The organism is Pseudomonas sp. PSB18 (assembly GCF_014596565.1).
Lineage (GTDB): Bacteria > Pseudomonadota > Gammaproteobacteria > Pseudomonadales > Pseudomonadaceae > Aquipseudomonas.
The window spans coordinates 1-230,686 of record NZ_NOIN01000005.1 but is presented as its reverse complement, the minus strand read 5'-3'; the positions used below and the strand labels follow the sequence as shown (position 1 = coordinate 230,686).

At 62.6% G+C, this 230,686-nt stretch carries 183 protein-coding genes and 3 pseudogenes (1 of these 186 cut by a window edge); 108 read left to right on the top strand and 78 right to left on the bottom strand.

Annotated elements, in window-relative coordinates; genetic code table 11:
* On the bottom strand, positions 1 to 959 hold the 5' portion of the coding sequence (locus CGA22_RS14545) for a YVTN family beta-propeller repeat protein (RefSeq protein ID WP_041021382.1). It extends 31 nt beyond the left edge of the window; the window shows 959 of its 990 coding nt (coding positions 1-959); its start codon is at positions 957 to 959; the stop codon falls past the left edge of the window.
* A gap of 27 nt (positions 960 to 986) precedes the next feature.
* Complete coding sequence (locus CGA22_RS14540; RefSeq protein WP_041021381.1) at positions 987 to 2,153, bottom strand: ABC transporter substrate-binding protein; 1,167 nt, start codon at positions 2,151 to 2,153, stop codon at positions 987 to 989.
* A gap of 374 nt (positions 2,154 to 2,527) precedes the next feature.
* On the opposite strand from CGA22_RS14540, the gene CGA22_RS14535 reads away from it, so the two are divergent.
* Together CGA22_RS14535 and CGA22_RS14530 are read left to right on the top strand one after the other, a co-directional pair.
* A complete protein-coding gene (locus tag CGA22_RS14535; protein WP_041023128.1) occupies positions 2,528 to 3,787 on the top strand; it encodes a histidine kinase in 1,260 nt (419 codons plus the stop codon).
* Entirely contained in the window at positions 3,784 to 4,422 is a 639-nt protein-coding gene (locus CGA22_RS14530; protein ID WP_041023127.1) for a response regulator transcription factor, read from the top strand. Before CGA22_RS14535 ends, CGA22_RS14530 begins: the two co-directional genes overlap by 4 nt.
* A 159-nt stretch (positions 4,423 to 4,581) precedes the next feature.
* Here CGA22_RS14530 and CGA22_RS14525 read toward each other — a convergent pair whose 3' ends face one another.
* Positions 4,582 to 5,223, bottom strand: a complete 642-nt coding sequence (locus CGA22_RS14525) for a pentapeptide repeat-containing protein (RefSeq protein ID WP_041023126.1) — start codon at positions 5,221 to 5,223, stop codon at positions 4,582 to 4,584.
* 140 nt (positions 5,224 to 5,363) lie between these two features.
* Positions 5,364 to 7,229, bottom strand: coding sequence for a quinoprotein ethanol dehydrogenase (gene exaA / locus CGA22_RS14520; protein ID WP_041023125.1), 1,866 nt, complete (start codon positions 7,227 to 7,229; stop codon positions 5,364 to 5,366).
* A 252-nt stretch (positions 7,230 to 7,481) separates the two neighbouring features.
* On the opposite strand from exaA, the gene pedF reads away from it, so the two are divergent.
* The 10 genes from pedF to mqo all read left to right on the top strand — a co-directional run bounded on the left by pedF (position 7,482) and on the right by mqo (position 19,528).
* Positions 7,482 to 7,943: a cytochrome c-550 PedF gene (gene pedF, locus CGA22_RS14515; RefSeq protein WP_041023124.1), complete on the top strand. Its 462-nt coding sequence runs from the start codon at positions 7,482 to 7,484 to the stop codon at positions 7,941 to 7,943.
* A gap of 5 nt (positions 7,944 to 7,948) precedes the next feature.
* Positions 7,949 to 8,824 (top strand): substrate-binding periplasmic protein, encoded by an 876-nt coding sequence (locus CGA22_RS14510; protein ID WP_041023123.1) that lies wholly within the window; start codon positions 7,949 to 7,951, stop codon positions 8,822 to 8,824.
* Positions 8,825 to 8,834: 10 nt separating this feature from the next.
* On the top strand, positions 8,835 to 9,593 hold the full coding sequence (locus tag CGA22_RS14505) for a quinoprotein dehydrogenase-associated SoxYZ-like carrier (RefSeq protein ID WP_041023122.1): 759 nt from the start codon (positions 8,835 to 8,837) through the stop codon (positions 9,591 to 9,593).
* A gap of 16 nt (positions 9,594 to 9,609) precedes the next feature.
* A complete protein-coding gene (locus CGA22_RS14500) occupies positions 9,610 to 10,536 on the top strand; it encodes a quinoprotein relay system zinc metallohydrolase 1 (protein ID WP_041023121.1) in 927 nt (308 codons plus the stop codon).
* 288 nt (positions 10,537 to 10,824) lie between these two features.
* Positions 10,825 to 12,600 (top strand): PQQ-dependent methanol/ethanol family dehydrogenase, encoded by a 1,776-nt coding sequence (locus CGA22_RS14495; protein ID WP_041023120.1) that lies wholly within the window; start codon positions 10,825 to 10,827, stop codon positions 12,598 to 12,600.
* Between the two features lie 295 nt (positions 12,601 to 12,895).
* Positions 12,896 to 14,416: an aldehyde dehydrogenase family protein gene (locus CGA22_RS14490; RefSeq protein ID WP_041023119.1), complete on the top strand. Its 1,521-nt coding sequence runs from the start codon at positions 12,896 to 12,898 to the stop codon at positions 14,414 to 14,416.
* Positions 14,417 to 14,643: 227 nt separating this feature from the next.
* A complete protein-coding gene (pqqA, locus tag CGA22_RS14485) occupies positions 14,644 to 14,715 on the top strand; it encodes a pyrroloquinoline quinone precursor peptide PqqA (RefSeq protein ID WP_003243383.1) in 72 nt (23 codons plus the stop codon).
* A 130-nt stretch (positions 14,716 to 14,845) separates the two neighbouring features.
* Positions 14,846 to 16,003, top strand: coding sequence for an alcohol dehydrogenase-like regulatory protein ErcA (gene ercA, locus CGA22_RS14480; RefSeq protein WP_156996963.1), 1,158 nt, complete (start codon positions 14,846 to 14,848; stop codon positions 16,001 to 16,003).
* Complete coding sequence (locus CGA22_RS14475) at positions 15,987 to 17,357, top strand: hybrid sensor histidine kinase/response regulator (RefSeq protein WP_041024028.1); 1,371 nt, start codon at positions 15,987 to 15,989, stop codon at positions 17,355 to 17,357. The genes ercA and CGA22_RS14475 overlap by 17 nt, the downstream gene beginning before the upstream one ends.
* Before the next feature lie 527 nt (positions 17,358 to 17,884).
* Positions 17,885 to 19,528 (top strand): malate dehydrogenase (quinone), encoded by a 1,644-nt coding sequence (gene mqo / locus CGA22_RS14470; protein WP_041024027.1) that lies wholly within the window; start codon positions 17,885 to 17,887, stop codon positions 19,526 to 19,528.
* A 63-nt stretch (positions 19,529 to 19,591) separates the two neighbouring features.
* Here the strand turns inward: mqo and CGA22_RS14465 are convergent, their stop codons facing one another.
* Positions 19,592 to 20,041, bottom strand: a complete 450-nt coding sequence (locus tag CGA22_RS14465) for an Rrf2 family transcriptional regulator (protein WP_041024026.1) — start codon at positions 20,039 to 20,041, stop codon at positions 19,592 to 19,594.
* Between the two features lie 142 nt (positions 20,042 to 20,183).
* Here CGA22_RS14465 and CGA22_RS14460 point away from each other — a divergent pair, with 142 nt between their 5' ends.
* Entirely contained in the window at positions 20,184 to 21,077 is an 894-nt protein-coding gene (locus tag CGA22_RS14460) for an NAD(P)/FAD-dependent oxidoreductase (protein WP_041024025.1), read from the top strand.
* Between the two features lie 32 nt (positions 21,078 to 21,109).
* On the opposite strand, the gene CGA22_RS14455 is transcribed toward CGA22_RS14460, so the two are convergent.
* Positions 21,110 to 21,961, bottom strand: coding sequence for a CAP domain-containing protein (locus CGA22_RS14455; protein ID WP_041024024.1), 852 nt, complete (start codon positions 21,959 to 21,961; stop codon positions 21,110 to 21,112).
* 233 nt (positions 21,962 to 22,194) lie between these two features.
* Between CGA22_RS14455 and CGA22_RS14450 the strand changes: the two genes are divergently transcribed.
* Positions 22,195 to 22,830: a hypothetical protein gene (locus CGA22_RS14450; RefSeq protein ID WP_041024023.1), complete on the top strand. Its 636-nt coding sequence runs from the start codon at positions 22,195 to 22,197 to the stop codon at positions 22,828 to 22,830.
* Positions 22,831 to 22,835: 5 nt separating this feature from the next.
* Here the strand turns inward: CGA22_RS14450 and mhpT are convergent, their stop codons facing one another.
* Entirely contained in the window at positions 22,836 to 24,047 is a 1,212-nt protein-coding gene (gene mhpT / locus CGA22_RS14445) for a 3-(3-hydroxy-phenyl)propionate transporter MhpT (RefSeq protein ID WP_041024022.1), read from the bottom strand.
* A 312-nt stretch (positions 24,048 to 24,359) separates the two neighbouring features.
* Between mhpT and CGA22_RS14440 the strand changes: the two genes are divergently transcribed.
* On the top strand, positions 24,360 to 25,664 hold the full coding sequence (locus CGA22_RS14440; RefSeq protein ID WP_041024021.1) for an OprD family porin: 1,305 nt from the start codon (positions 24,360 to 24,362) through the stop codon (positions 25,662 to 25,664).
* A gap of 181 nt (positions 25,665 to 25,845) precedes the next feature.
* Here the strand turns inward: CGA22_RS14440 and CGA22_RS14435 are convergent, their stop codons facing one another.
* Positions 25,846 to 26,331, bottom strand: coding sequence for a MarR family winged helix-turn-helix transcriptional regulator (locus tag CGA22_RS14435; RefSeq protein ID WP_041024020.1), 486 nt, complete (start codon positions 26,329 to 26,331; stop codon positions 25,846 to 25,848).
* Between the two features lie 214 nt (positions 26,332 to 26,545).
* Here CGA22_RS14435 and CGA22_RS14430 point away from each other — a divergent pair, with 214 nt between their 5' ends.
* The 4 genes from CGA22_RS14430 to CGA22_RS14415 all read left to right on the top strand — a co-directional run bounded on the left by CGA22_RS14430 (position 26,546) and on the right by CGA22_RS14415 (position 31,949).
* Complete coding sequence (locus tag CGA22_RS14430) at positions 26,546 to 27,376, top strand: p-hydroxycinnamoyl CoA hydratase/lyase (protein WP_041024019.1); 831 nt, start codon at positions 26,546 to 26,548, stop codon at positions 27,374 to 27,376.
* A gap of 107 nt (positions 27,377 to 27,483) precedes the next feature.
* Positions 27,484 to 28,932: an aldehyde dehydrogenase gene (locus CGA22_RS14425; RefSeq protein ID WP_041024018.1), complete on the top strand. Its 1,449-nt coding sequence runs from the start codon at positions 27,484 to 27,486 to the stop codon at positions 28,930 to 28,932.
* A gap of 142 nt (positions 28,933 to 29,074) precedes the next feature.
* On the top strand, positions 29,075 to 30,949 hold the full coding sequence (locus tag CGA22_RS14420) for a feruloyl-CoA synthase (protein WP_041024031.1): 1,875 nt from the start codon (positions 29,075 to 29,077) through the stop codon (positions 30,947 to 30,949).
* A 286-nt stretch (positions 30,950 to 31,235) separates the two neighbouring features.
* Positions 31,236 to 31,949 (top strand): GntR family transcriptional regulator, encoded by a 714-nt coding sequence (locus CGA22_RS14415; RefSeq protein ID WP_041024017.1) that lies wholly within the window; start codon positions 31,236 to 31,238, stop codon positions 31,947 to 31,949.
* A gap of 116 nt (positions 31,950 to 32,065) precedes the next feature.
* Here the strand turns inward: CGA22_RS14415 and CGA22_RS14410 are convergent, their stop codons facing one another.
* Both CGA22_RS14410 and CGA22_RS14405 read right to left on the bottom strand, forming a co-directional pair.
* On the bottom strand, positions 32,066 to 33,016 hold the full coding sequence (locus CGA22_RS14410) for a PDR/VanB family oxidoreductase (RefSeq protein WP_041024016.1): 951 nt from the start codon (positions 33,014 to 33,016) through the stop codon (positions 32,066 to 32,068).
* Positions 33,013 to 34,098: an aromatic ring-hydroxylating oxygenase subunit alpha gene (locus tag CGA22_RS14405; RefSeq protein ID WP_041024015.1), complete on the bottom strand. Its 1,086-nt coding sequence runs from the start codon at positions 34,096 to 34,098 to the stop codon at positions 33,013 to 33,015. The genes CGA22_RS14410 and CGA22_RS14405 overlap by 4 nt, the downstream gene beginning before the upstream one ends.
* A gap of 214 nt (positions 34,099 to 34,312) precedes the next feature.
* Between CGA22_RS14405 and CGA22_RS14400 the strand changes: the two genes are divergently transcribed.
* From CGA22_RS14400 to CGA22_RS14385, 4 genes are all read left to right on the top strand, one after another.
* On the top strand, positions 34,313 to 34,738 hold the full coding sequence (locus CGA22_RS14400) for a GlcG/HbpS family heme-binding protein (protein ID WP_041024014.1): 426 nt from the start codon (positions 34,313 to 34,315) through the stop codon (positions 34,736 to 34,738).
* Between the two features lie 220 nt (positions 34,739 to 34,958).
* Positions 34,959 to 35,795, top strand: coding sequence for an AraC family transcriptional regulator (locus CGA22_RS14395; protein WP_041024013.1), 837 nt, complete (start codon positions 34,959 to 34,961; stop codon positions 35,793 to 35,795).
* 52 nt (positions 35,796 to 35,847) lie between these two features.
* Positions 35,848 to 36,450: a LysE family translocator gene (locus tag CGA22_RS14390; RefSeq protein ID WP_041024012.1), complete on the top strand. Its 603-nt coding sequence runs from the start codon at positions 35,848 to 35,850 to the stop codon at positions 36,448 to 36,450.
* 148 nt (positions 36,451 to 36,598) lie between these two features.
* Positions 36,599 to 41,719: a dermonecrotic toxin domain-containing protein gene (locus CGA22_RS14385; protein WP_041024011.1), complete on the top strand. Its 5,121-nt coding sequence runs from the start codon at positions 36,599 to 36,601 to the stop codon at positions 41,717 to 41,719.
* Here the strand turns inward: CGA22_RS14385 and CGA22_RS14380 are convergent.
* Together CGA22_RS14380 and CGA22_RS14375 are read right to left on the bottom strand one after the other, a co-directional pair.
* Positions 41,688 to 42,644, bottom strand: a complete 957-nt coding sequence (locus CGA22_RS14380; protein WP_041024010.1) for a class I SAM-dependent methyltransferase — start codon at positions 42,642 to 42,644, stop codon at positions 41,688 to 41,690. The genes CGA22_RS14385 and CGA22_RS14380 overlap by 32 nt on opposite strands.
* 204 nt (positions 42,645 to 42,848) lie before the next feature.
* Positions 42,849 to 43,640: a murein L,D-transpeptidase catalytic domain family protein gene (locus CGA22_RS14375; RefSeq protein ID WP_223194782.1), complete on the bottom strand. Its 792-nt coding sequence runs from the start codon at positions 43,638 to 43,640 to the stop codon at positions 42,849 to 42,851.
* Positions 43,641 to 43,706: 66 nt separating this feature from the next.
* Here CGA22_RS14375 and CGA22_RS14370 point away from each other — a divergent pair, with 66 nt between their 5' ends.
* The 4 genes from CGA22_RS14370 (at position 43,707) to CGA22_RS14355 (ending at position 49,413) form a co-directional block, all read left to right on the top strand.
* Positions 43,707 to 45,278 carry a murein L,D-transpeptidase gene (locus CGA22_RS14370; RefSeq protein ID WP_041024009.1) on the top strand — a complete coding sequence of 524 codons (1,572 nt, stop codon included), beginning with the start codon at positions 43,707 to 43,709 and terminating at the stop codon, positions 45,276 to 45,278.
* 547 nt (positions 45,279 to 45,825) lie between these two features.
* On the top strand, positions 45,826 to 48,387 hold the full coding sequence (gene nirB, locus CGA22_RS14365; protein WP_041022306.1) for a nitrite reductase large subunit NirB: 2,562 nt from the start codon (positions 45,826 to 45,828) through the stop codon (positions 48,385 to 48,387).
* Complete coding sequence (gene nirD / locus CGA22_RS14360) at positions 48,387 to 48,764, top strand: nitrite reductase small subunit NirD (protein ID WP_041022305.1); 378 nt, start codon at positions 48,387 to 48,389, stop codon at positions 48,762 to 48,764. The genes nirB and nirD overlap by 1 nt, the downstream gene beginning before the upstream one ends.
* Positions 48,765 to 48,972: 208 nt before the next feature.
* A complete protein-coding gene (locus CGA22_RS14355; protein ID WP_041022304.1) occupies positions 48,973 to 49,413 on the top strand; it encodes a CBS domain-containing protein in 441 nt (146 codons plus the stop codon).
* Positions 49,414 to 49,582: 169 nt separating this feature from the next.
* Here the strand turns inward: CGA22_RS14355 and CGA22_RS14350 are convergent, their stop codons facing one another.
* From CGA22_RS14350 to CGA22_RS14335, 4 genes are read right to left on the bottom strand one after another with little or no spacing between them, the layout of a single operon-like run.
* A complete protein-coding gene (locus CGA22_RS14350) occupies positions 49,583 to 50,047 on the bottom strand; it encodes a response regulator (protein ID WP_024777679.1) in 465 nt (154 codons plus the stop codon).
* A complete protein-coding gene (locus tag CGA22_RS14345) occupies positions 50,044 to 52,356 on the bottom strand; it encodes an ATP-binding protein (RefSeq protein ID WP_041022303.1) in 2,313 nt (770 codons plus the stop codon). Before CGA22_RS14345 ends, CGA22_RS14350 begins: the two co-directional genes overlap by 4 nt.
* The gene (locus CGA22_RS14340) at positions 52,353 to 53,021 is read right to left on the bottom strand and encodes a response regulator (RefSeq protein ID WP_041022302.1); all 669 of its coding nucleotides are present in this window, start codon (positions 53,019 to 53,021) and stop codon (positions 52,353 to 52,355) included. The genes CGA22_RS14345 and CGA22_RS14340 overlap by 4 nt, the downstream gene beginning before the upstream one ends.
* Complete coding sequence (locus CGA22_RS14335) at positions 53,018 to 54,202, bottom strand: sensor histidine kinase (RefSeq protein ID WP_041022301.1); 1,185 nt, start codon at positions 54,200 to 54,202, stop codon at positions 53,018 to 53,020. The genes CGA22_RS14340 and CGA22_RS14335 overlap by 4 nt, the downstream gene beginning before the upstream one ends.
* A gap of 185 nt (positions 54,203 to 54,387) precedes the next feature.
* Between CGA22_RS14335 and CGA22_RS14330 the strand changes: the two genes are divergently transcribed.
* The 13 genes from CGA22_RS14330 (at position 54,388) to CGA22_RS14270 (ending at position 71,296) form a co-directional block, all read left to right on the top strand.
* Complete coding sequence (locus CGA22_RS14330; RefSeq protein ID WP_041022300.1) at positions 54,388 to 54,909, top strand: SgcJ/EcaC family oxidoreductase; 522 nt, start codon at positions 54,388 to 54,390, stop codon at positions 54,907 to 54,909.
* 228 nt (positions 54,910 to 55,137) lie between these two features.
* Positions 55,138 to 55,647 carry a sigma-70 family RNA polymerase sigma factor gene (locus tag CGA22_RS14325; RefSeq protein ID WP_041022299.1) on the top strand — a complete coding sequence of 170 codons (510 nt, stop codon included), beginning with the start codon at positions 55,138 to 55,140 and terminating at the stop codon, positions 55,645 to 55,647.
* Positions 55,644 to 56,591: a FecR domain-containing protein gene (locus CGA22_RS14320; RefSeq protein ID WP_041022298.1), complete on the top strand. Its 948-nt coding sequence runs from the start codon at positions 55,644 to 55,646 to the stop codon at positions 56,589 to 56,591. Before CGA22_RS14325 ends, CGA22_RS14320 begins: the two co-directional genes overlap by 4 nt.
* A 67-nt stretch (positions 56,592 to 56,658) precedes the next feature.
* The gene (locus CGA22_RS14315) at positions 56,659 to 59,082 is read left to right on the top strand and encodes a TonB-dependent receptor (protein ID WP_188258627.1); all 2,424 of its coding nucleotides are present in this window, start codon (positions 56,659 to 56,661) and stop codon (positions 59,080 to 59,082) included.
* A 318-nt stretch (positions 59,083 to 59,400) separates the two neighbouring features.
* Entirely contained in the window at positions 59,401 to 60,777 is a 1,377-nt protein-coding gene (locus CGA22_RS14310; RefSeq protein ID WP_041020896.1) for a diaminobutyrate--2-oxoglutarate transaminase, read from the top strand.
* Between the two features lie 168 nt (positions 60,778 to 60,945).
* Positions 60,946 to 62,730 (top strand): IucA/IucC family protein, encoded by a 1,785-nt coding sequence (locus CGA22_RS14305; protein WP_041020895.1) that lies wholly within the window; start codon positions 60,946 to 60,948, stop codon positions 62,728 to 62,730.
* Complete coding sequence (locus CGA22_RS14300) at positions 62,723 to 63,934, top strand: type III PLP-dependent enzyme (RefSeq protein ID WP_041020894.1); 1,212 nt, start codon at positions 62,723 to 62,725, stop codon at positions 63,932 to 63,934. The genes CGA22_RS14305 and CGA22_RS14300 overlap by 8 nt, the downstream gene beginning before the upstream one ends.
* Positions 63,935 to 63,966: 32 nt before the next feature.
* The gene (locus tag CGA22_RS14295) at positions 63,967 to 65,337 is read left to right on the top strand and encodes a DHA2 family efflux MFS transporter permease subunit (RefSeq protein ID WP_188258638.1); all 1,371 of its coding nucleotides are present in this window, start codon (positions 63,967 to 63,969) and stop codon (positions 65,335 to 65,337) included.
* 16 nt (positions 65,338 to 65,353) lie between these two features.
* Positions 65,354 to 67,210 (top strand): IucA/IucC family protein, encoded by a 1,857-nt coding sequence (locus CGA22_RS14290; RefSeq protein ID WP_041020893.1) that lies wholly within the window; start codon positions 65,354 to 65,356, stop codon positions 67,208 to 67,210.
* Positions 67,204 to 67,986: an HpcH/HpaI aldolase family protein gene (locus tag CGA22_RS14285; RefSeq protein ID WP_041020892.1), complete on the top strand. Its 783-nt coding sequence runs from the start codon at positions 67,204 to 67,206 to the stop codon at positions 67,984 to 67,986. Before CGA22_RS14290 ends, CGA22_RS14285 begins: the two co-directional genes overlap by 7 nt.
* A complete protein-coding gene (locus CGA22_RS14280; RefSeq protein ID WP_041020891.1) occupies positions 67,983 to 69,866 on the top strand; it encodes an IucA/IucC family protein in 1,884 nt (627 codons plus the stop codon). The genes CGA22_RS14285 and CGA22_RS14280 overlap by 4 nt, the downstream gene beginning before the upstream one ends.
* Before the next feature lie 4 nt (positions 69,867 to 69,870).
* Positions 69,871 to 70,692 (top strand): IucA/IucC family C-terminal-domain containing protein, encoded by an 822-nt coding sequence (locus CGA22_RS14275; protein ID WP_052435080.1) that lies wholly within the window; start codon positions 69,871 to 69,873, stop codon positions 70,690 to 70,692.
* Positions 70,685 to 71,296 (top strand): RraA family protein, encoded by a 612-nt coding sequence (locus tag CGA22_RS14270; protein ID WP_188258626.1) that lies wholly within the window; start codon positions 70,685 to 70,687, stop codon positions 71,294 to 71,296. Before CGA22_RS14275 ends, CGA22_RS14270 begins: the two co-directional genes overlap by 8 nt.
* A 9-nt stretch (positions 71,297 to 71,305) precedes the next feature.
* Here the strand turns inward: CGA22_RS14270 and CGA22_RS14265 are convergent, their stop codons facing one another.
* Positions 71,306 to 71,707: a hypothetical protein gene (locus CGA22_RS14265; protein ID WP_177329274.1), complete on the bottom strand. Its 402-nt coding sequence runs from the start codon at positions 71,705 to 71,707 to the stop codon at positions 71,306 to 71,308.
* A gap of 261 nt (positions 71,708 to 71,968) precedes the next feature.
* Between CGA22_RS14265 and CGA22_RS14260 the strand changes: the two genes are divergently transcribed.
* On the top strand, positions 71,969 to 73,048 hold the full coding sequence (locus tag CGA22_RS14260) for a peptidase M42 (RefSeq protein ID WP_041023784.1): 1,080 nt from the start codon (positions 71,969 to 71,971) through the stop codon (positions 73,046 to 73,048).
* 171 nt (positions 73,049 to 73,219) lie between these two features.
* Here the strand turns inward: CGA22_RS14260 and CGA22_RS14255 are convergent, their stop codons facing one another.
* Positions 73,220 to 73,699 carry a DUF1348 family protein gene (locus CGA22_RS14255; protein ID WP_041023783.1) on the bottom strand — a complete coding sequence of 160 codons (480 nt, stop codon included), beginning with the start codon at positions 73,697 to 73,699 and terminating at the stop codon, positions 73,220 to 73,222.
* Positions 73,700 to 73,756: 57 nt separating this feature from the next.
* Positions 73,757 to 74,326, bottom strand: coding sequence for a TetR/AcrR family transcriptional regulator (locus tag CGA22_RS14250; RefSeq protein WP_041023782.1), 570 nt, complete (start codon positions 74,324 to 74,326; stop codon positions 73,757 to 73,759).
* Positions 74,327 to 74,519: 193 nt separating this feature from the next.
* Between CGA22_RS14250 and pssA the strand changes: the two genes are divergently transcribed.
* Positions 74,520 to 75,863 carry a CDP-diacylglycerol--serine O-phosphatidyltransferase gene (gene pssA, locus CGA22_RS14245; RefSeq protein ID WP_041023781.1) on the top strand — a complete coding sequence of 448 codons (1,344 nt, stop codon included), beginning with the start codon at positions 74,520 to 74,522 and terminating at the stop codon, positions 75,861 to 75,863.
* Between the two features lie 11 nt (positions 75,864 to 75,874).
* Positions 75,875 to 76,891, top strand: a complete 1,017-nt coding sequence (locus tag CGA22_RS14240; protein ID WP_041023785.1) for an AraC family transcriptional regulator — start codon at positions 75,875 to 75,877, stop codon at positions 76,889 to 76,891.
* Positions 76,892 to 76,899: 8 nt separating this feature from the next.
* Here the strand turns inward: CGA22_RS14240 and CGA22_RS14235 are convergent, their stop codons facing one another.
* The 8 genes from CGA22_RS14235 to arnB are packed head-to-tail and all read right to left on the bottom strand — an operon-like array spanning position 76,900 to position 85,697.
* Positions 76,900 to 78,279 (bottom strand): UDP-glucose dehydrogenase family protein, encoded by a 1,380-nt coding sequence (locus CGA22_RS14235; RefSeq protein WP_041023780.1) that lies wholly within the window; start codon positions 78,277 to 78,279, stop codon positions 76,900 to 76,902.
* Positions 78,276 to 78,677: a 4-amino-4-deoxy-L-arabinose-phosphoundecaprenol flippase subunit ArnF gene (gene arnF, locus CGA22_RS14230; RefSeq protein ID WP_041023779.1), complete on the bottom strand. Its 402-nt coding sequence runs from the start codon at positions 78,675 to 78,677 to the stop codon at positions 78,276 to 78,278. The genes CGA22_RS14235 and arnF overlap by 4 nt, the downstream gene beginning before the upstream one ends.
* Positions 78,674 to 79,018 carry a 4-amino-4-deoxy-L-arabinose-phosphoundecaprenol flippase subunit ArnE gene (arnE, locus tag CGA22_RS14225; RefSeq protein WP_041023778.1) on the bottom strand — a complete coding sequence of 115 codons (345 nt, stop codon included), beginning with the start codon at positions 79,016 to 79,018 and terminating at the stop codon, positions 78,674 to 78,676. Before arnE ends, arnF begins: the two co-directional genes overlap by 4 nt.
* Complete coding sequence (arnT, locus tag CGA22_RS14220) at positions 79,015 to 80,664, bottom strand: lipid IV(A) 4-amino-4-deoxy-L-arabinosyltransferase (protein WP_041023777.1); 1,650 nt, start codon at positions 80,662 to 80,664, stop codon at positions 79,015 to 79,017. Before arnT ends, arnE begins: the two co-directional genes overlap by 4 nt.
* Positions 80,661 to 81,545, bottom strand: coding sequence for a 4-deoxy-4-formamido-L-arabinose-phosphoundecaprenol deformylase (arnD, locus tag CGA22_RS14215; RefSeq protein WP_041023776.1), 885 nt, complete (start codon positions 81,543 to 81,545; stop codon positions 80,661 to 80,663). The genes arnT and arnD overlap by 4 nt, the downstream gene beginning before the upstream one ends.
* On the bottom strand, positions 81,545 to 83,536 hold the full coding sequence (arnA, locus tag CGA22_RS14210) for a bifunctional UDP-4-amino-4-deoxy-L-arabinose formyltransferase/UDP-glucuronic acid oxidase ArnA (RefSeq protein WP_041023775.1): 1,992 nt from the start codon (positions 83,534 to 83,536) through the stop codon (positions 81,545 to 81,547). Before arnA ends, arnD begins: the two co-directional genes overlap by 1 nt.
* Positions 83,533 to 84,552: an undecaprenyl-phosphate 4-deoxy-4-formamido-L-arabinose transferase gene (gene arnC / locus CGA22_RS14205; RefSeq protein ID WP_041023774.1), complete on the bottom strand. Its 1,020-nt coding sequence runs from the start codon at positions 84,550 to 84,552 to the stop codon at positions 83,533 to 83,535. The genes arnA and arnC overlap by 4 nt, the downstream gene beginning before the upstream one ends.
* Complete coding sequence (gene arnB / locus CGA22_RS14200) at positions 84,549 to 85,697, bottom strand: UDP-4-amino-4-deoxy-L-arabinose aminotransferase (RefSeq protein WP_041023773.1); 1,149 nt, start codon at positions 85,695 to 85,697, stop codon at positions 84,549 to 84,551. Before arnB ends, arnC begins: the two co-directional genes overlap by 4 nt.
* Before the next feature lie 580 nt (positions 85,698 to 86,277).
* On the opposite strand from arnB, the gene CGA22_RS14195 reads away from it, so the two are divergent.
* The 9 genes from CGA22_RS14195 to CGA22_RS14155 all read left to right on the top strand — a co-directional run bounded on the left by CGA22_RS14195 (position 86,278) and on the right by CGA22_RS14155 (position 95,651).
* On the top strand, positions 86,278 to 87,249 hold the full coding sequence (locus CGA22_RS14195) for an NAD-dependent epimerase (RefSeq protein ID WP_041023772.1): 972 nt from the start codon (positions 86,278 to 86,280) through the stop codon (positions 87,247 to 87,249).
* A 30-nt stretch (positions 87,250 to 87,279) separates the two neighbouring features.
* Entirely contained in the window at positions 87,280 to 88,023 is a 744-nt protein-coding gene (locus CGA22_RS14190) for a glycosyltransferase family 2 protein (protein WP_041023771.1), read from the top strand.
* A gap of 1 nt (position 88,024) precedes the next feature.
* Positions 88,025 to 88,318, top strand: coding sequence for a lipid-A-disaccharide synthase N-terminal domain-containing protein (locus tag CGA22_RS14185; protein WP_041023770.1), 294 nt, complete (start codon positions 88,025 to 88,027; stop codon positions 88,316 to 88,318).
* Positions 88,319 to 88,385: 67 nt separating this feature from the next.
* On the top strand, positions 88,386 to 89,843 hold the full coding sequence (locus tag CGA22_RS14180) for an ArnT family glycosyltransferase (protein WP_052435167.1): 1,458 nt from the start codon (positions 88,386 to 88,388) through the stop codon (positions 89,841 to 89,843).
* 241 nt (positions 89,844 to 90,084) lie between these two features.
* Positions 90,085 to 91,749 carry an AMP-binding protein gene (locus tag CGA22_RS14175; RefSeq protein ID WP_041023102.1) on the top strand — a complete coding sequence of 555 codons (1,665 nt, stop codon included), beginning with the start codon at positions 90,085 to 90,087 and terminating at the stop codon, positions 91,747 to 91,749.
* Between the two features lie 16 nt (positions 91,750 to 91,765).
* Positions 91,766 to 92,527, top strand: a complete 762-nt coding sequence (locus CGA22_RS14170; protein ID WP_041023101.1) for an SDR family NAD(P)-dependent oxidoreductase — start codon at positions 91,766 to 91,768, stop codon at positions 92,525 to 92,527.
* A 12-nt stretch (positions 92,528 to 92,539) separates the two neighbouring features.
* The gene (locus tag CGA22_RS14165) at positions 92,540 to 93,727 is read left to right on the top strand and encodes an acetyl-CoA C-acyltransferase (RefSeq protein ID WP_041023100.1); all 1,188 of its coding nucleotides are present in this window, start codon (positions 92,540 to 92,542) and stop codon (positions 93,725 to 93,727) included.
* Between the two features lie 9 nt (positions 93,728 to 93,736).
* The gene (locus CGA22_RS14160; RefSeq protein WP_041023099.1) at positions 93,737 to 94,864 is read left to right on the top strand and encodes an acyl-CoA dehydrogenase; all 1,128 of its coding nucleotides are present in this window, start codon (positions 93,737 to 93,739) and stop codon (positions 94,862 to 94,864) included.
* Positions 94,865 to 94,877: 13 nt separating this feature from the next.
* Positions 94,878 to 95,651 carry an enoyl-CoA hydratase gene (locus tag CGA22_RS14155; RefSeq protein WP_024777310.1) on the top strand — a complete coding sequence of 258 codons (774 nt, stop codon included), beginning with the start codon at positions 94,878 to 94,880 and terminating at the stop codon, positions 95,649 to 95,651.
* Between the two features lie 251 nt (positions 95,652 to 95,902).
* Here CGA22_RS14155 and CGA22_RS14150 read toward each other — a convergent pair whose 3' ends face one another.
* Positions 95,903 to 97,465, bottom strand: a complete 1,563-nt coding sequence (locus tag CGA22_RS14150; protein WP_305728710.1) for a sensor domain-containing diguanylate cyclase — start codon at positions 97,463 to 97,465, stop codon at positions 95,903 to 95,905.
* Between the two features lie 473 nt (positions 97,466 to 97,938).
* On the opposite strand from CGA22_RS14150, the gene CGA22_RS14145 reads away from it, so the two are divergent.
* Positions 97,939 to 98,745, top strand: coding sequence for a DeoR/GlpR family DNA-binding transcription regulator (locus tag CGA22_RS14145; RefSeq protein WP_370444520.1), 807 nt, complete (start codon positions 97,939 to 97,941; stop codon positions 98,743 to 98,745).
* Between the two features lie 171 nt (positions 98,746 to 98,916).
* Here CGA22_RS14145 and CGA22_RS14140 read toward each other — a convergent pair whose 3' ends face one another.
* Positions 98,917 to 99,837: a DMT family transporter gene (locus tag CGA22_RS14140; RefSeq protein ID WP_041023098.1), complete on the bottom strand. Its 921-nt coding sequence runs from the start codon at positions 99,835 to 99,837 to the stop codon at positions 98,917 to 98,919.
* A 74-nt stretch (positions 99,838 to 99,911) separates the two neighbouring features.
* Between CGA22_RS14140 and CGA22_RS14135 the strand changes: the two genes are divergently transcribed.
* Positions 99,912 to 100,766 (top strand): LysR family transcriptional regulator, encoded by an 855-nt coding sequence (locus CGA22_RS14135; RefSeq protein WP_041023097.1) that lies wholly within the window; start codon positions 99,912 to 99,914, stop codon positions 100,764 to 100,766.
* 36 nt (positions 100,767 to 100,802) lie between these two features.
* Here CGA22_RS14135 and CGA22_RS14130 read toward each other — a convergent pair whose 3' ends face one another.
* Positions 100,803 to 102,854 (bottom strand): methyl-accepting chemotaxis protein, encoded by a 2,052-nt coding sequence (locus CGA22_RS14130; protein WP_041023096.1) that lies wholly within the window; start codon positions 102,852 to 102,854, stop codon positions 100,803 to 100,805.
* Positions 102,855 to 103,214: 360 nt separating this feature from the next.
* Between CGA22_RS14130 and CGA22_RS14125 the strand changes: the two genes are divergently transcribed.
* From CGA22_RS14125 to CGA22_RS14110, 4 genes are all read left to right on the top strand, one after another.
* Complete coding sequence (locus CGA22_RS14125; protein WP_041023095.1) at positions 103,215 to 104,663, top strand: APC family permease; 1,449 nt, start codon at positions 103,215 to 103,217, stop codon at positions 104,661 to 104,663.
* Between the two features lie 88 nt (positions 104,664 to 104,751).
* The gene (locus CGA22_RS14120) at positions 104,752 to 106,173 is read left to right on the top strand and encodes an aldehyde dehydrogenase family protein (protein ID WP_041023094.1); all 1,422 of its coding nucleotides are present in this window, start codon (positions 104,752 to 104,754) and stop codon (positions 106,171 to 106,173) included.
* A gap of 11 nt (positions 106,174 to 106,184) precedes the next feature.
* A complete protein-coding gene (locus CGA22_RS14115; protein WP_041023093.1) occupies positions 106,185 to 107,534 on the top strand; it encodes an aminotransferase class III-fold pyridoxal phosphate-dependent enzyme in 1,350 nt (449 codons plus the stop codon).
* Positions 107,535 to 107,619: 85 nt separating this feature from the next.
* Entirely contained in the window at positions 107,620 to 108,945 is a 1,326-nt protein-coding gene (locus CGA22_RS14110) for a hypothetical protein (protein ID WP_041023092.1), read from the top strand.
* Positions 108,946 to 108,963: 18 nt separating this feature from the next.
* Here the strand turns inward: CGA22_RS14110 and CGA22_RS14105 are convergent, their stop codons facing one another.
* Positions 108,964 to 109,722, bottom strand: coding sequence for an IclR family transcriptional regulator (locus tag CGA22_RS14105; RefSeq protein WP_041023091.1), 759 nt, complete (start codon positions 109,720 to 109,722; stop codon positions 108,964 to 108,966).
* 272 nt (positions 109,723 to 109,994) lie between these two features.
* On the opposite strand from CGA22_RS14105, the gene CGA22_RS14100 reads away from it, so the two are divergent.
* The 15 genes from CGA22_RS14100 to CGA22_RS14030 all read left to right on the top strand — a co-directional run bounded on the left by CGA22_RS14100 (position 109,995) and on the right by CGA22_RS14030 (position 125,274).
* Positions 109,995 to 111,536: an acetolactate synthase large subunit gene (locus tag CGA22_RS14100; protein WP_041023090.1), complete on the top strand. Its 1,542-nt coding sequence runs from the start codon at positions 109,995 to 109,997 to the stop codon at positions 111,534 to 111,536.
* A 10-nt stretch (positions 111,537 to 111,546) separates the two neighbouring features.
* On the top strand, positions 111,547 to 113,037 hold the full coding sequence (locus CGA22_RS14095) for an aldehyde dehydrogenase family protein (RefSeq protein ID WP_041023089.1): 1,491 nt from the start codon (positions 111,547 to 111,549) through the stop codon (positions 113,035 to 113,037).
* Positions 113,038 to 113,063: 26 nt separating this feature from the next.
* Positions 113,064 to 113,858 carry an SDR family NAD(P)-dependent oxidoreductase gene (locus tag CGA22_RS14090; protein ID WP_024777297.1) on the top strand — a complete coding sequence of 265 codons (795 nt, stop codon included), beginning with the start codon at positions 113,064 to 113,066 and terminating at the stop codon, positions 113,856 to 113,858.
* Between the two features lie 12 nt (positions 113,859 to 113,870).
* Complete coding sequence (locus CGA22_RS14085; RefSeq protein WP_041023088.1) at positions 113,871 to 114,908, top strand: VPS10 domain-containing protein; 1,038 nt, start codon at positions 113,871 to 113,873, stop codon at positions 114,906 to 114,908.
* An 11-nt stretch (positions 114,909 to 114,919) separates the two neighbouring features.
* Positions 114,920 to 115,369 carry a VOC family protein gene (locus tag CGA22_RS14080; protein ID WP_041023087.1) on the top strand — a complete coding sequence of 150 codons (450 nt, stop codon included), beginning with the start codon at positions 114,920 to 114,922 and terminating at the stop codon, positions 115,367 to 115,369.
* A 14-nt stretch (positions 115,370 to 115,383) separates the two neighbouring features.
* Positions 115,384 to 115,986 (top strand): amino acid synthesis family protein, encoded by a 603-nt coding sequence (locus CGA22_RS14075; protein ID WP_041023086.1) that lies wholly within the window; start codon positions 115,384 to 115,386, stop codon positions 115,984 to 115,986.
* 27 nt (positions 115,987 to 116,013) lie between these two features.
* On the top strand, positions 116,014 to 116,880 hold the full coding sequence (locus CGA22_RS14070; RefSeq protein WP_041023085.1) for an alpha/beta fold hydrolase: 867 nt from the start codon (positions 116,014 to 116,016) through the stop codon (positions 116,878 to 116,880).
* Positions 116,880 to 118,487: a bifunctional 3-(3-hydroxy-phenyl)propionate/3-hydroxycinnamic acid hydroxylase gene (locus tag CGA22_RS14065; protein ID WP_041023084.1), complete on the top strand. Its 1,608-nt coding sequence runs from the start codon at positions 116,880 to 116,882 to the stop codon at positions 118,485 to 118,487. Before CGA22_RS14070 ends, CGA22_RS14065 begins: the two co-directional genes overlap by 1 nt.
* A complete protein-coding gene (locus CGA22_RS14060) occupies positions 118,484 to 119,263 on the top strand; it encodes a 2-keto-4-pentenoate hydratase (protein ID WP_041023083.1) in 780 nt (259 codons plus the stop codon). The genes CGA22_RS14065 and CGA22_RS14060 overlap by 4 nt, the downstream gene beginning before the upstream one ends.
* 79 nt (positions 119,264 to 119,342) lie before the next feature.
* The gene (locus CGA22_RS14055; RefSeq protein WP_041023082.1) at positions 119,343 to 120,284 is read left to right on the top strand and encodes a helix-turn-helix domain-containing protein; all 942 of its coding nucleotides are present in this window, start codon (positions 119,343 to 119,345) and stop codon (positions 120,282 to 120,284) included.
* Positions 120,285 to 120,514: 230 nt separating this feature from the next.
* Complete coding sequence (locus CGA22_RS14050; protein ID WP_041023081.1) at positions 120,515 to 121,183, top strand: GntR family transcriptional regulator; 669 nt, start codon at positions 120,515 to 120,517, stop codon at positions 121,181 to 121,183.
* A 75-nt stretch (positions 121,184 to 121,258) separates the two neighbouring features.
* Entirely contained in the window at positions 121,259 to 122,065 is an 807-nt protein-coding gene (locus tag CGA22_RS14045; protein ID WP_041023080.1) for an ABC transporter substrate-binding protein, read from the top strand.
* An 11-nt stretch (positions 122,066 to 122,076) separates the two neighbouring features.
* Positions 122,077 to 122,853: an amino acid ABC transporter permease gene (locus CGA22_RS14040; RefSeq protein ID WP_188258625.1), complete on the top strand. Its 777-nt coding sequence runs from the start codon at positions 122,077 to 122,079 to the stop codon at positions 122,851 to 122,853.
* A gap of 2 nt (positions 122,854 to 122,855) precedes the next feature.
* A complete protein-coding gene (locus CGA22_RS14035) occupies positions 122,856 to 123,635 on the top strand; it encodes an amino acid ABC transporter ATP-binding protein (protein WP_041024619.1) in 780 nt (259 codons plus the stop codon).
* Between the two features lie 28 nt (positions 123,636 to 123,663).
* Entirely contained in the window at positions 123,664 to 125,274 is a 1,611-nt protein-coding gene (locus CGA22_RS14030; protein WP_041024618.1) for a gamma-glutamyltransferase family protein, read from the top strand.
* Positions 125,275 to 125,303: 29 nt separating this feature from the next.
* Here CGA22_RS14030 and CGA22_RS14025 read toward each other — a convergent pair whose 3' ends face one another.
* Both CGA22_RS14025 and CGA22_RS14020 read right to left on the bottom strand, forming a co-directional pair.
* Positions 125,304 to 126,566 (bottom strand): MFS transporter, encoded by a 1,263-nt coding sequence (locus tag CGA22_RS14025; RefSeq protein ID WP_188258624.1) that lies wholly within the window; start codon positions 126,564 to 126,566, stop codon positions 125,304 to 125,306.
* Positions 126,567 to 126,657: 91 nt separating this feature from the next.
* Positions 126,658 to 127,860 carry an ROK family protein gene (locus CGA22_RS14020; RefSeq protein WP_041024617.1) on the bottom strand — a complete coding sequence of 401 codons (1,203 nt, stop codon included), beginning with the start codon at positions 127,858 to 127,860 and terminating at the stop codon, positions 126,658 to 126,660.
* Positions 127,861 to 128,058: 198 nt separating this feature from the next.
* Between CGA22_RS14020 and CGA22_RS14015 the strand changes: the two genes are divergently transcribed.
* Genes CGA22_RS14015 through CGA22_RS14005 form a run of 3 tightly spaced genes read left to right on the top strand, consistent with a single transcriptional unit; the run spans position 128,059 to position 131,528 of the window.
* Positions 128,059 to 129,462, top strand: a complete 1,404-nt coding sequence (locus tag CGA22_RS14015) for an APC family permease (protein ID WP_052435200.1) — start codon at positions 128,059 to 128,061, stop codon at positions 129,460 to 129,462.
* A 9-nt stretch (positions 129,463 to 129,471) separates the two neighbouring features.
* Positions 129,472 to 130,479, top strand: a complete 1,008-nt coding sequence (locus tag CGA22_RS14010; RefSeq protein ID WP_041024616.1) for an ROK family protein — start codon at positions 129,472 to 129,474, stop codon at positions 130,477 to 130,479.
* 20 nt (positions 130,480 to 130,499) lie between these two features.
* Entirely contained in the window at positions 130,500 to 131,528 is a 1,029-nt protein-coding gene (locus CGA22_RS14005; RefSeq protein WP_041024615.1) for an SIS domain-containing protein, read from the top strand.
* Positions 131,529 to 131,602: 74 nt separating this feature from the next.
* Here the strand turns inward: CGA22_RS14005 and CGA22_RS14000 are convergent, their stop codons facing one another.
* The 5 genes from CGA22_RS14000 to CGA22_RS13980 all read right to left on the bottom strand — a co-directional run bounded on the left by CGA22_RS14000 (position 131,603) and on the right by CGA22_RS13980 (position 136,618).
* A complete protein-coding gene (locus CGA22_RS14000) occupies positions 131,603 to 132,544 on the bottom strand; it encodes an alpha/beta hydrolase (protein WP_041024614.1) in 942 nt (313 codons plus the stop codon).
* A gap of 51 nt (positions 132,545 to 132,595) precedes the next feature.
* Positions 132,596 to 133,603, bottom strand: a complete 1,008-nt coding sequence (locus tag CGA22_RS13995) for a transketolase family protein (RefSeq protein WP_041024613.1) — start codon at positions 133,601 to 133,603, stop codon at positions 132,596 to 132,598.
* Positions 133,600 to 134,448, bottom strand: coding sequence for a transketolase (locus CGA22_RS13990; RefSeq protein ID WP_188258623.1), 849 nt, complete (start codon positions 134,446 to 134,448; stop codon positions 133,600 to 133,602). Before CGA22_RS13990 ends, CGA22_RS13995 begins: the two co-directional genes overlap by 4 nt.
* A gap of 18 nt (positions 134,449 to 134,466) precedes the next feature.
* Entirely contained in the window at positions 134,467 to 135,768 is a 1,302-nt protein-coding gene (locus CGA22_RS13985) for an MFS transporter (RefSeq protein ID WP_041023563.1), read from the bottom strand.
* A 100-nt stretch (positions 135,769 to 135,868) separates the two neighbouring features.
* Complete coding sequence (locus CGA22_RS13980; protein ID WP_041023562.1) at positions 135,869 to 136,618, bottom strand: SDR family NAD(P)-dependent oxidoreductase; 750 nt, start codon at positions 136,616 to 136,618, stop codon at positions 135,869 to 135,871.
* A 189-nt stretch (positions 136,619 to 136,807) separates the two neighbouring features.
* Between CGA22_RS13980 and CGA22_RS13975 the strand changes: the two genes are divergently transcribed.
* Complete coding sequence (locus tag CGA22_RS13975) at positions 136,808 to 137,725, top strand: LysR substrate-binding domain-containing protein (protein WP_041023561.1); 918 nt, start codon at positions 136,808 to 136,810, stop codon at positions 137,723 to 137,725.
* 78 nt (positions 137,726 to 137,803) lie between these two features.
* Here CGA22_RS13975 and CGA22_RS13970 read toward each other — a convergent pair whose 3' ends face one another.
* Positions 137,804 to 138,655, bottom strand: coding sequence for an NmrA family NAD(P)-binding protein (locus CGA22_RS13970; RefSeq protein ID WP_041023560.1), 852 nt, complete (start codon positions 138,653 to 138,655; stop codon positions 137,804 to 137,806).
* A 110-nt stretch (positions 138,656 to 138,765) separates the two neighbouring features.
* Between CGA22_RS13970 and CGA22_RS13965 the strand changes: the two genes are divergently transcribed.
* Positions 138,766 to 139,671 (top strand): LysR family transcriptional regulator, encoded by a 906-nt coding sequence (locus tag CGA22_RS13965; RefSeq protein WP_041023559.1) that lies wholly within the window; start codon positions 138,766 to 138,768, stop codon positions 139,669 to 139,671.
* Between the two features lie 41 nt (positions 139,672 to 139,712).
* On the opposite strand, the gene CGA22_RS13960 is transcribed toward CGA22_RS13965, so the two are convergent.
* The 12 genes from CGA22_RS13960 to CGA22_RS13905 all read right to left on the bottom strand — a co-directional run bounded on the left by CGA22_RS13960 (position 139,713) and on the right by CGA22_RS13905 (position 148,924).
* On the bottom strand, positions 139,713 to 140,534 hold the full coding sequence (locus tag CGA22_RS13960) for a DUF4198 domain-containing protein (RefSeq protein WP_041023558.1): 822 nt from the start codon (positions 140,532 to 140,534) through the stop codon (positions 139,713 to 139,715).
* An 8-nt stretch (positions 140,535 to 140,542) separates the two neighbouring features.
* The gene (locus CGA22_RS13955; RefSeq protein WP_041023557.1) at positions 140,543 to 140,866 is read right to left on the bottom strand and encodes a hypothetical protein; all 324 of its coding nucleotides are present in this window, start codon (positions 140,864 to 140,866) and stop codon (positions 140,543 to 140,545) included.
* Positions 140,863 to 141,837, bottom strand: a complete 975-nt coding sequence (locus tag CGA22_RS13950) for a metal ABC transporter substrate-binding protein (protein ID WP_188258622.1) — start codon at positions 141,835 to 141,837, stop codon at positions 140,863 to 140,865. Before CGA22_RS13950 ends, CGA22_RS13955 begins: the two co-directional genes overlap by 4 nt.
* The gene (locus tag CGA22_RS13945; RefSeq protein ID WP_041023556.1) at positions 141,834 to 142,739 is read right to left on the bottom strand and encodes a metal ABC transporter permease; all 906 of its coding nucleotides are present in this window, start codon (positions 142,737 to 142,739) and stop codon (positions 141,834 to 141,836) included. Before CGA22_RS13945 ends, CGA22_RS13950 begins: the two co-directional genes overlap by 4 nt.
* The gene (locus CGA22_RS13940) at positions 142,736 to 143,416 is read right to left on the bottom strand and encodes a metal ABC transporter ATP-binding protein (protein ID WP_041023555.1); all 681 of its coding nucleotides are present in this window, start codon (positions 143,414 to 143,416) and stop codon (positions 142,736 to 142,738) included. Before CGA22_RS13940 ends, CGA22_RS13945 begins: the two co-directional genes overlap by 4 nt.
* A gap of 14 nt (positions 143,417 to 143,430) precedes the next feature.
* Positions 143,431 to 144,366: a metal ABC transporter solute-binding protein, Zn/Mn family gene (locus CGA22_RS13935; protein ID WP_052435159.1), complete on the bottom strand. Its 936-nt coding sequence runs from the start codon at positions 144,364 to 144,366 to the stop codon at positions 143,431 to 143,433.
* Positions 144,363 to 145,124, bottom strand: coding sequence for a DUF6162 family protein (locus CGA22_RS13930; protein ID WP_177329268.1), 762 nt, complete (start codon positions 145,122 to 145,124; stop codon positions 144,363 to 144,365). Before CGA22_RS13930 ends, CGA22_RS13935 begins: the two co-directional genes overlap by 4 nt.
* Positions 145,124 to 145,612, bottom strand: coding sequence for a DUF6644 family protein (locus CGA22_RS13925; protein ID WP_041023569.1), 489 nt, complete (start codon positions 145,610 to 145,612; stop codon positions 145,124 to 145,126). Before CGA22_RS13925 ends, CGA22_RS13930 begins: the two co-directional genes overlap by 1 nt.
* A 32-nt stretch (positions 145,613 to 145,644) precedes the next feature.
* Positions 145,645 to 146,133: a DUF6644 family protein gene (locus CGA22_RS13920; protein ID WP_041023554.1), complete on the bottom strand. Its 489-nt coding sequence runs from the start codon at positions 146,131 to 146,133 to the stop codon at positions 145,645 to 145,647.
* 20 nt (positions 146,134 to 146,153) lie between these two features.
* The gene (locus CGA22_RS13915; protein ID WP_084213790.1) at positions 146,154 to 147,662 is read right to left on the bottom strand and encodes an alpha/beta hydrolase domain-containing protein; all 1,509 of its coding nucleotides are present in this window, start codon (positions 147,660 to 147,662) and stop codon (positions 146,154 to 146,156) included.
* 37 nt (positions 147,663 to 147,699) lie between these two features.
* A complete protein-coding gene (locus CGA22_RS13910) occupies positions 147,700 to 148,467 on the bottom strand; it encodes a hypothetical protein (RefSeq protein ID WP_041023553.1) in 768 nt (255 codons plus the stop codon).
* A 64-nt stretch (positions 148,468 to 148,531) separates the two neighbouring features.
* On the bottom strand, positions 148,532 to 148,924 hold the full coding sequence (locus CGA22_RS13905) for a DUF6152 family protein (RefSeq protein WP_041023552.1): 393 nt from the start codon (positions 148,922 to 148,924) through the stop codon (positions 148,532 to 148,534).
* A gap of 239 nt (positions 148,925 to 149,163) precedes the next feature.
* Between CGA22_RS13905 and CGA22_RS13900 the strand changes: the two genes are divergently transcribed.
* From CGA22_RS13900 to CGA22_RS13885, 4 genes are read left to right on the top strand one after another with little or no spacing between them, the layout of a single operon-like run.
* The gene (locus tag CGA22_RS13900) at positions 149,164 to 150,501 is read left to right on the top strand and encodes an alginate export family protein (protein ID WP_041023551.1); all 1,338 of its coding nucleotides are present in this window, start codon (positions 149,164 to 149,166) and stop codon (positions 150,499 to 150,501) included.
* Between the two features lie 17 nt (positions 150,502 to 150,518).
* Positions 150,519 to 151,358 carry a hypothetical protein gene (locus CGA22_RS13895; protein ID WP_041023550.1) on the top strand — a complete coding sequence of 280 codons (840 nt, stop codon included), beginning with the start codon at positions 150,519 to 150,521 and terminating at the stop codon, positions 151,356 to 151,358.
* Positions 151,355 to 151,729 (top strand): DUF6152 family protein, encoded by a 375-nt coding sequence (locus CGA22_RS13890; RefSeq protein ID WP_156996953.1) that lies wholly within the window; start codon positions 151,355 to 151,357, stop codon positions 151,727 to 151,729. Before CGA22_RS13895 ends, CGA22_RS13890 begins: the two co-directional genes overlap by 4 nt.
* A gap of 5 nt (positions 151,730 to 151,734) precedes the next feature.
* Positions 151,735 to 153,204 carry an alpha/beta hydrolase domain-containing protein gene (locus CGA22_RS13885; protein ID WP_218187536.1) on the top strand — a complete coding sequence of 490 codons (1,470 nt, stop codon included), beginning with the start codon at positions 151,735 to 151,737 and terminating at the stop codon, positions 153,202 to 153,204.
* A gap of 57 nt (positions 153,205 to 153,261) precedes the next feature.
* Here the strand turns inward: CGA22_RS13885 and CGA22_RS13880 are convergent, their stop codons facing one another.
* The 3 genes from CGA22_RS13880 to CGA22_RS13870 all read right to left on the bottom strand — a co-directional run bounded on the left by CGA22_RS13880 (position 153,262) and on the right by CGA22_RS13870 (position 156,806).
* Positions 153,262 to 153,825 carry a cytochrome b gene (locus CGA22_RS13880; RefSeq protein ID WP_041023549.1) on the bottom strand — a complete coding sequence of 188 codons (564 nt, stop codon included), beginning with the start codon at positions 153,823 to 153,825 and terminating at the stop codon, positions 153,262 to 153,264.
* 106 nt (positions 153,826 to 153,931) lie between these two features.
* On the bottom strand, positions 153,932 to 155,386 hold the full coding sequence (locus tag CGA22_RS13875; RefSeq protein WP_041023548.1) for an aldehyde dehydrogenase family protein: 1,455 nt from the start codon (positions 155,384 to 155,386) through the stop codon (positions 153,932 to 153,934).
* A 43-nt stretch (positions 155,387 to 155,429) separates the two neighbouring features.
* The gene (locus tag CGA22_RS13870) at positions 155,430 to 156,806 is read right to left on the bottom strand and encodes an aspartate aminotransferase family protein (RefSeq protein WP_041023547.1); all 1,377 of its coding nucleotides are present in this window, start codon (positions 156,804 to 156,806) and stop codon (positions 155,430 to 155,432) included.
* Positions 156,807 to 157,012: 206 nt separating this feature from the next.
* Here CGA22_RS13870 and CGA22_RS13865 point away from each other — a divergent pair, with 206 nt between their 5' ends.
* Both CGA22_RS13865 and CGA22_RS13860 read left to right on the top strand, forming a co-directional pair.
* Positions 157,013 to 157,975 (top strand): helix-turn-helix domain-containing protein, encoded by a 963-nt coding sequence (locus CGA22_RS13865; RefSeq protein ID WP_041023546.1) that lies wholly within the window; start codon positions 157,013 to 157,015, stop codon positions 157,973 to 157,975.
* Between the two features lie 189 nt (positions 157,976 to 158,164).
* Positions 158,165 to 159,613: an APC family permease gene (locus CGA22_RS13860; protein WP_041023545.1), complete on the top strand. Its 1,449-nt coding sequence runs from the start codon at positions 158,165 to 158,167 to the stop codon at positions 159,611 to 159,613.
* A 146-nt stretch (positions 159,614 to 159,759) separates the two neighbouring features.
* Here CGA22_RS13860 and CGA22_RS13855 read toward each other — a convergent pair whose 3' ends face one another.
* Complete coding sequence (locus CGA22_RS13855; protein WP_041023544.1) at positions 159,760 to 160,629, bottom strand: LysR substrate-binding domain-containing protein; 870 nt, start codon at positions 160,627 to 160,629, stop codon at positions 159,760 to 159,762.
* Between the two features lie 112 nt (positions 160,630 to 160,741).
* Between CGA22_RS13855 and CGA22_RS13850 the strand changes: the two genes are divergently transcribed.
* Positions 160,742 to 161,356 (top strand): DUF1989 domain-containing protein, encoded by a 615-nt coding sequence (locus tag CGA22_RS13850; protein ID WP_084213789.1) that lies wholly within the window; start codon positions 160,742 to 160,744, stop codon positions 161,354 to 161,356.
* 86 nt (positions 161,357 to 161,442) lie between these two features.
* Positions 161,443 to 162,384, top strand: coding sequence for a LysR substrate-binding domain-containing protein (locus tag CGA22_RS13845; protein ID WP_041023543.1), 942 nt, complete (start codon positions 161,443 to 161,445; stop codon positions 162,382 to 162,384).
* On the opposite strand, the gene CGA22_RS13840 is transcribed toward CGA22_RS13845, so the two are convergent.
* On the bottom strand, positions 162,374 to 163,729 hold the full coding sequence (locus CGA22_RS13840; protein WP_052435157.1) for an amidase family protein: 1,356 nt from the start codon (positions 163,727 to 163,729) through the stop codon (positions 162,374 to 162,376). The two genes, CGA22_RS13845 and CGA22_RS13840, sit on opposite strands and share 11 nt — an antisense overlap.
* Positions 163,730 to 163,767: 38 nt before the next feature.
* Positions 163,768 to 164,436 (bottom strand): FMN-dependent NADH-azoreductase, encoded by a 669-nt coding sequence (locus CGA22_RS13835; protein ID WP_041023542.1) that lies wholly within the window; start codon positions 164,434 to 164,436, stop codon positions 163,768 to 163,770.
* Between the two features lie 394 nt (positions 164,437 to 164,830).
* On the opposite strand from CGA22_RS13835, the gene CGA22_RS13830 reads away from it, so the two are divergent.
* From CGA22_RS13830 to CGA22_RS13820, 3 genes are all read left to right on the top strand, one after another.
* On the top strand, positions 164,831 to 166,189 hold the full coding sequence (locus tag CGA22_RS13830; RefSeq protein WP_256223167.1) for a purine-cytosine permease family protein: 1,359 nt from the start codon (positions 164,831 to 164,833) through the stop codon (positions 166,187 to 166,189).
* Positions 166,190 to 166,239: 50 nt separating this feature from the next.
* Entirely contained in the window at positions 166,240 to 166,791 is a 552-nt protein-coding gene (locus CGA22_RS13825) for a VOC family protein (protein WP_041023540.1), read from the top strand.
* 95 nt (positions 166,792 to 166,886) lie between these two features.
* A complete protein-coding gene (locus CGA22_RS13820) occupies positions 166,887 to 167,681 on the top strand; it encodes a creatininase (RefSeq protein ID WP_041023539.1) in 795 nt (264 codons plus the stop codon).
* Here the strand turns inward: CGA22_RS13820 and CGA22_RS13815 are convergent.
* Positions 167,670 to 168,614, bottom strand: coding sequence for a LysR family transcriptional regulator (locus CGA22_RS13815; RefSeq protein ID WP_041023538.1), 945 nt, complete (start codon positions 168,612 to 168,614; stop codon positions 167,670 to 167,672). The genes CGA22_RS13820 and CGA22_RS13815 overlap by 12 nt on opposite strands.
* Positions 168,615 to 168,744: 130 nt before the next feature.
* Here CGA22_RS13815 and CGA22_RS13810 point away from each other — a divergent pair, with 130 nt between their 5' ends.
* The 3 genes from CGA22_RS13810 (at position 168,745) to CGA22_RS13800 (ending at position 172,378) form a co-directional block, all read left to right on the top strand.
* Complete coding sequence (locus tag CGA22_RS13810) at positions 168,745 to 170,070, top strand: MFS transporter (protein WP_041023537.1); 1,326 nt, start codon at positions 168,745 to 168,747, stop codon at positions 170,068 to 170,070.
* Between the two features lie 52 nt (positions 170,071 to 170,122).
* Positions 170,123 to 170,872, top strand: coding sequence for a creatininase family protein (locus CGA22_RS13805; RefSeq protein WP_041023536.1), 750 nt, complete (start codon positions 170,123 to 170,125; stop codon positions 170,870 to 170,872).
* A gap of 87 nt (positions 170,873 to 170,959) precedes the next feature.
* Positions 170,960 to 172,378: an aldehyde dehydrogenase family protein gene (locus CGA22_RS13800; protein WP_188258621.1), complete on the top strand. Its 1,419-nt coding sequence runs from the start codon at positions 170,960 to 170,962 to the stop codon at positions 172,376 to 172,378.
* 207 nt (positions 172,379 to 172,585) lie between these two features.
* Here CGA22_RS13800 and CGA22_RS13795 read toward each other — a convergent pair whose 3' ends face one another.
* From CGA22_RS13795 to CGA22_RS13785, 3 genes are all read right to left on the bottom strand, one after another.
* Positions 172,586 to 173,149 (bottom strand): NADAR family protein, encoded by a 564-nt coding sequence (locus tag CGA22_RS13795; RefSeq protein ID WP_041021903.1) that lies wholly within the window; start codon positions 173,147 to 173,149, stop codon positions 172,586 to 172,588.
* Between the two features lie 89 nt (positions 173,150 to 173,238).
* Positions 173,239 to 173,409: a DUF1289 domain-containing protein gene (locus CGA22_RS13790; protein ID WP_041021902.1), complete on the bottom strand. Its 171-nt coding sequence runs from the start codon at positions 173,407 to 173,409 to the stop codon at positions 173,239 to 173,241.
* A gap of 2 nt (positions 173,410 to 173,411) precedes the next feature.
* Positions 173,412 to 173,768, bottom strand: a complete 357-nt coding sequence (locus CGA22_RS13785; RefSeq protein WP_041021901.1) for a hypothetical protein — start codon at positions 173,766 to 173,768, stop codon at positions 173,412 to 173,414.
* A gap of 184 nt (positions 173,769 to 173,952) precedes the next feature.
* Between CGA22_RS13785 and CGA22_RS13780 the strand changes: the two genes are divergently transcribed.
* The 3 genes from CGA22_RS13780 to CGA22_RS13770 all read left to right on the top strand — a co-directional run bounded on the left by CGA22_RS13780 (position 173,953) and on the right by CGA22_RS13770 (position 176,831).
* A complete protein-coding gene (locus CGA22_RS13780) occupies positions 173,953 to 174,894 on the top strand; it encodes an NAD(P)-dependent alcohol dehydrogenase (RefSeq protein ID WP_041021900.1) in 942 nt (313 codons plus the stop codon).
* 2 nt (positions 174,895 to 174,896) lie between these two features.
* Entirely contained in the window at positions 174,897 to 175,601 is a 705-nt protein-coding gene (locus tag CGA22_RS13775) for a helix-turn-helix transcriptional regulator (RefSeq protein ID WP_041021899.1), read from the top strand.
* 243 nt (positions 175,602 to 175,844) lie between these two features.
* Positions 175,845 to 176,831 carry a LysR family transcriptional regulator gene (locus tag CGA22_RS13770; RefSeq protein ID WP_052435107.1) on the top strand — a complete coding sequence of 329 codons (987 nt, stop codon included), beginning with the start codon at positions 175,845 to 175,847 and terminating at the stop codon, positions 176,829 to 176,831.
* Between the two features lie 19 nt (positions 176,832 to 176,850).
* Here the strand turns inward: CGA22_RS13770 and CGA22_RS13765 are convergent, their stop codons facing one another.
* The 3 genes from CGA22_RS13765 to CGA22_RS13755 all read right to left on the bottom strand — a co-directional run bounded on the left by CGA22_RS13765 (position 176,851) and on the right by CGA22_RS13755 (position 179,103).
* Positions 176,851 to 177,312 carry a RidA family protein gene (locus CGA22_RS13765; RefSeq protein ID WP_041021898.1) on the bottom strand — a complete coding sequence of 154 codons (462 nt, stop codon included), beginning with the start codon at positions 177,310 to 177,312 and terminating at the stop codon, positions 176,851 to 176,853.
* 366 nt (positions 177,313 to 177,678) lie between these two features.
* Positions 177,679 to 178,104 carry a GNAT family N-acetyltransferase gene (locus CGA22_RS13760; RefSeq protein ID WP_041021897.1) on the bottom strand — a complete coding sequence of 142 codons (426 nt, stop codon included), beginning with the start codon at positions 178,102 to 178,104 and terminating at the stop codon, positions 177,679 to 177,681.
* Between the two features lie 108 nt (positions 178,105 to 178,212).
* Positions 178,213 to 179,103, bottom strand: coding sequence for a LysR family transcriptional regulator (locus CGA22_RS13755; protein ID WP_024777250.1), 891 nt, complete (start codon positions 179,101 to 179,103; stop codon positions 178,213 to 178,215).
* Between the two features lie 167 nt (positions 179,104 to 179,270).
* On the opposite strand from CGA22_RS13755, the gene CGA22_RS13750 reads away from it, so the two are divergent.
* From CGA22_RS13750 to CGA22_RS13725, 6 genes are all read left to right on the top strand, one after another.
* Entirely contained in the window at positions 179,271 to 180,353 is a 1,083-nt protein-coding gene (locus CGA22_RS13750) for a 4-oxalomesaconate tautomerase (RefSeq protein ID WP_188258620.1), read from the top strand.
* A 40-nt stretch (positions 180,354 to 180,393) separates the two neighbouring features.
* Positions 180,394 to 181,719: a dicarboxylate/amino acid:cation symporter gene (locus CGA22_RS13745; RefSeq protein ID WP_041024255.1), complete on the top strand. Its 1,326-nt coding sequence runs from the start codon at positions 180,394 to 180,396 to the stop codon at positions 181,717 to 181,719.
* Positions 181,720 to 181,858: 139 nt separating this feature from the next.
* Positions 181,859 to 183,163, top strand: coding sequence for a CitMHS family transporter (locus CGA22_RS13740; protein WP_041024254.1), 1,305 nt, complete (start codon positions 181,859 to 181,861; stop codon positions 183,161 to 183,163).
* Positions 183,164 to 183,254: 91 nt separating this feature from the next.
* Positions 183,255 to 184,508, top strand: a complete 1,254-nt coding sequence (locus tag CGA22_RS13735) for an OprD family porin (protein WP_041024253.1) — start codon at positions 183,255 to 183,257, stop codon at positions 184,506 to 184,508.
* A gap of 99 nt (positions 184,509 to 184,607) precedes the next feature.
* A complete protein-coding gene (locus CGA22_RS13730; RefSeq protein WP_041024261.1) occupies positions 184,608 to 185,300 on the top strand; it encodes a type 1 glutamine amidotransferase domain-containing protein in 693 nt (230 codons plus the stop codon).
* 71 nt (positions 185,301 to 185,371) lie between these two features.
* On the top strand, positions 185,372 to 185,797 hold the full coding sequence (locus CGA22_RS13725; RefSeq protein WP_041024252.1) for a DUF1810 domain-containing protein: 426 nt from the start codon (positions 185,372 to 185,374) through the stop codon (positions 185,795 to 185,797).
* 3 nt (positions 185,798 to 185,800) lie between these two features.
* On the opposite strand, the gene CGA22_RS13720 is transcribed toward CGA22_RS13725, so the two are convergent.
* The 4 genes from CGA22_RS13720 to CGA22_RS13705 all read right to left on the bottom strand — a co-directional run bounded on the left by CGA22_RS13720 (position 185,801) and on the right by CGA22_RS13705 (position 190,506).
* Positions 185,801 to 187,063, bottom strand: coding sequence for a TIGR02270 family protein (locus CGA22_RS13720; RefSeq protein ID WP_041024251.1), 1,263 nt, complete (start codon positions 187,061 to 187,063; stop codon positions 185,801 to 185,803).
* A 61-nt stretch (positions 187,064 to 187,124) separates the two neighbouring features.
* On the bottom strand, positions 187,125 to 187,583 hold the full coding sequence (locus CGA22_RS13715) for a DUF6484 domain-containing protein (protein WP_041024250.1): 459 nt from the start codon (positions 187,581 to 187,583) through the stop codon (positions 187,125 to 187,127).
* A 17-nt stretch (positions 187,584 to 187,600) separates the two neighbouring features.
* Positions 187,601 to 189,802: a type VI secretion system Vgr family protein gene (locus tag CGA22_RS13710; RefSeq protein WP_041024249.1), complete on the bottom strand. Its 2,202-nt coding sequence runs from the start codon at positions 189,800 to 189,802 to the stop codon at positions 187,601 to 187,603.
* Between the two features lie 119 nt (positions 189,803 to 189,921).
* Positions 189,922 to 190,506, bottom strand: a complete 585-nt coding sequence (locus CGA22_RS13705) for a TetR/AcrR family transcriptional regulator (protein ID WP_041024248.1) — start codon at positions 190,504 to 190,506, stop codon at positions 189,922 to 189,924.
* 199 nt (positions 190,507 to 190,705) lie between these two features.
* Here CGA22_RS13705 and CGA22_RS13700 point away from each other — a divergent pair, with 199 nt between their 5' ends.
* The 5 genes from CGA22_RS13700 to CGA22_RS13680 all read left to right on the top strand — a co-directional run bounded on the left by CGA22_RS13700 (position 190,706) and on the right by CGA22_RS13680 (position 195,834).
* Positions 190,706 to 191,464 carry an SDR family NAD(P)-dependent oxidoreductase gene (locus CGA22_RS13700; protein ID WP_041024260.1) on the top strand — a complete coding sequence of 253 codons (759 nt, stop codon included), beginning with the start codon at positions 190,706 to 190,708 and terminating at the stop codon, positions 191,462 to 191,464.
* 390 nt (positions 191,465 to 191,854) lie between these two features.
* A complete protein-coding gene (locus tag CGA22_RS13695) occupies positions 191,855 to 192,949 on the top strand; it encodes a DUF2169 domain-containing protein (protein WP_041024247.1) in 1,095 nt (364 codons plus the stop codon).
* Positions 192,946 to 193,977 carry a hypothetical protein gene (locus tag CGA22_RS13690; protein ID WP_041024246.1) on the top strand — a complete coding sequence of 344 codons (1,032 nt, stop codon included), beginning with the start codon at positions 192,946 to 192,948 and terminating at the stop codon, positions 193,975 to 193,977. Before CGA22_RS13695 ends, CGA22_RS13690 begins: the two co-directional genes overlap by 4 nt.
* Before the next feature lies 1 nt (position 193,978).
* Positions 193,979 to 194,968 carry a PAAR-like domain-containing protein gene (locus tag CGA22_RS13685; protein WP_052435189.1) on the top strand — a complete coding sequence of 330 codons (990 nt, stop codon included), beginning with the start codon at positions 193,979 to 193,981 and terminating at the stop codon, positions 194,966 to 194,968.
* 32 nt (positions 194,969 to 195,000) lie between these two features.
* Positions 195,001 to 195,834, top strand: a complete 834-nt coding sequence (locus tag CGA22_RS13680; protein WP_041024245.1) for a hypothetical protein — start codon at positions 195,001 to 195,003, stop codon at positions 195,832 to 195,834.
* Between the two features lie 449 nt (positions 195,835 to 196,283).
* Here the strand turns inward: CGA22_RS13680 and CGA22_RS13675 are convergent, their stop codons facing one another.
* The 3 genes from CGA22_RS13675 to CGA22_RS13665 form a co-directional block, all read right to left on the bottom strand.
* Positions 196,284 to 197,528 (bottom strand): hypothetical protein, encoded by a 1,245-nt coding sequence (locus CGA22_RS13675; RefSeq protein WP_041024244.1) that lies wholly within the window; start codon positions 197,526 to 197,528, stop codon positions 196,284 to 196,286.
* Positions 197,529 to 197,630: 102 nt separating this feature from the next.
* Complete coding sequence (locus CGA22_RS13670) at positions 197,631 to 198,068, bottom strand: c-type cytochrome (protein WP_156996970.1); 438 nt, start codon at positions 198,066 to 198,068, stop codon at positions 197,631 to 197,633.
* A 164-nt stretch (positions 198,069 to 198,232) separates the two neighbouring features.
* The gene (locus tag CGA22_RS13665; RefSeq protein WP_041024258.1) at positions 198,233 to 199,042 is read right to left on the bottom strand and encodes an isocitrate lyase/phosphoenolpyruvate mutase family protein; all 810 of its coding nucleotides are present in this window, start codon (positions 199,040 to 199,042) and stop codon (positions 198,233 to 198,235) included.
* A gap of 223 nt (positions 199,043 to 199,265) precedes the next feature.
* On the opposite strand from CGA22_RS13665, the gene CGA22_RS13660 reads away from it, so the two are divergent.
* On the top strand, positions 199,266 to 199,898 hold the full coding sequence (locus CGA22_RS13660; protein ID WP_041024243.1) for a response regulator transcription factor: 633 nt from the start codon (positions 199,266 to 199,268) through the stop codon (positions 199,896 to 199,898).
* A 393-nt stretch (positions 199,899 to 200,291) separates the two neighbouring features.
* Here the strand turns inward: CGA22_RS13660 and CGA22_RS13655 are convergent, their stop codons facing one another.
* Both CGA22_RS13655 and CGA22_RS13650 read right to left on the bottom strand, forming a co-directional pair.
* Positions 200,292 to 200,780, bottom strand: coding sequence for a hypothetical protein (locus CGA22_RS13655; protein WP_084213817.1), 489 nt, complete (start codon positions 200,778 to 200,780; stop codon positions 200,292 to 200,294).
* A gap of 313 nt (positions 200,781 to 201,093) precedes the next feature.
* A complete protein-coding gene (locus tag CGA22_RS13650) occupies positions 201,094 to 201,726 on the bottom strand; it encodes a response regulator (protein WP_041024242.1) in 633 nt (210 codons plus the stop codon).
* Between the two features lie 104 nt (positions 201,727 to 201,830).
* Between CGA22_RS13650 and CGA22_RS13645 the strand changes: the two genes are divergently transcribed.
* Positions 201,831 to 203,441 carry a hybrid sensor histidine kinase/response regulator gene (locus CGA22_RS13645; protein WP_041024241.1) on the top strand — a complete coding sequence of 537 codons (1,611 nt, stop codon included), beginning with the start codon at positions 201,831 to 201,833 and terminating at the stop codon, positions 203,439 to 203,441.
* Positions 203,442 to 204,124: 683 nt separating this feature from the next.
* Here the strand turns inward: CGA22_RS13645 and CGA22_RS13640 are convergent.
* From CGA22_RS13640 to CGA22_RS13630, 5 genes and pseudogenes are all read right to left on the bottom strand, one after another.
* Positions 204,125 to 205,489, bottom strand: coding sequence for an MFS transporter (locus tag CGA22_RS13640; RefSeq protein WP_041024240.1), 1,365 nt, complete (start codon positions 205,487 to 205,489; stop codon positions 204,125 to 204,127).
* Between the two features lie 73 nt (positions 205,490 to 205,562).
* Positions 205,563 to 216,749, bottom strand: a pseudogene (locus CGA22_RS27480) (amino acid adenylation domain-containing protein); the annotation flags it as partial.
* A gap of 66 nt (positions 216,750 to 216,815) precedes the next feature.
* Positions 216,816 to 223,160, bottom strand: a pseudogene (locus tag CGA22_RS27475) (amino acid adenylation domain-containing protein); the annotation flags it as partial.
* Between the two features lie 48 nt (positions 223,161 to 223,208).
* A pseudogene (locus CGA22_RS27470) lies at positions 223,209 to 223,361 on the bottom strand (hypothetical protein); the annotation flags it as partial.
* Positions 223,358 to 230,686 (bottom strand): non-ribosomal peptide synthetase (locus CGA22_RS13630; protein ID WP_188258618.1); only part of this gene is annotated, 7,329 nt, incomplete at its 5' end. The pseudogene CGA22_RS27470 and the gene CGA22_RS13630, both read right to left, overlap by 4 nt.

Here is a 230,686-nt window from a genome sequence, read left to right as displayed (position 1 = left end):
CGCCCGACTTTCACCGATTTGAGCACCTTGCGGCTCTGCACGTCGATCACCGAGACATCGCCGCTGACGCCATTGGTGGCCAGCAACTGACGCTGGTCCGGGGTGAATGCCAGCTGCCAGACCCGGCGGCCCACCAGCAGGTAATCCAGGATTTCAAAGGTCTTGGCGTCGATCACCGCCACATGGTTGGCCGGGCCCAGGGCGACAAAGGCCAACTGGCCGTCGGCGCTGAGCTTGATGCCCACCGGCTGGACCTTGTCCGGGTGAACGCCCTTGATCTGGAAGGTCAGGGTCTTGAGCACCTTGCGGGTGGCGACATCGAGAATCGTCACGGTGCCGCCGATCTCCGCCGAGGCCCAGAGCTGGGTGCCGTCGCGATTGAACTCGACGAAGCGCGGTCGCTGATCCACCAGGGTGCTGTCGGCCAGGGTCTGGGTGCTGGTGTCGATCCAGTGCAGCATGTTGGTGGTTTCACTGGTATTGACGGTCCACCTGCCGTCAGGGCTGACGGCCATGCCCTCGGGCTCGACACCGACGCCGATCTGGCCCAGCACCTCGGAGGTCTGGGTGTCGATGACGGTCACCAGGGCGTCATCTTCGTTGGAAACGTAGAGCCAGCGGTCGTTGGGGTGCAGGGCAAACTGCTCCGGGTCTTTGCCGGATGGCAGTTCCTTGATGATCTTGCGGGTGGCGACATCCATCACCTGGACCCGGTCCGAATCGCTGGCGCAGATGTACAGCAGGCGATTGTCGTGGGACAGCAGCAAGCCCCGCGGACGCTGGCCCACCGGCAGGGTTTCCACCACTTCCAGGCTCTGCATGTCGATCAGGCTCAGGCTGTTGTCTTTCTCGTTCGAGACCCAGGCGGTGCTGGCGGCGGCAGGGCCGGTGGCGAGCAGCACCGCGCCGAGGGCGAGCACCTGGCGCAGCAGGATCGGTTGGAACAGCGGGCGGCGCATGGCGGTTTTCCTTATTGTTGTGGTCGATCAGGGGTAGCGACAGCTCACTTCGGGCTGGTCGTAGCCCAGGCTGTCCATTTCATTGCTGGGGTGCAGGAAGCCGTCCTGGGGCGAGGTGCTGACCAGGGCCCGTGGCTGGACCAGAGGAATCGGTTGGCGCAATTGCCCGTTCCAGGGGCGATAGCTGAGCTTGCGGCCCTTGAAGCCGTCCAGGGGCAACTGATCGCTCAAGGCCAACTGGCGAATGGCGAACGGGTCGGCCTGGCGCAGCTTGCTCACTGCGCTGGCGACGCTGCGCACGGCGATCCAGGCGGCGAAGTCGCGGTCGTTCATCCAGCGTCCGGCCAAGGCTTCGAAGCGTTTTTGCAATTGCGCCGCGCCGTAGGTTTCCACGGTCTTGTGCCAGCCGGTGGGTGTCAGTCCTTGGGTGCCGGCCACCGGACGCGGGTACCAGGTCTGGTAGGGCAGGTACTCGCCGAAGTCGCCACGCTCATCGGCCACCAACACTACGTCGTATTCGGCGGTCTGGGTGAACAGCGGCATGTCGGCCTGGGCGCTGCGGCGCTGGTCGTTATCGAACTGCCAGGCCTTCTCGGCGACGGTCTTCACGCCGAAGCGTTTCATGGCCCGGCGCAGGGCGCTGGCATAGGCCTGGTCTTCGGGCGTCTGCCCGACGATCAGCAACGCCTTCTGCCATTTGCGCACGACACTGAATTGCACCAGGGCATCGGCGAGCATGGCCCGATCGGGCAGGCTGTGCAGCACGTTGCCCAGGCAATCGGTGGTACGCAGGCTGTCATCGGGGCTGCCGGCATTGAACAGCAGGCTGTCGGGCAGGGCGGCGCTGAGTTGGCGCAGGCTGGCGGCCGGGGCGTTGACCACGAACAACCGCAGGCCCTGCTCATGTTGCGCGCGGGCGGCCTGGAGCAAGGCTTCGGGACTGTCGGCGCTGGCGCTTTCCAGGCGGTAATCCTGCTTGAGAAAACGCCCGGTGCTGTTGCTGTCGATGATCGCCAGTTCAGCGCCGCGCAAGCCCGCGTCGGCAGGCTCGGTAATGACGTTGGACAGCAGCGGCCCCGGATCGGGACGGTAGCCCAGGTAACCGATGCGCACCTGCAACGGCATCGCGTCCTCGGCCTGGGCGGTGATGGCTGTCATCAGAGCGATCAAGGTGAAACTGACGAGCCGGCGCATAACACCTCCATTGCGGGTAACGCCAGCATAGGAAGCCCTTGGTCAGGGGGAAATATGCAGAAAGTACCGCCGGGGCAGTACTAAGGTAGTAGCTCGCCGTAGGCGTCGGGGTTTTAGGATGCAGACCATCGTCATTCATCAGGGAGCGGACAGACCGTGCAGACTTTCAAGGCCTTGCTGCTGCCGTTGTTGCTGATACTGAGCTTGATTGGGGTCGATCGATTGTCCGGCAATCACCGCCGCCCCCCTGTGGGAGCGAGCCTGCTCGCGATGGCGGCGGCACATCCAACCTCTCTGCCGACTGGAGCACTGCTATCGCGAGCAGGCTCGCTCCCACAGGGGATCTGTGTCGATGCCGTGATGGGGTGTTGAGCATGTCGGCCCTGTGGCGGATCAATCTGTGGGTGACGGCCTTCTTCGGCCTGGTCACGCTGGCCTGTGGGGGCTTGTTGCTGCATCAGGCCATGACCGACGTAAAGCGCGAGCTGCAATCGGCCGGTTCCGTGGTGCAATACCTGCGTGAAACCGCCGAGCGCGATCCGACCAGTCTCCAGGAGCGCCTGACCGGTAGCCTGCGCCATGTGCGGGTGCGCTGGTTGGCGCTGGGGGAGCACCTGCCGACGGCTGTCGACGGTGGGCTGAAGGCCTGGCTCGGCCATCAACTGCTCGTCGATGGCCCGACGCCTCAGGTGGTCGGCCTGCGGGATGGTCGTCAGGCCTGGATTGCCGTCGACCCGCGGGACGAAATCGAGGAAATCCTCGATTCGCTGGTGCAACTGCTGGGCGTCTGCGCCATGGCCTTGTTGGCCAGTCTGCTGGTGATCCGCTGGGCGGTGCGCCGGGGCATGGGGTTGTTGGAAGAACTGCTCGAAGCGTTGCGCCAGGTATCGGCCGGCGATCTGCGGGTGCGCCTGCCTGCCGAAGGCATTCCGGAAGCGCGGCAACTGGCCGGGCACTTCAACCGGATGACCGCCGCCCTGGCCCGGTCCCAGGCCGATAACACCCGACTCACGCAGGCGCTGTTGGCTGTCCAGGAACAGGAGCGCACGCACTTGGCCCAGGCCCTGCACGATGACCTGGGCCAATACGTCGCCGGCATCCGCGCTCGGGCCTGCCTGTTGCGCCTGGTCACCGACCAGCCATCGGTGCTGGAGCAGACGGTCAGCCAGCTCGAAGAGCACTGCGAGCACTTGCAGCAAGGGTTCCGGGCGCTGGTGCACGACTTGTACCCGGTGGTGCTGCAGCACTTGCCGCTGGACGAAGCCATCGGATTGTTGGCGCGGCAATGCCAGGACACCCATGGCATCGCCTGCGAATTGCGAGTCGACGCCGCTTTGCCGCCGTTGTCAGGGTCAGACAAGACCCATCTGTATCGCCTGGTCCAGGAGGCGTTGACCAACGTTGCCCGGCATGCCAGCGCCACCCGGGTTCGGATCCGCCTGCGCCAGCGCGGCGGACGCTTGCGCCTGTGGGTGCGCGATAACGGCCTGGGGGCGACGCAGCCGCCCCGACCGGGTGTCGGCCTGCATTCGATGTCCGAACGGGCGCGCAGCCTGGGCGGCGAACTGCGTGTCATCTGCCGCCCCGGAGTCGGCTGGGCGCTGGCGGTAAATATCCCCCTGGAGGCGCGATGAACATTTTGTTGGTGGATGACCATGCAGTGGTCCGGCAGGGCTTCGCCAGCCTGCTGCGGGCCTTGATGCCTGATCTGCAAGTCCGCGAGGCGGCCACGGGCGAAGAGGCGCTGAGCCAGGTGCAGGAGCAGGTGCCGCACCTGGTGATCATGGATTTCGGCCTGCCCGGCATCAGTGGTCTGGAAACCACCCGGCGCCTACGCCAACGCCTGCCGCAACTGCGGGTGCTGTTCTTCAGCATGCACGATGAGTTGCCGCTGGTGCGTCAGGCGCTGGACGCCGGCGCCGCGGGTTACCTGACCAAGAACTCGGCGCCCCAGGTACTGGTGGAGGCGGTGCGACGGGTATTGGCCGGCCATGCCTATATCGAACAATCCCTGGCGACCCAACTGGCCTGTACCAGCTCCCGGCACGACGCCGACCCGCGCCTGCACTGCATGACCCAGCGCGAGCTGGAAATTTTCGTCATGCTCGCCAAGGGCACTCCCGCACGCATGATCGCCGAACAGTTGTGCATCAGCGCCAAGACCGTGTCCAACCACTTGACGCTGCTCAAGAGCAAGCTGCAGGTCAGCTCCCATGCCGAGCTGGTGCATTTGGGAATCGACATGGGCGTGGTGCGGGTGGCGGGGTGAAGGGCTGGTCATCACTGTGGCGAGGGAGCTTGCTCCCGCTGGGCTGCGAAGCGGCCCCTCACCAGCCGACCCCGCCAACCTGACCCATTGAGTTGGCAGGTTTTGGGGCCGCTTCGCGCCCCAGCGGGAGCAAGCTCCCTCGCCACAGGGTGCTGTCGATTACTGGTCCCAGCTGGCCGGGCAACCCGTGCAGCTCTCCATGTTTGCACTCTGGAAATTCCCGTAGTGCTGACGTGATCCGCTCAGGTTGGCCTTTTCCAGGTTGCTTTCCCCCAGCTTGGTTTCCTGCAGGTTGGCGTCGCGCAGGTCGGCGCCCTTGAGGTCAGCCTTGCTCAGCCAGGCCATTTCCAGATCGGCGGCTTGCAGGTTGGCGTCGTGCAGGCGCGCACCGGACAGCCGGGAAAATTGCAGGTACGCGGCACTCAGGTCGGCGCCCTGGAATTGTGCGCCTTGGGCGAACAGCCCCCAGCCCTGGATCGCCTTGAGCGTGGCATCGGTGCAGTCCGCCAGGCGCAGGTTGCTTTGTTGCAGGCTGGCGCGGGTCAGGTTGGCCCCTTGCAAGCGAGCCCGTTCGAGGTTGGCCAGGTCCAGCCGGGCATGGCGCAGGTCTGCACCCCGCAGGTCCGCGCCGCTGAGGTTCATCTTGCGCAGGTCCTGATTGGCCAGTTGAGCACCACGTAAATCGGCACCGGGGCATTGGCTGGACTCGGCGATGACGCAGCCGTTGAGGATCAGGGGCGCACCGGTGTCGTCGGCGTGGGCGTTGAGGGCGAGCAGCAATGCAAGGGGTAAGTAATTCATGGCAGTAAACTCGGTCAGCTCTGTGGGAGCGAGCCTGCTCGCGAAGCGGTGTGTCAGTCGACATCCATGCAGGCTGATCTAGCGCTTCGCGAGCAGGCTCGCTCCCACAGGGGAATGGGTTGAGGTTTTGAAGGCGCGCGCTACTTCTGCGCCGTCGCCTTGTCCCAGTCTGGAATCTTGAACACCCAGAACGAGCCACCCTGTGCCACAGGCTTGGTCAGCTCCGCCATGTCACCGCCCCACAACGGCACGGCACCGCCATAACCGACGGTCACGCCGATGTACTGCTCGCCGTCCTGTTCCCAGGTGATGGGGGGGGAGACGATGCCGCTGCCGGTCTGGAATTTCCACAGTTCCTTGCCGGTCCTGGCATCGAACGCCTTGAAGAAGCCATCACCGGTGCCGGTGAACACCAGGTTGCCCTGGGTCGCCAGCACGCCGGCCCACAACGGCAACGGCTCCTTGTGCTCCCAGACCACCTTGCCCGTGGTGGGGTTCATCGCCCGCAGGCTGCCGACGTGATCGTCGTACATGCGCTTGATGCGAAACCCCATGCCGAGGTAGGCCGAGCCCTTCTTGTAGTTCACCTCCTCGGTCCAGTATTCCTCTTTCCACTGGTTGCCCGGGACGTAGAACAGCCCGGTGTCCTGGCTGTACGCCATGGGGTTCCAGTTCTTGCCCCCCAGGAACGGCGGCGAGACTTCCACCGGCTTGCCCCGGGTTTCGCCGGGCAATGGCTTGGCCGGACGCTGGCCGGGGTTCTCCACGGGGCGACCGGTCTTGAGATCGATGTGGCTGGCCCAGGTGATGTTGTCGACGAAGGGGAACGCGTTCTGCAGCTTGCCGTTATTGCGGTCCACGACGTAGAAGAAGCCGTTGCGGTCGGCATGGGCGGTGGCCTTGATGACCTTGCCGTCCTTGTCCTTGTAGTCGAACAGCACCAGCTCGTTGTTGCCGGAGAAATCCCAGGCATCGTTGGGCGTGTGCTGGTAGAACCATTTCACTTCGCCCGTGCTCGGGTCGACGCCCACCTGGCCGGAGGTGTAGAGGCTGTCATAGTCGTGGGGATTGCCATCCTTGGCGGTCCGGGCCCAGGTGTTCCAAGGGCCGGGGTTGCCCGCGCCGACGATGATGGTGTTGGTCTCTGGGTCGAAACTGGCGCTCTGCCAGGGCGCGCCGCCGCCGTGGCTCCACGCTTCGACCTTGCCCGTCTCGGTGGTCTTGTCGTCGGGCCAGGAGGGCGCCTTCACATTGCCGGTGGGGGTGCTGTCCTTGCCGTTGAGGCGGCCCATGTGGCCCTCGACGAAGGGGCGCATCCAGACTTCCTCGCCCGTGTCGGGATCGCGGGCGAACAACTGCCCGACCACGCCGAATTCATCGCCGGAGCTGCCATGGATCAACAACACCTTGCCGCTGGTCTTGTCCTTGATCAGCACCGGGGCGCCGGTCATGGTGTAGCCGCCGGCGTGATCGCCGAACTTCTTGTTCCATACGACTTTGCCGGTGTTTTTGTCCAGGGCGACCACGCGCGCATCCAGGGTGCCGAAGTAGATCTTGTCGCCATAGATGGCCGCGCCGCGATTGACCACGTCGCAGCACGGGCGAATGTTGTCCGGCAGCCGGTGGTTATAGGTCCACAAGCGCTTGCCGGTCTTGGCGTCGAGGGCGAACACCCGTGAGTAGGAACCGGTGACGTAGACCACGCCGTCGCTGACGATGGCCTGGGACTCCTGGCCGCGCTGCTTCTCGTCGCCGAATGAGTAGGACCAGGCCGGGGTCAGCTTGAACACGTTCTTGTCGTTGACCTGGGCCAGCGGGCTCCAGCGCTGGGCGTTGGTACCCATGCCGTATTGCAGCACGTCCTGGGTGGTCAGGTGGTCGTTGGCGATGTCTTCCCAACTGACTCCCGGCGCTGCGGCGCTGGCCAAGGGGCTCAGCGACAGACTGCCGGCCAGCAGCAAGGCAACGGTCAGGGAGGAGAGGGCGGGTAGCGTTTTTATTCTCATGGTGGCAGTTCCCAGTGAAAGGTTTAGGCCCGACTAGGTTGGGTCGCGCCGGGGCTCGCCGATACGGAAAAAGTCCCGCCTTTGCCGGGAAGACTTCCCGAACCGCCTGTCTTTGCGACCTGCGTCGGATGACCTGCTACCAAGGAACTAGGACCCGACCACCAAAGCAGCATTCGGCTGGGGCGGCTCGATTCCTAAGATGACGGCACGGCCTCTGTAGAGAGGTCAGCGTGCAATCCAGAGGGCATAACAATGACAACAAAACGCAACGCCATCATCGCTACCGCTTTGCTGATGGGGCTGGCCGGCGCAGGCTCCGTGTGGGCCCATGGCAACGTAGTGCCCCAGGCAGTGGAGACCAAGGGCCTGACCCCGATCAAGGACACCGGCGTCGCGTTGGATGGCGACGGCTGGGCTTCAGTGAACCCTTACCGCACGTCGCCCGAGCATGACCGGGCCGTGGAGATCGGCTCATCGGCCTATAACCAGAACTGTGCGGCCTGCCACGGCCTGGAAGCCAAGTCCGGTGGGATTGCGCCCGACCTGCGCATGCTGGACGCCGCCGAAGCCGGTGATGAATGGTTCGTCGAACGGGTGCGCCACGGCGCGGTGCGCGACGGCCGCGTCTACATGCCGAAAATGGCCGATTACCTGAGCCAGGAAGCGCTCTGGGCGGTGCGCACTTACCTTGACAGCGTGCACGTCGAGGAGTGATCGCCATGCGCCTGTTCGCGTGGATAATCTGCAGCGTGCTGCTGTGTAGCCAGGCCGTGCAGGCGCAAGTGCGCAGCTACGACCAGATGATCGCCGCCGGTGAGTTGAAGGTGGCGGTCTACAAGGACTTCGCGCCGTACAGCTTCGAAGCCGACGGCCAGCCCAGGGGCGTCGATGTGGAACTGGCCCAGGCCCTGGCGAAGGCGCTGGGTGTGCACCTGAAACTGATCTGGGCGCCGCCCGGTGAGAAGCTCGATGACGACCTGCGCGATTACATCTGGCGCAGCAGTCCGCTGCACGACCGTCAACTGGCCGACATGATGATGCGCGTGCCCTACGATCACGACTATGTGCAAAGACGCAACGATGTCGGTGAGCTGGAAAACGCCCAGGTGGTGATGTTCGGGCCTTACCAGCAGGAGTGTTGGCAAGTGGCCTATGACCGCCGTCGATTGGATTCGGTGGGCAGCGTCGCGGTGTTCCAGCAGCATCCCATCGGGGTCGAAGTCGACAGCGTGCCGTCGTTCTACCTGACGTCGGTGTTCAACGGCATGCTCAGCGCCAGGACCCATCACTACCCCAGCGTTGGCCAGGCGTTCAAGGCCATGCAGGCGGGTGAGGTCGACGCTGTCATGGCCATGCGCGGCGAGGTCGACTGGCAGATCTACGAGGCCGCCGATCCGCAACTGGCCTTGGCGGAAAACGCCTACCCGAACATGGGCAAGCAGCGCTGGGAAATCGGCATGGCGGTGCACGAAAGCAACCGGCAACTGGCCTATGCAGTGGAGGAGGCGCTGGAAGGCCTCATCCGCGACGGCAGCCTCAAGGCCGTCTATGCCCATTACGGCCTGCGTTACGACGTGCCGGAGATGTATCAATAGGAGCGCAGGGATGAAGTGGCTCGCGTGTTGCCTGCTGGGGTTCGGCCTGCCGATGATGACGCTGGCGGCGGTCGAGCCGGGGAAGGACCCGGTTCCGTCGGTGATGTGGGCGTTCTATCACAAGCAACTGCTGGGCGACGCACCGTTCGTGTTCGACGAGCGGGTCCGGCTGCTGGCGCCACCCTTTGCCGAAGATGCCCGCCAGGTGCCGCTGGAAATCGATGCTCGCGCCTTCAGCGGTGATGTGGTCCGGATGCTGGCCTGGGCCGAGCTCAATCCGTTGCCCAGGATCGTCGATTTCCAGCCGGGGGAGCGAGTCCTGCCCTGGTTGTCGATCCGCATCCGCATCGAGCAAGCCACCCCATTGCGCGCCGCCGTACAGACTCGCGACGGTCTGTGGCACGTTGGTTCGACCCTGATCGACGCGGCCGGCGGTGGCTGTACCGCGCCCAGCGTGGTGCGCACCCAGCCCGGGTGGGAGGAACACCTGGGCGAAGTGCTCGGCGCCCGTTATCCCCGGGGCGACTCCAGCCGCCTGCGCGTGCAGGTGGCCCATCCGATGGACAACGGCCTGGTGAGCGGCATTCCTGAATTCTTCCTCAACCAGGCTCAATTGCTCGACGCCGACAACCGGGTGCTGGCGCGCCTGGAGCTGTTCCCGGCGGTCAGCGAAAACCCCAACCTGGGCTTCGACGTACAAGGCCCCGGACAGACCCGCCTGATGTTGCGCGACAACAGTGGCAATCAATTCGAGGCGGCGATCCCCTGACCCCAAGGAGCGCGCCATGCGCTGGATACTCTTGATCTGCTTGTGCCTGCCGGTGTGGGCCGGCGCGGCGGACTATTCGCTCAAGCCCCGGCAGATCGCCGAGGACACGTGGCTGCTGGAAGGCAGCACCGATAATTTCGCCAAGGACAACGGCGGCAACATCGTCAACACCGGTTTCATCGTCACCGATGCCGGTGTGGTGGTGATCGACACCGGGCCGTCGAAGCACTACGGGGAAGCCCTGCGCCAGGCCATCGTGGCAACCACGGACAAACCGGTGGTCCAGGTATTGCTGACCCATCATCATCCGGATCATGTGCTGGGCAACCAGGCCTTCAGCGACGTACCTATCGGCGCGCTGCCGGGCACCACGGACCTGCTCCGCCAGCAGGGCGACGCCATGGCGGAAAACATGTACCGGTTGGTGGGCGACTGGATGCGTGGCACCGAGGTGGTGCTGCCGACCCGGGCGTTGGCTCCCGGTACGCTGAAGGTGGGCAATCATTCATTGCGGCTGTTGCAACTGGCCGGGCACACCGGGGCTGACCTGGCGATCCTGGACGAAACCACCGGCGTGCTGTTCGCCGGCGACCTGGTGTTCTACGAACGGGCCCTGACCACGCCAAACAGCCCGGGACTGGAGGTGTGGCTCAAGGACCTGGACACCTTGCAGGCCTTGCCCTGGACGCTGATCGTCCCCGGCCATGGGCCGGTGGCGAGCGATACCCGGCCCTTTGCGCAGATGCGCGACTACCTGGGCTGGCTCGACCAATTGATGCGCGACGGCGCCGCCCGGGGCGACGACATGGCCGAGATGATCCGCAGCCCCATTCCCGAGCGCTTTGCCGAGATCAGCCTGAGCCGTTATGAGCTGATTCGCAGTGTCAGTCATCTTTATCCGCGGTATGAGCGGGTGGGGATGAGGCGGGTCGATGCCAAATAGCAGGGCAGGTGAAATCTGTGGCGAGGGGATTTATCCCCGCTGGGCTGCGCAGCAGCCCCAAAAATAATTCAGTCGACATAAAACCGGGGTGACTGCAGAGGGGGCTGCTGCGCAACCCAGCGGGGATAAATCCCCTCGCCACAACGGTTTGTGTGTGTCTCTTACATGTACCAAGGAACTAGAAAACTCAACACAGCGTGCAATTGTTGGCAGCGGCCCCTAGCCCAAGAATCTGTGGCAGACCGGGAAAATTTCCCGGGTATAACAATAACCGCAGAGGTAGCCGTCATGACTCATCCCGCACGTCGCCAACCCTTCGCCGTGAGCCTGCTGCTCAGTGCCATGCTGCTGTCCGGCTCGGCCCTGGCCGCCGTGACCGATCAGGAAATTCTCCAGGACCCGAAAAACCCGCAACAGATCGTCACCAACGGCCTCGGTGTTCAAGGCCAGCGCTACAGCCCGCTCGATACCCTCAATGTCAACAACGTCAAGGACCTGCGGCCGGTCTGGGCGTTCTCTTTCGGCGGCGAAAAACAGCGCGGCCAGCAGGCCCAGCCGATGATCAAGGATGGGGTGATGTACCTCACCGGCTCCTATTCGCGGGTGTTCGCGGTGGACGCGCGTACCGGCAAGAAACTCTGGCAGTACGACGCGCGCCTGCCCGATGATATCCGGCCCTGCTGTGACGTGATCAACCGTGGCGTCGCCTTGTACGGCGACCTGGTGTTCTTCGGCACCCTCGATGCCAAGCTGGTCGCCTTGAACAAGGACACCGGCAAGGTGGTGTGGAGCAAGAAAGTCGCCGACCACAAGGAAGGCTACTCCATCAGTGCCGCCCCCATCGTCGTCAACGGCAAGCTGATCACCGGCGTGGCGGGCGGCGAGTTTGGCGTGGTGGGCCAGATCAGCGCCTTCGACCCGAAAAACGGTGAGCTGCTGTGGACCCGTCCGACCGTGGAAGGGCACATGGGCTATGTCTACAAGGACGGCAAGGCGGTCGAGAATGGCATTTCCGGTGGCGAGGCCGGCAAGACCTGGCCGGGGGATCTCTGGAAAACCGGCGGCGCTGCGCCCTGGCTGGGTGGCTACTACGATCCGGAAACCAACCTGCTGCTGTTCGGCACCGGCAACCCGGCCCCGTGGAACTCCCACCTGCGTCCTGGCGACAACCTCTATTCCTCGTCGCGCCTGGCCCTGAATCCGGACGACGGCAGCATCAAGTGGCACTTCCAGAGCACGCCCCACGACGGCTGGGACTATGACGGCGTCAACGAGCTGATCTCCTTCAACTACAAGGAAGGCGGCAAGGACATCAAGGCGGCGGCCACCGCCGACCGTAACGGTTTCTTCTACGTGCTCGATCGCACCAACGGCAAGTTCATCCGTGGCTTCCCGTTCGTCGACAAGATCACCTGGGCCAGCGGCTTGGACAAGGACGGTCGGCCGATCTACAACGAGGCCAGCCGTCCGGGCGCGCCGGGCACTGAAGCCAAAGGCAGTTCGGTGTTCGTCGCCCCGGCGTTCCTCGGCGCGAAAAACTGGATGCCCATGGCCTACAACCAGGACACCGGGCTGTTCTACGTGCCGTCCAACGAGTGGGGCATGGACATCTGGAACGAAGGCATCGCCTACAAGAAAGGCGCGGCGTTCCTCGGGGCCGGCTTCACCATCAAGCCGCTGAACGAGGACTACATCGGCGTGCTGCGGGCCATCGATCCGAAGACCGGCAAGGAAGTCTGGCGCCACAAGAACTTCGCGCCGCTGTGGGGCGGGGTGCTGACCACCAAGGGCAATCTGGTGTTCACCGGTACGCCTGAAGGTTTCCTCCAGGCCTTCAACGCCAAGACCGGGGAAAAGGTCTGGGAATTCCAGACGGGCTCCGGCGTGCTCGGATCGCCGATCACTTGGGAAATGGACGGCGAGCAGTACGTCTCCGTGGTTTCGGGCTGGGGCGGCGCGGTGCCGCTGTGGGGCGGCGAAGTGGCCAAGCGGGTGAAGGACTTCAACCAGGGCGGGATGCTCTGGACCTTCAAGCTGCCGAAGGAGCTGGTGGCGAAACGCTGAGCCGAAGCAGGGCTGAGCGCTGTCTTTGTAGTGAGACAGCAACCTGTGGGAGCAAGGCTTGCCCGCGATGAAGTTGACGCGGTTTATCTTGAAACCGAGGCGCTTCCATCGCGGGCAAGCCTTGCTCCCACAGAGCAAAAGCATCGATGCCAGTTTTCTGCATTCCGACCCACAAACCTACGACCAAATAACGAGAGCCCCTCCTGCCAACGACGCATTCGTCTGGCCGGCGGGGCTCTCTACCATCGGCCTATCGCCTGTCCCGTGACAGGCATCGACCAGGCAGAGGCCCATCATGATCTACGCACAACCCGGAACCCCAGGCGCCGTCGTTTCCTTCAAACCGCGCTATGGCAACTTCATCGGTGGCGAATTCGTCGCGCCGGTGCAGGGCGAGTACTTCACCAACACGTCACCGGTCAACGGCCAGGTGATCGCCGAATTCCCGCGCTCCAGCGCCGCCGACATCGACAAGGCCCTGGATGCGGCCCATGCCGCCGCCGATGCCTGGGGCAAGACGTCGGTGCAGGACCGCTCCCTGGTGCTGCTGAAAATCGCCGACCGTATCGAGCAGAACCTGGAAATCCTCGCCGTCAGCGAAACCTGGGACAACGGCAAAGCCGTGCGCGAAACCCTCAACGCCGACGTCCCGCTGGCGGCCGATCATTTCCGTTATTTCGCCGGTTGCATCCGCGCCCAGGAAGGTGGCGCGGCCGAGATCAACGAATTGACCACGGCCTACCATTTCCATGAGCCGCTGGGCGTGGTCGGGCAGATCATCCCGTGGAACTTCCCCTTGCTGATGGCCGCCTGGAAACTCGCTCCGGCCCTGGCCGCCGGCAACTGCATCGTGCTCAAGCCGGCGGAACAGACGCCGCTGTCGATCATGGTCTTTGCCGAGCTGATCGCCGACCTGCTGCCCGCCGGTGTGTTGAACATCGTCCATGGTTTCGGTCGCGAAGCCGGTGAAGCCCTGGCCACCAGCAAGCGCATCGCCAAGATCGCCTTCACCGGTTCGACCCCGGTGGGCTCGCACATCATGAAGTGCGCCGCCGAGAACATCATCCCGTCCACCGTGGAGCTGGGCGGCAAGTCGCCGAACATCTTCTTCGAAGACATCATGCAGGCCGAGCCGGCGTTCATCGAGAAGGCGGCCGAAGGCCTGGTGCTGGCGTTCTTCAACCAGGGCGAAGTCTGCACCTGCCCATCCCGCGCCCTGGTGCAGGAGTCGATCTACGCGCCATTCATGGCCGAAGTCATGAAGAAGATCACCCAGATCAAGCGCGGCAACCCATTGGACACCGAGACCATGGTCGGCGCCCAGGCGTCCGAGCAGCAATACGACAAGATCCTTTCGTACCTGGACATCGCCCGCGAGGAGGGTGCCGAACTGCTGACCGGCGGCGCGGCCGAGCGCCTTGAGGGGGACTTGTCGAGCGGCTATTACATCCAGCCGACCCTGCTCAAGGGCCACAACAAAATGCGCGTGTTCCAGGAAGAAATCTTCGGCCCGGTGGTGGGCGTGACCACCTTCAAGGACGAAGCCGAAGCCCTGGCGATCGCCAACGACAGCGAGTTCGGCCTCGGCGCCGGCCTGTGGACCCGCGACATCAACCGCGCCTACCGCATGGGCCGGGCGATCAAGGCCGGGCGCGTGTGGACCAACTGCTACCACCTGTACCCGGCCCACGCGGCGTTCGGCGGCTACAAGAAGTCCGGCGTGGGGCGTGAAACCCACAAGATGATGCTCGATCACTACCAGCAGACCAAGAACCTGCTGGTGAGCTATGACATCAATCCGTTGGGCTTCTTCTAACCCTGGAGTCGATCGTTCCCACGCTCCGCGTGGGAATGCAGCCCGGGACGCTCCGCGTCCCCTGAAAGCCGAACGCGGAGCGTCCGTAGAGGCATTCCCACGCGGAGCGTGGGAACGATGCTACCAACGCACACCCTCCACCGCTTCGAAAGTAGCATTCGAACCCACGGCACCCCGTGCATTAATGACCTTGCCGGAATCGCCCGGTACAAGAAGAGGAAAGACCCATGTGGACTAAACCCGCGTACACCGACCTGCGTATCGGCTTCGAAGTGACGATGTACTTCGCCAATCGATGAGTGTCGGCCCGGCCTGAGGTGTTCAGGCCGGGCTACCCATTGGTCTGATTGCATTACCGGCGGGATGCTTTAGGCTCAAGGCTTCAAGACAATAAAAACAGGCTTACCGATGAGCCACGCCCCTGAAAAGATGAGCCTCAGCCCGCTGCGCAAGTTTGTCTCGCCTGAAATCATGTTCGGCGCCGGGTGCCGGCACAATGTCGGCAATTACGCCAAGACCTTCGGTGCCCGCAAGGTGCTGGTGGTCACCGATCCCGGAGTGATCGCCGCCGGTTGGGTCGGTGATGTCGAGGCCAGCCTCCAGGCCCTGGGGATCGATTACTGCATCTACAGCGACGTTTCGCCCAACCCCCGGGTCGAGGAAGTGATGCTCGGTGCCGAGCTGTACCGGGAAAACCACTGTGACGTCATCGTCGCGGTCGGTGGCGGCAGCCCTATGGACTGCGGCAAGGCCATCGGGATCGTGGTCGCCCATGGCCGCAACATCCTCGAATTCGAAGGCGTCGACACCCTGCACGTGCCCAGCCCACCGCTGATCCTGATTCCCACCACCGCCGGCACCTCGGCCGATGTCTCGCAGTTCGTGATCATCTCCAACCAGCAGGAGCGCATGAAGTTCTCCATCGTCAGCAAGGCCGCCGTGCCGGATGTCTCGCTGATCGACCCGGAAACCACCTTGAGCATGGACCCGTTCCTGTCGGCCTGTACCGGTATCGACGCATTGGTGCACGCTATCGAGGCCTTTGTTTCCACCGGTCACGGCCCGCTCACCGACCCCCATGCGCTGGAGGCAATGCGGCTGATCAACGGCAACCTGGTGCAGATGATCGCCAACCCGGCGGACGTCGCCCTGCGGGAAAAGATCATGCTCGGCAGCATGCAGGCCGGGCTGGCGTTTTCCAATGCCATTCTCGGCGCCGTGCACGCGATGTCCCACAGCCTGGGAGGCTTCCTGGACCTGCCCCATGGTCTGTGCAACGCGGTATTGGTGGAACATGTGGTGGCGTTCAACTACAACTCGGCCCCGGACCGCTTCAAGGTGATCGCCGAGACGCTGGGGATCGATTGCCGTGGATTGAATCATCGGCAGATCCGCACCCGATTGGTGGAACATCTGATCGCGCTTAAGCACACCATCGGTTTCCACGAAACCCTGGGCCTGCATGGCGTGAGCACTTCGGATATTCCTTTCCTGTCGCAGCATGCGATGGATGATCCGTGCATCCTCACCAACCCTCGGGAGTCGAGCCAACGGGATGTCGAGGTCGTCTATGGCGAAGCCCTCTGACGAACAGCAAAAGGCCCTGGCCGGGCTGCTGGGGCTGGGCAATCATTCGACCCGCAAGAGCCATTACCCCGAACTGGCGGCGCGTCTCGAAGACCTGGAACTGGCCCGCCAGCGCCTGCAACAACTCAACGATCAGTTGGAACAGCGGGTGGCCGAGCGCACCGATGAACTGCTGGAAGCCAATCACAACCTCCAGCAGCAGATCGCCCAGCGCAAGCTCGTCGAGCAGCAGTTGCGCGACGCCCGCGACGCTGCCCAGGCCGCCAACCGCAGCAAGGACAAGTACCTGGCCGCTGCCAGTCATGACCTGCTCCAGCCGCTCAACGCCGCGCGCCTGCTGATCGCCACGCTGCGCGAGCGCCCGTTGCCGAGCGCTGAGCAGGTCCTGGTGGAGCGTACTCACCAGGCCTTGGAGGGCGCGGAAGACCTGCTCACCGACCTGCTGGACATTTCCCGGCTGGACCAGGCCGCGGTTCGCCCGGACGTTGCGTCCTATCGACTGGACGAGTTGCTGGCACCGTTGGTTTCGGAGTTTCAATCGGTGGCGGGCGCTGCGGGGCTGGAGCTGCGTGCGCGTTTCGGCGATGAAGTGGTCATGACCGATCTGCGTCTGCTGACGCGCATCTTGCGCAACCTGCTGAGCAACGCCTGCCGCTATACCGACCAGGGCGGCATTCTCCTGGCCGCCAGGCGCCGGGGAGGGCGCTTGAGCCTGGAAGTCTGGGACACGGGACGCGGCATCGCTGCCGACTGCCTGGAATCGATTTTTCTCGAATTCAACCAGCTGGACGTGGGCCGGGCGGCGGACCGCAAAGGCGTGGGGTTGGGGTTGGCGATCGTCGAGCGGATCGCCCATATCCTTGGTTACCGGGTCCAGGTGCGTTCCCGGCCGGGGCGCGGCTCGGTGTTCAGTATCGAAGTGCCGCTGTCGGATGAAAAACCCTTGCCCCTGTCCGAGACGCCCGTGCAGGCAATGACCGGCAACCCGTTGCCCGGCCGCCGGCTGCTGGTGATCGACAATGAACTCAGCATCCTGCAAAGCATGGCCGCGTTGCTGGGGCAGTGGGGCTGCGAAGTGCTGATCGCCACCGACGAAGCGGCCGCTATCGACGTGCTGCAGGGCCACGCCCCGGAGCTGATCCTGGCGGATTTCCATCTGGATCACGGGGTGGTCGGCTGCGAAGTGATCAAGCACCTGCGCGAGCATTTCCACCAGACCATCCCGGCGGTGATCATCACCGCCGACCGCAGCGACCAATGCCGCCGTGCTCTGCGCAAACTGAACGCGCCGCTGCTGAACAAACCGGTCAAGCCGGGCAAGTTGCGGGCGGTGTTGAGCCAGTTGCTGGGATAGCGTCCACCGCAAACCTCTGTGGGAGCGAGCCTGCTCCGGGCGGCGATCCGACGATAGCAGTGGGTCAGCTTGCATTGATGTCGGGCATGCCACCGTCATCGCGAGCAGGCTCGCTCCCACAGGTTTTTGCACGTAACCCCCGCAAATATTTTCGGGCCGAGGACCGGCTGCTGGGCGGCGAACAGCGCCATCAAAACGCCGCCATTTGGTCGGCGTTTTCGCCCTGAATGTAAAAAGAGGCTTCGGTCTGCTTATTTCATTATGTAAACTCCCCCCCGCTGCGACAATCGGGCACGGCCACGCCAGCCCGATCAACACCGTTTTGCAGTGTCCCTCACCCAGCTGAAGCCAAGACCTACAAGAAGTCAGTGCCGGAGAGACATAAACGAGGCCGCTGTATTGCGCGGCCCCTGTAGGTCCATCCTCCAGTCCATTCGAACCAGACACGCTGGCGTTGCCGGCCATGGGCGTGATCTATCCTTGAACAGACCGGAGGGCGGAATGGCGTTCATCCTAGGGATACACACATGTTGAAGAAAACACACACGGCGCTACTGGGCCTGGCGATGGCGATGGGTCTTGCGACCACGCACGCCGCCGAGGCAAAAAAAGTGGACGTCCTGCTCATTGGTGGGGGCATCATGAGCTCGACACTCGGCGTCTGGCTCAATGAGCTGGAGCCGGGCTGGACCATGGAAATGGTCGAGCGCCTGGACGGTGTTGCCGAAGAGAGTTCCAACGGCTGGAACAACGCCGGTACCGGTCACTCCGCGCTGGCCGAGCTGAACTACACGCCGGAAGACAAGGACGGCAAGGTCGAGATCGCCAAGGCTATCGAAATCAACGAAGCCTTCCAGATCTCCCGTCAGTTCTGGTCCTGGCAGGTCAAGAACGGCGTGCTGAAGAACCCGCGCTCGTTCATCAACTCCACGCCGCACATGAGCTTCCTGTGGGGCGACGACAACATCGCTTTCCTGAAGAAGCGCTACGAAGCCCTTCAAGCCAGCCCGTTGTTCGCCGGTATGCAGTACTCCGAAGACCCCGCGCAGATCAGCAAGTGGGTTCCGCTGATGATGCAAGGGCGTGATCCGAGCCAGAAAGTCGCGGCCACCTGGAGTCCACTGGGTACCGATGTGAACTTCGGCGAAATCACCCGCCAGTTTGCCGCTTATCTGCAAACCAAGCCGAACTTCTCGCTGAAACTGTCCAGCGAAGTGGAAGACATCACCCGCAATGAAGACGGCACCTGGCGCGTGTCCTACAAGAACCTGAAGGACGGTACCGAAACCGAGACCGACGCCAAGTTCGTGTTCATCGGTGCTGGCGGCGGTGCCTTGCACCTGCTGCAGAAGTCCGACATTCCGGAAGCCCGCGAATACGCCGGCTTCCCGGTGGGTGGCTCGTTCCTGGTGACCGAGAACCCGACTGTCGCCCAACTGCACCTGGCGAAGGCCTACGGCAAGGCTTCGGTTGGCGCGCCACCGATGTCGGTTCCGCACCTGGACACCCGCGTGCTCGATGGCAAGCGTGTGATCCTGTTTGGCCCGTTCGCGACGTTCTCCACCAAGTTCCTGAAGAACGGTTCGTACTTCGACCTGCTGACCAGCACCACGACCCACAACGTCTGGCCAATGACCAAGGTCGGTATCGAACAGTACCCACTGGTCGAATACCTGGCCGGCCAGCTGATGCTGTCCGATGAAGATCGTTTCAACGCGCTGAAGGAATACTTCCCGGAAGCCAAGCAGGAAGACTGGCGCCTGTGGCAGGCCGGTCAGCGCGTGCAGATCATCAAGCGTGACGAAGAGAAGGGCGGCGTCCTGAAGCTCGGCACTGAAGTGGTTGCCTCCCAGGACGGCAGCATCGCCGGCCTGCTGGGTGCCTCGCCAGGCGCTTCGACCGCCGCACCGATCATGCTGACTGTGCTGGAGAAGGTCTTCAAGGACAAGGTCGCCAGCCCGGCCTGGCAGGAAAAGCTGCACCAGATCGTGCCGAGCTACGGCACCAAGCTCAACGACAGCCCTGAGCGCGTGGCTCAGGAGTGGGCTTACACCAGCGAAGTCCTGCAACTGGACCCGCCACCGGCGATCGGCAAGCCAGGCGCCCCTGCGGCACCGGCTAAACCGGCTGCCAAGAACGACGGCAACCCAGCGGCCGACATGGCGCTGTAAACCGGACATCGTCTGGTGCTGTACAAAAACGCCGCTCATTGAGCGGCGTTTTTTATGGTGGCGTCAGTGGTGAGCCGCGGGCATGGGTGTGTCCCGGAAGCGCCGGTCGAAATCTTCCGCCAATTGCGCCAGGGTAATACTGCCCAAACGCTTGAGCAGCAACGCCTGGGCCTCATCGAAAGCGTCCGTCAACGCCCCGTTGACCGCCTGTTCCACCAGGCATTGCGGGTGATCGGTGGACAGGCCGATGGAGAAAATCGAGGTACTGCCCAAGGCCTGGTGGATGTCGAGCAGAGTCATGTCCGACAGGGGCTTGCTCAGGGTCCAACCGCCTCGATGACCTTTTTCCGAGGTGACATAGCCCTGTTCCTTGAGCAATGCCATGGTCCTGCGTACCACCACCGGGTTGGTGCCCAACATCTGGGCAATGGTGTCCGAGGTGGCGGATTGTTGGTGGCGGTCCATGTGGATCAGGACGTGGAGCATGCGGGACAGGCGGGTGTCGGTTCTCATGAGGGACGTTGCGTTCTGTGGCTTCGGCGAGTGCGAGTATCGCCTGTAATGGCAAAAGTTACGAGATCGTTGACAGGTGCTTTTCAAGGAACTTACGATGTGTCGAGACTTTCATCCGTCGACACATCCCTGGAGATCGATCATGCACTACGACGTCATCATTGCAGGCGGCAGTTACGCTGGTATGTCCGCAGGGCTTCAACTGGCCCGCGCCCGGCGCAAGGTGCTGGTGATCGACGCCGGCCAGCGTCGCAACCGGTTCGCCGCGACCTCCCACGGCTTTCTCGGCCAGGACGGCCGGGCGCCCGCTGACATCGCCGATGACGCCCGTGCCCAGCTCATGGCCTATTCCACCGTGGAGTGGCGCTCGGACACTGCCGTCAGCGCCGTTCCCGAGGCGGGTGGTTTCACCCTGGAGACCGCCCAGGGCCAACGCTATAGCGCTCGGCGCCTGCTATTGGCCACGGGGGTCATCGATGATCTGCCGGCGGTGGACGGGCTGACGGAGCGCTGGGGCAAAAGCGTCTTCCATTGTCCTTACTGCCACGGCTATGAACTGCAGCAAGGCCCTATTGGCGTGTTGGCTACTTCGGAAATGTCACTGCACCATGCGCTGATGCTCCCAGACTGGGGTCCCACCACGTTCTTTCTCAATGGCGCATTTGAGCCTGACCCGGAACAGCAGACCAGTCTTGAGCAGCGAGGCGTGGCCCTAGTGTCGGAGCGTATAGAACGCATTGAGGGGGAGCGGGCCAATGTCGTTCTGGCAGATGGCCGAGTAATTGCGATCGATGGACTGTTTGTCTTGCCGCGCACCCGCGTGGCTGGCTCGCTGGCCGCGTCCCTTGGCTGCGACCTGGAAGACGGTCCGCTGGGGGCCTTTATCCAGACCGATCTCACCCGCGAAACCAGCGTGCCAGGGGTGTTCGCCTGCGGCGATGCGGCGATGCCGTTCGGGTCGGTCGCGCTGTCCGTGGGCGATGGGGTGAGGGCCGGGTCGGGGGTGCATCGGTCGTTGATATTTGCGCAGGGGTGAGGCCGGGGCCGCTGCGCGACCCCACTGGCACTCTATTGAGTGCCGAACATGGCCGTCCAATAGATGCCTGCATCGCTCTTCGGGTCCACGGCATAACCGGCACCCAGCTCGCGGAACTGCGGGTTCATCAGGTTGGCGCAGTGCCCCGGGCTGGCCAGCCAACCGTCCACTACCTTCAGGGCGGTGTCCTGTCCGGCGGCGATGTTCTCGCCGATCAGTTGGCCCTGATAGCCGGCCAGTTCGGCGCGGTCGCCCGGCGTGCGGCCCTCGCGGTCCTTGTGGTCGAAGAAATTGTTGTTCGCCATGGCCCGGGTGTGAGTCACGGCGGCCAGGGCCAGGGTGGCGTTCCAGGAGAGCGGCGTGGTCGCCGCGAAGGCCTCGCTTCCGCACCGGCGTGGCTGGGCGCGGGCGCTATTGATCAGCTTCAGCAGCTTCTGGCCTTCGCCCTGCCAGTCCGCCAGGCGACCCGACAATAGGGGCCGCGCCAGCACAATGCGCCATTCGCGGTCCAGGCGGCTGACACCGATGTCGACGAACTGTGGGTCCAACACCACTTGGCAAAAGCTTTCCTGTACGGCTTTCATCGCCGCTTGTGCGTCGCGGGGGCCGGACAAGCTGATGGCTTGCACATTGACCATCGGATAGGCCGCGCGTGCCAGCGCTTGCTGCAGGTCGCCAATGCCGTTGGCCGACAGGATCAGCCGCGAGTCCATTGCCAGCGGCGGCAATTCCAGGGAGGCCTGGCCCGCGCAGCTTTGGGACTGGCTGCGATAAAGGTTGATGGACTCGACCAGTTGCGTCTCTTCGGTCGCCGCGGCGCCGACGGTAAACGCCAGCCCCAGCGACAGCACGGCCAGGCGCAGGATGGATGAAATGGCACGCATGTAAATCTCCCTTGAGCGGACGGCGCCTATGATGCGCAATTTTTGCCCCACTGGGGCAACGGTATTCACGCTCGTTTTGAATCCCGGGACAGTACCGTCTGGTACCGTTTGGGACAATCCTCATGTAGTGGGATCAGTTTTCTGCCGAATAAGTCCACGATTGTCGTTTCAAAGCCATAAAATCCCGAAGAATAGCCCTGCGCCAGGGGGCGTTGAAGGTAATGGGGCCCGTCATGTTGAAAGTGATCGAGCAGCAGTCCAGCGCATCGCTGCGCCAGCGGATGGAGGAGGCCGGGTGCGCCTTTGAATTCATCGTGCTTGCCCCCGAGGCTGGCGAAGTGATCACCCCGGCGCATCACCGCCAGGCCGTGGATCAGTTATTCCTCGCCATCAGGCACCTGTGGCTGGAGCGGCATCGCCAGATGATTCTCGATCCCCGCTATGCCGACATTGCGCCTCCCGAGATGCGCTGGGACCTGGACAAGGCCCGTGTCAAGTCGCTGAACCGGCAGGAGATCGGGCAACTCATGCGAACCGACCGGGAGGCGCACAATCCACCATCTTTCGCCTTGTACGAGGCCTTTTGCGAGCCGCCTTATGGCACCCGCTTCGGCGATGGCCATTCACAAGTGCTGTTCAGGGAGTGGCTCGACCTGCTCGGGCTTGAAGTCGGCGTCGAGGTGGAGGTACTGAACTGGGTCGACAATTTCAACCTCAACTGGCTGGCCAGCGATGAACCCGACCCCGCGCGGGATCCCTGGAGTGATTATTTCGACGATGGCCTGGAATGGTGGGGCGTATGGTGCCTCAGCATCTGGAACCACCGACGCCGGACACTCAGCGTGCTGGCGGCCAGCACCACGGATTAGGGCAATCAACGCGCTGCGTGCACGCCACCCAACGGCACTGCACGAACCATCACGCTGATCGCCGCCAATGCCGCGATCAACAGCCCCGGCGACGTCGCCAGCAACACCCCCGTGGTTCCCGCCCCGGCAGCCAGGATCTGTCCGGCAGCGAGGGGGCCGGCGACCGAACCCAGCCGGCCGATGGCAACCGCCGCGCCGACGCCGGTGGCGCGCACGGCCGTCGGATAAGAGGGCGGCGCCAAGGCGTACAGCACCAACTGCGCGGCCATGACAAACAGGCCGGCGCAGAATCCAGCGACGGCCGTCGGTACGATACCGACCGACAAGCCGACCCCGGCCAGGGCACTCAACAACCCGGCATAGACGAACAACACCACCTTGATCCCGTTGCAGCGGTCCAGCAACAGCCCACCGAGCAGCGAGCCGAGGGTGCCGCCGATGTTGAACAGCATCTGTACCAGCCCGGCCTGGGGCTTGCTGAAGCCCTGTTCCAGCAGCAACGACGGCAGCCAATTGAGCAGCATGTACATGACCGTCAAGGTGAAGAAATAACTCAGCCAGAGCGCGAAGGTGGTACGGCCTCGACCGTCACCGAACAACGCCTGGACAGTTGAGGCACGCGCCTCTGCGTCGACGTCCCGGGCCTGGCGAAAGGCGCTGGACTCCGGCAGCCACAGCAGCATCAGCGGCACCACCAGCAGCGGCGTCAGGCCGCCGATGAAGAACGTCATTTGCCAGTGTTCACCGAACAGCATCGCAACGACGGCCGCCAACGCGCCTCCCAGTGGCACACCCGCGTACATCACGCTGATGGCCGTGCCCCGTCGCTGTTCGCCCACGGCCTCGGCGCACAGGGCGATGAGATTGGGCAGGGCGGCGCCAAGCCCAAGGCCGGTCATGAAACGCACCAGCAGCAAGCTGGCGTACTGCTCGACATAAGCGGTGCTGAGGGAAAATACGCCGAACACCAGCACGGCGCCGACAAGGATCTTCTTGCGACCGATGCGGTCCGCGATCCAGCCTCCGAAGAAGGCCCCGGGCAGCAGCCCGATGATTCCCGCGCTGAACACCCAGCCCATCATTTTAGGGTCCAGCACAAAGGTCTGCCGCAGGCCGGCAGCCGCAGTACCCGCCGATTGCAGGTCGAAACCCTCGATCAGCGCAACGATGAAACACAAGGCGATGGTCAGCGTCGCACGACGCGTCGGATGATTCATGACAAGTCCTCTTATTGTTTTTGTCGGGGCCCGACTCTCAGCCAGCCGGAAAGCGGAATTCAGATTAACAAAGCTAACTAAAAAGTGAATCGTGTCGAGTTGGTGGGAGATTTTGTGGATATCACAAATAAAATCAGTAGGTTGAATATTGAATGTGAAGAATCTTAAAAAACGGTTAATGATATTAATGTTCGATTATCGGTCATTTCGGATTGACGAGGAGGGCGCTTGGTTTCCATCCTCCTGTCCCGTGTCCTCATCCAGTCGTGAGGGACCGCAGAAAAACAACAACAATAAAAAGGACTTTCGAACATGCCGAACCTTGTCCGGGGGGCTTGTGCAGCAGCCCCAGCTACACGTCTCGCCCATCTGCTGGCCCTGGGGCTGGGCCTGTCTTCGACCACAGCATTGGCCGCGGGCTTCATCGATGACAGCCACGGCACCCTGACCCTGCGCAACTACTACATGGATCGCGATTACAAGGACGACGGCGCCAAGACGGCGGCCAGGGAATGGGCCCAGGGGGCGATCATGAACATGGAATCGGGCTTCACCCCCGGCGCCCTCGGTTTCGGCGTCGACGCCCGGGGACTGCTGGGGATCAAGCTCGACTCTTCGCCCGATCGCAGCGGCACCGAACTGCTGCCGGTGTCCAGCAGCGACAAGCGCGCGGCGGACGAGTATTCGCGCCTGGTCCTGACCGGCAAGCTGCGTTTCGGCCAGACCCTCGTGAAGACGGGCGATGTGTCGATCTTCTTGCCGTTCGCGTTCGCCAGCCCGTCACGATTGCTGCCGCAGACCTTCCGCGGCACGACCCTCAGTTCCAAGGACATCGAGGGGTTGACGCTGAACACCGGCTACATCGACCGCATCAACCGACGCGACTCCACCGATTACCAGCCGATGAGCATCGCCTCACCCAATCGCCGCTTCAACGGCTCGGCCACAGCCTCCCACCTGGCGTATGCCGGCGGCGATTACCAGATCAACAAAGACCTCAGCCTGCGCGCCTATCACGCCGAAGTGGCGGACCTGTATCAGCAGGACACCCTGGCGTTGTTGCATAACCTGATCCTGGGCGGCGGCGTATTGACCACGGACCTGCGCAGTTTCTTCAGCCGTGATGAGGGTGCCGCCAAGGCCGGCAAGGTGGACAACCGCAATGCCTCGGCGCTGGTCGGCTATCGCTGGGGCGGTCATCGGGTCAGCCTGGGCTACATGCATGCCAGCGGCGATACCGCCACGCCCTACGTGTCTGGCACCGAGTTGATGGGCTTGAGCGAGATGACCATGAGTTCGGATTTCCTCAATGCCCGGGAGCGCACCTGGCAGGCGATCCATGACTACGACTTCGCCGCGGTCGGCGTGCCCGGGTTGAGGACGCGCTTGCGTTATGTGCGTGGCGACCATATTGACCTGGCCGCCCTCGGCGCCGATGACCGCAAGGAGCGTGAGTTCCAGATGGAGCTGGGGTATGTGATCCAGAGCGGTCCGCTGAAGGACGTCGGGTTGCTGGCGCGCAAGTCGATCTACCGCAATGATTTTCCGGGCAGCGCGGCGTTTCGTGATGAGAACCAGACGCGGTTCCTGGTGACGTACAGCGTGCCGATCTGGTAACAGTCAAACTTTCTTGTGGTGAGAATATCTGTGGGAGCAAAGCTTGCTCGCGAAGCAGGCGCCTCGATTTCTGACAGACCGCATCGCCCTTGTCGCGGGCAAGCCTTGCTCCCACACCTCCATCACTACAAAAAGCATCCTGCTACTGCTCCCACACCTCCATCACCACAAAAGCCTCCTGCTACTGATAGACCTTCTTCAACAACCGCAACAGTTCTTCCCGCTCCGCAGCCGAGAGGGCGGCCGTGGAGTCGAGGTCGCTTTGGGCGGCGATCTGCTTGAGTTCCTTGAGCAGGGTCTCGCCGGTCTTGCTCAGGAATATCCCATAGGAGCGTTTGTCCGGCTTGCAGCGCACCCGCACGGCCAGCGCCCGGCTTTCCAGCTTGTTCAGCAGCGGCACCACTTGCGGCGGTTCGATTGCCAGGGCCTTGGCCAGGTCGGCCTGCATCAGGCCGGGGTTCTGGTCGATGATCGCCAGCGCCGAGAACTGGGCCGGTCGCAGATCGTGAACGGCCAGTTGGCTGATGAGACTCTGGAACAGTTTCAGCTGGGCGCGACGCAGGGCGTAACCGATCAGGTCATCCAGCGCGGAGTCCAGCGGCGCCGGCACGTCGCCGCCGCCAGTCACGACCGCGGCGGGTTCGGCAAGCTTGGAAGACTTGGCCATCGAAAAAAGCATCCTCAAGGTGAATTATTAACAAGGCTATCCAGTTTGCCGAGGTTATGCCGCGATGGCTACGGTCGATTACACATTCATTGATCGAAGGCTTCATTCTTGTGACCGGAAAAACCTGGTTAAATCGATTAATAGTTAATTGACATAACTAGTTTTGCGGTTTAGCTTTTGTTCATCTTCAGCCAAGAACAAGAGAGCACGTGTCATGAGCAATTACGAAGGTCGCTGGACAACGGTCAAAGTCGACGTCGAGGAGGGCATTGCCTGGGTCACCCTCAATCGCCCGGAAAAACGCAATGCCATGAGCCCGACCCTCAACCGCGAGATGATCGACGTGCTGGAAACCCTGGAGCAGGATCCGGCGGCCGGCGTACTCGTGTTGACCGGAGCCGGTGATGCCTGGACCGCCGGCATGGACCTTAAGGAGTATTTCCGCGAGGTGGACGCCGGACCGGAAATCCTTCAGGAAAAGATCCGCCGCGAAGCCTCCCAGTGGCAGTGGAAACTGCTGCGCATGTACGCCAAGCCGACCATTGCCATGGTCAATGGCTGGTGCTTCGGTGGTGGCTTCAGCCCGCTGGTGGCATGCGACCTGGCAATCTGCGCCGACGAAGCCACGTTCGGCCTGTCGGAAATCAACTGGGGCATCCCGCCCGGCAACCTCGTCAGCAAGGCCATGGCCGACACCGTGGGGCATCGCCAGTCGCTGTACTACATCATGACCGGCAAGACGTTTGGTGGGCAGAAAGCCGCCGAAATGGGCCTGGTCAACGAAAGCGTACCCCTGGCGCAACTGCGTGAGGTCACGGTAGAGCTGGCGCGCAACCTGCTGGAGAAAAACCCGGTGGTGCTGCGGGCGGCCAAGCACGGCTTCAAGCGTTGCCGCGAACTGACCTGGGAGCAAAACGAAGATTACCTGTACGCCAAGCTCGATCAGTCGCGCCTGTTGGACAAAGAGGGCGGTCGCGAGCAAGGGATGAAGCAGTTCCTCGACGACAAGAGCATCAAGCCCGGGCTGCAGGCCTACAAGCGCTGAGACGAAGGCGTAGCGGGTCGCTCCAGAAGCGCCCGCAGGCTGTTCGTCAAAGGCCCTTGGCGCTACCGTGAACGTATTCCCGATAAAGACAATAAAGAGGAATCACCATGCTGGACGTGCCCCTGTTGATCGGCGGCCAGTCGTGCCCCGCCCGTGACGGTCGGACTTTCGAGCGTTGCAATCCGGTGACTGGAGAAGTGGTGTCCCGTGTGGCCGCGGCCACCGTGGAAGATGCCGACGCGGCCGTGGCTGCCGCGCAAGCCGCGTTTCCCGCCTGGGCCGCGCTGGCCCCCAACGAACGTCGTACCCGACTGCTGCGGGCAGCCGAGCAATTGCAGGCTCGCAGCGCTGAGTTCATTGCCGCCGCCGGCGAAACCGGCGCCATGGCCAACTGGTATGGCTTCAATGTGCACCTGGCGGCGAACATGCTACGCGAAGCTGCCGCCATGACCACTCAGATCAACGGCGAAATCATTCCTTCGGACGTGCCCGGCAGTTTCGCCATGGCCCTGCGCCAGCCCTGCGGCGTGGTGCTGGGGATTGCGCCATGGAACGCCCCGGTGATTCTCGCCACCCGCGCGATCGCCATGCCTCTGGCCTGCGGCAATACCGTGGTGCTCAAGGCTTCGGAGATCAGCCCGGCGGTGCACCGCTTGATCGGCCAGGTGCTGCAGGACGCCGGGTTGGGCGACGGCGTGGTCAATGTGATCTGCAATGCGCCTGCGGACGCTCCAGTGATCGTCGAGCGACTGATCGCCAACCCGGCGGTGCGCCGTGTCAACTTCACCGGCTCGACCCACGTCGGGCGCATCGTTGGCGAGTTGTCGGCACGTCACCTCAAGCCGGCGCTGTTGGAGCTGGGTGGCAAGGCACCGTTTCTCGTGCTGGACGACGCCGATCTGGACGCCGCGGTGGAAGCGGCTGCCTTCGGGGCGTACTTCAACCAGGGGCAGATCTGCATGTCCACCGAGCGTCTGATCGTGGACGCCAGCGTGGCCGATGCCTTCGTTTCCCGGTTGCAGGCGAAAATCGCCACGTTGCGTGCCGGTGATCCAGCCAGCGGAGATTCGGTGCTGGGCTCGCTGGTCGACGTCAGTGCCGGCCAGCGCATCAAGGCCATGATCGACGATGCCCTGGCCAAAGGCGCCACGCTGGTGGCAGGTGGTCAGTTGGAGGGCAGCATTCTGCAACCAACCCTGCTCGATGGGGTGACGCCGGACATGCGCCTGTACCGTGAGGAGTCCTTTGGTCCGGTGGCGGTGTTGTTGCGCGGGAGCGGTGACGAAGAATTACTGCGCCTGGCCAACGATTCCGAATTCGGCCTGTCGGCGGCCATTTTCAGCCGCGATACCAGCCGGGCTCTGACCTTGGCCCAGCGGATCGAATCGGGCATCTGTCATATCAACGGGCCCACCGTGCACGACGAGGCGCAGATGCCCTTCGGCGGAGTCAAGTCCAGTGGTTACGGCAGTTTCGGCGGCAAGGCATCCATCGAGCATTTCACCCAGTTGCGTTGGGTGACCTTGCAGAATGGTCCCCGGCATTACCCGATCTGATATCCATCGCATCGTGGGCGGCCGCGTTTCGAAACCGCCGCCCCGGTGCAGGCCAGACATAACAATAACAAGGTCGCAGCCAGACGCTGCCACGTTCCGCTCGCATCGCGAACCCGAACGTGCCTTGGTGGAGGAAATGTACGTGAGTTCCGAGTTCAGATCGTCCTCCCAACCCGGCCCTACGCCTTATCGCCAGGTGTCGATTGGTCACCCCGCGGTTGAGGTCAGTGAGGAGCAGGGCATCCTGCACATGCGCTCCCTGGAAGCCCTGGCCCCGTTGCCGGTACGCTTGCTCGATCGCCTGGTGCATTGGGCCCAGGTGCGCCCGCAACAGACCTTTATCGCTGCCCGGCAGAACGGGGGGGATTGGCGTCGGGTCAGCTACGCCGAAATGCTCGACAGCGTCCGCGCCATTGCCCAGAGCCTGCTGGCTTATGGATTGTCGGCCGATAAACCCCTGGCCTTGCTTTCGGGCAACGACATCGAACATCTGCAGATGGCCCTTGGTGCGATGTACGCCGGCATTCCGTATTGCCCGGTGTCGCCGGCCTATTCCTTGTTGTCCCAGGATTTTGCCAAGCTGCGGCATGTTTGCGATCTACTGCAGCCAGGGCTGGTATTCGTCAGCCAGGCTGCGCCGTTTGAGCGTGCGGTCAATGCGGTGTTGCCGGCGAATGTGCCGCTGATCACGGTGGGCGGTGAGATGGCGGGGCGCTCCAGGACAAGCTTTGCCAGCCTGTTGGCGCAACCCGGTGGTGCCGAGGCCGAACGTGCCTTCGCCGCGACCGGCCCTGACAGCATCGCCAAGTTTCTCTTCACCTCAGGCTCCACCAAACTGCCCAAGGCCGTGGTCACCACTCAGCGCATGCTCTGTGCCAACCAGCAGATGCTGTTGCAGACCTTTCCGGTGTTCGGCGAAGCGCCGCCGGTGCTGGTGGACTGGTTGCCGTGGAACCACACCTTTGGTGGCAGTCACAACGTCGGCATCGTGTTGTACAACGGCGGCACGTTTTACCTGGATGACGGCAAGCCCACCGCCCAGGGTTTCGCCGAAACCTTGCGCAACCTCAAGGAGATTTCACCGACCGCCTACCTGACCGTGCCCAAGGGTTGGGAGGAACTGGTCAGCGCCCTGGAGCGGGATGGCGAGTTGCGCGAGCGCTTCTTCAAGCGCGTCAGCCTGTTTTTCTTTGCCGCCGCCGGCCTGTCTCAGAGCACCTGGGACCGGCTCGACAAAGTGGCCGAGCAGCATTGCGGCGAACGGATCCGCATGATGGCCGGGCTGGGGATGACCGAAGCGTCTCCGTCGTGCACCTTTACCACCGGGCCGCTGTCCATGGCCGGCTATATCGGCCTGCCGGCGCCGGGTTGCGAAGTGCGACTGATGCCGGTGGACGGCAAGTTCGAAGGCCGCTTCCGCGGGCCGCACATCATGCCCGGCTACTGGCGCTCACCGCAGCAGACGGCCGAGGTGTTCGACGAGGACGGTTTCTATTGCTCGGGCGATGCGATCAAGTTGGCCGATCCGGCTAATCCGCAGTTGGGGCTGATGTTCGACGGGCGGATTGCCGAGGACTTCAAGCTGTCCTCCGGCGTGTTCGTCAGCGTCGGGCCGTTGCGCAACCGTGCGGTGCTGGAAGGTACGCCCTACGTCCAGGACCTGGTGGTGACTGCGCCGGATCGCGAATGCCTGGGCGCCCTGGTATTCCCGCGGCTTCCCGAGTGCCGACGCCTGTCGGGTCTGCCCGCGGACGCCAGTGATGCCCAAGTACTCGCCAGCGCCCCCGTCCGCCAATGGTTCGCCGACTGGCTGCAACGCCTCAACCACGGCGCCAGCGGCAACGCCAGCCGGGTCGAGTGGATCGCCTTGCTCGATGAACCGGCGTCCATCGACCGCGGCGAAATCACCGACAAGGGCTCCATCAACCAGCGGGCGGTGTTGCAATGGCGGGCGGCGAAAGTCGAAGCGCTGTACCGCGGTGAGGATGAGTCGATCCTGCGGGCGACACTCGCTTAAGCACACCAAGAACCTGTGGGAGCGAGCCTGCTCGCGATAGCGATCTATCAGTCGATTCTGCGGTAGCTGACCCACCGCCATCGCGAGCAGGCTCGCTCCCACACTGGTTCTGCAGTGGACACACATTCCGCGTCCGGCCCCAATCCCCTGTGGGAGCGGGCCCTGCTCGCGATAGAGATCTATCAGTCGATTCTGCAGTGGCTGACCCACCGCTATCGCGAGCAGGCTCGCTCCCACCGGGTTTTGCTTTTACTATGGCGGTCTCTTTTCCCTGGAAGTACCCCGGATGAGTAAGCCCGGCCAAACGGTGCTGGTTGCGTTGCGCAGAATGATTGCTTCTGGCGAGCTGGCGGCCGGTGAGCGGTTGATGGAGATTCCCACGGCGCAACGGTTCGGCGTGTCGCGGATGCCGGTTCGCATGGCGTTCAGGACGCTGGAGCAGGAGGGTTTGCTGGTGCGCTTCGGCGGGCGTGGGTTCCAGGTGCGTTCGGTCAGCGCCGAGGACATTGCCGGCGCGGTGGAAGTGCGCGGTGTGCTGGAAGGCCTGGCCGCACGTCAGACCGCCGAACGAGGCCTGGATGCGGAGGCTCGCGCCACCCTCGAACAATGCCTGGTACAGGGCGACGAACTGTTCGCCAAGGGCTACGTGACCGAGGAGGACCTGGAGATCTATCACGACCTCAACATGCGCTTTCACCAGGTGATCGTCGAAGGCAGCCACAACCCGGCCATTGCCGATGCGCTGGCCCGCAACGATCATCTGCCGTTCGCCTCAGTCACCGCACTGGCGGTGGATCGGCAGAACATGGCCGGCGAGTATCGGCGCTTCAACTATGCCCACATGCAACACCACTCGGTGTTCGACGCGCTGATCCATCGCCAGGGCGCGCGGGCCGAGGCGATCATGCGCGAACATGCCAACGCCACCTTGCGCTACGCCGAGGTGTTCGGCTCGACCTTGGCGGATGAGCACATGAAGGTGATCTTGCGTTCCGAGTGAGTATCCATTGTGGGAGCGAGCCTGCTCGCGATTGCGGTGGATCAGTTACAGATCTTTTGCTGACACACCGCTATCGCGAGCAGGCTCGCTCCCACAGGGATGGGGTAGGCTGGGGGCTAGAGGTCCAACACCAGCAACGGCGTCTTCGACCTGGAACAGCACGGCGTGAACTGGTCGTTGCAAGCCTGCTCGGCCTCGGTCAGGAACATGTCGCGATGGTCCGGCACACCTTCCAGCACGCGGGTCAGGCAGGTGCCGCAGACGCCTTGCTCGCAGGAGATCGGAATCTCGATGCCATGGCTTTCCAGCACCTGCACGACGCTGCGGTCCTTGGGGACTTCGAACACTTGGCCGCTGCTGGCCAGCTTCACGGTAAAGCTGCCATCGGCGCGGGTGTCGGTGGGGACGGCGGCGAAGTATTCGCGGTGCAGGCAGGCGTCCTGCCAGCCCTGGGCCCTGGCGGTGTCCAGTACATGTTGCATGAACCCGCCGGGGCCGCAGACATAGAGGTGCACGTCTTCACTGGGCGCCGCCAACACCCGAGCGGTATCCAGTGCGGTTTCGGGTGCTTCGTCGAAATGCAGGAACACCCGATCGGCATACGGAGCCTGACCCAGGCGCTCGACGAAGGCGGCCCGCTCCAGGGACCTGGCGCAGTAATGCAACTCGAATGTCGCGCCACTTTGCGCCAGGTGCTCGGCCATGGCCAGGATCGGCGTGATGCCGATGCCTCCGGCAAACAGCAGATGACGCCGGGCTTGGAGGGCGAGGGGGAACAGATTACGCGGTTCGCTGATGAACAACCGCGCACCGGGCAGGATCTGCTCGTGCAGGCTGCTTGAACCGCCCCGCGAGGCTGGATCCTTGAGCACGCCGATGAGATAGCGGTGCCGTTCCTCGGGGTGGTTGCACAGCGAATACTGCCGAATCACGCCACCCGGCAAATGCACATCGATATGGGCACCAGCCGTGAACGCCGGCAAAGGCTGGCCGTCGACACGGATCAGCTCGTAGCTGCAGATGTCCAGGGCTTCGTTGTGCCGCGCCGCGACCTGAACTTCGATCATGGCCGTTGCTCCGCAGGTTGTGGCTGATGGGTACTGGCAATCAATCCCGCCTGGGCTTCGCGCTCACGGGCGATCCAGCGTTCAAGCACTCGGCGCGACTGCACGCCACCGGCATCGATGTTGAGCTTGAGCAGGTTGCGTTGCGGATGGTCCAGCAGGTTGCGTTGCTGGCGCTCGAGCATTTCCAGGTCTTCGCTGAAAATCTTGCCCTGGCCTTCGCGAATGCTCGCGGTCAGGGCTTCGTCCTTGGGCTGGAAATGCCGGGCCATGCCCCAGAAGTACCAGATGGACGTTTCGGTTTCCGGCGTAATGAAATCCACCACGATGCTCGATGCCTTGAACTGCGGCGCGGCGTGATAGCCGCCGTTGCCGGCATGGGCCACGCCGACTTCGATCATGACATGGCTGGGCGGGGTGAAACGGCAGATCTGCCAGCGGTCTACCGGTACGTCGTCGGCCAGGTTGTTGCCACGCAGGGCCATGCGCCAGAACGGTGGGGCCATGATGTTTTCCATGTGCCGGGCGGTGATGACCTCGTCGCCTTCGACCGTGGTCACCGGGGGGGCCTCGTCGATCTCCTTCTGGCCGATGCTCGAGGCATGCACGTAGGTCTCGTGGGTCAGGTCCATCAGGTTGTCGATCATCAGGCGGTAGTCGCACTGGATATGGAACAGGCCGCCGCCATAGGCCCATTCTTCGTTTTCCGCCCATTCCAGAGGATGGATCAGTGCCGGGTCGGCCAAGGCCTGGTCGCCGGGCCAGACCCAGATGAACGCGTGGCGTTCCTGCACGGCGAAGGTCTTGTTGCAGGGAAACCCGCGCACCCGTTGCCCTGGCATCTCCACCGTCTTGCCGTCACAGCCCATCACCAGGCCATGGTAGCCACACACCAGGTTGCCGTTTTCGACGTAGCCCAAGGAGAGCGGGGCGCCACGGTGGGGGCAGAAGTCTTCGACGGCAGCCACCTTGCCTTCATGCCCACGGTAGAAAACCATTTTCTCGCCGCAGATCTGGCGACCCAGCGGCTTCTCGGCGATTTCATCGGGGGTGCAGGCAACGTACCAGGCGTTCTTGGGATACATGACGGGTCTCCAGGGGTTTTGTTTTTCTATGGATCCATTAAGTCTCTTAACTAGTTTTGTTGTCAATGTATTATCGATGAATTGAGCGGTCTTTCATTTTTAATGGATCCATTGATGCCGTCACCCGACGAGCAGGATTTCGAACGGGTTGGCTCGAACTGACGCCAAGGCCATACTGCGACACGGGTTCTTGCGTGGCACATCGGAGTGATTCATGAAAACCAAGGCAGTCCTCACCGAACAAGATGTTGCACAGTTGTTGGTAGCAGCCAAGGAGCTGGCGCATCAGCGTCAATGGGCCGTGTCGGTCTGTGTGGTGGACGATGGCGGCCATCCCCTCGGCCTGTTGCGGCTGGACGGTGCCTCGCCGTTGTCGGCCTACATCGCCACCGAAAAAGCCCGCACCGCTGCCATGAGCCGGCGTGACAGCAAGTTTTTCGAAGACATGATCAACGAAGGTCGCTATGCCTTTCTCAGTGCGCCGCATCTGCACGGCATGCTCGAAGGCGGTGTGAGCATTCGCCACGACGGACAATGCATCGGTGCCATCGGCGTGTCCGGGGTCAAGTCCGAGCAGGATGCCGAACTGGCGCGACTGGCGCTGGAGGCGGTGTTGCCGGCGCTTGTTCCTGATCCTTGATCGGGTTGGGGAACGCCAGTGTGTCCAGTGTGGGAGCGAGCCTGCTCGCGATAGCGGTGCATCAGTCGACCCTGCAGTGGCTGACACTCCGTTATCGCGAGCAGGCTCGCTCCCACAGGGATCTGCGCAGGGTCTTCAGTATTCGCTGCACAAATCTTCCAGACAGTCCTCACCCTGAGCGGTTAATCTGCTCAAGCGGATAAATCAGGCCGGAGAACCCATGACCTCGCGCAACTGGATCGATCTCAAGCAGGACGCCACGTCCGGTATCGAGACCGTGCGCGCGCATTTTGAAGGGCATGCCTATGATCCCCATTGGCATGATGCGTACCTGGTCGGCGTGACCGAAGAGGGCGTGCAGCAGTTTCATTGCCGCCGCCAGCAGCACAACAGCACGCCGGGCAAGGTTTTCCTGCTGGAACCCGGTGAACTCCATGACGGGCATGCGCCCCAGGCCGGCGGTTTTACCTATCGCACCCTGTACCTCGATCCCCTCTGGCTGGAGCGAGAGTTGCGCTCGTTGTTCGACGTCGCGCCAGACAACGCACAGTTGGGGTTCGCCGCGACCCTGGCCGACGATGCACGCCTGGCGAACGCGACGGCCCTGGCGTTCCAGAGCCTGCACGACCAGGAAATCCGCATCGTCCGCCAGACGGCGCTCGACACCCTGTTGGCCAACCTGACCCAGCATTTGCACTGGCGGGCCCGGATCAACCCCGACCCGCGCCTGCCGCTGGTTGCGCAGCAGGCCCGCGATTATCTGCACAGCCATCTGAACGAAGACATCGGCCTGGATGACCTGGCGCGGGTCACCTGCGTCGACCGGTTCCGCCTGACCCGTGCGTTCAAGGCGGCGTTCGGCCTGGCCCCCCACGCTTATCTGATCCAGTTGCGACTGGCCCGGGCGCGACGTCTGCTGGCCCGCGGTGAGAGCGCCGTGGCCGTGGCGGCACAGCTCGGGTTTGCCGATCAGAGTCACCTGGGCCGCTGGTTCCAGCGCGCCTATCGCTTGAGTCCGGCGGACTACCGCAAGCGCTGCTCAATTGTTCCAGACTGAGCACGTTCCACGGGGGGAGGATACGGCTAATCCTTCACCGAGAAATTGCTCCATGGACCAGCTACTGCCGTTTGCCTTGTTCGCGTTTGTTGCCTCCATCACTCCGGGGCCGACCAATATCCTGGTGTTGAGCCATAGCTCGCGCTTCGGCCTGCCGACCACGGTCCCGATCATCCTCGGCGCCTGTGCCGCGGCGGCGTTGCTGGTGTTGCTGGTGGGCACGGGGCTGGGGGATGTACTGGCCCGCCATGCGACGATTCAAACGGCACTGTCCTGGGCCGGCATCGCCTGGCTGAGCTGGATGGCCTGGCAGATTTTCAGCGCGCCGGCCCAGGCCATCGATCCGGATCAACCCGTTGAAGGCCCCAGGCTCGGCCTGGTCGGGGCGGCCGGCCTGCAACTGGTGAACCCGAAGACCTGGATGATGGCGCTGGCGGTGGTCAGCGTGTTTGCCGGCGCCGAAGCCGACCGCACCGTGCGGGTCCTGTGGCTGTCCCTGGCGTTTTTTGCGATCTCCATTCCCTGCATGACCGTCTGGGCTTACCTGGGCCTCGGTGCTGCCCGGTTCTGCCGCTCCGCCGTGGCGATGGGACGGTTCAATCGGACCATGGCGCTGTTGCTGCTGGCCTCGGCGTGGCTGACATTGCTGGTGTAAGAGAGAGGTGACCTTCGTGGCTGCCAAGACCCCGCAACCCCTTGCAACGGTTGCGCAGTTTTAAAAAACGGCCATTTCTTGGAGCATCGGGTTCGCGCCGGTTGGGCGCATCTAGATTCCCAATTGCCCCCAAGGATGGAGGTCCACCATGTCTACCCTCGATACCCATGTCGAGTTCATCCAGGCCCGGCTGCCCGCCTGGTTGAAACGGGCCACACGGCCCCAGCAGGAACGCTTCAAGGTGCTTACCCGGCAACTGCAGCGCGACAGCGACGTGCTGAATGCGTTGCTCACCGACTTGCCATCGCCCTATGCCTTTACCCTCGATCTGCTCAAGATGCAGCCGCAGGTCCAAGGTTGGAGCCGGGTGAATGGCGGCGGCAGCGTCGTCGATGCCATACGCCGGGCGCGGGTCAGGCGTGGGCCTTTCGTGACCGATCCCTCGCTATCGGTGATCGAAGCGGCCATGGGCAACTATCCTCCCGCCGATGCAGTTATCGGGGGGGATTTCGATAAGAAGGGCGAGCTGTTCATCCAGGGCAGGGCGGGAGAGTTCAACCAAGGGGACACCCCAACGAACCGTGCGCCACTGGACATGACCCCGGCCAGTTTCGCCAGCCTCTGCCGACAGGTGGACGCCGGTGGGGCGTACCGGCAGAAGCTCGAACAGCGGCTGCCCCGCATCGCCGGTGAAGTCCCGGTCGTGGCAAAAGCCTACATGGCGTACGCGCGCAGCCTGTTGGTTCATGATGCCTACGAGGCGAAGTTGGCCGGCCGCCTGAATAGCACCGGTGAGCGGCTGCTGGCCCATGCCGGTGTCCAGTTGGAAGCGCATCCTGTGACGCCCTTGGCCTGCGAGGTCAAGGCGCTGGAGTTGCTGTCCGCGCCGTTGTTCGGCGCTCGGGTGTACTGGGGGCTGGCGAGCGACGCCAGCGGTGTTCGTCCGATCGTCCTGCACATGCCCCACGATACCGTGGCTCCGCTCAAGCAGTTCGCAAATTTGCAGGCGCTATCGGCGGAGCTGACCGAGCGGGTCCGTAAACGCAGTTATCGCCAGGACCTGACGCAATATTTCCCGTTGCGCTTGCAAGCCAGCCTGGGGGCGGCCCTGCACGATCAGGTGGAGTGGACGATCACCGATAACCCCAATCTGTTCCAGGAAATCCATGCTCGCATCACCGGTTGGCGTGAGGGCGAGCAGGGTGAGAGCGACAATCCCCGACGCATTCGGATCCCCGTGCCCAGGGTCGCCTGGGGCCTGAATGACGTGCGCGAGGATCATTGGCACGCCGCTTACCATGAATGGCGGGGCCATGCGCTGGGCAACGCCTCGGCACTGATGGTGTCGACCCGGGATCAGGATCGGCGGGCGCTGCTGGCGCGGCTGGAATACTGGGAGAGTCTGGTCGAGCGCTCGCTGATGCTCGCGGCCACCTTTTTCCCGTTCTGCATGCCCATCGGCATGGGGGCCGCGGTGGTCGGTGGGGTGCGCCTGGTGTATGAGATTTTCGAAGGTATCCAGGCGTTCAACGAAGGCCACGCACAAGAGGGGATCGAGCATATTTTCAATGTGCTGTTCGGGGTCGCTCAAGGCGCCTACCTGGGGTTCATAGGCGCAGCCATTGAACCGATGCCCGTGGCGGACGGTAGCACCCGGTTGTGGAATGGCGACGTCCGTCCCTTCGAAGCACGGCGCCTGCCACCGGTGGAGGCCGAGCAGGACGCCTGGGGTGTCTGGCGCATGGCCGACGCGGCATGGGTGCGGATCGAGGATCGTTACTTTGAAGTACAAGGGACACAGGACAACCTGAGCCTGCGCCTGCCCTCGGAGCACAGGGGCGTCACGCCGCCGTTGGAATGGAGCCGCGCCCGTGGCTGGCAGTGGGCGCATCGCAACCCGTTGCAGCGCGGCAATCTGGAGCTGTTGCGCACGTTCGCCGAAACGCCTGCCGAACTGGATAACCCGACGATCCTGACCGTGCAACGTCAGGTCGGCATCAGCGAGGCGCATTTGCGCTACCTGCAAGTCGAAGCGCAGCCGATGCCGGCCATCTTGGCCGATGCCCTGGATGAGGCTCGAAACTGGCAGTGGGTGCGGCACACCATCGACCGTCTACGCCGTGGCGAAGCACCGCAGGGCATGCATTTTCGTATCGTCCAGACCCTCGCGGAGCTACCGGGCTGGCCGGAGGACATGACGTTGCGCTACCACGATGGGGTGCGAATTTACCCCGTGGGAGATGCGGCCGACACGCGCTCTATCCTGTTGATGCGAGCGGATCTCGCACGCGATAACTGGGCCGCTCGAATCCTGGATGGGCTGAGCGTGGATGAGCAGACCGCGCTGCTGGGCCAGAACAGCCTCGGCTTGCGCCCGCTGGAGCGCAGTCGTTTGTTGGCCGTGCGCTGGGCCGCGCGCCTGGAGCGCGATGCCAAGCGGGTGACCCTGGCCATGGCTAAGTCAATCGCGCTCGACCCGCTGGCCGTTCCCTTGATCCGGGCCTTTCCGGGTTTACCTGAGTCCATCGCCAACGAGCTGGTCCGCAACGTATCCGGTCAGGATCGACAGCGTTTACTGGAAGGACGGGTGACTGGAACACTCGGCAAGCAGGCGGCCGAAGCCTTGCGTGAACTGCGCCTGAGTCGGGCCCTGCGCGCCTTGGCGCGGGGGGAGAGCACGGTCGATCGAGACCGCATCGTCATCAACCTGCTGGCCAATACCCCTTCGCTGCGGGGGCGGCTGCACCTGCGCCTGTGGCTGCGCGAGCTGCCGGATCCGATTGAGGTGGGGCAGGATGGTCCGTTCAAAGTCATCCGCCAGGAAGGTGACCGGTATCGCCCCTTTGACGAAACCGGCGAGGAACTGGCGAGCGCCATGGACCTGGAAGATGCGCTGCTCAGGGCGATGCCGGACGATGCCCGCAGGGCATTGGGCTTGAATATCTGGGAGGCGGACAAGCTACGCAACCAGTTGCTGGTACAAGCCATGGATGACCGGCAAGCGTTGCGTCCCTACCTGGCGATGCGCCGCCTGGGCAGCCTCGGGTCGCGTCCGCTGTGGTTGAACGGGCACTTGGTTTATCCGCTCAGCGGCCGTGGCCGGCTGCCGCTGCAAGACTGGAACGGTAGCTTGAACCAGCGGCTTGAGCGACTGTATCCCGCTCACGCGGGGGATGCCCTGAGACGGCTACGGTTTGGCCTGGTCGAGCAGGCCCAACTCGAAGGCGTTCGCTTCGATGACTTGATCAACCGCCTGGAGAACGACTGGACCACCCTGGACCAAGGGTTGCGTCAATGGGAGGAGCAGGAAGGGTTTCACCATCCCGTCGAGCAGACGCTGGACCGTGAGGCACTGTTGGCGCAACGTCGGAGCGTTACGCGGATCATCCGCCGTGCCTGGCAGCGCGCACCTGATCCGGGCAGCGAGGGCAGTGAGCTGGTGGTGCGGATCGAAAACGTCAACATCGGTCGACTGCCTCCGGTGACCGTTCGTTTGGTACATATCGAGACGATGATCCTGACCAACCTGGGGTTGGTGGAGGATCCTTCGGATTTCCTGCGGATGTTCCCCGGCATCGATTCGCTGAACCTGCGGGGCAATCATCTCACCGCCGTTCCTGTCGCGGTGGCGCAGTTACGGGCACTGGTGGATCTGTCGTTGAGCCGCAACCCGCTGCACCTGGACGCGAATGTATTCACGCCTTTGCTGGGGACCGATCCCTACATCCCTTTATGGACGCTGGACCTGTCGGGGATCGGCAGCGCACAGGCGGGCACCAATGCCGAGGTGATTGCCGCCATCGGCAGCCTGGCCGGATTACCCTCCCTGCGTGAAGTCATATGGGCCGACAACCTGAGTTTCACGCCCGAACAGTTGCAGGCCCTGACCACTTCGCTGCCGGATTTGCGCTCGCTGAACCTGGCGCGCTGTGGCCTGCGCCTGGATGAGGAGGGCAGCGCGTTCCTGCGTTCCGCCACGGCTTTGCAGGAACTGCGCTTGAACGAAAATAACTGCCGGGACCTGCCTGATCTGCCAGAGCTGGTGAACCTGATGACGCTGGAATTGAGCCGGACCGGGCTTGACCGGGTGCCTCAACTGGCATTGTCAGTGCTGGCCAGGCACACCGAGGTGTTCATTTCCGATACGTTCGTCGTCGACCTCAGCGGCAATCGCATCACCAGCATCCAGGATGACCTGTTGCCTGTGCTCGCCCGCTTGAGCGACCTGGACTCCCTTGGGGTCTGGCTCGACGACAACCCGCTGCCCAGTGTCCAGGCCAACGCCCTTCGGGTGATTTTCCCCGAGTCTTTCCGATACACCATCGATGATTGGCTGTACATTTCGCCCTCGCTCCAGAGGGCCCTGGAGGTCGCTCGCGATGATCCGGGGATGCGCAGCTTCATCGACTGGTTCTCCACGCTCGTGCGCGATGCCGATAGCGGGACGACCGCCGGGTTGTCATTCAGCGTTCGCCAGCGGGCGGCTGCGGTCTTGCAGCATTACATGGGCTCTCCGGGCGCCTATGACCGCCTGCCGACGTTGATCGGCGACTTCGATCAGCAACTGCGGCAACTGCGCACGCGCCTGCAAGCCCGTATTCTGGACAGGGAGCAGCCGGACCTCCCCGAGCTGGAACTGCACTTCAGAATGTTCGAGTCGGTCATGCGCGCGCGCCTTTCCCGGCACGGCGCGCCTTTTGCCGGTTTCCTGACGGACCACCTGTCCAATTGGGAGTACGTGCTGATGGAGCGATTTCCTGACCCCTCGCAACTCGAAGCACAGATGACTCGGGACGCGTTCATCGACTGGCTCAGCGATGCCCAGGACACCTTCAACAGCAACGATCAGATCCCGAGCCCGGGCGAGATGCTGTGGCGGCCTTACCTGGGATTGATGTCGCCCCAATGGGCTGAAGGGTTGGCGATCTGGGAAACCTTGGATGACGACCTGGTGAATGCCTTCAGCGGGCCGGTGAATCCATCCCGCTGGCCCCAGGTGATGCTGGACAACCTGGCACACCCGGACCCCGAGTTGCCTAGCGCCCTGGAGCCGGTCACGGAAGGCGGGCGAACGGTCTGGCGCCGGATCGGGCTCGAAGCCGTCGCGGATGTGGATTGGGCCGCCGGCCGGCCGGTGACCCTCACCGAGGATCAACTGCGCCGCACCATGGCCATCTACCGTTCGGTCAAGAGCCGGGAAATCGAAGCCTTGGTGCGTCGGGTGACCATGGGCCTGGTCAATGCCTGGTGGCCGGTGCTGCCGCTTTGAAGACCAGGGCCTTCAAACCGCACTGACTGTCGATGTCGGGAAATTCCGGTGGGTTGGCCAGGCGTTCGCTGAAGGCCAACCCGGGGGCTTCGCGGGTGACACCGTCGATGAGAAAGTCCGGGCCGGTGGCCGGGTCATTGCTGCAGGCCAGGACGGTGCCGTCGGCGGCCAGCAGTTCCGGCAGCCGGCGCAGCACCCGTTGGTAATCCTTGGTCAGCAGGAAACTGCCTTTCTGGAAGGTCGGCGGATCGATGATCACCAGGTCATAGGGGCCGCCGTTGATCACCTTGCCCCAGGACTTGAACAGGTCATGGCCGAGGAAGCTCACCTGGCCCAGGTCATGGCCGTTCAAGCGATGGTTGTCACGACCACGGCTCAGGGCCGCGCGGGACATGTCTAGATTGACCACGTGCCGGGCACCACCGGCGATCGCCGCCACCGAGAAACCGCAGGTGTAGGCGAACAGGTTCAGCACGCGCTTGCCGGCGGCATTGGCGCGGACCCAGTCACGGCCGTAGCGCATGTCGAGGAACAGGCCGTTGTTCTGCTTCTTGCCCAGGTCGATCCGGTACTGCAAGCCGCCTTCGGTCAGGGTCCATTCATCGATGGGTTCGCCCACCAGCCATTGGGTGAGGCTTTGCGGTAGATAACGGTGTTGCACCGCCAGGGTATGAGCCTTGCTGTGTTGCCATGCCGGCGCGGCGGTGATAGCGAGCAGCGTCGACAGCAGCTCGTCCAACTGTTCAGGCGCAGGCTCCTTGAACAAGGAAACCAGCACCACGCCCTGGAGCCAGTCGACGGTGATCTGCTCCAGCCCCGGCCAGCAGCGCCCGCGGCCGTGGAACAGGCGACGGGTTTCTTCCGGCACGGACGCCAGGGCGGCCAGTAAATGAGTCTGCAGGGTTTGAAGGGCTTCAGGGTTCATCAGGCAATGCCGGCGATTCGAAAGGCCGGCATTTTAACCACCCGCTGATTAGGCGCAATCCCTGGGAGCGATGGGATCTGTGGGAGCACAGCTTGCTCGCGATAGCGACAGACCAGTCAACATTGTTGCTGACTGACTTACCGCTATCGCGAGCAAGCTGTGCTCCCACAGAATCCTCACAGCAGGCTTCTGTCCGGTGGGCCGTCAGCCACCACTGGTCGCCAGAATGCTCGCTACCTGCTGTGGCCGGCAGTTGAGATAGGCCGAACGCTTGAGCCAGCCCGGGTCCGGGTACCAGGAAAACATGAATTGCCCGCCCTTGAGCTTGTCGATCACCTGGCGCGCCACCTGGGGGCGCACCGCAGGGCAACCCTGGCTGCGGCCGATACGACCCTGGCGCAGGCTCCACAACGGGTTCACATAGTCGGCGGCATGGATCACGAGGGCACGATCACGGGCCTGGTCATTGAAGCCGGGCTCCAGGCCATCCATGCGCAGCGAATAACCATGGGTGCCCTGATAGCTTTCCTGCGTGCGGAACAGCCCGAGACTGGACTGGTAGCTGCCCAGGCGATTGGAAAACTGGGTGGCGAAATTCTCCCCGGATTTCTGTCCGTGGGCCACCAGGTCACGCAGTACCAGCTTCTTCTGGCGCAGGTCGAAGATCCACAGGCGCCGGGCCGTGGACGGTTGTGAATAGTCGATCACCGCCAGGTGACGGGCCTGGCGAGCCCCGTTGGCGACCGCGCATTGCATGGCGCTCAAGGCACTTTTGAGCGCCAGGGGATTGAGTTCCGGCGCGGCGTGGGCGAGGCTGTTGTAAAGCTGTTGAGAATTCGCCTGCTCGGCCAGCGCCGGAGCGCATAACGCGCCCAGTGCTGCCGTGGCCAGGCAGAGCCGGCGAATGAGCGTGAGCGTGGATGCAAAGAATCCACGTGAGGTTATAGGCTGATGTGTGTGTGCGGCATCCCGTCCGTAATTGTTCGTTTGCATCATGATGGCGGGTCGTACCTGTCGCAAAGTCAACCGTCAACGAGACGGCCATGGATTGGAGTAAAGCAGTTGTTCAAAAAGCCCGTATGTTACTTGAGCCTTTTATTGCTCGCTTCGCCATTGGTCGCGACAGCCGGTGACGTTCCGTTTGGTGATCAGGCACCTGTACAGGCCACGCTGGCCCAATTATCGGTGGCTTGTCCGGTGCTGGCCGCGGGTGTCGACTTTCCGACGATGCTGAGCTTGCAGGCGTTCTACGAGCAAAACGCCGGCCAGGCCGTCTGGTCGGACGACGAACGGCTGATGGCCTTGGGGGTCCAGTTGCAGCAACTGGCCGATGACGGACTGGATCCGGCCCGGTACAGCTTGCCGGCTGCCGATACGTCCCTGAGCCCGGCCTGTGTCGACATCGCCATCAGCCAGCGCTACCTGCAAGCCCTGCATGAACTGCGTTTCGGCTATTTGCCCCAGGACCGCCTGGAGCCGGTGTGGAGGGCCAGCCCGCAGCCCCAGGACCGCCAGGCCCTGATCCTGGCCATTGCCGAAACGGGTTTGAACAACCTGGCCGCCGCCTTTGAACAGGCCCGCCCGAGCCTGGACCTTTATCGCAACTTGCGGGGGCTTTATGCCCAGCAGCTGCAACAGCCTTTGTCCGAATGGCAACCGGTGCCCACAGGTGCCCTGTTGCAACCGGACAAGCAGGACGCGCGGGTGCCGGCCCTGGCGCGACGGCTGTTCAGCGAAGGCTACCTGAGTGCGCCGCCGGTCGCGGGCGACGAGCATTACAGCCCCAGCCTGGTGGACGCGATGAAGAGTTTCCAGCTCCGGCATTCGCTGCAAGCCGACGGCGTGGTGGGCCCGTGGACCGTCACCGAGCTGAATGTCAGCCCGGCCATGCGCCGCGAACAGTTGCGGATCAATCTGGAGCGCATGCGCTGGCTGGCCCAGGACCTGGAGCCTGACAGTGTGCTGGTCAACGTCGCGGCGGCCCAGTTGACGGTGTACCAGGGCGGCGCGCCGGTCTGGCAAACCCGCACCCAGGTGGGTCGTGCGGAGCGGGAAACACCGTTGCTCAAGTCCCGGGTGACAAGGCTGACCCTCAATCCCACCTGGACCATTCCGCCGACCATCCTGAAAGAAGACAAGCTACCGGAGATCCGCCGCGACCCTGAGTTCCTCAGTCGCCAGAACCTGAAGATCATCGATCGCGATGGCCTGCCATTGTTGGCCGAGAATATCGACTGGGATCATCCGGGCGACCTGATGCTGCGCCAGGATGCCGGCCCGAAGAATCCGCTGGGCAAACTGGTGATCCGCTTCCCCAACCCGTTTTCCGTGTACCTGCATGACACGCCCAGCCAGGCGCTGTTCAGCAAGGGGCCACGGGCGTTCAGTTCGGGATGCGTGCGGATCGAGCAAGTGATGCATCTGCGGGACCTGCTGGTGACCCCGGCCGAACGCCTGCGCACCGACACCCTGCTGGCCGACGGGCAGACCCATGAGTTCAGGCTCGCCAGGCCCATGCCGATCCTGCTGGGTTACTGGACGGTGCAAGCGGACAGCCAGGGCCAGGCGATGTATATCCCGGATGTCTACGGGCGGGATGTCAAGCTGTCCGCTGCCCGCGGTCGAGCGCTCTGAGCCAGGCTGACCACCGCTATCGCGAGCAGGCTCGCTCCCACAGGGTATTGAGTGAGCGCCGATTTCGCGGGCGCAGCAGGACCATGTTGGAGCGAGCCTGCTCGCGATGAGGCCCGCCCATTCACCGCTGTGTTGACAGATCTCTCCGCGAGAAGCACTGCACTTTTATGAAGCCAGCAGCATCGGATCGCACCATGGGAAGGCAGCTGTCCTGGTGCCGCAGACGTTGAATTTCCCAGGTGACTGGAGGGCCGTCTTCGCGGGCAAGCCCGCTCCCACAGGGGTAGAGCTGCTACTAGCCTCTGGGATTTAAGGGTTGGCACGCTCGCTGCAAGAGAGCATCCAGGCCCACCGCGAACACAATCGAGTGGGCAGCCCCGTCGGTCAACGAAGATCGAGTGCCAGCAGGCCGGGCGATAACGGTAGATCGGAGCGCAGTCGCCGGATCGATACCGCACAGAACAGGCAAAGACGCCTGAAACCGCAAGGTTTCAGGCGTCTTTTTTTTGCTTTCAAAACCGTGATGGGCTTTTGTCGGGTGCTTTCTATGAATTCCAACGTTGCTTCCCTGAACAAGCTGCAAACGCTGATCGTGATCGGCAATGGCATGGTCGGCCATCACTGCGTCGAGCAGTTGATCGAGCGCGGTGCCCTCAACCATTACCGTCTGCATGTGTTCAGCGAAGAGCCGATGCGTGCCTATGACCGCGTGCACCTGTCCGAGTATTTCTCTGGCCGCGACGCTGAATCCCTGGCTCTCGGCGAAGCTTCGCTGTACCGGACCCCGGGTGTCACGCTGCACTTGGGCGTACCGGTGCTGGAGATCGATCGTCAGGCCCGTCAGGTGGTCACCGCCCAGGAACGCATCGGCTACGACAAACTGGTGCTCGCCACCGGCTCCTACCCATTCGTGCCACCCATCGAAGGCGCCGACGGAGACTCCCGCCTGGTCTATCGCACCTTGGAAGACCTGGACGCGATCCGCGCCGCCGCGACCAATGCCCGTCGTGGCGTGGTGGTTGGCGGCGGCCTGCTGGGCCTGGAAGCGGCCAATGCCCTCAAATCCCTCGGCCTGGAAGCCCACGTGGTGGAATTCGCCCCACGGTTGATGCCGGTGCAACTGGACGAACAGGGCGGCCTGGCCCTCAAGGCGCGCATCGAGATGCTCGGCGTCGGCGTGCACCTGTCCAAGGGCACCCAATCCATCAGTGCCGGTGAGCACTACCGCTATCGGATGAACTTCGGTAACGACGACTTCCTGGAAACCGACCTGATCGTGTTTTCCGCCGGTATCCGTGCCCAGGATGTCTTGGCTCGCCAGAGCGACCTGCAGATCGGCCCGCGCGGTGGCGTGGTGATCGATGACCAATGCTTGAGCAGCGACCCGGACATCTATGCCATCGGCGAATGCGCAGCCTGGAACGGCAGCATCTTCGGCCTGGTCGCACCGGGCTACCAGATGGCCCGCAGCGTCGCGGCGCAACTGAGCGGCGAAAGCGGCGAACCGTTCACTGGCGCCGACATGTCCACCAAGCTCAAATTGCTCGGTGTCGACGTGGGGTCCATCGGCGATGCCCACGGCCACACGCCGGGCTCGCGCAGCTTCCAGTTCATCGACGAAACCAGCGCCAGCTACCGGCGACTGGTGGTGGACGCCGACGGCAAGCGTGTCATCGGCGCGGTGCTGGTGGGTGACAACAGCTACTACGACACCTTGCTGCAGTACATGCAGAACGGCATCGCCTTGCCCAAGGATGCCGCCAGCCTGATCCTGCCGACTTCCGAAGGCGCACCGACCCTGGGCCCGGCCGCGCTGCCCGCGGCGGCGACCATCTGTTCGTGCCACAACGTCACCAAGGGCTCGATCTGCTCGGCCATCGACGGCGGCTGCACGGATCTGGGACAACTCAAGTGCGACACCAAGGCCGGTACCGGTTGCGGGGGCTGCGCCGCGCTGGTCAAGCAGGTGTTCGAACATGAGCTGGTCGCCCGTGGCGTCAGCGTCGACAAAAGCCTGTGCGAACACTTCGCCTATACCCGCCAGGAGCTGTACGCCCTGGTGCGGGTGGAAGGGATCATCAGCTTCGACGAACTGCTGGCCAAGCATGGCCGCGGGCACACCGGTTGCGACCTGTGCAAACCAGCGGTGGGCTCGATCCTGGCCTCGTGCTGGAACCAGCCGATCATGGACCCGTCGCTGGTGCCGTTGCAGGACACCAACGACACCTTCATGGCGAACATGCAAAAAAACGGTACCTATTCGGTGGTGCCGCGCATTGCCGGCGGGGAAATCACCGCCGACAAACTGATCGCTATCGGCGTGGTGGCGAAGAAATACGACCTCTACACCAAGATCACCGGCGGCCAGCGCATCGACCTGTTCGGCGCCCAACTGCACCAGTTGCCGGACATCTGGGCCGAGCTGATCGAAGCCGGTTTCGAAACGGGCCATGCCTACGGCAAATCCACCCGCACGGTGAAATCCTGCGTGGGCAGCACCTGGTGCCGTTACGGCGTGCAGGACAGTGTGCAAATGGCCCTGACCCTCGAAGATCGCTACAAGGGCCTGCGCTCGCCCCACAAGCTCAAGTTCGCGGTGTCCGGTTGCACCCGCGAGTGCGCCGAGGCCCAGAGCAAGGACGTCGGCGTGATTGCCACGGAAAAAGGCTGGAACCTTTATGTCGCCGGCAACGGTGGCATGCGCCCCCGGCATGCGGAGCTGTTCGCCACCGACCTGGATGACGAAACCCTGATCCGCTACATCGACCGTTTCCTGATGTTCTACATCCGCACTGCCGACAAGTTGCAACGCACATCGGTCTGGCGTGAAAGCCTGGAGGGCGGCCTGGACTACCTCAAGGACGTGATCATCGACGACAGCCTGGGCCTGGGGGCCGAGCTCGAAGCCCAGATGCAACTGGTGGTCGACCGCTACGAATGCGAATGGGCCAACGCCCTCAAGGATCCGGAAAAACTCAAGCGTTTCCGCACGTTCGTCAACGACAAGCGCGGCGATCCGGATGTGCATTTCGTCCGCGAACGCGGCCAGCGCCGGCCGGTTCACGCCGGTGAACTTCACCTGATTCCCGTTACCGAGGAGGTGCTCTGATGAGCCAGTCAAACGTCGTCCGTATACCAACCGCCGAAGCCCAGGTGCAATGGCGCGCCCTGTGCAGCCGCGAAGACCTGGTCCCCAACTCCGGCGTAGTCGCCTGGCACGACGGCAGCCAGGTGGCGCTGCTGTACCTGCCCGAACAGCAGGACAAGCCGCTGTACGCCATCGACAACCGTGACCCCAAGTCGGGCGCGAATGTCATCGGCCGCGGCCTGTTGGGCAGCATCAAGGGTGAACTGGTGATTGCCTCGCCGATGTACAAGCAGCATTTCCGCCTGGAAGACGGCCACTGCCTGGAATACCCGGAACAGCGCCTGCGGGTGTGGCCGGTGCGGTTGAATGGTGATGTGGTGGAGATTGGTGAGGATTGATCGCGCCTTCGGGAACACTGCTTTTGTGGCGAGGGGATTTATCCCCGTTGGGCTGCGCAGCAGCCCCAAATATTTTTGCCGCTGCGGTGTATCAATCGGAATGCAGGGGGCCGCTTCGCAGCCCAACGGGGATAAATCCCCTCGCCACAGGGATTGTGTCTGAATCGAATTTTGCTGTTTGCCCTTTATGTGAAGTTGGGGATCGATAATGAAAACCGCCGCTCAACTGGTGAAACTCAAGAGTGTGCAGAACCAGCACGTCCACAGCATTGCGCCCGAGCAGACGGTGCTCGAAGCCCTGCGGATCATGGCCGAGAAGAACGTCGGCGCGTTGCCGGTGATCGAGGACGGCCAGGTGGTGGGTGTGTTCAGCGAGCGGGACTATGCGCGCAAGATGGTGCTGCACGGCCGCTCTTCAGTGGCAACTCCGGTGCGCACTATCATGAGCGCGCCGGTGGTCACCGCCGACAGCCAGCAGAGCATCGAACGCTGCATGGAGGTCATGACCGACAGCCACCTGCGGCACTTGCCGGTGCTGGATAACGGGCAGTTGATCGGCTTGCTGTCGATTGGCGACCTGGTCAAGCAGGCCATCGTCGAGCAAGCGGATCTGATCCGGCAGTTGGAGCATTACATTCGCGGTCATTGAGACCGCACACACAGGTTCCTATGGGTGCAAGGACTTGCCTTGATGCCAGGCGGCCGGCGCTAACCCTGTGGGAGCAAAGCTTGCTCGCGATAGGGGCAGACCAGTCGACATTGTTGCTGGCTGACCTACCGCAGTCGCGGGCAAGCCTTGCTCCCACAGCCCACAGCGCCTACTGGCTCGGCCCGGGCCGATGCTGGCGCAACAACTCGATCTGCTGGGCCGGAATCAACTCGCGCAAGGCTTTGTAGAGCGCTCGGGTCTCCAGCAGGTTCCAGATGCGCAGCATGGTTTCCAGCGCATCGAGGGGTTTGCTGATGAAGTCCCGGGCACCGAGGGCCAGGGCACGCAGACGGGTATCCCGGGTGGCGTCGGCGGTCAGTACCAGGATCGGCAGGTAATCGTTGGCCGGGATGCGCCGGTTGAGTTGTTCCAGCACGGCGAAACCGTCGAACGCCGGCATGTGCAGGTCGAGGATGACCAGGTCCGGCTCGAAGCTGTTGAACAGATCCAGAGTGCGCAGAGGCTCGGTACTGCTCAGCACGTTGTGCAACCCTTCGCGGGCCAGCAGTTGTTCCATCAGGTCCAGGTTGGGGCGCTGGTCGTCGATGATCAGGATGCGCAAATCGCGATTCATGCAGGCTCCGGTAAATAACGTTCAAGGTGGGCCAGGAAGGCCTGGATATGGATGGGTTTGGTCAGGATCGCCGTGGCGCCCGCAGCCTGAAGGGCTCGATGGGTCAGGTCGCTGGCATCGGCCGTGATCATCAACACCGGGGTGGACGCGGTGGCCGGGGACTTGCGCAAGCGACGCAAGACTTCCAGGCCCTCCAGGTCCGGCAGGGTCACATCCAGCAGGATCAGCTGTGGTGCATGCTGGCGCGCCAGGTCCAGGCCCATCTGGCCTTGCATGCTCGACAATAACTGGATGCCGGGACGGCGCTGCATCAGGGTTTCGATCAACGCCAGGCTCGACAGATTGTCCTCGATGCACAAGACCCTGCCGTGATACTCGACGGGGGGACGGGTAACCGCCAGGGCCGCGATAGGCGGCAAATGCGTGGTGACGACCTGGGCACCCGGCAACTGCAAGGTGAAACAACAACCCTGGTCCGGCACGCTGCGCACCTGGAGATTGCCCTGCATCATCTCCAGCAGGCTCTTGCTCAGGGACAGGCCGAGGCCGGTGCCTTCGACCTGGGGATCGGCGCCCAGGCGTTCGAACGGCTTGAACAACTGGTCCAATTGCTCCGGGGCAATGCCGCGTCCGGTATCGCTGACGGCAATGTCCACTCGTTTGTCCAGGACCGCCACCTCAATGCGCACTTCACCCTCGGGCCGGTTGTATTTGATGGCGTTGGACAACAGGTTGAGCAGCACCTGGACCAACCGCTGACGGTCGGCCAGCACGCCGCTGCCCTCGGGCAGCGACGGCAGTTCGACCAGACGAATGCCGGCGTCGGCGGCCATGGGTGAAACCAGCGTCAGGGCTTCGTGCAGAACCGTCGCCAGGGCGATGGGCTCGATGTTCAGCGGCAAGCGACCCGCCTCGATCCGGGCGATGTCCAGCACCTCGTTGATCAACGCCAGCAGGTGCTGGCCGGCGCGCAGGATGTGGCTGACGTGGGGACGCTGGCCGGCCGTGGAGTCCATGTCCAGCAGCTGCGCGAAGCCGAGGATGGCATTCAAGGGGGTGCGCAGTTCGTGGCTCATGCGCGAGAGAAACTCGCTCTTGGCCCGGCTGGCACTTTCCGCTTCTTCGCGGGCGGTGCTCAGGGCGATCTCGGCGGCGCGCCGGTCGGTGATGTCCCGGGTGATCTTGGAGAAACCGCGCAGGGCGCCGGTACTGGCGTATTGGGCGGTGATGACCACGCTGGCCCAGAAACGGCTGCCGTCCTTGCGACAACGCCAGCCTTCTTCCATGTAGTGGCCGTCGCGCATGGCTTCGCGCAAGGCCATCTCCGGATGCGCCGGGCATTCTTCGGCCAGATAGAAAAGCGAAAAATGCCGGCCGATGATCTCCTGCTCGGTGTAGCCCTTGATCCGTTCGGCGCCGGCGTTCCAGGTGGTCACATAACCCTTGGCGTCCAGCGCGAATATCCCGTAGTCCCTCACGCCGTCGATGATCAGCCGCAGGCGTTCCTCGTTGTCGCGCAGGGCCCGCTCGCGTTCGGCGAGCAATTGTCCGGCTTCCACCAGGCGGGTGCCCAACTGGCCGATTTCGTCCTGCTCCGGCGGTTGTGGCAGCAAGGGTTGGCCCAATGCCAGGCGCTGGGCATTGCCTTGCACCTGCTGCACCCGGGCGACGATGCCCTTGGAGAGGAACAGTACCGCGACAATCGCGCCGAACAGCCCGCACACCGCGGCCAGCAGAGTGGCAAGCAACAGCCGCATGCGCGTGGCCGATGCGGCGGCACTACGCTCGGCGAGCAGCGCATCTTCGCGGATGCGCATCGCGTTGATCTGTTCGCGTAGCACGTCCAGCACTTGCTTGTTCTTGATCAGCAGCGCGGTGATGGCTTCGGCGTCATCGCCCTTGCCATTGCGCAATTCCACCAGCCCGCCGAGTTTTTCGTCGATCAGCGGGGTGATGGTCTGGAGGTGTTCGCGCACCCTGGCATCGCGGATGTTGTGGTCCAGGCGTTGCAGCGCGGCCTCGATCAACAGGGTGGCCTGGTCATAGCCGGGCAGGAAGTCCTCGCGCCGGGTCAACAGGTAGCCACGCACACTGGCCGCCGCTTCTGCCAGCAGGGTATGCACCGTCTGGATATCGCCCTGGACGCGCAATACCCGACGAACATCTTCTTCGGCCCGGGCGGTCTGGCGCTCGGTGATGTAGATCAACACCAGTGACAGCAGCAGCACCACCAGCGGCAGGGAAATCACCACCAATGCCTTGCCTCGCAGCGGCAGGTCGGCCCAGCGGCGGGCAGCGAGGTATTTCATGGCCATTGTCCGGCGGGTTGTGCCACCAATCCCAGGGCAATACCGCGCACGGCGGCCTGGGTCCGGTCGGCGGCTCCCAGCTTGCCGATGACCCGTTCCACGTGGGCCTTGGCCGTACCGGGGGCGATGCCGAGCTTCTCACCGATCTCACGGTTGCTGAAGCCGCCCGCCACCAGTCCCAGCACCTGGCGTTCCCGCGCGGTCAGGGCCTGGAGTTGCGCGGCGCCGCTGGCGCCACGTTCGGTCATGCGCCGCAACAGGCGCGCACTGACCGAACTGTTCAATGCCTCCTCGCCCCGAGCGACCCGTTTGAGTGCGTCCAGCACCTCATCACGGCTGGCATCCTTGAGCAGATAACCGACGGCGCCGGCACCGATGGCCGCCTCCAGGTGGTCGGGGCTGTCGTCCATGGTGAAGATCACCACCTTAATGCCCGGTTGGCGCTGCTGCAGGATGCGCGCCGCCCCCAGGCCGTTGAGCACCGGCATGCGGATGTCGAGAATGGCGATGTCCGGTTGCAGCCGCTCGCACAGGTCGAGGGCTTCCTGGCCGTCGCGGGCCTGGCCGACGACCTCGAACCCGGCGTTGCCGGCCAACAGGGCGATGAATCCGGCGCGGGTGACTTCGTGATCATCGGCCAACAGCAGCCGTAAAGGAGAGGTCATGGATGTGCTCCGTGAATGGGCAGCGGCACGCTGGCCAGCAATCGGGTACCGTCGCCGGGCTCGCTGAGACACGTCAATTGGCCTCCCAGCAGGATGGCTCGCTCCTGCATGGCAGCCAGGCCCAGGTGGCGGGTGCCGTTGGTTTCGATGGGCTGCTCCAGGGCAAAGCCACGGCCATTGTCCTCCACCCGCAGGGCGGCCCGGTCGTCGCCGATCGAGAGCCCCAGGCTGACATGGCAGGCCCGAGCGTGCTTGAGAATGTTGTTGATGCCTTCCTGGGCGATGCGGAACAGGGCGATTTCGGTGTTGCCGGGCAGGCGCGCGCTGCTGTGTTCGACCCAGTCCACTGTCAGGCCGGCTTCGCGCAGGCGATCGGCTTCCTTGTCGACGGCTTTGTACAGGCCGAAATCATCCAGCACATGAGGACGCAGACCGCCGATCAGTTGCCGGCCTTCACCGACACAGCCCTGGGCCAACGCCAGGATGGTTTGCAATTCGTTCGCCAGGTCGGGCGGCAATACCGGGCAGCGTCCGGCGAACCCCTGCAAGCGCTGATGCAGGCCGGCGAGGTTCTGCGCCAGCCCGTCATGCAGGTCATACGCCACGCGCTTGCGTTCGTCTTCCTGGGCCGTGAACAACCGGTGGACCAGTTCGGACATGGTGCGCTCGCGGGCCTGGAGCGCTTCGAGCAGCCGATGGTTCTCCAGGTGCGCGGCCAGCAGGGTCGCCAGCAGTTGCAGGGATTCGATGTCTTCGTTGTCGGGCGCGCTGATGACCACGCTGTTGCCCAACAGCAACACGCCGAACACCGTGCCGTCGGCGGCTCGCAACGGGACCCGCAGGACCTGGGGCAGGGGGCTGTCGGGGTATTCGAGCCATTGCGGACCCGGTACCGGCGAATCAGCGACGCTCGCGAGCCAGTCGAGGCGCTCGCCGCTGCCATGGCAGGCGAGGGCGCTTGCCGGCTGATCAGGCGTCCATTCCAACAGCAGGCCATGGTCCATGGCGACGAACGCGCAGGCCCTTTGCACCACGCGCTGGCGCATCTGCGCCAAGGGCAAGCGGGTCAGCTCGTGGCCGGTGCCCAGCAACAGGCCCAGGCGCGCGGCGCGGCTTTGCGACTGACGATACTGGCTGCGGATGGCCAGAGCGCTGCCGGGATCAGGGGGTGGGCTTTGCATGGGGGCTCCAGCGTGAAAAAGACCGGTCCGGTCGTGACGTCGGTATTAGAGCGCGTCATCGACGCCGGGCCTATCTGCCGATCGGCATAGTCGATGGGCACCGGTTGGCCGATGGCGAGGGCTGCTGCGAACGGCAAAGTGGGGTCATTGAAACCGACGCTATTAATACCGAAAGGAACGCTACGATGAAAATGAAAACCCTGGCCCTCGCCACTTTTTTTGTACTGACCACGCCTTTTGTCCATGCCGCCGATGCAACGCCTTTCGTGTATCGCACCGTGGCCGAACAACCCAAGAACGTGAACGACCGGGAAATCGCTGCGCTGTTCGACCAATGGAACAAGACCCTGCAGACCGGCAGTGCCACCGCGATGACCAGCCTCTATGCGCCGGATGCGATTCTGCAACCGACCCTTTCCAACAAGGTGCGCACCACGCCGGCACAGATCCAGGATTATTTCGAACACTTCCTGGCGGGCAAGCCGGTCGGGCAGATCAACTACCGGGAAATCCGTCATCTGGGTCCCGATGCGGCGATGGACAGCGGGGTCTACACCTTCACCCTGACCAATGCCGATGGCAGCAAGAAGGATGTGCAGGCGCGCTACACCTACCTCTACGAGCGCTTGAACGGGCAGTGGAAGATCATCAACCACCACTCTTCGGCCATGCCGGAAGTGCCCCAAGTCCTGCACGCCAGCCACTGATATCCCTCGCTACAAAAGCGCCCTTGATCCCAAGGGCGCTTTTTTTCGTGTGCCAGAAAGATCCCTGTGGGAGCGAGCCTGCTCGCGATAGCGGTGGCCCAGCTTGCATCACAACCCTCGGTTTCCCCCTTATTTACACATCTCGCCGCACAAAGAACTTGGATTAGCTCGCGAACATTAATTAGAATCAGTCTCATTTAAGACATTCCATGCGCAGGGCTTCTTGACATGTTTGATGCAGCTACGCCGACGGAGCACTCCCTTCATGCCTTGTACCGTGATCATGGCGGCTGGCTGGAAGGCTGGTTGAGACGGCGCATGGGCAATGCCTGGGATGCGGCGGATCTGCGCCAGGATACCTTCCTGCGGGTACTGTCCAGTGCCCAACCGCTGGCGGACCTGCACGAACCACGCGCCTATCTGCTCACGGTGGGCAAGCGGTTGCTGAGCAACTTCTACACCCGCCGCAACCTGGAACAGGCTTACCTCGATGCCCTGGCGAGCCTGCCCGAAGCGTGCGTACCGTCGCCGGAGCAACGCTGGCTGCTGCTCGAAACCCTGCACGCCCTGGACGAGTTGCTCGATGGCCTGCCGCCCCAGGTGCGGCGGGCTTTTTTGTGGAGCCAGCTCGAAGGCCTGGGCTACCGGGAAATCGCCGAGCGCATGCAGGTGTCCGAACGCACCGTCAAGCGCTACATGGCCCAAGCCTATGAGCATTGCCTGCTGGTGGACTTTTGATGCGTCCGGCCCCGTCGTCCGAGGCTCGGGACGTCGCCCGGGCGGCTGCCCGCTGGCTGACCCTGATGGAGTTCGGCGGCAATGAGTTCGACTCCGCCGGCCTGCAACGCTGGCGCGACAGCAGCGCCCACCACGAAGCGGCCTGGCAGAAGGCCCAGCGACTGCGTCAGCGCTTCGCCGGGGTGCCGCCTTCGCTGGGCATGGCGACCCTGGATCGTCCGGCCTTGCCCCGGCGCGCCGTACTCAAGCGCGCACTTGGCGTCGCCGCGCTGGTCCCGACGGCCTGGATGCTCGGCCGGGCGTTGCCCCTGGACGCCTGGCGCGCCGACCTGCACACCGCCATCGGTGAACAGCGACGCTGGTCGCTGGTCGACGGCAGCCTCTTGCAATTGAACACCGACAGCGCCGTGAATCTGGACCTCAAGGCCCGGCGCCTGAGGCTGGTGCAAGGCGAAATGGCCCTCAAGGTCAGCGGCGTCACGCCCTTGGCTGTCCAGGCGCCCTATGGGCTGATTAGCGTCAGCCGGGGTGAAATCTGTGTGCGCCTGGGCGAGCTCGGCTGCCGGGTGTCGGTGGTCAGTGGTTCGGCACAGCTGCAACCGTTGCACGGACCTGAGCTGCGGCTGGAAGCGGGCCAGCAGGTCAGCCTCCACGCTGCAGGCGCAGGTCCGGTGACCGGGCTCGACGTCACGCAACCGGGTTGGCGTGACGGGGTGCTGGTGGCGCAGAACCAGCCGCTGGGGGACTTTCTCCGTGAGCTGGGCCGCTATCGCCCGGGTGTGCTGCGCTGGGACGACGCCCTGGAGTCGCTTCGGGTAACCGGCAGTTTCCGTCTGGAAAACACCGATAAAGTCCTCGCTTTACTCTCGGCCAGCTTGCCGCTGGATATCCAGATGCGCACCCGTTATTGGGTCACCCTGACGCTTCGAAAAAATATCGCCTGAAGCCTGTCCCCTTTTTTTGTCTCGCTTGTCATTCAAGGCAAGTGCACAAAAACGAGAGCTCCTCCCAATGTCCGCAGTAGTCCCTTTGCATGTTCGCCCGGCCCTTGCCGGCTGGCGTCCGCTGTTGAACCTGAGTCTCATGCTGAGCCTGAGCGCCAGCCCGTTCCTCATCTCATCCAGCCAGGCCGAAGAAGCGGCCCGGCGCAGCTACCAGGTGCCGGCGGGCAGCCTCAGCGCGGCACTGACCCGCTTCGCCGGGTTGGCGGGAGTCAACCTGTCGGTGGACCCGGCCCTGGTGAGTGGTCGCAACAGCACCGGTCTTTCGGGGGAGTATGGGGTGGAGGAGGGTTTTGCCCGATTGCTGCAAGGTTCCGGCCTGCAATTGCAATCGGTGGGCGAACAGGCCTACACCCTGGCCCCGGCGCCGGAGGGCGGCAGCCTGCAACTGGCGCCCACCTCGATCCTCGGCGCCGCCAGCTCGGAGGAAGGCGAGGCGTATGCCGGCGGCCAGGTCGCCCGTCGTGGTTCCCAAGGCTTGCTGGGCTCGCGCGACTTCATGGAAACGCCGTTCAGCATGACCACCTACACCAGCGAGACCGTCAAGAACCAGCAGGCCCGAACCCTGGGCGACCTGGTCAACAGCGATCCTTCGGTGCGTGCGACCAACCCGGCGGGTGGGCGGTATGAGCAGTTCACCATTCGCGGTTTCAGCCTGTTCAACAGCGATGTGGCCTATAACGGCCTCTATGGCATCCTGCCGACCTATACGATCGACATGGAAATGGCCGAGCGCGTCGACATCCTCAAGGGACCGAGCCAGCTCATCAACGGTATTTCGCCGCGGGGCAGCGTCGGGGGCGGGATCAACGTGGTGCCCAAGCGCGCCACCGACAAGCCCATCACCTCGTTCACCGGCAGCTACGCGTCCAACAACCAGCTCGGCGGTGCCGTGGACGTGGGCCGGCGCTTTGGCGAGGACAACAAGTTCGGCATCCGCTTCAACGGCGTGAAACAGTCCGGCGATACCGAGTGGGATCACCAGAGCGTGGACCGCGAAATGGCGGTGGTTGGCCTGGATTTTCGTGGTGAGCGGCTGCGTGTCTCCACGGACATCGGCCACACCGAGCGCGATACCGATGCGCCGCAGGAGCGTGTCCAGGTTGGCGCCAATGCACAGGTTCCCCATGCCAGCGATGTGCGCAACAACTATGCCCAGCCCTGGAGCAAGGCGCGAACCAATGACACCTTCGGCATGGTGAACGCCGAATACGATGTCAGCGACTCGACGATGCTGTATGGCGGTGTCGGTGCGCGTGAGAGTCATCACGATTTTCTTCGGCATAACGTTTCGGTCACCAATGACGCGGGTGATTTCACTGTTTCCCCCCGGGATTTCACCCGGGACGAAAGCGTCCGTACAGCCAATGTCGGGGTGCGCAACTGGTTCCACACGGGGCCGGTAAGTCATGAGGTCAACCTGGCCGCCAGCTATTTCTACATGGACTTCACCAACGGCGGTGCCCGCTATGCCAACGGCAGCAGCAACCTGTATGACCCGGTGGAAACCACGACGCCAGGCACCCCTACGCGCAAGGATGACAAGGTCTACACCGAGAATCACTTCAGCGGTGTGGCGTTGTCCGACACCCTGGGGTTCTTCGATGACCGCTTGCTGCTGACCCTCGGCGCCCGCTGGCAGCGGGTGGAAGTGGACGACTGGACCGCGGGCGTCAAAGGTGCAACTGCCTATGACGAGGAAAAAGTCTCGCCATCGGGCGGCATCCTGTTCAAGGCCACCGATAAGCTGTCGCTGTATGCCAACTACATGGAAGGCCTGAGCCAGGGCAAGATCGCGCCATCAACCTCGATCAACGAGGACGAGATTTTTCCGCCATTCATCAGTCGCCAGGTCGAGGTAGGGGCCAAATACGACGCCGGTCCGTTCGCCTTGACTGCCGCTCTGTTCCGGATCAAGCAGCCGGCCTACGCGACCGACGCCACGACACGTGTCTTCGGCCCGAACGGCAAGCGCGAAAACACCGGCGTGGAACTGAGCGTCTTCGGTGAACCCCTCAAAGGCACCCGACTGCTCGGTGGCGTGATGTACATCGACAGCGAGCTGACCAACACCACCGGCGGCACTTACGATGGCAACCGCGCGCCGGCCACGCCGAAATACAACGTCAACCTGGGTGCCGAGTGGGACGTGCCGACTGTGCAGGGCCTGACCCTGACCAGCCGCGGCATCTACTCCAGCTCGCAGTACCTGGACCAGTCCAACACCAAGGAAATCGATTCCTGGGTACGCTTCGATGTCGGTGCGCGCTATGGCTTCAAGGTCGATGAAAAGCACATCACTCTGCGTGCCAACATCGAGAACGTGGCGGACAAACGCTACTGGAGTTCGGCCGGGGCTTCGGACGACAGTGAGCCGGGTCTGACACTGTCGACCCCGCGCACCTACCTTCTGTCGGCTACCGTGGATTTCTAAGTTGTGTACAGCTCCAGGGACGGAGCTAATTTCCAATAGTTATAGATCGTTCTGATATTGATTGATATTAATCTGCAATTATTTGAGGCCTGTAATTCGATATAAAAGCTGATTAACACGGCTTTCGGCGCTGATATTAAAGTGCCTTTCTTCATATGTTTATTCCTGAGTAATCCAATTCACTTCGGTGAAGTTTTCCTGCGCGTTATTCAAACAGCAATCGAATCCGAAAACTTCCAATTTATTTGAAATTAAATATTGCACTCATCAGCGAATGAGAATAATTTGCATATCGGGACTTAATCAGGATTGATTCTCATGTTGAATGAAAGTGCTGTACGCATCGATTCTTTGCAGAAGGACAATGCCCATTATCTGCGCCGCCAAGGCCAGTTCGAATCCAATGTTCGCAGTTACCCACGCAAATTGCCCCTGGCCATCGCCAAGGCCCATGGCGTATGGGTGACGGACGTAGAGGGCAAGACCTACCTCGACTGTCTGGCGGGGGCCGGAACATTGGCCTTGGGCCATAACCACCCAGACGTCATGGCCAGCATCGATTACTTCATCTCCTCGGGCATGCCCATGCACACCCTGGACCTCACCACGCCGCAGAAGGACGCCTTCAGTGAAAAGCTGTTGAGCCTGCTGCCAGGGCAGGGACGCGACTATTGCCTGCAATTCTGCGGGCCGTCCGGGGCGGACGCGGTAGAGGCGGCGCTCAAGCTGGCCAAGACGTTCACCGGGCGCAGCAACATCATCAGCTTCAGCGGTGGCTACCACGGCATGACCCACGGTGCGTTGTCGGTGACGGGCAACACCGGGCCGAAGGATGCCGTGGCGTCCTTGATGCCGGGCGTGCAATTCATGCCGTACCCCCATGAATATCGCTGCCCGCTGGGCATCGGCGGTGAAGCCGGGATTGAAGCATTGGGCTATTACTTCACCCAGTTCATCGAGGACGTCGAAAGCGGAGTGTCGCTGCCCGCAGCGGTGATTCTCGAGGCGGTGCAGGGCGAGGGCGGTGTCAATTGCGCCCCACCACAATGGTTGCGCCGTATCCGCGAGGTCACTCAGCGGCACGGTATCCTGCTGATCATCGATGAAGTCCAGGCGGGCTTTGGCCGCACCGGCAGGATGTTCGCGTTCGAACACGCTGGCATCGAGCCGGACATCATTGTCATGTCCAAGGCGGTAGGAGGGGGATTGCCGCTGGCGGTGCTGGGCCTCAAGCGTGAGTTCGATGCGTGGCAGCCGGGCGCCCACACCGGGACATTCCGGGGTAACCAGATGGCCATGGCCACGGGGCTGGCGACGCTCAACGCCTTGCAGCAAAAGGACTTGCCGGCCCAGGCCGAACGTCGTGGCGCCTGGCTCAAGACTCGACTGATGGCACTGCAGCAACGTTATCCGGCCCTCGGCCAGGTGCGAGGTCGCGGGTTGATGCTCGGCATCGAGATCGTCGATGAGCGCCAGGCCCCTGATCGCCTGAACAGCTATCCGGGCGACCCCACCCTGGCCGTTGCCATCCAGAAACACTGTTTCGACCACGGGCTGCTGCTTGAGCGAGGGGGGCGCCAGGGCAACGTGATCCGGTTGTTGCCGCCGTTGATCATCGATGACGAACAATGTGCGCTGGTAATGGAACGATTTGAACAAGCGCTGCAGGCTGCACTTTCACAAGAACGTCATTAAACAATCATTCGATATATACGTGACTATACAAGTCATATCCGTCACTTGATAAACAGCTAAACAATTTTCCCGAAGTTGGGAAGGCGGGCACCTATTGTCCTGGCGCTGCACAAACGAACTTGCCCAGACATGAAGTCATCCGTAACCCGCAGGTTACGAGGAGTAACTATGCAATATCCCGATCGTGCTGCTTTATCCCACCGCGTCAGCGAATTGGCGAGTACTCGCGCCTTGCTCAATTGTTTGATCAAGGAATTCGCATTGCCGGAAAACTGCCTGGATTATCACTGGCCCCGGGATATGCGTGGCATTGCACCCGGAAGTTACCTGGAAGGGCTGCAGTCGAAGGGAATTCCCCTGACGATCAGCCTGCCCAACGGCCAGCAGTTCTTCGTGCTGGTGGATCGTCGCGACCGTCTCGGCAGCCATCGCTACCTGTCCGATGTGTATGCGCGGCAGGGCGATACGTCGTGGAGCAACCTGGCATTCCCCGAGTTCGTCGCGCAACTGCTCGGTGCGTGTGAGCACATGACCTGTGCCAGCAACGGCGAGTTACTCGAGCAGGTGCTGCAAAGCCAGTCCCTGACCGCCGCCATCGTCGCCCACAACATCGACGCTGAGGGTCCGGCGCCGCTGAGCAACTACCTGGCCAGCGAACAGGGGCTTTGGTTTGGTCATCCGAATCACCCGGCGCCCAAGGCGCGGCTCTGGCCGGCCCATCTGGCCCAGGAAACCTACGCGCCCGAATTCCAGGCGCGGACGGCACTGCACCTGTTCGAGGTCCCGCGCGAAGGGCTGCGGATCTCCGCCAACGGGTTGACTGAAGAGCAAGTACTGGCCGGGTTCGCCGACCAGAGCCGTGCCCGGCCGGGCCGGGCGATCATTTGCCTGCACCCGGTCCAGGCACAGCTGTTCGTGCAAGACCGGCGGGTGCAACAGCAACTGGCGCTGGGCGAGCTGCGCGACCTGGGCACCACCGGTGCGCTGGCCAGCCCGACGGCCTCCATGCGCACCTGGTACATCGAAGGGCATGACTATTTCATCAAGGGCTCGTTGAACGTGCGCATCACCAACTGCGTGCGCAAGAACGCCTGGTATGAGCTGGAAAGCACCCTGATCATCGACCAACTGTTCCAACGCTTGCAGCAGACCCAGCCGCAAACCCTCGGCGGCCTGTCCACCGTGGCCGAGCCGGGTTCGTTGAGCTGGGCACCCAGGCACGCGAGCGAAGCCGACAGCCACTGGTTCCGCGAGCAGACCGGCGCGATCCTGCGGGAGAACTTCTGCCGTCGCGGCGGCGCCGACGTCAGCATCATGGCCGGTACGCTGTTCGCCCGGGATATCCACTCTCAGCCGCTGGTCCACGAATTCCTGCAGGGTTTCAACGGTCAGGCGCTGGAGGACGGGCAACTGCTCGACTGGTTCGACCGCTACCAGGCGTTGTTGCTGCGTCCGGTGCTGGCGCTGTTTTTCAACCACGGCGTCGTGATGGAGCCGCACCTGCAGAACAGCGTGCTGATCCACGACGACGGTCAGCCACAGCAACTGCTGCTGCGGGATTTCGAAGGGGTCAAGCTGACCGAGGAGCTGGGCATGTCCGGCATTGACGTCGGCCTGCATCCCCGTGTGCGACAGTCGCTGGTCTATAGCCGCGAGCAGGGCTGGAGTCGCATCAGTTATTGCCTGCTGATCAACAACCTGTCCGAAGCGGTGCTGGCCCTGAGTTGGGAGCGTCCGCACCTGGCTCCGTTGATGTGGGAACGGGTGGCGCGTCAACTGCGCAGCATTCGTCAGGAACTGGTACGGCCGGCGCCGGAACTGGACGCGTTGATCGCTGGCGAATCGATCCCCTGCAAGACCAATCTGAAGGTGCGCCTGGCCGCCAAGGCCGATCGTCAGGCCGGTTACGTCAGCCTGCGTTCGCCTTGGGGCGAGGAGGTGCGTTATGCGTGACCTGCCCGAAACGGTGATGGCCGCCATCGATGCGGCCCGACGCAACAGCGAAGATCCGCTGGCGCTGTTTGTCTATGACCTTGAGGCGCTGACCCGGCATGTCAGCGAGGTCATGGCCGCGCTGCCCTCTGGTGTGGAGCTGTATTACGCGATCAAGGCCAACAGCGAAGCGCCGCTGCTCGCCGCCCTGGCCCCCCTGGTCAGCGGTTTCGAGATTTCCTCGGGCGGCGAGATCGAGCGGGTCGTGGCGTGCCCGACGCGCAAGCCCTACGTGTTCTCCGGGCCGGGCAAACTCGATTCGGACCTGCGTGCCGCCCTGGAGAACGGCGTCGAGGCGATCCATCTGGAAAGCCTCAATGAAATCGACCGCCTGCAACGTCTTGCGCAACAGGCCGGTCGTGTCCAGCCGGTGTTCATCCGCATCAACCCGCAGTTGCCGTCGACCCTGTCGAGCAAACTGGCGATGGCCGGCACCGCGACGCCTTTCGGTATCGATGAAGCGGAGTTGCCGGAAGCCGTGCGACGGGTGCAGGCGTTCAGTCACCTGAGTCTCAAGGGTTTTCATGTGCATGCGATGTCCCACCAGAACTCGGTGGAGCGGCACGAGCAGCTATTGGACTTCTACCTGCACCGCTGGGCCGAATGGAAAGCGCTGGCGACCGGGGACGAGCAACCGACCCACTTGAACGTCGGCGGCGGCATCGGCGTCGACTACCTGAGCGACCAGCGCTTCGACTGGCAGCGTCTGTGCCGGCACCTGGGCAAGTCCCTGGGGCGGCATGAGCAGGCGCCGGTGGTGCGTTTCGAGCCGGGCCGTTTCATCAGTGCATTCTGTGGTTATTACGTGATCGAAGTGCTGGACACCAAGACCAGCCATGGCGAGCACTTCCTGGTCTGTCGTGGCGGAACCCATCAGTTCCGCCTGCCGGCGGCCCAGAGTCACGATCATCCGGTCATTCACCTGCCACGCCGGCGCAAGCCGCAGCCGTACACCGCGCAGGCCTGGACCGTGGTCGGCCAGCTGTGCACGCCCAAGGATGTGTTGAGCCGCGGCCGCCAGTTGCAAGGCGCTGAGGTGGGTGACCTGTTGGTACTGCCCATGGCCGGTGCCTATGGCTACAACATCTCCCACGCGGATTTCCTGTGTCATCCGCGTCCGCTGCAACAGTTCGTCGGCGCCACTGCGCCTGGAGCGCGGTTGTGACGGTGCCGCGTCACTGGGTGGTGATCAACGTCATGTTGGGCACGCTCACGGTCAGCCTCAATAACAGCTCGCTGAACCCGGCGTTGCCGGCGTTCATGGCGGCGTTTGCCATCGGGCCGCTGATGGCGACCTGGATCGTCGCGGGTTTCATGACCGCCATGGGCATGACCATGCCGCTGACCAGCTTCCTGAGCCAGCGCCTCGGCCGCAAGCGCTTGTATCTGTGGGGCGTGGCGCTGTTCATCGGCAGTTCGCTGATGGGCGCGGTGGCTGACTCGATAGTAATGGTGATTGCGGCACGGGTGGTCCAGGGGATCGCCAGCGGGCTGATGATCCCGTTGTCCCTGGCGATCATTTTCTCGGTGTATGCCAAGGACGAACGGGGGCGGGTCACGGGGCTGTGGAGTGCCGTGGTCATGCTCGCGCCGGCGGTGGGGCCGTTGTGCGGCAGCCTGCTGCTGGAGTGGTTCAGCTGGCGCTCGCTGTTCCTGATGAACGTGCCCATCGGGCTGGTGGCGCTGATCCTGGGAGTGGGCGTGTTGCCGGTTTCCGAACCGCCGCAGCGCAAACCGTTCGATTTCGCCGGGTATCTGCTGATCGCCTCGGGCATCGGCTTGCTGATGGTCGCCACCAGTCGCCTGCACCACGCCGACGGCCTGCTGGACCCGCTCAACCTGGCGATGTTGACGGCGGGCGTGCTGTGCCTGATCGCCTTCGTGCGCGTCGAGCTGAGCCGTTCGGAGCCGCTGCTCAACCTGCGGATCTTCAACCTGCGCGGCTACCGCCTGAGCGTGATCATCGCCGTGGTGCAATCGGTGGGCATGTTCGAGTGCCTGGTGCTGGTGCCGCTGCTGGTGCAGATGGTGCTGGGCCACAGCGCGATCTGGACCGGGTTGGCCCTGCTGTGCACCGCCGGGTTCGCCAGCCTGTTCGGCCAGATGGGCGGCAAGCTGCTCGACCGGCACGGGCCACGGACGGTGGTGTCGGCGGGCATGTTGCTGACCGGTGTGTCGACCCTGGCCCTGGGCATGCTCACCCCCCAGGCCAGCATTGCCACGGTGTTCGTCTTGATGATGGTGCGCGGTGCCGGGCTGGGGCTTTCCTATATGCCGGTGACCACCGCAGGGCTCAACGCCTTGCCGGAGCCGATGGTCACCCAGGGCGCGGCGATGAACAACATCTCCCGGCGTCTCGTGTCGTCGCTGGCCATCGTGATCGCCTCGCTCTGGCTGGAAATGCGCCTGGGCGCCGAGGCAGGTTCTGCGCTGCGCACCTCGGGCGCCGTCAGCGAAGTATTCATCGCCACCGGCGTACTGATCCTGTTGGCCTTGCCCTGCGCCTGGCGCTTCCCCATGCCGGAACGGGCGGCCTCGGTGCCGTCCGCGGCCCTTGAACAACGTTAAACGATAAGGAATTCCCATGACGATTTTTGAACAAGCCCCGCAGTCCAGCGCCCCAGGCGCCTGGCTGGCGGGCACCGATGCCGATGTCCGGGTAAAAGTCCAACAGCGGGTGGTCGGTCAACTGCTGCAAACCCTGCTGTACGAAGACGTGCTGGCGTACCAGTGTCAGGCGCTGGCGAACGGCCGCTATCGTTTCACCGTGCAAGGCACCGATGCCGCGCTACAACCGGTGCAATACCACTGCAACGGCCTGCGCAGCAGCAGTTTCGAGCTGATCCGCCTGGATCACGCCAGCCTTGAGCGCGTCGATGCCGAGGGCCACTCCCAGGCACCTGACCTGCACCAGGCGCTGGCCGAACTGCTCAGCGAATTCGAGGGCAGCGCCCACCTGCCGCGCTTTATCCAGGAGCTGGAGCAGACCCAGCTCAAGGATCTGCAATCCCGCAGCCAAGGCTACCGTGCACCGCGTGCGCCCCATCGGCTGGATGTGGATGCGCTGGAACAGCACTTCATGGACGCCCACAGCTACCACCCGTGCTACAAATCGCGGATCGGTTTCTCCCTGCACGACAACACCCGCTACGGGCCGGAGTTCGCCAACCCCATCGCCATCGTCTGGCTGGCCGTGGCCAAGTCCTGCGGGGCGATGAACCATTCCAGCAAGATGGATTTCAACGCGTTCATCCGTCAGGAAGCAGGGGAGACGCGCCTGCAACAGCTGGCGACGATTCTCGAAGGCCGCGGTCAGTCGCCGGACGCTTACTGGGTGATTCCCGTGCATCCGTGGCAGTGGGAAAACACCATCGTCCCGACGTTCTACCCCGAACTGCTCAGCGGCGAACTGATCTACCTGGGTACCTCGCAGGATCAGTACAAGGCCCAGCAATCGATCCGCACCCTGGCCAACGCCAGCGCGCCCGAGCGCCCTTATGTCAAGCTGGCGATGAGCATGACCAACACCTCCAGTACGCGGATTCTGGCACGGCATACGGTGATGAACGGGCCGATCATCACCGACTGGCTGCAACAGTTGATCGCCACCGACAGCACCGCCCGCGCCCTGGATTTCGTCATCCTCGGTGAGGTGGCCGGGGTCAGTTTCAGCTACGACCACCTACCGGCCACCCGCGCCCCTCTAGCCTACGGCACCCTCGGCGCGATCTGGCGTGAAAGCCTCCATGCCTACCTCAAGCCCGATGAGCAAGCGGTGCCGTTCAATGGCCTGAGCCATGTGGAAAACCGCTACGGCCAGGGCGAGCAGCTGCCATTCATCGATGCCTGGATCGCCCAGTACGGTTTGCAGGCCTGGACCCAGCGGCTGCTGGACGTCACGGTGCCGCCGATCATTCACATACTCTATGCCGAAGGCATCGGCATGGAGTCCCATGGCCAGAACATAGTGCTGATCACCCGGGACGGTTGGCCGCAACGCATCGCCCTCAAGGACTTCCACGATGGGGTGCGTTACTCCCCGGCGCACCTGGCGCGGCCGCAGCTGTGCCCGACCCTGGTGCCATTGCCCGCCAGCCATGCAAAGCTGAACCGCAACTCGTTCATCCTCACCGATGACGTGAACGCGGTGCGGGACTTCTCCTGCGACTGTTTCTTCTTCATCTGCCTGGCGGAAATGGCGATTTTCCTGCGCCAGCATTATCAGTTGGATGAAACCCGCTTCTGGCAGATGACCGCCGACGTCATCACGGCTTACCAGGCTGCGCACCCGCAACACCGCGAGCGCTTCGGGCTGTTCGACGTGTTCGCGCCTTCCTATGAAGTGGAAGAGCTGACCAAGCGTCGTCTGTTGGGCGACGGCGAGCGGCGCTTCAAGTCGGTGCCCAATCCGCTGCACGCCTTCAGGCCGCAGCCATGCTGAGAACCAATCAACTGAAACTCAAGCTCGGTGCCGGCCAGGCTGCCTACGGCCTGATCAGCTCGATTCCGTCGGCGATGGCGATCGAGTTGATCGCCGAGGCGGGCTACGACTTCGTGATCATCGACATGGAGCATGTGCTGATCAACCCGGAAACCGTGGAGCACATGATCCGCATGGCCGAAGCCTACGCCATCACACCCTTGGTGCGGGTGGCGGACCTGAATCCGAAAACCCTGCTACGTCTGCTCGATGGCGGCGCCCAGGGCGTCGTGTTGCCGATGATTGAAAGCCCGGCGCAACTGGCCGAGGCGATTGCCGCGTGCAAGTACCACCCGTTGGGGCGGCGCAGCCTGAATGCCGGGCGCCCCGGTTCGTTTGGCAAACACAGCCTGGCCGAATACGTGGGGCTGGCCAACGAGCAAATCATGGTGGTGGCGATGATCGAAAGCGCCGAAGGCGCACGGCGTGCGGCGGACATTGCGGCGGTGCCCGGCCTGGACATGATCCTCGAAGGCGCGGCGGACCTGTCCCAGTCCCTCGGCACGCCCTGGCAGATCGACACGCCGGCGGTGCAACAAACCTTGCTGGACACTTGGCAGGCGGCCCGCGAAGCCGGGGTTCCCTATTGCGCCATTCCCCGCCAACCCGACGACCACGCCCGCTGGCGTGCCCGAGGGGTTAACACCTTTGTACTGGGCGACGAGCGCGGCATCGCGTTCCGCGCTCTCCAGGGCCGCTTGGCCACACTTTCTTCACAAGGACATGAATCAAGATGACTCGCCTGACCTCACAAGCCCTGGCCCACGCCGCCGATATCGTCATGCAGGATCTGGTGGATTGCCTGCTGGCCGAACATTTCTTCGGCAGCGAGCCGTTGCCCCTGGTACGCACCGGCGACTGGCAACAGGCCCACCCAAAAGCACCGGCGCTCGCCGGGCTGACCCCGCAACAGCGCATCTGGGATTGGTGCTACGACCCGACCGAACAGCGCTTCATCAGCATTGCCCTGCGCGCGGGCATCACCCAGCAGTGGGAAAAAGTGCCGGGCACACCGGTGCTGGCGCGCCAGGAGGAACAATGGACCGTGCTCTCGCCGGAAGACTTCATGAAGCGTGTGTTCGGTTCGATGGCCGAGCGCTTCAAGGACAACGATAAAGGGCTGGCGCTGTTTCTCGATGTGCTGCGCACCAGCGTGAAACAGACGGCGTTGTCCCTGTCCCATGCAGTGGATGACCGTGAGTTGATGACCCAGGATCCGGCGACGTTTTTCCGCACCATGGAACAGTGGGCCTCGCTGCGTGATCGTCCCTATCACCCATTGGCCAAGGCCAAGCAAGGGCTCGACGACGAGGAATACCTGCGTTACCAGGCCGAATTCGCCCGCCCGGTGGCCTTGAACTGGGTGGCGGTGGACCGCACGCTGCTGCAATGCGGTGGAGGCGTGGGGGATCTAGCGCAGTGCTATCCGGCACGTTATCTGTTGCCTGAACCTCTGCAGGCCCGACTCGCCGGGGAAATGCAGGCACGGGGCCTGGCCGACAGCCACATCGCGCTGCCGGTTCACCCCTGGCAGTGGGAACACGTGCTCGACAAACAGTTGGGTGAGGTATTCGCCAAGGGCGACTGCCGGCGCTTGAGCTTCAACGAGGGTGACTTCTTCGCCACCTCGTCGCTGCGCTCCATGACGCCGTGCTTCGATAGCGCCGACTACCTCAAGCTGCCGATGGCCATCCATTCCCTGGGCGCGTCGCGCTATTTGCCGGCGGTGAAGATGATCAACGGCGGACTGAGCGAAGCCTTGCTCCACGAGGTATTGGATAAGGATGCGTCCCTGCACCAGTCGCTGCACCTGTGCGACGAGGGCAAGTGGTGGGCGTTCATGCCACCCGAGGCCACGCTGTTCGACGAGGCACCACGGCACCTGTCGGCCATGGTTCGGGGTTACCCGAGCGCGTTGCTCAATGACGCCGACACCCGCCTGTTGCCCATGGCCGCCCTGGGTACGCCGCTGCCGGATAGCAACCGTCACTTCTTCGATGACTGGATGCAGTATCGCAACCTGCCGGCGGACGCCGAGTCGGTCATGACCCTGTTCCGCGAGCTGGCTCGCAGTTTCTTCGACATCAACCTGCGCATGTTCCGCCTCGGCATGTTGGGGGAGGTCCACGGTCAGAACGCGGTGCTGGTGTGGAAGGACGGCCATGCCGAAGGCCTGCTGCTGCGCGACCACGATTCGCTGCGGATCTTCGTGCCCTGGCTGGAGCGCAACGGGATGGCGGACCCGGTGTACCGCATCAAGAAAGGCCACGCCAACACGCTGTACCACGAGCGTCCCGAAGACCTGTTGTTCTGGCTGCAGACCCTGGGCATCCAGGTCAACATGCGGGCGATCATGGACACCCTGGCGCAGGTCTACTCGATGCCGGTGAATGGCTTGTGGCAGGCCCTGCGGGACGTGCTGGACGAACTGATCGAGACCATCGACTTCGATGCCGAGGCCCGGGCGATGCTCAAGGCGCAACTGTTCGACGCGCCGAACTGGCCGCAGAAACTGTTGCTCACGCCGATGATCGAGCGGGCCGGTGGGCCGGGCAGCATGCCGTTCGGCAAGGGCGAGGTGGTCAACCCGTTCCGCCGGCTGTCGCTGGAGGCTTGAGGGCATGGCGGCCACTCGCGTGCTCGGGATCGAACCGGCGTTCGCCGACGGTGCCTGCCGGTTTACGGCCGGCGAGTGGGCCGTGCTCAGCGGCCCCTTGCGGCTGAAACCGGCAGGGGAACGGGATTCGTCGCGTTCCCTGGCGGCCCATGAGCTGTTGAATGGCGGTGTGTGCCTGCGGCTGTTGGACGAGCTGACGCCCATCCTCGGCTCGCCGTCCCGGGCAATCACTGCCTCGCTGTTGAGCAAGCGACTGTCGTTCCTCGCCACCAACACCTGTCTGTATGCGTTATCGGCCTGTGACAAAGGGCTGCGGATGTCCTTGGACAACAGCGTCATCGAGTATGGTCACGACGAGGGACGCTGGACCTCGTCGATGCCATTGCTGGACCTGGAGCCGTGGACCTATTCCGTCGGCGAGCGGGAGGTATGGCGTGAAGCGGTGGTCGGCAGCCTTTTCGCCGGGCTGCTCAAGCCATTGTGGGATCGGTTCACCCAGGTCAGCGGCATCTCCCGACGCATCCTCTGGGAAAACACGGCGGTGCGGGTCTATTCGCTGTATGAAAAACGCATGGACAGCCTGCGAGACCCGTCCACGCGCCAGCGCGTCGACGCCGACTTCGACTGGCTGCTGAACCAGGCCGATCCTGAGCTATTCGGCCTGGATTACAACCCGTTGCAGCATTTTCGCCGAGCCCCCATGCCCCTGGCCGATGGCGGCTGTCGACGGTTGCGGCGCACGTGCTGTTTCTATTATCAGGCGAGCAACCCGGTCGAATACTGTTCGGCCTGCCCGTTGCTGCGAAGAAGGACAAGACATGAATGATTCAATCGCGCCAGCGCAGGTCACTGACTCGCTATTGGCACAGTACCGGAGTATCGCTTCGTCCACCTTGGGGCATTTCACCGACAGCGGTTACCTGCGGGGCATTCGCCCGCTGTTCGATAACCTGCGCATGCTTGGCAAGGTGGTCACGGTCAGGCTGTTCACGCCTGACGGCAGTGTCTTGCGCGAAGCCTTGTTGCTGAGCGAGCCGGGGGATGTGTTGGTGGTGGAATGCGTGGGAGATCCCGACTGTGCCTGCTGGGGAGAGCTGCGCACCCTGGCCGGGCTGATCAAAGGCCTGGCCGGTGTCGTGGTGTGCGGCGCAGTGACCGATGTGGCTGCCTTGCGGGCCCATCGCCTGCCGGTGTTCAGTCGTAGCGTCAGCGCTTTCACAACCCGCAGTCTAGGGCTCGGCGGCGAAATCAATCAGCCGATCCGGGTGTCGGGCGTCACCGTGCATCCGGGCGACCTTGCCATCGGCGATGACGACGGTGTGTTCATCCTCGGGGCGCAACAGGCTATCGATCTGCTGCCCAAGCTGCTGGCGAAAGAGCAGGCGGATCGGCAGAAAAGAGCCGAGTTCCTGCAACGGATCCGGCTCTGAGGCTGAGCGTCAGGCGTCGCGGAACAAGTCGTGGGCATCCAGCAGGCGCCAGGCGATTTCCGGGCGTTTTTCCAGCCCGCGGCGAATGGCGGCCGGGATCGATTGGCGGATCTTGCGGCAGAGGCCGGGTTGTTCCTGGAATTCGATGGCGATACCGCGCATGGTGCGGACTTCGTTGTAGCCCGGCTCGATGGTCAGGCGGATGCCCAGGTTTTCGTAAAGCCGCTGCTGCAACCGTTCGAGTTCGGCCAGGTCCTGGATGTTTTCCAGCCGTTCGAGCAGGCGCTTTTCTTCCTGGCGATTCAGGCAAAGGATGCGCAAGTCGCTGCCCGCCGTTTCCAGCAAGGCCTCGCGGCCGCAATCGCAGACGCCAGGCGGGCAGGGGGGACGGATCGGAATCGACGCGGTCATGGGCTCCACAAGTCTGCGCTACGACAAAGAAAGCCGCCCTCGGGTCCAACGGCGGCCCAGGCAATGTGATGCCTGGCGACAGTGCGGTCAACCCTGTCATAGGGCCGCCGGTCTGTCACCGGTATGGCCCGCTCGTCTGTTTATCCGCCGATCCGATCAAATTTTCCAGGGCGAGCACCCTCAAGACAGACAGGACGTTGCGGTCCGCTCCGTCATCGTATCGCGATGGTCCTCGTGGCAAGCATAAGGAGAGTCCGATCGATGCAAGCGAACCTGTCTACATTACCGTTGCTGGAAGAGTTGCTGATGGCCCGCGGACCGGGCGGGCAGGAAGACGAAGTCCGGCAAGTCTGCCTGCGGGAGCTGGAGCCCCATTGCGACAAGACCTGGGTCGACCCGGCCGGCAACGTCATCGGGCTGATCAAGGGCGCGGCCGGCGGAAGCGGCACCGAAACTCCGGTCAGGGTCATGGCTCACCTGGACGAAATCGCCATGCTGGTCAAACGCGTCGAGCCCGATGGCACGTTGCGGGTGGTGGCCTTGGGCGGCGCTAACCCGATCAATTTCGGCGTGTGCCCCGTGGACATCCTGGGCGATCGGGATTTCATCCCTGGTGTGCTGTCGTTCGGCTCCATGCACAGCACGGCCGAAACCCATCAGGGGGCGGATGTCCTGTCCGGGAATGTGCATTGGGAAGACGTCCATGTGATCACCCGTTCTTCCCGGGAACAACTGCACAGGCACGGTGTGCGTCCTGGCACGCGGGTGGTGTTGAGCCAGCATTGGCGTCGGCCGTTTCGGGTGGGCGATGCGATTGCCGCGCATTTTCTTGACGACCGCGCGCCGATGGTCGCGACCTTGCAGGCCGCCGCGCTGTTGGCCGAGCGCCGGGCGGAACTGGTCGGTGAGGTGTATTTCGTCTTCACCACCCAGGAAGAAGAATCCAATGCCGGAGCGCTGTACGCCGCCGCCCATCTGCCGGGCGAAGTGACCGTTGCGGTTGAGGTCGGGCCGGTGGTTCAGGAATACGGAACCCGGCTGAGCGTCAACCCGATCATCAACACGGGGGACGAAAAAGGCTGCTACAGCCGGAGGATTGTCGACCAGTTGTACCGTGCCGGCGAACGCTGCGGCCTGGCGCCGCAATTTGCATTGCTTGTGGATTTTGCCAGTGATGCCAGCGCCGTCATGGGCAGCGGCGTGTCGGCCATGGGAGGTTGTATCGCCATACCCACGGAAAACACCCATGGGTATGAGCTGATCCTGGAAGGCAGCATCGAAGCCTGCGCGGGGACGCTACTGGAGTTCCTGCTCAATCGGACCGAGGGTGGGCAGGACTGAAACACATGTGGGCCAAGGTGTGCCAGCAGGATTCGAGCCTCACCGCAGGATCCTTGTGGGAGCGAGCCTGCTCGCGATGACGGCGGCCCATTCAACACTTGAGCAAACAGACCCACCGCTATCGCGAGCAGGCTCGCTCCCACAGTGGGCCAGGGTTGGCAGGCGTTGTGTCTACAACCCCAGTTCGGACAACCCAGGATGATCGTCCGGCCGACGCCCCAGGGGCCAGTGGTATTTGCGTTCGCTTTCCTTGATCGGCAGGTCGTTGATGCAGGCGTAGCGGTTGCGCATCAGGCCTTGTTCATCGAACTCCCAGTTCTCATTCCCATAGGAACGGAACCAGTTGCCCGAATCGTCGTGCCATTCGTAGGCATAGCGCACGGCGATGCGGTTGTCGGTGAACGCCCAGAGTTCCTTGATCAGCCGGTAATCCAGTTCCTTGGCCCATTTTCGGGTCAGGAAGGCCTTGGCTTCTTCGCGGTTATGGACGAATTCGGCGCGGTTGCGCCATTGGGTGTCCAGGGTGTAGGCCAGGGACACGCGCTGTGGGTCACGAGAGTTCCAGCCGTCCTCGGCCAGGCGAACTTTCTCGATGGCCGATTCACGGGTGAAAGGCGGCAACGGCGGACGGACTTCTGCAGGGGACGACATGGCAATTCTCCAGCGAGTGATGAATCAATTTTCATGACCGTCGACGAGGCAGGTTGTTTACTTCTTTTCAACCAACAACACGTTCAACATGTCCTGGGCGTGATCGGCGGCACTGTGATCGCCCATAACCAATGCGACAGTAATGGCACCGTCAATCAGAATAAGTAACTGTCGGGCCAGGGCCTCGGGATTTTCGACGCCTTGTTCAGTACATAACCGGGTGACGTAATCGAGCAACTTCTGTTTATGCAACTTCGCCAATTGGCGAACCGGATCCTGCGGGTCTCCGGTTTCACCACTGGTATTGATGAACGCACAGCCTCTGAAGCCGTCGCTGTCAAACCAGCCCTTGAGCACGGTGAACAGGTTGTACAGCCGTGCAGCCGGGGTAGGGGCCTTGTCGACCTCGGTGCTGAACCAGTGCATCCAGCGCTCGTCCCGTCGCGCAAGGGCGGCCAGGATCAGCTCGTCCTTGTTGGCGAAATAGCGGTAGACACTTTTCCTGGAGACGCCGGCGGTTTTCACCAGAAGATCCATCCCAGTGGCGGCAATACCACTTTTATAGATCAGTTTTTCGGCGACATCGAGGATGATGTCTCGTGTGTCGTTGCTGATGATTTCGTTCATGTCGGCAACAGTAGAACGATCGTTCTTCTTGGTCAAATGTTTTTTCTGTCGCTGCACTTTCCGGCGTACGGCTTGCTGGCGAAGGCGCCCCCGGTATCGCAATCTCCAGCAAGCGGTACTCCCACAGAGTCCCAAACCCATCCGCCATGGTGTAAGCTCAGCGGCTCTTCGGAATCGACCTTTTGCGAGCCCTATGCCGTCGCTTTTCAAACGCTCCCTGCTGCCCAAGCTGCGCAGCTTTGCACTGACCGCCGATGCCGTGACCATCCTCGATGGCGCAGCCGAATTCCGCCGTTGCCTGCTGGAGAAGATCGCCCAGGCCACCCAGCGCATCTACATCGTCGCCCTGTATCTGCAACAGGACGAAGCCGGCCAGGAAATCCTCGATGCCTTGCATGCCGCCAAAGCGGCGCGTCCGGAACTGGACGTGGTCGTGGTGGTGGACTGGTTGCGGGCCCAACGCGGGCTGATCGGCGCGAAGAAGCAGCCGGGCAACTCGGCGTGGTACCAGGAGCAGACGCGCATCCATGCCAGCGAAGTGCCGATCTACGGCGTGCCGGTGCAGACCCGCGAACTGTTCGGCGTGCTGCACCTGAAAGGTTTCGTGATCGACGACTGCGTGCTCTACAGCGGTGCGAGCCTGAACAACGTCTACCTGCACAAGTTCGACAAGTACCGCTACGACCGCTATCACCTGCTGCAGAACACGGCGCTGGCCGATTCGATGCACCACCTGGTGCAGCACGGCCTGATCACCTCCAAGGCCGTGCATCGCCTGGACCTGCCGAACCTGCCCAGCACCCGCAGTTTGCGCAAGGACATCGGTGACCTGCGCAGTCGGCTCAAGTACGCCGCCTATGACACCACGGCCGGTAGCCTCGACAAGAGTGGCCTGTCGGTGAGCCCGTTGCTGGGCGTCGGCAAGAACAACCCGCTGAGCCGGGCGATAGGCGAACTGATCGCCAGCAGCCGCCAGCAACTGACCATTTGCACGCCGTACTTCAACCTGCCCCTGGCGGTGACCCGGGAGCTCAACCGCGCCCTGGCCCGTGGGGTCAAGATCGACATCATCGTCGGCGACAAGACCGCCAACGACTTCTTCATCCCGCCCAGCGAGCCGTTCAAGATCATCGCGGCGCTGCCTTACCTGTATGAAATCAGCCTGCGTCGCTTCGCCAAGCGGCATCAGCGCTACATCGACAGCGGTCAGTTGAACCTGCACCTGTGGCGTGACGGCGACAACAGCTATCACCTCAAGGGCATGTGGGTCGACGAGCGCTACACGCTGCTGACCGGCAACAACCTGAATCCGCGGGCCTTTCGCCTGGACCTGGAAAACGCCTTGTTGCTGGACGACCCCAAGGGCGAGTTGCTGGAACCGCGTCAGGCCGAGCTCGAGCAGATCTACCGGCACACCCGCAGAATCGAACGCTACCTGGACCTGGAAGCGCTGCCGGACTACCCGGCGGCGGTGGCCAAGTTCCTGAAACGGGTCAGCCGGGTGCGGATCGAGCGGCTGCTTTACCGGATCCTGTGAATACCGGCGCCATGGCCGAAAAAGACACCATCTCCATCCAGCTGGTGCGTGAGGCGTTGCTGCAAAGCTGCGCCCCAGGCCCGGCAACCGATGAAGTGCTGAGCAAGGTCGGCATCGACCCCGTATGGCTCGACAACTCTCAGGCGCGGGTGCCGGCCGCCGCCTATGCACGGCTCTGGCGCTTGCTCGCAAGGCGCCTTGACGATGAGTTCTTCGGCATGGACCCGCGCAAGCTCAAGTCCGGCAGCCTGGCGTTCCTGTGCCGGTGCGCCATGGCGCAGCCGACACTGGCGGCCGGCCTGACGGCGGGGCTGGGGTTCCTGTCGCTGATGCTTGAACAGTTGCCGGCCCAGTGGGTGCGTCAGCAGAGCCTGGCGGAAATCGTCCTGCTGGAAGACGATCAGGAGCCACGCCGGGCCTTTACCTACTTCACCTATTGGATGATCGTCCATGGCGTGGCCTGCTGGCTGGCAGGGCGACGCATTCCCATTCTGTCCGTCGAGCTGCGCTGCCCGGCGCCGGACTTCTGCGACGACTACCGGGTGATGTTTTCCCAGAACCTGCGCTTCGACCGCCCCCGTACCCGGATGATCTTCGCCGCCGAGTACCTGGACCTGCCCATCCGCCGCAGTGCCGAGGAACTCAAGCGTTTCCTGGCCAGGGCACCGGCCAACATCCTGGTCAAGTACCGCGACCCGCAGAGCCTTGCCAGCCGGATCCGGCACGACCTGCGCCAATTGCCGGCCGAGCAATGGCCGGAAACCGAAGCCCTGGCCCAGCAGTTGTGTGTGTCGGCGTCGACCCTGCGCCGGCGCCTGGCGGAAGAAGGGCAGACCTACCAGGGGCTCAAGGACAGCGTGCGCAAGGAGCTGGCGATCACCTGGCTCGCCGAACCCTCCATCAGTTTCGTCGACATCGCTTCGCGCCTGGGTTTCGCCGATGCCAGCTCGTTCTACAAGGCGTTCCGCAAGTGGTCCGGGTCCAATCCGGGGCATTATCGCAGCCTGATTCTCAACGATCCCCGCTGATTCAGTTTTCAGCGGGCGATGCGGGTCTCCCACTTTGTGTGATGCGAGATCGGCAACTTGCACGAGTCGCCACGGCCTATCGGAAAGTACTGGAACCCCCGTTGCGCCAGGCGCTCTGCGTCGTACAGGTTGCGGCCATCGAAGATCACCGGGGCCTTGAGCCGTTTTTGGATCAGGTCGAAATCCGGCGCCTTGAACTGTTGCCACTCGGTGCAGATGATCAGCGCATCGGCACCGCCGAGGGTCGCTTCCGGGGTGCCCATTAGGCTGAGATTGAGATGATCCTGGTACAACGATTGGGTCTGGCGCATGGCCTCCGGGTCAAATGCCCGCACATGAGCGCCCGCTTCCCATAGCGCTTCCATGAGTACCCGGCTGGGCGCGTCCCGCATGTCATCCGTGTTGGGCTTGAAAGCCAGGCCCCACACCGCGAACGTCCGGCCTTGCAGGTCGCCCTCGTAGAACGCATTGATTCGCTCGAACAGTTTTTGCTTCTGTCGCTGGTTGATCGCTTCCACAGCCTGCAACAGGTCATTGGAGCACTGGACCTGCTGGGCGCTGTGGATCAATGCGCGCATGTCCTTGGGAAAGCAGGAGCCGCCATAGCCGCAGCCGGGATAAATGAAGTCATAACCGATGCGCGAATCGGCACCGATGCCCAGGCGCACCGATTCGACGTCGGCGCCCAGATGCTCGGCCAGCTCGGCGATCTGGTTGATGAAGCTGATCTTGGTGGCAAGCATGCAGTTGGCCGCGTATTTGGTCAGTTCGGCGCTGCGCAGGTCCATGAACATGATGCGTTCATGGTTGCGATTGAACGGCCCATAGAGTTCGCGCATCACGTCGCGGACATCATCCCGCTCGCACCCGATGACGATCCGGTCGGGACGCCTACAATCGGCGACGGCCGAGCCTTCCTTGAGAAACTCCGGGTTGGAGACGATATCGAAATCCAGGATTCGGCTGTGGTGTCGCAGGGCCTCGTTCATGCGATCACGCAGGGCATCCCCCGTGCCCACGGGGACCGTGGACTTTTCAACGACGATGACGGGCTCGCTACGGTGCCGGGCGATGGCTTCACCCACCGCGAAGACACTGCTCAGGTCCGCCGAACCGTCGGGGTGCGAAGGCGTGCCTACGGCAATGAACAGGACCTTGCCATGCTCCACGGCGGGTTTTTCCTCGCAGGTAAAACGCAGCCTTCCGTTGTCCAGGTTGTCCTTTACCAACGCAGCCAGGCCAGGTTCGAAGATGTTGACGTGTCCCTGATTGAGGGCGGAGACCTTTTCGCAATCGATGTCCATGCAGACCACATCGTGACCAACCTCTGCCAGCACGGCTGCCTGGACCAGACCGACATAGCCGCTACCGAATACGCTGATTTTCATACTACATTCCTGGGTTCGGATACTTGAACAGGTCGGGAGTTGATGGTGAGGACGCCGAGGATGACCAAGGTCACTCCGAGGCTTTTCGAGAGGCTGAAACCTTCATTGAAGATCGGCAGCGCGGCGGCGAGCAGATACACCAGCGCATAGCTGATGCTCAGCAGCGAATAGGCACGGCCCAACGGCAGATCCCGCAGCGCAACCAGCCAACAGAACATCGACAAGGCATAGGCAAAAATGGCGCCCGGCACCACGGCCAGCGCCGTTGGATCGACGCCGCCAGTGAGCCACTGCCCGGGTAGCGGAAGACGACTCATGCTCCAGCGCAAAGCCAATTGCGCGCTGCTCACCAGCAACACGCTGCCCAGCGCAAAGACGACACCGCGACGAAGATTCATGCGTGCTGTCCCAGCAACATCACCCCGACGATCACCAGGGTGACGCCCAGCCAATGGCGACGGTCGACGGGTTCGTGGAATACAAACCGGGCGACAAGGGTGATCAGCACGAAATTCAGGCTCAGCATCGGATAGGCGATGCCCACTTCGAGGCGCTGCAACACCAGCAACCACACCAGCAGGCCGGCCCCCAGCGCCGCAAACGCCAGCCATAGCCAGGGTGAGCGCAGTTTCTCGCCCCAGCCCGATGAGCGGCCACGCCAACCCTCGACGGCGTACTTCTGGGCGATCTGCCCCAGGCACGTCAGCATGCAGGCAGCCAATAACAGCAACAGGCTCATGACGCGTCCCGGGGGAAAATCAGGATGACCAGATTGCCTCGTTCATAACGTTTTCCATCCTTGGGCAACCGTTCGATTTCCTGAAGTTCTTCTTCACCCTTGACCCGCATGACCACACCGACCGGGCCACTGCGACGGGCGTCGCGCATCCATTGTTCGACCTGTGGCGGGTCGACCCGTTGCCGTAGGCCGTCAGGGTAGGCAAGGCCATACTTCAATTCGCCGACGGTGTTGTACAACGCCACCTCCGGACGCTTCAGGCGCCAGGCGAGGGCGGATGCCGCGCCAAGATCGTTGGCCAGCAACTTGTCGGTATGACTTAGTTCGTCGAGGTGTTCGAGGATGAACTGGTCAGGCATCTTGTTGGTGACCACGGACGCGGGCATCGCGGTTGGGAGCACGCCGATCAACAACAGGCTGCCAAAGGCTGGGGTTGCCCAGCAGCGCAAAGGCCTGAGGGCTTGCAACAGGTTGCTCATGATCCAGCCGATCAGGCCGACGGAAACCAGCACCAGATTGTGCGGCTCATGGTCGTATAGCGGTTTTTTCACTTGCAGATAGACCAGGGCAAGCAGCACCAGCAGGCCCAGCGTCAGGTTGAGCCAGCCGTTGATGGCAAGGGCGCGGCCCTGCTTGTGCTCCAGGCGGTCCGCCAGGGCATGGCCCAGGAGCAGCGCCAGCGGCAGCAGGCACGGCAGGATATAGCTCGGCAACTTGCCTTTACTGAGACTGAAAAACAGCAGCGGCATCAACAGCCACAACAACAGGAACCCGATACCCGCCTGGCGTCGTGTCTGCCACGCTTGCCGCAGCGCAGGGGGCAACAGCGCTACCCATGGCAGACTGAACGCCACCAGCAGCGGCAGGTAGAACCACCAGGGCGCGTCATGCTGGGCATCGTCCCCGGCAAAGCGCCGGATATGTTCGTGCCAGAAGAAGAACCGCCAGTAATCCGGTTCCTCGGCATGCACCGCCAGGGCCCAGGGCAGGCTGACGACGATGGCCACGGCAATCGCCAGGGGGCCGAAGACCAGCAATTCACGCCAGCGTCGTTGCCAGGCCATCCAGGGCAGGGCGATCAGCACCGGCAACAACCAGGCGAGAAAACCCTTGGTCAAGAAACCCATGCCACATGCCAGCCCCAGCATCGCCCAGCCGATCAGCCGTTGGTTGCGGGCACCGCTGTCCAGGGCAAACCATAAGGCGGCCAGGCTCAGGTTGACCCAGAAGGTGAATTGCGGATCGAGGTTGGCGTAGCCCGCAGCGCCGGCGACTACGGTCAGGCTCATGTACAACAGCGCGCAGACGAAACTCTTGCGAGGATCGTTCCAGAGCCGCCGGGCAAGCAGGTAACACAGCATCACGCTGAGCCCGAGGCTGATGGCCGAGGCGATGCGCACACCGAACAGATTCTCACCGAACAGTGCCTGGCCGAGGGCGATCATCCAATAGCCGGCCGCCGGTTTTTCGAAGTAGCGCAGGCTCATGAAATGGGGTGACACCCAGTCGCCGCTCAGCAGCATGCCCTGGCTGATCTGGGCATAGCGGGTTTCGTCGGGAATCCACAATCCATGGCTGCCCAGCGGCAGCAGGTAAGCCAGCAGGAAGGTCGCCAGCAGCAGCGGTAGTGCCCAAGGCTTGCTCATGCGCCTTGCACCCCCAACCAGCCTTCACGACCTTCGAGCGTGCCGCGCTTCACACGTCCTGCTGGCAAGCCGTCAACGACTGTGGGCAACAGATCGCCCAAGGGCTGAAAGCGGATGCTTTGCTGGCGTGCGTCCGCCAGCAATTGACGGAAACTGTTGGCCATCAATATCCCTTCCACTTCGGCATGGATCGTGTAGACGTTGAGTTTTTCGGCGGCAAAGCGCTCAAGAATGAAGGCGTTGTAATCCTTGGCCATGACGCTTGGGCCAACCACTTCGTCGAAGGTCGGCAGGTCTACGGGGATCTGCGGCGTGCCCAGACCTCCATCGGCTAGCGTGGGCCGGAACAGGCTCTGCCCCCGGCAATCGCTGTTGTAGCGAAAGCCGAACGCCTGCTTGGCCTCGATCACACGCTCATCCGCGCGCCAACCGGCTGCTGCCGAACAGGTAACGGGCTCGCCGAGGATGTCGCTGAGGCTGTCGACACCTTGGCGAATCTGCTCGATCAGCCGCGCTTGTTCCCAACGCCCGGCATTGGCCTGCCAGCCATGATGATCCCAGGCGTGCAAACCGACCTCATGGCCCGCCGCCCGGGCCTGACGCATCAGGTGCCCGAGATCGCGGCCGATAGGCTTGCCGGGCCAGGCGGTGCCGGCCAGGAGGATGTCCCAGCCGTACAGCCCCACGGCGTTGGAGCGCAGCATTTTCCAAAGGAACTGCGGCCGTAGCAGGCGCCATAGATGACGTCCCATGTTGTCCGGCCCGACGCTGAAGAAAAACGTCGCCTTGACCTGGGCTTCCTGGAGAATGTCCAGTAACTGGGGCACGCCCTCGCGTGTGCCCCGGTAAGTGTCGACATCGATTCGAAGACCCGCCCGCATCAACGCTTGTCCGCGAGTTCGAGCATGGCTTCGCGCAGGAAGAAATCCAGCGTGTTGCCAATGGTTTCACTCATCTGCACGGTGGGCGTCCAGTCCAGCAGGCGCTTGGCATTGGCGATGCTCGGTTTGCGGTGTGAGACGTCCTGGTAACCGGTGCCATAGAAGGCCTTGCTTTCGACATCACGGAACCCGGCGAAGGGCGGAAAGTTGTCGCGCAACGGGTGCGCCTCGAACTGTCGCAGCAGCTCCTCGCCCAATTGGCGAATGCTGGCTTCGTTGTCCGGGTTGCCGATATTGATGATCTGCCCGTTGCAGGCGTCATTCTCGTTGTCGATGATCCGCGCCAGTGCTTCGACACCGTCGGCGATGTCGGTGAAGCAACGCTTCTGTTCACCGCCGTCGAACAGGCGGATCGGCGTACCTTCCACCAGATTGAGGATTAGTTGCGTGATCGCCCGGGAACTGCCGATGCGTGCCGAATCCAATCGATCCAGGCGCGGGCCCATCCAGTTGAAGGGGCGGAACAAGGTGAAGTTCAGGCCTTTCTGGCCGTAGGCCCAGATCACCCGGTCGAGCAGTTGCTTGGAAATCGAGTAGATCCAGCGCTGCTTATTGATCGGGCCGACAATGAGGTTGGAGGTGTCTTCGTCGAAGTTGTTGTCCTGGCACATGCCATAGACTTCGGACGTCGAGGGGAAGATCACGCGCTTGTTGTACTTGACGCAGTAGCGAACCAGTTTCAGGTTCTCTTCGAAATCCAGCTCGAACACCCGCAGCGGATTGCGGGTGTACTCGATGGGTGTGGCGATGGCTACCAGCGGCAGAATGACGTCGCATTTCTTGATGTGGTATTCGATCCATTCGGAATGGATGCTGATGTCGCCTTCGACAAAATGGAAATGCGGATGACTGCGCAGGCGTTCGATGGCATCGGAGCCGATGTCGAGGCCATAGACGTCGTATTTGTCGTCGCGCAGCAGTCGTTCCGACAGGTGATTGCCGATGAAGCCATTGACGCCCAGGATCAACACCCGGGTACGCCGTGGGCCTCGGCGAGACTCCGTGCCGCGCAGCACCGAGCCGTCAACCAGTCCCAATTCGTTGGCCAGTTGCGGCCCGCCCAGGTACAGGCCGTTTTCGTTGCGTTGGCCCGAGGTGATCACCAGGGAATCCACGCCACACGCAATACGCAGCGGGTCGACGCTGATGACGCGCCCCGGATCCTGGCCTTCATTGCCCTCGACGACCTCCGCGCTCCAGACGATCAGCTTGTGTTCGCCAACGGCGCAAAACGCCCCGGGATAGGGTTGGGTCACGGCCCGGACCAGATTGAACAGTTCCTCGGCCGGGCGCTGCCAGACCAGCTTGCCGTCAGCCGCCGTGCGCCGACCGAACACCGTGGCCCTGGATTCGTCCTGCTCTCTTTCGCGGACCTCACCGGCAAGCAGGCTGGGCAGCGTGTCGCGCAGCAGGTCGATGGCCGCCTGGCGTAATTTGCCATGCAAACTCAACGCGGTGTCGCTGCGCTCGATGGCGACCTTTTGCTGGGCCAGAATCGCACCGGCATCCGCGCGTTTGACCATGCGGTGCAGGGTCACGCCGGTCTCGGTTTCACCGTTGACCAGCACCCAGTTGGCCGGCGCTCGCCCGCGGTAGCGTGGCAGCAGGGACCCGTGCAGGTTGAACGCGCCTTTAGGAGCAATGGCGAGCAGCGGTTCGCTCAACAAGTGACGGTAGTAGAACGAGAACAGGTAATCAGGATCGAGCTTGCCGATGCGCTCGATCCACAGCGGATGATTGACGTCTTCGGGAGCATGAACCGGGATGCCCTTGCGCGCGCACAATTGCGCGACGGAGCCGTAAAAGGTGTTCTCCTTTGGGTCATCGGCGTGGGTAAACACCGCGACAATATCGAAGCCGGAATTGAGCAGGGTTTCGATGCCGACACAACCGATATCGTGATAGGCGAAAACTACGGCTTTTTTGCTCATGAGAGAACCTGGTCGGAAGAAGTGGAGGTGAGGCCGTCAACGGTGATAACGGGGGCCGGCGTGGCGGGTTGTCCACGCAGGACCTTTTCGACGAAGAACCGGGGACGCGCACGCACATCGCTGTACATCCGCCCCAGGTATTCGCCCAGCAAGCCCATGCCGATGAATTGCCCGCCGGTGAAGACGAACAGCACGGCGAACAGCACGAACGTCCCGCCACCGGCCCAGCCGGCGCCGAAGACCAGCCGCAGGACGATCAAGGCGATGGCGAACAGCACGCCCAGACCGGCCATGGCGAAGCCAATGATGCTCAGCAGCCGCAGAGGCGTGGTGGTCATGCAGGTGATCAGGTCGAACATCAGGTTGACCAGGCGCATGGCGCTGTACTTGGATTCCCCGTGCTCGCGCTCGGCGTGGCTCACCAGGATTTCCGTGGTGTGCCGGGCAAAACTGTTGGCGAGGATCGGGATGAAGGTGCTGCGTTCGCGACACGCGAGCATGGCGTCGACGATGGACCGTCGATAGGCGCGCAGCATGCAGCCGTAGTCGCTCATGGCAACGCCGGTGGAACGTTGCACCGCCAGGTTGATCAGCTTCGACGGCCAGCGCCGCAGGGCCGAGTCCTGGCGGTTGTTGCGTACCGTGGCGACCACGTCATAGCCCAGTTCGGCCTGGGCCACCAGGCGCGGAATCTCTTCGGGCGGGTTTTGCAGGTCCGCGTCGAGGGTGATGATGACGTCGCCCTTGCAGTGTTCGAAACCGGCCATGATCGCGGCGTGCTGACCATAATTGCGGTTCAGGATCACCGCGACGATCGGGCTGCCCCGTAGCGTCGCGGCTTCTTCCAGTATCTGTGCCGACTCGTCCCGGCTGCCGTCGTCGACCAGTACGATTTCGTACTTGTGGTGCAGTTGCCGGCACGCCGCTTCGGTACGTCGAAGCAACTCGGGCAGGCTCTCTTCCTCGTTGTAGACCGGGATGACAATCGACACGCAATTGATCGGGTAAGGTTTCACAGGTGTGCGTCCAGGACGTTTTCAATGGTGTCGACGACGCGATTCACGTCATCGCCGGTCATGTCGGGAAACAGCGGAATCGAGCACAGGCGCGCCGAATTCCACTCGGTATTGGGTAGCTGGACGTCGGGGAAGCGCTGGCGGTAGTAGGTGTGCAGGTGCGTTCCGATGAAGTGGATGCCTGTGCCGATGCCCTGTTCCTGCAGGGCTTTCATGAACGCTTCGCGGTCCAGGCCGCAGCGCTCGGCATCGATGCGCAGGACGAACAGGTGCCAGGCGTGCTGTTGCGCATAGGCCGGAATCGCCAATGGCTGCACTGTTGAACCCTCCAACCGTTGCAGGTACGTCTTGGCCAATTCGGTGCGCTTGGCGTTGATGTCGTCCAGGCGCTCCAATTGCACGAGGGCGATGGCGGCATTGATGTCGGCCAGGTTGTATTTGAAACCCGGCTCCATCACCTGCGCCTGGGGCTTGCGACCATGGGTGAGGCGGTCGTAGGCGTCGACGCCGAGGCCGTGGAACTTGAGCATGCGCACCCGGGCGGCAAGCGCTTCATCGTCTGTGACGAACATGGCGCCTTCGGCGCAGGTCATGTTCTTGATCGCATGGAACGAGAAAATGGCCGTGCCTTTGGCGCCGACGTGGCGCCCTTTGTAAAGGGTGCCAGCCGCGTGCGCGGCGTCTTCGATGATTGCGATGCCGTGCTTGTCCGCCAATGTATAGAGCGGGTCGAGATCGAACGCGGCGCCGGCGTAGTGCACCGGGATGATTGCCCGGGTGCGAGAAGTAATGGCTGCTTCGATACCCGACAGATCGCTCATGAGTGTGTCGCGGTCCACGTCGACGAATACCGGCGTGGCGCCCAACAGGCAGATCATGTTGGCGGTCGATACCCAGGTCTGGGACGGCGTAATGACTTCATCGCCCGGGCCGATCCCCAATGCAAGTAACGCGACGTGCATACCGCCGGTGGCCGAAGAAAGTGCAACAGCGTGCCGGCAGCCGACATACGCGGTGAACTGCTCTTCAAGTAGCTGGTTTTTCGGGCCCGTGGTGATCCAGCCGGAGCGCAGTACCTCATTTACAGCAGCAATCTCTTCATCGCCAATACTGGGGCGCGAGAAGGGAAGAAACGATTGACCCATGGGTACCTCAGGGAACTGAAGAGTAAATAAGCGTAAAAACGAAGGATTGGATCCAGAGACAGCGTAGACGCTAAAAGCAAGGCTGTATCAAAGAGTTACCTCATGACAGAAGCACCGCAGGAAGTGTTTCGGCGCAGGTTGGGCAAATGGATACTTATGCCGAGTTGGCCCGTATTCATTGAGGTTAGGCGGTTTTTTTTGAAAGAAGTGTGAAAAAAAGCTGGGTAAAAAAAACTTCACTTATCAGGCGTTTCTCACGTTGGAGCTTGTTTCTTACATGGCTAGTGGCTAAATGCTTACAGGTAGTTTTTTATCTGTCTTACAATTTTTTACGGGGCACATGTTTTTTATGACCTATCAATAGGCTCGTGCACCTGATTGCTTTTTTACGGTCGTCATGTGTGCGTTCAGCGAGTCATGTTTCGATCACAAAATCGTCATTTAAGTTTGATAAAAGCTCTGCAAGTGCCGAAAAGTCGGGCCATCCAGCAGAGTGAAGTATGCAAGTGACCGTTTTGAGTAGCCGGTATGTCAGTTTCAAGGCGTTCTCCCGTCTTCTGGTTGGACAGGAACCTGACGCATGAGAATTCTGGTCACCGGCGCCGCCGGCTTCATCGGCTTCCATACCGTCAAACGCTTATGCGCCGATGGCCACCAGGTTATTGGCATCGATAACCTCAATAGCTATTACAGCGTCGAGTTGAAACGGGCCCGGCTCGCGCAACTGGATGCCTGCTCAAACTTTCAGTTCCGCTGGCTCGATGTGGCCGACAAGCAGGGGTTGCAGGAGCTGTTTGCCGAACAGCGTTTCGAGCAGGTCATCCACCTGGCTGCCCAGGCCGGCGTGCGTTATTCCATCGACAATCCGGACGCTTACGCGCAAAGCAATCTGGTGGGCTTCCTCAACATCCTCGAAGCCTGCCGTGCCCATGGGCCGGCGCATCTGATCTATGCATCGAGCAGCTCGGTGTATGGGTTGAACGATCACCTGCCGTACGCCACGACCGACCCGGTCGATCGACCCATGTCGTTCTACGCCGCGACCAAGCGTGCCAATGAATTGATGGCGCATTCCTACTCCCATCTCTACGGCATTCCCACGACCGGCCTGCGCTTTTTTACCGTGTATGGGCCTTGGGGCCGACCCGACATGGCGCTGTTCAAGTTCACCGATGCCATCCTGAACGGCCGCGCCATCGATGTGTACAACGATGGCGCGATGTCTCGGGATTTCACCTACATCGACGACATCGTCGAAGGCCTCGTGCGGTTGCTGCCGCGCCCGCCTACCGACGAAGGCGGCGCACCGAACAAGGTCTACAACATCGGACGCGGTTCGCCGGTCAAGCTCCTGCATTTTGTCGAATGCATCGAAGAGGTGACGGGCATCCGCGCCACCAAGAATTTCTTGCCGTTGCAGTCAGGGGATGTGCTCAACACGTGGGCGGACACCCGTGACCTGGAAGATCGGGTGGATTTTCGCCCTCGGACCCCGGTGTCCTACGGCGTGCGGTCGTTTGTCGATTGGTACCGCGACTATTACCGCGTTTAACCGCGCATTTCGAATCTCTATAGGAAAGCCATGCACGAAACCCCTTATGTATCCGTCTTGATCCCCGCGAAGAACGAAGCAGGCAATCTCGTTCCGTTGTTGGAGGAGGTGCGTACAGCGCTGGTCAACGAGGCCTTTGAAGTCATTGTGGTGGACGATGGCAGCACCGATGCCACCGCGGCTGAACTGCGCATGCTGCAAGGCCAGGGCTACCCTCAGTTGCGGGTGCTCAGCCATGCTCGTTCCCTGGGGCAGAGCACCTCCATTCACCATGCTGCCGTGGTGGCTCGCGGGCACTGGTTGGCGACCCTGGATGGCGACGGCCAGAACGATCCGGCCGATCTGCCGAAAATGCTCGACCTGGTGCGCGGTTCGGAAGGCCAGCCCGCGGGCGTCAAGCTGGTGGCGGGGCATCGGGTGAACCGTCGCGACACGGCGAGCAAGCGCTGGGCCTCGCGGTTTGCCAACACGCTGCGTGCCAGCCTGCTGAAAGACCAGACCCCGGATACCGGTTGCGGCATCAAATTGATCGAGCGCGAGGCGTTTCTGCGCCTGCCGTACTTCGATCACATGCACCGGTTCATTCCTGCCCTGATCCGCCGTCATAACGGCCGGATGCTGGTTCAACCGGTCAACCACCGCGAACGCGGGGCAGGGGTGTCCAACTATGGAAACCTGGACCGGGCCCTGGTGGGCATCGTCGATCTGCTGGGGGTGTGGTGGTTGATCAAGCGCACCCGCCTGGACGTCAACGCGCAAGAAAGCGAGGCCTGACATGGGCAGGGAATCGATGTGGTTGGCCGTGGGATTCATGGGCCAGTTGGTCTTTACCGGGCGCTTTGCCCTGCAGTGGCTTTACAGTGAGTACAAGAAGCGCAGCATGATTCCGGTCGGATTCTGGTACCTGAGCATTGTCGGCAGTGCATTGCTGCTGGCATACGCCATTTATCGCGAAGACCCGGTCTTCATCCTCGGCCAGTCCTTCGGCTTCATCGTGTACCTGCGCAACTTGCAGTTGATCGCCAGGCAGCACGAGCACAAAGGCCTTGAGCTGGACAAAAGGGGCTGAAACGGTGCGGATACGATTATCTTCCCCACGCTTGGAATGCTTGGGGCTAGCGCTATTGGCGCTGGTCATGGTGGGTGCCGGGCTCGGCTGGCGGCAACCGCTGAATGTCGATGAAGAGCGTTTCCTCGGTGTAGCCCTGGAGATGCTGCAGAACGGTTCGTGGTTCATTCCCCATCGGGCCGGGGAAATCTACGCGGACAAGCCGCCCCTGTTCATGTGGGCGGTGGCGCTGTTCGTGCAACTGTCCCACCTGCCAAAAGTTGCCCTGTACTTGCCCGCGCTGTTGGCCGGCAGCGTGACCACGGCCTGCCTGTATGACCTGGGCCGTCGCCTATGGGGGCGGCGCATCGGCGTGATTGCGGCGTTGCTGTTCCTGGCGACCTACCAGACCTACAGTATTCTGCGCACCGGACAGATCGATGGTTTCCTCGCGCTCTGGACCATCCTGGGGCTCTATGGCCTGTGCCGGCATCTGTTGCTCGGGCCGGATTGGCGCTGGTATTACATCGCCTGTGTGGCGATGGGGTTTGGCATCATCAGCAAAGGGGTCGGCTTTCTGCCGGTGTTGATGCTGATTCCTTATGCCTATGCGGTGCGTAAAGGCTGGAAAGGCGTGACGCCGATGCCCGGAAAAGCCGCTGCCTGGTGGCTGGGACTGCTGGTGGTGCTGGCGGCCATTGCGGTATGGCTGGGCCCGCTGTTGTTGATCGTGGCCCAGGGCAGTGCCGACAGCCTGGCCTATGCCCAGGAAATCCTGTTCAAGCAAACGGCGGGTCGCTATGCCAACGCGTGGGAGCATCGCGAACCCTTCTGGTACTTCTTCGTCGAGGTGATTCCGAAGTACTGGTTGCCGATTTTCTTCATGCTGCCCTGGCTGGTGCCGGCCTGGCGCAGGCAATTGCTCAAGCACGATGGACGGGTGCTGGTGCTGCTCGGGTGGGTGCTGCTGGTGCTGCTGTTCTTCAGCCTGAGCAGCGGCAAGCGCAAGCTTTATATTTTTCCGGCATTGCCTGGGCTGATTCTGCTGGTGGCACCGCTGGTTCCGTGGATGTTGCGCCGCTGGTTCGGCCGGCGCCCGTGGGGCAGGAAGGTATTCGTTGTCCTGACCGTGGTGTGGCTGTGCGCCTGGTTTGTCCGCGGCTTCGTCGAGCCCCATAAGGAGGGCATCAACCCCCACGAAACCCTCATGGCTGACGTCGCGCGACTGAGCAACAACGCCGAACTGGTGCTGGTGGGCTGGCGTGAAGGGCACTGGTTGTTCGCCCGACAACCCATCGTGCATTTCGGTTTCTACAGCGATCAATCCCTGGAGCAATCCGCGCTGTGGCTTCGTAGCCACCCGCAGGCCTATGCGCTGGTACCTGCCCGGGACCTGGCGCGCTGCTACGACCCGCAAAAGGCCCGCAGCGTCGGCGAGACCTCCAGGGCCGAGTGGTTCCTGGTGGGGGCCGATGCGGACAACCAGCGGTGCCAGCCTCCAGCGCCGGGGAAGGTGTATTCATTTGCGTGGAAGCAGCCTTTGTAGCGACTGGGAGATTGCTATCGCGAGCAGGCTCGCTCCCACAGGGGATTTGTGTTCACCGTGAAACCCTTGTGGGAGCGAGCCTGCTCGCGATAGGGCCATGACCGGCAACCCACCCCCAAACCATGGCCAAACCAGTCAGCCAACTTGATAGCTTTGACCATTGCCGCCCAGGCCCTTCGGCGCGAGTATTCCCCTGTTCACGGTTCCCCCAACCAATAAAAAGTACAGAGGGATTCTAGTCATGCGCGATTACTCGTCCGCCACGTCGCAGTTCGATTACCTGCACACCGTCAACGCCGCGCTGCACGGTTCGCTCGAGGCGCTGAACGCCTGTGTCGAGTGTTGCGACCGGCACGCGTTGCCGGGACGTATCGCGTTGTTCTGGGAGGGCCGTGACGGCAGCGATGCGACCTGGACCTACCGTGACCTGCAGGACAACGCCGCACGCTTCGCCAATTTCCTGCTGGCCCAGGGCGTGGGCAAGGGCGACAAGGTCGCCGGCCTGTTGCCGCGCACCGCGGAGCTGCTGATTGTGGTGCTCGCCACCTGGCGCATCGGCGCCGTGTACCAGCCGTTGTTCACCGCATTCGGGCCCAAGGCCATCGAGCACCGCCTCGGCGGCTCTGGCGCACGCGTCGTCGTCACTGACGCGGTCAACCGGCCCAAGCTCGACGAAGTGACGGGTTGCCCCACCGTGGTCACCGTCGGCGGTGAAAAAGGCCGGGGGATCGTTCGGGGCGACTACAGCTTCTGGGCTGAAGTGGCGAACCACTCCAATCAATGCGAACCGGTCATGCTCACTGGCGAAGACCCGTTCCTGCTGATGTTCACCTCCGGCACCACCGGGCCGGCCAAGGCATTGTCCGTACCGCTCAAGGCCATCGTCGCCTTCCAGAGCTACACCCGTGACGCCGTGGACCTGAGGCCCGAAGATGCGTTCTGGAATCTTGCCGATCCGGGCTGGGCCTACGGCGTCTACTTCGGCGTGACCGGCCCGTTGGCGATGGGACATCCCATCACGTTTTACGATGGTCCCTTCACCCTGGAAAGCACCTGCCGGGTCATCAACAAGTACGGCATCACCAACCTCACGGGTTCGCCCACCGCTTATCGCCTGCTGATTGCCGGAGGCGAGCAGTTCGCCCGGTCGATCAAGGGCCGGCTGCGCATCGTCAGCAGCGCCGGCGAGCCGTTGAACCCGGAAGTGATCCGCTGGTTCGCCGATAACCTGGACGTGGTGATCCATGACCATTACGGCCAGACCGAACTGGGCATGGTGCTGTGCAATCACCACGGGCTTGAACATCCGGTGCACCTGGGGGCGGCCGGTTTCGCCTCGCCGGGCCATCGGATCGTGGTACTGGATGAAAACCACCAGGAACTGGGCGTCGGCCAGCCGGGCATTCTTGCCGTGGACCGCAGCCAGTCGCCGATGTGCTGGTTCGCCGGTTACCAGGGCGGGCCGACCAAATCCTTTGTCGGCAATTATTACCTGAGCGGCGATACCGTTGAACTGAACCCGGACGGCAGCATCAGTTTCGTCGGTCGCAGCGACGACGTGATCACCACCTCCGGCTACCGCGTCGGCCCGTTCGACGTGGAAAGTGCCCTGATCGAACACCCGGCGGTGGTCGAAGCAGCAGTGGTCGGCAAGCCCGACCCGGAGCGTACCGAGCTGGTGAAAGCGTTCGTCGTGCTCAGCGCGCAGTACCGTGCCGCGCCAGAGCTGGCCGAGGAGCTGCGTCAGCATGTGCGCAAGCGTCTGGCCGCCCATGCCTATCCCCGTGAAATCGAATTTGTCAGCGACTTGCCGAAGACCCCAAGCGGCAAAGTACAGCGCTTTATCTTGCGCAACCAGGAAATCGCCAAGGCCCAAGAAGCCGCGGCGGCTAACGTTTCAGCTTGAACCCAAGGAAACCATGATGCAGATCGACAACAAGATTTTCCTCGTCAGCGGCGGCGCGTCCGGCCTCGGAGCGGCCACTGGCGAACTGTTGGTCAAGGCCGGCGCCAAGGTGATGCTGGTGGACCTCAATGCCGAAGCCGTGGCCGCCCAGGCGCAGAAGCTCGGCTGCCGGAGCGTGGTGGCGGACATCAGCAACGAGGCGGCGGCCGAAGCGGCGGTCAAGGCCACCGTCGAGGCATTCGGCGGCCTGAATGGCCTGGTGAACTGCGCCGGCATCGTGCGTGGCGAAAAGATCCTCGGCAAGAACGGCCCCCACGCTCTGGCCAGCTTCAGCCAGGTGATCAACGTCAACCTGATCGGCAGCTTCAACCTGCTGCGCCTGGCTGCTGCGGCCATCGCCGAAACCGAGGCCGATGCCGACGGCGAGCGCGGTGTGATCATCAACACCGCGTCGGTGGCTGCCTTCGACGGCCAGATCGGCCAGGCGGCCTATGCGGCGTCCAAGGGCGCCATTGCCAGCCTGACCCTGCCGGCCGCCCGGGAACTGGCGCGTTTCGGCATCCGCGTGATGACCATCGCGCCCGGTATTTTCGAAACGCCGATGATGGCGGGCATGACCCCGGAAGTCCGCGAGTCCCTGGCCGCCGGCGTGCCGTTCCCGCCGCGCCTGGGCAAACCGGCCGAGTACGCGGCGCTGGTCAGGCATATCATTGAGAACAGCATGCTCAACGGCGAGGTGATCCGTCTCGACGGTGCCTTGCGCATGGCAGCGAAGTAAGGAGAATTTGTCATGACTCACGATCCGATTGTCATCGTCAGCGCCGTCCGTACCCCAATGGGCGGTTTCCAGGGTGAACTCAAGAGCCTCAGCGCCCCGCAACTGGGGGCTGCCGCCATCAAGGCTGCGGTCGAACGCGCCGGTATCGCACCGGGTGCGGTGGAGGAAGTGCTGTTCGGCTGCGTGCTCGCCGCCGGCCAGGGTCAGGCGCCGGCACGTCAGGCGGCATTGGGTGCCGGGCTCGACAAATCGACCCGTTGCACCACCCTGAACAAGATGTGCGGTTCGGGCATGGAGGCGACGATGCTCGCCCATGACATGCTCGTGGCCGGCAGCGCCGAGGTGGTGGTGGCCGGCGGCATGGAAAGCATGTCCAACGCCCCGTATCTGCTCGACCGCGCCCGCAGCGGCTTGCGCATGGGCCACGGCAAGGTTCTGGACCACATGTTCCTCGACGGCCTGGAAGATGCCTACGACAAGGGCCGCCTGATGGGCACCTTCGCCGAGGATTGCGCCGAAGCCAACGGTTTCAGCCGTGAAGCCCAGGACGCCTTCGCCATCACGTCCACCACCCGCGCCCAGCAAGCGATCAAGGATGGTAGTTTCGACGCCGAGATCGTGCCGCTGCAGGTGATGGTCGGCAAGGAGCAGGTCACGGTGAGCCACGACGAACAGCCGCCCAAGGCGCGGATCGACAAGATCGCGTCTCTCAAGCCGGCGTTCCGCGAGGGCGGCACGGTGACGGCGGCCAACGCCAGCTCGATCTCCGACGGTGCCGCTGCGCTGGTGCTGATGCGCCGGAGCCAGGCGACAGAGCGCGGCTTGAAGCCCCTGGCGGTGATTCACGGCCACGCGGCGTTTGCCGATACCCCGAGCCTGTTCCCCACCGCACCGATTGGCGCGGTGAAGAAGCTGATGCAAAAGACCGGCTGGTCGCTGGATGAAGTCGATCTGTTCGAAGTCAACGAAGCGTTTGCCGTGGTCGGGCTGGTGACCATGGGCAAGCTGGAGATTCCCCACGACAAGGTCAACATCCACGGCGGCGCCTGCGCGCTGGGCCACCCGATTGGTGCTTCCGGGGCGCGGATCCTGGTGACGCTGCTTTCGGCCCTGCGTCAGAAAGGCCTCAAGCGCGGCGTTGCGGCGATCTGCATCGGCGGCGGTGAAGCCACGGCCATGGCCGTTGAATGCCTGTACTAAGGAATCACCATGCTCCCGACTGAAGAACAGACACAAATCAGCGACGTGGCCCGACAGTTCGCCCAGGAGCGCCTGAAACCGTTCGCTGCCGAATGGGACCGCGAGCATCGCTTTCCCAGGGAAGCCATCGCCGAGATGGCCGAACTGGGTTTCTTCGGCATGCTCGTGCCGGAGCAGTGGGGCGGTTGCGACACTGGCTACCTGACCTACGCCATGGCGTTGGAAGAAATCGCCGCCGGCGACGGGGCGTGCTCGACTATCATGAGCGTGCACAACTCGGTGGGTTGCGTGCCGATCCTCAAGTTCGGCAGCGATGAGCAGAAGGCCCGGTTCCTCACGCCCCTGGCCAGCGGCGCGATGCTTGGCGCCTTTGCCCTGACCGAACCCCAGGCCGGCTCGGATGCCAGCAGCCTCAAGACCCGGGCGCGACTGGATGGCGACCATTACGTGCTCAACGGTAGCAAGCAGTTCATCACCTCCGGGCAGAACGCCGGGGTGGTGATCGTGTTCGCGGTGACCGATCCGAGTGCAGGCAAACGAGGCATCAGCGCGTTCATCGTGCCCACCGATTCACCGGGGTACAGCGTCGCGCGGGTCGAGGACAAACTCGGCCAACACGCCTCCGACACCTGCCAGATCCTGTTCGAGGATGTGAAAGTCCCGGTCGCCAATCGCCTGGGGGAGGAGGGTGAAGGCTACAGGATCGCCCTGGCGAACCTGGAGGGCGGACGGGTCGGCATCGCGGCGCAATCGGTCGGCATGGCACGGGCGGCTTTCGAGGCGGCCCGGGACTATGCCCGCGAACGCCAGAGTTTCGGCAAACCGATCATCGAGCACCAGGCCGTGGCTTTCCGCCTGGCGGACATGGCGACCCAGATCGCCGTGGCGCGGCAGATGGTGCATTACGCCGCCGCGCTGCGGGATAACGGTCAGCCTGCGCTGGTAGAGGCCTCCATGGCCAAGTTGTTCGCTTCGGAAATGGCCGAAAAAGTCTGCTCCATGGCGTTGCAAACCCTCGGCGGATACGGTTATCTCAACGACTTCCCGCTGGAACGCATCTACCGTGATGTGCGGGTCTGCCAGATCTACGAAGGCACCAGCGACATTCAGCGCATGGTCATTTCGCGCAATCTTTGAACAGGAGTCCTGCATGAGCTACGAAACGATTTTGTTGGAAATCAAGGACCGCGTCGGCCTGATCACCCTCAACCGCCCCCAGGCGCTGAACGCCTTGAACGCGCAGATCGTCAGCGAGTTGAACCACGCGCTGGACAGCCTGGAAGCGGACCCGAAGATCGGCTGCATCGTGTTGACCGGCTCGAAGAAAGCCTTCGCCGCCGGGGCCGACATTAAGGAAATGGCCGAGCTGACCTACCCGCAGATCTACCTCGACGACCTGTTCAGCGACAGCGACCGCGTGGCCAACCGCCGCAAGCCGATCATCGCGGCGGTGAACGGCTTCGCCTTGGGGGGCGGCTGTGAGCTGGCCTTGATGTGCGACTTCATCCTGGCCGGCGACAACGCCAAGTTCGGCCAGCCGGAAATCAACCTCGGCGTACTGCCGGGCATGGGCGGGACCCAGCGCCTGACCCGTGCGGTGGGCAAGGCCAAGGCCATGGAAATGTGCCTGACCGGGCGGTTTATCGACGCGGTGGAGGCGGAGCGTTGCGGCATCGTGGCGCGGATCGTACCGGCTGACGAACTGCTGGACGACGCCCTGAAAACCGCTGCACTGATCGCCTCCAAATCGGTGCCGATCAGCATGATGGTCAAGGAAAGCGTCAACCGTGCGTTTGAAGTGAGCCTGTCCGAAGGCGTGCGTTTCGAACGACGGGTGTTCCATGCGGCGTTCGCGACCCAGGATCAGAAAGAGGGCATGGCGGCCTTCGTGGCCAAGCGGCCGGCGGAGTTCCAGGACAAGTAAGCGGCGCCCTGACTGACGCCATCGCGAGCAGGCTCGCTCCCACAGTGGGTTCCGCGGTGTACGCAGCATTTGCATACGCCACCGAACCCTGTGCCAGACACGCCGCTTTCGCGAGCAAGCCCGCTCCCACACCGGATCTGCGCTGTACGCAGTACTTGCATACGCCACCGAACCCTGTGGGAGCGAGCCTGCTCGCGATGGCGGTCTATTGGCTTGCAGCTATTTGATTGGCAGGCACTTCAACAGGGCCGCTACGCAGCCTCGTGGAACTTCGCCTGGGATTTGCCGGCGCGCTTGGCCCGGTACAGTGCTTCATCAGCCTGGGCCAGAGCGTCGGCAAATGCGCCGCGGGTCCAGAGCGCTCCACCGATACTGCAACCGATGTTGATCGACTGTCCGGCCAATACCACTGGCTCGGCCAGCTTCGCCAGGATGCGTTGTGCAGCACCCTGGATGCTGGCCAGGGATTCTCCGCTGTTCAGGCGCAGCAGGAGCACGAATTCGTCCCCACCGTGGCGGACGGCGATGTCGCCCTCGCGCACAGTGGTCAGAAGCCGAATGCCGACTTCATGAAGCAACGCATCGCCAACGGCATGGCCGAAGTCATCGTTGACGGGTTTGAATCCGTCGAGATCCACGCACAGTACGCCGAAATCGCATTGTCCTTCGACTTCGCGACCCACCGCCTCGACATATTTGTTCAGGGCCGCCCGGTTAGGCAGGCCAGTGACCACATCGCGGTAGGCGATGCCTTCGACCACTGCCAGTTGCCCTCTTTTCCGGGTCAGGCTGTCAACGAGGTGGCGGATCGCGATGCTCAACGTCTCGACTTCCCGACTGCCCTTGAGCAGTGGGATGCCGACATCGGCGCCCTCGGACAGCCGAGCGGCCGCCTCGGCAATTTTATTGATAGGCCCGGTGATGATGCCCGCCACAAACCACCCGACTACGGCAAACAGAACGGACAGCAGACCACCCCATATGAGGATTTCGTCACGCAATCGATGCGCTTCAGCGAAAGCCGCTTCAGCCGGTTGTCGCGTGACCACGGTCCATCCCAGGCCGCGATAATCGCCGATACCTACACTCTGGGCCGAACCCGCCAGGTAGACGTTACCGTCCTGCCAACGCTTGACCGACCAGCTTTGCCCGACACCTTCGTTGACCGTGATGCCGATAGGTTTACCGATCATTCCGCTGGGGCCCAGGATGACGGTGCCGTCCTTGCTGATCACCAGGAACTCCAGCCCAGGCAAGCGCTTTTGCAAGGGCACGAACAATGAGCGGCCAACCTCTTCAGCCCACTTCCAGGACAGGTGCGCCGCGAGTACCCCCAAGAATTGGCCGGAGTCGTCCCGGACCGGCATGCTGATGTCGACGAACTTCATCGCTTCGCCGGAAGGGTTGGGCAGCAGCTTCGCCAGCATGACGGCGTCGTGAACGTCGCCGATAAAGGTCTGTTGCTGGCCATTGATGAACACAGGGCGTTGCGAAATATCGACACCTTCGAGCAGGCTGTCGGTGGAGGCGAGCACCTTGCCGTGGGCATCGGTAAGGCCGATCCATGAATAGCTCGGGAACTGGTCACTCAAATGATTGAGCAGCTTGCGCGCCTCAGCGGTGTTCGCAGTGTTGCGCAGCGTCTCCAGCTGGCTGAGGACCGTGAGCGCTTTCGACCGGTTGTCCATATCCCGGTCAAGGCGATCGACCATGGAATACGCGTATTCGCTCAGTTGAAGACCGGTTTTCTCTTTGAGCCTGGAGATGGATGACTCGCCGATCACCGTTCCGAACAGGCAACTGAGGACCAGCACGACCAATGCGACAGCGATGGCAAATCGTGCCCGTAAGCTTTGAAGTGGAAGGAGATGCATCGTAATTAGCCAGAGGATGAAATCGAATGGCCTGTGTCCTTGGCGTGCTTGTTTTCGCTATCGTCGCAGAATTCCCTCGCTTAGGGTACTGCTGTTGATCATGGTTATTACGCGGCGGCTGCCCGCCGGGCTCGTTACACGCGGGCGACGCATGTGCCGAACCCGGCAGCCGTTCGGTCAGAAGATGAATTTGAGTAGGGCGATCACCACGATCAGGCCGATCAAGAAAATGATGCCAACGGTACTGCCAAGAAATTTCAACATGGGTAGTGCTCTCATCGGATGGACTTAATGGTCTAGACCCCTGGCGCGAGAGCTCGTTTCGATTATTTTTCGGCGACGTCCGCTCATCCCGAATCATCGGTTTGACGATCCTCCACATACGCGGCATGCTTGCTCGATCATGAGCATTGATGCTCGTTTACGCAGGTTGTGAAGTCATGGGCTCATCGAACGACGTATTTCCCGGCGAACGCCAGCAACTGATCAGCGAACGCCTTGTTCGATATGGTCGTGTGATTGCGGCCGATCTGGCCAGTGAACTGAATGTCTCCGAGCACTCGATCCGACGCGACCTGGGCGCATTGGCGGCGGCCGGGCTATGTAAACGCGTCTACGGTGGGGCCATCCTCCTGCCTGCGGCCGAGCGACCGATAGATGTTCGCGTCAGGCAGGACGCCGGGCGCAAGAACAGTCTCGGCCAGACCGCCGCCGCGTTGCTGAGCACCGGGCAGCACGTCTTCATCGACGCCGGATCCACCAACCTGGCCATTGCCTGCGCCATTGATCCCCAGCTCCAGTTCACCGTCACCACCAACTCGCCACTGATTGCGGTGCAACTGATGAAGTTGCCTCGTGCCGAGGTCATCGTACTGGGCGGGCGTTTGAATCCGGTGGCAGGCGGCGCAATCGGGCTGGCCGCAGCGCAGCAGCTGCGGCAGTTCAGTTTCGACCTGTGCTTTCTCGGCGCTTGCGCCATCGATCCGGACAACGGCATTACCGCTTTCGGCCTGGACGACGCCGAATTCAAGCGCGCAGTGGTCGCGGCGAGCGGCCAGGTGGTCGTGGCGGTGACCAACGAAAAACTCTCCAGCGTTGCCCACTATCAGGTGGCCGCGTGTGGCGAAGTGTCTACCCTGGTGGTGGAACGCGATGCGCCGCGGGAACGCCTGGAGCCGTTTTTCAACCTGATCTCCAACGTCGTCACGGCCACTCGTTAAGTCGCTGCCGGGCTTGCCCCAATGCCGGTCAGTTGAGGAGCAAACGGCGCAAAACCTGTGGGAGCAAAGCTTGCTCGCGATAGCGACAGACCAGTCAACATTGTTGCTGACTGACTTACCGCAATCGTGAGCAAGCTTTACTCCTACAGGTTGTGGCTTAACTGACTGGCATCAGGCTTGCCGGGCCTCGACGCGAACGACCATCCAGATACCCGCCCCGGACACCAGCATTCCCACTGCCATCGACCACGACAGCGGTTCGTTGAACATGGCCCAGGCCCAAAGCATCGTGACCGGCGGACTGAGGTAAAGGATGCTGGCGACGCGGGTGGCGGTTGCGCGGCGCAGGCAGAGCCAGTAGAGCCCGTAGCCGCCCATCGTGGACAATGCCACCGTCCATAGCACGCTCAGGGCGAAGCCGGTGCTGGGTATCGGAGCCAGGCTACCCGATAGGCCTTCAAGAAAGGCGAATACCACCCCCGAAACACAGCACTGCAGCCAAAGGTTGGGCATCAGGCCCAGGGATTCGGACGCCGGCAGATACTTTTGCCACAGAGTCGCGACAGCCAGGGAGAGCATGCCCAGCAAGGGCAGGGCGTAGGCCCACCCTGGCGCATGCCCCCAGGTGAGCGCGCCATGGGTAGCCAGCGCGGCGCCGGCCAGGCCGATGCTCAGGCCTGCCCAGACCTGCCAGGCCAGTCGCTGTCCAAGTACGCAGGCAGCCAGCAGCGCCAGGCCCATCGGCAGCAGGTCGGCGAACAACGCGGCGAGGCCAGCCGGCACGCCCAGGGCGATACCTTGGGTGATACCGGCGAGATAGCCGCCCATGGCCAGCAGCCCGATGCCGGCGTTCTTCAGCAGCACCGCCGCCGGTGCCCGTCGTAGCTGCTGAGCAACGAAAGGAAACAGTAGCAGGGTGATCACGACGCAGCGCCAGAACACCACCAGCAACGCGGGCGCGTAATCGATGGAAAAGCGCGCCCCGACAAAACCGGAACTCCACGTCACGATCAACGCGGCTTCCAGCAAGGGCAACGGAATCATCCAGTACCAGGCGGAGGGGGTCGAGGCAGGGCATGGGATCGTTTTCATGACCCCACGCTACAAAAACGGGGTAATCTGATAAATCAAAATGTATTGCAGCAGTCCTTCACAAAAGGTGAATCATGGCGGCCGTACTCGATATCGAGCTGATTCGTACATTTCACGCCGTCGCGCGTATCGGCAAATTCAGCGCCGCGGCAGAGCACCTGCATAAAAGCCCGGCGGCGGTGAGCGTGCACGTGCAGCGGTTGGAGGCAGTCGCCGGGGGGCGCCTGCTCAACCGCGACAATCAATCGGTCTCGCTGACGGCACTGGGCAAGCGCCTGCTCCTGTCGACCACGGAACTGCTGAGCGCCCATGACCGGGTGCTGGCCGATCTGCAGGGCACCCATCTGGCCGGGCGCATCAGCCTGGGGGTGCCGGACGAGTACGCCAACCATGTCATCCGCGACATTCTGCCGACGTTCGTGGCGGCCTGGCCCAACGTGGTGCTGGAGCTCAAGACCGCCCCCAGTTATGCGCTACGGGACCTGGTGCAGCGTGGAAAACTCCAGGCCGCCGTCGTCACGCTGCCGAAGGGGCAGCAGGACGCGCAGGGGCAGGTGTTGGTACCGACCGCGCCCGTCTGGGTCGGGCCGATCAACATGACGCTGACTTCATCGCAACCGATCCCACTGGCCGTGCACGCGGCGCAGTGCCCTTATCGACAAGCCATGCTCGAATCGCTCCGGCACAGCGGCCACAAGGTGCGCATCGTACTGGAAAGTGCGTCCAACCAGGCCGTCAAGGCGTGCGTCGAGGCAGGGCTGGCGATCAGCCTGATCGATCGCGCCCGTGTGACGGAGAAGATGCAGATACTCACGGGCCTGCCGGTCATTCCCGAGCATGACGTGGTGTTCATGCGTTCGCCCGGTGGCGAGGCCGATGAGGTGGTGGCCCTGCTGGGCCAGGCCATGGGGCAGCTGTTCAGGCTTTAGTGGCCTGTAACCGTACAGGCCACTGGCGATTACCATTCAGGTGCGGAAGTGTCCCACCCGTTGCTGCTGATGGTTCGCCATTTCATAGAGCTGAAGGCTGGCTTGCGATGCGTCCTGCATCCGGCTGGTCAACGTTTCGCTGATCGTGCGGATGTCGCTGACGCGATGGCTGATGTCTTCGACCACTGAGCTTTGTTCCAGGGCCGCGCTGGCGATCTGCTGGTTCATTTGTTCGATCACTTCCACGGCATCACTGATATGTTGCAGCGCCACCTGGGTCTGTTCGACCTGAACCACGCTGCCCCTGGCCAGCTCACGGCTGAGTTGGGTGTTGTGCACGACCTCCTGGCTGAGCTGTTGCAGCGCCTCGATCACCCTGCGGATGTGCTCCACCGAATTCTGGGTATTACTGGCCAGGTGTCGGACTTCGTCCGCCACCACCGCGAAGCCGCGTCCCTGTTCGCCGGCCCTGGCCGCTTCGATCGCGGCATTCAGGGCCAGCAGGTTGGTTTGTTGGGCGATGGCGCAGATCACGTCCAGCACCTGGTTGATCTGCTGGCTGTTGTCGGCGAGGGTCTGCACCTGGCCGAGGGTGGTTTCGAGGCTTTGATCGAGGGTACCGATACTGCTGACGGCGTTGGCGAACAGGGCTCGTCCGGATCGGCTGGCACTTTCGGCGCGAGTGGCCGCATCCGCCGCCTGATGGGAATGTCGGGCGACCTCCTGGGCGCTGGCGCTCATCTCATGCAGGGCGGTAGCGGCCAGTTCGACATCCCGGTACTGCCTGGACATGCCCGTGCTCACTTCCTGGGCCACCTGGGAGGAGGTGTCGGCGGTGTTGCGAGTGTCCTGGGACGCTTGCTGGATATCGCGGATGATGGGCTGCAGTTTGGCGAGGAAGCGATTGAAGCCATTGGCCAGTTGGCCCAGCTCGTCGCTGCGGTCGTCGGGCAGGCGCCGGGTCAGGTCGCCGTCGCCTTCGACAATGGCATTGAGCATCTCGGCGACGCTGAGCAGCGGCCGGGTCACGCCGTAGGCGGTCAGCCAGATGAGCGACAGGCCCAGCCCGCCGGCCAGCAACCCCAGGCCGAGGTTGACCCAGTTGGCGTGTTGCTGGCGTTCATCCAACTGGGCCTGCATCTGCAGGGCCGGCGCCTGCACCAGCGCCTCGGGAACCCGAATCTGCAACTGCCATGGGGCGCTCTTCGCGACGGTCTGCACGCTTTGGCGCACGTCGACCGAGGTCTCCGACACGCTGCCGCTGTGGCCGGCAAGCTGGCCCGATGAGGACAGAATGCTGATCTCGCTATGGCCAGGATACAGGTCATCGGCCAGGCTGGCGGCGAGTTTCTGCAAGGTGTCGAGGCTGATGTCCATACCCACGACGCCGATGGCCTGTCCCTTGTCCATCAGCGGCACCGAGATACTGCTCATGAGGGTTTTCTTGCCCTCGACTTCGACCTCGTAGGGCTCCGTCACGCAGGTGCGCCGCTCGTTCTGTGGGCAAAAGTACCAGGCGTTCCCCGGCTCGCTGCCCGGCGGAGCACTGTTGGCAACGATCTGGGCTTCGCTGAGCACTTCCTGGACCAGTTGCCCAGGCTGGCTTTGCGACCAATACAAGGCGAAGCGGCCTTTTTCGTTTCCGGCCAGGTTCCGCTGGCCGGAGAAACCGGCGTCTTCCCCGGCCAGTGCGTCGGGCAACAACACGACGTACAGCCCGAGAATCTTCTCGCGCTTGAGCAAGGCCTGGCGGGCGGCGCCGATCAGCGCCTGGCGCAGTTGCGTGGCGGTCAATCGGCCTTCCAGGGTCTGGGCGCGTAGCTGCAGCACTTCCTGGCTGAATCCTTCCCCGTACAGCGCTGTTTCGTTGAAGAAGCGCTCAACCCGCTGGCCGTGGGCGAGGGCTTGGGCCTGCAGGCGTTCAAGAGCTGACTGGCCCAACAAAAGACTGCTCTGTTGCTTCAACAACTTTGCGCCCTGCTGGTTCTGGTACAGGGAAGCACCGGTCAATGCGCCGACCACGGCGAGGAGGGACAGCCCACTCAAAAGCGTGATCCGCCACTGAATACTGAGACGCGCGAAGAACATGCCGGGACTTCCTGCTGGAGGCTTCAGATCGCACGCAGACAAAGCCTGGGGTGGCGTTGGAAGGCGCGTCCCGCCTGATTGTTATTGTGGGGGACCCGGACTTGGTTCAAGAGCGGGCGAGGTCATCTTGCCGGACGCAATGTCCATGTCGTTAGCCCGAATCGGCAGCCATTGCCGAGTGCCGGACATCGCGATTGCCCCGCTTTGGGGCGGGGCTTCCGATGCTGCCGATTTGGGATAGCGAACGGTTTTGGCGAGGGCATAGGATCGGCCCAGCACCCAGACAGCAAGCGTGTGCGCAGTGCTGAGTCTGGCGTGTCCGATCCTGCAACAGCGGCCTCATACAATAAGGTTAAAAAAATGAGCGTATCTTTTCCGATCAGCAACTCGACAGAGTTGAAGCGAGGCGCCTTGGGCGTCGGCTTCATCATTTTCTTCGTGATATCGGCGGCAAGCCCACTGAGCGTTATCGCCGGAGGCTTCCCCATCGGCATCATGCTGGGAAACGGTGCCGGTACGCCGGCCTTGTTGATCCTGGCCCTGCTGGTATTGCTGGCGTTCTCGGCGGGATACACCGCGATGTCCCGACACATGACCAACGCGGGCGGCTTCTACGCCTTTACCTCCCGTGGCCTGGGCGGTCTGGCCGGAGGCGCGGCGGGGGTGTTGGCAATGTTTGCCTACAACATCCTGCAAGTGGGCCTGTACGGCATGTTCGGCGGGGTCGTCAGCGGCACGATGGCCAGTGTCTTCAACCTGGACTTGCCGTGGTGGTGTTATTCGCTCCTGGCCATGGCGAGTGTGGCGATTCTGGGGTATCGCAAGATCGACCTCTCTGCGCGGGTGCTCTCGGTGGTGGTCATCGCCGAGTACCTGGCCATCCTGATCCTGGATTTCGCCATCCTCAAGACCGCCGGTGACAGCGGCATCAATCTCGATTCGTTCGACCGCAGCCATGTGTTCAGCGGTACGCCGTCGATTGGCCTGCTGTTCTGCTTCGCCGCCTTCATCGGCTTCGAAGCCACCACCATCTACGGCGAAGAGGCCCGCGATCCGCACCGGACCATTCCCATCGCCACTTACAGCTCGGTGCTGTTGATCGGCGGCTTCTACGCCTTGTCGGTCTGGTCGATGGTGGTGGGTGTGGGGGCGGACAAGATCGTGCCGACGTTACAGGCATTGCAGGACCCGACCACGTTCATCTATGGCATGTCCGATCACTTTGTCGGCCCGCACCTGACCCAGGTCATCCGTATCCTGTTCATGGTCAGCATCTATGCCGGACTGCTGGCGTTCCACAATGCCGCGGCCCGTTATTTCTACGCCATCGGCCGTGACGGTCTGCTGCATCGCCAATTGGGCACGACCCACCGCGTCCACCAGAGCCCGCACATGGGCTCGGCGCTGCAAAGCCTGATCGCGGCCGTGGTGGTGCTGATTTTCGCCGCGCTGGATGCCGACCCGATCCTGCAGTTGTTCGCCTGGTTCTCCAACCTGGCGACCCTTTGCGTGATCCTGCTGATGGCGCTGACCTCGGCGGCGGTGGTGGTCTACTTCCGACGCCACCCGGAGCTGAAGCTCGGCCTCTGGCGCGGGCAGATCCTGCCGGTGTTTTCCTGCCTGGCATTGCTGGTGGTCCTGGCGCTCGCGGTGATTCATTTCGATGTGCTGACCGGGGCCAGCACGCTGCTGTCCTACACCCTCTGCGCCATCATCCCCGTCGCATTGATCGTCGGCGTATGCCTGGCGGCCCGACTGCGCAGGGTTTCTCCCGAGCGGTTCATGGCGCTCGGTAGCCACAAGCTTTAGAGCCTCACGCGGCACTGTTCAATTCTCACGAAAAATACCGGTCCGCGTGGCACGGGACGGCCCGTCCGCGCGCGAAAGGGAGGTACTGATGCACGATTATCAAATGCTCATCAACGGGGTTGCGGTCAGCGGCGAGCAAGGTGGCTTCGATGTCATCAACCCGGCCACCGGCAGCGCCTTTGCCCGCTGCCCCGCCGGCTCCCTGGCCCAGTTGGACCTGGCGGTCGACGCGGCGCAGGCGGCTTTCAGCGAGTGGCGACACAGCACTCACGAAGACCGGCGGGAACGCTTGCTGGGCATCGCCGCGGACATCGAAGCGCAAGCCGACGCGTTGGCCCGGCTGATTGTCCAGGAGCAGGGCAAGCCGCTGGCGCTCGCGCTGTTCGAAGTCATGGGGGCGGTGGCCTGGACGCGCTACACCGCCGAGCAGCAGATTCCGGTGGAGCGGGTGGAAGAAACCCCGACCCAGCGTATCGAGCTGCACCGCAAGCCGTTGGGGGTGGTGGCGTCGATCACGCCTTGGAACTGGCCGTTCATGATCGCCATCTGGCACATCATGCCCGCGCTGCGGGCCGGCAACTGCGTGATCAGCAAACCGTCCAGCCTCACGCCGTTGAGCACCCTGAGCCTGGTGCACATCATCGCCCGCCATGTGCCCAAGGGCGTGATCAACGTCGTGACCGGAGAACAGGGTTTCGGCAGCGCGATCACTTCCCATGCCGGCATCCACAAGATCGTCTTCACCGGCTCGACCGCCACCGGCCAGAGCGTGATGCGTGGCGCCGCGAGCAATCTCAAGCGCCTGACGCTGGAGCTGGGCGGCAATGACGCCGCCATCGTGCTCCCCGGTACCCCGGTGGAAGCCGTGGCCGAAGACATTTTCCAGGCGGCTTTCCTGAACATGGGCCAGACCTGTGCCGCCCTCAAGCGCCTGTACATCCACCAATCCCAGTACGAGGCCTTTGCCGACGCGCTGGTGCGGATCGCGGCGCGCCAGGTGGTGGGTGATGGCCTGGAACCCGAGGTCACCTTCGGGCCGGTGCAAAACCTCGAACAACTGGAACTGGTCGAGGCGCTGGTGGCCGACGCCCGCGCCCATGGCGGCCGGGTGTTGTGCGGCGGTGCCCGGCTGGACCGGCCGGGGTTTTTCTATCCGCCGACCCTGGTGGCCGATGTCACGGACGGGCACCGCCTGGTCGACGAAGAACAGTTCGGTCCGGTGCTGCCGTTGATTGCCTATCAGGATGTCGAGGACGTCTTGCGCCGCGCCAATGCCAGCGACATGGGCTTGGGAGGCTCGGTGTGGGGCAGCGATGTCGCGCAGGCACAGGCCTTGGCCAGTCGCCTGGAAAGCGGCGTGGCCTGGGTCAACTGCCACGCACAGATCCAACCGAATACGCCTTTTGGCGGCAGCAAGATGTCCGGGTTCGGCGTCGAGTTCGGCCTTGAAGGGTTGCTGGAGTTCACCGGCCAGCAACTGCTGTTTGTACGCACCCGTGAAACTGAGTGAGGACTGGAATCATGTACGAGAAATACAAGACAGCGCAGAAGAAGTTCTGGCACCCGATGAGTTCCGCGGCGCCGGCCCAGCGTTCGAAAACCCTGATCATTGCCAAGGGCGACGGCAACTACATCACCGACATCGACGGCCAGCGCATGCTCGACGGGGTCGGCGGCTTGTGGAACGTCAACGTGGGCCACAATCGAGCCTCGGTAAAGGCCGCCATCGCCGCGCAACTGGACGAACTGGCGTATTACCAGACCTTCGATGGCATCGCCCATCCGCGGGTGTTCGACCTGGCTGAGCGGCTGATCTCGATGTTTGCCCAGGAAGACATGGCCCGGGTGCTGTTCAGCGCCGGCGGTTCGGACGCGGTGGAGACCGCATTGAAAATGGCCCGCCAATACTGGATCGCCAGCGGCGAGCCGGGGCGTACCCGCTTTCTGTCATTGCGCAACGGCTACCACGGCGTGCACATGGGCGGCACTTCGGTGGGCGGTAACGGTGTCTATCACTACAACCATGGGCCACTGCTCGCGGGCTGCCATTTGCTCGACACGCCGTGGCTGTATCGCAACCCCTGGGATTGCCGCGATCCGGAAGAACTGACTGCCCACTGCATCCGTCAGTTGGAAGACCAGATCGCGCTGTTGGGCGGGCAAACCGTCGCTGCGCTGATCGCTGAACCGGTGCAGGGGGCGGGCGGCGTCATCGTGCCGCCGGCGAACTACTGGAAGAGGCTGCGAGAAGTCTGCGATCGCCACGGCATTCTGTTGATTGCCGATGAAGTGGTGACGGGGTTCGGTCGCACGGGCTGCATGCTCGGCAGTCGAGGCTGGGGTGTCGCGCCGGACGTGTTGTGCCTGGCCAAGGGCATCACCGCCGGTTACATCCCGATGGGCGCCACGGTGTTCAACCAGCGGATCGCCGATGCCATCGAGAACGGCCCGGGGTTCAGCAGTGTGATCATGCACGGCTACACCTACAGCGGCCACCCGACCGCGTGTGCCGCGGCCCTGGCGGTGCTGGACATTGTCGAGGCCGAGGATCTGCCGGGCAACGCCGGGAAAATCGGCGCTCAGTTGCTGGAGCAGCTGCAACCGCTGGCCGAACGCTACGCGGTGGTCGGTGAGGCGCGCGGCAAGGGCTTGATGATTGCCCTGGACCTGGTGACCGACAAGGCCACTCGCGAGCCCCTCGATCCGGCGACCGGCCTCGCCACGCGGATTGCCGATGAAGCCCGCCGTGGCGGTGTGCTGGTGCGTCCGATCGGCAACAAGATCGTGTTGTCGCCGCCGCTGACGCTGACATCAGAAGAAGCCGGTTTGATCGTTCAGGCCCTCGATCACGCCCTGGCCACCTGCCGCTGACCTGCAAAGCCGGTGCAGTCATCTGCACCGGCTTCACGAATCGCCAAGACAGCCTTTGAAAGGCGCACCACTAGGAGCTTCAGCCATGCGGTATCCATCGCGTATTGAATTTTTCAGCAGCGGTCTCGCCTGCACGTTGGTGTTCTGCGCCATGGGCCAGGTCCAGGCCTATGAGCTGTACGCCGACGAAGACAGCCACCTCAACGCCGACCTGCTGGCGGTGTTCGGTCATTTCAACAGCCGCAAGAACTACGACGGCACACCGGGCGGGTCTACCTGGCGGGAAGGTTTCATCAAGTATGGCGTGAGTGGCGACCAGGCCTTGGCCGGTCGGGGAACCGCCTACGGCGCATTCAGCCTGGTCAGTTCCGCGACCTGGGGCGATGGTGACGCGGCAGGGAACAGCCTGGGAACCGAGCGGACCACGAAAATCGAAGACGCTTATCTGGGCTGGCGTTCCGCCGATCTGTTCCCGCTGTTGGGCCAGGACGGCGTCGACATCTCCGGCGGACGCCAGGTGGTCAAGTTGGGCAGGGGATTCTTGATCAACGACGACGGGCCGAACATGGGCAAGGGGCCTGCCGATGGCCGCCTGAACCGCGGTGGCGCCTATTACCTGGCGGCTCGACACGCTTTCGACCAGACCGCGGTGGTGCGCCTGGGCGGGCAGGACGGTGTGCATGGCAGCGTGGCGTGGCTCAAGTCCGACAACCGTGCCCAGGCCGAAACCGAACTGGCCGCCGGTACCCTGGACTACACGGCCAAGGCCGGAACGTTGGGGCTGACCTGGGTCCATGGCATTGACGTGAGTGATCGCTGGGCCAGTGATTTTCAGAAGCAACGCAAAGGGATGGATGTCTACAGCATTCGTGGCGAGGGGGATGCGGGGATCGAGAACGCCAGCCTGGCGTTTGAATACGCCTGGCAAGACAAGGACGCCGGACCCGAGAAAGCCTGGTACGCCGAGGCCGGATACACCTTTGCCGACGTGACCTGGTCACCGAAACTGACGTACCGCTATTCCCGCTATTCGCAGAAATGGGACTCGCTGTTTACCGGCCAGAGTACCGGCTACGGGACCTGGTTCCAGGGCGAAGTGGCCGGCAACTACGCCGGGCCATTCAACAGCAACACCGCCATCCACCACGTCGGTCTGAAGGCCACCCCACTGGAAAACCTGACCCTCGGCGCGTTGTTCTTCGATTTCAACACGGTGCGCAAAAGCAATGCGCTGAACCTGGATGCACGAGAGCTGGACCTTTATGCCGAGTGGGCCGTCAATCAGCACCTGATCGTCACCCCGCTGATAGGGCTCTACAAACCGGACCGGGACGCGACCACCGGCGGCAATCAAGCCACCGGCAACGGTACCAACGTGTACAGCCAGGTGAGCGTGGCCGTCCCGTTCTGAAGCATGGGCTGCGGCGGCCTAGTGCTGAAGGGGAGCGGGTGGATTCTGCATTTTTTCGGCAATGCGCCGGGTGGTCTCCATCACCATTTCAACCACGGTTTCCTGGCGCAGCAGCTTGAAACTCTGGGTGCTGCCGACGGCGGAAAGGCTGCCCACCACCTCGTCGATTCCGGGATTGATGATCGGCGCGGCGATACCGGTCAGTCCCTGGTTGAGTTCGTCGTGGGTCAGGCAGTAACCGTCCTTGCGGATCTTTTTTGCCGCCTTGGAAAAGCTGGCCCAGTCGTAGGGATTGTCCGGGTCGTTGGCCAGGTGCTCGTCGTACAGGCGTTGCAGGCGCCGGCTCTTCTGGAAGGCGATCAGGACCTTGGACTGCGCACCGCGAAAAAACGGCAGCGGCTGACCGCGACCGAAGGCAAAACGGTACGTGTCAGTGGGCTCGGCGATGTAGGTGTTGATGATGTGTCCGTCGTAGAAAACGCTGGCGAACACCGCCAGGCCGGTTTCTTCGGACAGCTCGTGCATCAGCTCGCGACCGGCCACGAGGATCGGGTCGTACTGCCGCATCATCCAGTCCAGCTCGATGATCCGTGGCCCCAGGCCGTAGCTGCCGGCGTCCACCCGGCTCAGCAGACCGGCGTCGCACAGGTCCTTGACGTAGCGGTACACGGTCGCCCGCGAGAGGCCCATGTGCTCGGCAATGGTGTCGGGGTCGATCTTCAGCCGTTGCGGGCCGAACAGGTCCAGGACACTCAACATTTTACTCAGACTGCTCATTTGGCTCCTAAAGGGGAAGGGCGCGTGGCTGGCCGTTTGGTGAGCACTATAGGTAGACGCGCCGGGGATGGAAAGCCTGCTCACCGGCTGACGCAAGCGCTGCCACGTTACTCCAGGGCTTGAGAAATGCAAACAGATTTATTGGTCGTTATGCGCTTTAAATTCTCATAAATCTCAAAATACGAGCTTTATGAAAATAAAATGCTTGTTATGTTGGTTTTGATGTGTGATAAATCTCAGCCATTGCAAACGCTCGAACAAGAGGGCTGGAAATGAATGGCGCGCAATTGATAGTGAAGGCGGCGGTGGCGAGCGGTATCGAGTACTGCTTCGCCAACCCCGGAACGACCGAAATCCCCTTGGTGGCCGCCATGGCCAGCGCCCCGGCCCTCAAGCCGGTCCTGTCCTTGTTCGAAGGTGTGTGCACCGGCGCCGCGGACGGTTACGGTCGGATTGCCGGCAAGCCGGCGATGACCCTGACGCACCTGGGGCCTGGCTTTGCCAACGGCATTGCCAACCTGCACAACGCCCGCCGCGCCAACACGCCGATTGTCAATGTCATCGGCGATCACGCTTCATGGCACGTCAACTACGATCCGCCGCTGGCCAGCGATATCCAGGCATTGGCCGGGAGCGTCTCCGGCTGGGTGCGTACATCGCGCACGGCGTCGGGTATCGGCGAGGATCTCCAGGAGGCCGTGCGGTCCGCCTGGCAAGCCAAGGGCCAGATCGCCAGCCTGATCCTGCCGATGGACCTGCAAGCCAACGAAGTGGCGCGGGAAACGGCCTTCAGCACCTTGCACGCGCCGGTTCGGCGGTTTGCCGGTGACCGGATCGAAGCCATCGCCCAGGCGCTGCGCAATGGTCAGCGCCTGGTGTTTATTGTGGGTGACCAGGGCCTGTCGGTTGCCGGCCTTGAAGCGGCAGGGCGCCTGGCACAGCTGCCCGGTGTGCACTTGTTCGCCGAAACCTTTCCGCGCTTGAGCTATCGCGGCGGTGGCCTGCCGGACCTGGATCGCTTGCCCTATTTCCCCGAAGTGGCCATCGGCGTCCTGGACCAATACGACGCGGTGGTGTGTGCCGGCATTCCTGAACCGATCAGCTATTTCGGCTACGAAGGCATTCCTTCTCGCCTGGCGGAACGTGATCGCCTGCTTTACCTGGCTGACGTCGGTGATGACGTGGCCGGTGCACTCGCCGCACTGGCCGACGCACTGGAAGCACCGGCTTTCGTGCCGACGCCGATGGGTGTCGAGTTGCCGCCTGCTACCGCCGAGTTGACCCCGCAGTCGATAGGCCAGGTGTTGGCTGCTTCGCTGCCGGATGACTGCATTGTCTCGGTGGAGGGTGGCACTTGCGGCTACCCGTTCTTCACCGCGTCGGCCCGTGCCGCACGGCATCGGGTGCTGACCAATACCGGGGGGGCCATCGGCCAGGGCATTCCGGTGGGGTTCGGCGCAGCGCTGGCCGAGCGAGGCAATCGGGTGTTCTGCCTGCAATCGGACGGCAGCGCCCAGTACACCATCCAGACCCTGTGGAGCATCGCCCGGGAACAGCTGCCGGTGGTGATTCTGATCGCGGCCAACCATCGCTACGCGATCCTGCAGAACGAGTTGCGCCGGTTTGGCATGGCCGACCTCGGTCCTGAAGCCCTGAGCCTGACCGTGCTGGACCGTCCACGCATCGACTGGAAGGCCCTGGCCAAGGGGTATGGCCTGGCGGCGAGCACGGTGCACACCAATGCCGAATTGCAACGCGCCTTGGCCAACGCTGCCGCCGATGGCGGTCCTTGCCTGATTGAAATGGCGCTGTGAAGGAGGGGATATGAGCCAGATCCAATTGTTACCTGCCGTCGAGAAATTCCTAGCGCAACCCGGCCGCCTGTTCATCGGTGGCACCTGGCAGGACGCCGCCAGCGGTCGCCGGTTTGCCGTGGAAAACCCGGCCAGCGAAAGCAGCGTGGCTGAAGTGGCCGAAGGCGGCGAGCGGGATGTCGACGCGGCCGTCGCAGCGGCCCGCGCAGCTTTCACCGGGCCGTGGGCGCAGCATTCGCCGGCCCAGCGTGGCCTGTTGTTGTTCCGCCTGGCGGAATTGCTGGATCAGCACCGCGAAGAACTGGCCCAGTTGATCACGCTGGAGAACGGCAAGCCGATTGCCAATGCCCGCGGTGAAGCAGCCAGCGCCGCCAACATCATTCGTTACTTTGCCGGCTGGCCGACCAAGATCGAGGGCAGCACGCACCCGGTGTCACCCGCCAGTGGCGCACCGATGCTCAACTACACCGTGCGTGAGCCCGTGGGCGTCTGCGCGCTGATCGTGCCATGGAATTTCCCGCTGACCATGTGCGTGTGGAAGCTCGGCCCGGTGCTGGCGACCGGTTGCGTCGCGGTGCTCAAGCCGGCTGAACAGACGCCCCTGGTTGCGATTCGCCTGGTGCAGTTGATCGAGGCCGCCGGCTTCCCGGCCGGGGTGGTCAACCTGATCACCGGGCTTGGCGCCCATACCGGCGCGCCGCTGGCCGGGCACCCGGACGTGGACAAGATCGCCTTTACCGGTTCGACCCAGGTCGGGCGGCTGATCGCTCAAGCGGCCACCGGCAACATGAAAAAAGTCTCCCTGGAGCTGGGGGGCAAGTCGCCCAACATCATCTTGCCGGACGCCGATATCGTGCGCGCCGCCAAGGGCGCCGCCGATGGGATTTTCTACAACCAGGGGCAGGTCTGCACCGCCGGCTCGCGTCTGTATGTGCACGCCAGCGTCCTCGACCAGGTCCTGGAAGAACTCCAGCGCCATGCCGCCGCCCACGTGCTGGGCCCTGGACTGGATCCGGCCAGCAGCATGGGGCCGCTGGTGTCGGCCCGCCAATTGGGCTCGGTCCGTGGCTATCTGCAACGGGGCCAGGAGGAGGGTGCCGAACTGATCTGCGGCGGTGACCGGCCGGCCCACCTGGAGCGCGGCCATTTCATTCAGCCCAGCGTGTTCCTTGACCGCGCCGAGCGGGCCTGCGTCGCCCGCGAGGAAATCTTCGGCCCGGTGCTGACCGTCATGAGCTGGACCGAAGTCGATGAGCTGGTCCTGCGGGCCAACGACTCGCCCTACGGCCTGGCGGCCGGTCTCTGGACCCGGGACTTGCGCTCCGCGCACCGCGTGGCCGCGCAATTGAAGGCCGGTTCGGTGTGGATCAACTGCTGGAACGTCGTCGACCCGGCCTCGCCATTCGGTGGCTACAAACAGTCCGGGTGGGGACGGGAAATGAGCAAGAACGTGATCGATGCCTACACCGAAACCAAAAGTGTCTTCGTCGATCTCGCCTGAGCCGAACAATCACAAGAGGAACTGCTATGGATCTGGAATTACAAGGCCGCGTGGCCATCGTCACCGGCGGTGGCATGGGCATCGGCAAGGAAGTCGCACGCTTTCTGTCCCAGGAAGGTTGCAAGGTGGTGATCTGCGCGCGGCGCATGGAGTATCTCGAACAGGCCGCTGAAGAAATCACCGCCGAGACTGGCAACGAGGTGCTGCCGCTGTTCTGTGACACCAACCAGATGTCGGCCGTGTCCGACATGGTGCACGCCGCCCACAAGCACTTCGGCCGTATCGACATCCTGGTCAACGGTGCCGCGGCGCCGTCCGGCGTGGTGCGCAATGACATCGAGCACGCCGGCGACGACGAACTGCTCTCGGACCTCAACACCAAGGTCATCGGCTATTTCCGGTGTGCCAAGGCCGTGACCCCGCATATGAAGGCGGGCGGCTTCGGTCGCATCATCAACATCGGCGGCCTGACCGGCCGCGGCAGCAAGGTCCTCTCGGGGATGCGCAACCTGGCCATCGCCCACATGACCAAGACGCTCTCCGACCAGCTCGGCCCAGCCGGCATCACCGTCAATCTGATCCACCCCGGTGTGGTCGACACCCCGCACATCCAGGAGCTGTACGAACGCGAAGGGATCAAGCAGGGCAAGACGCCGGGGCAGGTCGAGCAGGGCTACATCGACGCGACGCCGATCCGACGCACCCTGGCGCCCATCGAAATGGGTTGGCTGATCGGTTTCCTGGCGTCGCCCAAGGCCGGCGCGGTGACGGGCGAGTCCATCGGCATCGATGGCGGCCTGACACGTGGCATCTTCATTTGAGGAGCAGCAGCAATGAGTAACGGAACCCTTTTGGTCGCCACCGTCGGGCAGGCAGTGATCCGCAGCGCCGACGACGGCCGCACCTGGCACCGCCTGGGCCTGGGGCAGGACCTCGAGTTCGATGCGATCACCCGGTCCCTGAGCGTCCATCCCGGTACGCCTGAGGTGATTTATGCCGGCACCGACGTCGGCCTGTGCGTCAGCCACGACACCGGCGGTCACTGGCAGCGGGTGGACTCGCCGTTCAACGGCCAGACCGTGTGGAAGGTGGTCGTGGACCCCGCGGATGCCCAGCGTATTTTCGTCGGTACGGGAGCACCTTCCCGCGCCGTGCTCTGGCGCACCCTCGACGGTGGCCAGAGCTGGGACCGCGCACCGGTGGAGATTCCGGAGTTCTGCGAGGGTGTCAGTCGACCACGCTTGCTGGCCTTCGCCTACGACCCCACGGATCGCAGCCAGCTCTGGTTCGGCCTGGAAGAGGGCGGTCTGTTCCATAGCCGCGACGGCGGCGACAGTTGGACCCGCGTCGACGACCGGCTGCTGTGGGACTTCAACTCGGATGTACACAACATCCTGGTACTGCCCAACCACGGCCAGAAGGTCATCGTGGTGGTGTGCGTCAACGCGGTCTACCGCAGCCTCGATGAAGGACTGACCTGGACCGGCATCGTTGCCCGCGAAACCTTCGGCTTGTACTACGTGCGCGCCATGAACGCACCGCTGGGCAGCGAGAACACGCTCTACCTGAGCATTTCCGACGGCACCCCTGGCACCACCAGCAAGGTGCTGGTCTCCCGCGATGCTGCGGTCAGTTGGGAAGTGTTGCCCCTGCCGCAACAACCCAATTCGTGCGTCTGGGCGATTGCCTGCAACCCGGCTGACCCGCGCCAGATCGTCGCCGGCACCAAGTACGGGCACCTGTTTACCTCCGAGAACGGCGGTGACGGCTGGCAGAAGCAGTGGCGTGAGTTCAGTGAGATCGCCGATGTGCTCTGGACACCGGCGGTGGCGCAGATCAAGTCCGGACACCAATCCATCATCAAGAACTGAGGTATCGCGCGATGAAAGTCGAGGTCGTTCGTACCCACCTGTCGCTGTTCGTTCGCGACCCGGAAACGTCGGCACGCTGGTACGCCGATGTCCTGGGCATGCACGAAAGCGCCCGGGGGGACAGCTGGATCATGATGGCGTTCGGTGCCAAGCACCACGACATCGCGTTGCTCCGGGCCGAACCGGGAGCCCATCAGGGCGGCCTGGGATTGCAGCACTACGGGCTGGAAATCGCCGGTGACATGACCACGCTGCGACAGCTGTACGGCATGTTGCTCGGCAAGGGGATCGAGGTGGTGAAAATCACCGATCACGAAATCGGCCATGGCGTGTACTTCAACGACCCCGACGGCAACCGCATGGAATTCTTCCTCGAGACCGAACATGACGACGCGCGCGGCAAGGCCCGCTTCCGGGCCGCCGGAGCGCCCAGCCGCAAGTTCGATCTCGACCCACTTTGAAAGAGCACCGATCCATGAAAACCGCGAATTTTGCTACTTACCACATCCGCAAATGGTACAGCTTCGTCGAAGAAACCCTGGCCAACGAAAGCGGCCAGTTGGCCGATGGCGAACCGTTGTTCAAATATGCCATTGGCGCCGTGATCGCCAACCCCTATGCCGGGCGCTACAGCGAAAGCCTGGCCGAGTTGATCGAGCCGTCGCCCTTGCTGGGCCAGGAGTTCGGTCGGCGCATCCAGGCACTGGCGGGCGAGCACGAGATCGTCAGCTATGGCAAGGCGTGCCTGGTCGGCAGCCAGGGCGAGTATGAGCATGGCAATGCCCTGCTGACCAATCCGGCGGCGGATCCAATTCGTGTCGCCTTGGGCGGCGGCAAGTCCTGGGTGCCGTCCACCGGCAAGCGTGGCGGCCCTGGCGTGACCATCGATGTGCCGCTGGCCCACAAGGATGCGCTGTACGTGCGTTCGCACTACGACAGCATTTCGCTTGCGTTCGGCGACGGCCCTTCGGCTGACGAACTGATCATCATCTGGGCCTTCGCCACCCGTGGGCGTTTGCATGCGCGTCTGGGCGGCCTGCAAGCCGCGGACGTCAAGGGCCTCGACGGCTTGTATTAAGGGGCATTGACCGTGGGAACCGAACGAATGTCCGCAAACAGCCATTTCTTCAGCAATCGAACGGGGATGCGCCTGCACTATCTGTCCTGGGGCAGCCCGTCAGGCATCCCGGTGGTGCTGCTCCATGGGCTGCGATCCTACGCCCAGACCTGGCAATCCCTGGCCGATGCCTTGGGTGCGCCCTATTGTTGCTATGCCCTGGACCAGCGTGGCCGAGGGCACAGCGACTGGGCACCCGCCGACACCTATCGGACCGAGGCCTATGTCAGCGATCTGGAAGATCTGGTGGCGCACCTGGGGTTGCGGCGGTTCGTTCTGGTGGGCCATTCCCTCGGTGGCACCAATGCGCTGGAGTATGCACGGCTCAACCCCGGGCGGCTCCAGGCGCTGGTGATCGAGGACATCGGCCCCGGTTCCTCCATCAGCGGCGACGGTGCCGCGCGCATTCGCCGGGAAATGAGCGAAACGCCCCTGTGTTTCCCCGACTGGGAAAGTGCCGCTCAATTCTGGCAGCGGGCGCGTCCGGGGTTGTCCCAGGAGGCGCTGGCGTCCAGGTTGACGTATTCCATGAAGGAAACCCTCGAAGGCATCGAGTGGCGCCACGACCAGCAAGGCATTGCCCAGGCACGCCTGACTATCACGCCGACCGACCTGTGGCCGGCGGTGCGGGCGCTGGATTGCCCGACGCTGTTCATCCGGGGCGGGCGTTCCGACTTTCTGCCGGCGGCGACCCTGGAGGCGATGAAGGCCGCCAACCCGCTGGTGCACACCACGGAGATCGCCGACGCCAGTCACTACGTCCATGATGACCAAGGCAAAACCTTCAACCGTGTCGTCAGGGACTACTTGCACGGCCAACACCTACAACCACAACAACGAAGCGGTGAAGCGTGATGAAGCAGGACAAAACCCAGGTGGTCATCGTGGGCGGTGGCCCGAACGGGATCACCGCCGCGCATTACATGGGCCTGTACGGTATCGATTGCGTCGTCCTCGAACTGGCGGACGGCATCCTGCCGTACCCCCGCGCGGTGGGCATGGATGATGAGGCGTTGCGGGTGTTGCAGGGCATCGACATCGCCGAGTTGGCCAGCCGGGACATGATCTGCAACGTCCCCCTGCGTTACTACAACGCCCGCGGCGTGTGCTTTGCCGAAGTCAAACCGAGCACCGCCCACTATGGCTGGCCGATGCGCAATATTTTCATGCAGCAGTTGCTGGAAGGGACGTTACGCGAACAACTGGGCCGGCATCCTGGTGTCGAGCTGCGCCAGGGGCATGAAATGCTCGATCTGGAGCAGGACGGGCAAGGGGTGACGTTGCAAGTGCGCGACGCCCAGGGCGAGCTGTACCAGTTGCAGGCGCAGTACGTGATCGGCGCGGATGGCGGCCGTTCCAGCGTGCGCAAGAAGCTCGGCATCGAATTGCTGGGCCTGACCCATCCGCGCAAATGGGTGGTGGTCGATACGGCCAACGATACTCTGGACGCGCCCTATACGGCCTTACACGCCGATCCTCAACGGCCCTTCGTCTGCATCTACCTGCCGTACCAGCAACGCCGCTGGGAGTTCATGCTGCTGGAGGGCGAAGATGAAAACACGATGTGCGAGGAGACGACTATCCGTGGCTTGATCCGCGGGCACATCGGCAATGCCGCCGATGACCTGGAGATCATTCGCATACGCGCCTACACCCATAACTCCCGGGTTGCGGCGCGGTTTGTCGAAGGGCGCGTGGCCCTGGTGGGCGATGCGGCGCACATTTCTCCGCCGTGGGCCGGGCAGGGGCTCAACTCGGGGCTGCGGGACGTGGTGAACATTGCCTGGAAAATCGCCGCCATCATCCAGGGGCGTGCGTCGGCCTCGATACTTGCCAGTTACGACCAGGAACGGCGTGGGCACGCCACCGACCTCATTGCCTTGGCCGACAACATGGGCGCTGTATTGGGGCTGACCAATCCGCTGATGGCGGGTGTGCGGGACTGGCTGTTCCAGGCCGTCAACAGCGTCGACAACCTGCGCTCGCACTTGCTGGAATTCAAGTTCAAACCCAAGGCGACCATTACCAAGGGCCTGGTGCATCACGAACGGGCGGAACTGCACGAAGATGACCTGGTGGGGCAGTTGTTCATCCAGCCGACCATCGAAGATGAGCAAGGCCAGCGACGGCGCTTGGACGACGTGCTCGGACATTCCTATGCCGTGCTGGGCTATCGGGTCAATCCGAACGAGCCGCTCAGCGAAGAAACCCGTGCCTACTGGGCGCGCTGGAACACCCGCTTCATCCAGATCAATCGTTCCCGCAGCGGTAAGGGGCGTAACCAGCCGTTGTCCGCGAGCCAGGCGATTTGCGTCGAAGACGTCGACAACCGCTTGGGAGAGTGGTTTGCCAAGGTGCGGGACTGCGTCGTGGTGGTGCGGCCAGACCGTTTCGTTGCGGCGATTACCACCCCCGAGAGGCTGGAAGGCGTACTGCGCAAACTGGCGGAGCAACTCTCATGAAGCCATGGGATGAACTGCCAAGCCAGCTCCACCAGGCAACGTTGACGGCGCGGGCGCTGCTGCCGCTAGACCCACAGGCGTTCGACTTGCCGACGGGCTACGCCCTGCAGCGCGAAGCGTTGCGCCAGCGTCAGGCCCGCAGCGAGCAGTTGAGCGGATGGAAGGTGGCCTTCGCCGGTGGCGCCGCGCAGAAGCGGATGGGTATCCAGGAACCGGTGCTGGGTGCGTTGACCGACGCCATGGCCGTCGAGCCCGGCAGCTCGGTGGCCTTGGCGAACCTGATCCAGCCCAAGCTGGAGATCGAACTGGCGTGCTTCCTGGGGCGAACCCTGGCGCCGGGCGAGCACAGTGACGAGGCGATCCTGGCTTGCGTGTCCACGGTCGCGCCGGCCTTTGAGATCGCCGATTGTCGATGGCAGGGCTGGAGCTTCGGCATCGGGGCGTTTCTGGCCGACAACGCGGCGGCGGGGCTGTATTGCGTGGGCCCGCGTGTTGAACTCGAGCCGGGCCAGTTGCCCCACGTGAGCTATTGCCTGGAACGGGATGGGGTGGCCTGCGGTAACGGTGACACCCAAGCACGGGAGGATACGCCACAGGTCAATCTCTGTTGGTTGATCCGGCGATTGCTGGCGGACGGGCAGCGTCTCGAGGCGGGGCAGGTCGTACTGTCGGGTGCGTTGCTGCCGCCCATGGACATCCAGCCCGCGCAATACCGTTTGCACATGCTTGGCACGGAACTGGCTCTGGTTTTCCAGGCGGACGCTGGCGCTCCGTAAACCCTGCCGCTGTCATGGACGATCGAGCACCTTACGCACGGTCGGTCAATCGAAGACCGACCCTCGAGGAACACTGATCATGCTCGCCGAAGTCCGTACCTTCAATGATCCTCAACAGCATGCCGGTTCGATCCTGGGCTGGCAGCAGGTTTATGACCAACTCGGGCGCGGATGCCTGTCCAGCGAGCTGCAGCAGATTTGCGCCGAGCGTTTCCAGATCTTCCAGGAAGTGCTGGATAAGCGTGTGGTGCAGCGAGGCTCCGCGCCAAAAGGACGCCTGTGCATTGCCATGTCGCTGGGCAGCGCACCGGTGGTCCAGGGGCATCAGGTCGATGCTCACAACGTCGTACTGTTGCGCGACGGAGAGGATTTTGTCCTGCACGCCCCGGAAGGGACGCGTTTCTTCGCGATCAACGTCGACATGGTGCGTTTCGCCAAGCTGGCGGCCTATGAGCTGCCGGACGATCAGCTCAGACGCTTGAAAAGCGTGTCCCAGGTCAGCGTGGATGAAACGGTCCTGCTGCGCGTACAGCAGAGGATCCATCCGTTGTTTCGCCGCCTGCTGGAGCAGCCGGACGCGATCACCCCGGCCTCGGAAAAAATGCTCGAGGACGTGCTGCTCAACGCCTTCCTCGATCTGTTCAGCCATGCCTCGGACGAAGTGCGCAGTCGTCGTGGCAACGTTGCCGTCAGTGCTTACCTGGTCAAGCGTTGCCAGGAACTGGTGGGGGACAGCGGCGATACCTCACTGAGCATCCTCGATCTGTGCGAGCAGCTAAGGGTCAGTCGCAGAACCCTGCAGAACAGCTTCCAGGCCGTGACCGGGATGCGTCCGGTCGAATACCTGCGCAACCTGAGGCTCAATGCCGTAAGGCGGCGCTTGATCACGACCGAGGCCACCGCGCAGAACGTCGGCGAGATCGCCGTGGCCATGGGATTCTTTCATCTGAGCCATTTCGCCACCCACTACCGAGAGTTGTTCGGCGAATCACCCTCGGAAACCCCCAGGGCCAGAAGCTGAGTGCCCGGCGATGTTACCGGGCTACTGCTTTGCACATTAGTGGGCGCCCTCTGAGCCAATAAGTAGCACATCCGCACGGCTCAGCCGTGATACCTGAGTAGCCGTCGGTCCTGTCTGGCGATCCCATTCCCTCCAAATCAATCACTTGCATGGCCCGCAACGGTATTGGCACGCATTCTGCTTTTTTGAATCCATGGATAATTGGATACAAAAATACAAGGGATGCGGCCATGCAATTTGCTCCGTCTTACACTGAACGTCCCCCGGTGACCGCCGAGGAAGAGGCTTACAACTTCTTGCTGGAGGCCATCTGCGGTGGCCGGTTCCATAAGGGGGATCGACTGATCGCCGAGGACATCGCCAGCGAGATCGGCATGAGCCGGATGCCGGTGCGCGAGGCGTTCCGGCGCCTGGATGCCCAGGGCCTGGTCACGCTGCGGCCCAATCGCGGAGCCGTTGTCAGCGGCCTGGACATCGACGAACTGCAAGAAGTCTTCGAGATGCGCAGCGCCCTCGAAGGCCTGGCGATCCGGGTCGCGGTGGGGCGCATTGGCGATCGCCAGTTGGCCGCCCTGGAGCGGTTGCTGGACGAGATGGACGACTACCGCGACGAAAGCGCCGAGTGGGTCAGCCGTCATCGGGCCTTTCACGAATACCTGTGCAGCCTCAGCGGTCGCCCCAGGCTGCTGAAGCAGATCAGCGCCCTTTATTCCCTGGTGGAGGCGCCCATGCGCCTGTGGTTGCAGCACGTGGAGAAACCCATGAGCGCACGCGAGGAACACGTGGTGATCCTCGAAGCGATCCGCGCCGGTGACGCCGACAGAGCCGAGGCGGTGGTGCGGGCGCACATCGAAGGCACCATCCCTGAATTGATCGAGTTCCTGCAAGCGAAAAAATAAACAGAGCAGGCCTGAGCCTGTCCGTGTTCTGACTTTGAGTACTGCCCGTTACCCACTGAACTGGAGTGTCTGGTCATGCATAAGCCTCGCGTGTTGATAGCCGCAATATCCTTGGGATTCTGTGCACAGTGGGCGACCGCCGCCCCCGTGGTGCCGGAGCGCTTGATCAAGGCCGACAAACTGGTCTATTGCTCGGGCATGGACTCGCCGCCGCTGGTGTCCTTCGATGAGGCACAGAAACCCAAGGGATTGACCGTCGACCTGGGCCTGGAAATCGCCAAACGCCTGGACAACAAAAAGGTGGAATGGCGGGTCGTGCCGTTTTCCGGGTTGCTCCCCGCGTTGCTGGCCAAGCAGTGCGACATGATCGTCGACCAGCTCTTCGACAAGCCCGAACGCCGCGAAGTGATCGACATCGTCAACTACATGTACTCCAGCCAGGCGGTGGTGGTGCCCAAGGGCAATCCGAAGGCCATCAAGACGCTCCCGGATCTTTCCGCGCGCAAGGTGGCGGTGCTCAACGGCTCCACCATCAAGACCCTGCTCGACGCCGAGAATGAAAAGCTGACCAAGGCCGGCAAACCGGCGATGAAGCTGGTGGTCTACAACACCGATACCGATGCGTTCCAGGCGCTGCGCATCAGCCAGGTCGATGCCTATGGCACCACTGTGGAAACCGCCGGCTATTACGCCGCCATGGCCCCCGACCTGTTCGAGGAAGGGGTGCCGGCCTTCAGCCGGATTCTCACCGGTATCGGCATTCGCAAGGACGATCCGCAATTGAGCGCGGCAGTGCAGCAGGTGATCGGCGACATGCGCGGCGACGGCAGCTACAGCCAGTTGCTCAACAAATGGCATGTCGCCGGCGACACTCTCGATTGAGGTAAGCGTTGATGAATTTCAATTGGGATGTGTTCTGGCAGTACCTGCTGCAGCCCAGTGGGGTCTACCTCACCGGGCTCTGGCTGACCTGCCTGATCAGCGTGCTGGCGATGTTGCTGGGCTGCGCCCTGGGCCTGGCGGCGGCGCTGTTGCGGCTGTCGAAGAATCCGTTGCTGCACCTGCCGGTGCGCTTCTATGTGTGGCTGATGCGCGGCACGCCATTGCTGGTGCAGATTGTCTTTCTCTACACCGCGCTGGCCGCCGGCGGGATCTTTCGCTTCGAAGACATTGATCTGTTCGGCCTGGTGATCCCCGGCAATATCCAGGCGGCGATCATCGCCCTGGGCCTCAACGAAGGCGCCTACATGGCGGAGATCATCCGCGCCGGCATCGGCGCGGTCGACAAGGGCCAGTATGAGGCCGGGCGCTCCCTGGGCATGACCTTCGCCAAGCTGATGCGCCGGATCATTCTGCCCCAGGCATTCCGGGTGATCGTGCCGCCGCTGGGCAACGAGTTTAACGTGATGCTCAAGAACACCACCCTGGTCAGCGTGATTGGCGTCCAGGAACTGCTGCTCAGCACCCAGATGGTGACATCGGCAACGTTCCGGGTGTTCGAGCTGTACCTGGTGGTGGCGATCTACTTCCTGCTGCTGACCACCCTCTGGGGCTTCTTCCAGCGCTGGCTGGAAGCCCGTTTCGGTCAATCGGACCGTCCGTCTTCGCCACCGCCAGCGGCCACGCGGATGTTCGGCCGCAGCACCCTGAAATTGCTGAGGGAACGTTAACTATGGCGCACAAAAGTGAAGAACTGATCATCGAAGCGCTGGACGTTCACAAGTCCTTCGGCGAGTTGCAGATCCTCAAGGGCATATCCCTGCAGGTTCGCCGCGGCGAGGTGGTGGTGCTGATCGGGGCCTCCGGGTCCGGCAAGACCACGTTCATCCGCTGCATCAACCTGCTGGAAGATATCCAGGGCGGGCGCATCCGTGTCAATGGCCAGGCCATGGGTTACCGGGAACGGGCCGATGGCAGCCTGGTGCGTGATTCGGAGCGCAACATCGCCCGCCAGCGCCGGGACATCGGCATGGTGTTCCAACGCTTCAACCTGTTTCCCCACATGACCGCCCTGGAGAACATCATCGAGGCGCCGATCCAGGTCCTCGGGATGCCGCGCGCCGCTGCGCTGGAACAGGCCCGCAGCCTGCTCGCCAGGGTCGGCCTGGCGGACAAGGCCAGCCATTATCCCTCCATGCTCTCCGGCGGACAGCAACAGCGCGTGGCGATAGCCCGGGCGTTGGCGATGAAGCCTCAGGCGATGCTGTTCGACGAGCCTACCAGCGCCCTCGACCCGGAAACCGTGGGCGAGGTGCTGGAAGTGATGAAGGAGCTGGCGGAAGAGGGCATGACCATGGTGGTGGTGACCCACGAAATGGGTTTTGCCCGGGAAGTGGCCGACCGTGTGGTGGTCCTGGACCAGGGCGAGCTGATCGAGCAAGGGCCGCCGGAGCAGATTTTCAGCCACCCCAGCCACCCGCGTACCCGGGCCTTTCTCAGTCGCGTGCTCTGACTCGTTTTGTCTGTGAAGAGAGTTTGTCATGTTGAAATTTTCTGCTCACGAGTACCCGTATCCGTCGCAACGCCAGAGCGTCTTTGCCCGGCGCGGCATGGTCGCGGCCTCTCAGCCCCTGGCCGCACAGGCGGGTATCGAAATCATGCAAAAGGGCGGTAACGCCATCGATGCCGCCATCGCTACGGCGGCGGCGCTGACCGTGGTGGAGCCCACCGGCTGTGGCATCGGCGGTGACGCCTTCGCCTTGGTCTGGTGCAAGGGGCAGTTGCACGGCCTCAATGGCAACGGCCATGCCCCGGTGTCCCTGAGCGTCGAAGCGGTGCAGGCCGCCGGCCATGAACGGATGCCGATCTACGGCTGGACGCCGGTGACGGTGCCCGGTTGTCCATCGGCCTGGGCCGAACTGTCACAACGCTTCGGCAAGCTGCCCTTTGCCGATCTGCTGCAACCGGCGATCAGCCTGGCGCGGGGTGGATTCGCGGTGTCGCCAGTGGTCGCTCATCAATGGCAGATCGCGGTGAAGGAGTTCACGCCCCATCGCGACCCGGTGCTGGATGCCTGGTTCGATACCTTCCTGATCGAAGGGCGCGCGCCACGGGCCGGGGAGATCTTCCGCAACCCCGCCCAGGCCCGCACCCTTGAAGAACTCGCCGCCACCCGTTGCGAAAGCCTCTATCGCGGAGCCCTGGCCGAGCGCCTGGATGCCCATTCCCGCGCCACCGGCGGCTACCTGCGCAGCACCGACCTCAAGGACTATCGCGCTCAGTGGGTGGAGCCGATCCACGTCAACTACCGAGGCATCGATGTCTGGGAAATCCCACCGAGCGGGCAGGGCCTGGTGGCCTTGATGGCGCTGAACATCCTTGAGGGTTTCAGTTTCGATCACCGCGACAGCCAGCAGACCTGGCATCGCCAACTGGAAGCGATGAAGCTGGCCTACAGCGACGGCCTGCACTACATCACCGATCCACGGCACATGCGCGTGGCGGTGGCCGATCTGCTGAGTGACGACTACAGTGCCCGACGCCGTGGGCAGATAGGCGAACAGGCCCAGCTACCCGCGCCCGGCGATCCCCATGCCAGCGGTACGGTGTACCTGGCGACCGCCGACGAAGAAGGCAACATGGTTTCGTTCATCCAGAGCAACTACCACGGTTTCGGCTCCGGGGTGGTGCTGCCCCACAGCGGTATCGCCCTGCAGAACCGCGGGCAGGAGTTCAGCCTCGACCCGACGCACGCCAACTGCCTCGCGCCGGGCAAGAAGACCTTTCACACCATCATCCCCGGTTTCCTCACCCAGAACGGCCAGGCCCTGGGGCCTTTCGGCGTCATGGGCGGCTACATGCAGCCCCAGGGGCACGTGCAAATGGTCATGAACCTGGTGGACTTCGGCCTGAACCCCCAGGCGGCCCTGGACGCGCCGCGCTGGCAGTGGCTGGGCGGGATGAAGGTCGGCATCGAGCACGGCGCGTCACCGGACCTGGTCAACGCCCTGGCGCGCCGCGGCCATGAAGTGCAGGTCAGCAGCGACCTGACCGACTACGGTCGCGGACAGATCATCCTCCGCGATCCGGTCAGTGGTGTGTTGTGCGGCGGGACCGAGCCTCGGGCGGATTCGCATATTGCGGTCTGGTAACCCGGGGGCGGGAAGTGATATCGGGTTGATCAGGTGGCAGTCGTCGTGGCGGCTTCTGCCGCCAGTTCTTTCGCACCGGTCGAGTGATGCCGGGTCTCCGGCATCGCCAGCAACAGCAGCAGGAACGCCACCCCGGCGACCGCCGCCAGGGTGACAAAAGCCGCATCGTAGCCGGCACTGTGGACCACCCATCCCGCCAGGCCAGGGCTGAGTGCCGCACCCAGGCCGAACACGGCGGACAAGGCCCCCAGGCTGACATTGAAACGCCCGGTGCCTTGGGTCAGGTCCTTGACCACCACGGGAAACAACGCGCCGAAGATACCGGCGCCGACGCCGTCGAGTAATTGCACCGCCACCAGCCAGTAGGGGTCGTTGGAGACCACGTACAGGAGCCCGCGCAGGGGCAGGATCAGGAAGCCGGCCAGTAGCAGCGGCTTGCGCCCCCATTGGTCGGCCTTGGCGCCGACCAGGATCGCCATCGGTACCATCACCAGCTGTGCGGCGACGATACAGGCAGAGGTCAGTGGCGTGGCCATCTGCAGGTTGACCAGCGCCAGCTTCTGGCTGACCAGCGGCAGCATGGCGGCGTTTGCCAGGTGAAACAGTGCGCAGCAGACCGCGAACAAGCGCAGGGGCCGGTTGCTCAACAACACGCTGAGCCCGGACGGATGCCCATGGCCGCCCGCCAACGCCGGGGTAAAACCGCGGGCCACGTCATGGTCGATGGCATTGGCCGAGACCAGGCTGGCGGCAATGATGCTGCCCACCGTCATGACCGCCATCAGATAAAACACCGCCACCGGCCCGAACAGATAGGCGAAACCGCCGGCCAGCAGCGCCGAGCAGGCATTGCCGGCATGGTTGAAGGTTTCGTTGCGCCCGGTGCGGCGGGTGAAGGCCTGTGGGCCGGTGATGCCCAGGGAAATGGCGGCGATGGCCGGGGCGAACACGGAGCCAGCAATGGCGCTGACGGTCTGGGTCAGGGCGACCAGGGTGAGGGCACTCATCCATGGCAGCAGCAGACAGCTGCCGGTCACCAGCAGTGCGGCGACAATGATCACTGTCCGTTTCGCGTGTGTGCGGTCGAGCAGCGCGCCCGCCGGGGCCTGGGCCAGCAGCGCAGCGACACCGGCGAGGGTCATCACCAGGCCGATACTGGCCGGGTTCCACTTGTGCACCGCCAGCAAATAGATCGCCAGATAAGGACCCAGGCCGTCACGCACGTCCGCGAGGAAAAAATTGAGGCTATCCAGCGACAGCTCGTTGCGACGGTTCTTGACGGAAGTATCCAAGTGCGCAGTCTCGATAGGGCAGGAAGACGTGGGGCATTGTGTCAGCTCCCAGCTCCTTCGCGATGAATTCCTGCCCGCTCTTTGCCCGGGATTACAGGGGCATCTTCAGCAACGCCTCATAATCGGGGCTGATTTCCGCCAGGATCATCAGGGCCGCGGCCCCGACCGCAACGGCATCGGGGCCGGCGGAGCCCAGTTGCACGCGAGGATACTGGCGATCCGCGCGACTGCTGATGGAGCGACTCAGGGGCTCGAGCCTGCGGATCAGTTCCTTCAGCAGCGCTTCGGGCAGGAAACCGCTGATCAGGATGGTCTGCGGGTCGAGCAAGGATTCCAGAATGTTGATGGCCTGGCGCAAGGCTGGGGCCGCTTCGTCAAGCCAGGCGTCGATGGCGGCGCTGACATGGGGATCGTCCATGTCCTCTGCCGACAGGTTCTGATCGGTGTCGCGGCCCAGGTGTTCCATCAGCGCCGCGATGGAAATGTAGCGTTCCAGGCAACCCTGGTTGCCGCAGGAGCAGGCCTTGCCATTGGCAATCACGGTCATGTGGCCGATTTCGCCGGCGTTGTGCCAATGGCCGGCATACAGGCGATTTCCCAGGTACATGCCGGCGCCCAGGCCGCTGCCGATGAACAGGTGGACGAAGTTCTGCACTTCGCTGGCGAGGCCGTGCAGGCGTTCACCCATGGCGGCGCAGGTCGCATCGTTCTCGATCAATACCGGCATGCCAGCCAATGGCTGAAAACGCTGGGCGATGTCCGGCCCATCCCAGCCCGACAGCGCTGTCGGGCCCACCGAGGTAATGCCTTCGACGTTGAATGGGCCGGGCAGGGCGATACCGGCGCCGATGAAACGGCCGCGGGGACGCTGTCGGCGGAAGTCTTCGATGACCTGCAGGATCAGTGGGAGAGCCTGATCGTAGGTCGGGTAACGGACCGGCAGGGTCACTTGGGCAAGGGTCTCGCCCAGCAGGTTGAGCAGCACGCCGATGATGCAGTGTTGCTCGACATGAAAACCGATGGAGAAGCCGCCTTCTGGGTTGATCGAGAGCGGCACCGCCGGCTGGCCCCGCGCACCTTTTTCCGGCGTATGGGCGAGCAGCATGCCTTCGCTTTGCAGCTCGCTGACGATGTTGGACACCGTCTGTGCCGTAAGCGAAGTCAGGCGTGTCAGGTCGGCACGGGTCAGGCGTCCGGCCAGGCGAACCGCTTCGAGGATCACCCGACGGTTGTGCTGACGGGAGTGTTCGGCGTTGGTGCCGGTGGTGGTCATGGGGCTGCTGGTGGTTTTCATCGGCGAATCATCGCGGCTGGGTATTAATTAAATCAAGTTGAATTAATATCTCCGCTGTGATTTTCTAGTGCTGCCCCGGCTCATGGCGGGGGCGATGCCCAATAACAATAAGGTCCATGCGACAGACGCCAGTTGCTGGCATGCATGACTTCAAAGCCTGCCCCAACCGCACTGTCCATCCACACGAGGTCGTCATCGATGAATGCGCCAATTCCCGCCGGGCAAAGTACGTCGGCTATCCGTCGCAAAATAGGTTTGTTTCCCGCTGTCACGCTCAACATGAGTCAGATGTGCGGCGTGGGTCCGTTCATCACCATTCCGGCGATGATCGTCGCCATGGGCGGGCCCCAGGCGTATCTCGGCTGGATTTTCGGCGCGCTGCTGGCGCTCTGCGATGGCCTGGTATGGGCCGAACTCGGTGCGTCTTTGCCGGGGGCGGGCGGTACCTATGTGTATCTGCGCGAAGCCTTTGGCAAGCGCACCGGCAAGCTGTTTCCGTTTCTGTTCGTATGGACGGCGATGCTGTTCATTCCGTTGATCATGTCCACCGGCATCATCGGTTTCGTCCAGTACCTGAGCTGGTTCTGGCCGCAGATGAGCCAGACGGCGGGCAACGTCATCGGCCTGGTGCTGATCTGGGCCATCGTCCTGTTGCTGTGGCGCAAGATCGAATCGATTGCCCGGCTCAGTATCGTCCTGTGGGTCATCATGCTGGTCAGCATCGGCGCCTTGATCGTGGCCTCGCTTTCGCACTTCCATGCCGACCTGGCGTTCAGCTTTCCCGAAGGCGCGTTCAACCTGGTCGACAGCGGCTTCTGGTTCGGCATGGCCGGCGGCCTGACCATCGGCATTTATGACTACCTGGGCTACAACACCTCGGCGTACCTGGCCGGGGAAGTCGAACAGCCCGGCCGCGTGATCCCGAAATCCATCGTCCTGTCGATCCTGGGCATTCTGTGCATCTACCTGTTGATGCAAGTGGGCGTACTGGGGGTCGTGGATTGGCACCGCATGCTCGATCCGGACTCGGCGGCGTACAAGTCGGTGGCCTCGGTGGTGCTCAGTGAGACCTGGGGCGAAACGGCTGCCGCGGTCGTCACCGTGCTGATCCTGATCACCGCGGTGGCGTCGGTGTTCGCCGGTTTGCTGGGTGGTTCCCGGGTGCCGTTCGAGGCGGCGAACGACAAGGTCTTCTTCGGCGTATTCAGCAAGACTCACCCCAAGCACCAGTTCCCCACCTACGGCATCCTGAGCATGGGCGTGCTGACCTCCGCCGGCTTCATGATCGGCCGCTTGACCGACCTCACCACGTTGATCCAGTTGCTCACCACTGTGATGATCCTGGTGCAGTCGCTCTCGCAGATCGTGGCCTTGTTCGTATTGCGCAAGACCAAGCCGCACCTGGCCCGGCCTTACAAAATGTGGCTTTACCCGGTGCCTGCGGTGATCGCCTTGCTGGGCTGGGTCTACATCTATTTCGCCTCCAATCACAACGCTCCCGGCGCTTACCCGATCCAGTGGTCGCTGGTGTGGGTGGTCGTGGGTGCCGTGGTGTTCCTGTTATGGGCGCGGATGCAAAAGCTCTGGCCGTTCGAGAAGTGAGACTTGTCCATGTACCAGCCGTTTGAATCATCCAGCCGCGACGTACCCCGGCAGGGGTTGCTGCTGGCTATCGACGTGGGGGGCACCAAGACCCACGTCGCCTGTTACGACATCGCCAGTGGGCAGTTGCGCAGTGACATCGTCGCGACCCATGCCGACGGCCTTCACGGCGTCGCCGCGCTGGAGCGTATCCTCGATACGGCGCGGGCCTGTGCCGAGGCTTTCCAAGGCGCTCCGCTGCTCAGCGTCGCCGCGGTGTTCCCCGGGGTCATCCGCGGCCACACCTTGCTCATGGCCCCGAACACGCCCGGGCTGGATGGGCTGGACCTGCACGAGCTGATCGTTCGTGGGCTCGGATGCCCCTCGGTGTTGCTGGACAATGACGTCAAGGCCGGTGCCCTGGCGGAAGCCCGCTGGGGGGCGTTGCAGGGCATCGACAATGCCATCTACCTGAACCTGGGCACCGGGCTGTCGGCGGCGGCCATCGTCAATGGACGGTTGCTGCGTGGACACAATGGCGCGGCGATGGAAATCGGCTACCTGTTGTCGCCGTTTCTCGACAGCGAAGACCCGGCCAGATGGCGCACCCACGCCGAGGGCGCCGCGCCGTTGGAAGAGCTGTTTTCCGGCACCGCGCTGGGCGAGCTTGCCCGGCAGTTGCTCGGTGAAGGTCATCAGGCGCTGGATCTTTTTTCCAGTGGCGATGCGGTGGTGCGCCGTGCACTGCGCGAACGTATTACGGCCTGCGCGGTGCAGGTGGCCAACGTCGCCGTTGCCCTGGATGTGGAGTGCATCGCCATTGGCGGTGGACTGTACCGCCAGGCCAGCCTCCTGGAACCGCTCATCAAGGATTTGATCGGCCGGATCGTACCGTTCGCGCCCCACGTGGTGGCGGCCCGGTTTGCCCAGGACGCACCGCTGTGGGGAGCCCTGAGCATGGCCATGGACGCCGCTCACCTTGAGCAGATCGATCAGCGAGTGATCGCTGCCACGCTTGAACCTGTGGTCATCCCTTGAATCGGTCTCTGGAGAAATTGATGTCGTTGATGCATATCGAAACCCTGTCCATACCGGACATTCTCCAGCGCATGCTGGAGGATGATCACGCCCTCCAGGCGCTTGCGCAGACATTGGCTGCGAACGTTCCCGACTTGATGATCACCGTGGCGCGGGGCAGTTCGGATCATGCCGCTGCCTACTTCGGACATGCGCTGATGAGCCAAGTGGGTGTGCCGTGCCTGTCCATCCCGTTGTCCCTGGTCAGCCTGCAACGAGCGCCATTGCGCCTGAAAAATGCCTGGGTGGCGGCGTTCTCTCAATCCGGCAAAAGCCCCGACCTGATCGACAGCGTTGAACGGCTCCAGCAACTGGGGGCGAGAACTGCAGCCTTCGTCAACACACCGGCATCTCCCTTGGCGGAAGTCTGCGACACGTCGATGCTGTTGCCCGCCGGCCTCGAACAGAGCGTGGCAGCGACGAAGAGCTTTGTCGCCATGCTGATGGCCGGCGTTCAGCTGACAGCGAACCTGGCGGCCTCATTGACGAACGACCGCGCATTGATGGATGCATTACCGTCGTTGCCGGGCCAGATGCGGGCTGCCGCCGGACATGATTGGTCCAGGGCGGTGGCCTTGCTCACCACGGCCGACAAGATGCTGGTCATCGGCCGCGGCAGTGCGTTGCCGATTGCCCAGGAAGCCGCCCTCAAGCTCAAGGAAACCTCCGGAATCCAGGCCGAAGCGTTTTCCAGCGCGGAGGTGCGTCATGGGCCGATGGAGATCATCGAGCCGGGCTATCCCGTGTTGGTGTTCGCCCCCAGTGGACCCGAGCAGGCCGGCACGCTGACGTTCGTCGATGACATGCGCAAACGTGGCGCAAACGTGCTGGTTGTCGCGCCGTCGGGCACGGCTGGGGTCGACCTTGCAAGCGAGCCCACCGGACACTCGATGCTGGAGCCGTTCACCATGATCCAGGGGTTCTACCTGATGGCTGCCCGACTGGCCGAGTCTCGGGGGCGGGATCCTGACCAGCCGCGGTTCTTGAAGAAAGTGACCGAGACGCGGTAAGGCGGGGCGTGGCGGTGCCTCTCGGGAGGATCAGAGGCGCCGGCTTGTCACGATAGAAACAATGATGGATTTCATCAGGCACACATCCTCCTGATCGCCGATACCACGTCTGCATGACATCGGTCTGTGAGCACTCCCGGGTACAGGTCGAACAGATGGGGTACGCCGGGATACACGTGGAGCTCCACCGGGACGCCAGAGCGCGAAAGCTTGAGCGCGAAATCCACGTCTTCCTCCAGGAACAGGTCCAGTGCACCGACGCTGATGAAGCTGGGTGGCAGGCCCTGCAGGTCGGGCGCAAGGGCCGGCGAGAACAGCGGCGCGCTTTCATCGTCGAGGACATATGAACCTTGCATGCATTGCCAGCAGAACTGATTGGCTTGCCTCCCCCAACCTGTTTTTCCTGTCGTGGGATTATCGGCAGGCGCGCTCGATGAGCCTGTTCGATGATCGAGCATCGGGTAGACGAGTACCAGGCCGGCAATGGAATGCTGCTGTCTGTCCCGCACGGCAATCGCCAGGGCAGCGGCAAGTCCGGCCCCGGCGCTGTGCCCCATGACCACCAATCTGTTGATGTCCAGGCCAAGGAGCTTGCTGTTGCGCGCCATCCATTCCAGGACGGTGTAGCAGTCCTCCAGAGGGGCAGGGAAGGGATGCTCCGGCGCGAGCCGATAATCCACCGCCACTATCACCATCTTCAGCCTGTTGGCGAGGTCGGCCAGGTAGTCGTCGGCCATTTCAGGGCATCCCAGGACAAAACCGCCGCCGTGGATGTACAGGAGGGGCGCCAGGACTTGATGTCCAGCGGTCGAGTCGGGGCGGTACAGGCACATGCGAACACCTGGAAGCCCTGGCGAGTCAGTTGTCCATTTGATTTCACAGCGTGCGGCGTGCGGTGATTTATAGCCGCGGCTGACCCGTTGTCTGATGTCAGCAAGCGTGTCGAGCGTCCAGGGGCTGGACGGTTCGTCAAGCAAGAATCGATATGAAGGGTCCAGCAGCTCGGCAGCATCCATTTGTCACTCCTTGGGAAGTGGGGGGCAGCCAACCCCCCCCGGTTTCAGCGGCTACAACCAGCTTTTGATTTGCGCGCAGACTGCCTCGGTCGAAATACCATAGCGATCGTGCAGCGTCGGCAGTGCGCCCGCATCCAGAAACGCATCGGGCAGTGCGATCTGCCGGAAAGTCGGCGTGACACTGTTGCGCAGCAATACCGTCGCTACCGCTTCGCCCAGACCGCCAATGATCGAGTGGTTTTCGGCGGTGACCACCAGGCGTCCGGATTTGCGGGCCTCGGCGAGAATAGCGTGCTCGTCCAGCGGTTTGATGGTCGGGACGTGGAGCACGGCGACATCGACGCCATCTGCCTGAAGCTGTTGTGCAGCCTCCAACGAGCGCATGGTCATCAGGCCGGTGGAGATGATCAGCACATCCTTGCCGGTGCGCAGGGTCTTGGCCTTGCCGATTTCGAATTGGTAGCCGTACTCGTCGAGTACCAACGGCACGTTGCCGCGCAACAGGCGCATGTACACCGGCCCGTTGTGTGCGGCGATGGCCGGCACGGCCTGTTCGATTTCCAGGGCGTCGCACGGGTCAATGATCATCAGGTTAGGCATGGCGCGGAAGATCGCCAGGTCGTCGGTGGCCTGGTGGCTTGGACCGTACCCGGTGGTCAGGCCGGGCAACCCGCAGACGATCTTGACGTTCAGGTTTTCTTCGGCAATGGCCATGCAGATGAAGTCATAGGCGCGGCGTGAAGCGAACACGGCGTAGGTGGTGGCAAAGGGTACGCAGCCTTCGCGGGCCATACCCGCGGCGGCGCTCATCAGCAGTTGTTCGGCCATGCCCATCTGGTAGAAGCGATCCGGGTGGGCCTTGGCGAAGATGTGCAGATCGGTGTATTTCGACAGGTCAGCCGACAACCCGACGATGTCCGAGCGTTGCTCGGCCAAGGCGGCCAGTGCGTGGCCGAACGGCGCGGAGCGGGTCGCCTGACCTTCGGAGGCAATCGAGGCGATCATGGCCGATGTCGTCAGTCGTTTCTTGCCGCTCGAAGGGGTATTCACACTGCTCATACGGTTCTCCCGACCTTCAGGTTGCTCAATGCCAGATCCCATTCGTTTTCGTCGACGCGGATGAAGTGGGTCTTTTCACGGGTTTCGAGGAAGTCCACGCCCTTGCCCATCTTGGTGTCGCAGATGATGACGCGAGGCTGAGCTCTCTGATGGCTGCGCGCGGCGTCGAATGCATCCACCAACGCGGTGATATCGTTGCCATCCACCCGTTGGGTGAACCAGCCAAACGCCTGCCAGCGGTCAACGATGGGTTCGAACGCCAGCACCTCGCTGGAGTGGCCGTCGGCCTGCTGGTTATTGACGTCGATGATTGCGATCAGGTTGTCGAGCTTCCAATGCGAGGCCGACATCGCGGCTTCCCAGGTCGAGCCTTCATTGAGCTCGCCATCGGACAGCAGGTTGTAGACGAATGAGTCCGATTGTTTGCGTTTGAGCCCCAGGCAGGCACCCACTGCGATGCCCAGGCCATGACCGAGGGAACCACCGGTGATTTCCATGCCGGGGGTGTACGCCGCCATGCCCGACATCGGCAGGCGGCTGTCGTCCGAGCCATAGGTTTCCAGCTCATCGAGGGGGATGATGCCGGCCTCGATCAGCGCGGCGTACAGCGCAATCGCGTAGTGCCCGATGGACAGGTAGAAGCGGTCGCGCTCCTCCCATTCGGGGTTCTGTGGCTGATAGCGCAGCGCGTGGAAATAGGACACGGCCAGAAGGTCGGCAGCGCCCAGGGCCTGGCCGACATAGCCCTGGCCCTGAACCTGGCCCATGCGCAGTGCATGGCGGCGGATGTTATGGGCGCGATCTGCCAGAGCCGATAGCGGCGTGGTGGGGACGGTAACAGTCATGGTGACGACTCCAGGAACTTAACGATTGACCGAGGCGGCCGGGATTCGCAGTACCAGACAGGCGCCGATGCACAGCACGCCGGTAATCAGGTACATGCCGATAGCGCTCGAGCCGGTTGTGGTGGTGATCCAGCCAATCAGGTACGGCGAACAGAACCCGGCCAGATTGGCAAAGCTGTTGATGCCGGCGATGCCCGCCGCTGCGGATACACCGCCGAGCAGCGTCGTGGGCAGCATCCAGAACAGGGATGACGCGGACAGCACGCCGGCCGCTGCCAGGCACAGGCTCAGCACCGAGAGCAGCAGATTGCCGCCCAGCAGGGCCGCCAGCGTCAGGCCGATGGCGCCGGCGATCATCGGTGCAACCAGATGCCAGCGACGCTCACGGTACTTGTCGCCGCTGCGGCCCATCAGCAGCATCGCGGCGATGGCGCAGATGTAGGGCAGGCTGGTGAGCAGGCCGATGTGCAAGGGATCGGACACCCCGGCGTTGCGAATCAGCGTCGGCAGCCAGAAGGTGATTGCGTACTGGCCCATGACCACGCAAAAGTAGATGCACGCCAGCAACCAGAGGCGCCGGTCACGGATGAATTCCCGTGGTGAAGCATGGGTGACCTTGCGGCTGTTGTCCTCGGCGAGCTCCTTGTTGACCAGTGCCTTTTCATCATCGTTCAACCAGGTGGCCTGATGCACGCCGTCCTTCAGGTAGGACAGCACCAACAAGCCGACGATCACGGTCGGAATGGCTTCGATGACGAACATCCACTGCCAGCCGCTCCAGCCATGGAAGCCGGCGAACTGATTCATGATCCAGCCCGACAGTGGGCCGCCGATCATGCCGGACAGCGGAATGGCGATGAACCACAGGACCGTCATTTTGGCCCGGCGATAGGATGGGAACCAATAGGTCAGGTAAAGCAGCAGGCCGGGGGCCAGGCCTGCTTCGGCGATGCCCAGCAGAAAGCGCAGGGTGTAGAACTGCCAGGCCGTCTCGACGAAGGCGAAGAGGGCGGAGATGATTCCCCAGGAGATCATGATCCGGGCAATCCAGCGGCGAGCGCCGACCTTGTGCAGGATCAAGTTGCTGGGTACTTCGCAGAGGAAGTAGCCGAGAAAGAACATCCCGGCTCCCAGTCCGTAGACGGTTTCACTGAGGGACAGGTCGCTCATCATCTGGAGTTTGGCGAACCCCACATTGACCCGATCCAGATAGGCGCACAGATAGCACAGCATCAAAAAGGGCATCAGGCGCCAGGCCGTCTTGCGGTAGGCATTGGAGCGCACGGTCGAAACCGCGTCGAGCGTCAGGGTGGTCATCATGATGGTCTGATCTCTTGTTTTTATAGACCGCCAGGCGTTACCGCCCGGCGCATCATCGATCCAGAACAGCGCAGGCCATTGCCGACCCGCGTGCGTGTCATCAGTGAATCAGCATGCCGCCGTTGACATCCAGCGTAACGCCTGTGAGGTAGGACGAGAGGTCGCTGGCCAGGAACAGCGCGGCGTTGGCCACGTCCTGGGCGGCACCCAGGCGACCCAGGGGAATGCCTTCGATGATCGCGTGGCGTCGTTCATCCTGCATCAGGCCACCCGTGATGTCGGTATGGATCAAGCCTGGTGCGATCGAGTTCACCCTGATCTGGTCCGGACCGAACTCACGGGCCATGGCCTTGCCCAGTCCCAGGACGCCCGCCTTGGCGGCGCTGTAATGCGGGCCACCAAAGATGCCGCCACCCCGTTGGGCCGAGACCGACGACATGCAGACAATGCTGCCCGACGATTGAGCGCGCATGATGGGGATCACGGCCTGGGACATCAGCAGCGTGCCACGCAGGCTGACGTCGAGCACTCTGTCGTAATCGCCAGGGCGGATGTCGAGGGTCTTGAGGGGTTGGGTGATACCGGCGTTGTTGACCAGCACGTCGATACGGCCGAAATGTTCGATGATTTGGGCGACGGCCTGTTTGACCTGGGCTTCGTCGGCGACGTTGGCCGCCAGGCCCAGGTGGCCTTCGCCCAGGGCCGCTGCCGCGTCGCGGGCAGCGGATTCATCCAGATCCAGGATCACGACACGTGCGCCGTGGTGGGCGAAGGTCACGGCGGTGGCCCGACCGATGCCGCGTTCCGATGCAGCGCCGGTGATGATTGCGATTTTGCCTTGAAGCAACATGAGCGGTTCCTCTGATTGTTCTTATGGTTCGATGGGTGATCGATGATTCAGAGTGTGCCGAGCAGGAGGGGTGAGCAATAACGCAAACTTCACTGGTCGATGAAAAAAATTCAGCTCTCGTCAAAGCCAGCCTCAGATGGTTGAATGCAGTGACGTCCAGAAACCCTAAGAAAACCGCGCGGAGCATTCATGCGCCATGACGACAATGCGCCAGCGAACCTGCCACCGCTGAGAGCTATTCAGGCCTTCGAGCAGACCGCTCGTTTTGGCAACCTGGCCAGGGCTGCCGAAGTCCTCGACCTGACGCCCTCGGCAATCAGTCATCAATTGGCGAAACTGGAAGCGATGATCGGTCGCCAACTGTTCGTTCGCGCTGCCCGTGGCGTAACCCTTACCCCCGTCGGCGAGCAGTACCTCAAGGACATTTCCGGGCTGTTGCACAGCCTGGAAGTGGCGACGGAGCGGGCCTCCAGCGACATCAGCCTCGACTGCCTGAGGCTTCACTCGGCGCCCAGCTTCGGCTTGCTATGGTTGATGCCGCGCCTGGAGGCGTTTCGCCTGAGCCATCCGGATATCCAGATCAATCTGTCGTGTTCGTATGAGTCGCTGCATTTCAGCCGGGACAAGATCGACGTCGACATCCGCCACGGCCAGCCGAACTGGCCGAGCTACGAGGTCCGAACCGTGCGCAACGAGACCTTCGCGGTCCTGGCGGCCCCGGTATTGCTCGCACGGCACCGGGTCATCAGCGCGGCGGATCTGTTGGAAAGGGATCTGATCCTCTCCGAGGCCACGCTGCTCAAATGGCCTGAGTGGTTTGCGCAACACGGTCTGGCACGACCGGAAAAACCCTACGCATTGAGTTTCGACCGTTCATACATGACGCTGGAAGCCGCGAGCCACGGCCTGGGATTTGCCCTGGAGAGCACGCTGCTGGCGCAGAAATACCTCGTCAGCGGTGCGCTGGTCGAAGTCGCGCCTCAGACGTTGAGTGCCCCGGTCGCGGCGCATCATCTGGTGTTTCCAAAAGCCCACTCCGGCTTTCCCAGGGTGCGGCGGTTCCTGGAGTGGATGGAGAGTGAGCTGGGGCACGGCTTTGTGTTTTGACGGGTGAGACCGCTCGCAGACGGTCAGTTCCTTTGAACGAAGTACCGTGGAAACCGGCCATATCCGCGCGTTCGGCCATCAGCGGGCAAGCAATCCTGCCAGCACCTCCTTCAGGCCGGTGTGCCCTTTGCGAGGGAGACCTTCGAATCGAATCCAGCCTTCATTGAAACCGTTGAGCATCTGAATCCTGGGTAGCGGGTTGTTCATGCCTTGGGAACGGAACAGCGACTCCCAGGTGTCGCCGGGCACGACTTCCATGCTCACCGGTTTGCCCAGCAGTTCCGAAAGCGCGGCGGCGATGTCGTTGTGCGTTACAGGATCTTCGTATTCCAGCTCGACAATGCGTTTGCCTTGCCAGTCCTCTTGCAACAACTGCGCGCTCACTCGACCTACGTCGGCCGTCGCGATCATGGGAACCGGCTTGTCCAGCGGGTGGAGAAAGCTTGGGATCACACCGCTGTGCCTGGCGGGTTCGATGTCCCAGAGGCTGTTTTCCATGAACCAGGCCGGTCGCAGGAACGTGACGGGCAGTTCCAGCGTGCTGAGGCTCTGCTCCAGCAGTTGCAACTGGTTCAGCAGGTTGGGCTGACGAGCCTGTGCGCCGATGGACGAAATGCACACGACCTTTGCAGGTCGAGCGGTGGCGAGTGCCGCGCGCAGGTTCTCAATGATTCGGCGGGTTTCTTCAAAGCCCTCGGAAGGGTCGAAATTGGGCGGCAGCAGGATGAACACGCCAGTGCTGGCACTGAACGCAGCGGTCAGCGCGTTGACGTCATTGGCGTCGGCCACCGCGACGTCGCAACCTTTTTCCGCCCAGGCCTGACCTTTTTCGAGATCACGCACCACCACCTTGACGCGCTGACGGGCAGCCAACAAGGCGCGTGCAACTTCAGCGCCGACCTGACCTGTCACACCCATGACCGTGTACATATGCCGTCCTCATTCAGAGCGACCCGATGTCGCTGTCGTTGAATTATTGCGGCGCGGCAAAGCTTCTTCGATATCATCAATGTCATCAGTTTGATGCTGGGGAATCATTAATGAGCTTCGATGGACGCTTGGTCAGCGGAATGGGGGTGTTGTCGGCCGTGGTGGAGACCGGGAGTTTCGTCAGGGCCGCCGATGCGCTGGACATGACCCAGTCCGGGGTCAGCCGCGCGGTTGCACGCCTGGAGGCGCGGCTCGGCATCCGGCTGTTCGACCGCACCACCCGTTCCGTGAAACTGACCGATGAGGGGCGGCGCCTGTATGAGGAGATTGCGCCGTTGCTGACAAGCCTGGAGGAGGCCGCGACGCTCGCTTCAGGCAGTGCCACGGCCGTACGTGGACGGTTGAGAGTCAACGTCGATCCGTATTTCTCCCGACTGATCCTGGCACCGGCCCTCGGCGGTTTCATGGCAACCTATCCCGCCATCGAGTTGGATCTGGTGACGCGCGAGCAGTTGGGCGATCTGATTGCAGACGGGATGGACCTGGCCGTGCGCTTCGGTGAGCCGCCGTCATCTTCATTGATCGGGAGGCAGTTGCTGCAAACCCGTGTCCTGACCGTTGCTTCTCCGGCCTACCTGAAAAAGCATGGTCGACCGCTTCATCCGACCGAACTGGAAAGCGCCGGGCATGTATGTGTCGATTTTCGCAACCCGCAAACCGGCAGGGCCTTCCCGTGGGAATTCCACCGTGGCGCCGAGCGGCTCAAGGTCAAGACCCATAGTCGGCTGATGGTCAACGACGTAGGCACGATGCATCGGATCTGCGAAGAAGGCCAAGCCGTTGCCCAGGTTTTGGCGTTGGGTATGGAGCCCGCTTTGCGGGCGGGCACACTGGTCGAGCTGTTCCCGGACTGGCCGGACGAGTACTTTCCACTGTACGCCTTGTACCCCTCGCGGCATCTCCCTCCGGCCAAGGTCCGTGCGTTCCTGGAGTTCGTGGTCGCGCTCAGTCGTTAGACGGATTGCGCTCCTGCGATTGGATGCTGCCGCCGGCGTTGTCATTTCATGTCCCTGGCCTGCACCCACAGCACGGCGTCCTGGGACAGGGGTTTGCCCTTGTGGGTTTTCGTTGCGCCGATGTTGAGTGCCGCGATGCCCCACCAGCCGGCCCGGGGCAGGCCGATGGTCACGACCCCTTCGGCATCGGCGTAGGTGCTCAGGACGTTGAAGGACGGCTGGGGAGCCGTGACATAGGCTTGCTGGCCAAAGGCATTGTTCTCGAAATCGATGGCGTGGTTGAGGTATTCGATTTCGACCCTGGCGTTCGGGACAGGCTTGCCGTCGGCCAGCACCCGCGCGCGGAATACGCCGCCGGTCCAGTTCGCGTAAGGCTTGCTCAAGGGCTGGATCTCCACCGGCAAGCCCTGGGGCTCTGCCCATTGGCCGGGCACGCCGCCGACGTTGACGATCAGCTTGGTGAACTGCTGGATGTACAGGTCTTCCTCGGTTTCCAGGTAAGGCTCGGGTTCGAGCACGAAGACATGGTCGCCCATCGAACGCATCAGCTCCCGTGGAATCGTCGCGCGATAGGCGGCCGCTCGGTTATCGCGGGTGTGCCATTCAACCGGTCGCAGGTACTTGAGCAGATCCTTCTTTTCCCCGCCCAGCGAGCTGGTGTGGCTGAAGACCCGGGGTTCACCCATGACCATGGTGGGGCCGCCAGCGAAGGGATGGGTGAACACGACCGCGAACTCCAGTTGGGTCCCACGCTGCAACGCGGTGTCCTCGACGTAGAGCATCTGGAAATGCGCCTGTGCGGCGCCGGTCAGGCAGATGGACGTTGCCGCAAGGGCCTGGAACAGTGTTTTCTTGTGGGACATGGGCAGTTTCACTTTAAAATGTCGGAGGACTGGATCGCGACGTCATGGCCGTCACCGCCGAGGAACAGCACCGAATAGTTTCCGTTTGGCGGTTGGAAGCGGTAGGTGTTGTCCTGGCCGACGGCACCTTCGAGCAGCACTTTGTCGCTCATGTCCCGGACATCGATTTTCCGGCCGGCGGCCGAGCTGCCGTCGGTGAAGCCCGCCTCGCAGGTCACCCAGTCATCGCTGTCGATGTAACAGTCGAAAACCGGTGCATGGGCAAAGGCGGCCTGGCAGAACAGCAGGGCACCGACCAGCGATAGCCGATGCACCGAACAGGGGGATTTCATAAGGACTCCACGGTCGGCTTGATTAGTGGGGAGGCGAATGCGGCCAGCAGTGCGTCCAGGTTCGAGCGCAGGAGCGCCTCGTACCCGTTGGCCGCGTCGGCGAATAGGCCCGGGTTGCCCGCGTCCAGGATCAGCAGCCGAGCGCCACCGTCTTCGATGGCCTTGGCGATCCTGGCGTCCGGTGCCCATTTGTGGACGACCACATGAATGTCGCGCTCGCGCAGGTATTGGGTCAGCGCGGCACGGTCGGCGTCGCTCCAGTCGACGTCCTGCCGGACAAACCAGCCATCGACAAAGATGTCGAACTCGCCGAACAGATAGATGAATTCGTTGGCCAGCGACAGCACCCGTGGATCCGGCAGTTCCATCAGCCGGGCGCCGTATTCGGCCTTGAGCTGACGCAATCGGCCCTCCAGCGCGGCGAGGTTGCGGGTGATCCGAGGCGCATCGGTGGGGGACAGGCGCACCAGGTCTGCAGTGATCAGCGCCGACATGCGCATGGCGTTGATGGGACCCAGCCAGGCGTAGGGCGAGGGGCCGACACCGATGTCACGCGGGCCGGCCCAGGGCACGTCGTTGGCTGGCGCACGGACCACCGCCACACCGGGCTTGATCGGGTCCCAGGAGCGCGAGGCATCGATTTCGATGATCCGCAGGTTGTGGCGACGGGCCGCCGCAAACAACGGATCCGCGCGCCAGAGGCTGCTCAGGGTGACCACCGCATCGGCCTGCTGGAACACCTTGGCGTCCAGGCGCGACAGCGCGTTGGCCTGGCTTTCCATGGGCACGGCAGCGTCTGGTGGGATACGGACCACTTCGATGCTCGTACCCTCGCTGAGCGCCGAGGTGAGCGCATGCACGCCGGGCAGCGCGACGAGCACCCGGGGACCGGCGATGGCATTGAGCTGGATGCCCAGCAGCAGTGCCAGTACCCCTAGCCAGGATCGACGTGACAATCTGAGCCGCTTCATACGCTGGCACCTCTGAATCGGGACGTGGAGGCGCGGATGACCGCGGTCACGACGAACACCAGGGCAGCGACGATCACGATGGCGCCGCCGGTGGGCACGGGGATCTGGTATTGCATCGGTGCGAGGATGCCGATCACGCAGGCGAACGTTGCGATCAGGACGGCGAGGGTGACCAACCCGGGGAGCGAACGGCTGACATTGCGTGCGGCCGCCGCCGGTATCAGCAAAAGAGCTTCCACCAGCACCGCGCCGATGATCTTCAGGCAGGCGACCGTCACCAGGGTAACCAGCACGACGAACAGGTATTCGACGACACGCACCGGCACGCCGCGGGCATGGGCCAGACTCGGGTTGAGACTGGCCAGCAGGATGCTGTTGTACAGCGGCAATCCGACCAGGGCACAGGTCGCCGTGACGACCAGCAGCACGCTCATGTCGGTGTGGTCTACCGCCAGAATGGAGCCGAACAGCACGCTTTCCATCACATGGGTGTTGATTTTCGCCGACACGAACAACAGCAACGAGGCCCCGACCGCCAGGGAGATCGACAGGAACACGCCGATCAACGTGTCATTGGACAGGGTGGTGCGGTGCTGGGTGTACTTCAGCGTCAGGGCGAACAGCACGCAGAAGCCGAACATCGACAGGTAGGGGGAGGTGTAGGATTCGCCGATCAACACGCCAATGGCCACGCCGGTCATCGCCGCGTTGCCCACCGCCTGGCTGAAGAAGGCCATGCGCTTGATCATCACCATGGAGCCCAACACCCCCAGCAGCGGTCCGATGAGCAGTGCGCAGAGCAGCGCATTGATCACGAACTCGTACTCAAACGGCTGCGGCAGCAAGTGGCTCGCGGCGAGCGCCTGGAGGTGGTCGCGGATGAACGTGTAGAAGGCGTTCATCGGCTGCTCTCCAGATGCTGGGCGACCTGATGGGGCGGGCCATCGAATATCACCCGCTGGTTGATGCCGGTGACCGATTGCGCAATGCGCCTGACCTGGCCCAGGTCATGGTTGATCCAGAGGATGGTGACGCCGCTCTTGTGCAGCTCGGCCACCAGTGTTTCCACCAGGAGAATGCCCGCTTCGTCGATGCCAGCGGTCGGTTCGTCGAGGATCAGCAGCCACGGCACCGGAGTGATCGCCTGGGCCAGCAGCACACGCTGGCGTTCGCCACCGGACAGGCTGCCGAAGGGTTTGCCGCCCAGTCCGGCAACGCCGGTACGCTCCAGGGCCCCGCCGGTGGCCGCCCGGGTAGCGCGGCCCGCCCCCAGGAACGCGGGTCGGCGTTGACCGAGCAGGGCCATGACATCGTTGACCGTCATCGGCACGTTGCGGTCGAAGTCCAGCAACTGCGGGACATACCCCAACGGTTTCGCAGGCCCGCCTTCAAAGCGGATAACCCCTGAATGCGGCATCTGCCCCAGCAATGCGCGCACCAGGGAGGTCTTGCCACCGCCGTTTGGGCCGACCAGGCAGTGGAGGGCGCCGGCCTCGACCCGGAAGCTCACGGCGTCGAGCACTTGCGTACCGCCCAGTTGCAGTGAAACGTTATCGAACACCACGGCGGGTCCGCGCATCGCTGGTTCCTCTCTCATTGTTGTTGTGTGAACTCGACGGCCTCGGCCAGGGTCTCGAGGTTCTCGCTCATCGCCACCTCGAACTCGTCGGCGCTGTAGGTGCTGCCGGTGATATGGGACAAGGCGAAGACCCTGACGCCGGTCGCGGCCTCGATGGGTTTGGCCAGATCGATGGAGAAGTACTTCTCGGCGAACAGCACACGCACGTTGGCTTTCTTGATCGCGTCGATGGTATTGGCCAGCTGCCGTGCGGTTGGCGCAACGCCGTGACGCGGCTCGATGACGGCGCTGACGAACAGGCCGAACTCCTGCATCAGGTAGTCGTAGCCGGCGTGGGTAGTGGCGCACCGGAACGAAGACAGGTCCAGGTTGGCAAACCGCGTCATGAAGCGTGCCCGCAGCGCGCGGATACGCCCGGCATAGGCCAGGGCGTTTTGTCGATAGACAGCCGCGTTGTCCGGGTCCAGTTCGCCCAAACGGCGGGCGATTTCGAACACCTGTTGTATCGCCGCGGTGGTGGAAACGAAGGTATGCGGGTTGACCACCTTGGCACCGCCCTGGTCGCCGCCGATAGGAATGAGGGCAACCGTGGCGTTGGCCTGGATGATCGGCAGGTTCTCGCCGCGGCCGGCGGCCTTGACGATCTGGAAGGCCCATTGATCGTGGCCGATGCCGTTGACGACCAGGGCGTCGAGGCTCATTGCGCGGGTGATGTCGGCGGGTTGCGGCTGGTAGTTGTGCGGATTCGCCTCCGCCGGAATGAGCGCTACGACCTCCGCTCGATCACCGACGATGTTTGTCACGAAGCTGTAGTAGGGATGCAGGGTGACGCCGACCTTGAGCTTCTTGCCTTGGGCGTGTGCCTGGCCGGCAAGCAGGAGGGCGGGTATCAGCATCAGCAGCGCGATCCAGCGGTGCAGCGATGCATGGTGTCTTGCAGGAGCGGTCATGGCTGGGTTCCTTTTACGCGTTCGACTTCGCGGCTGCCGTCATAGGGGATGACCTGGCGCCAACCTTTGCTGACCAGTGATTCGGGCTTGACGATGCCGGGGTAGGGGACGTTCGGGTCCCGGTGGACCCAGATCGTCGCCTGGTTGGCCCACATCACACCGGCATGGGCATGCCCGATCACCAACAGGTAGGCGCTCTGGCCCGGTACGTTGCCACCGGAGCCGTAGTAGACGGTGGCGCCCTGGCCCAGGGTGGCTTGCGAGACCTCGCTGACGCTCTTGTCTGCAGAGTGCGCGTCGTCAGCATGCTGGTCGCCGGAAAGGCTGTGGGGCTGGTGGGTGCCAGGCAGAATCAATTGCCAGTGCACCTGGCCGTTGGTCTTCCAGAATGCGTCGCGGTAGAACGGCGGCAGCACCAGTTCCTGGGCATGCTCCAGGGTGATCCAGCCGCCGGTATCGTTGTTGAACCAGATGATTTCTTCACCGGCAGGCAACAGCGCGCTATGGATGGCCTGATCGACCGTACCCAGGCCATCGAAGGAGCGGACCTGCCAGCTCAAGGCGGTCGGTGGGCCGACTGTCTGGGGGCGCAGCAGCACATAGCCGGCGACGCTGGCGATGACCGCGAGGGCCGCAAACAGCATTGCCAGGGATTCCCACCGACCCGAGGCCGGGCGCACCACGCCGGCTGCGCTGCCTTGGTTGTTGCCAGGCAGGCCTGCCGGGACGCGACGCCAACGTGGCAGTAGGCGAGCCATCAGAAAAACGCGATCCAGCGGCCAAGGCAGATCACGCCAGCCCACAGCACCATCGAACCGAAGCCGGCGACACGGGCACGGCTGGGGGGCGGCAGCGTCGTATCCCATTCGCCGATCCGGCGAAAGATCCCCAGATGGAAGATTCCCATGTTGAGGCCTGCCAACAGCAACAGTCCCATCTTTCCCCAGAAAACCGGGTTCTGGGCATAGGTGGAGGCGTTGGAGACGAACATGAGCAGGCCGGTGATTACACACGCGGTGAAGGCGACCCAGGTGTACGGCAGCAATTCCTGGATCAGCCTTAGCGCGCTACGGCGATGGGACGCGATGCCGAGCAGGCGCAGGTCCACCACGGCGATGGTCCCGAACACGAGGGCGATGCCGATCACGTGCACCGATTCCAGGGTTGGAAAAGCGAAGCCCGACTCCCTGATCAAAGCGGCGACAGGAGTGGCCTCCAGGGCTTGCAGGTTTGATTGAATATCCATGGCGAATACCTGAGCGGTTTGATTGAAAATCACTAGATCGTGTAGGCGATCCAGCGGCCACAGAAGATCACCACGCACCACAAGGCGATCGACAGCCAGGCCAGCGTCTTGACGAAACGGTCCGTGCCTTCGCCGCGTGCCGGATCGGCAGGGCGCAGCAACGGGCGTCGTACCCACCAGGCCAGGGTGAACGCACTGACCACCAAGGCCATCTTCAGCCAGAACGTCGAGCTGACGAGCACCCGGTCCGGCTCGCCGATGGTCATGACCAATCCCGTCAGGAGCAGGACGATGAGGGCATTGCGCATCCACGGGTAATAGCGGCGCACGACGCCACGCAAGGGCTCATCCGTGGCGAACACGCCGGCCAGCCGGAGGTCGGAGATGACGGCGGAACCGAAGATCACCGCGATGGCCACGATATGAATGGACTGGACCGTGGGCACGACCCAGAGCATGTCCCTGATGGCAGTGCTCACCGGTGTTGCGTAGAGCCAGTCAATGATCGGTGCTGATGACATGTGCTTTCTCCCACAGTGGGTTAGAAATCTTGAGGTTTGGCGATCGGATGCAAGCCCGGCGCATCTTCAGGGAGGAGGTAACCTTCCTTGATCGAAATAGCCTTGGCGTCTTCGAACTGCCGTTCGTAATTGCCGAAACTGCCATAGCGCTGCACGAGCCTGTCCCTGGCGTAGGGCACCTTGGTGTCGTAGATCAGGCCGCAGCCGGTTTCCTGGTCCGTGAGGTAGGTCGCACTGGGCACCTGGACCCATGGCGGACGCACGCCCCCTTGCAGGTTGCCGGTCGCGGGGTCGCGCACCACGGCCTTGCCCTCGCGTAGCACACGAGGGGCCTTGGGCATCGGTTTGCCCTCGCGCACCCATTGGTCCATGTCATCGAGGAGTGCCGAGATCACCCATTCTGCCGGTTCGTCGTACAGCGTCCGGCACTGCGGGTCGTCGCCCTTGCCGATGTCGGCAGCGACGTGCTCGGTATGTTCCGTCCCTAGGTCGGCCAGACGCAGGTGCGGCATGCCGGTCACTTCGTAATAACGCAGCTGCGGGCTGTCGGTGTCGGGCGGCAGGTCGATGCCTTCGAGTACGTCGTGCATCAGTTCGGACTGGCTGTAGACAGTCACGAACGGCACGCCGGCAGGCATCTGCCGCGGCACGCGGATAACGTCGCCGCCGACCTCGCCATAGGCCATGCGACCGGTCATATAACCGTCGATCAGCGGCGTCGCGTCGGGCATGCGCCATTGCTGGTGCCGGCCCTGGTCGAGGTAATCCATCCAGACTTGCGCGGTCACGGCCCAGCTGTTGACGTAGACCCGACGCACGTCGAGGTTCGCCAACGGGCCTTGCGCCGAATGGGTCTTCAGCAGCAACGCCAGCTGTGCCCCGATGCCCTGGGACTGTGGCACGAACGGATCGGGCCCGTTGCCGCGAATGAAGCGTTGCGGATCGTAATAACTGCCCAGCGGCGCATAGCGCGCATAGTCGAAGCGGCGCATGAACTCGAAATTGACGATGCGTCCGTACTGGGCGATCTGCTCGGCCTCGGCGGCCGGGGTCTCGGAGATGAACTTGGGGTCCACTGGCGGCTTGTTGAGGTTCAAGGTGTAGCCCACGTAGGCGTAGCCGCGACGCAACAGGTAATCGCGGGTCAGGATCCAGCCGGCGCCGCGTTCTCCGAACCAACTGAACGGCTCGATCACCACCGTGCCATTGAAGCGTGCCGGGTCCGCCGGTCTACGGACCAGGATGCGTGTGGTGTAGGGCGCCTCGAAGAGGTTTTTGCCCGCGGCGGTGATGGCCGGCGCCACCCCTTGCAGGTAAAACTCCTCCTCGACGTAGCCATACCGGTTGAGGTCGCTGTACTCGGTACCCTGGGCGTTGGCCGACGAGAGCGGTGGCTTGCCTGAAGGCGGCACCGGCACCACCGTGGGCATCCGCGGCACCTCCGCGAACGCGCTCGACAGCAGGAGCAGCGACACTAAGGCGCCTTGCAGTGTTGGCCGCAGGATGTCGAAGGGCATCAGTCGTTCCATCCGGTGACTCCAAAGGGTTGTCGAAGGGGTTGTGGCGTCAGTCACGGCGCAGGCTCGTCTTGCCCTCGCTGTCGATCACGATCTGGTTGTTCTCACAGACGTACTCTTGGATGCGGTAGTCGGACCGCTTGTATTCGAACGTGAAGCGGTAGGGCGTGTTGAGCACCTGCGGATCCTCGATCAACACCTGGTCCTCCAAGTGATTCGGCGCGGTCAATCGCAAACGTTCGGTGATTTTCATGTCCTTGCTGTGGGGAACGCCGTAGAACGCCACGTCGTCGGTGCGCACGCCCAAGGTTTCCACGACGAGGGTGTCGCCTTCCCAGTGGCCCCGCGAATGGCCTTGATAGGTCGGGTCCAGCTTCTCCTTCGGCGGCATCGCTTCGTTCAGGAAGATCCGCCGCACTTGCTGGAGGTATTCGCCCAGGACCACCACTTGTTTATCGTCGTAGATGATCTGGATCGGGAAGAGCGCCGCCATCAGCACCGGCATGCCCTCCGGCAGGCATCGGGCGCTGGTGGTGGCCAGGGGCGTGCCGGCTTCGTTCGCCGCGGCTTCCTTCTTCTTCAGCTCGGCGTACTGACTGGCGTAGGGCTCTTTCAGGTCCATCGGTCCGCCCGGATGCACCGGATCGTCCGGGTTCTCGCCGAACCAGTCGTCCGGGGTTCTTTCCCAGGTGCCGCTGATGTCGGGAGCCCTGGCTGCGCCTTGTTGGGGCGGTGTCGCCATGCTCAGCCCGGCGAATGTCATGAGGGCGACGCCCAGGAAAATCATTGCCGGATTCAAGGTTCGTGTCGGTTTCATTCAAGCGTCTCCACCCTGTTGGTTTGTGCCATCGAGTACCCGTGCAGCAGGGGTGCGAGTGGATTCATCCGCCGCCTGTGAGCACGACATCACCGATCTTGATTTCCACCAGCAACCCGCCCGGGTCACCGTTTTTCAACGGCTTATAGGTGACCTCGGCGCTCTCGCCGGCCTTGATCGAATCCGCCGTCCAGCCCGTGCGGCTCAATGCGTTGACGCTGCCGGTCTCGATCTTGATTTTCTGAGGGGGCGGGCCGGGGACATCGAGGTAGATCGCGATATGAGGGTTGGTCCAGGCAAAGCGCTCGACGACACCCTTGACCGTGATCGTCCTGGTCTGGTCGAAAATCGCGAACGAATGGTGGGCCGTGGCGATGGCGGGAAGCGCACCGCAGGCGACGATGGTCAGCAGGCGAAGCCCCTGACGGAATGACGGAAAGGGTGACGTGGGGGTCATGACGGGGGCCTCGTTCTTATGCGTTCTTATGGGGCCAGCATAAGGGCGGCACGGAGCGGGGCCTTAACCCAAAACGGCAACCTCTCGAACCTCGAAAGCTGTTTCTACCCCTCGCCACGGTTGGGGTTGACGTCGAGGACGAGCGGCCCACGGTACTTGCTGATTTGGGTTACCGCCTGCGCAACCCAAGCCGAAACACTCGCGGCTCGCCTCATAAATATAAAAACAGGAGAGACGTCATGCGCACCCCCATCTACGCCCCCATGCTTTCGCTGGTCGCACTCTGTACGTTCGAGCCGCAGGCTCACGGCTACGAGCTCTACAACGAAGGCGACGGCACCACCGTGCTGAACGCCGACCTGTGGGCAGGTTTTGGCTGGTTCGGCAGTCAGAAAAACTACATCGCAGACCCGGAAAAAGAGCCCGGCAGCATGCGCTGGCAGGAAGGCTTCGCCAAATATGGCCTGAGCGGCACGACAGACAAAATCGCTGCCGGCTCGGTGTATGGCGGCTTCAGCCTGATCAGCACGGGATCATGGGGCGATGGGGATCCGGGGGCGCTCACCGACGGAACTGAACGAAGAACCGCCGTGGAAGATGCCTTTCTGGGCTGGAAGTCAGGCGATCTGATCCCGGCGTTGGGCCAGGATGGCGTCGATTTCTCTTTCGGCCGGCAGCTCGTCACGGTGGACGGGTTCCTGATTACCGATGATGGTTTTGCCCCTGGAAAAGCCTTCAACCCCATCGAGGGCGTTGCGGATGGCCGCTTCAATCGCGGCGGTGCCTTTTACCTCGGCCCGCGGCTGGCGTTCAGCAATACGGCTGTCTTGAAGCTGGGCGGTGCCGAGGGACTGCACGGTAGCCTGCTGTGGCTGAAATCGGATAACCCCGGACAGTCCAAGACCGAAGTGGCCGCTGCCACCATCGACTACACCACGCCCATCGGCTCGATCGGCTCGACTTACGTGCACGGCCTGGACGTCGAAAAGCGCTATGTCTTCGCCGATCGGCTTGAGCGCAAGGGCATGGACATCTACAGCATCCGTGGCCAGGGCAACGCCGGCATCGAGAATGCCGATTTCGCCTTCGAGGTGGCCCGTCAGGAAAAACGTTCGGGGTCGCAGCGGGCAATGTTCTTCGACGCCGGTTACACCTTCGCCGACGTCAAGTGGCAACCGACGGTCAGCTACCGCTATGCGCGCTATTCAGAAGGCTGGGACTTCCTGTTCCAGGGCGGCTATCGCAAACGCTATCAAGGTGAGGTCGCGGTGAATTACGCCGGCTCGGTCACCTCGAACATGCAGACCCACGATGTGCTCCTGTCAGTCAAACCGACCGACAAATTGACCCTCAACGCAATGGTCTTCGACTTCCACCAGCTCTCCGATCGACAGGAGCGGGACTACAGCGCTCGCGAGGTCGATCTGTTCCTGGACTGGATGGTGACGGACAACCTCACGCTGTCGCCGCTGATTGGTTTCTACAAGCCGGACAAGTGGCTTGGAAACGGTGGCCTGCAGAGTGGCAGCGCATCGACCAACACCTACTTCCAGTTCATTGCCTGGGTCACTTTCTGAAACTTCGGGATACGCACATGACAACCATCGCTTTCTCACGCGCCGCCATCGCGCTGCTGGCCGCATTGGCTTGCCCACTGTTCGCAATCGCTGCCACACCAAAGGTGCCCGACCTCAGCGGGTTGTGGATGCCGGTGGGGAGTTCCGTGGACCCCCTCGTCAACAGCACCGGTGCCGATAACCCGGATACCAATATCGGCCCTCCGTTCGGCAGTCTGCCGGAACTGAAGGGGGTCTACCTCGAAAGCTTCAAGAAACGAAGTGAAGCCCTCGCCGCAGTCGGCAGCGAGTTCAAGACCTCGTGCAAGGTACTGGGCATGCCGACGAACATGGTCGGGCCCTACGCCGTCGAGATCATGCAGACCCCGACGCAGATCAACTGGGCCCAGGAGTTCCTGCGCGAGACCCGCCGCATCTACCTTGATGGACGCGCGCACCCGGACCCCGAGGCGGCGCCGCCGACATTCGAAGGCCACTCGACCGCACGCTGGGAAGGCAAGGTGTTGGTGGTGGAAACCACTCATATCCGCCAGGAGACCACCCTGGGCGAGTATGGACACGCCGATGATGCGCTCGGTCATGGCCCGCGCATGGTCATCCGGGAGCGGATCTTCATCAACGACGAGGGCCTGCTCCAGGTGGACGGCATGGTCGAAGACCCGGATGCCTTGGTCAAGCCGTGGCATTGGTCACCGCTGACTTTCCGCCGGGCGCCCAAGGGCGTGGAGTTCATGGAGTTCGTCTGCGAAGACAGCAATAACGAATCGATAGACCCCGTGACAGGGGCGGAAATCACCACCATTCCCGAGCGTCGCAACCCGAACCGGGCAGACAACCATCAAGGAGATGCAAAGTGAATCTCAACCCTATGCTGTTTTGCCTGGCATTCCTGGGGCTGCCGGCGCCTGCTGCTTTTGCCCATCACTCCTACTCGGCCTTCGACATGAGTAAGCTGGTGGAAATCGACGGTACGGTGAGCGAGGTGCAGTACAAGAACCCTCATGTCTGGTTGTTCGTCGATGTGCAGACCGGCGACAAGACCCAGACCTGGGCCATCGAGGCCGGTGGCCCGAACATCCTGATGCGTCAGGGCTGGATGGCCAACACTCTGCAGCCGGGCGACAAGGTCGATCTGCAGCTCGCACCGATGAAGGACGAAAGGAAGACGGGCGGGGCCCTCCAGGCGCTGCGGTTGCCTGGCGGTAAAACCATCGGTGCCTGGAAGTGACGCGCGTGGGTGAGTTACCGCTGACCTCACTGTCCCTGGCGGTTGTCCTGGCATTGACCACGGTCGGGGCCGTCGAGGCGCAAACGCCCGCAATGCCGCAAATCGCGCCGGTGCCTCCCAGCGGCCGGTTGCCTCTCGGGTCCGCGTCGAGGCACGGCACCGAATATGTCGACCTCGATAGGTTCGGCTACGTCGAGGAGGAGTACTACATGGTGGGGCTCGCGCCAGCGATTACCGCGGCTGGCGAGCAGTTGTTCGACGCTCCCTATGTGACGCGCTTGCTCATTCGAAAACCCAGGGACCCTGGACGGTTCAACGGTACGGTGGTGATGGAGCCGTTCAGCTGGATGGGCGAACGTGGCGCGGGCTGGATCCTCAGCCGCGACTATCTGATGCGCAGGGGGTATGCCTTTGTTGGCTACACCCTCAGCGTCAACAGGCCGGCGAACGATCCCAAGACCCTGGATTGGGATCCTGAGCCTCGCAACCTGAACCTGGACTTCATGCGGCGCTACGACTACAAACGCTACGCCCCACTTGGCAGCTACTACGACAGCGACCGGTTCCGGCGCGGCGACGGCCCCGATCAGTATCCGCCGCAGTCCCTGGGCATTGCCGCGCAACTCGCGTTGCTGCTCAAGTCCAACCTTGAACACGGGCCCGCACCTGGGCTCGACGTCAAGCGCATCTACGTCAATACCTGGGCAATCAACGGGCAGCTCTGGCTCGATTATCTCGATCAGGGCCGTCACCAGCAGTGGCGCATGCCCGACGGGCGTCCCTTGATAGACGCTTATATGACGGGGCACGTTGTCTATGGCGACCTGGGCGGTGAGGTGCTGAGGGTTCCGCGACAGATGCCCGAGGACGCGCCTTTCGTGACGGTCTACAGCCAGACCGAGGTGGTGCACGATGCCCGCCAGGCGATCGCGCTGCCGGCCGATACGGATCATCCGAAGCTGCGTTACTACGAAGTCACCGGCATGCCGCACTTGCGCCTGGCCGATCAGGGCACTGACGGAGCGGAACCGCATCCGGCTGATGGCGACAAGCGCAACGACCCGCAATGCCAGACCCTCTATGACGAACCGGTGGAGACGGTCGTGTCCGCCATTCTGGATGGGATGGATCGCTGGGTGCGTGAAGGTATTCCGATGCCCAAGGCTGCACGGGTGCGTCGCGAAGGGGGGGCGGTTGTCCGCGATCCGCAGACCGGTAATCTGCTGGGCGGTGTGCGTCCGCCGTGGATCAAGGTGCCCAGTGCCACGTACCTGACCGACCAGGAGACCGGCTGCGGTTCGGCTTTCGACACCAAGGTGCCGTACTCTGCGCGGCAGTTGAAGGCGCTCTATGGCAGCTATGCAAACTATGCGAGTCGTTTCGACGATGCGAAACAACAGGCGATCAAGGAGGGGTATCTGTTGCCGGAGGATGCGGTACGGGTCAAGGCCGTTGCTTTGCCGGAGAACTTTTGACGGCTGCTCCACGCCGAGCGATGAAGCGTGGGCGTTTTGCGCCCACGCCTCATTCAATCACAGCATGCGACGCAGCACGTCTTTTTGCGGATCCCGGTCGAGGAACCGATGCTTGAGGGCGCCGGCGATGTGCAACAGGATCAGGACGAGCAGGGTATAGGCGAGCACTTTGTGCAACCACTGGAACACGACGAACCAATCGTCATTTTTCGGCAGCAGCTCCGGGAGATTGACCCCGAAAAAGAACACCCCGTCGCTCATTGTGTACGTGCTCGACATGGAGTAACCCATCAACGGCACGATCACGAGAAGCCCATACATGACCCGTTGCACCAGGTTTGACATCACCTGCTCAGGCCCGGTCAGCGTGTGCAGCGGCTTCGGCAATCTGGGTGTCATGTAGCGCAGGGCGATCTGGACCAGCACCACCAGGAACGTCAGCACCCCGAAGGATTTGTGCCAGGGGTAATAGAGTTCGTACTTGCTTGCCACTTCATCGTTCATCCCGGTCATGTGCCAGCCTGCCCAGAGGAGGCCGGCTACGAGCACGGCGCGCACCCAGTGCAACAGCAGCAGGGACGTTGGATACCGATCAATTATCTCTTGATTTGTGGTGTTCATCGCAGTCGCCTCATCAATCATCAAAGACATCGGGAACGCACGTTGAACCACCACCCTCGGCACCTCGCAGGGTTTGGAGGGGGGGGCGTTCAATGCACTATCGTTTTTAGGCAGGTAGCAGTACGGTAATGACCTTCTCCTCGGTGTAGGCCAGTGCGCCGCTGAACCCTCCTTCGCGGCCAATTCCGCTGTCCTTGACGCCGCCCCAGGGCAGGTTGGCATCCAGCGGGCTCCAGCAGTTCACGCCCACGGCACCGGCCTTCACCGCAGCGGCGACGCGATGGGCTCGCACCAGGTTGCTCGTCCACACCGTGGCCGCTAGGCCGTAGCTGGAATCATTGGCCAGCGCGACAGCTTCTTCTTCAGTGTCGAAAGTGATCACCGTGCCGACCGGGCCGAAAATCTCGTCCCGGGCGATCGCCATGTCATTGCGGGCATTGGCGAAGATCGTCGGCCGCACGAACCAACCCTGCTCAGGGTGCGATACACCACCGGCCAGCAGCGTAGCGCCTTGTTCGATGCCCAGTTGGATGTAACGGTTGACCCGATCGAATTGCGCTTTCTTGGCCACCGGCCCCATCTGAACATCGGGCTGCCGAGGGTCGCCTACCTTGACGGCACATGCGGCATTGGCAAGCGCCGCGGCGAAGCGCTCTGCGAGGCTGCGCTGGACCAGGATGCGCGAACCGGCTGCACAGACCTGGCCCTGGTTGGCGAACAGGCCGAGGGTACAACCAAACAGCGCATCGTCGAAGGGGGCGTCCTCGAAGACAATCTGCGGGCTCTTGCCGCCCAACTCCAAGGCCACGCGCTTGAACAGCACGCCGGCGGTGCGCTGGATCTCGCGTCCGGCCTCGGGGCTGCCGGTGAAACTGATCTTGGCGACATCCGGGTGTTCGCACAAAGCACGGCCGACTTCCTCACCGTAACCGGTGACCACGTTGATCACACCATCGGGAAAGCCCGCTTCCTGGGCCAGGGCCGCTAGGTGCAAGGCAGACTGCGGGGTTTCTTCCGACGGCTTGATCACCGCGGTGCAACCTGCCGCCAGCAACGCGGCGAGTTTCCACACGGTGATCATCAGCGGTGAGTTCCAAGGCACGATGGCCCCGACCACGCCCACCGGCTCGCGTACCGTGTACGAAAGGGTCTTGGTGCCAAAGTAGCCACCGGAAGGGATGGTGCGACCTTCGAGTTGATTGGCCCAACCGGCGGCGGCGCGCAGGTTGGCGAGCACGTTGGGTATATCCAGGCGGCGCGGTTCGATCGGCGACCGCCCGATAGCGTCGGCGTCCATGTCGGCGAGCAGGTCGGTATCGCGCTCCACCAGGTCCGCCAGTTTTAGCAGCAGCCGGCCGCGCTGGGCGCCGTCGAGCTGGCTCCAGGCGCCGCCTTCAAGCTGCTTGCGGGCGGCCGCCACGGCGCGGTTCACGTCCTCGGCGGTACCGCGCGCGGCGCTGCCGTAGATCTGTTCCGTCACGGGGTTGATGAGGTTCGTTCGACGGCCGTCGGAGGCCTCGAAGGAGCCGCCTTCGATGAAGTGATTCAGATGCTGTGTCATGTTTGGATCCATGAATGTTGTGCAGTGGTCAGGTAGACCCGTTTCATGCCTTGAGCGAGGCCAGGGCGTCGCCGAAGATGTCCAGCGCCTTGAAGAACAGCGAGCGCGAAATCGTCAGTGAAGGCATGACACGCATCACGTTGCTGTAGCGACCGCAGGGGATCATCAGCACGCCGTGGTTCAGCAGGTAGCCCATGAGTTGGCCGATCTTGGCGCTTTCCAGCGGTGCCTTGGTGACCGGGTCTTCCACCAGTTCGATGCCGATCATCAGGCCACGACCGCGTACTTCACCCACGAACGGGCTGTTGAAGCCACGGATACGCTCCTGCGCTTCCAACCCCAGGGTGTGCGCGCGGTTGAGCAGATCGAGCTCCGGATCCTGCAGGATGCTGATGTTGGTCAGCGCCACGGCGGCGGACAACGAGTTGGCAGCGAAGGTGTTGGGCACCGAGCCGTCAGGAATCGCGGCGGCCAGGTCCGAGCGCATGATCAGGCCTGCCATGGGCAGGTCGCTGCCGATGCCTTTGCCGAAAGTGAGCATGTCCGGCTTGACGCCCGAGTGCTCGACCGCCCACATCTTGCCGGTACGCCCGGCGCCGGACTGTACTTCGTCGACGATCAGCAGCGCGCCGCTGCGGTCGCAGGCCTTGCGCAAAAGTTGCAGGAATTCAGGCGAGGGCGGCACGTAGCCGCCTTCGCCCTGCACCGGTTCGACGATCACGGCGGCGACGTCATCGGCGGCGGTGTAGGGGGTGTTCAGCAAGTAGTCGACGTAATCGCCGGCAATCTGCTCGGCGCTTTTGTGGGTGGTGTCGAACGGGAAGCGGTAGGCGTAAGGGTAGGGCGCGTGAATCACGCCTCCCATCATGGCGCCGTAGCCCTTGCGGTAGGCCGTACCTGTCGTCAGCGCGCCTGATGCGTTCCAGACGCCGTGGTAGCCTCCATGGAAAGCGATGATCTGATGCCGCCCGGTGATGCGCTTGGCGAACTTGACCGCGGCCTCCAATGCATCGCTGCCGCTTTGGGTAAAGAAGGTGGTGCAATCGCCGCGCAAGCCATCGGGCGCGATCTCGGATATCTTGGCTGCAAGCTCGGTGCGTCGGGTGCTGTTGACTTCCAGGGCGTGCATCAACACTTCGGACTGTTCACGGATGGCCTGCACCACTTTGGGGTGGCAGCGGCCTACGCTGCTGACGCCCACGCCGGCGGACAGGTCGATGTAGGTGTTGCCGTCCGGGTCCTTGAAGGTCGCGCCGAACGCCCGGTCCATGGCCACGGGCATGCGTCCGCCGCCGCGGGCCATGGACTCGGTACGCGCCGACAACGCCAGGGCCTCGCGGGTCATGGGACCTGGGAGGGTGCTGGAAATAATCCGCGGGGCATCCGCGAAGTGGAGGGATTCAAGTTTGGCTTCACTCATGACGGTCTCTCTGGATCTCGGTTGGAGTGCGCCGATCATCTCTAGCGCGCGTCCCCAGGCGGTAGCCCGAATCGGCACATGGGTGAATCGCGTTGAAGGAGGGGGGTGATATTCCGTTATGGAATTTTGCGGAATTCCTTTAATGTGCGAATATCGGTCTAGAAGGCAGGATAAGAACAATAATATTAGAGAGGCTTTCGCATATTATGAGAAATATCCACATAAATCACTTTCGTGACGTCCACCTCCATGCCGCTACCGTTCAGGAGTGGAGCCAGGACTACAGCCAGCTGACCGCCGGTTCGGCCGAAAGTACGCTCATGCAACTGACCACCGCCCATTGCCATATCTTTCGCGAGCAGATCAATCAGCGTGTTGTGCAGCACGGCGTGGCCCCGCGAGGCAAGATGTGCTTCGCGGTGCCGATCAACGTCCCGGGCGCGATTCGGATGCAGGGGCGTGAGGTGGATGACAGCAGCCTGTTCTTTCTTCACGGTGGCGAAGAGTTCATGTTCCATATGCCGATGGGCATGGAACTGCTGTCCATCACCTTCGAACGGGAATTGTTCGAGCAGGCCCTGGCACAAACGGCTTCGGCAAAGGAAATCAGCCAACTGCTGCGTCAACCGGTGATCAGGGTTTCCACCCCGCACTTCGCGCAGGCGCGTCGGCGGTTGCTGGCAATATTCTCCCAGGCCCTGGCGAACGAAGAGCTCGACAATGTGTGGGAGCAGGAACTGGAGCAGGCCATGCTCGGCGAAATGCTGCAGCTCATGACCGATCCGGCCTGCGACAAGTACCAACGCACCACGAGCTCCACCCGCAGCTTCATCGTCGAGAAATGCCACCGTCTGACCACCGCTGAAATGAACAACGTGCCCAGCGTGGACGAGTTGTGCCAGCGACTTCAGGTGAGTCGGCGTACCGTGCAGAACAGCTTCCGTGCGGTGGCCGAGACGACGCCGCTGAACTACCTGCGTTCCGTCAGGCTCAATGGCGTGCGCCGCACCTTGATGTCCACCCAGGCGTCGCGTCTGTCGATCGGCGATGCCGCTGCCCAGTGGGGCTTCTATCACTTGAGCCACTTCGCGGCGGAATACCAGGAGCTGTTCGCAGAGCTGCCATCCCATACCCAGCGCGCAACCATTCCCGATTGCGCCCTGGCCTGAGCAACACAACCCCTCGCCACAGTTTTCATGGAAAGGGCCGTCTGATGACCGATTTGGGTTAGTGCGACATGGATGGGCAGGCATAGGATCGAACCTGGCGTGCAACAAGAACAATAAGCCATTCGGTGCCGGTGTACGGATGACTGCATCGATCCCACAGCGACTGCCTCATACAATAAGGTCAAGCACATGAGTGTATCTCTCCCGGTCAACAGCTCCACGGAGCTCAAGCGTGGTGCCCTGGGTGTCGGCTTCATCATTTTCTTCGTGGTGTCGGCGGCGAGTCCGTTGAGTGTCATCGCCGGTGGCTTTCCCATTGGCATCATGCTGGGCAACGGCGCCGGTACACCGGCGTTGCTAATCCTGGCCTTGCTGGTGTTGCTGATGTTCTCGGTGGGCTACACCACCATGTCCCGCCACGTCACCAATGCCGGTGGCTTCTATGCCTTCACCTCCCGCGGCCTGGGTGGCCTGGCGGGTGGCGCGGCAGGGGTGTTGGCGATGTTTGCCTATAACATCCTCCAGGTGGGGCTGTACGGCATGTTCGGGGGCGTGGTCAGCGGCACCATGGCCAGCGTGTTTGGCCTGGAACTGCCCTGGTGGGCTTATTCGCTCATGGCCATGGCCAGTGTCGCGATCCTGGGGTATCGCAAGATTGATCTCTCGGCGCGGGTGTTGTCGGTCATTGTGATTGCCGAGTACCTGGCGATCCTGACCCTGGATTTCGCCATCCTCAGCACGGGCGGTGACAGTGGCGTCAATCTCGACGCGTTCGATCGCAGCCACGTGTTCAGCGGCACACCCTCGATCGGCTTGCTGTTCTGCTTCGCCGCATTCATCGGCTTCGAAGCCACGACCATCTACGGCGAAGAGGCCAGGAACCCGCAACGGACCATCCCAATTGCTACTTACTGCTCGGTCTTGCTGATCGGTGGGTTCTACGCGCTGTCGGTCTGGTCGATGGTGGTGGGGGTGGGCGCGGACAAGATCGTACCGATGCTGCAGGCCTTGCAGGACCCCACGACCTTTATCTATGGCATGTCCGATCACTTTGTCGGCCCGCACCTGACCCAGATTATCCGGGTGCTGTTCATGGTCAGTATCTATGCCGGGCTGCTGGCCTTTCACAACGCAGCCGCCCGTTACTTCTACGCCATCGGACGTGACGGCCTGTTGCCGCGCCAATTGGGCACGACTCATCGCGTCCACCAGAGCCCCCATATGGGCTCTGTCTTGCAGAGCTTGATTTCCGCGGTGGTGGTGCTGATTTTCGCCGCCATGGATGCCGATCCGATCCTGCAGCTGTTCGCCTGGCTGTCCAACCTGGCCACGCTGTGCGTGATCTTGCTGATGGCGCTCACGTCCGCCGCGGTATTTGCCTTTTCCCGCCGTCACCCCGAGCTGAGGCTGGGACTCTGGCGTGGGGGGATCTTTCCCGCGCTATCCTGCCTGGTCCTGTTGGCGGTCCTGATCATCGCGGTGCTGCATTTCGATGTGCTGACAGGCGCGAGTCAGACCTTGTCCTATGGCCTCTGCGCGATTATTCCTGCAGCGTTGCTGGCTGGAGTGTTGCTGGCGGCTCGACTGCGCAAGAGCGCCCCGGAGCGGTATCTGGCATTGGGGAGCCACAAGCTATAGGCTCTGCACGAAAAGCCTTGATACTCGTTCATGCTGCGTTGAAAACAGCCTCGGAATGCTCATGTACTCCAGTACACTGCGCTTCCTCGGCTGTTTTCGCCTTGCCTGACCTTCGTCTCAAGACTTGTCGTACAGAACCTAGGACGTCACAGGTGCTGCTTGAGGAAGCTTACGAACTCAAGGGCCAGTTGCGAGGGTTCTTCCTGGGTAGGCAGCAGCAAGGCAATCTCGTACTTGATGTCGGGCTTGAAGGGTTTCAGGACCAGGTCGCGGGCGAAGGGACGGCTGACCACCGGATCGACCATACCGACGCCCATTCCGGAGCGGACCAGTTCGCATGCCGTCGCAAAGAACTCTGTCTCGGCGACTACGTTCCAGGATGATCCGTATGCGGAAAACGCCATTGCCAATTGCTGGTAGAGAGGATCGCCCTTGAACAGTGAAACGAACGGCACGCCATCCAGGTCCGCCGGGGTAATTGCGTCCAACGCTGCCAGCGGGTGATCGACGGGCATCATGCACTGGCACTCATAGGCAATCACCTCCATGCGGGACGTCGGGTAGTCGAGGGGCAGTTCGGCAATGGCCAGGTCGAATTGCTGCGTTGTGACCAACTCGCGAACGGACTGGGAATTGCGGGTGATGATCTTCAGCTCCAGGCCCGGGCGCTCCCTGGCGAATTCAGCCATCAGGCGTGGCAGCAGACTGATCGAGATGCTGGCATAGGCAGCGATTGCCAGGTGCCCGCGTTTGCCCGTGCGGATCTCCTTGGCGATGCGCTGGGTCTTCTCCACGGCTTCCAGCGCCCGTTCCGCCTCGATGAAGAACAAGCGGGCCTCGGGAGTGGGTTGCAGGCGACCGCCCTTGCGCACGAACAGCTTGAGGCCGGTTTCATGCTCCAGGTTGGCGATGGTGCTGCTGATCGCCGGCTGGGAAATATTCAGGAGTTCCGCAGCGCGGGTCATCGTGCCGTGAATCATCAAGGTTCTGAAGCACTCGAGCTGGCGGATTCGCATGGGTTGACCTATAGATTCAACTTATACTGAAGCCACTTTATATTATTGGTTTGCGGTTTTCTCCTGTGTTTTCCTTGATTGCAGGCCCATCAGTGCAGAGGAAAACCGCGACATGAACACGATGACTTCGATGACCCCTGGTGAGCGGCTTCTCTTGCCAGCGCGGCAGGGTGTAGCGCTCCGATTGAACCAGGGGCAGACCCTCCAGGTGATCAACACCCATGGCAAACAGGTGGTGGACACCTGGGCCTTCAACCTGGGCGACCTGCGGGAGGCCATGTCGATGGAGCACAGTCGTCCCTTCTGGTTGAAACTCAACCCACGTGAAGGGGACAGCTTGCTGACCAACAAGCGCCGCAGGATCCTGACGCTGGTCGAGGACACGACGCCGGGCATCCATGACACCCTGGTCGCCGCCTGTGACCCGACCCGCTATGTCCAACTGGGTGTCGTCGGCCATCACGCCAGCTGCAACGAAAATCTCTTCCTGGCCCTGGAGGCCATCGGCCTGGTGGCGCCTGACACGCCGAGCCCCTTGAACCTGTTCATGAACGTTCCGGTGCACGAGGATGGACGCATCGAGTTTGCCGAGCCTGTCAGCAAGCCAGGACAATATGTCTGCCTCAAAGCGGAAATGGACGCTATTGTGGTCCTGTCCGCCTGCCCCCAGGACGTTACCGCAGTAAACGGCATGCGACCCCAGGACGTGCATTACTGCATCCTCTGACGCACCGCAAACCTGCCGGCATTTGTTGCTTGCCGGCAGGACATTGAATACGTCGCAAGCACCCCGTCGGGTGCCCGGAGAAAACCATGCGCAAAATCCCCCCTCTGAATTCCGTGCGCGCGTTCGAGGCGGTCGCACGGCACCAGAGTTTTTCTGCTGCGGCGAACGAGCTCTCGGTGACGGTCGCCGCGGTCAGCCATCAAGTGCGCCAACTGGAAGAAGGCTTGGGGCAAAAGCTCCTGGAAAGAGGCCGAATGGTGACCCTCACGCCTGCCGGGAAAGCGATCTATCCGTTGCTGCGCGAGGGCTTCGACCAGATTGCCCAGGCGTTCACCTTGTTGGGCGGGGCAAAGGAGGGCGATGCCATTCACGTGTCCACCACGCGGGCCTTCGCCGAACGCTGGCTCATGCCGCGGCTGGCGAAGTTCAACGAGATCTATCCGAACATCGTGGTGTCTATCCACGCCTCGGAAAAAGTCGTGGATCTGCGTGCTGAAACCGTCGACCTGGCGATTCGTTATGGGCCGGTCGATGCCGATGTGCGCGGGCCGGTGTTGTTCGAAGACCGGTTCATCGCGGTCGCGGACAAGCGCATTTGCCCGGTGGAGCGTCATGCAACGATCAACGATTTCCCGAATCGACCGCTGCTGGCGTTCAAATGGAAGAACCAGGCCCTTGAAGCCCCATCGTGGTCAGCCTGGCTCGCCGGGGTCAAGCGCGATGCCGCCGGGGATTTGCGCATTTCCTGGTACAGCGAGGAAACCCTGGCGTTGCATGCGCTGGAGCGAGGGCTGGGGCCTTTGTTGTGCAGCGATGTGCTGATTGACGATGAGCTGCGTTCCGGGCGGATCCGGCGGCTGGAAGGACCGACCTTGGCGGGCTTCACCTATCACCTGATTGAAAACAGCCATGGTCACCCACGGCGTAGCCTGGTGCTGTTCAGGGAATGGCTCCTGGACGAGGCCAAGTCATTCAGGGGCAATGCCCTCAATGACCTGGCAGGAGATTACCGCTTGCTCACGACCTGAAGCCATCCGCGAGCATGGCCGATTCTATGGCCAGGCACGCACTGAGCAATGAGTCATCGCGACCCCGGGTCGTCGAGAACAGCACTGAGGTGGCAAGCCCGAGGCTGTCCTGGCCGGATGGGAGGGCGACCCCCGGCATGTCCAGCAGGCTGCCGATCATGGTGAGCGACAAGGTCTCCAGATTGACGGCCGCGAACAGCGCGTCGTCCTGCTCCAGGGGCGCCATGGGCGGGGCGACATGCTTGACCGTCGGCATCACCAGGAAGGCGCCGTCGAGCTCATCCTCGATGGCCGCCATCAGTGCTTCACGTGACTGTCGGATCCTGGCCTCGGTGGCCGAGTCGATGTCCTTGGCCGCACGCAGGCGCGCGCGCACGCGTCTGTCCAGTCGGGCACCGTCCGGGCTTTCCACGATTGGGCCCAGCAAGCGCCAGGCTTCTATCGCGCCCAACCAGCCCGAGCGGGCAATCAGTTCACGGGTTCGGGCAACGGCGGCTACCGCTTGATACTCAACCTGGGTCCCGGCGGCGCGCAGCCGTTCCATCGTGGCGACAAGGTTCTGCCGTACCGCTGGTTGCAGCGTCGGGTCGGACAACACACCTTCGTCGACCACAAGGCGCAGGTCCGACAGCCTCGCAGCCTGGCAGCCCCCGTCGTTGATCCCGCGCATCGCCCTGTCCAGCGCGGCGCAGTCAGCCACGCTGTGGGCGAAGGCGCCCAGGCTGTCGAGCGTGACAGCGAGGGGGTGAACGCCTTGCTGGCTGTAACGACCCGTCGAGGCTTTGTAGCCGACCACGCCATTGAACGCCGCCGGGACGCGAATCGAACCGGCGGTGTCCGTACCAATGGCGCTGGTGACGACACCTCGTTGAACCGCGATGGCCGAGCCGGAAGAGGAGCCGCCGGGCATGCGGACTTCATCGACCTCGACATTTGAGGTAGGCGTCCCGAAATGCGGGTTCAGGCCCAGGCCGGAATACGCGAACTCCGCGAGGTTGGTTTTGCCCAGCGGGATCATGCCCTGCGCAGTGAGGGCGGCGATGACTGCGGCATCCTCGACGGCGATCTCAGCGTCGATCCGCGTGATGGAGCCAGCCGTCGTCCGGCTGCCGGCAACGTCCAGCAAGTCTTTGACCGCGTAGGGAATGCCGTCGAAGGCGCTCAGTGGAGTGCCTTGTTGCCAGCGCCGGGTCGATGCCCTGGCGGCGTCGAGGGCGCGTTGTTCCAGCAAGGCGATAAACACATGCTCCGTTTCTCTCGCCGCGGCCAATGCGCAGGCGACCAACTCATCGGGTGTCGTCAGGCCCTGCCTCAATCGTTCGGCAGTTTGCAGCATCGTGATCATGTTTTCTTCCTTGTCGGTTAGGCGACGGTGCTGGGCGCTCAAGCCACCGACACCTGGCGTTGTCTTTCCTCGATCATCTGCCGGACCAACACTGGAACGGCGTCGAAGGCATTGGCGATAGAGGCTTCATGGCGCGCGTCGGCAAACTCCTGGTAGTCGATGGAAATCACATGGGTTTCATTCACGCCCAGGTAGTGCGCGCAGGTCTGGATGTGCGTGTCCAGATGGTTCATGGTCTCGCGAACGCCGCCAGGACCGAAGCCGAATTCGCCTCGGGACGACAGGATGACCAGTTTCTTGCCGCTCATGATCGGTTCCAGTGGGTAGTCGCCACGCTCCAGGTCGAAGGTGAAGGTTTTGCCGATTCGGATCACCTTGTCAAACCAGGACTTGAGCGCGGCGGGCATGCCGTAGTTGTACATCGGGGTGCCGATGACGATGACGTCGGCGCGGTCGAGCTCATCGATCAGTTCGTCCGAAAGGCGGATTTCCTCGCGTTTTTGCGGCGTCATCTGCGCTTCGGGGGTAAAGACCGCGGCAATCCAGGCTTCGGTCACGAAGGGCGGTGGGTTGCGGCCGACGTCACGGGTGATGACCTGGGTGTTGGCATCGCGCTCACGCCAGGCCTCGACAAAGGCCTGAGACAGTTTACGGCTCAGTGAGCGGTCGGAGCGTGCGCTGGCATCAATGTGAAGAAGGGTGGTCATGTCATGTTTCCTGTTAAGCCTGAGGTGGAATTACCTCGGCGACGGAAGCAAGTTGGCCATGGGGTTCAGCTATTCGACTATTGATATTTATTTGAACGACAACAAATAAAACTCAACAAGTGATTGTTCTTTCTCGCGCCGCATTGAAAAGCCGCTATTTCCAAGCCGGAAATGGATGTTTCACATTGACAGCTTGAGGGAAACTCAACCCGACAGGTTTTCTAAAGGACGCTTTAGTTATCGTCAATTACTTAAACTTGCAGACCTCGCTTTAATGAATCCGGGCGATACAGGTGGTCGCCGCTCAGCGAGGAAAATAATAATGTCAACGCGTCGCGAATCTGAAAACAACTTAATCAACGAGGCTTACTATGATGCACTCGGTGTCGAGCCCGTGCCCGATAGCCATCGTACTTCCACGCCCCTGGACCAGTTCTGGATCTGGGCGGGGGCGAACGTGGCGCCGATCAACTGGGTATTGGGTGCCATCGGTATCCAGCTGGGCCTGAGCCTGATCGAAACCCTGCTGGTCATCGTGGTCGGCAATCTGTTGGGCGCCGCCCTGTTCGGCGGTATCTGCATCATGGGGCACCGCACGGGAGTGCCGCAGATGGTGCTGTCCCGGCTGGCCTTCGGCCGCCGTGGTGCCTACCTCCCGACCCTCATGCAAGTGCTGATGCCGATGGGCTGGGTGGCGACCAACACATGGATCGTGCTGGACCTGGCGGTGGCCGCCCTGGACAGAGTCGGCATCAGTGGCGGCATGGAACTCAAGTACGGCATCGCCCTGGTCGTCATGATCGCGCAGGTCGGGATCGCCGCCTGGGGTTTCAACGCCATCAAGTGCTTCGAGCGCTACACCATGCCGGTGATCCTGCTGATCATGGTGGTGATGACCGGCCTGGCCTTCACACACGTGGATATTCAGTGGCAGCGCTCGACCGTCGAGGGCATCGGCAAGCTCTCGGCCATGAGCAGTCTGATGACGGCGATCGGGATCGGCTGGGGCATTTCGTGGCTGGTATACGCCTCGGATTACACCCGCTTCACCCAGCGCAAACTGTCCGATGGACAGGTGTTCCGCTCGACGTTCCTCGGCATGTTCCTGCCCACCGTATGGCTGGCGTTCCTGGGCGCGGCGATTGCCTCCGCGGGGGCCGGCTCGGATCCGGCGCAATTGATCATTGCGGTCTTCGGCACCATGGCGTTGCCGGTCCTGCTGGTGCTGCTCCATGGGCCGGTGGCCACCAACATCGTGGTCATCTACTCGGCGGCGCTGGCCACCTTGTCCCTGGACCTGCGCGTCCCACGCTGGGTGGTGTCAACGGTTTCGGGCCTGGTGGCGCTGTTCATCCTCTATCTGTTCCTGCAATCCGGCGAGTTTGTCCACGCCTTTGAAAACCTGATGGTGTTTTTCGTGGTGTGGATCAGTCCATGGGCGGGTATCACCCTGGTCGATTTCTTCCTGATTCGCCGGGGGCAGGTCGATTTGAAGTCGCTCTACTGCCATCACTCGGAAAGCAACTGCACCGATGTGAACTGGAGAGGGGTATTTGCACTGGCGGTGGGGGTGTTGGCGGCCTGGTTATTCCAGGTAGGCACCATTCAATCGCTGCAAGGCCCTCTTGCGATGGTGTTGGGTGGAATTGATTTGTCCTGGTTGGCCGGGTTTGGCGTGGGCGGCGGTATTTATTACGTATTGCATCGCTCGCGCTCTAGCGAAGTTATTAACGAGTTATTAACGCGTCAGTGATGGCTAAGTAAAAGTTGTGCAACGATTTATCATTAAAGAGGTTATTGCAAATGTCTCATCTTGAACAAACCAATGTGCTGGCGGCATTGAACGGCGGCGCCGAGATCGATGCGTTCCTGGGCAACGTCGTGGAGATCGCGATCGTGACCCGGGATCATAAACGCACCATGGACGGCTTGCTCAAGCTGGGGATCGGCCCATGGCGGGTATACACCTTCAGCCCGGAGAACACCCGGAACCAGACGTATCACGGTGAGCCGGCCGACTTTGTGTTGAAAGTCTGCTTCGCCCAATCCGGCAACATGGTCTGGGAGCTGATGGAACCCGTGTCCGGGCCGACGATTTTCGCCGACTTCCTGGAAAAACACGGCGAAGGGATCCAGCACGTTGCCTATGACTGCAACAACATTCCGTTCGAGGAGCGCATCGCCGAATTGCAGCGGCGCGGTTTCAAATGCGTGCAGTCCGGTTCCTGGATGGGCGTGAATCATTTCGCGTTCTTCGGCACCGAGGCCGACACCACCACGGTCTTCGAAACCTATGCCTTTCCTGCCGACTGGGATTATCCGGAGCCGGAGTCCTGGTATCCGCGGCGGGCATAAGCCCGCACGGCATCACCGGGTTTCGCCTGGGCGCCACTAGGTACAGAGCCTGGCGTCCAGGCTTGGCCGCTTTGCAACGACACAGGAGTAAAACCATGAACCCTGTCCGGATGGATAACATCAGTTGGGTGGACTATGAGCGCCGGGTGCAATCAGGTGCCGTGGTATTGCTGCCCATCGGCGCCACGGAGCAGCACGGGCCTCATCTGCCCTTGGGGACTGACGCCTTGCTCGCCAGTGCAATCAGTGAAGACGTGGCCCGCAAGATCGACGGCATGGTCGCCCCGGCCTTGTCCTACGGCTATAAATCCCAGCCCAAGTGTGGAGGCGGGCAGCACTTCTGCGGCACCACCAGCGTGGATGGCGCGACGCTGATCGCCATGGTCCGCGATGCCGTGCGCGAGTTTCATCGCCATGGCGTGAAGCGCCTGGTCCTGGTGATCGGTCACTATGAAAACCAATGGTTCGTGACCGAAGGCATCGAGCTGGCGATGCGCGATATCGGTCCGGAAGCTGGGCTGGAGGTCATGCGCCTGGAGCACTGGGAGTTCGTCAAATCAAAGACCCTCGACAAGATCTTTCCGAACGGTTTTCCGGGCATCGCACTGGAGCACGCAGCGGTTATCGAGACGTCGATGATGCTGCATTACCACCCGGAACTGGTGAGCCTGGACCAAATCCCTGACCACGGACCGGCCGAATTCCCGGTCTACGACATGTACCCGACCCGAACCGAATGGGTGCCGGCCAGCGGCGTGCTGTCCTCCGCGCTGGGGTCGAGCGCAGAGAAGGGACGGTTGCTGGTGGCGGATGTCATCAGCGGCATTGTCCAGGCGGTGCGGTCGGAGTTCAGGCTCACCGGGGCCGAGTCGCAGGTTTCAAACGGCTGAACCGGGTTCTTGTGCAGGGTTGCCGGACGCGAACATCGGCAACCGCTGCAACATCCAGTTCAGCAGCTCCTGAGCAGGGGCCGCCAGCGGGCGTCCGGACTTCACCAGCAGTTTCGCCTCGACCTCCTGGAACAGTGGATGATCGACGGCCACCACCGCGAGGCTGCCTTGCGCAATCTCCCGATAGGCCGCCACTTCGCCCAACAGCGAGGCAAACTCGCCGCTCGCGACCAGGCGCTTGAGCGCGGCCAAGGAGTTGCTGACCAGCGCCGGACGGATTTCGATCTTCTCGGCGTACTCGAGCATCTTCAGCGCGTGACCGATACCGAAAGTCGGCGGCGTCAGCACCATTTGGCAGTCGAGCAAATCGGCGACGGTTGCCATCGTCCCTTTCAAGGCCAGCGGATGGTCCGGGCGAACCAGCAACATGACAGGCTGCCGGGACGTCGCTCGATAATCGATGTGAGCGTGGGGAGGCGGGTTGTAGGCCAGGCCGATGTGCGCGCGATTTTCCGCGATTTCGTTCAGGACATCGTCCACGGGCAATATGTCCAGCCTGACGTCGAGCTTGGGGTACTGTTTGCAGAACGGTGCGAGCACGTGGTCCACCAGGGTATCGACGTAGCCTTCGCTGATGACCACCCGCACGTGTCCCTGTTGCAGCCCCTTGATGGCCTGGAGCTGATCTTCGAGCTTCTCCTGATGTGATCGATAGCCGCGCCAGAACTCCAGCAGGTGCGCGGCTGCCTCGGTGGGCTGGACGCCACGGGCCTGGCGCTCAAACAGCCGGGCGCCCAATTCCTCTTCCAGCAACTTGATCTGGCGGGTGATCACCGAGGGGGAGGTGTTGATGCTGTCCGCCGCGCCACGGATCGATCCGTGGGTCAGCACCTCATGAAAATAGCGCAGGCGTTGCTGGTTGATCTCGCGCATGGCTGGTGTCCTCCCGATTCTGCGTTGCCCATAGAGCAACGTTACACGAACATAGTTGCTCTTGCTGCTATTCACGCTGTCGGCGCAACATCTTCGACACGTCAGAGCAACAAGAACATTGGAGACGCCCATGTCGACCATCGTGAATCCGGTACCCAGCGCAGCCCTTTCAACGTTGTACCGCAAGCTCAATTGGCGCCTGTTGCCACTCCTGTTCGTTTGCTACGTTTTCGCCTACCTGGACCGAATCAATGTCGGCTTTGCCAAATTGCAAATGCAAAATGACCTCGGGCTGTCCGATGCGGCTTATGGTGTCGGGGCAGGGGTGTTCTTCCTGGGCTATGTGTTGTTCGAACTGCCCAGCAACCTGATGTTGCCTCGGGTGGGGGCGAGAAGAACCTTCAGTCGCATCCTGGTGTTATGGGGCATTACCTCGGCGTGCATGTTGTTCGTGCGCAACGTGCCGATGTTCTATGCCATGCGCTTTCTACTGGGTGTTTTCGAAGCCGGATTCGCCCCGGGGATGATCTATTACCTGTCCTGCTGGTACGGCCCCAAGCGCATGGCCCGGGCCATCGCGATCGTGTTCATCGCCGGCCCCGCAGGCGGTATTGTCGGCGGGCCGCTTTCGGCCTGGTTGATCACCACGTTCGAAGGCGTGGGTGGGCTTGCCGGGTGGCAATGGATGTTCCTGATTGAAGGCTTGCCCTGCGTCTTGCTCGGTGTGTTTGCCTATTTCTACCTGTGCAACCATCCGGCCGAGGCTCGCTGGTTGAGCAGCGAGGAAAAACAGATGCTCCAGCGTGAGCTGGGTGCTGCCCCAGGCGGCGCGCATTCGTTCCGGGCCGTGTTGCGCGATCGCAGGATCTACATCCTGGCGAGCGCCTACTTCTGCATCATTTTTTCGATCTACGCCATGAGCTTCTGGCTGCCGGCAATCCTCAAGGCCCAAGGTGTCCACGACATGATGCAGTTAGGGTGGTGCGCGGCCATTCCCTACGTGGCGGCGGGCGCCGGCATGTATTGGATCGGACGCCGCTCCGACCGCTTTGGCGAGCGTCGCTACCACTGTGCGGTCCCGGCAGCCGTCGGGGCGGTACTGATACTTTTGTATCCTTCTGCCGATGGGAACCTGATGTTATCAATGGTTCTGCTGACGCTGGCGATCGCCATGATGTTCATGGCCTACACGGTCTTGTGGGCGATGCCCTCCGAGCTGATCAAAGGCGAAGCGGCAGCGGGAGGTATCGCCCTGATCAACACCATCGGCCTTTGCGGCGGTTTCTGGGGGCCAGCGGTGATCGGTTGGGCGAAGACATCAACGGCAAGCATGAACCCTGGCATCGTCGCCGTCGGTTGCGTGTTTCTCTGCGCAGCGTTGGTAATCATCGCGAGCAAACCACTGGCGCGTCGTGAACCGCTCCTGAAAGCCGCGCAGGCTGAACAGGTGCTTTGAACTTCATACCCATCGTGTTCCGCAAGGAACCTTTTTCAAAGAGAGAACGCAGATGCTTTTACATCTATCGACCTGGGCCGAAATCGAAACCTTCCTCCAGCGCAGCCGTACCGTGGTCATCCCGATCGGCTCCAACGAGCAGCACGGGCCTACCGGATTGCTGGGGACGGACTGGATGTGTCCCGAAATCATCGCCCACCAGGCGCAGCAGGCCGCGGACATTCTGATTGCCCCGACCTTCAATATCGGCATGGCGCAGCATCATCTGGGGTTCCCCGGAACGATCTCGCTCAGGCCTTCGACGTTCATCGCCGCCATCGGTGACTGGGTGCGCTCGCTGGCTGCCCATGGGTTTGAAAAGATACTGTTCCTCAACGGCCACGGCGGCAATATCGCCTCCATTGAAGCGGCGTTCTCGGAGCTTTATGCCGAGGCGAGTTTCGCCCGGCGCCCGGCGGGTTTCGCCTTGAAGCTCTGCAATTGGTGGGATCTGGAAGGGGTCAATGAACTGGCGCGGGAGCAGTTCCCTACCGGTCACGGCATTCATGCAACGCCTTCGGAAATCGCCGTGACCCAGTGGGCCTATCCCCACGCCATCAAATCCGCTGATTACTCGCCACAGATCGCCAACTGGGGCCCGATCCGGGAGGCCGCCGATTTCCGCGCCCGTCATCCGGATGGCCGCATGGGATCGGACCCGGCGCAAGCCTCTGCGGAAAAAGGCCGGCAACTGGTGATGCTGGCCGCACAGGGCCTGGTGCAGGAGGTGCAAGCCTTCAGCCGTGAGTCCATGCCGGGTTGAACCGCAGCGCTGCCATTGCGCACGCCTGGGCATCCCGGGCGTTGACGCTTCATCTCGTAAAAACCGCAATCAATCAGGTACGCCGCGATGTGGAAAATCGATCACAGTTACATGGATGGAGCCTTCGTTCCCGTCCATGGAAATGAAACGGTGGCATGCATCAACCCGGCGACCGAGGCGGTCATCGGAGCAGTCACCTTGGCTGATCGCGATGACGCCCGCCGCGCCATCGCTGCGGCGGCGCGTGCGCAAGTCGCGATGAATCGTACCTCCAAGGCTGAGCGTATCGACATGCTCGAACGCTTGCAGGCCGCCGTGCTGGCGAGCACGAACGAGATCCGCGATACCGCCATCGAGGAGTACGGCGCGCCGCTTGCCCGCGCCCAATGGGTCAGTCGTTATGCTTCGCAATCATTTGCCAACGCGGCGCAGGTGTTGAAGGACTACGAGCTGGTTCGCTCGATCGGCGACGCCACCGTGGTGATGGAACCGGTCGGCGTGTCGGCACTGATCGCCCCCTGGAACAGCACCGCCGGCACGATCTGCAGCAAACTGGCATCGGCCATCGCCGCCGGTTGTGCGTCGGTCATCAAGCCGAGCGAGTTGAGCCCCTTGCAGACCGACGTACTTGCCCACGCATTGCATGGCGCCGGTTTGCCGAAAGGCGTGTTCAACATTCTGTTGGGACGCGGCAGTGACGTCGGAGACGAAATCAGCACCAACCCACAGATCGCCAAAGTTTCATTTACCGGATCCACCGCCACCGGAAAGCTGATCGCTCGCGCCGGTATCGAGACCATGAAACGCGTGAGTCTGTCGCTCACCGGGAAGTCGGCATCTATCGTCCTCGATGACGCCGACCTCGACACGGCCATTCCCCTGGCACTGAACGCTGCGTTCATGAACAACGGCCAGGCCTGCGTCGCCGGCACGCGCCTGCTCGTACCGCGCTCGCAGGCCAAGGAAGTCATTGAACGGGTGAAAAGCCTGGTCGCGGTGATGGTCGTCGGCCATCCGCAGGACCCGTCTACCGTCATCGGACCGCTGGTCAACCAGGCCCAGTTCGACCGCGTGCAGGGCTACATCCGCCGCGGACAGGCGCAAGGTGCAACACTGGTCGTTGGCGGGGAGGGCAGGCCGGCTGGCTTCGAGCAAGGCTATTTCGTCAGGCCCACCGTCTTTGCCGACGTCAGCAATGACATGGACATTGCACAAGAGGAGATTTTCGGCCCGGTGTTATCGATCATCGCCTATGACTCGGAAGAGCAGGCGATCGACATCGCCAATGCCAGCCTCTACGGCCTGCAGGCCTACGTGTTTTCCCGCCAAGCGGATCGAGCTCAAAGCCTGGCAGCACGGCTGCAGGCCGGCTCGGTGTTGATCAACAGAATCACACCGGAACTGCTGGCGCCGTTTGGTGGGGTCAAGCAGTCCGGGGTTGGGCGGGAGTTCGGGGTGTTTGGGTTGGAAGGGTTTCTGGAGGCTAAGAGTATTGTGTTGGGGTAGTGCGTGGTGAGGTAGGAGCGTGGCTGGTTTGTAGGTAGCAGGTTATAGGATGACGCTTCTTCAAAATTAGACGCTCGAAGGCATCGAAGAAAATTCGGGCGACTCAGTTTCGTTGATTGGCGCGTTGTTGCAACGAAGCCGCGTGCAATAAGCCCTGACGCTCGCGCTCGCTAAGGCTTTTGCGTTTTCGTGTGTAGGTTCAGGACACTACCGTGGTGCTGGCACACTAGCCCCGTCCCGCACTTGCATAAGGGCAAATCCCAGCAGATTCAAACCTCTCCACAGATTCGGATTGTTTGCATCCGCGCTGTCCTGCGCTAGCCCTATACCCCAGATGTTATCAACTGGACTGGCTTCGACGATAACACTAGAGCCGGTTTGTAGAAGATATTCGTTCAATTGCGGATTCTGGGAGAACTTGGCCTGGTTAGCTCGAACGACGATATCGTATCGATGCTGCTGCCAAACCTTATCATTGAATCCGTGCACGTTACGGCCCAGGGCTTTGGCGGCATTAGGAGTAGGGGCTTGGAGCACCTGCGCACGAATTTCCTGATCGTCGAACAAGGCCGCTTTCTCGGCCATCATGAAGTGTTCGGCTGTCGGGTAATGCAGACCCTCGACAATGAACCCGGCCTCGAACCATTGACTGAAGCACGAGGCCGTGACAGCAGTCTTGTTGCGCTGGTGGCCCCAGAAAAAAGTGAAGGTCAGATGTTCTCCACCGTTGAAACGAGTGCATAGATCTTTCAGATGTTCAGAGTCGTTCAATGAGATATCCTCGCTAAAAGAAGATCGATGTTACCGTTACTGGAGATCGACCCAAAGCGCCCATCCCGTACAAACGATTTCCCCGCGCTTCATTTCAGCCCTTTCAACCGCCTATTCGCCCTTTGCACCGCAGCCATTTTTTCAGGCCGCTTCATGCGTTTCCACTTTCTGATGTCCTCCTTGCTCCGCCCACAACTCACACACAGATCACCCTTCAGTTGGCAGATCGAGATGCAGGGATTTTCGATTTCCTTGGCCATCCTCAACCACCTTTAGCCAGACGCTTTTGCCAATCACCGCTATGAGCGCGCTGGCATTCTTCCTCGGAGTCAAGGCGGACATTGCGATCTGACAAGCTCAGATCAATGCCGGCCTCTTTCAACGCGATGGCTGTCAGCTCAAAGATGCGAGCCTTCGTGTCAACCTGGGCCTGTTGTCTGTCAGCGAGGGTTTCGAACACCCAGGTCACCTTCAGGGTTTTCGTCAGCGCGTTCAGGTCAGCGGTGTGGGTGAGCCAGGTAAAGCCTTTGATTTCACCTTTTGCTGTTTCGCACGCTTCGGTCAGCGTGGAGATCAACCGGCGTTCGATCCGCGCCAGTTCACGTTGCCCTGGAGGCATTGCAAGTTCCTTTGGAGTTAATGGAAGGGAGGCCCTGATCAGGCCGGTCGAAACTCGACCGTCCACGCCCTGCGATCTTTATGAATGGTGCCATAAATTGGCACCACCGGGTTTTATGCTGCGCTCCTCAAGCAGAGATACCCATCCATTCTCGTCGCTGCTTGCTTTGTGAAGGAACTGCACCATGCCCGGATTTCAACGTATTCAGTACAACCGCTACGGGGGCCCGGAAGTGATGCGGGTCGAAGATTTCGAATTACCCGCGCCCGGCAACGGGGAAGTGGCGGTGAGGGTGAAGTTCGCAGCCATCAATCCAATCGACTGGAAGCTGCGCGACGGACAGATGAAGATTGTCACCGGCAGAGCGTTTCCCCGCGCGATGGGCATGGACTTCTCCGGCATCGTCACGGCTGTCGGTAACGGTGTCACGCGACTCAAGGTCGGTGACGCCGTATTCGGTCTAGCCCGCTTCAAGGACAGCGGTGCGCTCGGCCACGCGCTGGTGACAAAGGAGGCATTCCTGGCCAAAAAGCCCGACAGTGTTTCCTTCGAGGAGGCGGCCTGCCTGGGCACCCCTGGCGTTACTGCATGGAACGGGCTGATCGACAAGGCAAAGCTGCAGGCGAATCAGCATGTCTTCATCAACGGGTGTGCCGGGGCGGTGGGCGAAGCCGCTGTGCAGATCGCACGGCTTTTCGGTGCCGTTGTATCCGGTAGTTGTAGCGCTCGAGACATGGAGCGGGCCAGATCACTCGGCGTGCAGACCGTCCACGACTACCGCACCATGGACCTGTCGACGATCGCCACGCGCTTCGACGTGGTCTTCGATACCGCCGCTACAATGACAATGTCCGCGGGAACGGCCATGCTGCGCCGAGGCGGCGTATACCTGGACCTGAACCCATCCCCGGGCAAGTTCATTCGGGCGATTGTCGACCGACGACTGAAGCCTGTTATCGGTTCGCCACGCGCCGATATTCTCGAGAAGCTTGCGGCCGCCGCAGGGGAGCGCAAGTTCAGGATACCCATCGGCGAAATCGTGGCGTTGAACGCCGCTATCCAGCTGATCACAGAACTTGAAGAAGGCCATAAGCTCGGCGGTAAGGGCCTCGTGGCGATGGAGTAGGCATGACCAGAAGTCATCGATTGTTCGACCTGATGCAAGCGCTTCGCCGGCACCGCAGAACGGTTTCAGGCAAAGCGCTCGCGCATGAGTTGGGCGTGTCCCTGCGCACCATTCGCCGTGACGTCGCCACATTGCAGGATATGGGCGCCGACATCGAGGGAGAACCCGGTGTCGGCTACATTCTGCGACCAGGATTCCTTCTGCCCCCGCTGTCCTTCACCGCAGAGGAAATACAGGCGCTAGCCATCGGCGCCCAGTGGGTGAGTCGCCAAGCCGACGACACGCTCACCCTCGCTGTGGCGAATGCGCTGGCCAAGATCAATGCCGTTCTTCCAGCTGACATGCGATCGGCCCTGGACGACGACACGATCTATGTGGGCCATCCGATGAAGGGCCCGGTGTCTCTCGACCTGAGCGAAATACGCAGGGCGCTGCGAGAGCAGCGCAAGCTGCGTGTGACACTCTCGTTCGAACATACACAGCTGGACGACCAAGTGGTCTGGCCGATCATGCTGGGCTTCATCGAATCCAGGCGGTTCATCGCCGCATGGTGTGAACTGGACAGTCGATTCCGGGTGATCGCCATGGATGACATTGCGAGTGCCCTGGTACTTGCCGAACGCTACCCTCGCAATCGCCGCCAACTGGTCAAGGAATGGCGCGCCCAGAAGGTGCGGCCTTGCAACAGCGAGGGTGACGTTTGTTGACGAATGACTCCAGGTTTAAAGTCAGCTTTCAGGGCAACAGCGTTTAGGGGACGTTATGAGAATTGGTGAAAGTCAACGGGTTAGCGGCTTCACACTCTGGGTCGAAAGCATCCGTTCATCATCACTTGATTTCGTAGCGTGCCGTTTCGCGTGCTACGGCTTGCTACTATCCACCCCGCTCAAGCATCAATAACTTTGTTCCGCCTTAGCCTTTTCGTATGATGAGCGAACACGATATTTGGAATGCTTTCAGTGAAGTCGCCACCTAAAATTGGATCATCCAGCCCGGCTGCGCCAGGTGGCGTTCAACCAGATTTCAATGATGCAGTAGCCCAGCTTTCGTGGGACGACTTACGCATCATTAAAATGCTCAGCGAATGCGCCAATCGCGCTGACGCTGCCAAGAAGCTGGGGATCAACGTTTCTACTGTTTCGCGCCGAGTGACCCAGGTTGAGAAAACACTTGGAGTGGCACTGTTCGATCACCGCCGCTCTGGATACATGCTCACTGCTGAAGGTGCGGAATTGCGAGCGCTAGCCGAGCGGGTCGAGCTGGATATCGTCAGTGTTGCACGGCGTGTTTCACGGGCGGGTCAAGGGCCACTCGGAAAACTCCGGATCACCACCAGTGATTCGTTGCTGCTGTACTTCCTCACGCCCATCATCGCGCAGTTCAAGGCCCTGAATGAAGGGATAGCGATTGAGGTACTGGTAGGCAATCAGACATTGAGTCTTGCCCGAGATGAGTCGGATATCGCGGTGAGGGCGACCAACAAACCAGCAGAGAGTCTGGTGGGACGAAAACTCGCGACAATCGCTTGGGCGCCATACGGCAGTGATAAAAACGCGCCGACCTCAACACCATTCGCAGAAGGCCAGGCGTGGGTGTCCTACTCAGCAGCCTTATGCGGCCTCAAGGCAACGGGCTACGTCGATAGCAGGGTTGCCCCTGACTGTATTTCCTATCGTACCGATTCCGTCGCCGCAGCGAGCGCTGCCATTGTGGCGGGTCTTGGTTTTGGGTTCCTTCCCTGCATGCTGGGTGACATCACGCCCGGGTTGGTGCGCGTCGGCCCCGTTGTGCCTGAACTTCAGGACGGGCTTTGGCTGCTTACTCATCAGGACATTCGAAAGTCATGGCGAGTCAAAGCGTTCATGACGTTTTGCGCAGCGGCTGTCGCTGATTTAAAGCCCTTGGTCGAAGGGCAGCGAGCTCTCCCGGTTCCGTAGACGAAACCGGGAGCACGTCTTAATTGGCGCCCGAGCCAACGACCGCCTTGCAGACAATTTCGATCAACTGCGAGCGCTGCGCGAGTCTCGATACGCCGATGATGTTACTCGCGCACTCGGGCCGTTCAGTGCCAAAGGCAGCCTTTCGAACATTGCCTACCACAGCAAATGCCGCGTCCATGTCCAGCACATAAAGCGTTTCTTCGACGACGTCCTGAAGGGTCGCGCCATACAGGGCGAGCAACTTGGAGATGTTGTCGTAGGAGGCGCGCATTTGTTCCCCCATTGAAGAGAAATCACTGGGCTTGCCTTCGCTATTCAGCGGTGCGGGAGCGACCAGGTTGCCATCTTCATCGTGGTTGAATTGGCCGGATATATAGATTTCGTTGCCTATCTGTCTGGCCTGGGGATAGCCGTAGCTTTCCTCCCATGCCACACCCCAGTAAGCGGTTTTCTTTCCGAACGGTTGCGAAGCTGCCATTGCATTCTCCAGGCGTGGAACAGACTGCTCGCACGGCGGCAGTCCGAGTTGTGGGAAGGCGAAGACTAGCATTGCAGATGCTTTTTCAAGGGCGCATTAATGCGCCACTGTGGATGCATTAATGCGCCCATGAAGTCGTGAGAGATCAGCTACCTTGTACTCGATTCGGTGCGGCACCCATCTGCGAAAACGTTCCGCGAACGTCAGCAGATGCGCGATAGGCGCCCTTAAAAAGATTTGAGATGGGAACTCTCCATACCCAGAGCTTCAACGAAGCCGATGAGTGATTGTTCGTCGTCTACGGTTTTCGGTAGCTCATCAAGATGTATGGAGATGGCGACCTTGGAAGTGCGTGATAACGCGCTGTCAGCACAGTCGCTTCTGGTAATAGAACCGGGTATGCCCCGGCGGATAGTCCACCAGGCGTCCAAATTCGGTATAACCCAGTTTTTGATAAAACTCCGGCGCCTGGAAGCTGAAAGTCTCCAGCCAGATACCGATGCAGTGCTTTTCCTTTCCGACTTCTTCTGCCATGTGCATCAGTCGTTCTCCGATACCCTGACCACGCATCGACTCGGGAACACTGACGAGATCGATGAGCAGCCATCGATAAGAAATTTTTCCATACAGTCCACCCAATACTTCATTGCTGTCTGGGGCCCTTAGCAATAGCGCAAATGTCTCGTGGGCATCGTCCCCACCGTTGGCCAGGTTATGGGCCAGCAGCGGGTTCAGGATTCCTGACCGCTCTGCTTCAGTCACATTTTCCGAAAGCTGGATGTTCAAAGGCACGGTGCTCTCCCTGAGCGATAAACAAACTGGGTCAACAAGGTAGCTTATTTCTTCCATGCCCAGGCGAATTGTGATGGAGATGTAGATTCTCCCCGGCCGAGCCTGGTCTTACTGCGGCCACTGCTCAAGCAGGATCGAGACAAACTTCTCGGCGGCGGGGGACAGCGAGGCACCTCGTCGATAGACCAGGCCCAGTGATCGGTTGACCACCGGTTCGATCAGCGGCACGCTGACCAGCGTCGGATGGTCCCCGGCGGGCATTGCCAGGCTGGGCATTGCCGACACTCCGAGGCCTGCTTCCACCAGCCCCAGTGACGTGGACAGGTGTTGCACCTCATAGAACCACTGCGGACGCCAGCTCAGGCCCGAGAGGGCGTGATCGAGCAGCATGCGATTGCCGCTCAGACGACCCACCCCGATCAGGCGATAGTCGCTGAGTTCCGACCAGGTGACGGCGCTGCGCCCGGCCAGTTCGTGATCGCGGCGGCAAGCCAGGACAAAGGGCTCGTTGACCAGAGGCACGAATTCGATGTCCGGATGCTGGCCGCTCATCATGTTGATGCCAAAGTCGGCTTCGCCGCGCAGGACCGCTTCGAGTCCTTCGTTGGCACTGAGGTCGAGCAGGCGGATGCGGATTTTCGGATAGCGCTCGTTGTACAAGCGGATCACCGACGGCAGGAAATAGAACGCTGCGGTGGGAATGCACGCCAGGGTCACCCGGCCGATTTGCCGCTCGGCCAGCTCGCGAATGTTGAGGATCGAATCGTCGAAGTCGTCCAACAGGCGCCGCGCCTTGGGCAGGAAGTCGCGTCCAACGCTGGTCAAGCTGACCTTGCGCGTCGTGCGATCGAGCAAGGCGGTGCCCAGACCTTCCTCCAGCTTCTTCATGCGCCGGCTCAAGGCCGGCTGAGACAGGTGCAGTGCATCGGCAGCCTCATGGAAACTGCCTAGTTCGGCGATTTTAACGAAAGATCGTATGTCCTGAAGCTCGTATTCCATGCCAGATCCCGTAAGCAAAGCAATGCGTCGTGCCAATCATCCTACGGTTATTCATTCGTGAAACGCAATAAAGCCTCCGATCTTTGCATTGGAAACACTTTTCAAAGCCTGCCACTCTTGCCTCCAGAACATCAATTATCCAGATTGATCAACAAGAGTTAGTGTTCATGCAGCGAATTCCTTGTGTGCTCATGCGCGGCGGTACCTCCAAAGGCCCAGTGTTTCTCGCTTGGGATCTGCCGGCCGCCATCGTTGAACGTGACGAGCTGTTGCTCGACCTGATGGGCTCCGGCCATGAGCTGGAGATCGACGGCATCGGCGGCGGCAGCCCGCAAACCAGCAAGGTGGCGATCGTCAGCCCGTCGTTGCACCCTGAGGCGGATGTCGATTACCTGTTCGTCCAGGTCATGGTCTCCCAACGTCGGGTCGACACCGCACCCAACTGCGGCAATATGCTCTGCGCCGTCGGTCCGTTCGCCATCGAGCAGGGATTGGTCAAGGCGGGCGGTGAGCGTACCCAGGTGCGTATTCGCAACCTCAATACCGGTACCTTCGTCGTTTCCGAGGTGCAAACCCCGGGCGGCAAGGTCAGCTACGAGGGTGACACCGCCATCGACGGCGTACCGGGCACTGCCGCGCCGGTGCAATTGACCTTCCTCGATGCGGCGGGCAGCAAGACGGGCAAACTCTTTCCCACCGGGCAAGCGCAGGACGTCATCGACGGCATTGCGGTGACTTGCATCGACATGGCCATGCCCATGGTGATCGTCGAAGCGAGTCAGCTCGGCAAGCGCGGCGATGAAAGCCCCGCCGAACTGGATGCCGATAAAGCCTTCCTGCAACGCTTGGAGTCCCTGCGCTTGAAAGCCGGCCTGGCCATGGGCCTGGGCGACGTCAGCGACAAGGTGATTCCCAAGCCGGTGCTGGTGTCGCCGGCCAAGTCCGGTGGGACGCTCCAAGTGCGCTATTTCATGCCGCACAACTGCCATCGCGCGCTGGCGATCACCGGGTCCATTGGCCTTGCTACTGCGTGTGTGACTGAAGGCAGCGTGGCCGCCGGATTGATCGGCGGCGTCAGCGAGCCACGCTTGCAGCGGGTCCGCATCGAGCATCCGAGCGGCGGCATCGACGTTGTTTTGTCCTATGCCGGGGAAAAGGGTGAGACCATCCGCGCCTCAGTGGTGCGTACCGCGCGCCGACTGTTTTCAGGTTTCGTCTACGCCAAGGGTTCCCAACGACTGGCCGGTTAGCCAGGCTGTCGTTGTCGTCTGCATCAGAACAATTCTAAAAATGGGTGATGCCATGAAAGTTGTTAAATCGCTCTATTTCCAGATCATCTGCGCCGTGCTGCTGGGCGTGCTGGTCGGGCATTTCTGGTCGCAACAGGCGATTGCCTTGAAGCCGCTGGGCGACGCCTTCATCAAGCTGATCAAGATGATGATCGCGCCGGTGGTGTTCTGCACCATCGTTACCGGCATCGCCGGCATGAGCGACAAGCGCTCGCTGGGGCGCTTGTTGAGCAAGACGATGCTGCTGTTCCTGGGCCTGACCGTGGTCAGCCTGATCATCGGCCTGGTGGCGGTCTATGTGTTCAAGCCCGGAGCCGGGATGAACATCGACCCGACCCATTTGAACACCCAGGGCCTGGCGCAGTACACCGACTCGGCGGCGAAGCTGGGGGTGGTCGACTTCTTCATGCACATCATTCCCGACACCTTCATCGGCGCCTTCAATAAAGGCGAGGTGCTGCCGGTCCTGTTTATCGCGGTGCTCTGCGGCTTTGCCCTGTCTTCACTGGGTGAGCGGGGCAAACCCGTGCTGGATGTGCTGGAATCGGCTTCGCACATGGTGTTCAAGATCTTCTCTTACCTGATGCGTTTCGCCCCGATTGGTGCATTCGGTGCGTTGGCGTTCACGGTCGGGCAGTACGGCATCACGTCGCTGGGTAGCCTGGCCAAGCTGATCATGACCTTGTACATCGCCTGTGGGTTCTTCGTTTTTGCGGTTCTGGGCGGGATCTGCCGGGCCCATGGCTTCAGCTTATGGAAACTGCTGCGCTACCTGCGCGAAGAGTTCCTGGTGGTGCTGGGTACGTCTTCGACTGAACCGGTGATGCCGCGAATGCTGGAAAAACTCCAGGCCCTGGGTTGCAAGAAAGGGGTAGTGGGGCTGGTACTGCCAACCGGTTACTCGTTCAACCTGGATGGCACCGCGATCTACCTGTCGCTGGCGGCGATCTTCATTGCGCAGGCCTGCAACATCGAGCTGACGCTGACCCAGACCGTCACCATGCTGGCGATCATGCTGTTGTCGTCCAAGGGCGCGGCAGGGGTGACCGGCAGCGGGTTCGTGGCGCTGGCCTCGACCCTGACGGTCATCCACGACATTCCCCTGGCCGGCCTGGCCCTGCTAATCGGCATCGACCGTTTCATGTCGGAAGCCCGGGCACTGACGAGCCTGGCGAGCAACGCGGTGGCGACCGTGGTGATCGCCCTCTCGGAGAATGCCTGCGACCGCCAAGTGCTGTTGCAGACCCTGGATGGCAAGCCTTCCCCGTCAGTGGCCCAGGCGACGGATGACGCCTGGGACGACGCCAAGGCCGCGAAACAACTTTAGCCGGACACGGCACACTCGATACCACCGCGCAGCATCATTCCTGACCTCTGCCAGGCACACTGAACATGTCGCCTGGCAGGTTGGAAGGCGTGCGCCTGGGTGTTGGTAAAGCTACGAATAACAACAAGAGAACTGACCTATGCTCGCTTTACTTGGCTTGGCCATGGTGGTGGTCTTCACCTTCCTGATAATGACCAAACGCCTGTCGCCGATCGTTGCCCTGACGATCGTGCCCATTGTCTTTGCGGTGATCGGCGGGTTCGGCGGCATCACCGGCAAGATGATGCTGGACGGCTTGAAAATGGTCGCGCCTTCGGCCGCCTTGCTGCTGTTCGCGATCCTGTTTTTTGGCCTGATGATCGACGCCGGCCTGTTCGATCCGCTGATTCGCAAGATCCTCAAGCGGGTCAATGGCGACCCGATGAAAATCGCCGTCGGCACGGCCTTGCTGTCGCTGGTGGTGGCACTGGACGGCGATGGCACGACGACCTACATGATCACCTGCGCTGCCATGCTGCCGTTGTACAAGCGCATCGGCATGAACCCGATGATCCTGGCGACCGTGGCGATGCTCTCCCTGAGCATCATGAGCGGCATGACACCCTGGGGCGGCCCGGCGACCCGTGCGATTGCCGCACTGGGCCTGGATGCCGGCGATTACTTCGTGCCCTTGCTGCCGACCATGATCGGCGGTGCGCTGTGGGTGGTGTTCACCGCATTCCTGCTGGGCCGTGCCGAGCGCAAGCGCATTGGCAATGTCCAGCTGCAAAGCGGCGGCGGGAACTGCTACATCAAGGCGATTATCGAGGACACCCCGCACAAGCGCCCGAAACTGGCCTACGTCAATCTGCTCCTGGTGATCGCGGTCATGGCGGCTCTGGTGATGGGGCTCATGCACTCGGCGATCCTGTTCCTGATCGGCTTCGTCCTGGCGCTGATGATCAACTATCCGCAACTGGACATTCAGAAGGAGCGCATTCTTGCCCATTCGGGCAACGCCATGACCGTGGTCCTGCTGGTCTTCGCGGCTGGCATCTTCGCCGGAATTTTCTCCGGGACAAAAATGGTCGACGCCTTGGCGCAGACCCTGGTCGATTGGATTCCGCCCTCGTGGGGGCATCTGTTCCCGCTGGTGGTGGCGATCACCAGCATGCCGCTGACCTTCGTACTGTCCAACGATGCCTACTACTTTGGTGTCGTGCCCATCCTGGCCAACGCCGCTGCTGCGTATGGGATCGATCCGGTGGAAATCGCCCGGGCGTCGATTCTCGGTCAACCGGTGCACCTGATGAGCCCGCTGGTGGCGTCGACCTTGTTGCTGGTGGGCATGGTCGATCGTGACCTTGGCGACTTCCAGAAAGCGACCGTCAAGTGGGCCGTGCTCACGTCCTTGGTGATTACCGCGTTGGCCTTGCTGACTGGTGCACTGACCCTGTTCTCCTGATCAACCCGCACTTTTGCTTTTGCGCCTGACACGCCTCGCCGCCGAGGGGTGCGCTGGCCTGCACGCCAAATAACAACAACGAGAAACCGATATGCACACTTTTCTGACCCGTGGGGCTGTACTCCCGATGCTTGGCCTGTTGCCGCTGGCCACCGCCGGCGCCGAAGGTTTCATCGACGACAGCAAGCTCAAGCTGCAATTGCGCAACGTCTACTTCAATGAAAACTTCCGCGACGAACACGGGATGAGCGCACGGGCCGCGAGAACCGCGAAGAGCGAGCGCACCGAATGGGCCCAAGGCTTCCTGTTGGATTATCAGTCGGGTTTTACCCCCGGCACCATTGGCTTTGGCGTCGATGCCCTGGGACTGTTCGGGGTCAAGCTCGACTCCGGGCGCGGCCGCAGTGGCACTGGCCTGCTGCCCGTCCATGACGATGGTCGCGCTGCCGATGAGTTTGCCAGCGCGGGCATGACCGCCAAGGCCAGGGTGGCCAAGACCACCCTCAAGTACGGCACCTTGTTGCCCAAGACCCCGGTGCTGATCTACAACGATGCACGGCTGTTGCCCCAGACCTACCAGGGCATGCAGGTCAGCAGCACCGACATCGACAATCTCGCCCTGACGGGCGGTCATCTGGAGCGTTTCAAGCTGCGGGACTCCAGCGACAGCATGCCGATCGTGCCTGACGGCTACGGTGGCGATCAGTCAGGCGACTTCAACTACGCCGGTGCCGATTACAAGCTGGGGAAAAACATCCGCTTGAGCTACTTCTACGGCGAGCTTGAAAACTTCTACCGACAGAACTTTGCCGGCATCCAACACGACCTGCCGCTGGGCAGCGGGGTACTGACCAGCGACCTGCGTTACTTCAACAGTGTCGATACTGGTTCGGCCTACGGCGGCAAGATCGACAACGACATGCTCAGCGGCCTGCTGTCCTACGCCGTTATCGGCCATACGTTCAGTGCCGGCTACCAGACGCTCAGCGGCGAGGCCGGCTTGCCGTACATCAGCGGTGCCACGGTCTATTCCTTCAGCAATGTCGGGATTGGCAAGTTCATCGAGGAAGACGAGAAGACCTGGATGCTCGGCTATGGCTACGACTTTGCCCGCCTCGGCGTGCCAGGCCTCACGTTTTCCAGCCGCTACCTGAGCGGCAGCGATGGCAAGTCCAACAGCACCGTGAAGGAATGGGAGCGTGATGCCGAAGTCGCTTATGTCGTACAGCAAGGCACCTTCAAGGGGCTGGGGGTGAAGGTGCGTAACTACGTCTATCGTTCGGATTTTTCACGGGGGCGTGACAGCAACCGCATCTATTTCACCTACGATGTCGCGCTTTGGTAGACCGTTGGCCCAAACGGCTTGAACGTCTATCCGAACACGGCCTCTGAGTAATGCAGGGCGAGCCCACTTCGCCCGTTTACCCTCGGAGGCTGGATGCACATGAACATTCTGATGGTTCTTACCTCTCACGATCAGTTGGGCGACACCGGCAAGAAGACCGGTTTCTGGCTGGAAGAATTCGCCGCGCCTTACTACGTGTTCGTCGACGCCAATGCGACGGTCACGCTCGCCTCCCCGAAGGGCGGGCAACCACCCCTGGACCCCAAGAGCAACGAAGCGGACGCGCAAACCGACGCGACCCGTCGCTTTGGCTCGGATACCCAGGCCCAGATGGCATTGGCCGACACGGTGCCGCTGGGGGAGATCGACCCGTATGACTTCGATGCGGTGTTTTATCCAGGAGGCCACGGCCCTCTCTGGGATCTGGCTGAGGACACCGACTCCAAGGTCCTGATCGAAGCCTTCTACGAAGCGAATAAACCCATCGCCGCCGTCTGCCACGCCCCCGGTGTGTTCAAGAACGTCAATGCCCCGGACGGACAGCCGATTGTGAAAGGTAAGAAGGTGACTGGATTCACCAATTCCGAAGAGGAGGCGGTGGGGTTGACGCAGGTGGTGCCATTCCTGGTGGAAGACATGCTCAAGGCCAAGGGCGGCGAGTATTCCAAGGCTGCGGACTGGGCCAGTTATGTGGTGGAGGATGGGCACCTGATCACCGGCCAGAATCCAGCGTCTTCCGAAGCCGCCGCTCATGCGCTGCTCAAGCGTCTGAAGCAGGAACAGTCTGCCTGAGTCATGGGTTGTTCGCTGAAACGCACACTGCCGGCTGCGAATGAGGTGGCCGGCGGCGGAGGAAATGAATCATGAGCGACATCTACAACTTGTCCCGTTTTGTCGAAGCCCAGGCTCAGGTGTTCAGTCGTGTCATGGACGAGCTGCGGGCAGGTCGGAAAACCAGTCACTGGATGTGGTTCATCTTTCCGCAGCTGCAGGGACTCGGTCGATCCGGGATGGCGGCTCGGTTCGCCATCTCCGGTCTGGCCGAAGCCCGCGCGTATGTGCAGCACGAGGTGCTCGGCCCCCGGCTGGAGGCGTGTGTGACCGCTGTCCTGCAACACCGCGACCTGAGCGCCGGGCAGCTATTCGGCTCGCCCGACGATCTGAAGTTTCGCTCCTGCCTCACGCTGTTCATGAAGGCACAGCCTGAGTCCGCCCTGTACCCACAGGCGCTCGATCAGTTTTATTCGGGGGAGCCCGACCGCAAAACACTTCTGCTGCTGGGCGACTGACGATCAACGCTCGAACGCCGCCGTCATGCCGAGCAATCGCTTTTGCCGCCAGGTCGGCGCGCTGGTGGGAAAAAGCACCTCGTTCGGCCGATAACGGGCCAGACCGCAGGCGGCGGCGAGGCGCTGGCGTTGCTGGCCGCGAACCAGGGCCTGTGCAAACGTGTGTTCACTGTGGGGTAATCCCAGCAGGTAGCGGGTGCCGACTTGCCACTGCTCGCCGTTGGCTTGCCACCAGGTTTCGATGGACCGCGGGTCGGGCCAGGGCAGGTTTTCATCGGGGTCCATGGCGACGTTCGGATCCCCAGGGTCGTCGTTCGGGCCTGCATCGAAGTCCGGCAGTTCCTGCAACTCCAGGTCGAGTAGCGTCAGGTCGGCGCCGGTCATCAGGCTGAACGCTTCGCCGGCCACACGGGCGTAAGGCAAGTCGCTCATCTGCTGGATCAGCCAGGGCACGCACACCGGATCACCCAGCAATCCCAGGGCCTGGATGCCGCTGCGTCGTTGCCGGGGATCCTGTACCAATTGGCGTATCCAGGCGATGCTGGGCTCCCGTTCCTGCCAGGCCAGTGTCACGCAGAGGGCGCGGTATTGAAATTCGCCCGGTTGCTCGGCGAATTGACGCAGGGGCTCCAGGGTCTGCGGGTCACCCATCTGAGCAGCGGCCCAATTGGCCCAAAAACACGTGACTGGATTCGGGTGTCGGCAGTGGGCACGGAGGTTGGGTAGCAAGTCGCGCCGTCGCAGTTCGCCGGCAGTGCGGGCGGCACGAGCCAGCACGCTTGGGTCCGTGTCGGACAGTCCGTTAAGCAGGGCAGGGCCGGGGTTGTGCCGATGCATGCCGCTGGCCGCCAGGCCGAGGCGGCGAAACATTGGTTCAGGTGCAGCGAGCATGCGCTCGATCCAGGGCGCTAGCCGTTCCCAGTCGAGCCAGCCCAAGGCCATCAGATAACCACGTTCCGTTTCTGGGGCACTTCGCAGGTGTTCGCTCAGCCGTGACAACACTTTTCCATTGGCCGTCTCGAAGGCCAGCACCACGCAGGCGAACATCTCGCCAATGGCATGGGGGCCGAGTTGCGCCAGGAGCGTTTCCAGGCCGTCATGGGCTGCGATACGCAAGCCGTCGAGGTGAGCATCGAGGCGGTTATCGAGTGTAGCGAGGTGTTCGATGTCGTAGTGGGGGGCGTGCAGGGCGTAGTCGCGCAGGTTGGCGAGGAAGCTGGCTTCTTCGGCGTGTTGCTCGATTACCAGGGACAGCGAGTGGTTCATGGGGAGTTCATGTGTTGTGTGGGCATATCATCCGCTCCAAATGTGATAGCTCGCCTGCCTTCTAGTTGATCTGCACCGAACCGCCCTTGATGCGGTTGACCCCGCTGGAGCGGCTGGAGAGGTAGGCGCCGCGGATGATCACTTTGCCCGCGCGGGTCAGGGTGATGCTGGCCTTGCCGCAGCGCAGGACGATTTCCCGTTCGGCGGTGAACTCCAGTCGTTCACCGTCCAGGTGGGCGAGCGCTGGTGCTGCGGGCTCTTCCAGACGCTGGATGCGACCGATCACCAGCGGCCGCGCGGGGTCGCCTGCCTCGAACATCAACGCGACCTGGACGCCGATGTCTTCACGGCTCAGCGGGGTGGTGGTGCGTGCGGCGAGGCCTGTTTCACCGGGACAGCCGGGAAAAGCCACCACCGGGGCGTCCACCTTGGGCACGTCCAGCAATACGCCAATCACCACGCCGTCCACGCGCATCGGCGCGCGGGTGGGGGTTGAGGGGAGGTGGTATTCAACGGTCATAACGGCCACTCCATGGGCTAGTTCTGCAGGATTTTCTGGCCCTTGACGACGACGTTCCTGTTGGCCTTGATGTTGATGGCGCCGGAGCCGTCGAGGGTGATGTTCTTGCCGCTGATCACGATGGTGCCGTCTTTCTTCATGGTGATGCTGGCCGCCCCGGTGGTCAGCGTGATCGAATCGCCGGCGGTGAGGGAGAAATGCTTGCCCACATCCAGGCTGTCGTTCTGCTTGATGTCGGTGCTGCGGTTCTGGGCGACGTTACGGGATTCGTTCTGGCCGATCTGGGTACTGTGATTGCCATTGATATCGGTGCTCTGGTTGCCGCTGATCTCGATGCCTTCATTGCCTTTCACCGATTCATTGCGGTTGCCGGAAATGCCGATCGTCTCGTTGCCGCCCACGTCCTCGCTGCGGTTGCCGACGACAGTGATGGTTTCGTTGGCACCGACCTTCTCCGTGCGGTCCGCTCCGATGGTGATGGTCTCGTTACTGCCGACTTTCTCGGTGCGATTGACGCCGATGGTGATTTTTTCGTTGTTGCCCACATCCTCGGTACGGTCCACGCCGATGGTGATGGTTTCGTTGTTGTCCACCGTCTCCTTGCGGTCGTGTTTGACGTGCACGGTCTCGTCGTTGTCGATGGTCTTGCTGCGGTCATGACCGACCCAGTGGGTTTCGTCGTTCTCGACCTCGATGTCCTGGTTCTTCTCGGCGTGGATGAACAGTTGCTCCGAACCTTTCTTGTCCTCCATGCGGATTTCATTGAAATTGGCCGGTGATCCGCCCTTGCTGGAACGGCTTTTCACCCCGCTCTGGGTGGCATTGGCGGGCAGCCCGTAGGGCACGGTCTGTTCGGCGTTGTAGACACGGCCGGTGATGATCGGCCGGTCCGGGTCGCCTTCCAGGAAACTGACGATCACCTCCTGGCCGATCCGTGGAATCTGCACCGAACCCCAATTCTTGCCGGCCCAGGCCTGGGACACCCGAATCCAGCAGGAGCTGTTCTCGTTGGATTGGTCATGACGGTCCCAATGGAAATGCACTTTGACCCGGCCATATTGATCGGTCCAGATTTCCTCGCCACCGGGCCCTACCACCACGGCCGTCTGCGGCCCGCGGACAATCGGCATGGGCGTCAGCGGGAGAGGGCGGAAGGCCTGGTGGGCGTCCATGCAGTCCAGTTCGCTGACGAACTGTTCGGTGAGGTCCGACTGCCCGCTTTCATAGGGATCCTGGCGAATCTGATAGCGTGCGACCACCACCAGGTATTCGCGATTCTGGTCCGCCCGGTCGTAACCCGTCAGCGTGAACAAATGACCGGAACCCAGCCCGCGAGCGAGACCACGCAGCTGCACCCGCTCGAATTGACTGTGAATGGCTTCGATGCGGGTACGTGCGTAGTGTTCGCCGTCATTGCTCTGCAGGTATTCCCCGGGATAGTCATAGAGCGGGTAGTCGCCGTTGCTGTGGTCGCGCATGACACTGGAGCGTACTTCCAGGCTGGCGCGCGGGCGTTGGAAGTCATAGTCGTTCAGCGCCAGGGAACCGGGTTGGACTTCCCGTGCCAGTTGCCAATCGTAGAAATGATCCCGTTCGCGCATCTGTCGATCGGGCGGATAGAAGGGGACGGAGGCGTAGTCCGGCACCGTGGAGTGGGCGCCATAGGCATCGGCCAGCACCAGTACATGGCGGGCCTTTTCATGGCGAAAGTAATAGTAGATGCCTTCCTGTTCCATCAACCGACTGACGAAATCGAAGCTGGTTTCACGGTACTGCACGCAGTATTCCCACTCGCGATAGCTACCGCTCAGGCTGTCTTCGAAGTCGGAGAAACCGAGGTCACGGAACACCTGCTTGATGATGTCCGGCACTGTCTTGTTCTGGAAAATCCGGCAATCCGACGTGCGCGTGAGCAACCAGAACCAGGGCCGCAGCGTGACACGGTAACCGGCGAACTGGCCGTGGCCGGTCAGCTGACGACAACTGCAGACCACCCCGTGGAAGTAGCGTTTACCGCCCTCGTACAGCTCCAGGGTCAAGCCCATCGGCTTGCCCAACAACTGATCGAACGTGATCGCCCGGTCTTCGGAGGTCAGATCCAGTTCATAGTGAAAACACCGGCCTAATTCTTCACTGCCTTCCATGCTTTGCAGCAGCAGGACGTTACCACCAAGGGGGCTGTCGATCTGCACCAGGCGGGTGTTTTGCGTGATCTCCATATCGCCTCATCGTTCGCACTCGGTCAGCGCTGACGGACCGTGTTCGTTCGCGTTGAGTTGTGTTTCAAGATAGGTGAGGGGAGGTCAGGGCTTAGTTTCTTTAGTTATAGGGTTTATTGCTATTTTGATGGCCAGGTCGACAAGGCTTGATCGACCACCGCCTCCAGGGTTTCGCGACTGAAGCCGGCCTTGGCCTGGACGGCCATCCCGTGGAGCAAGGCGAGCACGAAGGCGGCAAGCGCAGCACAGTCGACCGTCGGCGGTAGATCCCCCTCTTCCTTGGCGCGCTCGAAACGCTCACGCAGCAATGTTTCTCCGCCGGCCCGCGCCTCGATCAGGGCGATCCGAATGGGCTCGGCATCATCCGAACCGGCAAGGGCTCCGTGGATACCGAGGCAGCCTTTGCGGTCCGGGTAACGGGTGGTGAGTTCAACCGATGCGCGGAAGAGGCGTTCGACGACTTCCCGTGAAGTCGGCAACTCCACGGCTTGCGGAAGGAAGTCCAGGTAATGTTCGTAATAACGCTCCAAGGCGCGACGGAACAAGGCCTCCTTGTTGCCGAACGCCGAGTAAAGCGCCGGACGCTCCACACCCGTGGCTTGCGTCAGGTCGGTGTACGAGGCGCCTTCATAGCCTTTGCGCCAGAACACGCACAGGGCTGCGTCCAGCGCTTGGTCCACATCGAACTCACGTTGCCTACCCATCGATCGTCCCGCCTTTATTTCGTAATGGTCGATATTAAACCATACCGACAATGTCTTCAGGTCCCATGCGTCAGCGGAAAAAAGGTCGCTTGACAGTCATCGTTGAGTTTCATAACGTCCGTTAACGTAATGCGCATTACGAATTGCTCCCGGCTTATGAAAGCCAGACGTTTCATTCATGCACATCGAGGATTTTCTGATGCAAAAGACATTAACGGGCAAGGTCGCGCTGGTCACCGGCGGCTCGCGAGGACTGGGCGCGGCCACCGCTGAGGCGCTTGCGGAACAAGGCGCGGACGTTGCCATCAGCTACGTCGCCTCGGCCGAAAAGGCAGACATCGTTGTCGAGAAACTTCGGGCAAAAGGCGTTCGCGCCCTGGCGATCAAAAGCGACCAGGCCGACACGTCCGCCGCCAAGCCATTGATCGAGAAGGTGATCGCGCATTTCGGCAAACTCGATATCCTGGTCAACAACGCCGCCATCGCTGTCCAGGGCCAGATGATCGATGACCCTGAACTGGACACGGTCAATCTCGATCGTCAGTGGCAGGTCAACGTCATGGGCGCAGTGGCAACCACCCGTGCCGCTTCGCAAGTGCTGTCGGACGGTGGTCGGATTATCTTCATCGGTTCCTTGCTGGGTGGTCGTGTGCCGTTTGCAGGAGCCGCGGATTATTCGGGAACCAAGGCCGCCATCGCCGGATACGCCAAGGGCGTCGCACGTGATCTGGGCGCTCGCAACATCACCGTCAACGTCATCCAGCCAGGCATCATGCCAACCGACATGAAGACCGGTGTGCTGGGCGAAGAAGTCCCCGACGCCATTCTGGACATGCACCCTATCCGCCGGATCGCGACGCTGGAGGAGGTGTCGGCGATGGTGTGTTTCCTCGCAGGACCGAACGGTGGCTACATGACGGGCGGGGCGATCGACATCGCTGGCGGCCTGAGCATCTGAGGATTTTCGACAAGATCTGAAGCCTGTCGACTCAAGCACTCCTCAACATTGCTTGGATCAAGCAAGCAGTGTTGCGGGAGTTCTGTGGCTTATCGATTTTTTGAAATCACACCGCTCCATCGGTCTACTCGGCGCTCAGTCCCATCCGTCTTCTACGGGACCGGGGTGCCGTGGGCTCGTTCAGCAAGCGTAGAGACAGGAATGGCGGGGTTGTTACTCGCCTTATGGTCAAAGCGTCGAGCCAAGCGCCAAGCCAGCAGCCTGCTATCGTTGCAGTACAACAACGCAGGTGTGCCAAGGAAGGGAGGGGTGGGCTCATAGCGCCACGGTATAGGGTGTTCATGCCCTTCAGGACTGTTGCCGGCTGTGTGCACGAGCCACCAGAGCACTATGCAGATCACCAGCAATACCACCCCGTTTCTCGCAGAACGCTTTGTTTCAACAGATAAAACCGGACAGAAGCACTGCGTTGTGGTTGTCCGGGCGACCTTTGACGTTAACGATCAGGGCCGCTGCGTGCCTGCATCGGAGCAGGTCCCCTTTGTCTACTGCGACCAGCATCACGGTGATCCCGGTACGACATCGGTCCGTTTCGAGACTGACTTCGCGCCGGTGAAGCCACGCGTCGATGTGCTGGTCCACGCCTCGGCCGTTTCTCCGAAGGGTGAACCCGTGACCCGGTTACAGGTCGGCTTCGCAGGTGCGGGTATCCACAAGCTTGCAGTGGTGAGTGGCGATCGCGTTTGGACGCTCGGTGTTACCGGCATCGTCGCGTCGCCGCCGTCGCCCTTCACCTCGATACCGCTTTCCTGGGATCGTGCTTTTGGTGGTAGCGATCAATCCCATGAGGACGAGACGAAACGTGGCAGCGACCTGCGTAATCTCGCCGGTGTTGGTTTCCATCTGAATGACCGGGACGACAGTATCCTCAATACGATGTTGCCAAACGTGGAGCGCCACGACGACCTGATGGGGGCATGGACGGATAAGCCGCAACCCGTTGGTTTTGCCCCCGTCGGCCGGGGCTGGCAGCCCCGTATCGTCTTCGCCGGGACATACGACCGCCACTGGTTCGAGACACGCCGGCCCTTTCTGCCGGAGAACTTCGACGTTCGTTATTTCCAGGCGGCGCCGCTCGATCAGCAGCTGGATCGTCTGGAAGCTGGCACCCGCTTCACCTGTGCCAATATGAGTCCGGGCGGGGCGTTCGTCGCTCAGACGCCGGCCTTCGACATCCCGATCACCTTCCTCTTCGACAATCGCCAGGTGCAGGCGGTTATCAACGCCGACACCGTCATTCTCGAGCCCGGTTGTGCCCGGCTTACGTTACTCGGCAGGACGTCGGTATCGCTGCCTCGCAAACTGGCGAAACTGCGAGAAATACAGGTCGGCAAGCGCCGTTATACGAACCTGCACGGCAAACCGCATTTCGCCAACCTGTCAGACCTGGTCACCTCATTCGGACATGGGGAGGCGAAGAGATGATGCAGCCCATCTACCTGTCTTGCCTGGGATTGCTCTGCGCTGTCGGCCTGTCACCCGCGGCCGCCGCTGCAGCAATGCGTGCGGGGATCAGCGGCTTCAATGAATTGCCGTGGGTCGAAGACGGCCTGGAACCGATCATGGGGGCAAGAGTGCCGACGGTGGCGGAGGATCTCCACGGGCGTGCACGGCTCGTCGAAATGCTGGTTCAGGTGTTGGGTCAAAGCCGTGCCACATTGGCGGACCCCGCGGATCTGGGCGAGCTGCCGCTGCTTCTCTGCACGTCCGAGCCGCAACGGCCTGGCTCGCGCATCGACGGCATCGTGACGGAAGTCGAGGCGCGATCAGGATGGCTGCTGCAGCGCAAAGGCGCTGCCCATGTAGCCCTTGGGCATGTTGCAAGCATCGAAGCGTTGAGTCTGGCAGAGCGCGCCATGGACCAGGCCGACCGTGACGCCTGCCTGATCGTGGCGGTCGATTCCCTCGCGGATCCCCGCTGTTTGCTCTGGTTGGAGCAGAGCGGCCGGCTCAAGACCACGCTACGCTCGGATGGCGTGATTCCCGGTGAAGGCGCTGCGGTGCTGCTCGTCAGTCGAAAGCCGATGAGTGCCGCGCCCTTGGTCGTGCGTGGCGTGGGGACTGGCAACGATACCGCCACAGTGCTCAATGACGAGCCGCAACTTGGCCTGGGGATGACCATGGCTGTCGCTGCAGCCATCGCACAAGCAGGCGTTGCCATGCACGACATCGCTTGGCGTTTGAGCGATGTGTCGGGCGAAGCCTACGGATTCGAGGACCTGGCCCTGGTCCAGTCGCGCCTGATGCGGCAAACCCGCTCGACCCAGGATCTATGGCATTCGGCGAGCTATGTTGGCGACTGTGGAGCGGCGTTGGGGGCGATACAAATCGCCTGGCTTGAACAAGCGTTTGCGCGTGGCTATGCCCCCGGTCCGATTGCGCTGGTACACAGCTCATCAGCGAACGGTGCACGCGCAGCAGCCGTTATCAGTGGCACAGTGAGGGAGCGCTGACATGTCGCACGAGGTTTATGCCAACAGCAATGAGATTGCCGGAAAAGCCGGCATGGGCAAAGTGATCGCCTCGTTTCCCGATGTGTGCCTTTCGCCGCCGGGGCCACCTGCCGGGCCGATTCCGATTCCTTATCCGGACACTTCCTTCTCGTCGGCGCTTAAACAGGGCTCCAGGACGGTCATGCTGCAACGCAAGCCGGCGGCGTTGTCACAACAGTCCTATTACCAGCCTTCCATGCTCGGCGACGAAGCGGCAACCCGGGCCTGGGGAATGTCGGTGATCACGCACCAGATCACTGGAAAAACCTATTTCCAGGCTTGGTCGATGGATGTTCAGATCGAGGGCAAGTATGTCTGCCGACACTGCGACATCACCACCAGCAATCACGCCAGCGCACCTGGTGTGGGGGCTCCCAATCCGAATCTTGAAGCAGTGGGTTGGGGCGAACTGGAAGACGAAAGACCTTATAAATGCGCGTGTTGCAACGGGCCTCGTCATTCCGCCGGCAAACCAATGACGATGGACGATTGGTACATGAAAGATTCCGCCGGCAATGTGGCCCCCCATGCGGCTACATACACCACCTTGATGAACGACGTGAACAATCGCAAGACGGCGACGCCGCCTTGCACCTGCAGCAGCCGGCTCGTTCCGTCCGCGCCTTGCAACGTCTTCAGGCGACCCGTGACACCGGCGGAGCGGCAGGCGAACAAAAGTGCCTGGAACAGCCTGCGTGATACGTACCAAGGGGTCTTCGATGTACCGAGCGAAGCACAGGTGATTGCCAATCTGACGCCGAAGCTGGGACGGACACCGGTGCAGGCCGAAATTCAAGACGAGCGGCAAGTCAATCACCTGGTGCCCAAGGCTGCGGCCGGCGGCTGCCCCGTCGGTGAGGGTAATCTTGAGAAAAACGGCGACTTGTGCCCTGTATGTCGGAGTCTGGACAAGCGCTTTGGTACGCTGCAGTCATTGGCTTCAAAAGCCTGAACCGGCACAAGCGACGACAGTGAGGAGTGACAATGGAGTGGAGTCGTTATGGCAACCCCGAAATGGTCGACTGGGAAGGGCGGGGGTATTTTGCCTACCCGGATGTAGTGACCCTACCTCCCAGAAGGGAAGTCGGACAGCTGCCGCAGGCGGGTGACTACTTTCAGTGGTTGGAAGCGCTGAGGCGGGCGAAGCATGGCGACTTCAGCCCACTGCCGGGGCTCGTCGAGTTGGGCAGCGGCGACACCCATCCGGTAAACCGACGCCTATGCGCGGAGCTGCTAGGCGATGCCGGACCGACTTCTACTGTCGACACTCTCGCAACACGACTGGCATCCGAAGACGTGGGCCTTGAGCTCACACTGGCCTGGAGCGCAGTGCTCACGCGGCGCGGAAAGCTGGCCGATATGCCCATTGTTCTCGCCGCATTCGAACGGGTCGCGACCATCAGCGACGCCGAGATCCTGCCAGTGCACCTCTCGGGTTGCCTGGAGACGGGATACGAACTCTGCGACCACCAGGACTATGATTCACTGGACAGCTATCGCGACGCGGTGCTGAACAGATGCGCCGAACTGGCAGGCAGATTCGGTACGGACCAGGTCTGTGTCGACGGCGGTGAACCGCTGAGTGTGATTGGCTTGGCCCAACGGATTTTACGGCGCTTGCGAGAACCTTGTTTCCCATTCGAACTGCGACGGCGCTTCGAATGTGCGACCGGCATCGACTGCTCTTCCTTTTATCATGATCGGGTGTTCAGACCGATGCAGGCCTCAGCGCTTCTGGAAGCCTTTCTTGAGGACCCCGATGCCAGTGGGTTTGAAAGTGGGGTCCGTTACTTCTTCGGGCATCGTATTCCGGATTAGGGAAACGATTCGCTTCGTTTGTGCAAATGCGCGCTTACCAAGTAAGACTCTGTCAAAGTTTTACAGGGGCGGGCTTGGGGACGGTTTTGATCACCGTGCCCGGTTGGAGTACCGAGTTACAGTATTCGATAATCGTAGTTCTCGCAGCGAGCATCGAGTCTACGACCGTAGCTTCGGTAGCGAAGCGGGTCATCGTGTTAAAGCACACGTAGGCCTCGTCCGTTTGCTCGAAGATTTTGAGCGCAATCTCTTTTACCGCATCGGTGCGCTGTCGTCTCCACTGAACGAATGATTGCGGTAAACGCTATTGAGATTTCCACATCCTTGGATCGCCAGGAGAGTACTAACCAGGGCCAAGCAGAAACCTCTATTCATGGAGCGGCTTCCTTGTCGAAGGGGTAATCCTGAGCAGCGTAGCTGAAGGATGGCGCTATGCCGTATTTTTAGCCTCATAAGGTGCGTTTCCCTATGCAAGGGGATTGGTCAACGACACCGGCAGAGTGCTTTCTAAAAATGGTTTCGCGAAGATGCTTCTCCACAGACTCCCAGGGGGTCTTTGTATCCACGGCGCTTAGCATCCAAGCTCCAACAGCTACAGGATCATTGGCATACACGTGATTCCCATCCCGGGCGTAGGTCAAAAGCCAGCCCGGATATTTGTCGTTGAAGCTATGCTCGTCACCACCATGCTTGTCCTTAGCCTGCACCCGATAGTTGTAGGCTTGAGTGAGGACGGCGTAATGACTACCGTCGACAACCTCCTCCTTGCGGCAGGTGTGAGCAGGGGAGAATGAGTCCTGGAAAATATGAAATATGCTGCCGAGCGCCACATCAGGTGTGCGCTTGTTTCGATCATCGATGGGAACGCCAGAGCGAGCAAAGAGCGTCCGAATTTTTACGTTTTTTTGCTTAACGCATTGATTTAGAGCTATCGAGGGGAGTCCCAAGCTGGCTTCGATTTGAGGTGTGAGAGGTGCGTCGAATGGCGTATCGCCTGTCGCCACGTCATAAGCGAACTTGATCCACACGAGAGCCAGCCTTGTGGTTTCTTCTAATCGCGCCTCTTCACTGGCATCCTTGGGCATTTGGCTAGACATGAAGTGGAGGTATTGGAGGTTTCCATAGTGGGAGTTCCAGCCAAGATGATTTTTCCCCTCAACCTCACAATCTTCGCGGCCCCCAGCGTATTTTTTAGATTCGGGTTTGAACTGGCCATTTAGATTCCACAGTCCATTTCTGAAGTCTTTGCTTTCACCCCACGTGTACATCAAAGGATCATCGTTCCACCAACTGCCATAGATGATTGCAAAGGTGTTGTGAGGAGTCCTGCTTGGTGACTTAGCCCACACTGGGTCATTCATGTATTCAAAAATGAGCCGTTTGGGCTTGGAACTGTCAGTCTGTCTCTTGCGGACCAGGAATCCTTCAAAGTCGGCGCCGCGGTACTCGTCAATGGCGAAATTGGTCATATGCTCATGGACGGTCCCTTTTGAATATTTGCCATTGGCATACCCCTCGATCAGGTCTGTTTTCTTGCAAAGATTCCAGTCCCTGGTCGGCGCTTGATCAAGGTAATAAGTGTTGTAAACCAGCACCCTCAGGCAGGGGTTAATTTCAAACCCCCAGGTTGCAGGCGAGGAAAGGGCGCACTCCCCGGCAACGAAAAGAGCGGCAATCAACTTGGCTTGTTTCATGGCGTCCCTGCTTTGATGGTATTTTAATATCATGCTAGGAGACGGTAGCTAAAATACAAGCCGTTTTGCCCGAAACTCATTGGAGAGGGGGGCTTGGCGAGATCATCGACTTTTTGAAATCACACCAATCATGTATTGATTCAAATCCCGCAGGTCCTGAACGCTCCAAGCGTGGGGCGGTAGCTTCACACCATTCTCCCGCAGGGTCTTTGGAATCAGGTTTCCATTGGGACGAAGGATGACCGATGAAACGATAACGCCGGGATAATCATTGAGTCGTTTCTTGAACGCGGCGGTGGTCAGGTCAGGGGTCGGAGGAGTGCTTTTGTTGGCCAATGGTCCTGTGCCTTTGATATCCGATCCGTGGCACATGGCGCATCTCTGCAGGTAGAGACTTTTTCCGTTGGTGTTGTCCGCCAAGGACAGGGGGGCTTGAGTGAATGATAAGCACCCTAGCAAAAGCGGCAAACCCAGGTGATTGCTTATTTTACGGGTTAGGGTCGATAGGCTGGTAATTGCCGATACCACGATCCGTTGCATGGAGGGACGTCCTGTCAAAGAAGGAGGAGGGGGGCTGATTTTCCTGGGACCGCAAAAAAGAGCCACTCAAATGAGTGGCTCTTTTTTGCCTGGGGTTTCCCAGTGCCGGGGGGAGGTGACGTACAAATCGAACGTTAGCGTTTGGCCTCGTCCGGAGGATAGCGTTACTCGCTCTTCGCCGCCATCAACGCATTCAATTCGCCGTATGTATGGGCCTGCAAGGCTTGGGTGTCGAGTTGGCCGTTATCCAGGAAGCTACGGGCCAGTGCTCCCATGGCACCGTGCAGAAACTCGGCGATGCTGGAACCCGCGCTGAGCCGTCTGACACCCAGGCGCTTCAATTCGTCGGGAGAGGGCAGTCCGTCCCGGGACAGCAGGTTGACGGGCAGTTTGGTCTCGCGGCAGACGGTGGCAATCTCGTTCGAATCGACCACGCCAGCGGCAAACAGGCCATCCGCCCCGGCGCTGGCGTAGCGTGCGCTGCGTTTCAGGAGTTCCTCCAGGCGTTGTTCGACGGGGAACAGATTTTTCAGGTAGACGTCGGTCCGCACGTTGATGAACAGCTTGACGCCCGCCTGGTCCGCCACTCTTCTCGCGACGTCGATCTTGCGGACAAGCAGCTCTGGAGAGCCCAGGCCGTCTTCGATGTTGATCCCGACCGCCCCTGCGGCGACAACGGCTTCTATCACTTGTCCGACCCGTTCCGGGTCATCCGAGTAGCCGCCTTCGATATCCACCGTGAGCGGTACGCTGAGGACCCGTACCATCGACTTGACGGTGGCATCCAGCAGGTCGAGAGGCAGCTTGTTGCCATCCTGATACCCATGTGACCACGCCATGGCGGCGCTGCTGGTTGCGACTGCCTTGCCCCCTAGACGTTCGACGATGCGCGCACCCCCTGCATCGGCAACATTGGCCAGAACAAGCAGGCCATTCTGATGCAGGCTGTGAAAAGCGTTATCCAATGTAGCCATGACCATTCAACTCCTTGAAAGTTATGTTTTAAAATTGATTCGTAGAATGCGAGGCCATCATCAATAATCTGTAGCTCCGAGGGCATCCAAAGTTCATTCCGATCGACAATATTAAGGCCAATAGCACAAATGTGCTAGGTCAGGTGTTCTATATCCTAAGTCGTGGGAGTCGGACATCATCGAATGGTATTTCTATTCGAATGGACGTCGTGTGTTTTGTGATATGAGTTGCCGAATTATCGTGGCAGATGAGCATCCGCTGTTTCGCGAGGGAATGACGGTATTGTTGGAGCGCTTAATGCCAGACACGTTGATCGAGCAAGCTGGGAGCCTTGAAGAAGTAAGAGCCCTGATAGTCGATGAACGCTCCCTCGATACATTAATTCTTGACATGCGGCTTCCTGGGTTAAGTTCGGTCAGGGACTTGGCACAGTTGCGTCAGGAGTTAAAGCACGTCAAAGTAATCGTCGTGTCGACAGTTGAGGACGGTGAAACTGTCGAGCAAATCATGAGTGCAGGTGTAAACGGGTTTGTAGGCAAAAGCCTTTCTTCAGAAGAAGTCGGCAAGGCCATTGCGAGTATTCGAAACGGCGAGGTGCTGGTCAAATACGAGCCTTCGGATCCCATGCCGCTGGATTTGGATGATGATATAAACAGGTTGACCCTCAGGCAGAGGGAGGTCTGGCAACTGATTGCCCAAGGCAAGACCAACAAACAGATCGCCGCGGCACTTGAAATTTCTCCCTTCACAGTGCGGATCCATGTTTCTTCCCTGATACGTGTGCTAAACGTGCCTAACAGAGCGGTGGCCGCCGCACGCTTTGCGGGTCGCCAGACGATTGGCCCGGTGCGTTAGCCAGGCGATCGAGTATTGATATCGCGCTGGCAACCGTAGCCATTGTAAGCCTGGAACCACTCACCGGCAGACGGATTGAGATGAATCGGATCGCCGCTCCCATGGTCCATGCGCTTGACCAGATTGGGGAAAACTGGAAAGGGATAGTTGCGGCGTGGCGTTTGTGAGCGGCACTCGAGATATATGGATTGCCGGTCAGGTTGACCATGGGCATCTGTTGCCTGGGCCAGGATTTGCATCGTCACATTTGTCGCGCGACGGTGCTCTCACGCCTTCGGGGTATCGCACCTATCATCAGGGTGCTGACAAATGCCAGCACCCGTAGTCCGCATCTTATTGGATACAAGCATCGAAACGTCCCTTTTCGGGAGGAAACTCAACGAGTGATATCCATTAATAAATCCGGTAATACTTCACAACGTCGTCCTCGAAATAAATTGTCAGGACGGTGCCTTGAGTCTGGCTTTGGCCTGTTCTCGTGCCGGTTACGCTGCTCACATCGTTAGCAACACCCTGTGCCTTCGAGGCTTGCGCGGAGGCGTCATACATTTTCAGGCTGGTCTCGGTCGAGACATATTTGTGAGCCAGTTTCATGTATTTGTCCAAGCCCTCTTCGCGCTTGTCGTAGGTCCAGTTCGACTCGTTGTTTGTACTCGTCGAGTTCAGCTCTTCACTGGCGGGGGCGCCGAACATTTGGCTGATTTGGCTTTTAGTTGTTTTGCCTGGAATGATCGTTTGTTTTAAGTAAACAGTGTCATATTTTTTGGCGCCCGGGTTCAAGGAGTTCATCAGATCACCCGTGTTGGTGCAACCGCTGATGGCGCCGGCCAGCAAGCACAGTGCTATTCCGTTTTTAAGGACTCTTCCGTAGTTGAGAGACATAATACTTACCTTAGTAATTGCCGGCCCTTCCATTTCAACTGGCCAGGTGGTTAAGTTGAGCTCGCGCTTACTCCGAGTTGATGTTTGTCAACGGGATTCGCTCGTCATATTTTTGCATCGTGCGCGGTTTTGCCAAACGACGCGCGGCGTGTTTGTTATATTGCATGAGGCTGTTGTAAAGACTCTTTATCGAGCCTTTACAGCTTAGGACGTGAGGGCGGACGGACGCTATAGTACAGGTGTGCTATGGCGAGGGATGCGTACAGGGGCGATAAACTCTTCACTATTATTACGGCGTCCCCGCTTTCAAACTTTAAGTTCTTGCCGACCAGCCACCACTGGTTGGAAAGTTGGAGAATTGTGCAGCTGCGGCCGCGCGGGTGGGAACATTCAAGGCTTTGAGCAAGCTGGAGACATGGATGCGCACGGTGAACGGCGAAATGCCCAGCTCCTTGGCTATTTCTTTATTGGTCTTGCCCGCAGCGATCAGGCCGAGCACTTGCCGCTGTCGCACCGTGAGCTGGGCTACCACATCGTCCACGACCGAGTTCTCCGATTGGTGCCTGACGACCACTTCACCTTCGCGAATCGCCATGATGGCTTCGGCAATGCTGGCCGGATCGACATTCTTGCCGATGAAACCGTCCGCACCCAACGCCATCACCTGGGAAATGACGTCCATGTCTTCTACCATCGAGACGACAATGATCGAGGTGCGCTTGAACTCGGCGCGTAATTGGCCGATGACCTGCAACGATTTGATACCCGGAAAGCGCAGGTCAAGAATCAGTGAGTCCACCTCCACGCCAGTTCGCGCCAGCGCCAGCACTTCATCCAGATTGCCGGCCTGTTCAATGTGCGCGGCAGGTAGAAGTCTTTCTATCGTCCTGAGCATACCTTCGCGAAACAACGGATGGTCATCCGCCACAATGACTCTGCACGTCATGGCCCAAGATCCTCCTGACCTTAAAGTTCGTGCATCGTAACCTAAACTGGAACATTGGATTTCATCTCTGAAACAACTCTTCATAATGGAATATTCCCGTGACAATGACGGAAAAGAACAGTGAGCTTGACCAAGCGACATTACGGTTGACGGTCAGTACCTGTGCCTCGCTCTATATCATCGTGGTGGCCTGCCTGCCCTCCAGTGATTTCGCCACGTATACCCCTATCATGTGGTACATGGCTTTTTTCATCAGTGTTGCGATCCCGCTGCGCATGGCGATCAAGCGCTGGCCGGGACACTTTTTCTGGCGTCGGCTGTTTGCAATGGCCCATGACTACTCGGGAATTGCGTTTGCCCTGAACGTGGGTGGGGAAGGGGCATTGCCGGTGTACGCTGCTTTGCTTTGGGTTACGTTGGGCAATGGCATGCGCTTCGGTTCGCGCTACCTGGCAGCGGCGACGCTGATAGCCCTTGGCATGCTGGTCTTGATTTTCCTGTTCACGCCGTTCTGGCGCGGACAGCCCTATATGTTTCTTATGCTGATCGTCACCACCATCGTGGTACCCGCCTACGCGCACATCCTGTTGACCCGCACTCGTATTGCTTCGGAAGAGGCTATTGCCGCGAATCATGAGAAGTCCCGGTTCCTCGCCCAAGCCAGCCATGACCTGCGCCAACCGATCCACTCCATTGGCCTGTTCACCGCTTGCCTGCGTGACGCCAAGCTGGGCCTGGAAGAGTTGCGCCTGGTTGATAACATCGATCGCTCGCTGCATACCGTGTCACAGCTGTTCCGTTCGATCCTGGATATCTACACGCTCGATAACGGACAGCTTGAGCCGAAATCCGAACCCATACATTTGGGTGCGTTGCTTCAGGACGTGGTCAAGCAAAACACTGAAGCCGCACGTTGGGCGGGTGTCGAATTGCGCTTGCGACCCTGTCAGCATTGGGTCAATGCCAATGCGGGCTTGTTGGCGACCATGGTGCAGAATCTGGTTTCCAACACGCTCAAATATGCGCCAGGCCAACCGGTATTGATTGGCGTGCGACCCAAAGACCAGGGGCTATCCATCGCCATCTACGACAAAGGACGGGGCATCGCCACCGAGCATCTGCCTGAGGTATTCAAAGAGTTCTATCGGGTACGTCACGTACGTGATAAGGACGTCGAAGGCCTGGGGCTGGGATTGTCGATCGTCAAGCGGATCAGTCACTTGCTCAACCTGGAAATTCAGCTGCATTCAAGGCTCGGTAAAGGGACTCGTGCCACGATCACGGGATTGGAAAGGGTCGCGCCAAGGGTAGAGCCGAGCCGCGCTGCATCTACGCATAGCCGTTTACAAGGTTTACGGGTGTGCCTGGTAGAGGATGATCCCAACGTGCTGATGGCAACGTCTGCGCTGTTGGAAAAATGGGGCTGTGCGGTCGAGACTCACAGTGATGGTGTGAACGTGACCAGCGACTGCGACATCATCATCGCGGACTTCGATTTGGGGACGAAGATCTCGGGCTCCGAGTGTATAGCGGCGATACGCGAGCAGCGTGGTTGGGAGGTGCCGGCAATGATCATGACGGGCCATGAAATTGAAAGAATCCGTCACGCGTTGCACAACATGAACATTTCGGTTTTGGCAAAACCCGTGCGTCCGCCGGAGTTACGTGGAACATTGCTTGAACTGACTAAGCATTTTGCCAGGGAGAGTCATTAACGGGCGCATCGCCAACAGGCTATGACAGGCTGAGTCTTTGCATATTGGAGGCGGTGAACGAAGTTTTCGGAGTCTTGCTCTCGCCGCGAAAGGCTTACGCGAAGTGGCTGGCACTGGACTGAATATCTCAGCGCGTACACAGCCACTCGCGTAGGCTCCCTACAAGTGGATGGTTTTCCAAAGCATAACCCTGAACGTCAGGATCAACCTTCGCCTCCACCACCACATGCAATAAGTTCTATAAGACCCATCTGATACCACTTATTCTGGCAACTCCATCCATGTTCAAACGTGAAGGCGCTTGCTGTCCCACTGAATATCAGACCTGCTGTAAGCACTGCTGCCATCCCAATGCTATGCGGGCGGAACTTCCTTATGCTTATTTTCATAAATCCTCCAGATTACTTGATCTGACCAGTCGATGGGACTGGTCAAGGCGGAAGCTTCAAGACGCTTAGATTTACCGGCTCCTCAGAATGCACGGTACAGCTGTATTTGATGATTGTTTTCTCAACCTATCAATAGTGCATGTGTCCTATATAGCCATGGTACTTTCTGGACGAATTTGGCAGAGCCGTTCGTGCTGGCTGTTTTAGACATTTATTTGGCAACGCTAGAAAGTATTCCTGGGCACCTGTAATAGCTTCTGGAGAGAGGGGTAGGCGTTCAGCAAACCGCTTGGTTCAACAAGCTCCCGCGTCTGGCGCAAACGGCGCAGGCGCCCCGGCCCATCCCGGCGCCAGCCGCCGAAGCGGCGTGATGAGCAGACCGAGACAGGCCAACAACACGTACAAAAAGCCGGCAATGGCAAACAACAAGCTCAAGCCGCCGATCTTGCCGCTGCCCAGCACCGGGGCGAGTGCCTCCTGCCAAGCGCCAGGGGCGCTCAATAGCGGGATCGCCCAATGGTCCGCCAGGGAGCCTGCGCCCAGTGCACCAATCGGCATCGCCAGCAGGCAAACCATCTGCCGCGTCGACAGGACGCGTCCCAGCACTTCGGCAGGCAGGCTGCGTTGCCAGAAGCTCTGGTCGCTGCTGGTGCTCAGCGAGAAGCAGCCAAATGCAACGAAAGCCGCAACGTACAGCAGCACCGGCGAGTCGCTGATGCCGATGCCCAGCACGCTGGCCCCCAGCAGCAGATCCGCGAGCAATACGGTGCGGATCAGCCGGGCTGGTGGCCTGGCCACCACCCACAACGAGCCGGCAAGCATGCCCAGGCCGCCACAGGTCATCACAGTGCCCAGCACCAGCACCGAATGGCGCTCCATTACCAGAGGCGACATCAGCGCCGAGGCCAGGCCGAGCATCAGGTGTTCCAACGCCAGGTAGGCCAACAATGCCCACAACGCCGGACGGGCGCGCAGCACTGCCAGTGCAGTCGGCACGCCGTCGCTGGACGCGACGCGGCCCGTGCCACTGATGCGCAGCGCCGAAGCGACTACCGCCAGCCATATCAGGATGCCTGCAGAAAACAGCACCGCGCCCACGTCCAGCCACAGCACCCCGGAAACGCCGACAGCACCCAGCAGCAGTGCCGCCAGGGTCGGCGCGAGCAGTTGTGGCAAGCCAACCATCAGTTGCATCAAGCCGTTGGCCCGTCCGATGGCGCGAGGGCTGTGCAGCAAGCGCGGGATCGCCGCCTGGCAGACCAGCATGCGCAGCACCTGCGCACTGGAGTTGACCGCGGCGAAGGCATACACCTGGCCGCGATCCAACGCGCCTTGGTCGAACAGCCACCACAGCACCAGCGCGGCGAGGCCACTGCAGCATTCGACACCGAGCAAAATCGCCCGCGCCTCGCAACGGTCCACCAGCCAGCCCGCCAGCGGTGCCAGGAGCAGGCCGGGCAACGCCGACAAGGCGATGACCCAGGCGTAATCGGTGACACTGGCGTGTTGCTGCAACAACCAGATGCCCAGGCTGAAAGCCGCCAGGGCCGATCCCAGGGTCGAAGCGACCTGGCCGAACCAGGCCCACAGCCAGGGCCGGATCTCCTGTGCCCCTTGTGGGAGCGAGCCTGCTCGCGATGGCGGTGGCTCAGCCGACATCAATGGCGACTGGGTACCCGCTTCGGGAACAAGCTCGCGCCCGGTTCGGGGAGCGGATGTGGCTGAGCCTGTGTCAATCTTCATGGGATAACGGCGCCTCCAGCGCGGGCCAATGGTGGCGTAGGTGAGCGGCCAGGGTAGGTGCCGCTCGTGCCTTGAGGATCGACAGGTGATCGCAGTCAGCGATCACGCATTGCTGGCAGTCCAGGGCAACGGCATTCCAGTGCTGTTCGACTGGCGTTGGGGGTTGGCGGCCATGCTCGGCCCGCAGCAGTACGACGGGGCCCGGGTAGGCCGATGTCGGCTGGTAGTCCGTCGCCAGATTGGCCTGGAACACCCGCAGCGGGCCGCGCAGTGACGTGGCCCTGGCCTGCGCCGGCATCAAACCGACAGCCTGCATGCGCCCCAGCAGCGTGGCGCATTGTTCTTCCGGCTCCTGATTCGCCAGGGTGTCCAGATCAAGCGCCAGGCTGCATCCGGCGTCGAGTTCCAGCAACGCCACGTAGCGCCCCAAGGCCTCGCGGGCATCGCGGGCCATGCGCTTGCCCGGTACACGGCTGTCGATCAGCAACACCGGTGCGACCTGCGCGCCGCACGCGTGCAGTTGGCGGGCAATTTCAAGGGCCAGCCAGCCGCCGAACGAATGCCCCAGCAGGTAGTAGGGGCCGTGCGGCACCTGGGCCCGGATTTCTCGCACGTAGGCGCTGGCAGCCGCCTGCACCGACCCATGGGGTTCGCTGCGGCCATCGAGGCCACGGGCTTGCAGCCCGATCACCGTCAACCGCGCGTCCAACTGGCGCACCAACGGCACGAAACTGCTCACGTTGGCGCCTGCGCCCGGCACCATGAACAGGCAAGGCGCGTTGGGCGAACCGGTTTGCAACGTCAGGCTGGCACGGCTGGCGGCAGGTTCAAGCGGATGCGCCTCGCTCTGCGCCAGTGCCCGCTCCAGCGCAGCCGCCAGGCCTTGCAGATGCGTCGGATCGCGCATGATCGACCAGTGATCGCCTGCGATCCGCTGTTCTACCAAGTCCGCGCCCAGCAGCGTTCGCCAGTCGGCGCCCAGGTCCCGGGCACCGGTCAACTCGGGACGCGTCGAAACCGCTCTGAATAGATGCACGGGCAAGCCCAGTGGCGCCGGCCGGTAGCGAACCATGGCGTTGCGCAAGGTCAGGTTCAAGCGCGCCCGGCGGATCAGTGCAGGGCGATCGAAGGCGGGCGGCAACCAACCTCGGCTGCGCGCCGTGGCGAGCACGGCGTCGAGGTCCAGGCCGCTGTGCCATGGCACCTGCCGGTCCTCATCGACCTGTTGGGTGGCCAGGTAGCCAAGCAATTGCTCGCGTAGCTCGCTTTCGTCGAGGCTGAAGGGCAACACCGGTGCCCGTAGCGCCCCTGGCTGGCTGCTGTCGATCAAGCCGAGGAACGTCACCTGCTCGTCCTCGCCCAGCAGTTGACGCGCCATTTCATAGGCCAGCACACCGCCGGCCGACCAGCCCGCCAGCCGATAAGGACCGTCGGGCTGAACAGCGCGCAACAGCGTGATGTAGCGCTTGGCGAGGGTCGGGTTGTCGACACCGTCTTCCAGCTCGGCCGCGGCCTGCACGGCGTAGAGACCGAGCTCCGGGTCCAGGTGGCTGGCCAGCCGTTCATATGGCAGCGCCTCACCGGTGCCTTCGTGGATGAAGAACAGTGGCGGCTGGCGGCCGCTGCCCGGACGAATGCACAACAGGCCCTGGGTATCAGCGGCGTCCCGCGTCACTACCTGACGGGCCAGTGCAGCCAGGTCCTCGGCGTTGAACAGCGCCCCAACGGTGACGTCCAGGCCTTGCGCACGCAGACCGTCGAGCAGTTGCACCAACAGCAACGAATGTCCGCCGAGGGCAAAGAAGTTGTCGTCACGGCCGACCTGATCGACCCCCAACAACTGCGACCACAGCTGCGCCAGGCAGGTTTCCGTGGCTCCGCGCGGCGGAGTGTAGGGGCGTTGCTGCAGGGCCTGGCGGTCCGGCGCCGGCAAGGCACGCCGATCCAGTTTGCCGTTGGCAGTCAGTGGCCATTCTTGCAACTGCACATAGGCGCCGGGCAGCATGTGCGCGGGCAGCTGTTCGGCCAGGGCAGCGCGCAGCGCCCCCGGTGCCAGGTCGCCACCCGGCTCGGCCAGCAGGTAAGCGACCAGGCGCGGATCCCCCGGTTCGTCCTGGCGCGCCAGCACCACGGCCGAGCGCACGCCCTCCAGCGCCACGAGACGCGCTTCGATTTCCCCCAGTTCGATACGAAAGCCGCGCACTTTGACCTGCTGGTCGTTACGGCCCAGGTACTGCAACCGGCCGTCGGCGGTCCAGCGGGCCAGGTCGCCGGTCTTGTAGAGCCGCTCACCGCGACTTCCGGCGAACCGCGCTGGCTGGAAGCGTTCGGCATCCAGGGTCGGTCGGTTCAGGTAACCCCGGGCAAGGCCGGGTCCGGCGACGTGGATCTCACCGACCACGCCCTGGGGCACCAACTCGCCGTGTTCATCGAGCAAGTAGATCCGCAGGTCCGGGATCGGCCGGCCGATGGGCACCAGTCCGGCGTCGGTGTTGCAGTCGGCGGCCTCGATCGGTTGATAGGTGACGTGCACCGTGGTCTCGGTGATGCCGTACATGTTCACCAGCTGTGTACGGTGGCTGTCCGGCCGCGCGAACCAGGGCCGCAGCGCGGCGCCGTCGAGGGCTTCACCACCGAACACGATGCAGCGCAGGTGATGGGGCTCGGCGCGGGTCTGCTTCATCCAGGCATAGAAGGCGCTGGGGGTCTGGTTGAGGACCGTGACGCCGGCCTCCACCAGCAGGTCGTAGAAGTCCTGCGGGCTGCGTGAGGTCAAATACGGCACCACCACCAGCCGGCCGCCATGCAGCAGCGCGCCCCAGATTTCCCAGACCGAGAAGTCGAACGCGAAGGAATGGAACAGCGTCCAGACGTCCCGTTCGTTGAACCCGAACCAGCCTTCGGTAGCGCTGAACAACCGTAGTACCGAGCGGTGTTCAACCATTACGCCCTTGGGCACGCCGGTGGAACCGGAGGTGTAAATGATGTACGCCAGGTCGGCATCGCTGGCCTGGGGATCGGCCGGCAGGTCTGTCCCGGGCTGTTCGCTCCAGTTCCCGTGGTGCGGGTCCAGGGACAGGACCGTGCAGGCGGCAGGCACCTGTAGCGCCGGCGGTAATGCCCCGAGGGTCAGCATCACCCGGGGGCTGCTGTCGTCAAGAATGAAGTTCAAGCGTTGTGCGGGATAGACCGGGTCCAGCGGCACATAGGCGCCGCCGGCCTTGAGGCTGGCCAGGATGCCCACGAGCATGTCCAAGCCACGCTCGGCGTGGATCGCCACGCGGCTGTCCGGGCCCACACCCAGCTCTCGTAGGCGATGAGCCAGGCGGTTGGCGCGCTGGTTGAGCGCCCGATAACTGAGGGTCTGCGTGCCGTATTGGAGTGCTATGGCGTCGCCTCGGCGCGCCGCCTGGGCCTCGAACCGCTGGTGCAGGCGTTCGCCCGTCGCCGGCGTCACGCGGACCACCGGGTTGAAACCGTCGAGCAACTGCTGGCGCTCGGCCCGGCTGAGCAAGTCGATGCTGGTCACGGTCTGTCGGTCGTCGGCGACCATGGCCCGCAGCACCGCCAACAGGGCATGCCAATGGCGCGCCACGGTGGCGGCATCGAATAGCGCAGTGGCGTAATTGAAACCGCCCTCGATCACTCCGTCAGTCTCATGGACGTCCAGCGCCAAGTCGAACTTGGCCGTGGTCACGGGCGCGCCAACGCTTTCGAGCTGCAAGCCGTTGCCCAGGTCAAGCTCCCCACGGGGCGCGTTCTGCCAGGCCAGCATCAACTGGAAAACCGCGTTATAGGCCTGCGACCGCGGAGGGTTGAGTGCTTCGATGACCTGCTCGAAGGGCAAGTCCTGATGGTCTTGGGCGGCGAGGGCGAGCGCCCTGACCTGGGCCAGCAGCGCGTCGACCCGCGGCCCTTCGTCCAGGTCGATGCACAGGGCCTGGAAGTTGACGAAGAAGCCGATCAGCGGTTCCAGCTCGACCCGGGCACGGTTGGCGACGGGGGAGCCGATGACCACCCGGGCTTGGCCCGAGAGGCGGCTGATCACCACGGACCAGGCGGCCAGCAAGGTCATGTACAAGGTAACGCCATGGCGCTGGCTCAAGGTCTTGAGACCCTGGGTCAGTTCCGCGTCGATGTGCACCGGCAAGCTGGCCCCCGCGTAATCCAGCCGCGGCGGACGTGGCCGGTCGGTGGGTAGGGTGACGCAGGTCGGTGCGGCGCCCAGGTGTGAAGTCCAATAGGCACGCTGGCGCTGCAGTTGAGCGCCTTGCAACCAGTGGCGTTGCCACAGGGTGTAGTCGCCGTACTGGCGCGCCAGCGCTGGCAATGGATCGTCGCGACCCTGGCTGAAGGCCTGGTAGAGACGGGAGAACTCGTCGGTGAGTACCCCCATGGACCAGCCGTCCGAGACCAGGTGGTGCACGGTCACCAGCAGGATGTGGTCGTCAGCGCCCAGACGCAGCAGGCGGGCACGGACCGGCCATTGGCAGGTGAGGTCGAAGGGCCGGCCGGCTTCTTCGGCGCAATGGGCTTGCCAATCCGTCGCGCCGGCTGCGCTCAGGTCCAGGCTGTCCAGCGGCAAGGCGGCGGGCGGGTCGATGACTTGCCGCGCTTGTCCGGCCAGGCTGACGAAACGCGTGCGCAGGCTCTCATGGCGCGCCACGATGCGGTCAAGGGCCCGGCGCAGGGCGCCTTCATCCAACTGGCCGCGCAAGCGCAAACCGGCCGGCATGTTGAAGGCCGCTGTCGAATCCGGATTGAGCTGCTGGATCAACCAGAGGTTTTGCTGGGCGAACGACAGCGGCAGCGGTTGACTGCGATCAGCCTCCGGCAACGGCTCCTGGCTGTTGTGGACGGAGCCGCCAAGCAGCCTGGCCAAGGCGTGCAGGCGCGGCTGGGCGAAGACCGCCGAAAGCGGCACTTCCAGGCCCAATCGATGGCGGACCTGAGCGAGCAAACGCAACGCCAGCAGCGAATGCCCGCCGAGGGCGAAAAAGTCATCCTCCCGGCCAATCGGCTCGACGCCAAGCAGTTCACTCCAGATCGCCGCCAGACTGACTTCCAGCTCGCCCTGCGGCGCGCTGTAGGGCGTCTGGGCAAATGACTCAGGCGTCGGGGCCGGCAGGCGCAGGCGATCGACTTTGCCATTGCCGGTCAGCGGCAGGCTCGCCAGTTGCACGAAGGCGCTTGGCAGCATGTACTCCGGCAGGCGTTCGCTCAACTGGCTACGCAGCGCCAGTGGCGACAGCGCTTGGGCGGCGCTGAAGTAGGCCACCAGGCGGGGCTCCCCATGTTCGCCCGGCTGCACGACGACCACCGATTCGCGAATGTCGGGCACTTGATCGAGGCGACTTTCCACCTCGGCCAGCTCGACCCGATAACCGCGGATCTTGACCTGCGAGTCGTTGCGTCCCAGGTATTGCAAGGTGCCTTCGGCGGTCCAGCGCGCCAGGTCGCCGGTTTTGTAAAGGCGTGCTCCGCCGCATTGGTCGAGGGGGTGATCGATGAAGCGTTCAGCGGTCAGGTCCGGTCGATTCAGGTAGCCCTGGGCCAGGGCCGGACCCGCTACATGCAACTCACCCACCGCGCCCTGGGGCACCCATTGACCATGGGCGTCCAGCAGGCACACCTGGGTATTGGCAATCGGACGGCCGATCACCGGTACGTCGGCCCATTGCTCGGGGTCATCGCCCAGAGTATGAGCACAGACCACATGGGTTTCGGTCGGACCGTAGTGGTTGTGCAGCCGTGCCTGGGGATGCTGGCGGAAAAACGCGCGCAGCGCCGCGGTGATGCGCAAGGCCTCGCCGGCGACGATCACATCGCGCAGCGCCGGCAACGCCAGCGGTGCTTCGCTCCAGCGCTCGGCCAGTGCCGCCAGGGCAATGTACGGCAGGAACAGGCGTTCGATGCGGCTATCGCAGAGCCATTGCGGCAGGGCGGCGAGATCCAGGCGCCGGGCCTCGTCCAGCAGCACCAAAGTACCGCCGCTGCCCAGGGTGGAGAACATTTCCTGGAAGGCCACGTCGAAGCCCAGCGCGGCGAATTGCAGGGTGCGCGCGGCACCGGGCAACGCCTGACCTGCCTGCCAGGTCAACAGGTTGCTCAGGGCCAGATGCCCCATGGCGACGCCCTTGGGCAGGCCGGTAGAGCCGGAGGTGTACATGACGTACGCCAGATCGTCCGGGCGCGGTTGCGCCAGCGGTGGTGCGGCGGGGGCGGGTGTCATGGTGGCTGAGAGGCGGACGGGCAACGTGCGGCAGCCTTCGCCAGTCTGCAAGGCCTCGACGCGCTCAGCGTCCCACAGCAGCAGGCAAGGCTGGCAATCGTCGATGATGCCTTGCCGACGGGCAATCGGCTGGCTGGGGTCGAGCGGCACGTAGGCCGCCCCGGTCTTGAGCGTGGCAACCAGGGCCAGCACCATTTCCAGGCTACGGGGCAGGTGGATGGCCACGCGTTGGCCGGGCCCTGCGCCCTGGTCGATCATTGCCCAGGCCAAGTGGTTGGCCTGGCGGTCAAGTTCCCCATAGCTCAAGCCGCGCCCATGCAGTTCGACGGCAATGGCGTCAGGCTGCAGCAGCGCTTGACGCTCGAAGGGGCGGTGCACCCAGCTCGCCTCAGGAAATGGCGTCGGCGCCGGGTTGAGCTGGTGCAGCAGGCGCTGGCGTTCGCCGGCGTCGACCAATGCCAGGTGCGTGACCGCCTGGCGATCGTCGGCGATGAACTGACGCAGCACCTGGACCAGGTAAGACCAATGCCGGCTGACGCTGGCGCAGTCATACAGGGCGGTGGCGTAGTTGAGCCCGCCGATGATCCGTTCCTCGGCTTCGTAGAGCTCCAGGGAAAGATCGAACGGCGCGGTGGTCTGCTCGCCGGCCAGGGGCGTGAGGCTCAAGCCGTCGAGGTCCAGGCTGCTGCGGGGCGCGTTCTGCCAGGCGAACATCAGCTGGAATACCGGTGTGTGGGCCAGTGAACGCGGCGGGTTGAGCGCCTCGACCACGTGCTCGAACGGAACGTCCTGATGGGCTTGGGCCTGCAAGGCATGCTCGCGGACCTGGGCCAGCAACTGGCCGACTTGCGGCGCGCCGCTCAGGTCCACGCAGAGTGCCTGGGTGTTGACGAAAAAGCCGATCAGCGGCTCCACTTCACTGCGGGTGCGATTGGCGACCGGGGTGCCGATCACCACCCGTGCCTGGCCGGACAGGCGCGCCACCACCACGGCCCAGGCGGCCAACAACGTCATGTACAGCGATGTGCCGTGGCGCCGCCCCAGCGCCTTGAGCGCCGAAGCAGTGGGCTCATCCAGGGCCACCTCCAGGCGCGCGCCGGCGAAATCCTGGCGCGGCGGCCGCGGGCGGTCGGTGGGCAGGTCGACCCGTTCCGGGGCCTCGCGCAGGTGGTCGAGCCAATAGGCCAATTGCCTGGCGCCACGCTCGCCGGCCAACCACTCACGTTGCCAGGCGGCGTAGTCGGCGTATTGAATGGCCAGAGGCGCGAGCGAGTCGGGTGCGTTGCCGTGGAAAGCTTTGTACAGCACCGAGAGCTCGTCGATCAGCACGCCGATGGACCAGCCGTCGGCGATGATGTGGTGCAAGGTCACGTGCAGCACGTGGCGATGAGCACCCAGGCGCGCCAACCATACCCGCAGCAGCGGACCCTCGCTCAGATCGAAGGGACGGGCGGCTTCGTGGGCCATGGCGGGTTGCAAGTCGGCGGCTTCGGCCAGTTCCACCCGTTCGAAATTCCAGCGCGGGGTGGAATCGATGACTTGCCGGACCTCGCCGTCCTGCTCGACGAACCGCGTGCGCAGCACCGCGTGACGCTCGACGATACGCTCCAGGGCATTGCGCAGGGCGTTTTTGTCCAGCTCGCCGTCCAATTGCAGGGCGCCGCTGATGTGATAGGCGGCGCTGGCCTGGGCGTCCAGGCGTGCGATGAACCAGAGACGCTGTTGGGCGAACGACAAGGGTCGCGCCGCTGCCTGCGGCAATACCGGAATGCCGGTCAGGGCGCTGCGTGTCGCGTTGGCCAGCAGCGGTGCCAGTCCGGCCACGCTCGGGTGTGCATACAGGGTGGCCAGGGGCAGTTCCAGACCCAGGCGCTGGCGCACCCGCGAAACCCATTGCACGGCCAGCAGCGAATGCCCGCCCAGCTCGAAGAAATCATCGTGTCGACCCACCCGGGCCACGCCCAAGAGGTCGCACCAGATTTCAGCCATGAGGCCTTCCTGTTCGCCACGCGGTGCCTCGTAGGCCTGGGTACTCCAAGCGTCTTCGCCTGGGCGCGGCAAGGCCGCGCGGTCGAGTTTGCCGTTGGGCGTCAACGGCAGGGTGTCCAGCGGCACGATCAGGGCCGGCACCATGTGCCCCGGCAAAACCTTGGTCAGGGCGTCGCGAAGGTCCGTTGCGACCAGCGGTCCATGATCGGCGGCTGCCACGGCGTAGGCCACCAGCGCCGGCTCGCGGCCCTCGCGCGCAAGCGCCAGCACCGCCGCCGCGCCGACCTGGGGCTGTGCCAGCAAGGCGGCTTCGATTTCCCCCAGTTCGATGCGGAAACCGCGGATCTTGACCTGGAAGTCGTTGCGTCCCAGGTAGTGAAGCTGCCCCTCAGCGTCCCAAAAGCCCAGGTCGCCCGTGCGGTACAGCCGCGCCGTCGGGTCGCTGCTGAACGGGTCGGCCAGGAAGCGTTCCCGGGTCAGCTCCGGGCGGCGATGGTAACCGCGCCCGACGCCGGCACCGCCGATGTACAGCTCGCCCGGCACGCCCACCGGCAATGGTTGCAGGGCCTCGTCGAGGACATGCACCTGGGTGTTGTCGATGGGCCGGCCGATGTGCGGCTGGAACCCACGGTCACGGTCCATCGACACCCAGGTCGAATAGACCGTGGTTTCGGTCGGGCCGTAGAGGTTGTTGACCTGGCGCACCGCGCTATCGGCGAACAACCGCTCCACCAATGTCCGGGACAACGCCTCGCCGGCCAGGTTGACGCACTCCAGCGAAGCCGACAGGGCATCGGCGCGCAGCAGCGCGTCGAGCGCCGACGGCACGGTGTTGAGCAGGCTCAGGTCCGGGCGCTGGTCGAGCAAGGCGAGGGCATCGTCCACCAATTCCAGGGTGCCGCCACAGGACAGTGGTGCGAAGCATTCGAACACCGACAGGTCGAAGTTGATCGAGGTGCTGAACAGGCTACGTTCGAGGGTTTGCGCACTGAAACTGCGCAGTGCCCAATCAAGGAAGTTGCGCGCGTTGCGGTGCTCGATCATCACGCCCTTGGGCTGCCCGGTGGAACCGGACGTGTAGATCATGTAGGCCAGGTGATGGGGCTCAAGCCCCGCGCCCAACGGCGCGTCGCCCTGCGGTGCGTCGTAGCCGTGCAGCACCTCGTCGACGTTCAGGCGCTGGCAATCGCTGGCGAGGGGCAGCGTCAGTGGCGCATCGCCCATCGCCAGGATTGCTACCGGGGCGCTGTCTTCGAGCATGTAGGCCAGGCGCTGGGCCGGGTACGCCGGGTCCAGCGGAACATAGGCGCCGCCGGCCTTGAGCACGGCGAACAGCGCAACGATCAGTTCCGGGCTGCGGCGCAAATGGATACCGACTCGCTGGTCGGGGCCGACGCCGAGTGCCTGCAGATGCCGAGCCAGTAGATTGGCTTGACGCTCCAGCTGGGCATAGGTCAGCTCACGACCCTTGCAACGTACCGCCACGGCCGCAGGCGTAAGACGCGCCTGGGCTTCGACGCGCGCGTGCAGCAGGGCGTGCTCGGGCTGAGCGCGCTGGGTAGCGTTGAACCGCGCCAGTTGCTGGCGTTCTTGCGCCGGCAGTATATCGAGGCAACGGGCAAGCCGCTGCGGGTCGGTGTCCAGGGCTTCGACAAGCCTGGCCAGGGCGCAGTGCATGAAGCTCCAGGCCCGTTGCGCGCCCACCGTGCCGGCAATCTGCGCCGTCAGGCTGAAACCCTGGCCCAGGTCGTCCACGGAAAAGGTGAAGGGATAGTTGGTGCGCTCGGCGGTGCTGAGCACGCGCATGCCCTCCACCTGCTGGTGCGGGGTGTCTTCCAGGCTGTAGCGGAAATTAAGCAAGGCGCAAAACAGCGGCGTACCGGACGGCACGCCACTGCAGCGCTGGGCCAGGGCCAATGGCGTGTGCTCGTGTTCGAGCAGCGCCGACAACGCCTGGTGGGTGTGTTGCAGGCTGTCGACCACCGAATGCTGTGCAAAACCGATGCGCAGCGGCAGGGTATTGATGAACACCCCCAATGCCTGGTCGGCACCTTGTACCCCTTGCAGTCGCCCCAGCAACACCGTGCCGAACACCACATCGGCGCGGCCGGTGGCCTTGCCCAACACCAGCGCCATGGCCAGGTGAAAGAGGCTGGCCACACCCACCCGATGCTGACGCGCCACCTGGCGCAGGGCGGTCGCCAGTGTCGGTTCGAGGGGGGCGCGCACTTCGTCGAGAGCGCCGGTGTTCTGCACATCGAGCAGGCCGAACGGGGCCGTGGGTTCGCTGACGTCGGCCAGCATCGATTGGAAAAACGCCTGCTGCCGGACGCTGTCCTGGCCACGCCGGGCGTGCGCGACGAAGCGGCGGAACGGCACCGGTTCCCCCAGTGCACTGGCCTGGCCCTGTTGAATCAGGACGATTTCTTCGACCATGCGCTCCAGGGTGGTGTGGTCCAGCACCAAGTGATGGTGCAAGACCTGCAACAGCCAGCGCTGCTGTGCGGCGTCGAATGCCTTGACCACTCGCAGCAGCGGCGCCTGGCGAATGTCCAGGCGTCGCTGGCGGGGATCGGTGTGGGCTTGCAACTGCGCCAGCGCATCGTCCTGGGTGATGCGCAGGACCTCGACCGGCAGCGGCGCGGAGCGCCAGACCACCTGCACCGGTTGGTCCAGGTCTTCCCAGGCCAGGGCGGTGCGCAGGATGTCGTGACGCTCGATGACCCGTTGCAAGGCTTCGCAGAACGCATCCAGGCCGGTCTCCTGGTCAAACGCCAGGGTGGTGTGCAACAGGTAGGTGTCGCCCTGATCCTGCAAGAGATAATGAAAAAACAGGCCTTCCTGCAACGGGGCCAAGGGGTAGATGTCCTGTACGTTGGCCGCGCCCCCTTCAACATTGGCAACGATCCGGTCGATCTGTGCCTGGGTCAGGTCCACCAGAGGCAGGAGGTCCGGGGTGATCCGGGTGCAGCCCGCCGGCAAGGGACCGCCGGGTACGTCAAGGGCATCGGCCGGTGCCTCGCCGTGTTCGGTCAGGATCGCCGCGAGTGCGCCGACCGTGGGGGCGCCGAACAGGGTGCGTACATCGATGGCCCAACCGTCCACCCGCAGCTGCTCGACCAACTGCACCGCCAGCAGCGAATGCCCGCCCAGGGCAAAGAAATTGTCCTGGCGTCCCACCCGCGGCACGCCGAGGGTTTGCGCCCAGAGCTCGGCGAGGCGACTTTCCACCGGCCGCTCGGGAGCTTCGTAGCGCTGCAGGGCGAAATGGTTTTCACTGGGCTCGGGCAGGGCGCGGCGGTCGAGCTTGCCGTTGGCGGTCAGGCTAAAAGCTTCCACGTGCACAAAGGCCGCCGGCAGCATGTAGTCGGGCAGTAGCGCGGCCAAGCGGGCCCGCAGTTCGTTGGGCTGTTGAGTCTCGGGCGCGCTGAAATAGGCGAGCAGGCGCTGTTGGGCATCGACCCGCACCACCGCTTCGGTGATTCCAGGCAGAGCTTTGAGTTGCGCCTCGATTTCCCCCAATTCGATGCGAAAGCCGCGGACCTTGACCTGCAGGTCATTGCGTCCGAGGAACATCAACACGCCGTCGGCGCGCCAGCGCACCAGGTCACCGGTGCGGTACAGCCGCGTACCGGGGGTGAAAGGATTGGCAACGAAGCGCTCTTCGCTCAATTGCGCCTGGTTCAGGTAACCGAGGGCCAGCCCGTCGCCACCGATGTACAGCTCGCCAGCGACGCCGATGGGCTGTGCCTGGCACTGCTCGTCAAGGACATAGACCTGGGTGTTGCCGATGGGCCGGCCGATGGGAATATCGCCCGCCAATGCATCCTCGAGGGTGATGCGGTGGGTGGTGGTGAAGGTGGTGTTTTCGGTGGGGCCGTAGCCGTTGAGCAACTGTCCCGGAGGTGAGCGCCGCAGCACCCGCTCGATGCAGCGCGGGTCGAGCACATCACCGCCGACCATGAGCAAACGCAGGGCGGCGAAGGCCGGCGCCAGGGCGTCGGCGAACTGGTGGAACAACCCGGCGGTGAGCCACAGCACGCTGACTTCGTGGCGCAGCAGGTGTTCATTCAATCGCTCGGCGTCGAGCACGGTCTGGCGCGGGCAGACCACCAGGCAGCCACCGTTGAGCAGCGCACCCCAGATTTCCAGGGTGCTGGCATCGAAGGCCGGATTGGCGGCCAGGGCGATGCGGTCCTGGGCGGTGAAGTCGGCAAAGCCGTTGTTGCGCACCAGTCGGGTGACGGCCCGGTGCGGCACTTGCACGCCTTTGGGCACGCCAGTGGAACCGGAGGTGTACATGATGTAGGCAGGGGCATTCGCCGGCGCCGCGTTGACCTGACGCTGGGGCGCATCATCATCCAGGGACAGGTCCGAGTCCCACGGGACCAGTACCCGGCATGCCATGGCAGCGTCCAGCGGCGCGTCTGGCCATTCGTCAACGAGCAACCAGGCGCTGGCGCAATCCTCGAGCAGGGCGCGCTGGCGCTGCGCCGGGGTGGCGGTGTCGATGGGCACGTAGGTCGCACCATTTTTCAGGATTGCCAGGATTGCCATGATCAGGCGCGGGCCACGCTCCAGGCACAGCGCCACCCGGGCGCCTTCGCCAATGCCCTGGGCGGCCAGCCAGTGAGCCAGTTGCTCGGCGCGCTGGTCGAGCTGGCGGTAACTCATGGCGCCGGCGTCGTCCTGGATCGCCGGGGCGTCGGGCCGGCGGCGAGCCTGGGCCTCGAAGAGGCTGTGCAACGGCTCGTCGGCGGGGTAGTCGTGGGCCGTGTCATTGAAGCCGTGCAACACCTGATAGCGTTCGTCTTCACCGAGGATCGACAGCCCATCGAGCGTCTGCCGGTCATCGTTGACCATGGCTTGCAAGGTGGTGCACAGCGCCTGCCAATGACGTTGCACGGTGGCAGCGTCGAACAGGGCGGTGGCATAGGTCAGGCGGCCGGCGATCATGCCGTCGCGCTCGTGCAGGTTCAGGGTCAGGTCGAACTTGGCGCTGTCTTCGGCGGTGGCCAGCGGCGTCAACTCCAGCGCGCCCAGTTCAAGGCTCGGCTGCGGCGCGTTCTGCCAGGCGAACATGACCTGGAAGATCGGGCTGTGGGCCAGCGAACGCGGCGGGTTCAGGGCCTCCACCACCTGCTCGAAGGCGACGTCCTGGTGCGCCTGGGCGTCCAGGGCGGTGCGTCGCACCTGGGCCAGCAGTTGGTCCACCCGCTCGACATCGGCAAATCGCACCCGCAGGGCCTGGGTGTTGACGAAGAAGCCGATCAGCGGCTCGATTTCAGCGCGGGTGCGGTTGGCCAGCACCGAGCCGATCACCAGGTCATCCTGCCCGGAAAGGCGCGCCAGGACCACCGACCAGGCGGCCAGCACGGTCATGAACAGGGTGTTGCCATGGCGCTCGCTCAGTTGCCTGAGGGCCTGCACCAATGCCGCCTCCATGCTCACTTCGAGACTGGCGCCGGTGAAATCCTGTTGCGCCGGGCGCGGCCGGTCCAGCGTCAACTGCAGCAACGCCGGAGCGTCGGCGAGTTGCGCGCGCCAGTAGTCCAGTTGTTCGGTGACCCGTTGGACCTGACGGGGAGAGCGCTGCCACAGCGCGTAGTCGGCGTATTGGTTGGCCAGTGGCGGCAGCGGATCGGTGCGATCCTGGATGAACGCTCGATAGAGTTCGCTCAGCTCACGGGTGAGCACGCCCAGTGACCAGGCGTCGCCGACGATATGATGCAAGGTCACCAGCAGCACATGTTCCTGGTCGGCCAGGCGCAACAGACAGCCGCGGATCAGCGGGCCACGTGCCAGGTCGAAAGGTGCTTCGGCGGCTTCGACGCAGTGAGCCTGGAACGCCATGGGGGGCTGGCCCCGCAGGTCGACACTGCGCAGGGCGAAATCTGCTGGCGGGTCGATGACTTGGCAGGGCTCGCCGCCTTCGGTCATGAACCGGGTGCGCAGGGCTTCATGTCGCTCGACGATGCGCGACAGCGCGGCGCGCAACGCCGGTTCATGCAATTCGCCGCGCAGGCGCAGACCGCCGGCCATGTGGTAGGCAGCACTGGCCTGGGCATCCAGGTGGGCGATGAACCAAAGGCGTTGTTGGGCGAACGACAACGGCAGCGGCGCCTGCCGGGCAACGGCCGGGATCGGCGCAGCGCCAAGGCGGCCGGACGCGGCCAAGGCTTCGATGGCTCGCGCCTGCTGTTGCAAGGTCGGGTGCTCGAAAACGCTGGCCAGGGGCAGCTCGATCCGCAGCTGTTGGCGCAATTGGGAAACCAGTTGCACGGCCAGCAGTGAATGCCCCCCGGACTGGAAAAAGTGTGCCTGGCGGCCGACCTGCGCCAAGCCCAGCAGGCGGCCCCAGATCGCCGCCAGTTGGGTTTCCAATGGGCCCTGGGGCACCTCGAAATGGCCGTCGACAACCTGATCCGGGGCCGGCAAGGCACTGCGATCGAGTTTGCCATTGGGGGTCAGGGGCAGCGCCGGCAAGGCCACATAGGCACTGGGCTGCATGTATTCGGGCAGCGCCGCGGCCAGGGCATCGCGCAATTGCGCCTCGCTCACCGGGGCCTCGGGCTGCATCACCCAGTACGCCACCAGGCGTGGGTCGCCTGGCACGTCCTGGCGGGCAGTGACCACTGCCTGCTGCACCCCCGGCACCCGGCTGAGGGTGCTTTCGATTTCGCCCAATTCGATGCGATAGCCACGCACCTTGACCTGGAAATCGTTGCGACCCAGGTACAACAACTGCCCGTCGGGCGTCCATCGACCGAGGTCGCCGGTGCGGTACATTCGCGCACCGGCTTCGTTGGCGAACGGGTCCTGGACGAAACGCTCTTCGGTCAGCGCCGGCCGATTCAGGTAGCCCCGCGCCACCCCGGCGCCACCGATGTAGATTTCCCCGCTAACCCCCAAGGGCACCAACTGGCGATGGGCGTCGAGCAGGTACACCCGGGTATTGTCCAGCGGCCGGCCGATGCCCGGCACGAAACCCTGGTCACGGTCCATGGACACCCACGTCGAATAGGTGGTGGTTTCCGAAGGGCCATACAGGTTGCACAGCCGCTGCACGGCGCTGTTGGCGAAAATTTGCTCCACCAGTCCCTGCTTGAGGGGTTCGCCCGCCAGGTTGACCACCTGTGTCGACGTGGGAATCGCCTGGGCGCCGACCAGCGCATCGAGCGCCGAAGGCACGCTGTTGATCAGTGTCACCGGCACGGGGCGGTCGAGCAGCGCCAGGGCATTGGTGGCCACGTGCAGGGTCGCGCCGGCGGCCAGCGGCACGAAGTATTCGAAGACCGCCAGGTCGAAGTTGATCGACGTGGCGAACAGGCTGTCGCGCAGGCTGGCGGCGTCGAAGGCGTGCAGTGCCCAGTTCAACAGGTTGCAGGCGTTGCGGTGCTCGATCATCACGCCCTTGGGGGTGCCGGTGGAGCCGGAGGTGTAGATCACGTAGGCCAGGTGATGCCCACCCAGGCCCAGTTGCACGGGTTTCGGATTGTCGGCAGGTTGTTCGGCGAGACGCGCCTCGGTCTGCGGATCGTCCAGGCACAGCAGCGTGCAGCCACCGCCGACGGCCACGTTCGATTGCAGCGCAGCGACCGTCAGCAACGCCCGCGGGGTGCTGTCGTCGAGCATGTGCGCCAGGCGCTCGCGGGGGTAGGCCGGGTCCAGCGGGACGTAGGCCGCCCCAGCCTTGAGAATGCCCAGCAGGGCCACCAGCAGGTGCGGCCCACGCTCAAGACAAATCGCTACGCGACTGTCGGGGCGAACCCCGGTTTGCAGCAACAGGTGGGCCAAGCGATTGGCCTGGCGGTTGAGTTGTCCGTAGGTCAACGGCGCGGCCCCGCCCGCGGCGTCGAAACGTGCGGCGATGGCCTCGGGCTGACGCTCGGCCTGTTGTTCCAGGGCTCGATGCAGCAAGTCCTCGGCGGGCCGTTCGCGGGCCGTGGCGTTGAAGGTCTGCAGCAGTCGGTTGCGTTCGGCCTCGGGCAATACCGAAAGGTGGCAGGCCAGCGTGTCGGGCTGCCGTTCGAGGGCGTCCAGCAGGTTTTCCAGTGCGCTGCTCAGCCAGCCGAGCACCGGCGCGGCGCCGACCTGGGGATCGATTTGCAGGCTCAACGAGAAACCCTCGCCGAGATCGTCCACCGAGAGGTTGAACGGGTAATTGGTGCGTTCCTCGCCGCCGAGCACGCGCATGCCAGCGAGCGCAGGCGCCTGGCCGTTGTCCGCGCTGTGGCGGTAATTGAGCAGCGCCGAGAACAGCGCGGTGCCGTTGGGCAGGGCGCTGCAACGTTGGGCCAGGGCCAGGGGCGCGTGTTCGTGGGCAATCAGTCGACTGAGCAGGGTGTGGGTTTGCTGCAGCGCCTGCTCCACGGGGACTGCCAGGCGTACCCGCAGCGGCAGGGTATTGATGAACAGGCCCATGGCCGTGGCGGCCTCGGCAGTGCCCGACAAGCGCCCGAACATCACCGTGCCGAACACCACGTCGTCGCGACCGCTGGTCTTGCCCAGCACCATCGCCCAGGCCAGGTGGAACAGGCTCGCGCTGCTGACGTGCAGGCGCCGCGACAGCTCGCGGATGCGCCGACTCAACGCCACCGGCAGCGGCGCCTCCAACGTCTGCACCTGGCTTCCGTCCCCGCGTACATCGAGCAGGCCGCACGGTGCGGTGGGCTCGTCGATATCGCCCAGCAATTCGCTGAAAAACGCCGTGTGTTGCGCCTCGCTCAAGCCCTGGCGGGCGCGCATGACGAAATCGCGAAATGGCTGTGGCGCCTGCAATTGGTCCACGCGACCTCGCTGGATCGCCGCGACTTCCCCCACCAGCCGCTCCAGGGAGGTGTGATCCATCACCGCGTGATGGTGCAGCAGTTGCAACAGCCACCGCCCGCCGGCCGCGTCCTCGGCGGCGACTGCGCGCATCAGTGGAGCCTGGCGCAGGTCCAGGCGTTGCCGACGCGGATCGGTATGGGCTCGCAGCGCGGCTTCGACATCGGCCTGGCCCGTAGTGAAGCGCTCCAAGGTCAGCGGAGCCTGGCGCCAGACCACCTGCACCGGTTCGTCGAGGCCTTCCCAGGCCAGCGCGGTGCGCAGGATGTCGTGACGGGCGATGGCCTGGTTCAAGGCTTCCATGAAGCGCCGCAGGCAGGCCTCATCGTCGAAGGCCAGCAACACGTGGAGCAAATAAGTATCGCCATGCGACTGCAGAAGATGGTGAAACAGAATGCCGGCCTGCAACGGCACCAGGGGATAGATATCCTGGATATTCGCCGCGCCACCGGGCACGCCGGCAACGATGCTTTCGATCTGCGCCTGATCGAGCTGACACAGGTCGAACATCTCCGGGGTGATGTGAGTGGTCCCCACGGGCAGTCCGCTGGTCCGGGCCACCGGGGTCGCGGGCTGGCGCAATGCTTCGATCAGCGCCGGTTTGTGGCTGCGCAGCAGTGCGATCAGTGCCTGGTCGGCCAGGACTTCGTCGTCGGCCACCACCGACAGTTGATCGCCGCGCAGGGACAGGGTGACGCCACGTTGTTTGAGCAAGGCCAGCAATTGATCCGCAGTCACAGGAGCAGTTCCTTCAATGGAGTGGTGACCGCCGCCAGACCGGCGAGGGTCGGCGCGGTGAACAGTTGGCTGATGTCGGCCCGCAGGTTGTGCTGGCGCAGGCGCTCGACCAGCCCCATGGCGATCAGCGAATGGCCGCCCAGGGCGAAGAAATTGTCGTGGCGGCTGACCCGCTCGACATTCAGCAGCTCGCACCAGAGGGCGGCCAGGACAACCTCGATTTCGCCCTGGGGCGCTTCATAGGGCGTCTGCACGAACGCTTGGGCGTCCGGCTCGGGCAGCGCGTTGCGGTCGAGCTTGCCGTTGGCGGTCAACGGCAGCCGGTCCAGGCGCACATAGGCGCTGGGCAGCATGTAGTCGGGCAAATGTTCGCTCAGGGCACTGCGGGCCTGGCCTGGAGTCGGCGGCGTATCGCCCTGCAAGTAAGCGATCAGCCGGTCCACACCGTGGCGATCGGCACGGCCCACCACCACGGCCTGACGCACCCCGGGCAGCGTCAGGAGGTGGCTTTCGATTTCACCCAGTTCGATGCGATGCCCGTGGATCTTCACCTGGAAGTCGGTGCGTCCCAGGTAACTGAGGCTGCCATCCGACTCCCAGCGGCCCAGGTCGCCGGTGCGATACAAGCGCGCATCGGGTTCGCGGGTAAACGGGTCGCTGAGGAAACGTTCGCCAGTGAGCGCCTCACGCCGCCAGTAGCCGCGCGCCACGCCCCGGCCACCGATATGAATCTCTCCAACCACCCCCAACGGGACGCGCCGACCGTGGGCGTCGAGCACCTGCACCTGGGTATTGGGCAGCGGCTGTCCAAGGCTCGGCAGCGCGTGTTGATCGAGCCAGGCGCTGGTGGTGTCGACAGTGCACTCGGTGGGCCCGTAGACGTTCAGGACCCGCACGCCGGCTTCGTTGGCAAGTTGTGTCCACAGCTCAGCGGGCACCGCCTCGCCACCCAGCAGGATGCGCGACGGCAATGGCTGTGGCTGGACTTGTGCTTGCCGGTGCTTGAGCAGGGCTTGCAACTGGCTCGGCGTGCAATCGAACAGGGTGACTTGCTGTTGGTGCAGATAATCCAGCAGCGCCCCGGCATCCAGCCGTATGCGTTTGGGGATCAGCACCAGGCAGTGACCACTGAGCCATTGGCAAAGCTGCTGTACCGAGGCATCGAAGGCCATCGACGCATTGAGTGAGCAGCGGCTGTTGGCGGGCAGGTTGTCCAGACGCTGGCGCAGGCCGGCCCACAGATTGAGCACCGAGCGGTGCTCGACCATGACACCTTTCGGCTGTCCGGTGGAACCGGAGGTGTAGATCATGTACGCCAGGTCAGCCGGCTGCGGGCCTGGAGCGGTTTCTGCCTCTGCTGGAGCGTGCAGCCAGCCACGTTCTCCAGGGGCGTCGAGGCTGATCAACGGTCCGCCCGTGAAGGCGGGCAGCCGGTTGCGCACCTGCTCCTGGGTGATCAGTGCCGCGGGGGCACTGTCGTCCAGCAGATAGGCCAGGCGGCTGGCCGGGTAGTCGGGGTCCATCGGCACATAGGCACAGCCGGCTTTCCACACCGCCAACAGGGCGACCGCCGCATGCGCCTGGCGCTCCAGGCAGACAGCGACGAACTGACCGTGCCGCAGCCCTTGGTCCAGCAGGTGATGGGCCAGGCGGCTGGCTTGCCGGTCGAGCTCACGGAATGTCAGGGACTGATGCTCGTCGATCACCGCCAAGGCGTCCGGCGTCGCCGCGACCTGTTCGGCAAATCGCTGCGCCAGCGTACCTTCGGGCGCAACCGTGGGCGACCGGTTGAAGCGGTCCAGGTGCGCCTCTTCCTGGGGTGGTAGCACGCGCAATTGCTGCACCGGTGTGTCGCCTGGCTGTGCCAGGGCCTCTACCAGCGAATCGAGGGCTTGCAGCATGAACCCCACGAGCCGCTCGGGCGCGTGTTCGGGATGGGTCTGGGCGGTGAGCTCGAAGCCTTCGCCCAGGTCGTCCATCGCCAGGTTGAAGGGGTAGTGGGTGCGTTCTTCGCTGTGCAGCAGGGTCATTCCCGGCATCGCCTGGGGGATGTTCGCTTGCCCAGCATGGCTGTAGCGGTAGTTGAACAGCGCACTGAACAGGGCCGTGCCCGCCGGCACCGCGCTGCATCGCTGGGCCAGCGCCAGTGGGGTCTGTTCGTGGCAGAGCAGACCGTTCAAGGCGTCCTGGACCTTTTGCAGCACGGCGTTGGTGCTGTCTTGCAGGCGCACGCGCAACGGCAACGTGTTGATGAACAGGCCCAGGGTCCGGTCCGCATGGGCACCGGCTTGCAGACGCCCGAACAGTACCGTGCCGAATACCACGTCATCGCGACCGCTGAGGCGCCCCAGCACCAGCGCCCATGCCAAGTGGCAGATGCCGGCCACGCTCACGCCGTGGGCATGGGCCTGTTGGCGCAGCCGGCGCGCCAGGTCCGGGGTCAACGCTTGCCGGTGTTCCAGAGCCTGCCAGCGCGGATCGGCATGCAAGTCGAGGTCGAAAGGCAGGGTCGGCTCGTCGAGGTCGCCCAGTTGCTCGCTGAAAAACTTGCCCGCGGCGTCCATCACCTCCGGGCGCCGTGCCTGGGCCACCAGGTCGCGGGGGCTGGTGGGCACGGGCAGCTCGGCCTGACGACCGCCTTCGATCAGGGCAATTTCCTTGACCATCAACTCCAGGGAGGTGTGATCCACCACCACATGGTGATGGAGCAACAACAGCAGCCAACGGTTATTGACCGCGTCAAAGGCCACGCGCGCTTCGATCAACGGCGCCTGGCGCAGGTCAAGACGGAAATGGCGCGGGTCGGCGCTGGCCTGCAAGCGGGCGACGATATCCTCGCCGTCGAGCACCAGGCGTCGGGGCGTGAACGCGACGTGCCGTAGGACCACCTGCAGTGGCTCGTCCAGATCCTCCCAGAGCACCAGGGTGCGCAGCGCGTCATGCCGAACAATGACCTGTTCCAGCGCCGCGCAGAACCGTTGCAGGCAGGCCTCGTCGGTAAACGCCAGCAAACTGCGTAGCACGTAGCGATCGCCGTCGCGCTGGGCCTGGTGGTGATAGAGCATGCCTGCCTGCAACGGGCCCAGCGGGTAGATGTCCTGGATGTTGGCGGCACCGCCGGGCACCTGTGCGGCGATCTGGTCGATACGCGCCTGGGACAACGCCACCAGGTCGAGCATCTCGGGGGTGATGCGCGAGCAGGAGGGCGCAATGGCGCTGACGCTGGCCTCGGGCGCGGCACTGCTGTCGAGTGCTTCCAGGCGCCGGGCCTGAGCGGCAAGGGTCGAGCGCTCGAAGACGCTGCGGATGTCCAGGTTCCAACCGTTGCGACGCAGTTGTTCGAGCAGTTGCACCGCGAGCAGCGAATGCCCGCCGAGGCTGAAGAAATCATCCTCGCGATCGATGTCCGGCTGGCCGAGCACCTGTGCCCAGATCGCCGCCAGACGTTGTTCAGTGTCACCGCGAGGTGGTTGCCTGATGCCGTCGACGAGGGTGGTGCCGGGCATCGGCAGGGCCTGGCGGTCGAGTTTACCGTTGGGCGTCAGTGGCAGGCGCTCCAGGACAATGCAGGCGCCGGGCAGCATGTAGTCCGGCAGGTGTTGTTCCAGATGGGCGCGTACAGCCGCCGTGTCGGGAACTGGCCCGTGGGCATCCTCGGCCACCAGGTAGGCGACCAGGCGCGGGGCGCCGGACGGCGCGGGTTGCGCTACCACCACCGCTTCGCGCACGCCCGGCAGGCCCAGCAACTGGGCCTCGATTTCCCCCAGTTCAATGCGGAAACCGCGCACCTTGACCTGGAAGTCGTTACGCCCCAGGTACTCCAGGTGACCGTCGGCCCGCCAGCGACCGAGGTCGCCGGTGCGGTACATGCGCGCCGCGGGATCGTCGACGAATGGATCGGGCAGGAAGCGTTCGGTGGTCAGTTCGCTGCGATTCAAATAGCCCCGCGCGACACCGGCGCCACCGATGTAGATCTCCCCGGCCACACCCAGCGGCACGGGCTGGCGATGCGGGTCCAACAGGTAAATCCGGGTGTTATCCAGGGGGCGACCAATGCCGGGCAGGTAGCCGTCTTCGCGGCGCATCGACAGCCAGGTGGAGTAGGTGGTGGTTTCGGTCGGGCCGTAGAGATTGCACACCCGACGCGCCGCGCTGCGGTTGAACAACTGTTCCACCAGCGCAGCCTTGAGCGGTTCGCCGGCCAGGTTGATGACGCGGACGGTGGCGGGGATGGCGTCGATCCTCGCCAGTTGCTCCACCGCCGAGGGCACGCTGTTGATCAGCGTCACGGCCCGTGGCTGCGCCACCAGGGAGAGGGCGTTGTCCACCAGTTGCAGAGTCGCGCCGGCGGCCAGTGGCACGAAGCATTCGAACACCGCCAGGTCGAAGTTGATCGAGGTAGCGAACAGGCTCAGTTGCATCTCTTCGACCTGGAAATTATCCAGTGCCCAATGCAGCAGATTGCAGGCGTTGCGATGTTCGATCATCACGCCTTTGGGCAGGCCCGTGGAGCCGGAGGTGTAGATCACGTAGGCCAGGTGCGCCGACGTCAGGTCCGGGATCTTTGGGTTGTCCAGGGACAGGGCGCCCAGGCGGTCCGCCAGCGGCGGCGAATCCAGCTGCCAATGGGCTGCGTCTGGGGACGTCGGCAGGCGCCCGTGCGCGGCCTGGCTGGTGAGCACCAGGCGCGGCGCACTGTCTTCGAGCATGTGCAGCAGGCGCGCCGCCGGGTAGGCCGGATCCAGCGGCACGTAGGCTGCGCCGGCCTTCAGGGTGGCGAGCATGGCCACCAGCAGCAGGGGGCCGCGTTCGAGGCAGATCGCAACCCGGTCATCCGGGCATACGCCGGCAGCCAGCAAGGCATGGGCCAGTTGGTTGGCGCGGCCATTGAGTTGCGCATAGGTGAGCGACGTCTCCTCGGCGCTATCGATCTGCGCCGCCAGCCGGTCGGGATGCAGCGCCGCCTGCTGCTCGAAGGGTTGATGCAGCAGGGTGTCGCGCGGGTGCGCCCGGTGGGTGGAGTTGAACCCGTTCAGGACCTGCTCGCGCTCGGCGGCGGGCAATGTGTCCAAGGTGCACGCCCGTATTGCCGGCGTCGATTCCAGGTTTCGTGCCAGCGTTTCGAGGGACTGGACCATATGGGCCAACACCACCTCGGCGTCCACCGAGTGATGGATCTGCCCGGTCAGGGCGAAACCGTCGCCGAGGTCGTCCACGGACAGGCTGAACGGGTAGTTGCTGCGCTCCTCGCTGCCCAGCCAGTGCGCCCCCGGCAGCGCGAACGCCGGTTGTGCGCTGCGTTGAGCCTGACTGTGACGAAAGTTCAGCAGCGCCGAAAAGAGCGGCGTCTGGGCGGGCAGGGCGCTGCACCGTTGCGCCAGCGCCAGAGGCGCGTGTTCGTGGGCCAGCAGTTCGACCAGCCGGCCGTGGGTCTGCCGCAGGGCCGTGTGCAACGGCGCGTCGAGGTCGATGCGCAGCGGCAAGGTATTGATGAACATGCCCAGCGCCCGCTCGGCTTGTTCGCCGGCGCTGAAACGGCCGAACAGCACGGTGCCGAACACCACCTCGTTACGGCCGCTGGACTTGCCGATCAACAGGGCCCAGGCCAGGTGGAACAGGCTGGCGACACCGACCTCCCAGGCTTTGGCCAACCGTCGCAAGCGCAGGGCCAGGGCAGGTTCCAGCGTACGCTGGGCCTCGCGGTTATCGCGGCCCGAACCTTGTACGTCATGCAGCCCGTAGGGCAGGGTCGGCTCGCTGACGTCGCCGAGCAGCTGCTGGAAATAAGCCTCGGCGCTGGCCTGGCGGTGAGGCTGGCGCGCCTGGGCGACGAACTGGCGAAACGGCACGCTCGAGGGCAGATGGCGATGCGGGTCGAGCATCAGCGCACGAACCTCGGCGAACAGCAATCCCAGGGTGGCGTGGTCGATCGCCAGGTGATGATGGACCAGTTGCAATTGCCAGTGCTGTGTCGCACTGTCGAAGCGCACGAAGGCCCGCGCCAGGGGCGCGCGTCGGATGTCCAGCGACTGGTCACTGAACCGTTCACCGTCGGCGAGCTGTTGCACCGGCAGACTCGCGCTACGCCAGACCACCTGCACCGGCTCGTCCAGACCTTCCCAGAGCACCGCGCTGCGCAGGACGTCGTGGCGGGCGATCACTTGGTCGAACGCCGCGACGAAGCCTTGCAGTCGCTCGTGGCTGTCGAAGGCAAGGGTGGCGCGCAACAGGTAGGCGTCGTCATCCGGTTGCAACAGGTGCTGGAATAGCAAGCCTTCTTGCAGAGGTGCCAGCGGGTAGATGTCCTGGACGTTGGCCGTGCCACCTTCGACAGCCGCGACGACCGAGTCGATCTGCGCTTGCGGCAGGCTGAGCAGGGGCAGCATGTCCGGGGTGATGCGCGGGCAGTCCGGGGCGATGCCCGAAACAATGATAGGCGCGTGGGGTTCGGCTGGGCTCACCGGGTGTTCGAGCAGCAGGGCCAGATGGTGAAGGTTCGCCGCAGTGAACAAGGTCCCGATGTCGAGGTGCCAACCTTCGGCCCGCAATTGCTCGACCAGTTGCACGGCCATCAGCGAATGCCCGCCCAGGGCAAAGAAATTGTCCTGGCGTCCCACCCGCGGCACGCCGAGGGTTTGCGCCCAGAGCTCGGCGAGGCGACTTTCCACCGGCCCCTCGGGAGCTTCGTAGCGCTGCAGGGCGAAATGGTTTTCACTGGGCTCGGGCAGGGCGCGGCGGTCGAGCTTGCCGTTGGCGGTCAGGCTAAAAGCTTCCACGTGCACAAAGGCCGCCGGCAGCATGTAGTCGGGTAATACCGTGGCCAAGCGGGCCCGCAGTTCATTGGGCTGTTGAGCCTGGGGCGCGCTGAAATAGGCCAGCAGACGCTGCTGGGCGTCGACCCGCACCACCGCTTCGGTGATTCTAGGCAGAGCCTTGAGCTGCGCTTCGATTTCCCCGAGCTCGATGCGAAAGCCGCGGACCTTGACCTGCAGATCGTTGCGTCCGAGGAACATCAACACGCCGTCGGCGCGCCAGCGCACCAGGTCACCGGTGCGGTACAGCCGCGTACCGGGGGTGAAAGGATTGGCAACGAAGCGCTCTTCGCTCAATTGCGCCTGGTTCAGGTAACCGAGGGCCAGCCCGTCGCCACCGATGTACAGCTCGCCAGCGACGCCGATGGGCTGTGCCTGGCACTGCTCGTCAAGGACATAGACCTGGGTGTTGCCGATGGGCCGGCCGATGGGAATATCGCCCGCCAATGCATCCTCGAGGGTGATGCGGTGGGTGGTGGTGAAGGTGGTGTTTTCGGTGGGGCCGTAGCCGTT

Coding starts and splice junctions, on each gene's coding strand:
- CGA22_RS14030 (WP_041024618.1), top strand. CDS start 123,664: ATGTTGAAATTTTCTGCTCACGAGTACCCGTATCCGTCGCAACGCCAG.
- CGA22_RS14250 (WP_041023782.1), bottom strand. CDS start 74,326: ATGAACGAAATCATCAGCAACGACACACGAGACATCATCCTCGATGTC.
- CGA22_RS14085 (WP_041023088.1), top strand. CDS start 113,871: ATGAGTAACGGAACCCTTTTGGTCGCCACCGTCGGGCAGGCAGTGATC.
- CGA22_RS13745 (WP_041024255.1), top strand. CDS start 180,394: ATGGGTGATGCCATGAAAGTTGTTAAATCGCTCTATTTCCAGATCATC.
- CGA22_RS13950 (WP_188258622.1), bottom strand. CDS start 141,837: ATGAAGCGGCTCAGATTGTCACGTCGATCCTGGCTAGGGGTACTGGCA.
- CGA22_RS14465 (WP_041024026.1), bottom strand. CDS start 20,041: ATGAGAACCGACACCCGCCTGTCCCGCATGCTCCACGTCCTGATCCAC.
- CGA22_RS13895 (WP_041023550.1), top strand. CDS start 150,519: ATGACAACCATCGCTTTCTCACGCGCCGCCATCGCGCTGCTGGCCGCA.
- CGA22_RS13985 (WP_041023563.1), bottom strand. CDS start 135,768: ATGATGACCACCCTGACGCTCGACGCGGTTTCGACCGTGCGCTCCAAT.
- CGA22_RS13880 (WP_041023549.1), bottom strand. CDS start 153,825: ATGAACACCACAAATCAAGAGATAATTGATCGGTATCCAACGTCCCTG.
- CGA22_RS14145 (WP_370444520.1), top strand. CDS start 97,939: ATGCTCGTTTACGCAGGTTGTGAAGTCATGGGCTCATCGAACGACGTA.
- CGA22_RS13675 (WP_041024244.1), bottom strand. CDS start 197,528: ATGAAACAAGCCAAGTTGATTGCCGCTCTTTTCGTTGCCGGGGAGTGC.
- CGA22_RS13925 (WP_041023569.1), bottom strand. CDS start 145,612: ATGGATATTCAATCAAACCTGCAAGCCCTGGAGGCCACTCCTGTCGCC.
- CGA22_RS14310 (WP_041020896.1), top strand. CDS start 59,401: ATGTTGAATGAAAGTGCTGTACGCATCGATTCTTTGCAGAAGGACAAT.
- CGA22_RS14430 (WP_041024019.1), top strand. CDS start 26,546: ATGAGCAATTACGAAGGTCGCTGGACAACGGTCAAAGTCGACGTCGAG.
- CGA22_RS14060 (WP_041023083.1), top strand. CDS start 118,484: ATGAAGCCATGGGATGAACTGCCAAGCCAGCTCCACCAGGCAACGTTG.
- CGA22_RS14160 (WP_041023099.1), top strand. CDS start 93,737: ATGCTCCCGACTGAAGAACAGACACAAATCAGCGACGTGGCCCGACAG.
- CGA22_RS13715 (WP_041024250.1), bottom strand. CDS start 187,583: ATGACCGTTGAATACCACCTCCCCTCAACCCCCACCCGCGCGCCGATG.
- CGA22_RS13995 (WP_041024613.1), bottom strand. CDS start 133,603: ATGAGCAGTGTGAATACCCCTTCGAGCGGCAAGAAACGACTGACGACA.
- CGA22_RS14190 (WP_041023771.1), top strand. CDS start 87,280: ATGCACGAAACCCCTTATGTATCCGTCTTGATCCCCGCGAAGAACGAA.
- CGA22_RS14490 (WP_041023119.1), top strand. CDS start 12,896: ATGATCTACGCACAACCCGGAACCCCAGGCGCCGTCGTTTCCTTCAAA.
- CGA22_RS13800 (WP_188258621.1), top strand. CDS start 170,960: ATGTGGAAAATCGATCACAGTTACATGGATGGAGCCTTCGTTCCCGTC.
- CGA22_RS13990 (WP_188258623.1), bottom strand. CDS start 134,448: ATGACTGTTACCGTCCCCACCACGCCGCTATCGGCTCTGGCAGATCGC.
- CGA22_RS14335 (WP_041022301.1), bottom strand. CDS start 54,202: ATGCAAAGCCCACCCCCTGATCCCGGCAGCGCTCTGGCCATCCGCAGC.
- CGA22_RS14330 (WP_041022300.1), top strand. CDS start 54,388: ATGAAAATGAAAACCCTGGCCCTCGCCACTTTTTTTGTACTGACCACG.
- CGA22_RS14110 (WP_041023092.1), top strand. CDS start 107,620: ATGCGGTATCCATCGCGTATTGAATTTTTCAGCAGCGGTCTCGCCTGC.
- CGA22_RS14260 (WP_041023784.1), top strand. CDS start 71,969: ATGCAAGCGAACCTGTCTACATTACCGTTGCTGGAAGAGTTGCTGATG.
- CGA22_RS14325 (WP_041022299.1), top strand. CDS start 55,138: ATGTTTGATGCAGCTACGCCGACGGAGCACTCCCTTCATGCCTTGTAC.
- CGA22_RS14235 (WP_041023780.1), bottom strand. CDS start 78,279: ATGAAAATCAGCGTATTCGGTAGCGGCTATGTCGGTCTGGTCCAGGCA.
- CGA22_RS14340 (WP_041022302.1), bottom strand. CDS start 53,021: ATGACCTCTCCTTTACGGCTGCTGTTGGCCGATGATCACGAAGTCACC.
- CGA22_RS14405 (WP_041024015.1), bottom strand. CDS start 34,098: ATGTATCCCAAGAACGCCTGGTACGTTGCCTGCACCCCCGATGAAATC.
- CGA22_RS13920 (WP_041023554.1), bottom strand. CDS start 146,133: ATGTCATCAGCACCGATCATTGACTGGCTCTACGCAACACCGGTGAGC.
- CGA22_RS14425 (WP_041024018.1), top strand. CDS start 27,484: ATGCTGGACGTGCCCCTGTTGATCGGCGGCCAGTCGTGCCCCGCCCGT.
- CGA22_RS14165 (WP_041023100.1), top strand. CDS start 92,540: ATGACTCACGATCCGATTGTCATCGTCAGCGCCGTCCGTACCCCAATG.
- CGA22_RS13690 (WP_041024246.1), top strand. CDS start 192,946: ATGATGCAGCCCATCTACCTGTCTTGCCTGGGATTGCTCTGCGCTGTC.
- CGA22_RS14105 (WP_041023091.1), bottom strand. CDS start 109,722: ATGAGCAGTCTGAGTAAAATGTTGAGTGTCCTGGACCTGTTCGGCCCG.
- CGA22_RS13700 (WP_041024260.1), top strand. CDS start 190,706: ATGCAAAAGACATTAACGGGCAAGGTCGCGCTGGTCACCGGCGGCTCG.
- CGA22_RS14305 (WP_041020895.1), top strand. CDS start 60,946: ATGCAATATCCCGATCGTGCTGCTTTATCCCACCGCGTCAGCGAATTG.
- CGA22_RS14525 (WP_041023126.1), bottom strand. CDS start 5,223: ATGAATTACTTACCCCTTGCATTGCTGCTCGCCCTCAACGCCCACGCC.
- nirD (WP_041022305.1), top strand. CDS start 48,387: ATGAGCCAGTCAAACGTCGTCCGTATACCAACCGCCGAAGCCCAGGTG.
- CGA22_RS13645 (WP_041024241.1), top strand. CDS start 201,831: ATGACGGAAAAGAACAGTGAGCTTGACCAAGCGACATTACGGTTGACG.
- CGA22_RS13730 (WP_041024261.1), top strand. CDS start 184,608: ATGAACATTCTGATGGTTCTTACCTCTCACGATCAGTTGGGCGACACC.
- mhpT (WP_041024022.1), bottom strand. CDS start 24,047: ATGAATCATCCGACGCGTCGTGCGACGCTGACCATCGCCTTGTGTTTC.
- CGA22_RS13650 (WP_041024242.1), bottom strand. CDS start 201,726: ATGACGTGCAGAGTCATTGTGGCGGATGACCATCCGTTGTTTCGCGAA.
- CGA22_RS13825 (WP_041023540.1), top strand. CDS start 166,240: ATGTCTCATCTTGAACAAACCAATGTGCTGGCGGCATTGAACGGCGGC.
- CGA22_RS13935 (WP_052435159.1), bottom strand. CDS start 144,366: ATGACCGCTCCTGCAAGACACCATGCATCGCTGCACCGCTGGATCGCG.
- CGA22_RS13835 (WP_041023542.1), bottom strand. CDS start 164,436: ATGACCACCCTTCTTCACATTGATGCCAGCGCACGCTCCGACCGCTCA.
- CGA22_RS14080 (WP_041023087.1), top strand. CDS start 114,920: ATGAAAGTCGAGGTCGTTCGTACCCACCTGTCGCTGTTCGTTCGCGAC.
- CGA22_RS13960 (WP_041023558.1), bottom strand. CDS start 140,534: ATGTCCCACAAGAAAACACTGTTCCAGGCCCTTGCGGCAACGTCCATC.
- pedF (WP_041023124.1), top strand. CDS start 7,482: ATGACAACAAAACGCAACGCCATCATCGCTACCGCTTTGCTGATGGGG.
- CGA22_RS14075 (WP_041023086.1), top strand. CDS start 115,384: ATGAAAACCGCGAATTTTGCTACTTACCACATCCGCAAATGGTACAGC.
- CGA22_RS13780 (WP_041021900.1), top strand. CDS start 173,953: ATGCCCGGATTTCAACGTATTCAGTACAACCGCTACGGGGGCCCGGAA.
- CGA22_RS13660 (WP_041024243.1), top strand. CDS start 199,266: ATGAGTTGCCGAATTATCGTGGCAGATGAGCATCCGCTGTTTCGCGAG.
- arnE (WP_041023778.1), bottom strand. CDS start 79,018: ATGAGCCTGTTGCTGTTATTGGCTGCCTGCATGCTGACGTGCCTGGGG.
- CGA22_RS14055 (WP_041023082.1), top strand. CDS start 119,343: ATGCTCGCCGAAGTCCGTACCTTCAATGATCCTCAACAGCATGCCGGT.
- CGA22_RS13785 (WP_041021901.1), bottom strand. CDS start 173,768: ATGCCTCCAGGGCAACGTGAACTGGCGCGGATCGAACGCCGGTTGATC.
- CGA22_RS13710 (WP_041024249.1), bottom strand. CDS start 189,802: ATGGAGATCACGCAAAACACCCGCCTGGTGCAGATCGACAGCCCCCTT.
- CGA22_RS14345 (WP_041022303.1), bottom strand. CDS start 52,356: ATGAAATACCTCGCTGCCCGCCGCTGGGCCGACCTGCCGCTGCGAGGC.
- CGA22_RS14140 (WP_041023098.1), bottom strand. CDS start 99,837: ATGAAAACGATCCCATGCCCTGCCTCGACCCCCTCCGCCTGGTACTGG.
- CGA22_RS13695 (WP_041024247.1), top strand. CDS start 191,855: ATGCAGATCACCAGCAATACCACCCCGTTTCTCGCAGAACGCTTTGTT.
- mqo (WP_041024027.1), top strand. CDS start 17,885: ATGTTGAAGAAAACACACACGGCGCTACTGGGCCTGGCGATGGCGATG.
- CGA22_RS14275 (WP_052435080.1), top strand. CDS start 69,871: ATGGCGGCCACTCGCGTGCTCGGGATCGAACCGGCGTTCGCCGACGGT.
- CGA22_RS14495 (WP_041023120.1), top strand. CDS start 10,825: ATGACTCATCCCGCACGTCGCCAACCCTTCGCCGTGAGCCTGCTGCTC.
- arnF (WP_041023779.1), bottom strand. CDS start 78,677: ATGAATCTTCGTCGCGGTGTCGTCTTTGCGCTGGGCAGCGTGTTGCTG.
- CGA22_RS13945 (WP_041023556.1), bottom strand. CDS start 142,739: ATGAACGCCTTCTACACGTTCATCCGCGACCACCTCCAGGCGCTCGCC.
- CGA22_RS13775 (WP_041021899.1), top strand. CDS start 174,897: ATGACCAGAAGTCATCGATTGTTCGACCTGATGCAAGCGCTTCGCCGG.
- CGA22_RS13805 (WP_041023536.1), top strand. CDS start 170,123: ATGCTTTTACATCTATCGACCTGGGCCGAAATCGAAACCTTCCTCCAG.
- CGA22_RS13720 (WP_041024251.1), bottom strand. CDS start 187,063: ATGAACCACTCGCTGTCCCTGGTAATCGAGCAACACGCCGAAGAAGCC.
- CGA22_RS14300 (WP_041020894.1), top strand. CDS start 62,723: ATGCGTGACCTGCCCGAAACGGTGATGGCCGCCATCGATGCGGCCCGA.
- arnD (WP_041023776.1), bottom strand. CDS start 81,545: ATGCGGGCGGGTCTTCGAATCGATGTCGACACTTACCGGGGCACACGC.
- CGA22_RS14395 (WP_041024013.1), top strand. CDS start 34,959: ATGACCTCGCGCAACTGGATCGATCTCAAGCAGGACGCCACGTCCGGT.
- CGA22_RS13940 (WP_041023555.1), bottom strand. CDS start 143,416: ATGCGCGGACCCGCCGTGGTGTTCGATAACGTTTCACTGCAACTGGGC.
- CGA22_RS13815 (WP_041023538.1), bottom strand. CDS start 168,614: ATGCGCGAGATCAACCAGCAACGCCTGCGCTATTTTCATGAGGTGCTG.
- CGA22_RS13860 (WP_041023545.1), top strand. CDS start 158,165: ATGAGTGTATCTCTCCCGGTCAACAGCTCCACGGAGCTCAAGCGTGGT.
- CGA22_RS13665 (WP_041024258.1), bottom strand. CDS start 199,042: ATGGCTACATTGGATAACGCTTTTCACAGCCTGCATCAGAATGGCCTG.
- CGA22_RS13820 (WP_041023539.1), top strand. CDS start 166,887: ATGAACCCTGTCCGGATGGATAACATCAGTTGGGTGGACTATGAGCGC.
- CGA22_RS14070 (WP_041023085.1), top strand. CDS start 116,014: ATGTCCGCAAACAGCCATTTCTTCAGCAATCGAACGGGGATGCGCCTG.
- CGA22_RS13765 (WP_041021898.1), bottom strand. CDS start 177,312: ATGGCAGCTTCGCAACCGTTCGGAAAGAAAACCGCTTACTGGGGTGTG.
- nirB (WP_041022306.1), top strand. CDS start 45,826: ATGAATTCCAACGTTGCTTCCCTGAACAAGCTGCAAACGCTGATCGTG.
- CGA22_RS14505 (WP_041023122.1), top strand. CDS start 8,835: ATGAAGTGGCTCGCGTGTTGCCTGCTGGGGTTCGGCCTGCCGATGATG.
- CGA22_RS14510 (WP_041023123.1), top strand. CDS start 7,949: ATGCGCCTGTTCGCGTGGATAATCTGCAGCGTGCTGCTGTGTAGCCAG.
- CGA22_RS14050 (WP_041023081.1), top strand. CDS start 120,515: ATGCAATTTGCTCCGTCTTACACTGAACGTCCCCCGGTGACCGCCGAG.
- CGA22_RS13900 (WP_041023551.1), top strand. CDS start 149,164: ATGCGCACCCCCATCTACGCCCCCATGCTTTCGCTGGTCGCACTCTGT.
- CGA22_RS14315 (WP_188258627.1), top strand. CDS start 56,659: ATGTCCGCAGTAGTCCCTTTGCATGTTCGCCCGGCCCTTGCCGGCTGG.
- CGA22_RS13955 (WP_041023557.1), bottom strand. CDS start 140,866: ATGAAATCCCCCTGTTCGGTGCATCGGCTATCGCTGGTCGGTGCCCTG.
- CGA22_RS13685 (WP_052435189.1), top strand. CDS start 193,979: ATGTCGCACGAGGTTTATGCCAACAGCAATGAGATTGCCGGAAAAGCC.
- CGA22_RS13975 (WP_041023561.1), top strand. CDS start 136,808: ATGCGCCATGACGACAATGCGCCAGCGAACCTGCCACCGCTGAGAGCT.
- CGA22_RS14065 (WP_041023084.1), top strand. CDS start 116,880: ATGAAGCAGGACAAAACCCAGGTGGTCATCGTGGGCGGTGGCCCGAAC.
- exaA (WP_041023125.1), bottom strand. CDS start 7,229: ATGAGAATAAAAACGCTACCCGCCCTCTCCTCCCTGACCGTTGCCTTG.
- CGA22_RS14530 (WP_041023127.1), top strand. CDS start 3,784: ATGAACATTTTGTTGGTGGATGACCATGCAGTGGTCCGGCAGGGCTTC.
- CGA22_RS13655 (WP_084213817.1), bottom strand. CDS start 200,780: ATGTCTCTCAACTACGGAAGAGTCCTTAAAAACGGAATAGCACTGTGC.
- CGA22_RS13755 (WP_024777250.1), bottom strand. CDS start 179,103: ATGGAATACGAGCTTCAGGACATACGATCTTTCGTTAAAATCGCCGAA.
- CGA22_RS13970 (WP_041023560.1), bottom strand. CDS start 138,655: ATGTACACGGTCATGGGTGTGACAGGTCAGGTCGGCGCTGAAGTTGCA.
- CGA22_RS14540 (WP_041021381.1), bottom strand. CDS start 2,153: ATGCGCCGGCTCGTCAGTTTCACCTTGATCGCTCTGATGACAGCCATC.
- CGA22_RS13770 (WP_052435107.1), top strand. CDS start 175,845: ATGCTTTCAGTGAAGTCGCCACCTAAAATTGGATCATCCAGCCCGGCT.
- CGA22_RS13905 (WP_041023552.1), bottom strand. CDS start 148,924: ATGACCCCCACGTCACCCTTTCCGTCATTCCGTCAGGGGCTTCGCCTG.
- CGA22_RS14450 (WP_041024023.1), top strand. CDS start 22,195: ATGTTGAAAGTGATCGAGCAGCAGTCCAGCGCATCGCTGCGCCAGCGG.
- CGA22_RS14475 (WP_041024028.1), top strand. CDS start 15,987: ATGGCGAAGCCCTCTGACGAACAGCAAAAGGCCCTGGCCGGGCTGCTG.
- CGA22_RS14295 (WP_188258638.1), top strand. CDS start 63,967: ATGTTGGGCACGCTCACGGTCAGCCTCAATAACAGCTCGCTGAACCCG.
- CGA22_RS14195 (WP_041023772.1), top strand. CDS start 86,278: ATGAGAATTCTGGTCACCGGCGCCGCCGGCTTCATCGGCTTCCATACC.
- CGA22_RS14090 (WP_024777297.1), top strand. CDS start 113,064: ATGGATCTGGAATTACAAGGCCGCGTGGCCATCGTCACCGGCGGTGGC.
- CGA22_RS13915 (WP_084213790.1), bottom strand. CDS start 147,662: ATGGAACGACTGATGCCCTTCGACATCCTGCGGCCAACACTGCAAGGC.
- CGA22_RS13640 (WP_041024240.1), bottom strand. CDS start 205,489: ATGTCGGCTGAGCCACCGCCATCGCGAGCAGGCTCGCTCCCACAAGGG.
- CGA22_RS13930 (WP_177329268.1), bottom strand. CDS start 145,124: ATGGCTCGCCTACTGCCACGTTGGCGTCGCGTCCCGGCAGGCCTGCCT.
- ercA (WP_156996963.1), top strand. CDS start 14,846: ATGAGCCTCAGCCCGCTGCGCAAGTTTGTCTCGCCTGAAATCATGTTC.
- CGA22_RS13840 (WP_052435157.1), bottom strand. CDS start 163,729: ATGATCACGATGCTGCAAACTGCCGAACGATTGAGGCAGGGCCTGACG.
- CGA22_RS13865 (WP_041023546.1), top strand. CDS start 157,013: ATGAGAAATATCCACATAAATCACTTTCGTGACGTCCACCTCCATGCC.
- CGA22_RS13845 (WP_041023543.1), top strand. CDS start 161,443: ATGCGCAAAATCCCCCCTCTGAATTCCGTGCGCGCGTTCGAGGCGGTC.
- CGA22_RS14535 (WP_041023128.1), top strand. CDS start 2,528: ATGTCGGCCCTGTGGCGGATCAATCTGTGGGTGACGGCCTTCTTCGGC.
- CGA22_RS14355 (WP_041022304.1), top strand. CDS start 48,973: ATGAAAACCGCCGCTCAACTGGTGAAACTCAAGAGTGTGCAGAACCAG.
- CGA22_RS13810 (WP_041023537.1), top strand. CDS start 168,745: ATGTCGACCATCGTGAATCCGGTACCCAGCGCAGCCCTTTCAACGTTG.
- CGA22_RS14185 (WP_041023770.1), top strand. CDS start 88,025: ATGGGCAGGGAATCGATGTGGTTGGCCGTGGGATTCATGGGCCAGTTG.
- CGA22_RS14435 (WP_041024020.1), bottom strand. CDS start 26,331: ATGGCCAAGTCTTCCAAGCTTGCCGAACCCGCCGCGGTCGTGACTGGC.
- CGA22_RS13740 (WP_041024254.1), top strand. CDS start 181,859: ATGCTCGCTTTACTTGGCTTGGCCATGGTGGTGGTCTTCACCTTCCTG.
- CGA22_RS14120 (WP_041023094.1), top strand. CDS start 104,752: ATGCACGATTATCAAATGCTCATCAACGGGGTTGCGGTCAGCGGCGAG.
- CGA22_RS14045 (WP_041023080.1), top strand. CDS start 121,259: ATGCATAAGCCTCGCGTGTTGATAGCCGCAATATCCTTGGGATTCTGT.
- CGA22_RS14280 (WP_041020891.1), top strand. CDS start 67,983: ATGACTCGCCTGACCTCACAAGCCCTGGCCCACGCCGCCGATATCGTC.
- CGA22_RS14390 (WP_041024012.1), top strand. CDS start 35,848: ATGGACCAGCTACTGCCGTTTGCCTTGTTCGCGTTTGTTGCCTCCATC.
- CGA22_RS14265 (WP_177329274.1), bottom strand. CDS start 71,707: ATGACCGCGTCGATTCCGATCCGTCCCCCCTGCCCGCCTGGCGTCTGC.
- CGA22_RS14000 (WP_041024614.1), bottom strand. CDS start 132,544: ATGGATGCTGCCGAGCTGCTGGACCCTTCATATCGATTCTTGCTTGAC.
- CGA22_RS14135 (WP_041023097.1), top strand. CDS start 99,912: ATGGCGGCCGTACTCGATATCGAGCTGATTCGTACATTTCACGCCGTC.
- arnB (WP_041023773.1), bottom strand. CDS start 85,697: ATGGGTCAATCGTTTCTTCCCTTCTCGCGCCCCAGTATTGGCGATGAA.
- CGA22_RS13875 (WP_041023548.1), bottom strand. CDS start 155,386: ATGACACAGCATCTGAATCACTTCATCGAAGGCGGCTCCTTCGAGGCC.
- CGA22_RS13980 (WP_041023562.1), bottom strand. CDS start 136,618: ATGTTGCTTCAAGGCAAAATCGCAATCATCACCGGCGCTGCATCGGAA.
- CGA22_RS14125 (WP_041023095.1), top strand. CDS start 103,215: ATGAGCGTATCTTTTCCGATCAGCAACTCGACAGAGTTGAAGCGAGGC.
- CGA22_RS14380 (WP_041024010.1), bottom strand. CDS start 42,644: ATGAACCCTGAAGCCCTTCAAACCCTGCAGACTCATTTACTGGCCGCC.
- CGA22_RS13855 (WP_041023544.1), bottom strand. CDS start 160,629: ATGCGAATCCGCCAGCTCGAGTGCTTCAGAACCTTGATGATTCACGGC.
- CGA22_RS13735 (WP_041024253.1), top strand. CDS start 183,255: ATGCACACTTTTCTGACCCGTGGGGCTGTACTCCCGATGCTTGGCCTG.
- CGA22_RS13965 (WP_041023559.1), top strand. CDS start 138,766: ATGAGCTTCGATGGACGCTTGGTCAGCGGAATGGGGGTGTTGTCGGCC.
- CGA22_RS13870 (WP_041023547.1), bottom strand. CDS start 156,806: ATGAGTGAAGCCAAACTTGAATCCCTCCACTTCGCGGATGCCCCGCGG.
- CGA22_RS14500 (WP_041023121.1), top strand. CDS start 9,610: ATGCGCTGGATACTCTTGATCTGCTTGTGCCTGCCGGTGTGGGCCGGC.
- CGA22_RS14130 (WP_041023096.1), bottom strand. CDS start 102,854: ATGTTCTTCGCGCGTCTCAGTATTCAGTGGCGGATCACGCTTTTGAGT.
- CGA22_RS14460 (WP_041024025.1), top strand. CDS start 20,184: ATGCACTACGACGTCATCATTGCAGGCGGCAGTTACGCTGGTATGTCC.
- CGA22_RS14255 (WP_041023783.1), bottom strand. CDS start 73,699: ATGTCGTCCCCTGCAGAAGTCCGTCCGCCGTTGCCGCCTTTCACCCGT.
- CGA22_RS14170 (WP_041023101.1), top strand. CDS start 91,766: ATGCAGATCGACAACAAGATTTTCCTCGTCAGCGGCGGCGCGTCCGGC.
- CGA22_RS14015 (WP_052435200.1), top strand. CDS start 128,059: ATGAATGCGCCAATTCCCGCCGGGCAAAGTACGTCGGCTATCCGTCGC.
- CGA22_RS14410 (WP_041024016.1), bottom strand. CDS start 33,016: ATGATCGAAGTTCAGGTCGCGGCGCGGCACAACGAAGCCCTGGACATC.
- CGA22_RS14285 (WP_041020892.1), top strand. CDS start 67,204: ATGCTGAGAACCAATCAACTGAAACTCAAGCTCGGTGCCGGCCAGGCT.
- CGA22_RS14095 (WP_041023089.1), top strand. CDS start 111,547: ATGAGCCAGATCCAATTGTTACCTGCCGTCGAGAAATTCCTAGCGCAA.
- CGA22_RS14400 (WP_041024014.1), top strand. CDS start 34,313: ATGAAAACCAAGGCAGTCCTCACCGAACAAGATGTTGCACAGTTGTTG.
- arnA (WP_041023775.1), bottom strand. CDS start 83,536: ATGAGCAAAAAAGCCGTAGTTTTCGCCTATCACGATATCGGTTGTGTC.
- CGA22_RS14155 (WP_024777310.1), top strand. CDS start 94,878: ATGAGCTACGAAACGATTTTGTTGGAAATCAAGGACCGCGTCGGCCTG.
- CGA22_RS14455 (WP_041024024.1), bottom strand. CDS start 21,961: ATGCGTGCCATTTCATCCATCCTGCGCCTGGCCGTGCTGTCGCTGGGG.
- CGA22_RS14100 (WP_041023090.1), top strand. CDS start 109,995: ATGAATGGCGCGCAATTGATAGTGAAGGCGGCGGTGGCGAGCGGTATC.
- CGA22_RS14005 (WP_041024615.1), top strand. CDS start 130,500: ATGTCGTTGATGCATATCGAAACCCTGTCCATACCGGACATTCTCCAG.
- CGA22_RS14290 (WP_041020893.1), top strand. CDS start 65,354: ATGACGATTTTTGAACAAGCCCCGCAGTCCAGCGCCCCAGGCGCCTGG.
- CGA22_RS14010 (WP_041024616.1), top strand. CDS start 129,472: ATGTACCAGCCGTTTGAATCATCCAGCCGCGACGTACCCCGGCAGGGG.
- CGA22_RS14375 (WP_223194782.1), bottom strand. CDS start 43,640: ATGATGCAAACGAACAATTACGGACGGGATGCCGCACACACACATCAG.
- CGA22_RS14415 (WP_041024017.1), top strand. CDS start 31,236: ATGAGTAAGCCCGGCCAAACGGTGCTGGTTGCGTTGCGCAGAATGATT.
- CGA22_RS14350 (WP_024777679.1), bottom strand. CDS start 50,047: ATGAATCGCGATTTGCGCATCCTGATCATCGACGACCAGCGCCCCAAC.
- CGA22_RS14385 (WP_041024011.1), top strand. CDS start 36,599: ATGTCTACCCTCGATACCCATGTCGAGTTCATCCAGGCCCGGCTGCCC.
- CGA22_RS14115 (WP_041023093.1), top strand. CDS start 106,185: ATGTACGAGAAATACAAGACAGCGCAGAAGAAGTTCTGGCACCCGATG.
- CGA22_RS13705 (WP_041024248.1), bottom strand. CDS start 190,506: ATGGGTAGGCAACGTGAGTTCGATGTGGACCAAGCGCTGGACGCAGCC.
- CGA22_RS13790 (WP_041021902.1), bottom strand. CDS start 173,409: ATGGCCAAGGAAATCGAAAATCCCTGCATCTCGATCTGCCAACTGAAG.
- pssA (WP_041023781.1), top strand. CDS start 74,520: ATGCCGTCGCTTTTCAAACGCTCCCTGCTGCCCAAGCTGCGCAGCTTT.
- CGA22_RS13725 (WP_041024252.1), top strand. CDS start 185,372: ATGAGCGACATCTACAACTTGTCCCGTTTTGTCGAAGCCCAGGCTCAG.
- CGA22_RS13910 (WP_041023553.1), bottom strand. CDS start 148,467: ATGAAACCGACACGAACCTTGAATCCGGCAATGATTTTCCTGGGCGTC.
- arnT (WP_041023777.1), bottom strand. CDS start 80,664: ATGAGCAAGCCTTGGGCACTACCGCTGCTGCTGGCGACCTTCCTGCTG.
- CGA22_RS14035 (WP_041024619.1), top strand. CDS start 122,856: ATGGCGCACAAAAGTGAAGAACTGATCATCGAAGCGCTGGACGTTCAC.
- CGA22_RS14440 (WP_041024021.1), top strand. CDS start 24,360: ATGCCGAACCTTGTCCGGGGGGCTTGTGCAGCAGCCCCAGCTACACGT.
- CGA22_RS14240 (WP_041023785.1), top strand. CDS start 75,875: ATGGCCGAAAAAGACACCATCTCCATCCAGCTGGTGCGTGAGGCGTTG.
- CGA22_RS14175 (WP_041023102.1), top strand. CDS start 90,085: ATGCGCGATTACTCGTCCGCCACGTCGCAGTTCGATTACCTGCACACC.
- CGA22_RS14020 (WP_041024617.1), bottom strand. CDS start 127,860: ATGAAAACCACCAGCAGCCCCATGACCACCACCGGCACCAACGCCGAA.
- CGA22_RS14040 (WP_188258625.1), top strand. CDS start 122,077: ATGAATTTCAATTGGGATGTGTTCTGGCAGTACCTGCTGCAGCCCAGT.
- CGA22_RS13850 (WP_084213789.1), top strand. CDS start 160,742: ATGAACACGATGACTTCGATGACCCCTGGTGAGCGGCTTCTCTTGCCA.
- CGA22_RS13670 (WP_156996970.1), bottom strand. CDS start 198,068: ATGCAACGGATCGTGGTATCGGCAATTACCAGCCTATCGACCCTAACC.
- CGA22_RS14180 (WP_052435167.1), top strand. CDS start 88,386: ATGGTGGGTGCCGGGCTCGGCTGGCGGCAACCGCTGAATGTCGATGAA.
- CGA22_RS13680 (WP_041024245.1), top strand. CDS start 195,001: ATGGAGTGGAGTCGTTATGGCAACCCCGAAATGGTCGACTGGGAAGGG.
- CGA22_RS13750 (WP_188258620.1), top strand. CDS start 179,271: ATGCAGCGAATTCCTTGTGTGCTCATGCGCGGCGGTACCTCCAAAGGC.
- CGA22_RS14270 (WP_188258626.1), top strand. CDS start 70,685: ATGAATGATTCAATCGCGCCAGCGCAGGTCACTGACTCGCTATTGGCA.